Source organism: Pseudogemmobacter hezensis (assembly GCF_013155295.1).
Classification (GTDB): Bacteria; Pseudomonadota; Alphaproteobacteria; order Rhodobacterales; family Rhodobacteraceae; genus Pseudogemmobacter; species Pseudogemmobacter hezensis.
The window spans coordinates 171,116-372,593 of sequence record NZ_JABJXT010000003.1; the positions used below are offsets into that span (position 1 = coordinate 171,116).

194 protein-coding genes, 2 pseudogenes and 1 riboswitch (1 of these 197 only partly in view) are annotated in these 201,478 nt (G+C 63.6%); of the genes and pseudogenes, 106 read left to right on the forward strand and 90 right to left on the reverse strand.

Annotation, left to right across the window (positions count from 1 at the left end; genetic code table 11):
- Positions 1–632, forward strand: partial view of a 5-(carboxyamino)imidazole ribonucleotide synthase gene (locus HOY34_RS04685; protein WP_172360316.1) — the 3' portion only. Its footprint begins 445 nt before the window's first position; only the last 632 of its 1,077 coding nucleotides appear in the window; its start codon lies off the left edge, out of view; the stop codon is at positions 630–632.
- A gap of 60 nt (positions 633–692) precedes the next feature.
- Here the strand turns inward: HOY34_RS04685 and HOY34_RS04690 are convergent, their stop codons facing one another.
- The 6 genes from HOY34_RS04690 to HOY34_RS04715 form a co-directional block, all read right to left on the reverse strand.
- Entirely contained in the window at positions 693–1,421 is a 729-nt protein-coding gene (locus HOY34_RS04690; protein ID WP_172360318.1) for an esterase/lipase family protein, read from the reverse strand.
- A gap of 2 nt (positions 1,422–1,423) precedes the next feature.
- Positions 1,424–1,822 (reverse strand): low affinity iron permease family protein, encoded by a 399-nt coding sequence (locus tag HOY34_RS04695; protein WP_172360320.1) that lies wholly within the window; start codon positions 1,820–1,822, stop codon positions 1,424–1,426.
- A gap of 230 nt (positions 1,823–2,052) precedes the next feature.
- Positions 2,053–3,234 carry a vWA domain-containing protein gene (locus tag HOY34_RS04700; protein WP_172360322.1) on the reverse strand — a complete coding sequence of 394 codons (1,182 nt, stop codon included), beginning with the start codon at positions 3,232–3,234 and terminating at the stop codon, positions 2,053–2,055.
- A 17-nt stretch (positions 3,235–3,251) separates the two neighbouring features.
- Positions 3,252–3,419 (reverse strand): hypothetical protein, encoded by a 168-nt coding sequence (locus HOY34_RS04705; protein ID WP_172360324.1) that lies wholly within the window; start codon positions 3,417–3,419, stop codon positions 3,252–3,254.
- Positions 3,420–3,481: 62 nt separating this feature from the next.
- Positions 3,482–4,873, reverse strand: a complete 1,392-nt coding sequence (locus HOY34_RS04710; RefSeq protein ID WP_172360326.1) for a DUF2927 domain-containing protein — start codon at positions 4,871–4,873, stop codon at positions 3,482–3,484.
- A 760-nt stretch (positions 4,874–5,633) separates the two neighbouring features.
- On the reverse strand, positions 5,634–6,482 hold the full coding sequence (locus HOY34_RS04715; RefSeq protein ID WP_172360328.1) for an AAA family ATPase: 849 nt from the start codon (positions 6,480–6,482) through the stop codon (positions 5,634–5,636).
- A gap of 194 nt (positions 6,483–6,676) precedes the next feature.
- Here HOY34_RS04715 and dksA point away from each other — a divergent pair, with 194 nt between their 5' ends.
- A complete protein-coding gene (gene dksA, locus HOY34_RS04720) occupies positions 6,677–7,099 on the forward strand; it encodes an RNA polymerase-binding protein DksA (protein WP_172360330.1) in 423 nt (140 codons plus the stop codon).
- A gap of 146 nt (positions 7,100–7,245) precedes the next feature.
- Complete coding sequence (locus HOY34_RS04725; RefSeq protein ID WP_172360332.1) at positions 7,246–8,427, forward strand: FAD-dependent monooxygenase; 1,182 nt, start codon at positions 7,246–7,248, stop codon at positions 8,425–8,427.
- 19 nt (positions 8,428–8,446) lie between these two features.
- On the opposite strand, the gene xth is transcribed toward HOY34_RS04725, so the two are convergent.
- The gene (gene xth, locus HOY34_RS04730) at positions 8,447–9,226 is read right to left on the reverse strand and encodes an exodeoxyribonuclease III (RefSeq protein ID WP_172360334.1); all 780 of its coding nucleotides are present in this window, start codon (positions 9,224–9,226) and stop codon (positions 8,447–8,449) included.
- A gap of 58 nt (positions 9,227–9,284) precedes the next feature.
- A complete protein-coding gene (gene pheT / locus HOY34_RS04735) occupies positions 9,285–11,705 on the reverse strand; it encodes a phenylalanine--tRNA ligase subunit beta (protein ID WP_172360336.1) in 2,421 nt (806 codons plus the stop codon).
- A 198-nt stretch (positions 11,706–11,903) separates the two neighbouring features.
- Here pheT and HOY34_RS04740 point away from each other — a divergent pair, with 198 nt between their 5' ends.
- From HOY34_RS04740 to HOY34_RS04750, 3 genes are all read left to right on the forward strand, one after another.
- Positions 11,904–12,647 carry a hypothetical protein gene (locus tag HOY34_RS04740; RefSeq protein ID WP_216654642.1) on the forward strand — a complete coding sequence of 248 codons (744 nt, stop codon included), beginning with the start codon at positions 11,904–11,906 and terminating at the stop codon, positions 12,645–12,647.
- A 197-nt stretch (positions 12,648–12,844) separates the two neighbouring features.
- A complete protein-coding gene (locus HOY34_RS04745) occupies positions 12,845–13,618 on the forward strand; it encodes a DUF6478 family protein (RefSeq protein ID WP_172360339.1) in 774 nt (257 codons plus the stop codon).
- Positions 13,619–13,636: 18 nt separating this feature from the next.
- A complete protein-coding gene (locus tag HOY34_RS04750; protein WP_172360341.1) occupies positions 13,637–14,029 on the forward strand; it encodes a hypothetical protein in 393 nt (130 codons plus the stop codon).
- Between the two features lie 163 nt (positions 14,030–14,192).
- On the opposite strand, the gene scpC is transcribed toward HOY34_RS04750, so the two are convergent.
- From scpC to map, 3 genes are all read right to left on the reverse strand, one after another.
- The gene (gene scpC / locus HOY34_RS04755; RefSeq protein WP_172360343.1) at positions 14,193–15,677 is read right to left on the reverse strand and encodes a succinyl-CoA:acetate CoA-transferase ScpC; all 1,485 of its coding nucleotides are present in this window, start codon (positions 15,675–15,677) and stop codon (positions 14,193–14,195) included.
- A gap of 133 nt (positions 15,678–15,810) precedes the next feature.
- A complete protein-coding gene (locus HOY34_RS04760; protein WP_216654643.1) occupies positions 15,811–16,281 on the reverse strand; it encodes an aminoacyl-tRNA deacylase in 471 nt (156 codons plus the stop codon).
- On the reverse strand, positions 16,281–17,099 hold the full coding sequence (map, locus tag HOY34_RS04765; protein ID WP_172360345.1) for a type I methionyl aminopeptidase: 819 nt from the start codon (positions 17,097–17,099) through the stop codon (positions 16,281–16,283). Before map ends, HOY34_RS04760 begins: the two co-directional genes overlap by 1 nt.
- A gap of 167 nt (positions 17,100–17,266) precedes the next feature.
- Here map and HOY34_RS04770 point away from each other — a divergent pair, with 167 nt between their 5' ends.
- From HOY34_RS04770 to HOY34_RS04780, 3 genes are all read left to right on the forward strand, one after another.
- The gene (locus HOY34_RS04770) at positions 17,267–18,001 is read left to right on the forward strand and encodes a competence/damage-inducible protein A (RefSeq protein ID WP_172360347.1); all 735 of its coding nucleotides are present in this window, start codon (positions 17,267–17,269) and stop codon (positions 17,999–18,001) included.
- Positions 17,998–18,726: a GNAT family N-acetyltransferase gene (locus tag HOY34_RS04775; protein ID WP_172360349.1), complete on the forward strand. Its 729-nt coding sequence runs from the start codon at positions 17,998–18,000 to the stop codon at positions 18,724–18,726. Before HOY34_RS04770 ends, HOY34_RS04775 begins: the two co-directional genes overlap by 4 nt.
- 67 nt (positions 18,727–18,793) lie before the next feature.
- Positions 18,794–19,789: an OmpA family protein gene (locus HOY34_RS04780; RefSeq protein ID WP_366926913.1), complete on the forward strand. Its 996-nt coding sequence runs from the start codon at positions 18,794–18,796 to the stop codon at positions 19,787–19,789.
- A gap of 58 nt (positions 19,790–19,847) precedes the next feature.
- On the opposite strand, the gene HOY34_RS04785 is transcribed toward HOY34_RS04780, so the two are convergent.
- Positions 19,848–20,753, reverse strand: coding sequence for a LysR family transcriptional regulator (locus HOY34_RS04785; protein ID WP_172360353.1), 906 nt, complete (start codon positions 20,751–20,753; stop codon positions 19,848–19,850).
- A gap of 527 nt (positions 20,754–21,280) precedes the next feature.
- Between HOY34_RS04785 and HOY34_RS04790 the strand changes: the two genes are divergently transcribed.
- Positions 21,281–21,547: an EF-hand domain-containing protein gene (locus HOY34_RS04790; protein ID WP_172360355.1), complete on the forward strand. Its 267-nt coding sequence runs from the start codon at positions 21,281–21,283 to the stop codon at positions 21,545–21,547.
- Positions 21,548–21,655: 108 nt separating this feature from the next.
- On the opposite strand, the gene HOY34_RS04795 is transcribed toward HOY34_RS04790, so the two are convergent.
- From HOY34_RS04795 to HOY34_RS04805, 3 genes are read right to left on the reverse strand one after another with little or no spacing between them, the layout of a single operon-like run.
- Positions 21,656–21,991, reverse strand: a complete 336-nt coding sequence (locus HOY34_RS04795) for an I78 family peptidase inhibitor (RefSeq protein WP_172360357.1) — start codon at positions 21,989–21,991, stop codon at positions 21,656–21,658.
- 13 nt (positions 21,992–22,004) lie between these two features.
- Entirely contained in the window at positions 22,005–22,376 is a 372-nt protein-coding gene (locus HOY34_RS04800) for an I78 family peptidase inhibitor (RefSeq protein ID WP_172360359.1), read from the reverse strand.
- A gap of 30 nt (positions 22,377–22,406) precedes the next feature.
- On the reverse strand, positions 22,407–22,760 hold the full coding sequence (locus HOY34_RS04805; protein ID WP_172360361.1) for an I78 family peptidase inhibitor: 354 nt from the start codon (positions 22,758–22,760) through the stop codon (positions 22,407–22,409).
- A gap of 66 nt (positions 22,761–22,826) precedes the next feature.
- Here HOY34_RS04805 and HOY34_RS04810 point away from each other — a divergent pair, with 66 nt between their 5' ends.
- Positions 22,827–23,957, forward strand: a complete 1,131-nt coding sequence (locus HOY34_RS04810; RefSeq protein WP_172360363.1) for an S-(hydroxymethyl)glutathione dehydrogenase/class III alcohol dehydrogenase — start codon at positions 22,827–22,829, stop codon at positions 23,955–23,957.
- A 106-nt stretch (positions 23,958–24,063) separates the two neighbouring features.
- Here HOY34_RS04810 and trhO read toward each other — a convergent pair whose 3' ends face one another.
- Complete coding sequence (gene trhO / locus HOY34_RS04815) at positions 24,064–24,975, reverse strand: oxygen-dependent tRNA uridine(34) hydroxylase TrhO (protein ID WP_172360365.1); 912 nt, start codon at positions 24,973–24,975, stop codon at positions 24,064–24,066.
- A 111-nt stretch (positions 24,976–25,086) separates the two neighbouring features.
- On the opposite strand from trhO, the gene pncA reads away from it, so the two are divergent.
- From pncA to HOY34_RS04830, 3 genes are all read left to right on the forward strand, one after another.
- A complete protein-coding gene (pncA, locus tag HOY34_RS04820; RefSeq protein ID WP_172360367.1) occupies positions 25,087–25,701 on the forward strand; it encodes a bifunctional nicotinamidase/pyrazinamidase in 615 nt (204 codons plus the stop codon).
- 88 nt (positions 25,702–25,789) lie between these two features.
- Positions 25,790–27,082, forward strand: a complete 1,293-nt coding sequence (pncB, locus tag HOY34_RS04825) for a nicotinate phosphoribosyltransferase (RefSeq protein ID WP_172360369.1) — start codon at positions 25,790–25,792, stop codon at positions 27,080–27,082.
- Between the two features lie 18 nt (positions 27,083–27,100).
- Positions 27,101–27,595, forward strand: a complete 495-nt coding sequence (locus HOY34_RS04830) for a GreA/GreB family elongation factor (protein WP_172360371.1) — start codon at positions 27,101–27,103, stop codon at positions 27,593–27,595.
- A 91-nt stretch (positions 27,596–27,686) separates the two neighbouring features.
- Here the strand turns inward: HOY34_RS04830 and groL are convergent, their stop codons facing one another.
- Both groL and groES read right to left on the reverse strand, forming a co-directional pair.
- A complete protein-coding gene (groL, locus tag HOY34_RS04835; RefSeq protein WP_172360373.1) occupies positions 27,687–29,324 on the reverse strand; it encodes a chaperonin GroEL in 1,638 nt (545 codons plus the stop codon).
- An 86-nt stretch (positions 29,325–29,410) separates the two neighbouring features.
- Positions 29,411–29,698, reverse strand: a complete 288-nt coding sequence (gene groES / locus HOY34_RS04840) for a co-chaperone GroES (protein WP_172360375.1) — start codon at positions 29,696–29,698, stop codon at positions 29,411–29,413.
- A 349-nt stretch (positions 29,699–30,047) separates the two neighbouring features.
- Here groES and HOY34_RS04845 point away from each other — a divergent pair, with 349 nt between their 5' ends.
- The 5 genes from HOY34_RS04845 to rpsI all read left to right on the forward strand — a co-directional run bounded on the left by HOY34_RS04845 (position 30,048) and on the right by rpsI (position 34,878).
- Positions 30,048–31,130 carry a TraB/GumN family protein gene (locus HOY34_RS04845; RefSeq protein ID WP_253944209.1) on the forward strand — a complete coding sequence of 361 codons (1,083 nt, stop codon included), beginning with the start codon at positions 30,048–30,050 and terminating at the stop codon, positions 31,128–31,130.
- Between the two features lie 215 nt (positions 31,131–31,345).
- Entirely contained in the window at positions 31,346–32,782 is a 1,437-nt protein-coding gene (locus HOY34_RS04850) for an NAD-dependent succinate-semialdehyde dehydrogenase (protein ID WP_172360377.1), read from the forward strand.
- A gap of 152 nt (positions 32,783–32,934) precedes the next feature.
- Positions 32,935–33,753, forward strand: a complete 819-nt coding sequence (locus HOY34_RS04855) for an SseB family protein (protein ID WP_172360379.1) — start codon at positions 32,935–32,937, stop codon at positions 33,751–33,753.
- A gap of 151 nt (positions 33,754–33,904) precedes the next feature.
- A complete protein-coding gene (gene rplM, locus HOY34_RS04860) occupies positions 33,905–34,369 on the forward strand; it encodes a 50S ribosomal protein L13 (RefSeq protein WP_172360381.1) in 465 nt (154 codons plus the stop codon).
- Between the two features lie 5 nt (positions 34,370–34,374).
- Complete coding sequence (rpsI, locus tag HOY34_RS04865) at positions 34,375–34,878, forward strand: 30S ribosomal protein S9 (protein WP_172360383.1); 504 nt, start codon at positions 34,375–34,377, stop codon at positions 34,876–34,878.
- 90 nt (positions 34,879–34,968) lie between these two features.
- Here rpsI and HOY34_RS04870 read toward each other — a convergent pair whose 3' ends face one another.
- From HOY34_RS04870 to HOY34_RS04880, 3 genes are read right to left on the reverse strand one after another with little or no spacing between them, the layout of a single operon-like run.
- The gene (locus HOY34_RS04870; RefSeq protein WP_172360385.1) at positions 34,969–35,529 is read right to left on the reverse strand and encodes an NADPH-dependent FMN reductase; all 561 of its coding nucleotides are present in this window, start codon (positions 35,527–35,529) and stop codon (positions 34,969–34,971) included.
- Between the two features lie 24 nt (positions 35,530–35,553).
- Positions 35,554–36,261, reverse strand: a complete 708-nt coding sequence (locus tag HOY34_RS04875; RefSeq protein WP_172360387.1) for an LrgB family protein — start codon at positions 36,259–36,261, stop codon at positions 35,554–35,556.
- A complete protein-coding gene (locus tag HOY34_RS04880; protein WP_172360389.1) occupies positions 36,258–36,644 on the reverse strand; it encodes a CidA/LrgA family protein in 387 nt (128 codons plus the stop codon). Before HOY34_RS04880 ends, HOY34_RS04875 begins: the two co-directional genes overlap by 4 nt.
- 264 nt (positions 36,645–36,908) lie before the next feature.
- Between HOY34_RS04880 and smc the strand changes: the two genes are divergently transcribed.
- Positions 36,909–40,364: a chromosome segregation protein SMC gene (smc, locus tag HOY34_RS04885; protein WP_172360391.1), complete on the forward strand. Its 3,456-nt coding sequence runs from the start codon at positions 36,909–36,911 to the stop codon at positions 40,362–40,364.
- A complete protein-coding gene (locus HOY34_RS04890) occupies positions 40,361–40,708 on the forward strand; it encodes a hypothetical protein (protein ID WP_172360393.1) in 348 nt (115 codons plus the stop codon). The genes smc and HOY34_RS04890 overlap by 4 nt, the downstream gene beginning before the upstream one ends.
- Before the next feature lie 18 nt (positions 40,709–40,726).
- On the opposite strand, the gene HOY34_RS04895 is transcribed toward HOY34_RS04890, so the two are convergent.
- From HOY34_RS04895 to cbiB, 4 genes are read right to left on the reverse strand one after another with little or no spacing between them, the layout of a single operon-like run.
- Complete coding sequence (locus HOY34_RS04895) at positions 40,727–41,278, reverse strand: MOSC domain-containing protein (protein WP_172360395.1); 552 nt, start codon at positions 41,276–41,278, stop codon at positions 40,727–40,729.
- Positions 41,275–42,255: a glycosyltransferase family 2 protein gene (locus tag HOY34_RS04900; RefSeq protein ID WP_172360397.1), complete on the reverse strand. Its 981-nt coding sequence runs from the start codon at positions 42,253–42,255 to the stop codon at positions 41,275–41,277. Before HOY34_RS04900 ends, HOY34_RS04895 begins: the two co-directional genes overlap by 4 nt.
- The gene (locus HOY34_RS04905) at positions 42,252–43,568 is read right to left on the reverse strand and encodes a lytic murein transglycosylase (RefSeq protein ID WP_253944211.1); all 1,317 of its coding nucleotides are present in this window, start codon (positions 43,566–43,568) and stop codon (positions 42,252–42,254) included. Before HOY34_RS04905 ends, HOY34_RS04900 begins: the two co-directional genes overlap by 4 nt.
- 9 nt (positions 43,569–43,577) lie before the next feature.
- Positions 43,578–44,477, reverse strand: coding sequence for an adenosylcobinamide-phosphate synthase CbiB (cbiB, locus tag HOY34_RS04910; protein WP_172360399.1), 900 nt, complete (start codon positions 44,475–44,477; stop codon positions 43,578–43,580).
- Between the two features lie 280 nt (positions 44,478–44,757).
- Here cbiB and HOY34_RS04915 point away from each other — a divergent pair, with 280 nt between their 5' ends.
- A complete protein-coding gene (locus HOY34_RS04915) occupies positions 44,758–45,117 on the forward strand; it encodes a hypothetical protein (RefSeq protein ID WP_172360401.1) in 360 nt (119 codons plus the stop codon).
- Between the two features lie 228 nt (positions 45,118–45,345).
- On the opposite strand, the gene HOY34_RS04920 is transcribed toward HOY34_RS04915, so the two are convergent.
- Positions 45,346–45,894: a L,D-transpeptidase family protein gene (locus HOY34_RS04920; protein WP_172360403.1), complete on the reverse strand. Its 549-nt coding sequence runs from the start codon at positions 45,892–45,894 to the stop codon at positions 45,346–45,348.
- A 9-nt stretch (positions 45,895–45,903) separates the two neighbouring features.
- Positions 45,904–47,100 (reverse strand): MalY/PatB family protein, encoded by a 1,197-nt coding sequence (locus tag HOY34_RS04925; RefSeq protein ID WP_172360405.1) that lies wholly within the window; start codon positions 47,098–47,100, stop codon positions 45,904–45,906.
- A 197-nt stretch (positions 47,101–47,297) separates the two neighbouring features.
- Between HOY34_RS04925 and def (HOY34_RS04930) the strand changes: the two genes are divergently transcribed.
- The 4 genes from def (HOY34_RS04930) to HOY34_RS04945 all read left to right on the forward strand — a co-directional run bounded on the left by def (HOY34_RS04930) (position 47,298) and on the right by HOY34_RS04945 (position 49,630).
- Positions 47,298–47,819, forward strand: coding sequence for a peptide deformylase (gene def, locus HOY34_RS04930; RefSeq protein WP_172360407.1), 522 nt, complete (start codon positions 47,298–47,300; stop codon positions 47,817–47,819).
- Positions 47,819–48,322, forward strand: coding sequence for a peptide deformylase (def, locus tag HOY34_RS04935; RefSeq protein ID WP_172360409.1), 504 nt, complete (start codon positions 47,819–47,821; stop codon positions 48,320–48,322). Before def (HOY34_RS04930) ends, def (HOY34_RS04935) begins: the two co-directional genes overlap by 1 nt.
- Complete coding sequence (fmt, locus tag HOY34_RS04940) at positions 48,319–49,212, forward strand: methionyl-tRNA formyltransferase (RefSeq protein WP_172360411.1); 894 nt, start codon at positions 48,319–48,321, stop codon at positions 49,210–49,212. Before def (HOY34_RS04935) ends, fmt begins: the two co-directional genes overlap by 4 nt.
- 184 nt (positions 49,213–49,396) lie before the next feature.
- Positions 49,397–49,630, forward strand: a complete 234-nt coding sequence (locus HOY34_RS04945) for a GlsB/YeaQ/YmgE family stress response membrane protein (protein WP_172360413.1) — start codon at positions 49,397–49,399, stop codon at positions 49,628–49,630.
- Between the two features lie 33 nt (positions 49,631–49,663).
- On the opposite strand, the gene HOY34_RS04950 is transcribed toward HOY34_RS04945, so the two are convergent.
- From HOY34_RS04950 to HOY34_RS04970, 5 genes are all read right to left on the reverse strand, one after another.
- The gene (locus tag HOY34_RS04950; RefSeq protein WP_172360415.1) at positions 49,664–50,164 is read right to left on the reverse strand and encodes a TetR/AcrR family transcriptional regulator; all 501 of its coding nucleotides are present in this window, start codon (positions 50,162–50,164) and stop codon (positions 49,664–49,666) included.
- 54 nt (positions 50,165–50,218) lie between these two features.
- Positions 50,219–50,686, reverse strand: coding sequence for a ribonuclease HI (gene rnhA, locus HOY34_RS04955; protein WP_172360417.1), 468 nt, complete (start codon positions 50,684–50,686; stop codon positions 50,219–50,221).
- A 54-nt stretch (positions 50,687–50,740) separates the two neighbouring features.
- Positions 50,741–51,721, reverse strand: coding sequence for a 4-hydroxy-3-methylbut-2-enyl diphosphate reductase (gene ispH, locus HOY34_RS04960; RefSeq protein WP_216654644.1), 981 nt, complete (start codon positions 51,719–51,721; stop codon positions 50,741–50,743).
- A 262-nt stretch (positions 51,722–51,983) separates the two neighbouring features.
- Entirely contained in the window at positions 51,984–52,439 is a 456-nt protein-coding gene (locus HOY34_RS04965) for a YqaA family protein (RefSeq protein ID WP_172360419.1), read from the reverse strand.
- A gap of 170 nt (positions 52,440–52,609) precedes the next feature.
- The gene (locus tag HOY34_RS04970) at positions 52,610–53,185 is read right to left on the reverse strand and encodes a LabA-like NYN domain-containing protein (protein WP_172360421.1); all 576 of its coding nucleotides are present in this window, start codon (positions 53,183–53,185) and stop codon (positions 52,610–52,612) included.
- Between the two features lie 127 nt (positions 53,186–53,312).
- Between HOY34_RS04970 and folK the strand changes: the two genes are divergently transcribed.
- The 8 genes and pseudogenes from folK (at position 53,313) to era (ending at position 60,956) form a co-directional block, all read left to right on the forward strand.
- Complete coding sequence (folK, locus tag HOY34_RS04975; RefSeq protein WP_172360423.1) at positions 53,313–53,900, forward strand: 2-amino-4-hydroxy-6-hydroxymethyldihydropteridine diphosphokinase; 588 nt, start codon at positions 53,313–53,315, stop codon at positions 53,898–53,900.
- A 236-nt stretch (positions 53,901–54,136) separates the two neighbouring features.
- Positions 54,137–54,490 carry a DNA-directed RNA polymerase subunit omega gene (gene rpoZ / locus HOY34_RS04980; RefSeq protein WP_172360425.1) on the forward strand — a complete coding sequence of 118 codons (354 nt, stop codon included), beginning with the start codon at positions 54,137–54,139 and terminating at the stop codon, positions 54,488–54,490.
- Positions 54,491–54,839: 349 nt separating this feature from the next.
- Positions 54,840–56,957 (forward strand): RelA/SpoT family protein, encoded by a 2,118-nt coding sequence (locus tag HOY34_RS04985; protein ID WP_172360427.1) that lies wholly within the window; start codon positions 54,840–54,842, stop codon positions 56,955–56,957.
- 168 nt (positions 56,958–57,125) lie between these two features.
- Positions 57,126–57,878: a pyridoxine 5'-phosphate synthase gene (locus tag HOY34_RS04990; RefSeq protein ID WP_172360691.1), complete on the forward strand. Its 753-nt coding sequence runs from the start codon at positions 57,126–57,128 to the stop codon at positions 57,876–57,878.
- A gap of 28 nt (positions 57,879–57,906) precedes the next feature.
- A complete protein-coding gene (gene acpS, locus HOY34_RS04995; RefSeq protein WP_172360429.1) occupies positions 57,907–58,335 on the forward strand; it encodes a holo-ACP synthase in 429 nt (142 codons plus the stop codon).
- 96 nt (positions 58,336–58,431) lie between these two features.
- Positions 58,432–59,241: a signal peptidase I gene (lepB, locus tag HOY34_RS05000; protein WP_172360431.1), complete on the forward strand. Its 810-nt coding sequence runs from the start codon at positions 58,432–58,434 to the stop codon at positions 59,239–59,241.
- 4 nt (positions 59,242–59,245) lie between these two features.
- Positions 59,246–59,920, forward strand: a pseudogene (gene rnc, locus HOY34_RS05005) (ribonuclease III); the annotation flags it as partial.
- A 73-nt stretch (positions 59,921–59,993) separates the two neighbouring features.
- Entirely contained in the window at positions 59,994–60,956 is a 963-nt protein-coding gene (era, locus tag HOY34_RS05010) for a GTPase Era (RefSeq protein WP_172360435.1), read from the forward strand.
- 101 nt (positions 60,957–61,057) lie between these two features.
- On the opposite strand, the gene HOY34_RS05015 is transcribed toward era, so the two are convergent.
- Entirely contained in the window at positions 61,058–61,270 is a 213-nt protein-coding gene (locus tag HOY34_RS05015; protein ID WP_172360437.1) for a hypothetical protein, read from the reverse strand.
- Between the two features lie 84 nt (positions 61,271–61,354).
- Between HOY34_RS05015 and HOY34_RS05020 the strand changes: the two genes are divergently transcribed.
- From HOY34_RS05020 to arfB, 12 genes and pseudogenes are all read left to right on the forward strand, one after another.
- Positions 61,355–61,690, forward strand: coding sequence for a DUF1491 family protein (locus HOY34_RS05020; RefSeq protein WP_172360693.1), 336 nt, complete (start codon positions 61,355–61,357; stop codon positions 61,688–61,690).
- A 188-nt stretch (positions 61,691–61,878) separates the two neighbouring features.
- Positions 61,879–62,166: a YggT family protein gene (locus HOY34_RS05025; protein WP_172360439.1), complete on the forward strand. Its 288-nt coding sequence runs from the start codon at positions 61,879–61,881 to the stop codon at positions 62,164–62,166.
- Positions 62,166–64,232 carry a DNA helicase RecQ gene (recQ, locus tag HOY34_RS05030; protein WP_172360441.1) on the forward strand — a complete coding sequence of 689 codons (2,067 nt, stop codon included), beginning with the start codon at positions 62,166–62,168 and terminating at the stop codon, positions 64,230–64,232. The genes HOY34_RS05025 and recQ overlap by 1 nt, the downstream gene beginning before the upstream one ends.
- Before the next feature lie 129 nt (positions 64,233–64,361).
- Positions 64,362–65,840: an MFS transporter gene (locus HOY34_RS05035; protein ID WP_172360443.1), complete on the forward strand. Its 1,479-nt coding sequence runs from the start codon at positions 64,362–64,364 to the stop codon at positions 65,838–65,840.
- Positions 65,837–66,760 (forward strand): penicillin-insensitive murein endopeptidase, encoded by a 924-nt coding sequence (gene mepA, locus HOY34_RS05040; RefSeq protein ID WP_436644987.1) that lies wholly within the window; start codon positions 65,837–65,839, stop codon positions 66,758–66,760. Before HOY34_RS05035 ends, mepA begins: the two co-directional genes overlap by 4 nt.
- Positions 66,761–67,394: 634 nt before the next feature.
- Complete coding sequence (locus HOY34_RS22580; RefSeq protein ID WP_495553236.1) at positions 67,395–67,736, forward strand: DUF7933 domain-containing protein; 342 nt, start codon at positions 67,395–67,397, stop codon at positions 67,734–67,736.
- Positions 67,699–68,268, forward strand: a complete 570-nt coding sequence (locus HOY34_RS05045) for a DUF7933 domain-containing protein (RefSeq protein ID WP_172360444.1) — start codon at positions 67,699–67,701, stop codon at positions 68,266–68,268. Before HOY34_RS22580 ends, HOY34_RS05045 begins: the two co-directional genes overlap by 38 nt.
- Positions 68,237–68,692 carry a hypothetical protein gene (locus HOY34_RS05050; RefSeq protein ID WP_172360446.1) on the forward strand — a complete coding sequence of 152 codons (456 nt, stop codon included), beginning with the start codon at positions 68,237–68,239 and terminating at the stop codon, positions 68,690–68,692. Before HOY34_RS05045 ends, HOY34_RS05050 begins: the two co-directional genes overlap by 32 nt.
- 99 nt (positions 68,693–68,791) lie before the next feature.
- Positions 68,792–69,043, forward strand: coding sequence for a hypothetical protein (locus HOY34_RS05055; RefSeq protein ID WP_172360448.1), 252 nt, complete (start codon positions 68,792–68,794; stop codon positions 69,041–69,043).
- A gap of 214 nt (positions 69,044–69,257) precedes the next feature.
- Positions 69,258–69,781, forward strand: a pseudogene (locus HOY34_RS05060) (transposase); the annotation flags it as partial.
- 275 nt (positions 69,782–70,056) lie between these two features.
- Positions 70,057–70,677 carry a queuosine precursor transporter gene (locus tag HOY34_RS05065; RefSeq protein WP_172360450.1) on the forward strand — a complete coding sequence of 207 codons (621 nt, stop codon included), beginning with the start codon at positions 70,057–70,059 and terminating at the stop codon, positions 70,675–70,677.
- Between the two features lie 260 nt (positions 70,678–70,937).
- A complete protein-coding gene (gene arfB / locus HOY34_RS05070) occupies positions 70,938–71,366 on the forward strand; it encodes an alternative ribosome rescue aminoacyl-tRNA hydrolase ArfB (RefSeq protein WP_172360452.1) in 429 nt (142 codons plus the stop codon).
- A gap of 52 nt (positions 71,367–71,418) precedes the next feature.
- Here the strand turns inward: arfB and HOY34_RS05075 are convergent, their stop codons facing one another.
- Positions 71,419–72,042: an aminotransferase class IV gene (locus tag HOY34_RS05075; RefSeq protein WP_172360454.1), complete on the reverse strand. Its 624-nt coding sequence runs from the start codon at positions 72,040–72,042 to the stop codon at positions 71,419–71,421.
- Positions 71,994–73,187, reverse strand: coding sequence for an aminodeoxychorismate synthase component I (locus HOY34_RS05080; RefSeq protein WP_172360456.1), 1,194 nt, complete (start codon positions 73,185–73,187; stop codon positions 71,994–71,996). The genes HOY34_RS05075 and HOY34_RS05080 overlap by 49 nt, the downstream gene beginning before the upstream one ends.
- Positions 73,188–73,425: 238 nt before the next feature.
- Between HOY34_RS05080 and carB the strand changes: the two genes are divergently transcribed.
- Positions 73,426–76,755 carry a carbamoyl-phosphate synthase large subunit gene (carB, locus tag HOY34_RS05085; RefSeq protein WP_172360458.1) on the forward strand — a complete coding sequence of 1,110 codons (3,330 nt, stop codon included), beginning with the start codon at positions 73,426–73,428 and terminating at the stop codon, positions 76,753–76,755.
- Between the two features lie 279 nt (positions 76,756–77,034).
- On the forward strand, positions 77,035–78,390 hold the full coding sequence (locus HOY34_RS05090) for a DEAD/DEAH box helicase (RefSeq protein WP_172360460.1): 1,356 nt from the start codon (positions 77,035–77,037) through the stop codon (positions 78,388–78,390).
- 92 nt (positions 78,391–78,482) lie between these two features.
- Here the strand turns inward: HOY34_RS05090 and HOY34_RS05095 are convergent, their stop codons facing one another.
- The gene (locus tag HOY34_RS05095; protein WP_172360462.1) at positions 78,483–78,935 is read right to left on the reverse strand and encodes a hypothetical protein; all 453 of its coding nucleotides are present in this window, start codon (positions 78,933–78,935) and stop codon (positions 78,483–78,485) included.
- Positions 78,936–79,337: 402 nt separating this feature from the next.
- Positions 79,338–80,300: a DMT family transporter gene (locus HOY34_RS05100; RefSeq protein ID WP_216654645.1), complete on the reverse strand. Its 963-nt coding sequence runs from the start codon at positions 80,298–80,300 to the stop codon at positions 79,338–79,340.
- Positions 80,301–80,518: 218 nt separating this feature from the next.
- On the opposite strand from HOY34_RS05100, the gene HOY34_RS05105 reads away from it, so the two are divergent.
- On the forward strand, positions 80,519–81,556 hold the full coding sequence (locus HOY34_RS05105; RefSeq protein ID WP_172360464.1) for a hypothetical protein: 1,038 nt from the start codon (positions 80,519–80,521) through the stop codon (positions 81,554–81,556).
- 134 nt (positions 81,557–81,690) lie between these two features.
- Here HOY34_RS05105 and HOY34_RS05110 read toward each other — a convergent pair whose 3' ends face one another.
- The 6 genes from HOY34_RS05110 to HOY34_RS05135 all read right to left on the reverse strand — a co-directional run bounded on the left by HOY34_RS05110 (position 81,691) and on the right by HOY34_RS05135 (position 87,900).
- Positions 81,691–83,139, reverse strand: a complete 1,449-nt coding sequence (locus HOY34_RS05110) for an SPOR domain-containing protein (protein WP_172360466.1) — start codon at positions 83,137–83,139, stop codon at positions 81,691–81,693.
- Positions 83,140–83,241: 102 nt separating this feature from the next.
- A complete protein-coding gene (upp, locus tag HOY34_RS05115) occupies positions 83,242–83,877 on the reverse strand; it encodes a uracil phosphoribosyltransferase (protein ID WP_172360699.1) in 636 nt (211 codons plus the stop codon).
- A gap of 14 nt (positions 83,878–83,891) precedes the next feature.
- On the reverse strand, positions 83,892–84,878 hold the full coding sequence (locus tag HOY34_RS05120; RefSeq protein ID WP_172360467.1) for an adenosine deaminase: 987 nt from the start codon (positions 84,876–84,878) through the stop codon (positions 83,892–83,894).
- Positions 84,879–84,932: 54 nt separating this feature from the next.
- A complete protein-coding gene (locus HOY34_RS05125) occupies positions 84,933–86,150 on the reverse strand; it encodes a phosphopentomutase (protein ID WP_172360469.1) in 1,218 nt (405 codons plus the stop codon).
- A complete protein-coding gene (locus tag HOY34_RS05130) occupies positions 86,151–87,482 on the reverse strand; it encodes a thymidine phosphorylase (protein WP_172360471.1) in 1,332 nt (443 codons plus the stop codon).
- Position 87,483: 1 nt separating this feature from the next.
- Positions 87,484–87,900 carry a cytidine deaminase gene (locus HOY34_RS05135; RefSeq protein ID WP_172360473.1) on the reverse strand — a complete coding sequence of 139 codons (417 nt, stop codon included), beginning with the start codon at positions 87,898–87,900 and terminating at the stop codon, positions 87,484–87,486.
- 178 nt (positions 87,901–88,078) lie between these two features.
- Here HOY34_RS05135 and HOY34_RS05140 point away from each other — a divergent pair, with 178 nt between their 5' ends.
- Positions 88,079–88,951 carry a 50S ribosomal protein L11 methyltransferase gene (locus HOY34_RS05140; RefSeq protein WP_172360475.1) on the forward strand — a complete coding sequence of 291 codons (873 nt, stop codon included), beginning with the start codon at positions 88,079–88,081 and terminating at the stop codon, positions 88,949–88,951.
- Between the two features lie 120 nt (positions 88,952–89,071).
- Positions 89,072–89,443 (forward strand): hypothetical protein, encoded by a 372-nt coding sequence (locus tag HOY34_RS05145; protein WP_172360477.1) that lies wholly within the window; start codon positions 89,072–89,074, stop codon positions 89,441–89,443.
- Between the two features lie 417 nt (positions 89,444–89,860).
- Here the strand turns inward: HOY34_RS05145 and HOY34_RS05150 are convergent, their stop codons facing one another.
- Entirely contained in the window at positions 89,861–90,064 is a 204-nt protein-coding gene (locus HOY34_RS05150; RefSeq protein WP_172360479.1) for a DUF1127 domain-containing protein, read from the reverse strand.
- Between the two features lie 323 nt (positions 90,065–90,387).
- Between HOY34_RS05150 and ruvC the strand changes: the two genes are divergently transcribed.
- From ruvC to HOY34_RS05180, 6 genes are all read left to right on the forward strand, one after another.
- Entirely contained in the window at positions 90,388–90,900 is a 513-nt protein-coding gene (gene ruvC / locus HOY34_RS05155; protein WP_172360481.1) for a crossover junction endodeoxyribonuclease RuvC, read from the forward strand.
- 13 nt (positions 90,901–90,913) lie between these two features.
- On the forward strand, positions 90,914–91,597 hold the full coding sequence (gene ruvA / locus HOY34_RS05160) for a Holliday junction branch migration protein RuvA (protein WP_172360483.1): 684 nt from the start codon (positions 90,914–90,916) through the stop codon (positions 91,595–91,597).
- 166 nt (positions 91,598–91,763) lie between these two features.
- Positions 91,764–92,744, forward strand: coding sequence for a zinc metalloprotease HtpX (gene htpX / locus HOY34_RS05165; RefSeq protein WP_172360701.1), 981 nt, complete (start codon positions 91,764–91,766; stop codon positions 92,742–92,744).
- 107 nt (positions 92,745–92,851) lie between these two features.
- Positions 92,852–93,883: a Holliday junction branch migration DNA helicase RuvB gene (gene ruvB, locus HOY34_RS05170; protein WP_172360485.1), complete on the forward strand. Its 1,032-nt coding sequence runs from the start codon at positions 92,852–92,854 to the stop codon at positions 93,881–93,883.
- A gap of 96 nt (positions 93,884–93,979) precedes the next feature.
- Positions 93,980–94,165, forward strand: a complete 186-nt coding sequence (locus tag HOY34_RS05175) for a zinc-finger domain-containing protein (protein WP_172360487.1) — start codon at positions 93,980–93,982, stop codon at positions 94,163–94,165.
- 125 nt (positions 94,166–94,290) lie between these two features.
- Complete coding sequence (locus HOY34_RS05180) at positions 94,291–94,722, forward strand: hypothetical protein (RefSeq protein ID WP_172360489.1); 432 nt, start codon at positions 94,291–94,293, stop codon at positions 94,720–94,722.
- A gap of 32 nt (positions 94,723–94,754) precedes the next feature.
- On the opposite strand, the gene polA is transcribed toward HOY34_RS05180, so the two are convergent.
- Positions 94,755–97,568, reverse strand: coding sequence for a DNA polymerase I (gene polA / locus HOY34_RS05185; RefSeq protein WP_172360491.1), 2,814 nt, complete (start codon positions 97,566–97,568; stop codon positions 94,755–94,757).
- A 245-nt stretch (positions 97,569–97,813) separates the two neighbouring features.
- Between polA and HOY34_RS05190 the strand changes: the two genes are divergently transcribed.
- From HOY34_RS05190 to HOY34_RS05230, 9 genes are all read left to right on the forward strand, one after another.
- On the forward strand, positions 97,814–98,224 hold the full coding sequence (locus tag HOY34_RS05190) for a metallopeptidase family protein (protein ID WP_172360493.1): 411 nt from the start codon (positions 97,814–97,816) through the stop codon (positions 98,222–98,224).
- A 237-nt stretch (positions 98,225–98,461) separates the two neighbouring features.
- On the forward strand, positions 98,462–99,400 hold the full coding sequence (locus tag HOY34_RS05195; RefSeq protein WP_172360495.1) for an MBL fold metallo-hydrolase: 939 nt from the start codon (positions 98,462–98,464) through the stop codon (positions 99,398–99,400).
- A 174-nt stretch (positions 99,401–99,574) separates the two neighbouring features.
- Positions 99,575–100,906: a glutamate--tRNA ligase gene (gene gltX, locus HOY34_RS05200; RefSeq protein WP_172360497.1), complete on the forward strand. Its 1,332-nt coding sequence runs from the start codon at positions 99,575–99,577 to the stop codon at positions 100,904–100,906.
- Between the two features lie 194 nt (positions 100,907–101,100).
- On the forward strand, positions 101,101–102,498 hold the full coding sequence (locus HOY34_RS05205; protein ID WP_172360499.1) for an MATE family efflux transporter: 1,398 nt from the start codon (positions 101,101–101,103) through the stop codon (positions 102,496–102,498).
- Between the two features lie 105 nt (positions 102,499–102,603).
- Positions 102,604–102,708, forward strand: a riboswitch (glycine riboswitch).
- A 173-nt stretch (positions 102,709–102,881) separates the two neighbouring features.
- Positions 102,882–104,003 carry a glycine cleavage system aminomethyltransferase GcvT gene (gene gcvT, locus HOY34_RS05210; protein ID WP_172360501.1) on the forward strand — a complete coding sequence of 374 codons (1,122 nt, stop codon included), beginning with the start codon at positions 102,882–102,884 and terminating at the stop codon, positions 104,001–104,003.
- 19 nt (positions 104,004–104,022) lie between these two features.
- Entirely contained in the window at positions 104,023–104,382 is a 360-nt protein-coding gene (gcvH, locus tag HOY34_RS05215) for a glycine cleavage system protein GcvH (RefSeq protein ID WP_172360503.1), read from the forward strand.
- Between the two features lie 176 nt (positions 104,383–104,558).
- Positions 104,559–107,399: an aminomethyl-transferring glycine dehydrogenase gene (gcvP, locus tag HOY34_RS05220; protein WP_172360505.1), complete on the forward strand. Its 2,841-nt coding sequence runs from the start codon at positions 104,559–104,561 to the stop codon at positions 107,397–107,399.
- A 220-nt stretch (positions 107,400–107,619) separates the two neighbouring features.
- Entirely contained in the window at positions 107,620–108,324 is a 705-nt protein-coding gene (locus HOY34_RS05225; protein WP_172360507.1) for an AzlC family ABC transporter permease, read from the forward strand.
- Complete coding sequence (locus tag HOY34_RS05230) at positions 108,321–108,644, forward strand: AzlD domain-containing protein (protein WP_172360509.1); 324 nt, start codon at positions 108,321–108,323, stop codon at positions 108,642–108,644. The genes HOY34_RS05225 and HOY34_RS05230 overlap by 4 nt, the downstream gene beginning before the upstream one ends.
- A gap of 44 nt (positions 108,645–108,688) precedes the next feature.
- On the opposite strand, the gene xylB is transcribed toward HOY34_RS05230, so the two are convergent.
- From xylB to HOY34_RS05270, 8 genes are read right to left on the reverse strand one after another with little or no spacing between them, the layout of a single operon-like run.
- Positions 108,689–110,134, reverse strand: coding sequence for a xylulokinase (gene xylB / locus HOY34_RS05235; RefSeq protein ID WP_172360511.1), 1,446 nt, complete (start codon positions 110,132–110,134; stop codon positions 108,689–108,691).
- 60 nt (positions 110,135–110,194) lie between these two features.
- A complete protein-coding gene (locus tag HOY34_RS05240) occupies positions 110,195–111,136 on the reverse strand; it encodes an ABC transporter substrate-binding protein (RefSeq protein ID WP_172360513.1) in 942 nt (313 codons plus the stop codon).
- Between the two features lie 46 nt (positions 111,137–111,182).
- A complete protein-coding gene (locus HOY34_RS05245; RefSeq protein ID WP_172360515.1) occupies positions 111,183–112,169 on the reverse strand; it encodes an ABC transporter permease in 987 nt (328 codons plus the stop codon).
- Entirely contained in the window at positions 112,166–113,686 is a 1,521-nt protein-coding gene (locus HOY34_RS05250) for a sugar ABC transporter ATP-binding protein (protein ID WP_172360517.1), read from the reverse strand. Before HOY34_RS05250 ends, HOY34_RS05245 begins: the two co-directional genes overlap by 4 nt.
- On the reverse strand, positions 113,683–114,816 hold the full coding sequence (locus HOY34_RS05255) for a Gfo/Idh/MocA family protein (RefSeq protein ID WP_216654646.1): 1,134 nt from the start codon (positions 114,814–114,816) through the stop codon (positions 113,683–113,685). The genes HOY34_RS05250 and HOY34_RS05255 overlap by 4 nt, the downstream gene beginning before the upstream one ends.
- 16 nt (positions 114,817–114,832) lie before the next feature.
- Positions 114,833–115,885, reverse strand: coding sequence for a sugar phosphate isomerase/epimerase family protein (locus HOY34_RS05260; protein ID WP_172360519.1), 1,053 nt, complete (start codon positions 115,883–115,885; stop codon positions 114,833–114,835).
- A 38-nt stretch (positions 115,886–115,923) separates the two neighbouring features.
- The gene (gene xylA, locus HOY34_RS05265) at positions 115,924–117,228 is read right to left on the reverse strand and encodes a xylose isomerase (RefSeq protein WP_172360521.1); all 1,305 of its coding nucleotides are present in this window, start codon (positions 117,226–117,228) and stop codon (positions 115,924–115,926) included.
- On the reverse strand, positions 117,225–118,304 hold the full coding sequence (locus HOY34_RS05270) for a LacI family DNA-binding transcriptional regulator (protein WP_172360523.1): 1,080 nt from the start codon (positions 118,302–118,304) through the stop codon (positions 117,225–117,227). Before HOY34_RS05270 ends, xylA begins: the two co-directional genes overlap by 4 nt.
- A 214-nt stretch (positions 118,305–118,518) precedes the next feature.
- Here HOY34_RS05270 and HOY34_RS05275 point away from each other — a divergent pair, with 214 nt between their 5' ends.
- The 4 genes from HOY34_RS05275 to HOY34_RS05290 are packed head-to-tail and all read left to right on the forward strand — an operon-like array spanning position 118,519 to position 123,583.
- Positions 118,519–119,772 carry a sarcosine oxidase subunit beta family protein gene (locus HOY34_RS05275; RefSeq protein ID WP_172360525.1) on the forward strand — a complete coding sequence of 418 codons (1,254 nt, stop codon included), beginning with the start codon at positions 118,519–118,521 and terminating at the stop codon, positions 119,770–119,772.
- Between the two features lie 10 nt (positions 119,773–119,782).
- Positions 119,783–120,070: a sarcosine oxidase subunit delta gene (locus HOY34_RS05280; RefSeq protein WP_172360527.1), complete on the forward strand. Its 288-nt coding sequence runs from the start codon at positions 119,783–119,785 to the stop codon at positions 120,068–120,070.
- Entirely contained in the window at positions 120,067–123,018 is a 2,952-nt protein-coding gene (locus HOY34_RS05285; RefSeq protein WP_172360529.1) for a sarcosine oxidase subunit alpha family protein, read from the forward strand. Before HOY34_RS05280 ends, HOY34_RS05285 begins: the two co-directional genes overlap by 4 nt.
- Positions 123,011–123,583, forward strand: coding sequence for a sarcosine oxidase subunit gamma (locus HOY34_RS05290; RefSeq protein WP_172360531.1), 573 nt, complete (start codon positions 123,011–123,013; stop codon positions 123,581–123,583). Before HOY34_RS05285 ends, HOY34_RS05290 begins: the two co-directional genes overlap by 8 nt.
- Before the next feature lie 165 nt (positions 123,584–123,748).
- Here the strand turns inward: HOY34_RS05290 and HOY34_RS05295 are convergent, their stop codons facing one another.
- Positions 123,749–124,756: a GlxA family transcriptional regulator gene (locus tag HOY34_RS05295; protein WP_172360533.1), complete on the reverse strand. Its 1,008-nt coding sequence runs from the start codon at positions 124,754–124,756 to the stop codon at positions 123,749–123,751.
- 160 nt (positions 124,757–124,916) lie between these two features.
- On the opposite strand from HOY34_RS05295, the gene HOY34_RS05300 reads away from it, so the two are divergent.
- The 3 genes from HOY34_RS05300 to rpmB all read left to right on the forward strand — a co-directional run bounded on the left by HOY34_RS05300 (position 124,917) and on the right by rpmB (position 127,070).
- A complete protein-coding gene (locus HOY34_RS05300) occupies positions 124,917–125,570 on the forward strand; it encodes a helix-turn-helix domain-containing protein (protein ID WP_172360535.1) in 654 nt (217 codons plus the stop codon).
- Positions 125,571–125,592: 22 nt separating this feature from the next.
- Complete coding sequence (gene meaB / locus HOY34_RS05305; protein WP_172360537.1) at positions 125,593–126,570, forward strand: methylmalonyl Co-A mutase-associated GTPase MeaB; 978 nt, start codon at positions 125,593–125,595, stop codon at positions 126,568–126,570.
- A 212-nt stretch (positions 126,571–126,782) separates the two neighbouring features.
- The gene (rpmB, locus tag HOY34_RS05310) at positions 126,783–127,070 is read left to right on the forward strand and encodes a 50S ribosomal protein L28 (protein ID WP_172360539.1); all 288 of its coding nucleotides are present in this window, start codon (positions 126,783–126,785) and stop codon (positions 127,068–127,070) included.
- 200 nt (positions 127,071–127,270) lie between these two features.
- Here the strand turns inward: rpmB and HOY34_RS05315 are convergent, their stop codons facing one another.
- A complete protein-coding gene (locus HOY34_RS05315) occupies positions 127,271–127,717 on the reverse strand; it encodes a pseudoazurin (RefSeq protein ID WP_172360541.1) in 447 nt (148 codons plus the stop codon).
- Between the two features lie 219 nt (positions 127,718–127,936).
- Here HOY34_RS05315 and dcm point away from each other — a divergent pair, with 219 nt between their 5' ends.
- Entirely contained in the window at positions 127,937–129,133 is a 1,197-nt protein-coding gene (gene dcm, locus HOY34_RS05320) for a DNA (cytosine-5-)-methyltransferase (protein WP_172360543.1), read from the forward strand.
- Positions 129,126–129,662 (forward strand): very short patch repair endonuclease, encoded by a 537-nt coding sequence (locus HOY34_RS05325; RefSeq protein WP_172360545.1) that lies wholly within the window; start codon positions 129,126–129,128, stop codon positions 129,660–129,662. Before dcm ends, HOY34_RS05325 begins: the two co-directional genes overlap by 8 nt.
- Here the strand turns inward: HOY34_RS05325 and HOY34_RS05330 are convergent.
- The 4 genes from HOY34_RS05330 to HOY34_RS05345 form a co-directional block, all read right to left on the reverse strand.
- A complete protein-coding gene (locus tag HOY34_RS05330) occupies positions 129,596–130,660 on the reverse strand; it encodes a 3-deoxy-7-phosphoheptulonate synthase (protein WP_172360547.1) in 1,065 nt (354 codons plus the stop codon). The genes HOY34_RS05325 and HOY34_RS05330 overlap by 67 nt on opposite strands.
- Before the next feature lie 281 nt (positions 130,661–130,941).
- Positions 130,942–131,601, reverse strand: coding sequence for an ABC transporter ATP-binding protein (locus tag HOY34_RS05335; protein ID WP_172360549.1), 660 nt, complete (start codon positions 131,599–131,601; stop codon positions 130,942–130,944).
- A gap of 61 nt (positions 131,602–131,662) precedes the next feature.
- A complete protein-coding gene (locus HOY34_RS05340) occupies positions 131,663–132,958 on the reverse strand; it encodes a KpsE/RkpR family capsule polysaccharide export protein (protein ID WP_172360551.1) in 1,296 nt (431 codons plus the stop codon).
- A gap of 200 nt (positions 132,959–133,158) precedes the next feature.
- Positions 133,159–133,983, reverse strand: a complete 825-nt coding sequence (locus tag HOY34_RS05345) for an ABC transporter permease (protein ID WP_172360553.1) — start codon at positions 133,981–133,983, stop codon at positions 133,159–133,161.
- A gap of 231 nt (positions 133,984–134,214) precedes the next feature.
- On the opposite strand from HOY34_RS05345, the gene HOY34_RS05350 reads away from it, so the two are divergent.
- Positions 134,215–135,465, forward strand: coding sequence for a hypothetical protein (locus tag HOY34_RS05350; RefSeq protein WP_172360555.1), 1,251 nt, complete (start codon positions 134,215–134,217; stop codon positions 135,463–135,465).
- Positions 135,466–135,493: 28 nt separating this feature from the next.
- Here HOY34_RS05350 and HOY34_RS05355 read toward each other — a convergent pair whose 3' ends face one another.
- A complete protein-coding gene (locus HOY34_RS05355) occupies positions 135,494–136,108 on the reverse strand; it encodes a nicotinate-nucleotide adenylyltransferase (RefSeq protein ID WP_172360557.1) in 615 nt (204 codons plus the stop codon).
- A 38-nt stretch (positions 136,109–136,146) separates the two neighbouring features.
- On the opposite strand from HOY34_RS05355, the gene HOY34_RS05360 reads away from it, so the two are divergent.
- The 5 genes from HOY34_RS05360 (at position 136,147) to HOY34_RS05380 (ending at position 141,946) form a co-directional block, all read left to right on the forward strand.
- Positions 136,147–137,472 (forward strand): KAP family P-loop NTPase fold protein, encoded by a 1,326-nt coding sequence (locus HOY34_RS05360; RefSeq protein ID WP_172360559.1) that lies wholly within the window; start codon positions 136,147–136,149, stop codon positions 137,470–137,472.
- Between the two features lie 81 nt (positions 137,473–137,553).
- Positions 137,554–139,212, forward strand: coding sequence for an energy-dependent translational throttle protein EttA (ettA, locus tag HOY34_RS05365; RefSeq protein WP_172360561.1), 1,659 nt, complete (start codon positions 137,554–137,556; stop codon positions 139,210–139,212).
- 627 nt (positions 139,213–139,839) lie between these two features.
- On the forward strand, positions 139,840–140,649 hold the full coding sequence (locus tag HOY34_RS05370) for an alpha/beta fold hydrolase (protein ID WP_172360563.1): 810 nt from the start codon (positions 139,840–139,842) through the stop codon (positions 140,647–140,649).
- A 395-nt stretch (positions 140,650–141,044) separates the two neighbouring features.
- Entirely contained in the window at positions 141,045–141,230 is a 186-nt protein-coding gene (locus HOY34_RS05375; protein ID WP_172360565.1) for a hypothetical protein, read from the forward strand.
- 509 nt (positions 141,231–141,739) lie between these two features.
- Complete coding sequence (locus HOY34_RS05380) at positions 141,740–141,946, forward strand: cold-shock protein (RefSeq protein ID WP_172360567.1); 207 nt, start codon at positions 141,740–141,742, stop codon at positions 141,944–141,946.
- A 187-nt stretch (positions 141,947–142,133) separates the two neighbouring features.
- On the opposite strand, the gene HOY34_RS05385 is transcribed toward HOY34_RS05380, so the two are convergent.
- From HOY34_RS05385 to HOY34_RS05405, 5 genes are all read right to left on the reverse strand, one after another.
- Complete coding sequence (locus HOY34_RS05385; RefSeq protein ID WP_172360569.1) at positions 142,134–142,571, reverse strand: hypothetical protein; 438 nt, start codon at positions 142,569–142,571, stop codon at positions 142,134–142,136.
- A gap of 280 nt (positions 142,572–142,851) precedes the next feature.
- A complete protein-coding gene (locus HOY34_RS05390) occupies positions 142,852–144,504 on the reverse strand; it encodes an ABC transporter ATP-binding protein (RefSeq protein WP_172360571.1) in 1,653 nt (550 codons plus the stop codon).
- A complete protein-coding gene (locus HOY34_RS05395) occupies positions 144,501–145,313 on the reverse strand; it encodes an ABC transporter permease (protein WP_172360573.1) in 813 nt (270 codons plus the stop codon). The genes HOY34_RS05390 and HOY34_RS05395 overlap by 4 nt, the downstream gene beginning before the upstream one ends.
- Complete coding sequence (locus HOY34_RS05400; protein WP_172360575.1) at positions 145,310–146,266, reverse strand: ABC transporter permease; 957 nt, start codon at positions 146,264–146,266, stop codon at positions 145,310–145,312. Before HOY34_RS05400 ends, HOY34_RS05395 begins: the two co-directional genes overlap by 4 nt.
- Before the next feature lie 10 nt (positions 146,267–146,276).
- On the reverse strand, positions 146,277–147,863 hold the full coding sequence (locus HOY34_RS05405; protein ID WP_172360577.1) for an ABC transporter substrate-binding protein: 1,587 nt from the start codon (positions 147,861–147,863) through the stop codon (positions 146,277–146,279).
- Between the two features lie 730 nt (positions 147,864–148,593).
- Here HOY34_RS05405 and betC point away from each other — a divergent pair.
- Together betC and dacB are read left to right on the forward strand one after the other, a co-directional pair.
- Complete coding sequence (gene betC, locus HOY34_RS05410; protein ID WP_172360579.1) at positions 148,594–150,099, forward strand: choline-sulfatase; 1,506 nt, start codon at positions 148,594–148,596, stop codon at positions 150,097–150,099.
- A gap of 166 nt (positions 150,100–150,265) precedes the next feature.
- The gene (gene dacB, locus HOY34_RS05415) at positions 150,266–151,744 is read left to right on the forward strand and encodes a D-alanyl-D-alanine carboxypeptidase/D-alanyl-D-alanine endopeptidase (RefSeq protein ID WP_366926914.1); all 1,479 of its coding nucleotides are present in this window, start codon (positions 150,266–150,268) and stop codon (positions 151,742–151,744) included.
- A gap of 107 nt (positions 151,745–151,851) precedes the next feature.
- On the opposite strand, the gene HOY34_RS05420 is transcribed toward dacB, so the two are convergent.
- Entirely contained in the window at positions 151,852–154,029 is a 2,178-nt protein-coding gene (locus HOY34_RS05420; RefSeq protein ID WP_172360581.1) for a VWA domain-containing protein, read from the reverse strand.
- 2 nt (positions 154,030–154,031) lie between these two features.
- Positions 154,032–154,565: an RNA polymerase sigma factor gene (locus HOY34_RS05425; protein ID WP_172360583.1), complete on the reverse strand. Its 534-nt coding sequence runs from the start codon at positions 154,563–154,565 to the stop codon at positions 154,032–154,034.
- 174 nt (positions 154,566–154,739) lie between these two features.
- On the opposite strand from HOY34_RS05425, the gene HOY34_RS05430 reads away from it, so the two are divergent.
- Entirely contained in the window at positions 154,740–156,734 is a 1,995-nt protein-coding gene (locus HOY34_RS05430) for a hypothetical protein (protein WP_172360585.1), read from the forward strand.
- 199 nt (positions 156,735–156,933) lie between these two features.
- On the opposite strand, the gene HOY34_RS05435 is transcribed toward HOY34_RS05430, so the two are convergent.
- The 5 genes from HOY34_RS05435 to ubiA all read right to left on the reverse strand — a co-directional run bounded on the left by HOY34_RS05435 (position 156,934) and on the right by ubiA (position 163,201).
- Complete coding sequence (locus tag HOY34_RS05435) at positions 156,934–157,449, reverse strand: peptidoglycan-binding domain-containing protein (protein WP_172360587.1); 516 nt, start codon at positions 157,447–157,449, stop codon at positions 156,934–156,936.
- 253 nt (positions 157,450–157,702) lie between these two features.
- Complete coding sequence (locus tag HOY34_RS05440) at positions 157,703–159,181, reverse strand: NAD-dependent succinate-semialdehyde dehydrogenase (RefSeq protein ID WP_172360589.1); 1,479 nt, start codon at positions 159,179–159,181, stop codon at positions 157,703–157,705.
- Positions 159,182–159,373: 192 nt separating this feature from the next.
- Positions 159,374–159,703 carry a hypothetical protein gene (locus HOY34_RS05445; protein ID WP_172360591.1) on the reverse strand — a complete coding sequence of 110 codons (330 nt, stop codon included), beginning with the start codon at positions 159,701–159,703 and terminating at the stop codon, positions 159,374–159,376.
- Positions 159,704–159,784: 81 nt separating this feature from the next.
- Positions 159,785–162,052: an OmpA family protein gene (locus HOY34_RS05450; protein WP_172360593.1), complete on the reverse strand. Its 2,268-nt coding sequence runs from the start codon at positions 162,050–162,052 to the stop codon at positions 159,785–159,787.
- 147 nt (positions 162,053–162,199) lie between these two features.
- Positions 162,200–163,201: a 4-hydroxybenzoate octaprenyltransferase gene (ubiA, locus tag HOY34_RS05455; protein WP_172360707.1), complete on the reverse strand. Its 1,002-nt coding sequence runs from the start codon at positions 163,199–163,201 to the stop codon at positions 162,200–162,202.
- An 84-nt stretch (positions 163,202–163,285) separates the two neighbouring features.
- Between ubiA and HOY34_RS05460 the strand changes: the two genes are divergently transcribed.
- From HOY34_RS05460 to HOY34_RS05475, 4 genes are all read left to right on the forward strand, one after another.
- Complete coding sequence (locus HOY34_RS05460) at positions 163,286–164,011, forward strand: 16S rRNA (uracil(1498)-N(3))-methyltransferase (RefSeq protein ID WP_172360595.1); 726 nt, start codon at positions 163,286–163,288, stop codon at positions 164,009–164,011.
- Positions 164,008–164,586, forward strand: coding sequence for a hypothetical protein (locus HOY34_RS05465; RefSeq protein ID WP_172360597.1), 579 nt, complete (start codon positions 164,008–164,010; stop codon positions 164,584–164,586). Before HOY34_RS05460 ends, HOY34_RS05465 begins: the two co-directional genes overlap by 4 nt.
- A 107-nt stretch (positions 164,587–164,693) precedes the next feature.
- A complete protein-coding gene (locus tag HOY34_RS05470; RefSeq protein ID WP_172360599.1) occupies positions 164,694–166,040 on the forward strand; it encodes a glutamate--cysteine ligase in 1,347 nt (448 codons plus the stop codon).
- Between the two features lie 274 nt (positions 166,041–166,314).
- A complete protein-coding gene (locus HOY34_RS05475) occupies positions 166,315–166,560 on the forward strand; it encodes a hypothetical protein (protein WP_172360601.1) in 246 nt (81 codons plus the stop codon).
- Between the two features lie 47 nt (positions 166,561–166,607).
- Here the strand turns inward: HOY34_RS05475 and plsY are convergent, their stop codons facing one another.
- From plsY to HOY34_RS05510, 8 genes are all read right to left on the reverse strand, one after another.
- Positions 166,608–167,276: a glycerol-3-phosphate 1-O-acyltransferase PlsY gene (plsY, locus tag HOY34_RS05480; RefSeq protein ID WP_172360603.1), complete on the reverse strand. Its 669-nt coding sequence runs from the start codon at positions 167,274–167,276 to the stop codon at positions 166,608–166,610.
- 202 nt (positions 167,277–167,478) lie between these two features.
- Positions 167,479–168,756: a dihydroorotase gene (gene pyrC, locus HOY34_RS05485; protein ID WP_172360605.1), complete on the reverse strand. Its 1,278-nt coding sequence runs from the start codon at positions 168,754–168,756 to the stop codon at positions 167,479–167,481.
- 81 nt (positions 168,757–168,837) lie between these two features.
- Positions 168,838–169,374 (reverse strand): hypothetical protein, encoded by a 537-nt coding sequence (locus HOY34_RS05490; RefSeq protein ID WP_172360607.1) that lies wholly within the window; start codon positions 169,372–169,374, stop codon positions 168,838–168,840.
- Between the two features lie 222 nt (positions 169,375–169,596).
- Positions 169,597–170,223 carry a hypothetical protein gene (locus tag HOY34_RS05495; RefSeq protein ID WP_172360609.1) on the reverse strand — a complete coding sequence of 209 codons (627 nt, stop codon included), beginning with the start codon at positions 170,221–170,223 and terminating at the stop codon, positions 169,597–169,599.
- Positions 170,220–170,717 (reverse strand): hypothetical protein, encoded by a 498-nt coding sequence (locus HOY34_RS05500; RefSeq protein WP_172360611.1) that lies wholly within the window; start codon positions 170,715–170,717, stop codon positions 170,220–170,222. Before HOY34_RS05500 ends, HOY34_RS05495 begins: the two co-directional genes overlap by 4 nt.
- A gap of 133 nt (positions 170,718–170,850) precedes the next feature.
- Entirely contained in the window at positions 170,851–170,976 is a 126-nt protein-coding gene (locus HOY34_RS22285; RefSeq protein ID WP_301538881.1) for a hypothetical protein, read from the reverse strand.
- An 81-nt stretch (positions 170,977–171,057) separates the two neighbouring features.
- Positions 171,058–172,020 carry an aspartate carbamoyltransferase catalytic subunit gene (locus HOY34_RS05505; RefSeq protein WP_172360613.1) on the reverse strand — a complete coding sequence of 321 codons (963 nt, stop codon included), beginning with the start codon at positions 172,018–172,020 and terminating at the stop codon, positions 171,058–171,060.
- Positions 172,021–172,162: 142 nt separating this feature from the next.
- A complete protein-coding gene (locus tag HOY34_RS05510; RefSeq protein ID WP_172360615.1) occupies positions 172,163–173,011 on the reverse strand; it encodes a hypothetical protein in 849 nt (282 codons plus the stop codon).
- Positions 173,012–173,182: 171 nt separating this feature from the next.
- Here HOY34_RS05510 and HOY34_RS05515 point away from each other — a divergent pair, with 171 nt between their 5' ends.
- The 5 genes from HOY34_RS05515 (at position 173,183) to HOY34_RS05535 (ending at position 177,403) form a co-directional block, all read left to right on the forward strand.
- Positions 173,183–174,088 carry a uracil-DNA glycosylase gene (locus HOY34_RS05515; RefSeq protein ID WP_172360709.1) on the forward strand — a complete coding sequence of 302 codons (906 nt, stop codon included), beginning with the start codon at positions 173,183–173,185 and terminating at the stop codon, positions 174,086–174,088.
- Entirely contained in the window at positions 174,088–174,702 is a 615-nt protein-coding gene (locus HOY34_RS05520; RefSeq protein WP_172360617.1) for a hypothetical protein, read from the forward strand. The genes HOY34_RS05515 and HOY34_RS05520 overlap by 1 nt, the downstream gene beginning before the upstream one ends.
- A 136-nt stretch (positions 174,703–174,838) precedes the next feature.
- Complete coding sequence (locus HOY34_RS05525; protein ID WP_172360711.1) at positions 174,839–175,453, forward strand: LysE family translocator; 615 nt, start codon at positions 174,839–174,841, stop codon at positions 175,451–175,453.
- A complete protein-coding gene (gene moaB / locus HOY34_RS05530; RefSeq protein ID WP_172360619.1) occupies positions 175,450–175,983 on the forward strand; it encodes a molybdenum cofactor biosynthesis protein B in 534 nt (177 codons plus the stop codon). The genes HOY34_RS05525 and moaB overlap by 4 nt, the downstream gene beginning before the upstream one ends.
- Before the next feature lie 73 nt (positions 175,984–176,056).
- Positions 176,057–177,403, forward strand: a complete 1,347-nt coding sequence (locus HOY34_RS05535; protein ID WP_172360621.1) for a hypothetical protein — start codon at positions 176,057–176,059, stop codon at positions 177,401–177,403.
- 45 nt (positions 177,404–177,448) lie between these two features.
- Here the strand turns inward: HOY34_RS05535 and HOY34_RS05540 are convergent, their stop codons facing one another.
- Together HOY34_RS05540 and HOY34_RS05545 are read right to left on the reverse strand one after the other, a co-directional pair.
- Positions 177,449–178,372, reverse strand: a complete 924-nt coding sequence (locus HOY34_RS05540; RefSeq protein WP_172360623.1) for a dimethylarginine dimethylaminohydrolase family protein — start codon at positions 178,370–178,372, stop codon at positions 177,449–177,451.
- Between the two features lie 15 nt (positions 178,373–178,387).
- Entirely contained in the window at positions 178,388–179,986 is a 1,599-nt protein-coding gene (locus HOY34_RS05545; RefSeq protein WP_216654648.1) for a zinc-binding metallopeptidase family protein, read from the reverse strand.
- A 212-nt stretch (positions 179,987–180,198) separates the two neighbouring features.
- Here HOY34_RS05545 and HOY34_RS05550 point away from each other — a divergent pair, with 212 nt between their 5' ends.
- From HOY34_RS05550 to HOY34_RS05575, 6 genes are all read left to right on the forward strand, one after another.
- Entirely contained in the window at positions 180,199–181,083 is an 885-nt protein-coding gene (locus HOY34_RS05550) for a LysR substrate-binding domain-containing protein (RefSeq protein ID WP_172360625.1), read from the forward strand.
- 229 nt (positions 181,084–181,312) lie between these two features.
- Positions 181,313–182,341: an ABC transporter ATP-binding protein gene (locus HOY34_RS05555; protein ID WP_366926915.1), complete on the forward strand. Its 1,029-nt coding sequence runs from the start codon at positions 181,313–181,315 to the stop codon at positions 182,339–182,341.
- Between the two features lie 75 nt (positions 182,342–182,416).
- A complete protein-coding gene (locus HOY34_RS05560; protein ID WP_172360627.1) occupies positions 182,417–183,529 on the forward strand; it encodes an ABC transporter substrate-binding protein in 1,113 nt (370 codons plus the stop codon).
- Between the two features lie 84 nt (positions 183,530–183,613).
- Positions 183,614–184,426: an ABC transporter permease gene (locus tag HOY34_RS05565; RefSeq protein WP_172360629.1), complete on the forward strand. Its 813-nt coding sequence runs from the start codon at positions 183,614–183,616 to the stop codon at positions 184,424–184,426.
- On the forward strand, positions 184,423–185,232 hold the full coding sequence (locus HOY34_RS05570; RefSeq protein WP_172360631.1) for an ABC transporter permease: 810 nt from the start codon (positions 184,423–184,425) through the stop codon (positions 185,230–185,232). The genes HOY34_RS05565 and HOY34_RS05570 overlap by 4 nt, the downstream gene beginning before the upstream one ends.
- Positions 185,229–186,833, forward strand: coding sequence for a 5-guanidino-2-oxopentanoate decarboxylase (locus tag HOY34_RS05575; RefSeq protein ID WP_366926916.1), 1,605 nt, complete (start codon positions 185,229–185,231; stop codon positions 186,831–186,833). The genes HOY34_RS05570 and HOY34_RS05575 overlap by 4 nt, the downstream gene beginning before the upstream one ends.
- Before the next feature lie 76 nt (positions 186,834–186,909).
- On the opposite strand, the gene HOY34_RS05580 is transcribed toward HOY34_RS05575, so the two are convergent.
- Positions 186,910–188,505, reverse strand: a complete 1,596-nt coding sequence (locus HOY34_RS05580; RefSeq protein ID WP_172360633.1) for a phosphoenolpyruvate carboxykinase — start codon at positions 188,503–188,505, stop codon at positions 186,910–186,912.
- Positions 188,506–188,852: 347 nt separating this feature from the next.
- On the opposite strand from HOY34_RS05580, the gene HOY34_RS05585 reads away from it, so the two are divergent.
- The 7 genes from HOY34_RS05585 (at position 188,853) to HOY34_RS05615 (ending at position 194,455) form a co-directional block, all read left to right on the forward strand.
- Positions 188,853–189,554 carry a response regulator transcription factor gene (locus tag HOY34_RS05585; protein ID WP_172360635.1) on the forward strand — a complete coding sequence of 234 codons (702 nt, stop codon included), beginning with the start codon at positions 188,853–188,855 and terminating at the stop codon, positions 189,552–189,554.
- The gene (locus HOY34_RS05590) at positions 189,551–191,248 is read left to right on the forward strand and encodes a sensor histidine kinase (protein WP_172360637.1); all 1,698 of its coding nucleotides are present in this window, start codon (positions 189,551–189,553) and stop codon (positions 191,246–191,248) included. The genes HOY34_RS05585 and HOY34_RS05590 overlap by 4 nt, the downstream gene beginning before the upstream one ends.
- Positions 191,245–191,703 carry an HPr kinase/phosphorylase gene (locus HOY34_RS05595; RefSeq protein WP_216654649.1) on the forward strand — a complete coding sequence of 153 codons (459 nt, stop codon included), beginning with the start codon at positions 191,245–191,247 and terminating at the stop codon, positions 191,701–191,703. Before HOY34_RS05590 ends, HOY34_RS05595 begins: the two co-directional genes overlap by 4 nt.
- Before the next feature lie 42 nt (positions 191,704–191,745).
- A complete protein-coding gene (gene rapZ / locus HOY34_RS05600) occupies positions 191,746–192,675 on the forward strand; it encodes an RNase adapter RapZ (RefSeq protein ID WP_172360721.1) in 930 nt (309 codons plus the stop codon).
- Positions 192,672–193,067, forward strand: coding sequence for a PTS sugar transporter subunit IIA (locus tag HOY34_RS05605; protein ID WP_172360639.1), 396 nt, complete (start codon positions 192,672–192,674; stop codon positions 193,065–193,067). Before rapZ ends, HOY34_RS05605 begins: the two co-directional genes overlap by 4 nt.
- Positions 193,068–193,186: 119 nt before the next feature.
- Positions 193,187–193,450 carry an HPr family phosphocarrier protein gene (locus HOY34_RS05610; protein WP_253944218.1) on the forward strand — a complete coding sequence of 88 codons (264 nt, stop codon included), beginning with the start codon at positions 193,187–193,189 and terminating at the stop codon, positions 193,448–193,450.
- A 75-nt stretch (positions 193,451–193,525) separates the two neighbouring features.
- Entirely contained in the window at positions 193,526–194,455 is a 930-nt protein-coding gene (locus tag HOY34_RS05615) for a lysophospholipid acyltransferase family protein (protein WP_436645007.1), read from the forward strand.
- 66 nt (positions 194,456–194,521) lie between these two features.
- Here HOY34_RS05615 and HOY34_RS05620 read toward each other — a convergent pair whose 3' ends face one another.
- The 7 genes from HOY34_RS05620 to HOY34_RS05650 all read right to left on the reverse strand — a co-directional run.
- On the reverse strand, positions 194,522–195,583 hold the full coding sequence (locus HOY34_RS05620; RefSeq protein WP_172360643.1) for an ABC transporter permease: 1,062 nt from the start codon (positions 195,581–195,583) through the stop codon (positions 194,522–194,524).
- Positions 195,580–197,241 carry a sugar ABC transporter ATP-binding protein gene (locus HOY34_RS05625; RefSeq protein WP_253944220.1) on the reverse strand — a complete coding sequence of 554 codons (1,662 nt, stop codon included), beginning with the start codon at positions 197,239–197,241 and terminating at the stop codon, positions 195,580–195,582. The genes HOY34_RS05620 and HOY34_RS05625 overlap by 4 nt, the downstream gene beginning before the upstream one ends.
- Position 197,242: 1 nt before the next feature.
- On the reverse strand, positions 197,243–197,893 hold the full coding sequence (locus tag HOY34_RS05630; protein WP_172360645.1) for a DUF2291 family protein: 651 nt from the start codon (positions 197,891–197,893) through the stop codon (positions 197,243–197,245).
- Between the two features lie 88 nt (positions 197,894–197,981).
- Positions 197,982–198,929: a D-ribose ABC transporter substrate-binding protein gene (locus tag HOY34_RS05635; RefSeq protein WP_172360647.1), complete on the reverse strand. Its 948-nt coding sequence runs from the start codon at positions 198,927–198,929 to the stop codon at positions 197,982–197,984.
- 258 nt (positions 198,930–199,187) lie between these two features.
- The gene (locus tag HOY34_RS05640; RefSeq protein ID WP_172360649.1) at positions 199,188–200,063 is read right to left on the reverse strand and encodes a 3-hydroxybutyryl-CoA dehydrogenase; all 876 of its coding nucleotides are present in this window, start codon (positions 200,061–200,063) and stop codon (positions 199,188–199,190) included.
- A gap of 130 nt (positions 200,064–200,193) precedes the next feature.
- Entirely contained in the window at positions 200,194–201,114 is a 921-nt protein-coding gene (locus HOY34_RS05645; RefSeq protein WP_172360651.1) for an electron transfer flavoprotein subunit alpha/FixB family protein, read from the reverse strand.
- Positions 201,114–201,478, reverse strand: a 365-nt coding sequence (locus HOY34_RS05650) for an electron transfer flavoprotein subunit beta/FixA family protein (RefSeq protein WP_436645010.1), incomplete at its 5' end; no start/stop codon positions are given. The genes HOY34_RS05645 and HOY34_RS05650, both read right to left, overlap by 1 nt.

Sequence of the window (201,478 nt, forward strand, 5' to 3'; positions counted from 1 at the left end):
AAACCACCCGGCTGGGCTATGACGGCAAGGGCCAGGTGCGGCTAAGCGCTGATACCGATCTGGCGGCGGCGCTGGCCTCTTTGGCGGGCGCGCCTGCGGTGCTGGAGGGCTTTGTTGAATTTGAGCGCGAGATCTCGGTGATTGCCGCCCGGGGCGCGGATGGTCAGGTCTCGGTCTTTGATCCGGGCGAGAATGTGCACAAAGACGGCATCCTGCGCACCACCACTGTTCCGGCGCGGATCACGCCTGCGATGCGCTCGGATGCGGTATTGCTGGCGGCGCGGATCCTGAATGCGCTGGATTATGTCGGCGTGATGGGGGTCGAACTGTTCGTCACCCGCCAGGGGCTTTTGGTCAATGAGATCGCGCCACGGGTGCATAACTCCGGCCACTGGACGCAGCAGGGCTGTGTGGTCGATCAGTTCGAGCAGCATATCCGCGCGGTTGTCGGCCTGCCGCTGGGCGATGGCACCCGCTATGCCGATGTGGTGATGGAGAACCTGATCGGCGATGATCTTGACCGCTTGCCCGATCTCTTGGGCGAAAGCGGGGTTGCGGTGCATCTTTACGGCAAGGGCGCCGCGCGTCCTGGCCGCAAGATGGGCCATGTGAACCGGATCGTGAAGGGCTGAGGTCGCAGATCTTTGGCCGCAAATCTTTGACCTGGCACCTCTGCTGGCCGAAAGCGGCCTTCAGAGGCCTTCTGGCCCGCGCTGAAACTGTCCCTTTTCCAGGAAAAACAGCGTCTGGCGGATCACCTTTGGCGCGAACATCATCCAGGTATGGCTGACGGGCAGGGTGATGTGGTCGCTCATGCCCTGCAGGCGGGTGCTGGCGACGCTGACCTTGCCGTCATTCTCGCCCGGGATCAGCGCCGAATACCAGGGGCTGACCGAGCGGTTTCCGGCGATGATCCCCAGCGGGTAATCGGCGGCGGGCAGGCGGTTGGGCCAGCTGTCAGGCGCGGTGCCCAGCGACAGCCCCGCCGGGCCGTTGATCCAGCGAAAGGGTGCCAGGCTGCCCAGGCGGTCAACCACCTCGGATCCGTGATTGGGCGGGCCAAGCATCACCGTGCGCCCCGCGCCGGGCAGACGGTTGTGGCACAGCCACTCGCGCAGCACGATGCCGCCCATCGAATGGGTGACGGCATGCAGCGTCTGGCCCGGTGCCAGCGCTCCGTCATCCTGCGCGGCGCAGATCGTCTGATCCAGCAGCCGGGGCAGGATGCTGACCTCTTCGCGGGTTGAGGGATAGGCGGCGCTGATCACCTGATAGCCCGCGCCCCGCAGCGCCAGCGCCAGCGGCAAAAGCGAGCGCTGGCTGCGCGCCAGACCATGGATCAGCAGCACGGCCTGGCCGTTCAGCGGCCGCCCGGCCTCGGGGAGAAGAGAAAGCAGACCTGTTTCCACGCGATCTGACATCGTCAGGCCTCGGGCGAGTCGGTGTCGGATTCGCCGCGCATACGGTTCTCACGGGCCGCGCGGGCCAGCTGGATGAAGCGGCGGCGGAACTCGGCGATTTCCTTTTCGTCCAGTTCTTCCAGATCCAGCAGCGCGTTATGGGCGCCATTGGTGGCCCGGATCAGCTCATCCAGTTTCAGCTGGATGGCGGCGGTGTCATGGTCCTGGCTGTTCTGGATCAGAAAGACCATCAGAAAGGTGATGATGCTGGTCGCGGTATTGGCCACCAGCTGCCAGGTGTCAGACCAGCCGAAAACCGGGCCGGTAATGCCCCAGATCACCACAAATCCGGCGGCCATCAGAAGCGTCGCAGGCCGGCCGCACATCCGCGCACATTGCCGGGCAAGGGTGGTGTATTTCATCGCTGAAGGGCTTTCACAAAGGGGCACAGGTCACGGGGACAATCTGGGGCGGCCCGGCTTTGACGACAAGCGGGATTTTCAGGGATGGGCGGGCGCATCCGCGAAAGCGCCAGCTTGCCCGGCACAAATGCCAGGAAGATCAGGAGACGGGTGTCACCTGGCGGTTACCCCTGCGTCTCGCAGGCTGGCAGCTGGCCGGGGGCACATCCGGAACGGGCAGCGGTATCGTATCAGCGCAGCGCTTTGACGCCGCGGGCAATGCCCTCCAGCGTCATCGGCACCATGCGATCGGCAAAGATCGCGCTGATCAATGCGGTGGACTGGCTATAGGACCATCGCGCCTCGGGCGTCGGGTTGATCCACAGGTGATGCGGCCATTGCGCGGTGGCGCGGGTCAGCCAGGTGGCACCGGATTCGCGGTTCCAGTGTTCATTCGCGCCGCCGGGATGGGTGATCTCATAGGGCGACATCGCGGCGTCACCCACAAAGATCGCCCGCCAGTCGGGGCCGTGGCTGCGCAGAACGTCCCAGGTGGGGGTCTGATCTGACCAGCGGCGCTGATTGTCGCGCCAGATCCCCTCATAAAGGCAGTTGTGGAAATACCAGGTTTCCAGATGGCGGAATTCCGATTTCGCGGCCGAGAACAGTTCCTGCAGGATTTTGACATGGGCATCCATCGAGCCGCCAATGTCGAGAAACAGCAAGACCTTAACGGCATTGCGGCGCTCTGGCCGGGTCTGCACATCCAGCCAGCCCTGTTTGGCGGTGGCGCGGATGGTGCCCGCCAGATCCAGCTCTTCGGTTGCGCCATCGCGGGCCCAGCGGCGCAGCGCCCTCAGCGCCAGTTTGATGTTCCTGGAGCCGATTTCGGCCTTGTCATCCAGGTTGCGGAACTCGCGCCTGTCCCAGACCTTGACGGCGCGCTGATGGCGGCTTTCCTGCTGGCCGATACGGATGCCTTCGGGATTGTAGCCATAGGCCCCAAAGGGCGAGGTGCCTGCGGTGCCGATCCATTTATTGCCACCCTGATGGCGGCCTTTCTGCTCTTCCAGCCGCTGGCGCAGGGTCTCCATCAGCTTGTCAAAGCCGCCAAGGGCCTGGATCTGTGCCTGCTCTTCGGGGGTCAGGAATTTCTCGGCCAGTTTTTGCAGCCAGTCGCCGGGCAGGTCCATCGCCTCGATGACCATCTGATCGCTGATCTGATCAAGCCCCGCAAAGGCCTGGGCGAAGGCGCGGTCATAGCGGTCGAGGTGACGCTCGTCCTTGATCAGGGTCAGGCGGCCCAGGTGGTAGAAGGCCTCGGTGTCATTGGTGGCAAGGCCCGCCTGCAGCGCCTCAAGGAAGGCGAGGAATTCACGCGGGCTGACGGGCACGCCTTCGGCCCGGAGTGCATCGAAAAAGGGCAGGAACATCGCACCGCCCCCCGTTTTCAGATGCCAGAGCGCAACAGCAGGATCTGCGCAAAGAGGCCGATCACCCCAAGGAACAGCCCGGTCGCCAGGGCGTATTGCGCCAGGTCAGCGGGCTTGCCGCCCAGGCTGCGGGCCCGCAATGCGCCGATGACCGCGCCCAGGAAGAAACCACCGATTGCCAGCATGAAATGATGCCCCCGAGCTGCCATGTGCAAGGCTGACCGGGGGCAGGGTTCTGCAATCCGTCTCAGCCGCGGAAGAGGCCGCGAGTGCCGAGCGCACTGATTTCATTCGTGCGGGCCCGGATCTGCGCCTCAGAGCCGAAGCCATAGCGCGCCAGCGCCTGGCTGTCCACTCGCAGACGGTTCGCTTCCGCGCTGCGGCCCACCTGGTCCAGCGCCTGGGCCCGGATCAGCTGCGTCGTGGCCAGCAGGCCGTGGTTTTCGGCTCGCCGGATCACCGGGATCGCCCGGTCGGTATAGCGCAGCGCCTGGTCCGGCTGGCCCGAGGCCACGGCGATTGCCGCCAGCTGCATGTCGATATGGGCGACATAAAGCGCACCACCCGGCAGGCCGCGATAGATGGCGGATGCCTTGTTGAACTCGGCCACCGCAGCCGCCCGATCCGGGCCGACCAGCAGGCGGGCATGGGCGAAATAGGCGAAGGCCAGACGGCCGTCGCGCCAGCCCTGGGCATGGGCCATGGTGATCGCCCGCTCGGCCGCGGCCTTGCGCTTTCCGGCGCCAAAGCCCGGGTTCAGCGCAACCGCAATGGTGTCATTCCAGGCCGGAGAGGTCGCCGAGGTGTCCGTGGTCAGCGCAGAGCCGCCGCCATGGATCGCGCCGAAAATGCCGCCGATCTTTGCGGCCACATCGGCGCGGCTCATGCCGGATTTCAGCTGCGGCGAATACCAGGCCCGCAGGATCTTCATGTCGAAGCCGGTCAGCACGGTCTGGAAATTGTCGTCGTTAAAGACGGAATCGGTCAGACGATACAGGTCGTTCAGCGGCCCCATCGCCTGGGCCAGTTCCTCATGCAGGCAGTCGCGCACCTCTTGCGGGCTGGCGTCCGAGGGGGCGAAAATGCCCACGGTCTTGCGCTCGCGTACCTGGGTCCAGTCAACGCGATAGGTGCCGCGATTGGCCTGGTATTCCGCCAGGCTGGAGACATTGGGAACCACGAAGCAGGCGGCATTGGGGGCGGCACGGCGCAGCTCGCGGCGGGGGCTGAACTCGATGGTGACGGATGCGGGCTGGCCTGCGCTGACGCGGCGGACATTCAGCCCGGCCTCATTGCGGAAACGGTTCAGCAGACGGTCAAGATCGGCCCCGGCGCTGGCGGGCACATTTCCGGCCAGGGCGACGGTGATCGGCCCCTCGAAACGGCTGAAATAGGGCAGCTGACGCCCGCTTTCCAGCTGGAAGCCCAGCTCCATAAAGGCCGCCGACATATCGGCATTGCTGTGCCCGACCGATGCAACCGGGGCCAGCTGTGCCGAGGGATCGACAAAGGCAGGCGCGGTCAGCGTATCGGTGGCAGGGCCCGGCAAGGGGCGGCTTTTGGTTACCTCGGCGTTCGGAACCGGCGTGCAGGCGGAGAGGGCCGCCAGGGTGGCGGCAAGCAGCGGAAAATGGCGCATGGAGTGGCAGCTCGATCTATGCATGCGGGGGTTTGCCCCCGGCGGTTGCGCATGCCGCTGGCCCGGCCTGTATGGAATGCCCCCGCATCCCATACAGGCCAGGGCCTGCGGTGGTCCGTGACGAGCGCGCCTGACGGCGCAGTAACGGGGGGGCGAGCAGACGTCCAGGTGCCCCCCGAAACCGCGTCGGTCAAATCCGTCCCGGGGACCTTCCGGGGGATGACGCGCGAAATCTCTGACGGCCGCGATCCCCGGGCAGGGGGATGCGGCAGGTCAGAGAATGACGGGATGTGAACGAGAGCCCTCTGCCGCCGGCCGTGCAAGGGCTGGCGGGGTGATGCCGGCGGGCGGGCAGCGGCTGTGACCGGGCAGCCGGATGATCCGGTCGCGGTCAAAGCGATGTCCATTGTTGCCGACATTGCGGGAAGACTCCGTCACGAAAAGTTTCTGTGCTGACATACAACACAATCCCTTTGTCGTGATCGCGGCCCGGATGTGTCAATTGCGGGAAATTTGGACTTTTGGCGACTCACCAGCAATCGCGGTCAAGCAGTCAGCCATGACCAGATATGGCTGGCGGGTATCACGCATTGTTTCAGTTTGTTACAAAATCAGTCATTCCGTGAGCGCATTGTGGCGAGACTGTGTCCAAACCAGGGCAAGGCCCTCCGATTCGTAATTTTTTCGTCAACGCCAAACGGGGCAGGATTCGGGCAGATCCCCGCCAGGGTTGAACCCCAGGAACGCGAGTCGCCGCCGCTCAGAACCCGCGTGAGGGGCTGCGGTCGATAAACGCCAGCCGCTCGAACAGCTGCACGTCCTGCTCGTTTTTCAGCAATGCTCCGTGCAGCTTAGGCAAAATATGCCGGGGATCGCGGCGCAGATCTTCGGGGCTCAGATCGCTGGCCATGATCAGTTTCAGCCAGTCCAGCACCTCGGAGGTGGAGGGCTTTTTCTTCAGGCCCGGGGTCTCGCGGATGGCAAAGAACTCGCTCAGCGCGGCGCTGAGCAGATCTTCCTTAATATTGGGAAAATGGCTGCGCACAATCGCAGCCAGAGTCTCTGCATCGGGGAAGCGGATATAGTGGAAAAAGCAGCGGCGCAGAAAGGCGTCGGGCAGCTCTTTTTCATTGTTCGAGGTGATGATCACCACCGGGCGCTGACGGGCGCGGATGGTCTGGCCGGTCTCATAGACGTGGAATTCCATCCGGTCGATCTCTTGCAAAAGATCATTGGGGAACTCGATATCGGCCTTGTCGATCTCATCAATCAGCAAAACCACCCGCTCGCGGGCGTCAAAAGCCTGCCAGAGTTTACCTTGTTTTATATAATTCTGCACATCATGGACGCGGGCATCGCCCAGCTGGCTGTCGCGCAAGCGGCTGACCGCATCATATTCATAAAGACCCTGCTGCGCGCGCGTGGTCGACTTCACATGCCATTCGATCAGCCTCATCCCGAGGCTGGCTGAAACCTGATGCGCAAGCTCGGTCTTGCCGGTGCCGGGCTCGCCCTTGACCAGCAGCGGACGCCCCAGCGTGACGGCCGCATTCACCGCCACGGCGAGGTCTGGGGCGGCGATATAGCCAGAGGTTGACTGGAATTTCATATCTCTCTCGCGGGCCTTGGGACGCAGGGGCAGAAAAGCGGGCAGAATGGCTTTCCAAACCCTAGCCAGGCAGGGTTTTTATCGCAACTGCTAGTGACAACGCCCCAAGGCTCGGCTACATGCGGCGCAACGGAAGTGCGCATATTACAGAAGCCCACCTGTTGGCGCCCTACGGCGACAAGGAGAGATCTGCGATGAAGGCCGAAGTTTTCCTGCCCGACGACTATCGTCCCGCCGAGGACGAGCCTTTCATGAATGATCGTCAGCTGGAATATTTCCGCCGCAAGCTGATCATCTGGAAACAGGAATTGCTGGGCCAGTCGGCCGAGACCCTGGGCAATCTGACCGAAAGCGGCCGCAATGTTCCCGATCTGGCCGACCGCGCCTCGGAAGAGACCGACCGCGCCCTTGAGCTGCGCACCCGTGACCGCCAGCGCAAGCTGATCTCGAAAATCGACGCCGCGCTGCGCCGGATTGATGCCAATGAATTCGGCTATTGTGAGATGACCGGCGAGCCGATCAGCCTGAAACGGCTGGATGCCCGCCCGATCGCCACCATGACGCTGGAAGCCCAGGAAAAGCATGAGCGCCGCGAAAAGGTGCACCGCGACGACTGAGCAATGGCTTTGCGGGCGATTGCTGCCTTGCAAGACGGTCAATAAGCACAGAAAAGGAAAGCCGGGCGCCGTCCCGGCTTTTTTCTGTCCGGCGTCACAATAAAACAACCTGGCGGTGAAAGCCGGGGCTGAGGCGGATCGGTGTCATGGCGTTGAAAGACCAGTCGGTAACCATTCTTGGGGCGGGCGTTGCCGGGCTTGCGCTGGCGCGGGCGCTGGCCCTGCGCGGGGCGCGGGTGACCGTGATGGAGCAGGCCGATGCCATCCGCGAGATCGGCGCCGGGCTGCAGATCAGCCCGAATGGGGCGCAGGTTCTGCGCGCATTGGGCCTTGGCGCGGCGCTTGAGGCGGTCTCTTGCCGGGCTGAGGCGGTCGAGCTGCGCGACGGGCGCGATGGCGATCTGGTCACGCGGCTGGATGTGGCGCGATTGCGTCCCGATCAGGGCTGGCACTTCCTGCATCGCGCCGATCTGATCCAGATCCTGCTTGATGGGGCCAAAGCCGCCGGGGCCGAGCTGCGGCTTTTGCAAAAGGTGCGCCGTGTCGATCTGTCGGGCGAGATGCCGGTGGTTGAGACCTGCACCGGCGCACAAGAGCCTGCGCAGATCCTGATCGGGGCTGACGGGCTGCATTCTGCCACCCGTATCGCGCTGAATGGCGAGGCGAAGCCCAGGTTTACCAATCAGGTCGCCTGGCGCACGCTGATCCCATGCGACCCGTCAGAGCCGCATATCGCCGAGGTCCATATGGGGCCGGGCCGCCACCTTGTCAGCTATCCTTTGCGCGGCGGCACCATGCGCAATATCGTCGCCGTCGAGGAACGCCGCCGCTGGACCGAAGAGGGCTGGTCGATCCGCGATGACGCGATGGAGCTGCGCCTTGCCTTTGAGGGCTTCGGCCCTCGCGTGCAGGGCTGGCTGGAGCAGGCCGAAGATGTCTGGCTTTGGGGCCTGTTCCGTCATCCGGTGGCGAAAGAGTGGTATAGGGGCTTGCCGCAGGGCGCGGTGGCGATCCTGGGCGATGCCGCGCATCCGACGCTGCCTTTCCTCGCGCAGGGCGCGAATATGGCGCTGGAAGATGTCTGGACGCTGGCCGCGATGCTCGACCGTCACGGCACGGCCGGCCTTGTGGCCTATCAGGTGGCGCGGGCGCGGCGATCAGACCGGATCGTGACGGCGGCCAATCGCAATGCGCGGGCCTATCACCTTTCCGGCCCGCTGCGCAGCATCGCTCATATGGGGCTGCGGCTGGGCGGGCGTATTGCCCCGGGTGCCGCGCTGTCGCGCTTCAACTGGCTTTATGATTACGATGTGACGAAGCTGGGCTGAGGCGCTGAAGGCTGGGGCCTTACGCCGCCAGCCGCACCCAGACCGGCACATGGTCTGAGGGTTTGTCCCCCGCCCGCACATCCTTGTCGATGCCGGTCTCTTCCAGCAGGTCGGCGGCCTGGGGGCTCATCAGCACATGGTCGATGCGGATGCCGTTGCCGCGCTCCCATGAATTGGCCTGGTAATCCCAGAAGGTATAGACGCCGGGGCGGGGGTCGCGGGTGCGGATCGCCTCGGTCAGGCCAAGGTTCAGAAGGCGGCGGAAGGCGTTTCGGCTGGCGGGCAGGAAAAGCGCATCTTCCGTCCAGGCTTCGGGCTTTGCGGCATCCTCGGCCTGGGGGATCACATTGTAATCGCCTAGGAAAAGCGTCGGTTCTTCCAGCGCCAGCAGCGCCCGGGCGCGGGCCTCAAGCCGTTCCATCCAGGCCAGCTTATAGTCATATTTCGGCCCCGGCGCGGGGTTGCCGTTCGGCAGGTAAAGCCCGCAGACGCGGATCACGCGCGGGCCTTCGACCGTGGCCTCGATCCAGCGGGCCTGTTCGTCAGTCTCATCGCCGGGAAGACCGCGCGTCACATCCGACAGCGGGTATTTCGACAGGATCGCCACCCCGTTGAAGCTTTTCTGGCCATGGGTTTCGACCTGATAGCCCATCTCTTCGAAGATCTCGCGGGGGAAGCCCTCATCGACGGATTTGATCTCTTGCAGGCAAACCACATCCGGTTCCGCCTCGCGCAGCCAGCGCGGCAATGCCTCGATCCGGGCCTTGATGCCGTTGATGTTGAAGGTGGCGATCTTCATGGCATTTTTCCCGCAAAGTGGTGATCCGGCGCGAAGGGATCCGCGCCGGAAAATGGGCTTACCTGCGCAGGGCGCCGCCGGTCGCTTTGGTGACCTTCTCGATGATTTTGGCGGAAACCGCCTCGATCTCGGCCTCGGTCAGGGTGGCGGTGGTCGGCTGCAGGCGCACGGAAATGGCGATTGATTTCTTGCCCGCGCCCATCTGCGCCTCGGCCTTTTCGCCGGTGAACTGGTCAAAGACCCGCACCGATTCGATCAGCGCCTTATCGGCCCCCTGGGCGGCGTTCACCGCCGTCAGCACCTCGGTTTTCGCATCGACGACAAAGGCGAAGTCACGCTCGACCGCCTGCAGATCGCTGATCGCCAGCGCCGGGCGGGTGGGGGTTTTCACCTTGGGCGCGGGGATATTCGCCAGCATCACCGTGAAGGCGACCGCCGGGCCTTTGACGCCCATCGCCGCCAGAACGCGCGGATGCACCTCGCCAAATGTGGCCAGCGTGTTCGGCCCCAGCCCAATCACGCCCGAGCGGCCCGGATGCCACCAGCCCGCCAGTTTGCGCGAGATCTGCACCTTTGCGGGCGCGCCCAGCGTTGCCAGCACGGCCTCGACATCGGCCTTGGCCTCGAACACGTCAACGGGGCGGCGCGAGCCCCAGGGATCACGCGGCGCGACCGCGCCAACCAGCAGCCCCGAAGCCTGCAGCGATTGCTCGCCCGGCTCGCCACCGCTGAAAACTGGGCCAACCTCGAAAAGCGCCAGATCATGGAAGCCACGCGCCTGATTGCGGGCGGCAGCGGCCAGCAGGCCGGGCAGCAGATCGGGGCGCAGATGGCTCATTTCCGAGGAAATCGGGTTCTCGACCCGCACCGCATCCGAGCCGCCGCCGAACAGGGCCGCCGAAGCGCCGTCGATAAAGCTATAGGTCACGCATTCATTATAACCGAGCGCGGCGATCTGGCGGCGGGCGGCCTTTTCGCGCACCTGCATCGGCGTCAGGATCGGGCGCGGCACGCCGGGCTGGGCGCGGGTCATCGGTGCGCCGACCAGTTTCGTCAGGCTGGCGATGCGGGCCACCTCTTCCACCAGATCGGCCTCGCCCTGAACATCGGGACGCCAGGAGGGGGGCGTCGCCATCAGCCCGTCCATGGTGAAGCCAAGCGCGGTCAGGCTGCGAAGCTGTTCGGCCTCGGGGATTTCCATACCCACAAGGCTGACCAGACGGGCCGGGTCCAGGCGATAGGCGCGGGTGGTGTCAATCGCCGCGCCGTCGCTGACCACATGGCTGGCCTCGCCGCCGCAAAGATCCAGCACCATTTGCGTCGCCAGCTCAAGACCCGGCAGGGTGAAGGCGGGGTCGACGCCGCGTTCAAACCGGTAACGCGCATCCGAGTTGATTTTCAGCGCCCGCCCCGTGGCGGCGATGGTGATCGGATCCCAGAAGGCGGATTCGAGGAACACATTCACCGTGTCATCGGTGCAACCGGAGTCTTCGCCGCCCATGATGCCGGCCAGGCTTTCGGGGCCGCGATCGTCAGCGATCACCATATCGCCTGCGCGAAGGCTATAGGTCTTGCCGTCCAGCGCCAGCAGCGTCTCGCCCGCATTTGCGGCGCGGATATGCAGGGTGGAACCCGCCATCCGGTCCACATCAAAGACATGCAGCGGGCGGTTCAGCGCGAAGGTGAAATAGTTGGTGATATCGACCAGCGTCGAGATCGGGCGCAGGCCGATTGCCTTCAGCCGATTGGCCAGCCAGGCGGGCGAGGGACCGTTTTTCACACCCCGGATCACCCGGCCCGTGAAATGCGGTGCGGCCTTTGCCTTCAGCGCGGGCGCGATCTGCACCGTGACCGGGCTGTCAAAGCTGCCCGCGACCGCCGCAATCTCCAGCGGTTTCAACTGGCCCAGGCCCCGCGCCGCCAGATCCCGCGCCACGCCACGGATGCCAAGCGCATCGGGGCGGTTCGGGGTGATCTTGATCTCGATGACCGGGTCATTGAGGTTTTTGTAGTCGATATAAAGCGCACCCAGCGGCGCATCTGCGGGCAGCTCGATAATGCCGTCGTGATCCTCGGACAGTTCCAGCTCGCGCTCGGAACACAGCATGCCATTGGAATCGACGCCGCGGATATTGCCGGGTTTCAGATCAACCCCGGTGCCGGGCACATGGGTGCCGGGGGGGGCAAACACGCCCACCAGCCCGGTTTTCGCATTGGGCGCACCGCAGACCACCTGCACCTCGACCGGGTCAGACCCCGGACCGCCCGGATAGGTCGCCACGCGGCAGACGCGCAGACGGTCGGCATTGGGGTGCTGCACCGCCTCGATCACGCGGCAGATGCGGAAGGCGCCAAGGCGGGCGGCCGGATCCTCGATCCCCTCGACCTCAAGGCCCAGATCGGTCAGCGCATCGGCAAGCTCTGAGACAGAGGCATTGGTTTCCAGGTGGTCTTTAAGCCAGGAGAGAGTGAATTTCATCGGCAGATTCCGCTAATGCGAGGCAGGCGGCCAGCAGGTCTGGCCATAAGGATTGCCCCACCGATTAGCGCAAAGAGGCGAAAAGGGGAAGGCAACAGTCTGCAGGCGGCGCTTGCCCCGGCGGGGTGGTGGTTCTAACCTTGGCTATATATCTGCCAGGCCTGTAAAAATCGGCGCATTATCCAAAGGAAGTCTCTCTTGTCTGTGACTGATGTTTCCCTTTCGCGCCGGCCTTTAGGGGCTTTTGGTGTTCCGGCTTTGCGGCTGGCTTTGCGGCTGACTGTGCGGGCGGCTTTCGGCGGGGGCGGGTGCCGGCTGGGGAAAAGTCTGGCACGGGCGGTTGCAGTGGTGGCGCTGGCCGGATCTGTGGCGGGATGCGTGGACGGTGTGGCGTCTGACAGCCGGGGCAAAACGGTCAGCCGCAGCGCGGCGGCCTTTTTGGGCGGCGAGATCCTGGTTGATCCGCCCAGGGGCTATTGCGTTGATCCGGCCGCCAGCCGCGATTCGTCCGACAATGCGGTGATCGTCGTCAACCGCTGCGCAAAAAACACGCATGATGTTCCGGCCGTGATCACCATCACCCTGGGCGAGCGCGGCTCTGCCGAGGTGCTGAAATCGGGGGCAAAGGCGCTGTCTGACTATTTCACCTCGCCGGTGGGCCGGGCCGCGCTGGCACGGGATGGGTCGGCGGCCTCTGTGGTGGTGCGCCAGACCTCGCTTGCGGGGGGGGTGCTGGTGATGAAGATGGTGGATCGCGCGGTGGGCGAATACTGGCGGGCGGTGCTTAGCCTGAAGGGGCGGCTGGTCACTGTCGCGGTAACCGCGCCAGAAACCAGCAGCCTGTCAGCTGATCAAAGCCGGGCGCTGCTGGATCAGGTTCTGGCCGGGCTGCGAAAGGCAAATGGCTCTGTCATCCGCGCGGCGTCAGGGGCGGCGAACTGAGGTATCGCCCAGGCCACCCCTTTGCAAAGATCAGCGGCGCGGGGCCGATTTGCGCTGGACAGCCGTCCCGGGCCTGCTAACCAAACCGCAACCAGACAAACCGCAAAAGAGGCGGGCAGGGATGACAGCGGGCATGGATCACGGCCCGAAACAGGGTCTGAAACAGGGCCCGAAACACGGAATGGAGCAGGCGGTCAATGGCTGGGCGACTGAGAGAGAAACTTGATCGGCTGATCTTTCGCCGCGCTCTGTCGCGCTGGTCTGCCAATGCCGGAGAGGCCGCTGATATGGCCCCGGCCCGGCTGCGCGCCCTGCGCGGCCTTGCCCGCCAGACCCGCAGCGAGCTGGACAGGGTGATCTTTCAGGCCGAATACCGCCTTGGCCTGCCGGTGATCGGCTCGGGTGCGGTGCGCAGGCTGCCGGGAACCGACTGGTCCTGGCGCCCCGATCTGTGGAAAGGGCCGATCCCCGTTCCGGGCATGACCGCGGTTGAGGGCAAAACAGAGATCTGTCACGGCACGACACTTTTTCACGACTGCCGCCGCTCAGAGCTGACGGTGCGCCAGCTGCGCAATACCCGCGAAAAGGATGTGGCCCCCTTTGGCTTTCGCATGGATGTGTTCCGCTTTGACGGCAGCTTTCTGTCGGTGGTGCTTGATCTGCCGGATGAGGCGGCCCAGGGGCTGAAGCTGCGGCACCTGATCCGCCTGGATGCCATTGTCGAGCTGGAAAAGCCGCTGGAGATTTTCGCCCGCCTGAACATCCGCCATGGCCCGAATGTCGAGCAGGTGGTGCGCGAGCTGCCTTTGACCGGCAATGAGACCTTTGTCGATTTTGACCTCGCCTATACGCGGGTCAATGAAAAACGCATTGAAAAGCTCTGGATCGACCTGATTTTTGAGGGGCCAGAGATGAACCAGGTCACCCTGCGCGATCTGACAGTCAGCCGTCGTCCCCGCGCCGAGCTGTAAGCGCCCGAGGAGCAAATCATGTCCACCCCCATCACGCTGACCCGCACCCGCATTCGCGCCGGCATCTGGGAGGGTATCCTCGCAGGCAGCGGCGAGACGCCGCCGCAGCTTGAGGTTACGCTGGATGGCCAGGTCGTGCCCGGCCACGCGCTGACCAAAATTCCAGGGCGGGCGGGCGAATATCTGGTGAAAGTCCCGGTTCCTGCCGAGGCGCTGTCAGAGGGCGTTCAGACCTTCCTGATCCGCCGCAAAGGCGGCCCGTCCGAGCCGGTTCTGGCCCATTTCACCATCATCACCGGCGTGGCGATGGAGGATGATCTGCGGGCCGAGTTCGACCTGCTTCGCGCCGAGCTGGATATGCTGAAACGCGCCTTCCGCCGCCACTGTCTGGAAACCGCAGAACAGGCCTGAACCGGGAGGGCCTGATCCGGGAAGGCCTGATCCGAAAAGGCGTGACCCGAAAAGCTTAACCGGGGCGCCCGATCCCGAACGCCCCTTTGATCTTCAGGCGTCGGGCAGGGGGCAGGCCTGTCTTGCATCCGCCCGTTATATCCGCCTGCTTGCATCCGCCTGCTTACATCCGCCCGGTCTTGCGCAGCCGCACATGCCAGGACAGCGCCTCTTCCAGGATATGCGGCGTATGGCCGCCAAAGCTAAGCGCGCGCTCGTAGTAATCCGCCAGCGAGGCCCGCCAGTCGGGATGGGCGCATTCGGCGATGATCCGGACCGCCCGCTCACGCGGCGCAAGGCCGCGAAGATCGGCAAGCCCCTGTTCTGTCACCAGAATATCGACGTCATGCTCGGTATGATCGACATGGCTGACCATCGGCACCACCGAGGAAATCGCCCCATCCTTCGCAATCGACTTGGTCACAAAGACCGACAGCATAGAGTTGCGGGCGAAGTCACCCGAGCCGCCGATCCCGTTCATCATATTCGTCCCCATCACATGGGTCGAATTGACATTGCCGTAGATGTCGAACTCCAGCGCGGTATTGATCGCAATCAGCCCCAGGCGGCGCACAACCTCGGGGTGGTTCGAGATCTCTTGCGGGCGCAGGATCAGCTTTGATTTATAGCGCTCGAAGTTCGCCATGACGCGCGCGTTGCATTCCGCCGAAAGCGTGATCGACGAGCCAGAGGCGAAGCTCAGCTTGCCCGCATCCATCAGATCGAAGGTGCTGTCCTGCAGCACCTCGGAATACATCCGCATGTCTTCAAACGGGCTGTCGATCAGCCCGTGCAGCACGGCATTGGCAATCGTGCCGATCCCGGCCTGCAAAGGCGCCAGCCGCTTCGTCAGCCGCCCCGCCGCCATCTCGCGCTCGAAGAAGCGCACCAGATGCCCGGCAATGGCGCGGGTTTCATCATCGGGGGCAGAGATCGCCGCCGCTGAATCCTGCTTTTCGGTGATCACAATCGCTGCGATCTTTTCGGGCGGAATGGCGATCCAGGGTGTGCCGATCCGGCTGTCGACCGTCACCACCGGGATCGGCATCCGGTTGGGCGCATAGGTCGGGATGAACACGTCATGCAGCCCCTCAAACGCCAGCGGCTGCGAAAGGTTGATCTCGACAATCACCTTATCCGCCAGGATCGCAAATGACGCCGAGTTGCCGATGGACGTGGTGGGAATGATGCCACCATCCGCGGTAATCGCCACCGCCTCGATCACCGCCACATCGACGCCCGGGATCTGGCCGCGCCGCAGCTGCTCGACCGTTTCCGAGAGGTGCTGGTCGATGAACATCACCTCACCGGCGTTGATCGCCCGGCGCAGCCCCGCATCCGACTGGAACGGCATCCGCCGCGCAGTCACCTTCGCCTCGGCCAGGATTTTATCCAGGTCATGGCCAAGGCTCGCCCCGGTCATCAGCGTGATCTTCAGCGGATCGGTTTTCGCGCGTTCCGCCAGCGCCAGCGGCACCGCCATAGCCTCGCCCGCGCGGGTAAAGCCCGACATGCCAACCACCATGCCATCCCGGATCAGAGCGGCGGCATTTGCGGCAGAGACCACCTTCTCGCGCAATCCCTCGTGACGGATACGGTCCTCATACATGGCAGTCCCCCTCTGGCATATGGCTGGCGGATCCCTGCTAGGGGCTGTCAGCCCCACAAGCAACTTTTGTATGCGAAAGTATGCGCAGGGCTGATATGCATTTATTGCATATGTCAGCCGAAATTTGCATGGCTCAGGCGATCAGCGCAACCGCTTTGCCACCCGTCACCGCCAGGGCGTCACCAGGCGCGATGCCCAACAAAAGCCCGCGCTGCCCGGCATTGATCCAGACCTTTTCGGCGCCGCAGACGCTGGCCTCGAACCCGGTCGGCACGGCCCTGCGCTGCCCGAAAGGAGAGATCCCCCCGGTGTGATAGCCGGTCAGCTTTTCGGCCTTTGCGGGCAGCATCATCGCCGCCTGTTTGCCGCCAAAAGCCGCCGCCACCTTCTTCATCGAAAGACTGGCATCCGAGGGGATCACACAGCAGGCGGGCTTGCCATCCACCTCGACCATCAGGGATTTCAGCGCCAGATGCGGGTCAAGCGACAGCGCTGCCGCTGCCGCTATGCCGATCTTTTCCGCACCCGGATCATAATCATAAGGGTGCAGGGTAAAAGGGATCCCCGCACGCGTCAGCTGATCGGTGCCCCGCGTCGCGGCCATTATTCCGCGCCCTGCTCCCAGGTCTTAAAGAACTTGCCCGCGGGCGAGAGGGTGAAGATCTCGCAGCCGGTCGCGGTCACGCCGATCGAATGCTCATATTGCGCCGAAAGCGACTTGTCGCGCGTCACTGCGGTCCAGTCATCGGCCAGGATCTTGGTCTCGGGGCGGCCCAGATTGACCATCGGCTCGATGGTGAAGAACATGCCCTCTTCCAGCACCGGGCCTTTGCCCGGACGGCCGTAATGCAGCACATTCGGCGGCGCGTGGAAAACCAGCCCCAGCCCGTGGCCGCAGAAATCGCGCACCACCGACATGCGCTGCGCCTCAACATAGGACTGAATGGCGAAACCGATATCGCCAAAGGTATTGCCGGGCTTCACCTCGGCGATGCCGCGCATCAGGCTTTCATGGGTGACCTCGATCAGCCGCTCGGCCTTGCGGGGCGCTTTGCCCGCGACATACATCCGGCTGGAATCGCCATACCAGCCGTCAACGATCACGGTCACGTCGATATTGGCAATATCTCCCTCGGCCAGCACCTTATTCCCCGGAATGCCGTGACAGACCACATGGTTGATCGAGATGCAGGACGCGTGCTGATAGCCCTTATAGCCAATCGTCGCCGAGATCACGCCGCGCCGCCCGATCTCTTCGCGGATGAAATCATCCAGCGCTGCCGTCGTCACACCAGGCTGCACCATCGGCCCCAGCAGATCCAGGATCTCGGCAACCTGCCGCCCTGCTTCTCGCATGCCTGCAAAATCCGCATCCTCATAGATGCGAATACCGTCTTTCGTGATCCGTCCGCGCGTGTCCATCGCCCCTCGCTTTCAGGGCCCTAAATAGGCACCCACGCAGAAAAACACCAGAGGCAGTGCCGGTCCCGTCTTTCATCTGTCCCTAAATATCCTCCGGGGGTGTGGGGGTGGAAAACCCCCACGGCAACGCTATACCTATAGCGCAACGCAGATCAGGATGCCCCTCAATGGCCAATCCCACCGCCGCAAATCCCACCGCCGCCATGCTGGTGATCGGAGACGAGATCCTCTCGGGCCGCACCCGCGATTCCAACCTCTGGCACCTCGCGGGTGAACTCACCCGCGCCGGGATCGAGCTGACCGAGGCCCGCGTCATCGGCGACGATCACGCGGCAATCGTGGCGGCGGTTCGTGCACTCTCGCAGGCGCATGACTACCTCTTCACCTCGGGCGGCATCGGCCCGACCCATGATGACATCACCGCCGATGCGGTGGCCGAGGCGCTTGACGCGGGCATCTCGCACCGCCCCGACGCCATGGCACTTTTGCAGGCGCATTATGACCGCCAGGGCCTTCCGTTCAATGAGGCCCGCCAGCGCATGGCCCGTATCCCCGACGGCGCGACGCTGATCGACAACCCGATTTCCGTCGCCCCCGGCTTCATCCTCGGGAATGTCCATGTCATGGCCGGCGTGCCCAATATATTCGAGTCGATGCTGGCCTCGGTGATCCCGCGCCTGACCGGAGGGGCGCCACTTTTGTCGCAAAACCTGCGGGTGATGCGCGGCGAGGGCGAGATTGCGGGCGATTTTGGGGCGCTGGCCGCCGATTTTCCTGATCTCAGCATGGGCTCTTATCCATTCCAGCAAAACGGCGCTTTCGGCACCAATCTGGTGATCCGCGGCACCGATCCCGCCCGGCTGGATCAGGCGATGATGCGGCTGGTGGGCCTTTTCGGATGAACTGGCCCGCCGCCCGGATCGCCCAGCTGATCGAGGCCACCTGGCCCCCCGCATCCAGCCAGGATCTGGGGCCTTTCCGGCTGCGCGACGGCGCGGGCGGCGGCAAACGCGTCTCGGCAGCCTCGTTGCAGGGTGACTGGCACCAGGACCAGGCCGCGCTGATCGCAGCCGAGGCAGCCATGCCCGCGCCGCTTTTCACCCTTTATCAGGGCGATGAGGCGCTGGATCAGGCGCTGGCGGCGCGCGGCTATCAGGTGGTCGATCCGGTGGTGATCTATGCCGCTGCCCCGGAAAAACTGCAGCGCGAGCTGCCGCCGCTTTCCGCTTTCGCGCATTGGCCGCCCCTCGAAGTGGCCCGCGAGATCTGGCAAAGTGGCGGCATCGGCCCGGCCCGCGTCGCGGTGATGGAGCGGGTCTTAGGACCGAAAACCTGCCTGCTGGGCCGTCACGCCGACCGTCCCCTGGCCGCCGCTTTTGTCGCGATCAGTGAGGGCCGCGCCATGTTGCATGCGCTTGAGGTCAGTGCCCCGGCCCGCCGTCAGGGCATCGGGGGCAATCTGCTGGCAGCGGCGGCCGATTGGGCGGTTTCGCAGGGCGCAGACAGCCTCAGCCTGGCGGTCACCGCGCAAAATACCGCCGCCCGGGCGCTTTATGAGCGGGCGGGCATGGTCGTGGTGGGCAAATACCACTATCGCAGCCTCGAGGTGCCGCGCCGTCAGGGATAGGCTGGCATTCCTGTTTTGGCAGGCCTGTTTTCGGATCAACCATTCGTTTGCAAGGATACGGATCCGCGTGACCCTTCGCCCCTTTCTGATCGCGTTTTCTCTGCTCGCCCCTGGCATTCTGGCGGCACAAGAGGCGGGTTTTACGCCGCAAATGCCCTTTCCGGTGCAAAATGCCCTGGCGCTGCCCGCAGAATATGACAGCTATGCGCTTCCGGTCGGGGTCTGGCAAAACGGCCAGCTGCCGGTCGAGATGTTTGAGGGCCAGGTCGATCGCCGTGCCTGGCAGCTGGATGCCGGGCGGGCCTCTTTGCTGGAGGTTATGGCCCCCCTGCGTGAACAGTTGATCGCGGCGGGCTATCAGATCGTGCTGGATTGCGACGCGCCGCAATGCGGGGGCTTTGACTTCCGCTTTTCCACCCAGGTGCTGCCCGAGCCGGAAATGCATGTCGATCTGAACGAGTTCCGCTTTGTCGCGGCGCGGCGTGGCCCGCAGGCGGTGGGGTTGCTGGTCAGCCGCTCTGCATCGGCGGCTTTTGTGCAGATCATCACCGTGGGGGACACGGCTTTGCCTGGGCTGCCTGTGCAGGATGTGGGGATGGCGGCCGCGCCGCCGCCCGTGACCTCGCCACAAACGACGCCGCCGCAAACGAATCCGGCACCAAGGCCCCCCTCTGATCCGGCCCTTCAGCCTGAAACTGTCGCCAGGCTGGATGCGGGCCTGCCCTTCGCGCTGGATGATCTGGTCTTTGATACCGGCGCGGCCACCCTGTCACATCAGGATTACCCCTCGCTGGCGGCGCTGGCTGCCTGGATCGGGGCCGATCCTGGGCGCAGGGTGATCCTGGTTGGCCATACTGACCTGTCCGGCCCGCTGCAGGGCAATATCGCGCTGTCGAAACGCCGGGCCGAGGCGGTTCGCGCCGCGCTGATTGCGGATTTTGGCGTCCCTGCCGCGCGGATCAGCGCCGAAGGGGCGGGGCCTCTGGCCCCCAGGGCAGACAATGCCACCGAAGAGGGGCGTCAGAAAAACAGAAGGGTCGAGGCCATTCCGGCCCCGACCTGAGTTTGGCTTTCCTGCAAGGCGTGTAACAGGAAAGCGGAATTTCAGTTCCGCGCGGCGCTCACCACTTATCGGGCCCTTTGTCGATGAAGCGACGGGCGAGGAAGTCGATGAAGGCGCGCACTTTCGGCTGGGTGAAACGGCCCGGCGGATAGACGGCATAGATGCCCAGCACCTCAGACGGCAGGCCGGGAATGGCCTCTTCGACCTGACCCTGACGCATCGCATCCGAGTAAAGGAACGAGGGCAGATAGGCGATGCCCAGGCCCGCCAGCGCCGCATTCAGCAGGCTTTGGCCGTCATTGACGGTCAGCCAGCCGTTCGAGCGCACCTGGCGACGCTCGCCCGAGGGGGCGGTGATTTTCCACACATTGCCATTGGCCTGGTTGGAATAATGCAAAAGCTTATGCTCGTTCAGATCGTCGATCTTCATCGGGCGGCCATAGCGCTGGAAATAGCTGGGCGAGGCGATCATGCGCTTCGTGGTCTCGGTCAGCTTGCGGGCGCGCAGGCTGCTGTCTTCCAGCTCACCCACCCGGATCGCCATGTCAAAGCCCTCAGAGATCAGCTCGACGTAGCGGTTGTTCAGCACCATGTTGACGGTGATATCGGGGTATTCCAGCAGGAAATCGCCCAGGATCGGTGACAGCAGGTTCACCCCGAAATCGGTCGCAACCGAGATCCGCAAGAGGCCCGAAGGCGCCGATTGCATCGAGGTCACCAGCGCATCGGCCTCGCCTGCGTCATTCAGCACGCGGCGGGCGCGGTCGTAATAGGCAAGGCCAATCTCGGTCGGAGAAACGCGGCGGGTGGTGCGGTTCAGAAGGCGGGCGCCAAGCCGCGCCTCAAGCGATGAGACATGCTTCGAGACGGCGGATTTCGAGATCCCCATCTTCTTGGCCGCATCGGTGAATCCGCCCTGATCCACAACGGTGGCAAAAGCTTCCATCTCGGTCAGTCGGTCCATATTCTTCCTCGGCAGCAAATATGACGGGGCGCAGAAAATGCGGGCAGCAGTTCTGGTCGTATGTTTCGGGGGCCAGGACACCCCTGCAGAGGGGGCGGATGGCAGCTTAATTGGCGCGGCCGTCAGATCCCGCCCTGCAAGGGGGCATGATCCTGGGCCATGCCTGTCTTTGAACGCCAATTCAGGCGGGATCGGGGCAAGGGCGCGACCTATCCGGGGAATAAACGAGGATCGTTGAGGGCACGGAAACGCAAATCGCCAGGCAAAGCCATGCCGGGGCGGGGGTGAATCTTTGCGAAACGCCGCCGCTCAGACAGCGCCGGATGCGATTATCGGCGCACCAGGCGGGAAATTACCGCCGTATCAGCGGCGCCCGGCGGGGGAAATCCGCCGCTCGGGCAGGGGGCTTTCCTTTGGCGGGGGGCAGTGGCCAGATGATCTTACAGGCCGGGCGGTATCTGTGCGGTATCTTAAGCGCAGATATGCAGCCGGGTCTGAACTCTGAGGAAAACCGAAAGGAAGAACCGATGAAACGCATGTCTCTTCGCGCAATGGCCCTGGTTGCAACCTCTGCCAGCCTTATCGCCGGGGCGGCGATGGCGCAGACCAGCCTGCCGCTTATCGAGGATGCGGATGGCAGCGGCGACTGGTCGCTGGCAGAGCTGCAGACGCTCTGGCCGGAGCTGACCCAGGAAGGGTTCGTCGCCATTGATACGGACGCGAATGGTGCGGTCTCGCCTGAAGAGCTGCAGCTTGCGGTCGACAATGGCCTGGTGCAGCTGCCGCAACAATAAGGGCAGAGGCCGCGCCTGTATCGCGTGTAGTATCGCGTGTATCGCGGCCCCGCAAATGCAGATGCGCCCGTTTGGGCGCATCTTTCGATCTTTGTCTGTTGGGCCTGATCAGCCGCAGGTCAGCTGCACGACCTTATCGTTGCCATCAAGCATGACATTCAGCCGATTGGGCAGCAGATCCATGGTGATCGCCTGATTGGGGCCGATGACCCGTGTCGGGTCGCGCCGTGTCGCCAGGCTTCTCAGGGCAGATTTATCCTGGCCCAGCAGAGGGGCCAGCGCGTTGGCGCCGCAGCTGTCGTTGGCCTGGTCGGGCAGGGCGGGCTGGTAGGATAGTCCCACCTCCTGCACGCAGGCGGCCAGCAAAAGCCCAAGGCCCAGGGCCGCGCCGACGATGGTCAGGCGGGCGGGAATTGGGCGGGTGGTTGCAGATCCGGTTTTCATGTTCGCTCCGTGTTCAGCCGCAGGTCAGGCTGCGAATGTGGTCGGTTGCATCAAGTGTGACGTTCAGGCGGTTTGGAATGTAGTCACGTGTGACCGGATCGCCCGGCCGGATAAGGCGCAGCGGCCCGTCAACCTCGTCACCTGGCAAAGAGGTGGCGGGGGCTCCGGTCAGATTGGCAAGCAGATCGGCACCGCAAAGGGCCGGATCGGCCAGCTGGGGCGGGGTGGACAGATCGGTGTCACCCGCCCCGGAACAGGCCGAAAGGCCAAGTGCTGCCAGCAAAACCAGCCCGCGCCATGTGCCGGCAAAGGGGCTGGTCGCCGTTGGGGTGGCACCAGGCTCAGAGGCCCAGGGGTGGATGGTGGTGAGGCTTGGGCTGGTCATGTTCGGTCTCCGACTCCTGCCGCTGAAAGGTTAACCACATTCGAGGCGGGTGATGACACCCCGCTGATCGATATGCGCGTTGATCCGCTGAGGCTGGTAATCTTCCTGGCTGATGATGCCGCCTGGCGGGATGATCCGCGAGGCCCCCGCAAGGCGCACGGTGCGCAGATTGCCCGAGGGCTGGCCGATCAGCGACTGCAGGCTGGCCAGCCGACAGCTGTCGGGCGTGCGCTCGGTCAGAACGGGTTTCGGGGGGGCGGGATTCGCGGCTGGGCCTGCCGCAGTGGCGGGCGGCTTCGGGGAAATCGTCGGAACAGGGGCCGCCACACAGGCTGCGAGCAGCAGTCCGATCGGGGCGAGCCGTAAAACCAGAGGGAACATCATTCTTCCTGCGTTGCTTTCTGCGCCAGTCTGGCCCAGGTTGGCCCCGAAAGTTAAGGGAGAAAAGCCATGCGTACCCGTGCAGCCGTAGCCCTCGCCGCAGGCAAGCCGCTTGAGATCATGGAAGTGAATCTCGAGGGCCCGAAAAAGGGCGAGGTTCTGGTGGAAATCAAGGCCACCGGCCTGTGTCATACTGATGAGTTCACCCGCTCGGGCGCGGATCCCGAGGGGATTTTCCCCTGCATCCTCGGCCATGAGGGCGCGGGTGTGGTGATTGAGGTCGGCGAGGGCGTGACCACGCTGAAGCCGGGCGATCACGTGATCCCGCTTTACACGCCGGAATGCCGCGAGTGCCCGTCGTGTCTGTCTGGCAAGACCAACCTCTGCACCGCGATCCGCAACACGCAGGGCCAGGGCCTGATGCCCGATGGCACCACGCGGTTCTCGCTGCTCGATGGCACGCCGGTCTATCATTACATGGGCTGCTCGACCTTCGCCAATCACACCGTGATGCCGGAAATCGCGCTGGCCAAGGTGCGTGACGATGCGCCTTTCGACAAGATCTGTTACATCGGCTGCGGCGTGACCACCGGGATCGGCGCGGTGATCAATACCGCAGGCGTCGAGATCGGCTCGACTGCGGCGGTCTTCGGTCTGGGCGGGATCGGGCTGAACGTGATCCAGGGCCTGCGCATGGCGGGCGCGGATATGATCATCGGCGTTGATCTGAACGATGACAAAGAGGAAATGGCGCGCAAATTCGGCATGACCCATTTCGTGAACCCCTCGAAAATTGAGGGCTCGGTCGTGCAGGAGATCGTCAATCTGACGAAACGCGGCGCAGACCAGATCGGTGGCGTCGATTACTCGTTCGATGCGACCGGCAATGTCAAAGTGATGCGCGATGCGCTGGAATGCTCGCATCGTGGCTGGGGTGTTTCGGTGATCATCGGCGTGGCGCCTGCCGGGGCCGAGATCTCGACGCGCCCCTTCCAGCTGGTGACGGGCCGGGTCTGGAAAGGTACCGCCTTTGGCGGCGCGAAAGGCCGCCGCGATGTGCCGAAATTCGTCGACTGGTATATGGACGGCAAAATCGAGATCGACCCGATGATCACCCACCAGCTGAAGCTGGAAGAGATCAACCACGGTTTCGATCTGATGCATGAAGGCAAATCGATCCGGGCCGTCGTCGTTTACTGATCAGCCGCGTCTGAATGAAAAAGAGCCGGGGAACGTCCCCGGCTCTTTCGTATTTGCGCCCCTTAGGCATCTGCGCCGCCTGGGGGGCATTTTCCCGAACGTGCAATCAGCCAGAGTTTGCGCCGAGATGCCTTTCGCCCCGTGCGGCGGCAAGGCGGATCTGCTTTTCGCGTTCCCGAAAGCGGGCGCGGTCCTCACTGCTGTATTCATCGACGCAGGCCGGGCAGCAGACGCCCTCTTCATAGCTGGGGGCCTTGCGATCTTCCGCCGAGACCGGGCGGCGGCAGGCGCCGCAGCTGGTGTAATCGCCCGGAACCAGCCCATGCCCGACCGAGACGCGGGCGTCGAAGACATAGCATTCGCCCTGCCAGAGCGAGTCCTCTGGCGGGGTTTCCTCAAGGTATTTCAGGATGCCGCCTTTCAGGTGGAACACATCCTCGACGCCCTGGCTAAGCAGGTAATTGGTCGATTTTTCACAGCGGATGCCGCCGGTGCAGAACATGGCGATGCGCTTGTTGTGAAAACGCTCGCGGTTTTCCTCCCACCAGGCGGGGAAATCGCGGAAGCTTTTGGTGCCGGGATCAATCGCGCCCTGGAAGGTGCCGATCCCCACCTCGTAATCATTGCGGGTGTCGATCACGGCGACATCGGGGGCGGTGATCAGCGCGTTCCATTCGTCAGGCGTCAGGTAATGGCCGACCGATGCGCGGGGGTCGACGCCCTCGACGCCCATGGTGACGATTTCGCGCTTCAGTTTCACCTTCATATGGCCAAAGGGCATTTCTTCGGCCCCGGCCTCTTTCCATTCCAGATCTGCAAAGCCGGGCAGGGCGCGCAGATGGGCGATCACCCGGTCGATCCCTTCACGCGGCCCGGCGATGGTGCCATTCACCCCCTCGGGGGCCAGCAAAAGCGAGCCTTTGACGCCCCCGGCCTCGCAAAGGGCAAGCAGCGGGCCGCGCAGGGCGGCGGTATCGGGGACGGGGGCAAAGTGATAAAGCGCGGCGATGATCAGCATAGGCGCGAAATGGACCTGCGCCGCGGTAAAATCAAGCGGATTGGTTGACGCAGCCCCAGGCCTGGACAAAGGTGACGCGGACAAATGTGGGGCAACCACGGGGAGAGTGAGATGCGTGACGCCGATACGGCCCTGATCGTCGTTGATGTGCAAAATGATTTCTGCCCGGGGGGCGCTTTGGCCGTCACCGGCGGCGATACGATCATTCCCGCCATCAATGCGCTGATGGCGGATTTTGGCACCGTGGTGCTGACCCAGGACTGGCATCCGGCCGATCACCGCTCTTTCGCAGACAATCATCCCGGGGCCGTGGTCTTTTCGGTGACAGAGATGGCCTATGGCCCGCAGGTGCTGTGGCCGCGTCACTGTGTGATCGGATCGGCGGGCGCAGCCTTTCACCCCGATCTGCACACCGACCCCGCGCAGCTGATCCTGCGCAAGGGCTTTCGTGCCGGCATCGACAGCTATTCGACCTTTTTCGAGAATGACCGCGAAACCTCGACCGGGCTTGATGTCTGGCTGCGGGCGCGCGGAATCACGACGGTGGTGCTGGCGGGCCTGGCCACCGATTACTGCGTGGCCTATTCGGCGCTGGATGCGGTGCGCCTGGGCTTTCGGGTCGAGCTGCGCGAGGATCTCTGCCGCGCCATTGATCTGAACGGCTCGCTGGAAGAGGCGCGGGCGCAGATGGTGGATGCGGGCGTCGTGATGGTTGATCCGCGCTGATATTTCCTGACAGGAATACTGCCCGGCAGGCTGGACAGTGGCGCGGGGGGTTGCTTTAACCGATCAACCGCCCGGAGGAGGCTGAGACATGGTCGATATCGCAACGCGCGTCCACAATCACAACTGGAAGATCGACCCGATTGTCCGGTCGCTGCTGGATACCGATTTCTACAAGCTGCTGATGTGTCAGTCGGTTTTCAGAAACCGGCCTGACACCAATGTGGTTTTCTCGCTGATCAACCGCACGAAATCGGTGCGCCTTGCCGATCTGATCGACGAGGGCGAGTTGCGCGAGCAGCTGGATCATGTGCGCTCGCTGTCCCTGCGCCGTGGCGAAAGCACCTGGCTGCGCGGCAATACATTCTACGGCAAGCGCCAGATGTTCCGCCCCGATTTCATGGAATGGTTCGAGAACCTGAAGCTGCCGCCCTATTACCTGGAAAAGCGCGACGGCCAGTATGAGCTGACCTTTGAGGGCAAATGGCCCGAGGTCATGCTGTGGGAGATCCCGGCGCTGGCGGTGATCATGGAGCTGCGCTCGCGGGCGGTGCTGAAAGACATGCGCAAGTTTGAGCTGCAGGTGCTTTATGCCCGCGCCATGACCCGGCTTTGGGAAAAGGTCGAGCGGCTGCGGGCGATCCCGGGGCTGAAAATGGCCGATTTCGGCACTCGCCGGCGGCACAGCTATCTGTGGCAGGACTGGTGCGTCCAGGCGCTGCAAGAGGGGCTCGGCGAGGCTTTTACCGGCACCTCGAACTGCCTGATCGCCATGAAGCGCGACATCGAGGCGATCGGCACCAATGCCCATGAATTGCCGATGGTCTATGCCGCGCTGGCGCGTGACGATGCAGAATTGGCCCAGGCCCCCTATCAGGTGCTGGCCGACTGGCATGATGAACATGACGGCAACCTGCGGATCATGTTGCCCGATACCTATGGCACCGAGGGCTTTCTGAAACGCGCCCCTGACTGGCTGGCGGGCTGGACGGGAACGCGTATCGATTCCGGCGATCCGGCGGCGGCGGCAGAGAATGCGATCCGCTGGTGGAAAGAGCGCGGCGAGGATCCGCGCGAAAAGCTGGTGATCTTCTCGGATGGGCTGGATGTGGCGATGATCGAAAAGCTGCATGCGCAATTCCAGGGCCGGGTGAAGGTTTCCTTCGGCTGGGGCACCAATCTGACCAATGACTTCCGCGGCTTTGTGCCGAATGATGCGCTGGCGCCGTTCAGCCTGGTGTGCAAGGCGATCTCGGCTGATGGGCGTCCGACGGTCAAACTCTCTGACAATCCCAACAAAGCGATGGGCCCGGCCTCTGAGATTGAGCGCTATAAGCGCGTCTTTGCGGTGGGCGAGCAGGTGGCCCAGGACGTCTTTGTCTGAACGCGGGGTGCGTCTGATATGAGCCGCGCTTTCGTCAATGAAGATGCCGGGGCCGACCGCCCCGATCTGCCAGAGCTGCCGCTGTCGCCGCATCCAAACCATGTGACGCCGCGCGGGCTGGCGGCGCTTGAGGCGCGGCTGCGCGACCGTCTGGCGGATCTGGCAGCGCTGCGGGCGCGGGAAGAGCGGCTGGACAAGCTGCCCGAGGCGGCGGCAGAGCGTGACATCCGCTGGCTTGAGGCGCGGCTGGCCTCGGCGATCCTGGTGGAACCGGCGGGTCTGGGTCTTGCCGAGGTTGCCTTTGGCCTGCGGGTGCGGGTGTCGGATGAGGCTGGGCGCGAAAGCTGGTATGAGATCACCGGCGAGGATGAGGCGGATGCCGCCCTTGGCCGTATCGCGCCCCATTCGCCGCTGGCGCGGGCATTGCTGGGCGCGCGCCCGGGGGATGAGGTCACATGGCGGCGGCCTTTGGGCGATATGGTGCTGGAGGTGCTGGAAATCCGGCATCCCTGATTGCGGTTTACGCCCTGCAACACGGCTGTAATCACAATGAAAAAGGGCGACCCGAGGGCCGCCCTTTTGTTCCTTTTCTGACCGGTATGGATCAGAAATCCATACCGCCCATGCCGCCGCCCGGCATTGCCGGAGCTGCAGCTTTGTCAGCCGGCTTGTCAGCGATCATGGCTTCCGTGGTGATCAGGAGCGATGCGACCGAGGCAGCATTCTCCAGAGCGGTACGGGTCACTTTCGCCGGGTCGATCACGCCGAAGGAGAACATGTCGCCATATTCTTCGGTCTGAGCGTTGAAGCCGAACGAGGTCGAGGAGGATTCGCGGATCTTGCCGGCGACAACTGCACCGTCAACGCCCGAGTTTTCCGAGATCTGGCGCAGCGGAGCTTCCAGTGCGCGGCGGATGATCTGGATGCCGACATCCTGATCCGAGTTCGCGCCTTTCAGGCCTTCCAGAACTTTGGTTGCCTGAACCAGAGCCACGCCACCGCCGACGATCACGCCTTCCTGCACAGCTGCGCGGGTTGCGTTCAGTGCGTCATCAACGCGGTCTTTGCGCTCTTTCACTTCGACTTCGGTCGCACCGCCAACGCGGATCACTGCAACGCCGCCAGCCAGTTTGGCCACGCGCTCTTGCAGTTTCTCTTTGTCGTAATCCGAGGTGGTTTCTTCGATCTGGGTGCGGATCTGCGAAACGCGTGCTTCGATCTCGGCCTTTTCACCAGCGCCATCAACGATGGTGGTGTTGTCCTTGTTGATCTGCACTTTTTTCGCACGGCCGAGCATGTCGATGCCGACATTTTCCAGCTTCATGCCCAGATCGTCCGAGATCACCTGACCGCCGGTCAGGATTGCGATGTCCTGCAGCATGGCCTTGCGGCGATCGCCGAAGCCCGGTGCTTTGACAGCAGCAATTTTCAGACCGCCGCGCAGCTTGTTGACCACGAGGGTCGCCAGTGCTTCGCCTTCGACGTCTTCAGCGATGATGATCAGCGGCTTTTGCGACTGGATCACAGCCTCCAGCAGCGGGACCATCGGCTGCAGCGAGGAGAGTTTTTTCTCGTGCAGCAGGATGTATGCGTCTTCGAGATCCGCAATCATCTTGTCAGCATTGGTGACGAAGTAGGGCGAGAGGTAGCCGCGGTCGAACTGCATGCCTTCGACAACCTCAACCGAGGTCTCAAGGCCTTTGTTCTCTTCGACGGTGATCACGCCTTCGTTGCCGACTTTCTGCATCGCGTCAGCGATGAAGCGGCCGATGGTGGCTTCGCCGTTCGCCGAGATGGTGCCGACCTGTGCGACTTCGTCCGAGTCCTTGACCGGGCGCGACGCAGCTTTGATCGCTTCCACGACTTTGCCGGTGGCAAGGTCGATGCCGCGCTTCAGGTCCATCGGGTTCAGGCCAGCTGCGACCGAGCGCAGGCCTTCCTTGATGATGGCCTGTGCCAGCACGGTTGCGGTGGTGGTGCCGTCGCCGGCTTCGTCATTGGTGCGCGAGGCAACTTCTTTGACGAGCTGTGCGCCCATGTTCTCGAACTTGTCAGCCAGTTCGATTTCTTTTGCGACCGAGACGCCGTCCTTGGTGATGCGCGGGGCACCGAACGACTTTTCGATCACAACGTTACGGCCTTTCGGGCCCAGCGTCACCTTCACAGCGTCTGCGAGGGTGTTCACGCCCTTGAGCATACGGTCGCGGGCCTCGGTGGTGAATTTAACGTCCTTGGCAGCCATGGCTGTCTCCTTCGGATGTAGGTTTCAGGAAATAGAAAGCGCGGCTCACGCCACCCGGTGGACGGGCGTGCGGAGCCAGCCCGTCATCACGAGATGATGCCGAGGATGTCGCTTTCTTTCATGATGAGAAGCTCTTCACCGTCTACGGTGACTTCGGTGCCCGACCATTTGCCGAAGAGAACGCGGTCGCCGGCTTTGACCGAGGGTGCGATCAGCTCGCCCGAGTCCTTGCGTGCGCCTTCGCCAACCGAGACGATTTCGCCCTCAGCCGGTTTCTCTTTTGCGGTATCGGGGATGATCAGCCCGCCCTTGGTTTTTTCCTCGGACTGGACGCGACGGACCAGAACGCGGTCATGAAGCGGTTTGAAAGCCATCTGGTAACACTCCCATGTATGCCAGGTTGTATCTTATCAGCACTCACCTGATGGGAGTGCTAACGGAGGAAGAGGTAGGAAAAGACCCTGCGCCTGTCAACAGCGCAGCCTGGCTTTTTTCGCCCGGGTCCCCCGAAGGATCCCCCGGGTTCCGGTTCGGGGCTGGTTCGGGGGCGGGTCGGGGAAGTCATTGCAATTTTAAAGACGCGCCTGCCATTATCTGATCCAGGAATGGGCATGCTCTTGTCCTGGTTTGCTGGTCTGGTCCGGGGCCAGAGGATCAGAAGGGCAGGGCTTTGGTATATGCGCCGCTTTGCCGGACCGGCAGGCCCGGGTTTTGGAGGTTGATATGAACCTGATGAAAGCGGCCGCCGTCGCATTTTCCACCCTTGCCGCGCCCCTTGCGCTGGCGACCCAGGCGGGGGCCTATTGCGCCGGGGTGAACCTGATCGATCAGATGCTGCCCGGCGATCTGGCGGTTCTGCGGGCGCTGACCGATGCAGAGCCCTATTCGCGCGGCAACTTCTGGACGGCTGAAAAAGACGGGCTGAAAATGACCGTCGTCGGCACTTATCACCTTGATGATGCGCGCCATAATGCGGTTACCGATCTGCTGGCCGAAGATGTGCACGAGGCCAGGGCCCTGCTGGTCGAGGCGGGCCCGGCCGAAGAAGAGGCGCTGATGAAGGCGATGGGGGCCGACCCCTCGCTGATGTTCATCACCACCGGCCCCAGCCTGCTGGAGCGGCTGCCGCGTGACACCTGGCGCCGCCTGTCAGAGGCGCTGGAGGCGCGCGGTATTCCCGGCGTATTCGCCGCCAAGTTCCAGCCCTGGTATGCGACGATGGTGCTGGCGATCCCGCCCTGTATGATGGCCCAGACCGACATCAAAAACGGCCTTGATGCGCAGCTGATCGCGGCGGCTGAGGCGGCGGATGTGCCGGTGCGGGCGCTGGAACCCTATGACACGCTTTTCTCGATTTTCGGGGCGCTGACCGAAGAGCAGTCAATCGGCATGATCGAATCATCGCTGGCGCTTGAGGGTCAGTCAGAGGATTTCGCGGTGACGATGGCCGACCTTTATTTCCAGGGCGATTCGCGGATGATATGGGAGCTGTCGCGCTTTTACGCCTATGACCAGCCCGGCTATAGCCGCGAAGAGGTCGATGCCGAGCTGGCGGTGATGGAAGATGTGATGATGGTGCGGCGCAACCATGCCTGGATCCCGGTGATTGAGGCAGCCGCAGCCGAGGGCCCGGTGGTCGTGGCCTTTGGGGCGCTGCATTTGTCCGGCCAAGACGGGGTGTTGCAGCTGCTGGCAGATCGGGGCTGGCGGCTGACGCCACGCTATCTGGCCCCTGAGCAGCCTGAAGAACAACCTGAGGAACAGCCGGAGCCAACAGGCAACTGGATGGCATCCCCGGCACCCTGAGGCGAAAGAGCCGGCCGTGGTCACAAAAGCGGCACTGACGGCCGGATCCGGCGCTGTATGCAGGCTGAATACAGGAAATCTGTCGACCCGGCCCGGGCTGCGCGTTAAAGGGGGCCGTTAACGGATGGCGCTTCAGCCGCGCAGGCGGGCCTGCTTTGCGACAGCGCCATCAGGACCAGGCCCGGCAATGCCCGGCAGCATCTGAGGACATCGTCATGTCAAGCTATCCCGATACCCAACTCTTTATCGACGGTCAGTGGCGTGCGGCCACGGGCGGGCGGGTGATCCCGGTGATGAACCCGGCAACCGCGCGCCAGATCGGCACAGTGGCCCATGCCTCGCGCGAAGATCTCGATGCGGCGCTGGCGGCGGCAGAGCGCGGCTTCCAGATCTGGAAAAACATCCCCGCCTTTGAACGCGGCAAGATCATGCGCAAGGCCGCGAACCTTCTGCGCGAACGCGCCGATGCGATTGCGGTGCTGATGACCATGGAAAACGGCAAGCCGCTGGCTCAGTCGAAAATCGAAATCGCAGGCGCCGCCGATGTGATCGACTGGTTCGCGGGCGAGGGCCAGCGCACCTATGGCCAGGTGATCCCGTCGCGCGCACCCGATGTGCTGCAGATCACCATCAAACAGCCGGTTGGCCCGGTTGCGGCCTTTACGCCCTGGAATTTCCCGATCAACCAGGTGGTGCGCAAGCTGTCGGCGGCGCTGGCGGCGGGCTGTTCCTTTATCGTCAAAGCGCCCGAGGAAACCCCGGCCAGCCCGGCCGAAATGATCCGCGCCTTTGCAGATGCGGGCCTGCCCCAGGGCGTGGTGAACCTGGTTTATGGCATCCCGGCCGAGATCTCTGAATATCTGATCCCGCATCCGGTGATCCGCAAGATCAGCTTCACGGGCTCTACCCCGGTTGGCAAGCAGCTGGCGGCGTTGGCCGGTCTGCATATGAAACGCGCCACGATGGAGCTGGGCGGCCATGCCCCGGTGATCGTCGCGGGCGATGCCGATCTGGATGTGGCGGTGCCGCAGATCGCCATGCACAAGTTCCGCAATGCGGGCCAGGTCTGCGTCTCGCCGACGCGCTTTCTGGTGCAGGAAAATCTGCATGAGGAATTCACCGCCCGCTTCACCGATTACGCGGCAAAGCTGAAGGTCGGCGACGGCCTTGATCCGGCAACCGAGATGGGGCCGCTCTCGAATGAACGCCGCATCCCGGCGCTTGAGGCCCTGGTCAATGACGCGGTGGAAAAGGGCGCACGCCTGACCACGGGCGGGCGTCGCAGCGGCAATGAGGGCTGGTTCTTCGAGCCGACCGTGCTGGCCGATGTGCCGCTTTCGGCCCGGATCATGAACGAGGAACCCTTCGGCCCGGTGGCGGTGATCAATAAATTCACCACCCTCGACGAGGCGATTGCCGAGGCGAACCGTCTGCCCTTCGGTCTGGCCTCTTACGCCTATACCGGCGACACCGCGACCGCGACCCGTCTGGGCAATGAGATCGAGGCCGGTATGCTGACGATCAACCATCTGGGCCTTGCCCTGCCTGAAGTGCCCTTCGGTGGCATGAAAGACAGCGGCTATGGCACCGAGGGCGGGTCTGAGGCGATCGAGGCCTATCTGGAAACCCGCTTCGTGACCCGCAAGGGCTGATGACAGGCGGGGCAGGGCCTGCTGGCCCTGTGCGATCCGCGAAACACCCAAAGGCCGCCTGCAATTCCCCTGCAGGCGGCCTTGCCTTTGGCGGCCCGCGCCCGATAACTGCCGCCAGCCCATAATTGCCGTGTGATTTGCAGGAGTGCCCCATGGCCGACACCCCCACGCCTCTTGACGCCGCCCATGCGGCGGTCGCGGCTGACCCCGGCAATGAGGCGGCGCTTTTGCGCTTTTACGACCGCCTGGCCGATGGCGAGCTTTACCTGCTGCTGGAACGTGAGGCGGTGGGCGATCAGCTGGAGCCGAAGATTTTCAACCTCGAATCCGGCCCCATCGTGCTGGTCTTTGACCAGGAAGAGCGGCTTGCCTCTTTCACGGGCGGCGTTGCGCCCTGGGCGGCGTTGCCGGGGCGGGTGATTGCGGGGCTGTTGCGCGGGCAGGGGATCGGGCTGGGCGTGAACCTGGATGTCGCGCCCTCGGCCATGCTGCTGCCGCCCGAGGCGATGGACTGGCTGACCGACGCGCTTGAGACCGCGCCGGAAACCGCGCTTGGCCGCCCGGTGCGATTCTTCGCACCCGCAGCCCCCGATACGCTGCTGGTGGCGCTGGCCGAGAAATTCGCCTCTGCTCAGGGGCTGGCCAGTGCCGCCCTGCTGGCGGGCGTGGAATATGAGGATGCAAAGCGCGGCCATATGCTGGTCTTTATCGACGCCCATGAAGGGGCCGAGCCCGCGCTGGCCCGCGCCGTCCAGGAGGCGCTGGTCTTCTCTGGCCTTGATGCGGCGGCGGTGGATGTGGCTTTCCTTGGCGTGGGCGATGCGGTGCTGGCGGCGATGGTGCCCCATGCGCAGCGCTTCGATCTGCCAGCCGCGCCCCAGCCCGAAGCCGCCCCGCCGCAAGCCGCAGCCTCTGCGGCCAAAGCCGCGCCCGGCATGGATCCGGCAAAGCCGCCAAAGCTGCGCTGGTGATGGGGTATTAAGATACCGCATTTTTCAACGCCTTGTTTTGCAACGATTTTATGTTGATTGCGGTGCTTGACCGGGCGTTGCGCATCAGCGATAAGCCCACATCCGAATTCGCGGGGGGATTCCCTCGCCTCTATCCTTGATGGAACCACCGATGAAAACCTTCTCTGCTACCCCAGCGGATATCGAGAAGAAGTGGATCCTGATCGACGCCGAGGGCGTTGTTCTGGGTCGCCTCGCTACGATCGTCGCCAATATCCTGCGCGGCAAGAACAAGCCGACCTTCACCCCCCACATGGACATGGGTGACAATGTCATCGTGATCAATGCGGACAAGGTGCAGCTGACCGGCAACAAGCGTGAAGACAAGCGCTACTACTGGCACACCGGCCACCCGGGCGGCATCAAGTCGCGCACCGTGCGTGAAGTGCTGGAAGGCAATCACCCCGAGCGCGTCGTGATCAAAGCTGTCGAGCGTATGATCACCCGCAACAGCCTGGGCCGTCAGCAAATGTCGAACCTGCGCGTTTATGCAGGCGCAGAGCATGCCCATGAAGCTCAGCAACCGACCGTCCTGGACGTGAAGGTTCTGAACCCGAAGAACACCCGGAGCGCGTGATTTAAATGGCCGATATCAAGTCTCTCGACGATCTGAAGGCCGCTGTGGGCACTGCTGCTCCGGCTGCCGCTGCCGAGGCTGCACCCCGCGCCCCGGTTCGTGACAAGCTGAACCGCTCCTATGCGACCGGCAAGCGTAAAGACGCTGTTGCACGCGTCTGGGTCAAGCCGGGTTCGGGCAAGTTCCTGATCCGCAACAACAAGGGCGAGTATGTCGATTACACGCTCTATTTCGCGCGTCCCGTGCTGCAGATGATCCTGCGTCAGCCCTTCCAGGTGGCAAACGTGGAAGGTCAGTATGACGTGATGGCAACTGTTTCGGGCGGTGGTCTCTCGGGCCAGGCCGGTGCAGTCAAGCACGGCATCTCGAAAGCACTGCAACTGTTTGAGCCGTCGCTGCGTGGCGCTCTGAAAGCTGCTGGCTTCCTGACCCGCGACAGCCGCGTCGTGGAACGTAAGAAATACGGTAAGGCCAAAGCCCGCCGTTCGTTCCAGTTCTCGAAGCGCTGATCCGTTTCACTTCTATACGAAAGGCGCGGGGGGAACCCTCGCGCCTTTTGCTTTTGGACCTTTGGTTCTTGCGGGCCCCCTGGGGGGGTGTCAGCCCCGACCCGCCGCCTGGCGCAGCTTTGCCATCAGCTGATCCAGCACCTTCTGATAGCGCGGATCTTTCAGATGCCCGTCTTCGTCAAAGGCGTTTGAGCTGTCGGCGACCAGCACCTCTGGCCCGCTCAGCAGATGCGGCTGGAAGGGCGTCATCATCAGTCGCAGCGCGAATTGTGAGCGGTCGCCGCCGCCGCGCCCACCTGCTGCCGAGATGATGGCGACGGGCTTGTCGGCCCAGGGGTTCACCTTGATCCGGCTGACCCAGTCGAGCGCATTCTTCAGCACTCCGGGCGGCGCTTTGTTGTATTCGGGGGTAGAGATCACCACCGCATCGGCGGCTGCGATCTGGTCATAAAGGGTCTGAACGCCGGGGGGGATGCCCTCGGCCAGCTCCAGATCGCCATCATAAAGCGGCAGGTTCAGATCGGCCTCGGTATGGGTGGCGGGGCCAAAGGCGGCGCGCGCCTCGCGCAGCAGCATGCGGTTGGTTGACCCCTTTCGCAGGGCACCGGAAATGCCCAGCAATATGAGGTCGGTTTTGGTTGGGCTGGACATATCAGGCTCCGGCTTGGTTGTGGTTTACAGGAACATCCGCAGGATAAGGGGCGCAAGGATCGCCGTCATCATCGCGTTCAGCCCCATGCCCAGACCGGCAAAGGCGCCGGCGGTCGGATTGACGTTGAAGGCCCGCGCGGTGCCAAAGCCATGCGCGGCCACCCCGGTTGCAAAGCCCCGCGCTCGCCAGTCGCGGATCCGCAGCAGGTTCAGCACAGGCGTGGCAAAAGCCGCGCCGCAAAGCCCGGTCATGAACACCATCAGCGCCGCCAGCGTCGGCGAACCGCCCGACTGCTCGGCAATCCCAAGCGCTACGGCTGCTGTGGCGGATTTGGGGGCCAGGGCGGCCAGGATCGTCGGGCTGACCCCAAAGGCCGAGGCGATCCCAAGCGCGGTGGCAATCGCCGTCAGCGAGCCCGCGATCAGCGCCGCCAGGATCGGCAGCGCCGCCCGCCGCACCCGGCTGAGATTGTCATACAGCGGCAGCGCCAGACAGACCGTCGCCGGGCCCAGCAGGAAATGGACGAATTGCGCGCCCTCGAAATAGGTCTCGAACGTGGTGCCGGTCGCCAGGAGGATCAGCGCCAGCACCCCCATGGCAATCAGCGAAGGGTTGAACAGCGGCTGACGGCCCAGCCGGTTGAAAATGACCAGCCCAAAGGCATAGGCGGCAACCGTCATGCTCAGCCACAAAAGCGGGTCGCGGGCAAGGTAGGACCAGACTTCGGTCATCTCTGAACCTCTGCCTCGGTGTCAGGGCGCTCTCCGGTCAGCCGCGCGACCAGGGCGAAGGTCAGTGCCCCGATGCTGATTGCCGCCAGGGTCGAGACCACCACCGCCAGCACCAGCGGCCCCGCATCGCGGCCCAGCGTGCCCAGCTGCAACATCGCGCCGACGCCTGCGGGCACGAACAGCAAAAGCAGATTGCCCAGGATCGTATCGACCAGCGGCCGCACGGTATCGCGCAGGCGCGGCGACCAGATCAGCCCGACCAGCATGAAGGCCATGCCAAAGACCGGGCCGGGCACCGGCAGGCGGATCGCATGGGACAGTGCCTCTCCGGCCAGTTGGCAGCCGAGAACGGCGAGAAGGGCAAGGATGGTCGGGGGGATCATGGCTGTCTGGTTCCGCGCGGGCTGGTTTTTCCCCATGCTGCGCCTTTCGCGCCGCCCCCGCCAGAGCAGAAATCGACGATCCGCCCGGACCGGCCCCGATATGGGCAGGCCAGGGCTGCATCAGGCGCAGATATCCTGGGGATAAAGCCCAAAAAACAGTCAGCTGCGGGGGTTTCGGATTGACCTTGCAGGCCTCGCACCGGACGATACCAGACCGTATCTGAGCAGCGACTCAAACAACCGAGGCAAACAAGGGGGCGCGGCTTGCGCTTTAGCAAACTCCGGCTGAATGGCTTCAAAAGCTTTGTCGACCCCACGGATCTGGTGATCCATGAGGGGCTGACGGGCGTGGTCGGCCCCAATGGCTGCGGCAAGTCGAACCTGCTTGAGGCGCTGCGTTGGGTCATGGGCGAAAACCGCCCCACCGCGATGCGCGGCTCGGGCATGGATGACGTGATTTTCAACGGGGCCGCCACGCGCGGTGCCCGGAACTTTGCCGAGGTCTCGCTGGTGCTGGACAATGGCGACCGGCTTGCGCCCTCGGGGTTCAATGACAGTGACACGATTGAGATCGTGCGCCGGATCACCCGCGATGCGGGCTCGGCCTATAAGGCGAATTCAAAGGACGTTCGCGCCCGCGATGTGCAGATGCTGTTTGCCGATGCCTCGACCGGCTCGCACAGCCCGGCGCTGGTGCGTCAGGGCCAGATTTCCGAGCTGATCAACGCCAAACCCAAAGCGCGGCGTCGGGTGCTGGAAGAGGCGGCAGGGATCTCGGGCCTTTATGCGCGGCGCCATGAGGCAGAGCTGAAACTCGCGGGCACAGAGACCAATCTGACCCGCGTCGATGACGTGCTGGAGCAACTGGCACAGCAGCTGTCGGTGCTGACCCGCCAGGCCCGCCAGGCGGCGCGCTATCGTGAAATCTCGGATGAGCTGCGTCAGGCCGAGGGCATGCTGCTGTTTCGCCGCTGGCGCGAGGCCGATATGGCCCGGGGCGAGGCCGAGGGCGTGCTGCGGGATCGGCTGATCGCCCAGGGCAAGGCCGAGATGGCGGCGCGTGATGGCACAAAGGCGCGTGAGGCGGCCGAGGATGGCCTGCCCGCCCGCCGCGAGGAAGAGGCGATAGCGGCAGCGATCCTGCAGCGGCTGATGCTGCAGCGCGACGCGCTTGGCGATCAGGAAAAGCAGGCCCTGGCCCGGATCGAGACGCTTCGCGCCCGGATCAGCCAGCTTGGCAATGACATCGAACGCGAGGCCGGACTGAACCGTGACGCGGGCGAGGTGATCCAGCGCCTGCAATGGGAAATCGACCAGATCGCAAAGGCGCATGAGGGCCATGATGCCCGCCTCGCCGAGGCGGTCGAGGCGGCGCGTGACGCGGGCACCATCCTGACCGACCGCGAGACATTGCTGTCTGAGGCGACTGAGGATGCGGCCCGGCTGGCAGCCCGGCATCAGTCGGCCACGCGATTGGCGCAGGAAAGCCGTTCAGGCGTGGAACGCGCCGAGGGCGAGGCGCTGCGTGCCCGCGAAGCCGTGGCGCAGGCCGATGAGACACTGGCGACGGCATCCGAGAATTTCGAAGCCGCCGCCGAGGCCCGTGAGGCCGCCGCCGAGCTTTGTGATCAGACCGAGGCCGCGCTGGAACTGGCCGAAGAGGCCCGCGCCGAGGCGCAGTCGCGTGAGGCAGAGGCCCGCGCCGCCCGCTCGGGTGCCGAGGGTGAGGCCAATGCGCTCAGGGCCGAACGCGCCGCGCTGGCCAAACTGGTCGAGCGCGAGGCCGAGGCCGGGCATCAGCTGCTTGATCGCCTGGTGGTGACCTCGGGCTATGAAAAGGCGCTTGGGGCGGCGTTGTCGGATGATCTTCGCGCCCCGGAAATCGCCGCCGGAGAGCGCACCGGCTGGGGGCTTCTTGACCCCTATGCGCAGCCGCAGCCCCTGCCCGCAGGGGCAGAGCCGCTGGCGGATTACGTGCAGGCCCCGGGGGTGCTGACGCGCCGCCTGGGCCAGATCGGCCTTGTCAGCCGCGCCGATGGCTTCCGTCTGCAAGGCGATCTGCAGCCCGGCCAGCGCCTTGTCAGCCTGGAAGGCGATCTCTGGCGGTGGGACGGGTTTCGCGCCGGGGCCGAGGATGCGCCCTCGGCGGCGGCGCTGCGGCTGCAACAGCTGAACCGCCTGCAGCGGCTGAAACAGGATCTGGAAGAGGCCAGCGCCAAAGCCGAAGGCGCGGCCATGGCGCATGAGGCGCTGCAGACCCGCCTGCAGGATCTGGCCCGCGCCGATCAGCTGGCCCGTGAGGCGCGTCGCGCCGCCGATCAGCGGCTGGCCGAGGCGGATCGGGCGCTCTCGAAATCCGAGGCCGAGCGGACCCTGGCAACTGGCCGCCTGGAAGCGGCGCGGATTTCCGTGTCGCGCTATGAGGATGATGCGATGGCCGCCCGTGCCCGCCTGCGCGAGGCCGAGGCCGGGATCGCCGATCTGCCCGATCTGGATCAGGCACGCGATGCGCTGGAAACGGCGCGGATGACGGTCGAGGCGGCGCGGATCACCATGATGACCCGGCGCTCGGGCCATGATGAGCTGCGCCGCGAGGGCGAGGCCCGGGTCCGCCGCCGCCAGGAGGCGCAGAAGGAGCTGTCGGGCTGGAACCACCGCCTGGAGACGGCCGGAAAGCGCAGCCTGGAACTTACAGAACGTCGGGCCGAGGCCGAAGAGGAACTGGCCGAGGCCAGCGAGGCCCCTGAGGAATTGGCCGCCAAACGCGAAGAGCTGGGCGATGCGATCCAGGAGGCCGAGGCGCGCCGCAATGAGGCCGCCACCGCGCTGATCACGGCAGAAACCACCCTGCGCGAGGCCCAGATTTCTGAGCGCGACGCCGAGCGGCTGGCGGGTGAGGCCCGCGAATCCCGCGCCCGCGCCGAGGCCCGGCTGGACGCCTCACGCGAGGCGGTGGCGATTGCCGCCGAGCGGATCGCCGAGGAAGAAGACCGCACGCCGCAGGAATTGCTGGCCTCTCTGAATACCGATCCCGACAAAATGCCCGATGCCGAGGCGCTGGATCTTGATGTGCAGCGCCTGAAACGCCAGCGAGAGGCGCTTGGGGCCGTCAATCTGCGCGCCGAAGAGGATGCAAAGCAGATCGACACGGAATATCAACAGCTTGCGACGGAAAAGACCGACCTCGAAGAGGCGGTGCGCAAGCTGCGGGCGGGCATTCAGGGGCTGAACAAAGAGGGGCGTGAGCGGCTTCTGACCGCCTTCGAGCAGGTGAACAGCAACTTCTCGATGCTTTTCACCCATCTCTTTGGCGGCGGTGAGGCGCGTCTGGTGCTGGTCGAATCCGACGACCCGCTGGAAGCCGGGCTTGAGATCATGTGCCAGCCGCCGGGCAAGCGCCTGGCGACGCTGTCGCTTTTGTCGGGGGGCGAGCAGACGCTGACGGCGCTGGCGCTGATCTTTGGCGTCTTCCTGGCAAATCCGGCGCCGATCTGCGTGCTGGACGAGGTGGACGCGCCGCTTGATGATGCCAATGTCACCCGTTTTTGCGACCTGATGGATGAGATGACGCGGCGCACCGAGACGCGCTTTCTGGTCATCACCCACCATGCGGTGACCATGGCGCGGATGGACCGGCTGTTCGGGGTGACCATGCAGGAGCAGGGCGTCAGCCAGCTGGTCTCGGTCGATCTGCGCAAGGCAGAGGCGCTGGTCGCGTGATGCAAAATCTTCTGGAACAGGCGGGCTTTCCGGGGGTCGAGGCCGAGGGCGACAGCCTCTGGGCGCGGCTGTCGGCGACAGGGCCGGAATTTCGCGCCGATCCGCATGGCGAGGCCTGGATCCTGACGCTTTCATGGCCGGTGCGGCTGGATGCGGCAACGCTGGCGCGGTGGAACAGCAACAATCCGGCGGCGCTGCTGGATCTGGCGGGCGGCGAGACGCGGCTGCGCATGGGCGCCGAAAGCGCCGCCGATCTTGAGACCTGGGCCAGGGCGGCCGAAAGCATGGTGCAGACCTGCCTGGCCTATCGCCGGGGCCAACGCGCGCGCGGCGAGGGGATGTAAGCCGTAGTTTCGCCGCCGTCAGCCGCGTGATAGAACACGGATCTCATCGCCGCGCCTGACGACGCCGTCTTTCTCGATCGAGCACAGGATGCCGCGCAGCCGCAGTGCCCGGTGCTGTGGCAGGTTCACCCAGGTCATGGCATCCGTCCCATAACGCACCTTCCATTTGACGCAGCCGTCATTGAACACCGACGACACGCGGATCAGCGCCGTTCCCAGCTGCAGGATCGAGCCCTCGGGCAGATTTTCCTCGGATGTGTCGAGATCGGCAATCACCGGATCGCCGGGGTGGATGGCCGCCTCCGGGTCTGGGCGCACCAGATCATGCACCCGCGCCGGCAGGATCGAGACCTGGATCGCCGGGTCGGCGCTGCCATCGGGCAGCCGCAGCCAGGGCTCTTTCCCCCATCTTTCGCCGGGGATGCCATGGGCGACGGTCAGCTGCAGCTGAGGCGGATATTCACGCAGATTGCGCCCGGGGCGAAAGGTCAGGACCGCGGCCTTGGTCACGTCTTTTGGGGCTGCCGCGATATGGGGAATTGCCGCCATCAGGGCCGTCATCGGGGTCATATGCTGCCCTTTTTGCTAAGGGTTTCCAGGGGGATCTGCGCAAATTCTGCGGCAATCCGGCGGCGCAGATCAAGCCTTGCCTCAACCAGCCGCCCGGCCTTGCGCAGATCTGCCGCAGCGCCTGCCTGCAGGCTTTGGGTTGTCTGGTAGAAATCGGCGATCTCATCTGCGCTGGCACCCGCAAGCCAGGCCTGCATCTCTGGCCGATACTGATAGGCCCCCCGCGTCAGCCGGAAGGGCAGGGCGGCAAGCCAGGATGCGCGGTCCTGGGCGTGGAAATGCAACAGTTGCAGGCCGGGGTGGAAATCCGGGCCCGGCAGGCGCTCGCCGCCGATAAAGGCTCCGTGCAGCCGGGGCGAGAGGCCCTTTATCCCGCTGCGAAAGAACAGTTTTCCGGCGGAATGCGACAGCATCCCCTCGGGCAGGATGGTGGCATAGCGGCCAAGCGCGGGGCCGCGCAGCCCGGCATGACGCGGCTTCAGCGGTGCGCGAAAGGCCTGGGCGGTGAAAATGTCATCGGGCAAGGTGGGGTCGTGCAGGGCCTCAAACGGTTCCATCCGGCACAGGATCTGATCGGCGGGCAGATCGGCCAGGAGGTTTGCGACAGGGGCCGCGGGCCAGATGAATTCGTCGATGTCGATATGGCCCAGCCAGTCGCAGCCACCCTGGCGGTAGACCATGCGGGCATTTTTCGCCTGGCGGTTCTGATGCCGCTCTGGCCGACCGCCAAGGGCCTGCCAATGCGCGGCGTCACAGGCGATCAGCTGCACCCGGGCGGAGGCGTGATCTGCCAGGGCTGCCAGCGCCGGATCCTCGGGGTCGTCAAAACAAAGGGTGATCTTTGATGCGCCCAGATCCAGATGCCAGGCAAGAAAACCCAGCACATGGGCCAGCGGTGCTTTGACAGTGGCGACCAGGGCCCAGCTGGTGCCCTCTGTCGCAGAGCCGGTCACGCCCGTCACAGCCACGCCGGTCACAACAGATCCAGCAATTCCCGCGTCGGCCAGGCATCGGCGGGCAGGCCAAGGCGCTGCTGCTCGGTCTGAACCGCGCGTCTGGTGCCTGCGCCCAGCACACCGTCGATCTGGCCGACATCATGGCCCAGATCGCGCAGCTTCGCCTGCAGCGCCCGCATCTCCTCATCGCTGAGCATCGGGTCGGGTGAGGTGTTCAGCGCGGGCTCTGCCCCCTCAATCAGGGTGGCGAAATAGGCGGTCGTGGTCACATAGGTCAGGCTTTTGTTCCATTTCAGCAATACCTCAAAGTTGGGAAATGCCAGGAAAGCCGGACCCTTACGGCCCTGCGGCAGCAAAAGCGCCGCTTCGAGATCGGCGGGCAGCGTATTGCCGCGCCGGGGCGCCACGCCAAGTGCCGCCCATTGAGCGACCGGCAGATCCTTGTCCAGCCCGCTGAGGGACCAGTCGAAGGTCTCGGGCAGCACGACCTCGGTCAGCCAGGGCTCGCCCTTGCGCCAGCCCTGCGCCTTCAAAAGCCCCGCGCCGGACATCAGCGCATCCGCGACCGAGGTTTTCAGCGTTATGTGACCATCGCCATCGCCGTCGATGCCGCGCTCCAGAATGTCCTGGGGCAGCATCTGGACCATGCCGATCTCGCCGGCCCAGGCCCCGGTGGTGTCGGCTGTCAGATCGCCGCGTGCGAAAAGCCGCATCGCGGCGAAGGTCTGCGGGCGGAACATTTCAGGCCTGCGGCAGTCCCAGGCCAGCGTCACCAGCGCGTCGCGGGTGTTATAGCCGCCCTGAAAGCGGCCGAAATCGGTCTCAAAACCCCAGATCGCCAGCATGATGCCAGGCGGCACGCCGAAACTGGTCTCGACGCGGGCGAACAGCTCCTGGTGGTCGTCCCAGGCGGCCAGCGCATCGGGCAGGCGTTTGTCGCCGATCAGGCTTTGGGCAAATTCCAGGAAGGGTTTGCGAAATACACCCTGACGCTGATCGGCCTTCAGCACCAGCGGGTCGGCGCTGACGCCGTCCAGCCAGCCGGTGATGGCGGTGGCGGGGATCTGCGCGGCCTGGGCCTCTTGTTGCAGGCCAAGGACAAAGCCACGGAAATCACCGCCGCAGGGGGGCTTTGGCGGCCCTTCAGGTGGCGCTTCGGCATGAGCGTCAGCATGTGCCTCAGGCTGGGCGCCGGCCGCAGTCGCCGTCGGCGCGGGTTCTGCCCCTGGTTGATCCGTGATCGTCGGCAAAGGCATATCCCCGGCCGAAGATCCGGTCTCGGCCCGCAGGATTGCGGGGGTCATAAGGGTGGCAAGGATCAGGGCTTTTAGCATGGCGCGAGGCTAGACGAGCGCGACCACAAGGGCAATCGCCAGCATCAGCCCCCAGGCCCGCCAAAGGGCGCGGCAGGCCGCGTCGATATCGTCTGGCCCGGCATCGCGCCGCCCCTCGGGCCAGACCCAGGAGTAATAGCGCGCCTCGCCATTATAGCTGCGCGGTCCCGAGAGGGCGATGTTCAGGATTGGCGCCAGCGTTGCCTCGGGCCAGCCTGCATTGGGGCTGCGATGTTGTGGCGCGTCGCGCAGCACCGGGCGCGGATCCAGCCAGCCATGCGACAGCGCCAGCAAAAGCGCCGTCAGCCGCGCCGGGATCAGGTTCAGCAGATCGTCGAACCGCGCCGCGGCCCAGCCGAATTCACGATGTCGTGGCGTCATATGGCCGATCATGGAATCGGCGGTATTGGTGATCTTGTAGATCAGCATCCCCGGCAGACCCGCGATCAGGAACCAGAAGATCGGCGCGATCACCCCATCCGACAGGTTCTCGGCCCCCGATTCGATGGCGGCCCGCGCCACATCGGGCGGCCGCATGTCGCTGGTGTCACGCCCGACGATCATCGCCACCGCCCGCTTGCCAGCCTCCAGCGAATGGCGCAGCCCATCCGCCACCGCCCGCACATGATCCACCAGCGAGCGCTGCGCGATCAGGATGGCCGCGATCAGGGTTTCCAGGATCCAGCCGCCTGGCAGCTGGCCGATCAGCCTGCCCGTCAGCCCTGCGCCGCAGACCAGCGCCAGCATGACCATCGCGCCTTTCAGCCGTCGCGCCTCACCTGTGTTGAAACGCCTGTCGGCCGCGCCGATCAGCCGCCCCATCAGCACCGCCGGATGCGGCACCCGCCGCCAGAGCCAGCCCGGCTCTCCCAGCAGCGCGTCGAGGATCATGGCGATGACGAGGGACATGGGCGGCCTCTTGCGGCGGGTTGCGAATCGCTTTGGCGTCGCAAGTGAACCGGATTGCGGGCCGGGGCAAGGGTGGGCCCGGGTTTGGGTCAGGTCTGGGGTAAGTCTGGGGTCAGGTCTGGGTCAGGTCGGGGGCAGGCATACAGCCGCCGATGCGCCGCGCGATTTGCGGCTTTGGCGCAACGAAAGCTTCATCTTTGCGTTTCACTATAAGGCTATCAGGATGGGGCTTGATTTCGTGGCCCCTTCGGGTTGTGCTGGAGATGAGGGAGGGACGACTATGCTGGAATATCTTCCGAAAGAGCTGCGCGAGCATCTGGATATCGCCCGCAAGCGGCAGCAGCGCCGCCGCTCGAAGATGCGGGTCGAGCTGGGGGATGCGCTGGTCTATCCGGTGCTGCGTTTCTGGCGGGACGGGTTCTCGCTGGATGCGGGCCTGGTGCCGGCGCGGCTGCGCGGGTTTGTGGATCTCTACGATGGTCCGCGCCATGTCTTTCAATGCCTGATCGTCGCATCCGAGGTGCAGGACGGCGAGCTGGTCTGCGAGTTCAAACGCGCGACCCCGGTCTCAAACCGTGCGCCGCTGGATTACTGGCGTGGCGGCGATGAGGGGCCTGCGGGCTATCTGCCCTCGGCCTGAGGAACTGGCTTCGGGCGGGATGGGCACGCGGCTGGGCGGACCCTGCTGCATGGGCGCTGTGCTGGTTTTAATGCGCCAGTCTTTGAATGTGCCAGCCTTTGAATGCGTCAGCCCTGGACGCCTCTGCCCCGGATACACCAGTCCTGTCTGCGCCAGTCACGGCGGCGCTGGTCATGGATGTTCTGGTCGCGGCCGGTAATGTGCTGGCGGCGGCAACAGGCCCTGCGTTCAGGGCCTGACCTCAACGATGGTGCCGATATCCGCGACCTGCCAGACCTCGCGCATCTGGGCATTGGTCAGTGCGATACAGCCTGCCGTCCAGTCGCCCCTGAGCTTCATGGCATCGGGCACCGCATTGGGCTGGCCATGGATCATGATATCACCGCCGGGCGAATAGCCGCCCGCCGCCGCCCGGGCGCGATCTGCGGGCTGCGGGTAATCCAGGCCCAGCGACAGGTGGTAGGCAGACCTGTCATTGCGGCGGTCGATACGGAACTCGCCTTCTGGGGTACGCCCGTCGCCCTCGCGCTCTTTGTCGCCCTCGGGCGCGAAGCCAAGCGCGATGTCGTAGCGGCGCACCTCGACGCCCCCCTGGATCAGCGTCATGCGACGTGCGGCCTTCTCGATCACGATCCGCTCGATGGGTCCGGTAAGCGGCGGCGCCATCCCGCTTTGACCGGGCGCCCCGTCAGGTTCGGGCACCCGCCACAGCAGAATCAGTGCGATCACCAGCCCGCAGAGGCTGAGGGCTGAGAAGATCCGCGCCGCCTGCCTCATCCCGGCAGCCTACTGCAGATCGGCAAAGACCGCTTGCAGCCGCGTGATGGCCTCTTCGACCTGGGCGCGGGGGGCGGCGATGTTGAAGCGCAGGAAGCTCTCGCCGCCCTTGCCGAAACTGTCGCCGTGATTGGTGGCGATGGCCGCCTGGCCCTCAACCCGGGCCAGCATATCGGCCTTGCTCAGCCCGGTGCCGGAATAATCGACCCAGGAGAGGTAAGTCGCCTCAAGCGGCATGGATTTCAGCCCCGGGATCGCAGCGATCCCGGCATCGAACAGCCGCCGGTTGCCGTCGATATAGGTCATCAGCTGATCGACCCAATCGGCCCCCTCGGGCGAGCAGGCGGCGGTGACCATATGCATGCCAAAGCTGTTGGGCGAGATACCAAGCGCCCCCATCACCGCCGCGAAACGGGCCCGCAGCTGCGGATCGGCGATGATCACATTGCCGGTATGGGCGCCTGCGATGTTGAAGGTCTTGGTGGTTGCCGTCAGCATCACCAGCCGGTCCTGGATATCTGGGCAGGCTTTGGCCATCACGTGATGTTTGTGGCCGGGGAAGGTCAGGTCGAAGTGGATCTCATCCGAGACCAGGATCAGATCGTGGCGTTTGGCGAAATCGGCGATCTGGCGTAACTCGTCCCCGGTCCAGACGCGGCCACCGGGATTGTGGGGCGAACACAGGATCAGCATGGTCTCACGGCCGGTCAGCTGCGCGTCCCAGGCGGCAATATCCAGAACGTAGCGGCCCGCGCCGCCTGCGCTGGTATCGTTTTTCAGCGCGCATTCCACCACTTCGCGCCCCGAGGCCCGGATGACCCGCGCAAAGGCATGATAGACCGGGGTCATCAGAACGACGCCGTCACCGGGTTGGGTAAAGGCCTGCAGCGCCAGCCCCACCGCGTTCACCAGCCCATGGGTGGTGAAGATATGCGCGGGATCGATCTTCCAGCCATGGCGATTTTCCATCCACCAGGTCAGCGCCTCAAGATAGCGGCTTTCATCGCCGAAATAGCCGTAAACCCCGTGATCGAGCATCTTTTGCAGCGCATCCTGGACGACCTGCGGCGGGCGAAACTCCATATCGGCGACCCACATGGCAAGGCCGCGATCATGGGGGATGCCGTAAAGCGTCTGCATCATGTCCCATTTCACGCAATGGGTGCCAAAGCGGTTGATGGGGGTATCAAAGTCAACGCGTGCCATATCAGCCATCCTGAACTTACCCGTGAATGGCTAGCCTTTGCCCAGGGCAGGATCAATGCGCATCTGTCGCAAAAGGCTGTGAGCCGCTTGCCCGGGCCTGCATTGGGGCAGCGCAGGCGCATAATCGGCCATGTCAGCGCGGGCAGGGGCCACCATGACCCTTGCGTCCAGGGGGGGGCATGACCTAAATCCCCCTTATGTTGCGCCCCATTCTGATCCATCCCGATCCCCGCCTGAAAAAGCTTTGCGATCCCGTGGCCGAGGTCACGGATGAGATCCGCAGGCTGGCCGATGATATGCTGGAAACCATGTATGACGCCCCTGGCGTCGGGCTGGCCGCGCCCCAGGTGGGGGTGACAAAGCGGATGCTGGTGATGGATTGCATCAAAGACGGCACGCCAGAGCCGATGGTCCTGATCAACCCGGAAATCACCTGGGGGTCTGAGGATCTGAACGTCTATGAAGAGGGCTGCCTCTCGATCCCGGATCAATATGCCGAGGTGAAGCGTCCCGCTCTGGTAAGCGTGCGCTGGACGGGCCTTGATGGCAAAGCGGATGAGCGCACCTTTGAGGGGCTCTGGGCCACCTGCGTTCAGCATGAGATCGACCATCTGAACGGCAAATTGTTCATTGATTATCTTGGCCCGCTGAAGCGGCAGATGATCACCCGCAAGATGGAAAAGCTGAAGCGCGAGCGCGCCCGCTCGGTGGATGTTTGATGGCGGTGCGTGTCTGTCTGCCCTATCCGCATCCGGTGCTGAAGGCGCCTGCCGCTGAGGTAACCGCGATCACCGATGAAATCCGCCAGATCTGGCGCGATATGGTCGATACGATGGAGGCGATGCCGGGCTATGGCCTTGCAGCGGTGCAGATCGGGGTCGGCCTGCGGCTGGCCGTGGTTGACTGCTCTGAGGCGCGGGGCCAGGCGGTTCTGATGGCCAACCCCGAGGTGCTGCATGCCTCGGTTCAGCCGCGCGAGCATGAAGAGGCCTCGCCCAATCTGCCCGGCGTTTCGGCTAAGATTTCGCGGCCGCGGGCGGTGACGGTGCGCTTCCTGAATGCGGCGGGCGAGATCGAAGAGCGTGATTTCGTCAACCTCTGGGCGACCAGCGTGCAGCATCAGATCGACCATCTGGCGGGCAAGATGTATTTCGACCATCTCTCGCCGCTGAAGCGGAAGATGCTGCTGGTCAAGGCCGATAAATACCGGAAGCGCGGATGAGAGTGATCTTCATGGGCACGCCGGAATTCTCGGTTCCGGTGCTTGAGGCCCTTCATGCGCAGCATGAGGTGGTGGGCGTCTGGTCGCAGCCGCCCCGTGCGGCAGGGCGCGGCAAGGCGCTGCGCAAGACCCCTGTTCATACCCGTGCCGAGGCGCTGGGCCTGACCGTCTACACCCCCGAAAAGCTGCGCAGCCCCGAAGATCAGGCCGCTTTCGCCGCGCTGCAGGCTGATGTGGCCGTGGTGGTCGCCTATGGGCTGATCCTGCCGCAGACGGTGCTGGATATGCCCGCGCATGGCTGTCTGAACATCCACGCCTCGCTTTTGCCGCGCTGGCGCGGGGCCGCCCCGATCCATCGCGCGATCATGGCGGGCGATGCCGAGACCGGGATCTGCATCATGCAGATGGAGGCAGGGCTGGATACCGGCCCGGTTCTGATGCGGCAGGCGACTGCTATCGGGGCTGATGAGATCACCGCAGAGCTGCATGACCGCCTCTCGGTTATGGGGGCAGAGCTGATCATCAGCGCATTGGCACAGCTGGATCAGTTGGTTGCCCAGTCGCAGCCCGAGGCCGGCGTCACCTATGCCGCCAAGATCGACAAATCCGAGGCCCGTATCGACTGGAGCCAGCCCGCCACCGTGGTTGACCGCCAGATCCGTGGGCTGTCGCCATTTCCCGGGGCCTGGACGCTGATCGGGGATGAACGGGTGAAACTTTTGCGCTCGCGCCTGGCTGCGGGGGCGGGGCTGCCTGGTCAGGTTCTTGGGGGCTTTACGATCGCCTGTGGCGAAGGGGCCGTCGAGGTGCTGCTCGCACAGCGTGAAGGCAAAAAGCCGATGGCAGCGGATGAGGTAATGCGCGGCCTCGCTTTGCCAGAGCGCCTCTGAAAAGGGGGCTCTGCCCCCCGCCCGCGCTTCCAGCGCGGACTCCCCCGGGATATTTAGAGACAGATGAATGCCGCTTTTCATCTGTCCTTAAATATCCCCGCCGGAGGCTTACGACGAAAATCCCTGGCACTGTCTTATACCTTATGCGCCTCCTTCCTATATCTGATCGGAAGAGGAGGGACGGATGCCATTCATTTCCTTGTTGATCATCGGCGCGGCGGCGGGATTTCTGGCGACCCGGGTGATGCGGCTGCAGACTGACGTTCCGACGACCATCGCGCTTGGCGTGTTCGGCGCTTTGATTGGCGGGTTTTCCCTGCGTTTTCTGGTCTGGTCTTTGGGGCTGGCCGCAGGGTTCGTGGGCGCTTTTCTCGGTGCGCTGGCGTTGATTGTCTTATGGAAGCTGTGGATGAAATAGGTGGTTTTCGGGCCGGTGCGGCGCTTTGTGGGCCTATGCCAGCCGCTTTGAGAGGTCTTTCAGCCGCGGCTCTTCCATCTGCCAGATCAGCTTGCCCTGCCAGGCCGCAAAAAGCATCTGCGCCTGCTGGCGGGCCTTTTCACCCTGGCCTATGCGCAGGGCCAGCGCCATCTCGACATGGGCTCGCCAGCGGGCGGCCTGGGCCAGTGCCTCATGGTTGCGCCAGCCCAGGGTCAGCAGCAGCATGATCGGCAGATCGCCAGCCTCCAGCGCTTTCAGCAGGGCGTGGGGGCCTTTGCCCTGGCTAAGGTGATCGGCCGCCGTCAGGGCCTCTGTCAGCCCATGCCAGCCGTCGGCTGTGGCGGCGGCCTGCAGTCCCTCGACAGACCCGAACCGCTGCGCCAGCGTCGAGGCCGCCAGCCCGGTTGCCCGCGACAGATTGCCGAAACTGATCGCTTTCTCGCCCCCCGCTGCGAACAGCTGGCGGGTGGCCTGAAGGACTTCGGCGTCGGAAAGGATCTTGCGGCGTGGCATCCTGGAACGATGCGCGAGCCGGGGCGGGGGATCAACCCTTTTCCCGTGACCCTTTTATGACCCTTTTGCTGCAGTTTTGTAAGGCGCCATTCCGGCCCGGGCCAGGGCATCGGCCCGCTCGTTTTCCGGGTGCCCGGCATGGCCTTTGATCCATTGCCAGGTGACCTGATGGCGGGACTGCGCCTCTTCCAGCCGCTGCCACAGATCCGCATTCTTGACCGGCTTTTTATCGGCGGTCTTCCAGCCGTTGCGCTTCCAGCCGTGGATCCAGCCGGTCACGCCGTTTTTCACATAGGCGCTGTCGGTGATCACGGTCAGGGTCGAGGGGCGCGTCAGGCTTTCCAGCGCGTTGATCGCGGCCAGAAGCTCCATCCGGTTGTTGGTGGTGTCTGGCTCGCCGCCCGAAAGCTCGCGTTCCTTCAGGGTAGTCTCGCCGTCGCGGGCGATCAGCAGCGCACCCCAGCCACCGGGGCCGGGATTTCCAGAGCAGGCTCCGTCGGTATAGGCGAAAAGATCAGGCATGACGGGGTGATGTCACGCGGCGCGCCCGGGCGCAAGATCTGCGCAGGGCGCGTCTCACGCGGCGGGCACGCGCAGGATGCGGGGCACCTTGAACTCGATATTCTCGACGGCGGTCTCGACCAGTTCAACGGTTACCGCAAAGCGGTTGCGGAAGGCGTCGATCACCTCATTGATCAGCACCTCAGGCGCCGAGGCCCCGGCGGTCACGCCAAGCGTGGTGATCCCCTCCAGCGCCCGCCAGTCGATATCGGCGGCCCGCTGCACCAGCTGCGCATAAGAGCAGCCCGCCGCGCGGCCCACCTCGACCAGACGTTTCGAGTTTGAGGAATTGGGCGCACCGACCACCAAAAGCGCGTCGATTTTGGGCGCGATTGCCTTCACCGCCGCCTGGCGGTTGGTGGTGGCATAGCAGATATCTTCGTGCCCCGGGCCGGTGATCGCGGGGAAACGGTCCCGCAGCGCCTGAACAATCGCCGCTGTGTCATCGACGGAAAGCGTGGTCTGGGTGGCGAAGGCCAGTTTTGTCTCATCGCGCACGCTAAGGCCCGCGACATCCTCGGGGGTCTCGACCAGAAGCACCTCGCCGGGCGGCAGCTGGCCCATGGTGCCGACGGTTTCGGGGTGGCCCTCATGGCCGATATAGATCAGCTGGAGGCCGTTGTTGTGGTGACGCGCGGCCTCATTATGGACCTTGGTGACCAGCGGGCAGGTGGCATCGACCGCGATCATCTGGCGGGTGCTGGCCTCGGCGGGCACCGATTTTGGCACGCCATGGGCGGAGAACACCACCGGGCGGTCATCGGGGCATTCGCTGAGTTCCTCGACAAAGACCGCGCCCTTGGCCCGCAGCCCGTCAACCACATAGCGGTTGTGGACGATCTCATGGCGGACATAAACGGGCGCACCCCATTTCTCCAAAGCCATCTCGACGATCTGGATCGCCCGGTCGACGCCCGCGCAAAAGCCGCGCGGCGCTGCGAGATAGAGCATCAGGGGCGGCAGGCCGGATGAGGGGTTGGATGGCTGGGCGGTCATGGATCTTCCCGGGTGGTTCTCTGGCATCCCCCGGGTCGCGTTCAGGCGCATGGGGGTGGGCTGATTGCAGAGGTAGTGTCAAATGGGGCTGCGGTCCAGTGCTGCGCCGTAAAAGCTGTATCCCGGATATGTCAGATCGGCGGTGGCTGGCCGGGTGACTGGTCGGGTGAATGGCCCCGCCGACTGGATTTTCGACTGGGTTCCCGACTCGGCTTCCGACTGGGCGCCGACTGGCGTTTCGTCCGGCCCGGTCTCTGATGGCTCAGCCGCCCAGCAGCCCGGCCCCGATCAGTGCCAGCACCGTATAGCGGGCGGTTTTGGCAATGGTGGTCAGCGCCAGAAACACCAGCGGATTGACCCGCATCAGCCCGGCCAGCGCCACGATCAGATCGCCCCCCGGCGCCCAGGCCAGCAAAAGCGACCACAACCCCCAGCGGGAAAACCAGGCGCGGGCCCGCACCAGGCCCTGATCGGTAAAGGGAAACCAGCGGCTGCCGCGCAGACGCTCGCCTTGCAGCCCGCACCAATAGGTCACGCAGGATCCCAGGATATTGGCAGCTGACGCCACCAGCACCAGCATCAGAGGCGACTGGCCCGCCGCCTGCAGCGCGATGAAAACCACCTCAGAGTTCATTGGCAGCGGCGTCGCGGCGATAAAGGCCGCAAGAGCAAGGCCATAGGGGCCAAGAGAGAGGCTGAGGCTCAGCAGAAAATCCATAGGGCGCGCTTCTGATCAGAAGCGCGCCCTATGGCAAGACGTAATCTGTGTAGGCTGCTCTTCCTGGGTTGCACTTTATCGCAGGCCGCTTTCGCGTCCCGTGCACCCCTGACCGGGGTCAGAGCAGATCGCCTGGCCAGTATCTTCCGGCCAACCGTATGTTGTGGCCCTCAGCGGGCGCCGACGGTGACCTCTTCGCCCTCGACCCCGCGTGGCTCACGCGGCGGGCGACCGATGACATCGCGCAGCTCGTCCAGCTCGATGAAGTTATCGGCCTGGCGGCGCAGCTCGTCCGAGATCATCGGTGGCTGGCTGCGGATGGTCGAGACCACCGAGACCCGCACGCCCTGGCGCTGCAGGCTTTCCACCAGCGGACGGAAGTCGCCATCGCCAGAGAACAGCACGATATGATCCAGCCGGGATGCGAGTTCCATCGCATCGACAGCCAGTTCGATATCCATGTTGCCTTTGACCTTACGGCGGCCCATGCTGTCGGTATATTCCCGCGCCGGTTTGGTGCGCATGGTGAACCCGTTATAGTTCAGCCAGTCGACCAATGGACGGATCGGCGAATATTCCTCATTCTCAAGCAGAGCGGTGTAGTAGAAGGCCCGCAACAGCTTGCCGCGGCGCATGAATTCCATGCGCAGCAGTTTGTAGTCGATGTCGAACCCAAGCGCCTTTGCAGCGGCATAGAGATTGGATCCATCTATGAACAGCGCGAGCCGTTCGTCTTTGTAAAACATTCAAGTTCCCCTCGAACAATCACCTCTGCATCGAAGTTTCACGATGTGCGGCCTTCGGAAAAGCAATGCCTTTCACTGGGCCTCAAAATAGGTTTCGATGACAAAGGCGACTGGTAAACGATACGGTATGAAATTGATCAGCGGCAAACCTGCAACCCCTGTTCTGATAGCGCTCGGCGCAAACTTGCCACTCGGAGACATCTTTCCGGCAGAGATTCTCAGGCAGGCAATTCGGGCCCTCAGGGAGGAAGCGTTAACGATTTCAGGGGCAAGTCGCTTCTATAGCACACCCTGCTTTCCGGCTGGGGCGGGGCCGGACTATGTTAACGCTGCCATCGAAGTGCGTGCAGATTTTTTAACCGCTCCCGCGGAGTTGATGGAAATCCTGCACCGTGTTGAGGCGAAATTCGGGCGCGAGCGGCAAAATCGGTGGGCGGGGCGAACGCTGGACCTGGATTTTCTCGCCTGGGGTGATTCGGTTTTGCCCGGTGCCGCGATGCAGGACCACTGGCGCCACCTGCCGCCCGCACAGCAGGCCAGGCTTGCCCCCGAAGAGCTGATCCTGCCGCATCCGCGGATGCAGGACCGGGCCTTCGTGCTGGTGCCTCTGGCTGAAATCGCACCTGACTGGCACCATCCGCGCCTTGGCCTTACCGTGCGGCAGATGCTGGCGGCACTGCCCGCAGCCGAGCGCGAGGCCGTCCGGCCGTTATAGCGCCGCCGATCGGCAGGCCCTGTTGGCTTTGCGATTGATTTGCTCAGGCGGTCCTGGCCCGATTGCTCTTGTCACAAGCGCGAAATGCCCTTAAGTAGGCCTTTTCCGAGAGCCTGGTCTGACCAGGTGCTGACGCTTGCGGTCTGTAAATGGCGCACCCTGATGTCAGCACCCGCGAAAGGCCCCGGCGCTGCGCCAGGGCAATTGCCCGGCCCGAACCCTGGAGAGACTGACCCATGGCCCGTGTGACGGTCGAAGATTGCGTTGACAAGGTTCCGAACCGCTTTGAACTGGTTCTGCTGGCTGCCCATCGTGCGCGTGAAATCGCCACCGGCGCGCCGCTGACGGTTGAGCGCGACAATGACAAGAACCCGGTCGTCTCGCTGCGTGAAATCGCGGATGAGACCCAGTCGGCTGAAGTCCTGCGCGAGCGGATGATCGAATCGTTCCAGACCCAGATCGAGGTCGACGAGCCGGAAGAAGATCAGATGGCGCTTTTGATGGCTGGCGATATCGACCGCCCGCAACAGGACGACATGTCGGAAGAAAAACTTCTGCGCGCTCTTATGGAAGCCCAGGGCGAGAACTGAGCCGACGGGGCCCGCGCTTTTGCTGAGGCTTTGCCCGAAAGGGCTTTGCATGGCAGGCAGGCCCGTCACAGTGAGCGGATTTCTATTTTGTCATGGGCGGGGCTGAAAAGCCCCGCTTTATGCGTTACGGGCCTGGAAGCGTTAAGGGCCTGGAAGCGTTAAGGGTCCGGATGCGTTACGGGCCCGGCACCGGGCCCTCAGGCCAGAAGGGCTGCGTTAAGATCTTTGCTTTAAGGTCTATACGTTAAGGTTTGGCCGTTGCAGACTATGCGCCTGATGACTGTGAAAGACGGGCCGCGCATTGCGCCTGTCATGGAAGATAAGACCGTGAAAGAGCGGGCGGTGAGCAATGATTGACGTAGAAGACCTGATCGCCCTCGTCCGCAACTACAACCCGCGCTCTGACGCCGATCTGATCCGCCGCGCCTATGCCTATGGCATCCGCATGCATGAGGGGCAGTATCGCAAATCGGGCGAACCCTATTTCACCCATCCCGTCGCCGTCGCCGCCATTCTGACCGAGATGCGGCTGGATGATGATACGATCGTCACCGCGCTTTTGCATGACACGATCGAGGATACCCGCTCGACCTGGACCGAGATCGCTGAGCAGTTCGGCCCCGATGTGGCCGAGCTGGTCGATGGTGTGACCAAGCTGACGAACCTGCAGCTGTCCTCGGCCGAAAGCAAACAGGCTGAGAATTTCCGCAAGCTTTTCATGGCGATGTCCCGCGATCTGCGGGTGATCCTGGTGAAGCTGGCCGACCGTCTGCACAATATGCGCACGATCAAGTCGATGAAGCCGGAAAAGCAGGCGCAAAAGGCCCGCGAAACGATGGAGATCTATGCGCCGCTGGCGGGCCGCATGGGGATGCAATGGATGCGCGAAGAGCTGGAGGATCTCTCCTTCCGCGTGCTGAACCCCGAGGCCCGCAATTCGATCATCCGCCGCTTTATCACGCTGCAGAAGAAAACCGGCGATGTGGTGCATAAGATCACTGCCGATATCCGCTCGGAACTTGACCGTGAGGGGCTGGAGGCGATGGTCTATGGGCGCGCCAAGAAGCCCTATTCGATCTGGCGCAAGATGCAGGAGAAGGATCTCTCTTTCTCGCAGCTTTCCGACATTTATGGCTTTCGGGTGATCTGCGGATCTTTGCCCGATTGCTACCGCATCCTGGGCGTGATCCATCAGCGCTGGCGGGCGGTGCCGGGGCGGTTCAAGGACTATATCTCTCAGCCGAAATCAAACGGTTATCGTTCGATCCATACCACCGTTTCTGGCCGTGCCGCGTCCAAGGTCGAGGTGCAGATCCGCACCCGTGAGATGCACGAAGTCGCCGAATCCGGTGTTGCCGCGCATTGGTCCTACCGTGAGGGTGTGCTGGGCCGGAACCCCTTTGCCGTCGATCCGGCCAGCTGGATCAGCCAGATGACCGAGCGTCTGGATGAGGAAGACCACGACGAATTCCTGGAAAACGTCAAACTTGAGATGTATTCCGATCAGGTCTTCTGCTTCACCCCCAAGGGCGAGGTGATCCAGCTGCCGCGCGGTGCGACGCCTTTGGATTTCGCCTATGCGATCCACACGCGGATCGGCAATTCCACCGTTTCCGCCAAGATCGACGGCATCCGCGTGCCGCTCTGGACCCGGCTGAAAAACGGACAATCCGTCGAGATCATCACCGCCGAGGGCCAGCGCCCGCAGCCGACCTGGGTTGATATCGTGACCACGGGCCGCGCCAAGGCAGCGATCCGACGGAGCCTGCGCGAGGAAGATCGCGGCCGCTTCGTGAAACTTGGGCATGAACTGGCGCGGGCGGCCTTTGAACACGTCGGCAAAAAGGCCAGTGACAAGGCGATGCGCACGGCGGCAAAGCTGCTGGGCATCCCCGATGAGACCGAACTGCTGGCGCGGGTCGGCTCGGCCGAGATCACGGCGCGGCGGCTGGTTGAGGTGCTCTATCCTGAGCTGGTGGCCGAGGTGGATGCGGATGTTGACACCCATCGCCCGGTGATCGGGCTGGAAGACGATCAGGCCTTCCGCCGTGCGCCCTGCTGCCAGCCGCTGCCCGGCGAGCGGATCGTCGGCATCACCTATCGCGGCAAGGGCGTGGTCGCCCATGCCATCGACTGCCCGGCGCTGGAAGAATTTGAAAGCCAGACCGAACGCTGGGTCGATCTGCAATGGATGACGGGTCGGCATGCGCCGATCCACTCGGTCTCGCTGGATCTGACGATCTCGAATGATGCGGGCGTGCTGGGGCGGATCTGCACGCTGATCGGCGAAAGCCGCGCCAATATCTCGGATCTGAAATTCACCGACCGCAAGCCCGATTACTTCCGCCTGCTGGTCGATGTCGATCTGCGCGATGTCGAGCATCTGCATATGGTGATGACCGCGCTTGAGGCCGATACCGATGTGGCGCAGATCTCGCGCTACCGCGATCTGACGCGCAAGCCCTGAGCGGGGGTGCACAATCCGCCCCAATCGCGCATGGTTGCCCCAGGGCCGGAAACTCCTTAACGATTGCGTCGGCAAAGGGGTGACGCGGGTGCGGCCTCCTCTTAATCTGACAGGGCTGTTGCGGGTCTGATGCAGGGGCAGGGCGCGGCGGCAATCAAAGGGGCGGCAATGGCGGATCGCGGCAGGCTTAGGCTGGGGGTGAATATCGACCACGTGGCAACGCTGCGCAATGTGCGGGGCCTGGCCGGGCCTGATCCATTGCGGGCTGCCCTGTTGGCCGAGGCCTCGGGGGCGGATGCCATTTCGGCCCATCTGCGTGAGGATCGCCGTCATATCCGCGATGAGGATATGGATGCGCTGATCGCCGTGCTGGGCATCCCGCTGAATTTCGAATGTGCACCGACGCCTGCGATGCAGCAGCTGTTGCTGCGCCTGAAGCCCGCCGCCTGCTGTCTGGTGCCAGAGGATGCGGGCAAGCCCGGCCGCGCGCCGGCCGCGGATCTTTTCAGCGATGAGGCCGCACTTAAGGCCTATATCCAGCCGCTGCGCGCGGCCGGGATCCGGGTTGCGCTGCAGATCGACCATGCGCCCCGCCAGATCGAGGCCGCCGCCCGCAGCGGTGCGGTGGCGGTGATGTTCCACACCGGGCGCTATGCTGAACTGCATGAAAAGGGCGACGATCAGGCGCTGGCTGCCGAGGTTCTGGCTTTGCGCAATGCGGCGGCCACGGCCAGCGCCCTGGGGCTTGAGGGTCACGCAGGCCATGGCCTGACCTATGAAAATGTCGAAGAGATCGCCGCCATCCCGGAACTGCGCGAGCTGCATATCGGCCATTTCCTGATCGGCGAGGCGGTCTATATCGGCCTTGGCCCCGCGATCGAGGAAATGCGCCGCCGCATCGGGGTGGCCCGCGAATGGTAAGGGCGGCATATGGGCAGGGGGCGGGGCGATGATCCTCGGCATCGGCTCTGATCTGGCCAATATCGACCGCATCGCCGCCACGCTGGAGAAATTCGGCGACCGTTTTCGCAACCGCGTCTTCACCCCGCAAGAACAGGCCAAAGCCGAAGCCCGCCGCGAGGTTGCCGCCACCTATGCCAAACGCTGGGCCGCGAAAGAGGCCTGCTCAAAAGCGCTTGGCACCGGGCTGCGGATGGGGATCTCCTGGAAGGATATGGCGGTCTCGAACCTGATCACCGGCCAGCCCGTCATGGCGGTCACCGGCTGGGCCGCTGAGCGCCTGGCCGCGATGACCCCCCCCGGCCATGAGGCGGTGATCCATGTGACGCTGACCGATGATCACCCCTGGGCCCAGGCCTTTGTGGTGATCGAGGCGCGTGCCCGCCCGCCGCTTGCAGCCCCGGCAGAGGGCGGCTGACACCTGTAATTGACCGGCCACAACCCGCCCGCGACTTGACAGGTCACTCCCCCCGGCGCAAGAAGCCAACCGATCACTACAGGAAGGCTGAGCGATATGGCGAAGGCAAAAGGCGAAAGCAGCGGCTTCGTCGAGACGATCAAGACCATCTTCTGGGCGCTGCTGATTGCGGGCGTGTTCCGCACGCTGTTCTTCCAGCCCTTCTGGATTCCGTCTGAATCGATGAAAAGCTCACTGCTGGTCGGCGATTTCCTTTTCGTCAACAAAATGGCCTATGGCTATTCGAAATACTCCTGCCCCTTCTCGATGTGCCCCTTCGAGGGCCGCATTCTCGCCTCTGAACCAGAGCGCGGCGATGTCGTGGTGTTCCGCCATCCGGTCACCAATGAGGATTTTATCAAGCGGCTGATCGGCCTGCCCGGTGATACGATCCAGATGAAAGACGGCCGTGTGATCCTGAATGGCACAGAGGTGCCGCAGCAGCCCGACGGCATCTTCACCGAGGTCTATGGCCCGCAAGGCCCCATGAGCAATTACCCGCGTTGCGAAAACGGCGCGGTCGGCATTGGCGGCACCTGTGAAAAGTCGCGCGCGCTTGAGACCCTGCCCACGGGCGAGGGCGATGCAACCCGCACTTACCCGGTTCTGAACGTGTTTGACGGACCCGGCCTGCCCGACAATACGGCGGTCTTTACCGTGCCTGCGGGGAATTACTTCTTCATGGGTGACAACCGCGACAACAGCCAGGACTCGCGCTACAGCCAGGGCGCCCAGGGCGGCGTTGGCATGGTGCCTGCGGAATATCTGATCGGCCGTGCGGATCGGGTGATCTTCTCTTCGGCGGGCAAGAGCCTGTGGTATTTCTGGACCTGGCGCCCGGATCGCTTCTTCCTGAGGATCAACTGATCCCATGCGGCTATCTGCCGATCTCAGGGTGTTCCAGACCCGCATCGGGTATGAATTTTCCCGCACCGAGCTTTTGGTGCGGGCGGTAACCCATCCCTCTATCGCCACGCCCACCCGGCCCGACAACCAGCGGCTGGAGTTTCTGGGCGACCGTGTCCTGGGCCTTGTGATGGCCGAGGCGCTGCTGGCGGCTGACAAATCGGCGCGTGAGGGCCAGCTTGCGCCGCGCTTCAACGCGCTGGTGCGCAAAGAGGCCTGCGCCGAGGTCGCCCGTGAAATCGGCCTCGGCGAGGTGCTGCGGCTGGGCCGCTCTGAGATGCTCTCTGGCGGGCGGCGCAAAGAGGCGCTTTTGGGCGATGCGACCGAGGCGCTGATCGCGGCGGTCTATCTGGACGCGGGGTTTGATCGGGCAAAAGAGCTGGTGCTTCGTCTTTGGGGCAAGCGGATCAGCGCGGTCGAACCCGATGCCCGTGACGCCAAATCGGCGCTGCAGGAATGGGCCCAGGCGCGGGGCATGACACCGCCTGTCTATACGGAAACGGCCCGCACTGGCCCCGATCACCAGCCGCTTTTCACGGTGCGCGTGCTGGTGGGCAATGGGGCCAGCGAAGAGGCCACGGGCGGCTCGAAGCGGGCCGCGGAACAATTGGCTGCGGCCGCGCTTTTGCGCGGGCTGGAAACGGGGGATGCAAGCGAGCTGCCCGCCGCCGGACCTGGCCGCAAAACGCCCCCCAAAAACGGAGAGACCGGCGATGACCGATGACAGCAACCTGACGGGCGAGGGCGTGGAGGCCGCGAATGGCGGCCCGACCCGGGCCGGCTTTGTCGCGCTGATCGGCGAGCCGAATGCCGGTAAATCAACCCTTCTGAACCGGATGGTCGGGGCCAAGGTCTCGATCGTCACGCATAAGGTGCAGACCACCCGCACCCGCATCCGTGGCGTCTGCATGGAAGGCGCGACCCAGATCGTTTTCGTCGACACGCCCGGCCTTTTCCGCCCGCGCCGTCGCCTGGATCGCGCGATGGTCAAGGCGGCCTGGGGTGGGGCGGCTGATGCCGATGTCGTGGTCTTGCTGATCGAGGCCCATCGCGGCCTGACTGAGGGCGCACAGGCGATCATCGACCGCCTCTCAGACGAGCTGCCCAAAGACCGCCCCGTCGCCCTGGCGATCAACAAGATCGACAAGGTCAAAGCCGAGCGTCTGCTGGCCTTGACCGAAGAGATGAACAAGGCATTTTCCTTTGCCAAGACCTTCATGATCTCGGCCGAAAAGGGCTATGGGGTGGCGGACCTGCGCGAATGGCTGGCGGCTGAACTGCCCGAGGGGGCCTGGTTCTACCCCGAGGATCAGCTGGCCGATCTGCCGCTGCGGATGATCGCCGCCGAGATGACCCGCGAAAAGCTGACGCTGCGGCTGCATGAAGAGATCCCCTATCAGCTGACCGTCGAGACCGAGAAATGGGAGGACCGCAAGGACGGCTCTACCCGGATCGACCAGATCGTCTATGTCGCCCGTGACGGCCACAAAGGCATCGTGCTGGGCAATCGCGGCGAGACGATCAAGGCCATCGGCCAAGCGGCCCGCGCCGAGATCAAAGAGTTTCTCGACCGCGAGGTGCATCTGTTCTTGCAGGTGAAAGTGCGCCCGAACTGGCTGGAAGAGGCCGAGCGCTACTCAGAAATGGGGCTTGAATTCAAAGACGGCGACAGCTGAACGGCGGCCAGTCAGCACGTTTAAATCAGGCATCCGGGTTGCGGCCCGGATGTTTTGCGTTTGGGCGGGCGGCTTTCGGGCGGGCGGCTGTGGCCAGGGCATCAGCCCCGTCGTGACAAAGCGCGCCGCAGCGCGGCCCAGGCCAGCCATATCGCGCCGCCAAGGCCGATGCTGCGCCCCGCGCCGCGCAACACGCGGTCCTGGCCCAGCCCGGCCGGATCGCGCCACCTGGCAAAGCTGGTAACGGCGGCAGTCAGAAGGGCGATGATCGCGCCCGCTGGCGGCGCATTCCGGGGGGCATTTCCTTTTGCCATCGGCTCTTCCCTTCTCCTGATCGCGCGTCTCAGATATAGGAGCTGCAGGGTGAAAATTCCAGTCAGTGCAGGGGTATGGAACAGATGATCAGGCTGACGGCTGCCTTCTGGGTGCAGGCCTATCTGCGACGTCTGTCGCTGGCCGATATTGCCGCCTATGTCACCGCCAAAGGCGATGAGACAGCGGGGGCGGTGATGGTCAAGCTGGCAACCCTGGACGGCCAGGCCCGCTCATGGGAACGGCGGACAGATCTGATGACCGGCGGTCGCAGCTGGATCATCTATGCCGAAGGGCCCGAGGCCGCCGTCGATGAGGCCCTGCGCCGCGCAAAGTCGCGCGACCCGGATCTTTGGATCATCGAGATCGAAGACCGCGCCGGGCGCACCCTTCTGGACGAGCCGGGCCTGCGCGATGACTGAGGCCCCGGTCTGACGCGAGTCTGACACGGGACTGACGCGCAAAAGCTGCGTGCCTGCCGCCCGCGCCGCCATGATCGCCCAGGGGAGGGCAGGGCGGGACGCTTTGACAGCCGCGCATCGCTGCTGAGTGGCTTGCCCCTGGACCCGGCGCAGGTTACCAGTTCCAAAGCGGCCTGGATGAGGAAAACATGAAGTCTGTCTTCGATATACTGATGCTTTTGCTGGGTGTGGCGCAATTTATAGTGTTGGCCCATGTTATTCTCAGCTGGCTGGTGAATTTCCAGGTGCTGAATATCCGCCAGCCGCTGGTTGCGCAGATCTGGTACAGCCTGAACCGTGTGCTGGAGCCGGTCTATGATCGCGTCCGCCGCTTTCTGCCCGCCATGCAGGGGATCGACTTTGCACCTCTGGTGGTGCTGCTGGCGATCATCGCCCTGCGGATGATCCTGGTGAACAACCAATACGCCTTTATGTGATGCGCGACACCGCCCGGCCTGACCCTGCCACATTGCTGGCAGAGATTTTCGGCTTCCAGGAGTTCCGTCCTGGTCAGGCCGAGATCGTCAGGGCGGTGACCGAAGGGCGCAATACCCTTGCCATCATGCCGACAGGCGGCGGAAAATCGCTTTGTTTTCAGCTGCCTGCCCTGTGCCGCGACGGCGTTACCGTGGTGATCTCGCCGCTGATCGCGCTGATGCGCGATCAGGTGCGGGGCCTGCGTGAGGCGGGGGTAGAGGCGGGGGCCCTGACCTCTGGCAATACCGATGAAGAGACAGAAGAGGTCTTTCAGGCGCTCGATGAGGGGCGGCTGAAACTATTGTATATGGCGCCAGAGCGGCTGGCGGCAGGGGCGACGGCGGCGCTTTTGCGGCGGATCAGCGTCTCGCTGATCGCTGTTGATGAGGCCCATTGCGTCAGCCAGTGGGGCCATGATTTCCGCCCCGATTATCTGCGCATCGGGGAACTCAGGCGCAGTCTTGGCGTGCCGCTGGCCGCCTTCACCGCCACCGCAGATGAGGAAACCCGCGCCGAGATCGTGCAGCGCCTTTTCGACGGCCAGCCCCCCGAGACCTTTCTGCGCGGCTTTGATCGCCCCAATATCCACCTGGGCTTTGCGGCCAAAGACGGCCCGCGCGAACAGATCCTGCGCTACGCGGCGGCGCGGCGCGGCCAGTCGGGCATCGTCTATTGTGGCACCCGCGCGAAAACAGAGACCCTCTCGCAGGCTCTGCGTGAGGCGGGGCATCAGGCGCTTTACTATCATGGCGGCATGGAGGCGGGCGATCGCCGCGAGGTCGAGACCCGGTTCCAGCGCGATGACGGGCTGATCGTGGTGGCGACCGTGGCCTTCGGGATGGGGATCGACAAGCCCGATATCCGCTGGGTCGCCCATGCCGACCTGCCGAAATCCATCGAATCCTACTATCAGGAGATCGGCCGCGCCGGGCGCGACGGTGCCCCCGCCGAGGCGATGACGCTTTATGGTGCCGATGACATCCGCTATCGCCGCACCCAGATCGACGAGGGCGCCGCCCCGTCTGAACGCAAGGCCGCCGATCACGGCCGCCTGAATGCGCTGCTGGGTCTGGCCGAGGCGCTGGCCTGCCGCCGCCAGGTGCTTTTGGCCTATTTCGGCGAGGAAAGCGGCCCCTGCGGCAATTGCGACCTCTGCGCCAGCCCGCCCGCCGTCTTTGACGGCACCGAGCCGGTGCGAAAGGCGCTGTCCGCTGTTTTGCGCACCGGCGAAAGCTTTGGCGCGGGCCATCTGATCGACATCCTGACCGGCACCAGCACCGAAAAAGTGCGCGCCCGCCAGCACCAGGACCTGCCGACCTTCGGCGTCGGGCGCGAGTTTTCAAAGACCGCCTGGAATTCGATTTTCCTGCAGATGATGGGCCGCGACATGCTGCGCCCGGATTTTGAACGTCACGGCGCTTTGCGGATGACCGAAGAGGCGCGGCCCGTGCTGCGCGGCGAGGTCAGCGTTACGCTGCGCCGCCCCGATCTGCGCACCACCCGTGCCCCGGTCAAGGCGCTGGTCGCCGAGGAAGACGCGCCGCTGCTGTCCGCGCTGAAGGCAAAGCGGCGGGCCCTGGCCGATGCCGCAGGCGTGCCCGCCTATGTGATTTTTGCCGACCGCACCCTGATCGAAATGGCCGAGCGCCGCCCGGAAAATCTGGACCAGATGGCCCATATTTCCGGCGTTGGCGCGAAAAAGCTGGAAAGCTATGGCCAGACCTTCCTGCAGGTGATCCAGGCCGGAAATATGGCTGATCGCCCGCATCCGGCGCGGCGGGCCCTGGCGGGGCAGGCGGCGGGCGAGGTGTTTGACCTGCTTTCAGAGGCGCAGCTGCAGCTGGCCCGGGGCGAGGGCGGGATCGGCAAGCATCTGTCATGCTCGGCCACGACCCTGCGCCAGATCGCCGAGCGCCGCCCGGCAAATCTTGCCGATCTGGAACGGGTCCAGGGCATGGGCGCACAAAAGGCCGAACGTTTTGGCGCGGCCTTCCTTGAAATCCTGCATGGTGCGAAAAGCGCCTGAGACGTTCCTCCAGGGCGACGTTCCCCCAGGGCGACGGCACCCCAGGCAGGCAACCCACATCAGCGGGACTACCCGCTTGCGCCGCAGATCGTTTCAGGATTCAGTGGCGGTAAAACAGAGGGCGCGTAAATGGTCAGTGCAAAGAAACGTATCTGGGGCTGGTATTTCTTCGACTGGGCCAGCCAGCCCTATAGCACTTTGCTGCTGACCTTCATCTTCGCCCCCTATTTCGCCGAGGTGGCGCGGGGCTATTACATGGGCACCGGCCTTGATGAAGAGGCCGCCAAAGCCGCCGCCCAAAGCTTTTGGGGCTGGGGCATTGCCGCGACCTCGGTGATCATCGCCCTGCTGGCGCCGATCCTGGGGGCCATCGCCGATTCAACCGGGCGTCGCCTGATCTGGGTCTGGATCTTCTCGGCGATCTATTTCATCGGCGCATGGGCGCTGTGGTGGGTGGCCCCTGGCGGTGAGATCGGGGTTCTGTGGTGGGGCGTGGTCTTTTTCGGCCTGGGCTTTATCGGCATGGAATTTGCCACGATCTTCACCAACTCGCTGATGCCCTCGCTGTCGGACAGCGAGGATCTGGGCGCGATTTCCGGCTATGGTTTCGCCTTTGGCTATCTGGGCGGGCTGATCGCGCTGATCCTGATGCTGGGCCTTTTCATCACCGCCCCGCAAAGTGACGGCAATGAGATGGCGGGCATGATGGGCGAGACGGGCGCACCTCTGGTCGAGGATGACAGCCTTGCCGGGCCAGAGCTTAGCCCCGTTGCCATGGAAGACGCCGGCCCGCGCACCTATCTGGGCATCCGCCCGCTGCTGGGTGATGACAGTGAGACGATGATCGGCTCGCGGATCGTCGGCCCGTTCACCGCGATCTGGTTTGCGGTCTTTATGATCCCCTTTGTCCTGTGGGTGAAAGAGCCGAAAACCAAAAGCAGCCCGCTGCAGCTGGGCAAGGCCTTTGGCGAGCTGCGCGATCTGATCGCCTCGCTGAAATTCCGGCACAGCCTTTCGGCCTATCTCGGCTCGTCGCTGCTTTACCGGGATGCGTTGAACGCGCTTTATACCTTTGGCGGCATCTATGCCTCGGGGGTGCTGGGCTGGAGCATCGGCCAGATCGGGATTTTCGGGATTATCGGCGCGGTTGCAGCGGTGTTCTGCTCCTGGATCGGCGGCCGGGCTGACCGCGCCTACGGGCCAAAGCCGGTGATCACCACCGCAGTGATCGTACTGACGCTGGTCTGTGTGGTGCTTTTGGGCATGACACGCGAGCAGGTCTGGGGCATCACGCTTGACCCGGCCTCGAACCAGCCCGACGTGATCTTCATGGTGCTGGGCGCGATGATCGGCGGCGCGGGCGGTGTGGTTCAGGCGGCCTCGCGCACGATGATGCTGCGCCACACCACGCCCGACCGCGCGACCGAAGCCTTCGGCCTCTTCGCGCTTTCGGGCAAGGTGGCCAGCTTTATCGCGCCTGCGGCGATTGCACTGGTCAGCACGATTTCCGGCTCGCAGCGGATCGGGATCGGCCTGCCGCTGATCGTATTGTTCATCCTGGGCCTCGTGCTGCTGGCCTTCGTGAATGCCAAAGGAGAGCAGGAATGAGCGTTAAGTCATCCTCTCGCGCGCTGCTGCTTGCGCTTTGCGCGGCGTTGGCCCTGCCGATGCCGGCGGCCTCGCAGCAATTGGCCAAAGATCTGTTCGGTGCGTATAAAGCGCCTTCTCAGCAACAGGCGATGCCGATCGGGGCCTATTCCAAGGGCTGCGCGGCAGGGCTTTTGAAAATGCCGGAAAACGGCCCGCACTGGCAGTCGATGCGGCTGTCCAGGAACCGCAACTGGGGCCATCCCGTGATGGTCGAGTTCCTGATGGACCTGTCCTATAGCGCCAGCCAGATCGGCTGGGGCAAGGGGCTTTACATCGGCGATATCAGCCAGCCGCGCGGCGGCCCGATGGTGACCGGCCATGCAAGCCACCAGATCGGGCTGGATGCGGATATCTGGTGGCTGGCCCCGAAACGCCTGGATCTGACGGTCGCGGAACGTGAAAGCCTGTCCTCGATCCCGATGCGCTCGGCCAACCAGAAATCGGTGACAGCGGCATGGGGCCCGGCGGCGCAGAACCTGCTGAAAGTGGCGGCCTCGGATCCACGTGTTGACCGGATCTTTGTCGCCGCCGCGATCAAGCTGGAGATCTGCAAGACGGCCCGCAAGTCTGACACCCCCTGGCTGCAAAAACTGCGCCCGGTGGCGGGACATGACACGCATTTCCATGTGCGGCTGAAATGTCCGGCCGGGGCCAGCGCCTGCGAAACCCAGACGCCGACCGTCGCCGAACTGTCGAAGGGTGGCAATGGCTGCGATGAGACGCTGAACTGGTGGGTGACCGACTATCTGAACCCGCCGAAGAAGCAGCCGGGCAAGAAAGATCCGAACGAAGAAGACCCGCCGAAGAAAAAGCACCCGCGCCAGTTCACCATGGCTGATCTGCCGGGGCAATGTCAGGGCGTTCTGAGCGCGAACTGAAACAGAGATTCCCGGAGCCTCAGGCGGCCCCGGGAACGGCTGAGGGGGCGAAGCGTGTCATGTTGATTTATTTTTAGATCAATATGTTAACTCGTTTATCTGTCGCGAGCTGATCCACAGATGTGCCACATGTGACCTGGGCAGGAATTTTACCTGCTCCTGACCTAAGGCGAGATGGGAAGGTGCATTCATCTGTTCCAGCGCGGGCGGATCTATTACTGGCGGCGGAGGATGCCGGTGATCCGCAATATCTCTCTTTATCCATTGCCAATAATTCGACCACGGAAACCTTCAGCAACTTCAGAATCACCGATGATCCTGCCACCATGGGCGGTGGCATCTTCCTGTCACCTGAAGGATCTGGCGCCCTGTTTGCCGAGCCCATAAACAACTGCGGCCCTTCAGTAGCCCTGAGCCAGCCTGATACGACAAGCATCCGGATCAGTGGACTGACGCTCGCCCCGCGTTCAGCGTCGAGCGGCTTACGGCATCAGATGCAACCCGCAATGCGTCCTACAGGAGTTTCGTCAAGACCGTTCCCGCAGGAAACATCCTGTTTGATACGCCCGGCAGCCCGGACCAGACCTATAGCCAGAGCATCACTGCTTCAGGCAGCGTTACCAGTCCGGTCAGGATCACGAAAGCTTTTGCTCCGGCTATTGCCGCTTTAAATGGCGTGTCGCGCCTGACAATCACTGTCGAGCGCATGACGCACCTGGCAGGCGGTTATATCAACATGAACCTGACGGACAGTCTGTCCGCAGATCAGACGATTGCAGCAGTGCCCAACCTCGTTTCCACCTGCGGCGGCACCACCTCTGCTCCGACTGGCGGGTCCGTTATTCAGGTGACCGGGGGCAGGTGTACCGTGGCCAATATGGGGAACTGTCGACCTGTAGATTTCTGTCGATGTCCGCGCGCCGGCATTGCCGCCCTGCGTGTCGCAGGAAGCGTCCCAGAATATCATCCCGGCTGATACCTGGGAGCAGCCGCAGGTCAATTTCAGCGCCACCGACAGCCGCCATCCGGCTGGGCTTAACGAGGTCTATAATGTCACTCCGGCAACGGCGACCCTGACCCGTCCGGAAACAGCCCTTACGATCAACAAGGAATTCATCCCGCCGACGATCAACGGTGGCGGCAAATCACGTGTCCGGATCACCATTTCCAACCCGGATGGCGTCGCTTTGCCGTTGAATGGTCTGCCGCTGACCGATGTCTCTTCATCCCCCGATCTTGCGCGCTTCTCGGATGTAAGCCCGTCTTTTACCGATCAGCTTGGCAATTCCAATGGCTGCTTCGGTGGCACCTTCACCGGGCGGAGCGGCGATCATCAGATCTCGTTGCAAAATGCGCGGATGGACGGCCGGCTAGTCGTGACCCAGGCCGGTGTCTATGCGGGCGGGCTTGTGAACCGGAGCAGTGTCACAGCACCTGGCTCTGTACTCTACACGATCACCGTCAGGAATTCCGGAAATGTCGACCTGTCCGGGGAATCTGGTGGTTGAGGATCGTCTGACGACCTCGACCGGGACCATGACGCTCGCGCCGACTGGCCCCTCGGGTGACAATGGCAAGGGCAGCCTCGATCCCGATGAGACCCGGAGCTATCAGGCGACATCTCAGGTGACGGCCGGCGATATTGCGGCGTGGGGCACTCTGGTCAATGTCGCGACGGCGCGGGCTGATGGCCCGAGGCCGGTGCTGCTGGTGCAAAGCGCTGAGGTGCCGGTGACAATGCCGTCGCCTGGTGTCGCCGATCTCACGCTTGAGACGCTTGCCGGTGTCGAAACCGCGATGGTTGGCGATCTGGTTCCCTATACGATCCAAATCAGCAATGCGGCCGCCGCATCTGCGGTCAATACTTTCACCAAAGACGGCTCCGGTCCTCGGCGAATTACCCGTCCTGGATTGCCAAATCTGAGGTGGTGATCACCGATGCCCATGGCCGCAGGGTTGCGGTGGTGCCGATTGCGGCGAATGGCGAGGCGGGCTGAACGATACCCGCCGGAGCCAACGATATGGGCGGCGATGGATACGGGCGAATATCTCTACTTCCTGCGCGCCACCGACAGCGCGGGCTGGCGTGACGAGGCGCGCAGCCTTGTGCTCACGCGCGCGGCGACGCGGCTTCCGACCGATCTGGCCGGCCCGGTCCATCCGGCAGCCGAGGGCGATGACATGACGGCGCGCCATTCCGGCGACCGGCGGCGCGATCACCGTCTCGGGCCATTCCCCTGCCAGGCAGCCGGTGCGGGTTCTGGGCGCGGCCGTGCCGGTTGATCGCGGCGGCAATTTTGTCATCCGGCGCATCCTGCCGCCCGGCACACATGCGGTGGCGATCTCGGTTGACGGGCGCAAGATGGACCGTTCGGTGACCATTGAGCATTCAGAATGGTTCGCAACCGGCATCGTTGATGTGACGGTCGGGCGCCATGACAGTGAGACCTGGAAGCTTGGCCGCGTTGCGGGCCTTGCCCAGGGCACGCTGGCAAATGGCACGCGGATCATGGAGAACCGCAGCGGCCTGATCGTCCAGGCGGATCTGACCCGCGCAACGGGGCGCGCCGAGCGGCAGGCCGCAATCGACCCTTCGCCATGAGCCTTGAACCAGTGGCGGCCCTATGGCTCGACCACCGCCATTCGCCGGGCTCGACACGGCGGCTGACGCGCGGCGCCGACAAGGGATATGATGCCGCAGAGTTCGTTGCCGACCTGCGCCCCGCCTGCCTCACTCCATATGTCGCACAAAAGTCGCGTTATTCAGCCATCGACGGGCGCACCACCCGGCACAAGGGCTACGCCCTGTCCCTCAGGCACGGCAAAGGGATCGAAGAAGCATTCGGTCGGGCACAAACAATCGGAGGCGCAGCCCAAACCGCCTTTCGGGGCATCGAACGGGCACGTGCCCGCTTCATCATGACCCTCGTCGCGGGAAATCTGGCCAGACTGCCGAAGCTGCTCGCAGCACAAAGAAGATGGTGTTGCGTGCAGCCAAAACCCGCCAGCAAATCCGGATGAGAAAGCCTGCCCCCAGAAAGGCCAAGGAATAACGTTCGCAGCGCCGGAGCAAATCCGCATCCTGTTAAGGACATATGAATAATCCCGCCCTCTTTTCATCTGTCTCTAAATATCCCGGGGGTGAGCGGCGTAGCCGCGAGGGGGCAGCGCCCCCCGACGACCGGGCAGCAGGCATCGGCGCGATTGACGGCAGCGATCGACGGGCGTAAGCAGCGCCGTCCCTCCGCGCAGGCGGGGGCCAAGTCTCCGCTACCTTGTCAAAACGGAATATATCTATGACCCGTCTGATGCCCGGCATTCTTGCCATGGCCGCGATTGTGCTGGCCTCGAATATCCTTGTGCAGTTTCCTTTTGGGGATTTTCTGACCTGGGGTGCCTTTACCTATCCATTCGCTTTTCTTGTCGGCGATCTTGTCAACCGCATCCAGGGGCCGAGGGCCGCGCGGATCGTGGTGATGGCGGGTTTTCTGACCGGGCTGGTCTGCTCGCTGATCGGCACGCAGATCATGGGCGAGTTCGGCCCGCTGGTCACTTTGCGCGTCGCCATCGGCTCGGGGCTTGCCTATCTGGTGGCGCAGATGACCGATGTCTCGGTCTTTACCGCCCTGCGTGAGCGGGCCTGGTGGAAAGCGCCGCTGATCTCGACGCTGGTTTCCTCGACGATTGACACCGTGATTTTCTTTTCGCTGGCCTTTTCCGCCGCCTTCACCTTCCTCGAGCCTGGCGTCGATGTCTCCTGGGCGTCAGAGCCGCGCGCGCTTTTGGGCTTTGGACCGCTTGCCCCGTTCTGGGCCTCGCTGGCGATCGGTGACTGGTGCGTAAAAATTGCGCTGGCTTTGGTGGCACTGGTGCCTTTCCGCATCATAATCAGCAAAGTGACCGCAAGATCTGTGTAAATTTACTTGATCGTTACTAAATCTGTGCCAGCATCACCCTATCGGAAACATTTCGAAAGGAGGTGATCCAGTGTCTAGAGTGATATTGGAGAGAGGTGTCAAGACAGTCGGGAGGTATGCTTTCTGAGGGCAGCCCCTCGGTAAGACTATCATCTGATTGGGCCTTCAGATCCTAACTGGCCCATCTCCTCGGAACTCGGAAGGGGTCGCCTCGCAGGCGGCCCTTTCTCTTTGATGTCGCGCCCCTTATCCTTGCCGCCATGCTTTATGTGACAGAGACCATCACCATCGCCGACTGGGAGCTTTCAGAAAGCTTCATGCGTGCCTCAGGGCCGGGCGGGCAGAATGTGAACAAGGTCTCGACCGCGGTAGAGCTGCGCTTTGAGGCAGAGCGCTCGCCCCATCTCAGCGCCCCGGTCAAAACGCGGCTGCGGCGGCTGGCAGGGCGGAAATGGACGCTGGAGGGCGCGATTGTCATCCAGGTCGAAGACACCCGCAGCCAGGCCCGCAACCGCGAAATCGCCCGCGAACGCCTGGCCGAGCTGATCCGCCAGGCGCTGGTGGTGCCAAAGCGGCGGATTGCGACCAAGCCCAGCTGGGGCAGCCAGCAGCGCCGCCTGGCCGCGAAATCGGTGCGCGGTGAGGTCAAGGCCGGGCGCGGGCGCGTAACGGGCGCTGACCATGACTGACCGCCACCAGGACGGTAGCTGTCAGGACGGTAGCCATCAGGAGTGACGCGTCTCAGCCAGTTGCCTGATCGGCCAGCCGGGCCGGGATCAGCCCGCGCAGCGCATTGCCAACCCAAAGCCGGACCTTTGGCAGATCCCCTGCCAGCAGCACCTCTTCGGGGCAGCCGATCTCCTGGCGCAGCACGCCTGGCAACAGCCCTGAGGTCAGCGGCGGCGTGCGCAGCCCCGCGCCGCGATCAAAGAACAGGTTGGTGATGCTGCCCTCGCAGACCTCATCACGCTGATTCAGAAAAATCGCCTCATCCCAGGCGGGGGGCAGGGCGGCGCGGGCGGCGTCATGCAGGGCGCGCCTGGTCGATTTGTGCAAAAGCCAGGGATCGCCCGAGGACAGCCGCTGCTCTGCCAGGCCCAGCACCCATTCGGGTTTCGCGGCGGGCAGGGGGTGCACTTCTTGCAAAATCGTGCCCGCCGCATCCAGTGTCAGGCGCAGCCGGGCGGGATGTCCAGGCCCGGATGGGGGGGCAGGGGGCGTGAAGCTCCAGCCAAGCGCCCGGGCGCTGCGCGTCAGCCGCGCCAGATGCAGCGGCCAGCGCGGCGCGGCCCGACCGTCCCAGAACAGGGTCTCGATCAGCCGCAATCCGGCGTCACGGCTGCCTTCACAAAGCGAGCTTTCCATAGCGCCTCTTCCCATTCGCCATCGGGGGTCGAGCCATGCACCACGCCGCCGCCGACATTCATGCGGATCTCGCCCGCGCTTGCAGCCCCGTTCTCACCATCGCCGACATCGACGGTCAGTGTGCGGATCGCCACCGAGAAATCCGCCCGCCCGTCGGGGGCCATCCAGCCGATGGCACCGCAATAGACATCGCGGGCGAAGGGCTCGACCTCGCGGATGACCTCCATCGCGCGGATCTTCGGCGCCCCGGTGACCGAGCCGCAGGGGAACAGCGCCCGGATCAGATCCGGCAGGCTGGGCGGCGATGCAAGCTGGCCCTGCACCTCAGAGACCATCTGATGCACGGTGGCGTAATGTTCGACCGCATAAAGCGACGGGACTTTGACGCTGCCGACCTGCGAGATCCGGCTGATATCATTGCGCAACAGATCAACGATCATCAGGTTTTCGGCGCGATCCTTGGGGCTTTGGTGCAGATCCTGCGCCAGGGCCGCATCACGGGCGGGATCGGGGTCGCGCGGGCGGGTGCCCTTCATCGGGCGGGTGGTGATCCGCCCGTCCGCATCAACGCGGAAAAACAGCTCAGGGCTGCGCGATACCATCGCGGCCTCGCCAACCAGATTGACGAAAGCCCCATGCCCCACCGGGCCAGAACGTCTGAGCCGCCCATAAAGCCCCTCGGGTGTGCCCGAAAGCAGCTGCGCCGCCAGCGGGAAGGTCAGATTGGCCTGATAGATGTCGCCCGCCGCGATCAGGTCCAGGACGCGGGTGATCGCCGTGTCATAATCGGCGCGGCTGATCAGCGGCTGGGGCGCTGAGATCTGGGCGGAGGCGGCCTCGGCCTCCATCCTGGCCAGCAGCGCTGACGGGTCTGACGGCCCCATGAAGGTTGCCAGATGCACCAGGGGCAGGCGGCGGTTCTTTGGTGTCAGGGGCGAAAGGCGGTCCTCAAAGGCATAGCCCGCCTCGTAAGAGATATAGCCCGCGATCCAGGCCCCCGCCCGCCGCGCCCGGTCTGCGTCCAGCAAAACCTCGGCCACCTTATGCGGCTCATGCGCGACTTTGACGGTCATGGCCTGGTCAAAAAGCGCGGGCTGGCCCCCGGGGCCATGTTCAAACAGGATGTTACGGCGATTGCTGATCATGATATGGGCAATGATTAGGGAGAAAGACCGTCCCGCGCCAGCCAGAATAGTGCCTGGGTTTTGCGCTGTCTGACCCGGGCCTGACCTTGACCTGACCCGGGCCCAGTGCGCCGCTTTGGCCCGCGCTTGCTGGCCCTGGTGCAGCAGGTGTCGGTTTACCCCTTGCGCCCCTGCTGGCCCGGTCTATAACCCCGGTCGATTTAGCGACAGCCAGCCCAAAAAAACTGAGGTTCCCGACATGCCGAAGCGGACAGATATCCACTCGATCATGATTATCGGTGCGGGGCCTATTGTGATCGGTCAGGCCTGCGAGTTTGACTACTCGGGCGCCCAGGCCTGTAAGGCTTTGCGCGAAGAGGGCTACCGGGTGATCCTGGTGAACTCGAACCCGGCGACGATCATGACAGATCCGGGCCTGGCGGATGCCACCTATATCGAGCCGATCACCCCCGAAGTGGTGGCCAAGATCATCGAGAAAGAGCGCCCCGATGCGATCCTGCCGACCATGGGCGGGCAGACGGGCCTGAACACCGCGCTGGCGCTGGCGGATATGGGTGTTCTTGACAAATTCAACGTGGAACTGATCGGCGCCAAGCGCGAAGCCATTGAAATGGCAGAAGATCGCAAGCTGTTCCGCGAAGCGATGGACCGTCTGGGGATTGAGAACCCCAAGGCCACCATCGTTGCCGCGCCGAAGCTGGCGAACGGCAAATACGACATTGCAGCCGGTATCGCCAAGGCGATGGCCGATCTGGAACATATCGGCCTGCCCGCGATTATCCGGCCTGCCTTCACGCTGGGCGGCACCGGCGGCGGCGTCGCCTATAACCGCGACGATTACGAGGCCATCGTGAAATCCGGCCTTGAGGCCTCGCCGATGGCGCAGGTTCTGGTCGATGAATCGCTGCTCGGCTGGAAAGAATATGAGATGGAGGTGGTGCGCGACACCGCCGACAACGCCATCATCGTTTGCTCGATTGAGAACATCGACCCGATGGGCGTGCATACGGGCGATTCGATCACCGTCGCGCCCGCGCTGACGCTGACCGACAAGGAATATCAGATCATGCGCAACGGCTCGATCGCCGTTTTGCGTGAGATCGGGGTCGAGACGGGCGGCTCGAACGTGCAATGGGCGATCAACCCGAAAGACGGCCGTATGGTCGTGATCGAGATGAACCCGCGCGTGTCGCGCTCGTCCGCGCTGGCGTCCAAGGCGACGGGCTTCCCGATTGCGAAAATCGCCGCGAAACTGGCGGTCGGCTATACGCTGGATGAGCTGGACAACGACATCACCAAGGTCACGCCTGCGTCCTTCGAGCCGTCGATCGACTATGTCGTGACCAAGATCCCGCGCTTTGCCTTTGAGAAATTCCCCGGCTCGGAGCCGCTTTTGACCACGGCGATGAAATCGGTGGGTGAGGTGATGGCAATCGGCCGCACCATCCACGAATCGCTGCAAAAAGCGCTGGCCTCGCTGGAAACCGGGCTGAGCGGCTTTGACGAGATCGAGATTGCAGGCGCCCCCGACCGCGCCGCGATTTCCAAGGCGCTGAGCGTGGCCACCCCGGACCGTCTGCGCGTGATCGCGCAAGCCATGCGTCACGGTCTGACCAATGACGAGATCCAGGCGATCACCTCTTTCGATCCCTGGTTCCTGGCGCGGATCCGCGAAATCATTGATGCGGAACACGAAATTCGCACGCATGGCCTGCCCGCAACCGCCGAAGGTCTGCGCAACCTGAAGATCATGGGCTTTACCGATGCACGTCTGGCGCGGCTGACGGGCCAGGCGGAATCGGCTGTGCGCCGCGCCCGTAAAGGCCTGGGCGTGACGGCGGTGTTCAAACGCATCGACACCTGCGCCGCCGAGTTCGAGGCGCAGACGCCCTATATGTATTCCACCTATGAAATGCCCGCGATGGGCGATGTGGAATGCGAATCGCGCCCCTCGGCTGCGAAAAAGGTCGTCATTCTGGGCGGTGGCCCGAACCGGATCGGCCAGGGGATCGAGTTCGATTACTGCTGCTGCCACGCCTGTTTCGCGCTGACCGAGGCGGGCTATGAGACCATCATGGTCAACTGCAATCCGGAAACGGTTTCGACCGATTACGACACCTCGGACCGTCTCTATTTTGAACCGCTGACGCTGGAACATGTGCTGGAAATCCTGCGCGTCGAGCAGGAGAATGGCACGCTGCATGGCGTGATCGTGCAGTTCGGCGGCCAGACGCCCTTGAAACTGGCGCAGGCGCTGAAGGATGAGGGGATCCCGATCCTCGGCACCACGCCTGACGCGATTGACCTCGCCGAAGACCGCGAGCGGTTCCAGGCGCTGCTGAACGATCTGGGCCTGAAACAGCCGGTGAATGGCATCGCGCACAGCCGCGACGAGGCCTTTGAGATCGCCGCCCGCGTCGGCTATCCGCTGGTGATCCGCCCGTCTTACGTGCTGGGCGGCCGCGCGATGGAAATCGTGCGCGATGACGCCCAGCTGGAGCGCTATATCGCCACCGCCGTGCAGGTCTCGGGCACCAGCCCGGTGCTGCTCGACAGCTATCTCTCGGGCGCGGTTGAGGTGGATGTGGATGCGCTTTCCGATGGTGAAGCGGTCCATGTCGCTGGAATCATGGAACATATCGAAGAGGCCGGCGTCCATTCGGGCGATTCTGCCTGCTGCCTGCCGCCGCACCAGCTGTCAGCTGAAACCGTGGCAGAGCTGAAGCGTCAGACCGTGCAGATGGCGATTGCGCTGCAGGTCGTTGGCCTGATGAACGTGCAGTTTGCGATCAAGGACGGAGTGATCTACGTGCTTGAGGTGAACCCGCGGGCCTCGCGCACCGTGCCTTTCGTGGCCAAAGCGACCGATTCGGCGATTGCCTCGATTGCAGCGCGGCTGATGGCGGGCGAGAAGCTTTCGGCCTTCCCGGAACGCGCCCCCTATGCCGCCGATGTCGGCCCCGACAGCCCGCTGCCGCTGGCCGATGCGATGACGCTGGCCGATCCGATCACCCCCTGGTATTCGGTGAAAGAGGCGGTGCTGCCCTTCGCCCGCTTCCCCGGTGTTGACCCGCTGCTGGGGCCGGAAATGCGCTCGACCGGCGAGGTTATGGGCTGGGATCGCACCTTCGCGCTGGCCTTCCTTAAGGCGCAGATGGGGGCGGGCATGGTTTTGCCGGAAACCGGACGCGTGTTCCTGTCGGTGAAAGACGCCGACAAGACCAAAGCGCTGGCCGATGCCGCCCGCGACCTGATCGCCATGGGCTTTGCCATCACCGCAACGCGCGGCACGGCGGCCTGGCTGAAGGCCGAGGGCGTCGAGGCGGAATCGGTCGCCAAAGTCTATGAGGGCCGCCCGAATATCGTCGATCGCCTGAAAAACGAAGATATCGCACTGGTGATGAACACGACCGAGGGCAGCCAGTCCATCGCCGACAGCCGCGACATTCGCCGCGTCGCGCTGATGGACCGGATCCCCTATTTCACCACCGCCGCCGCCAGTGTCGCTGCCGTTGCCGCGATGAAGGCCCGCAGCGAAGGCTATGGTGTGCGCACGCTGCAGGGCTAAGCCCGGCGCTGTTGCCATCCTGTTGCACTGCAAAAGCCGCCTTTCGGGGCGGCTTTTTGCTGTTCTGACGGGGCGGCCTTCGGCCCTTTGGCGGCGATCACTTGACTTTTGGCACATTCTCCCCCATTTGGGCGCTGTCTAAGGGGCCGTGCCGCGTGAGCACTGACAGGCCCGGACACCCAGGTTCCCACCATCACGCAGGGGCGCCGACGGCGCGCACGGCTTCCGGTATTCTCCGGGGGCGAGGGTGTGCTGTCATCCTTGACGTATGGAATGACCATGACAAGTTTTGCAGACCTCGGCCTTTCGCCGAAAATTCTGGCCGCGCTGGAAAAGACCCCGCTGAAGGCCCCGACGCCGATTCAGGCGCAATCCATCCCGCATATCATGGCCGGGAAAGACCTGATGGGGCTGGCCCAGACCGGCACCGGCAAGACGGCGGCCTTTGGCCTGCCGCTTTTGCATCGTATCCTGGACCTCGGCCATCCGCCGGGGCCGAAAAACATCCGCGCCCTGATCCTGGTGCCAACGCGCGAGCTGGCGACCCAGATCAAGGACAACCTGACCATGTTCACGCAGGGAACGGCGGTGAAGGTGGTGATGGTGGTGGGCGGCGCCTCGATCAACAAGCAGGCCCAGGCGCTGGTGCGCGGTGCTGATGTGCTGGTCGCAACCCCTGGTCGCCTGATCGACCTGATCGGGCGCGGCGATGTCAGCCTGGAGAAATGCGGCTATCTGGTGCTGGATGAGGCCGACCATATGCTGGATATGGGCTTCATTCACTCGCTGCGGCAGATCGCGAAATATATCCCGGTGCGCCGCCAGACGATGATGTTCTCGGCGACGATGCCCAAGGATATCACGGAAATCGCCGATACCTATCTGCGCGATCCGGTCAAGGTGCAGGTGGCGCCGCCCGGCAAGCCCGCCGAAAAAGTCACCCAGGGCGTGCATTACATCCCCAATGGCGACAAGGCACGGCTGGTTGAGGAATATCTGAAAAAGCACCCCGGTGAGCAGGCGCTGGTCTTCTCGCGCACCAAACATGGCGCGGATAAGCTGGCCAAGGTGCTGGGCGGCTGGGGCTTTAAGGTGGGCGCGATCCACGGCAACCGCAGCCAGAACCAGCGCGACCGCATCCTGGCCGAGTTCAAATCCGGCGAGGTTGATGTTCTGGTCGCCACCGATGTCGCCGCACGCGGGATCGACATTCCGACCGTGCGCCATGTCTATAATTTCGACCTGCCGAATGTGCCTGATAACTATGTCCACCGCATCGGGCGGACGGCGCGGGCCGGGGCCTCTGGCTCTTCGATCAGCTTCTGCTCGCCTGCCGAGATGGACGAATTGGCCGCGATTGAAAAGCTGTTGAAAAAGCCGCTTCCGGTGCTGGGTGGTGCGCCCTGGGCGGCTGATGTGATCGCGGCCACGCCAAAGCCGGGGCAAAATCGCGGGCAACACCAGGCGCGCGGGCAGAACCGGGGCGGGCAGAAGGCCGGGTCGAAACCGCCTGCACCCAAGGCCTCGCGCCCGGGTGGCGGCAAGCCGCAGGGCGGGCGCCCCGGTCAGGCTGCAGCCAGACCGCAAGGCGGTGGTGGCCAGGGGCCGGCACGTCGCCCGAAGGCCCGCGGCTGAGGAAATCAAGGCCAGGACAACCCTGGCCAAAGAAAAGGGGCGCTTTCGGGCGCCCCTTTTTCGTGCTGATCGGTGTCGGATCTGCCGGCCCGTCAGGTCGCCTCATCTTCCAGGTTCAGCTTCATTTGCAAGAGAACATGCTGGATGGCGATTGTCTCGCGCAGCAGCCGCTTTGATTCATTGACGCTGATTTTCCCGTCGGCAATCGCCAGGTTGTATTCGCTCATCAGCATGGCAAAGCGCTGCGCCAGCGCCACCACATCCTGGTTGATGCCAGAGGTCTCGGGCTCTTTGCGGTCATTGTCATAGGCCAGCGTGATGCCGCGCAGATCGGCCAGCGCCGATGTGACATGGGGAAAACGGGCGGCGGCCTCCAGCTGGGCGACCACGTCAATCGGCATGAAACGGTCCTCATGCTCATTGCTGTCCGAGTAGTAACGCCCCAGCGTCGCCTTTGACTTGCCGGTCAGGGCGCAGGCGGCCTCGATTCCGACATCCTTCACCAGGGTCTCGGTGTGTTTTTTCAGATAGCTTTCGACGCTCATGCGCCACCTCATCCATGGCGGGGGATGGCAATTATGCCCCGGATCTGCAGTAGGGGGCGCAGCCGCCCGATATCATTCAATCTTTTCCCATTAAGCTGACTGTAAGGCTTTGTCACCGATAAAGGTCATGCCGGGCGACCGGGGTGATAGTGAGTGATTGATGCGCCGCGAATCCCGGTGTGTCTCGGGTTGGGGTGGGGTCCGGTCAGGCTGAAAGGTGCTGATCGGCTGCGGTGGCCTCCGCAGGTCTGGTCGGTGTTGGTGGTGTGGCGGGCCTTGCCTGCAGGTAAATGGTGTGCGGCCATGCCCCCATTCTTCCGGCGGCTTTGCATATTGGGGCTATCTGCGTCAGGCGTCATTCGGCCCGGCCGAAGGTGAAAAAGTCAGGCCCGTTTCGGGCGGCTATTGGCTGCGCAGACCCTGGTCGCCTGCCATGTCCGGGCTTTGTGCGGCCCGCAATGCGATGACGGCCCCCGCCAGGATGATCAGGATGATCCCGGCCCAGGTGGCAAGGCCCAGCTGCTCTTGCCAGATGATCCAGCCCCAAAAGGCTGAGGTCGGCAGCACCATATATTCAACCACGCTGATCCGGCTGGCATCGGCCATCAGATAGGCCCTGGTGCACAGCCCGACGCCGATGGCCGAGAAACTGGCATGCATCAGCATCCACAAAAGATAATCAGCCCCTGGCCAGACGGCGCCTCGGGTCACAAATCCGTCAGTTCCCTCGGCCACGGGCAGCGGCCAGAGCGCCAGCGCCGCCAGGCCCATCGCCCCCAGCAGCCCAAGGCTGATGAAGAACGCTGCCAGCAGGCATTCGGCGCTTTCATCAGCGCACCAGCGCCGCGTGGCGATATTGGCCAGCGCATAAAGCGCCCCGGCCATCACCGGCAGCAAGGCCGCCGGGCCTGCGTGGCTCAGGGCTTGCGGGCCCAGCACCAGCACCACCCCGGCAAAGCCCAGGAGTACCGCGATGATGCGGGCGGGGCCGATATGCTCGCCGTAGACAAGGCGAGAGATCAGCAGAACAAAGATCGGCGCGGTGAACAGCCCTGCTGCAGCCACCGCCACGGGCATGAAGGCAATTGCGCCGAAATAAATAATGATTGCAATGCCTTGAAGGCTTGCGCGGGCCGCAACCGCCAGTGGGTTCCGAGGCCGCAACCGCAGCCCCAGCGGGATCGCCACCAGCGCCATCAGCATCAGCGCCATCAGGCTGCGGGTCAGGTGAAACTGCCACAGCCCGGTGTCATCGGCGATCTCGCGCACGTAATTGTCGCTGAAACCGATCATCGCCGCATAGATCAGCGTCAGCCCCACAGCCGGAATGATGCGCTCTGGCGCAAGGATCTGGACGTATGACATCGGCGCTTACTCCCTTATTCCCCCCTTCATGCCTGCCCTGCCCATCGCTGCGCGTCTGATTGCGACATGCGCCATGCCGCAGGCCGCATCCGCCTGAGCTGGTGGCAGGCTACGGGCTGCGGGCAGCGGCTGCCGGCGCAAGCCCTGACAGGACCGTTGTGGCCCGGGCGCGGGGCGGCTAAGGTCGTGTTATGAAAAGACGAACGGGTGGTCCCTCAGTGACAGGTTCCAAAACCGCGCTGAGCAAATATCAGCGGCTGGAATCGATTGGCCTTTGGCGTGACACGCCCGAGGGTCAGCGCCGTGAGGTGGTCGTTCTGATGGGCGAGGCGACGCTGGTGATCAGCGACTTTCGCTCTGGCCGGGCGCTTAGCCACTGGTCGCTGCCTGCGGTGCAGCGGATCAATCCCGGCCAGAAACCGGCGATTTTCGCGCCCGGCGAGGACAGCCCGGAATCGGTTGAAATCGACGACGAGCATATGCTGGCGGCGCTGAAAATGGTGCAATCGGCGGTGCGGGCGGCAAGGCCGCATCCGGGGCGGCTGCGCGGGCTGCTGATCGGGGCCTCGCTGCTGGCGCTGGCGGGGCTGGTGACTTTCGTTCTGCCCAGGGTGCTGGTCTCGCATACGGTTTCGGTGGTGCCGCCGACCAAACGGGCAGAGCTGGGCATGCGGGCGCTGGATGAGGTGACCCGCCTGACCGGAACGCCCTGCACGGGCGAGCTTGGGCTTCCGGCGCTGGCCGAACTGTCTGAACGGGTGTTTGGCGCCGAGAATACGCCAATCCTTTTCGTGCTGCCCGAGGGGCTGACACGGCCTGCCCATCTGCCCGGCGGTGTGATCCTGCTGCCGCGCAGTCTGATCGAAGAGGATGCGCCCGATGCCCTGGCAGGCGCAGCGCTGATCGAGGGGCTGCGGGCAAAGCAAAGCGATCCGATGCATGGGCTGCTTTATCACGCGGGCCTCAGGGCGACGTTTGAGCTGCTGACCTCGGGCGATCTGCCCGCCAGCGCCCTTGATGGCTTTGGCGAAGAGTTTTTGCGCAATGAGGCCGCGCTGCCATCGGTTCCGGTGCTGGCCGGGGCCTTCAATACGGCCGGGCTGCGGATCGGCCCCTATGCCGACTGGCTGGCCGCGCATGGTGGCGGCGAAGAGGCGGCGGCGCTGGCAGCCGCAGATGTGCCTGACGGCACCCTCAGCCCGCTGCTGCCCGATGACAGCTGGATGGCGCTGCAATCGGTTTGCAGCGAAGGCTGAGACGTCCTTTCGCGCTTGCCAGACTTTCACGCATGCCAGACTTTCACTGATGTAAGACGCAAAAGGCCCCCGGACTGACCGGGGGGCTTTGCTGTCATGGGTTTATACCACTGTCTTTTCAGTGGCTTATCTGATTACCGGATAAGGATCGCATCGCCAAAGCCCGCACCACGCACCTGCGAAAGCGCGGCGCTCGCCTCACCTGCCGAGGCGAAGGGCCCGGCATAGACCACCTGCAAAGCACCGCCGCGCAGCGTCGAGCGGGCGACCGGCAGGCCCATGCCGCGCAACCGCCCGGCGGTGCCCTCAGCATTCGAGGCCACGCCAAAAGTGCCCACCTGGACGAACATCTGGCCGCTGGCCGCAGGGGCCGTGGCCTGGACGGGCGGGCGGGCATAGCTGGGGCCGGCTGCGCTGATCACCCGCTGGGCGGGGGCTGCGGCGCTGCGGCTTTGACCGGCGGGGGGCACATTGATCAGCTCGGCTGAGGATTTCGACGACTTCGACAGCTGGCCATCGCCCAGCAGACGCACGGTGCGGGTGCCATCCGCCGCCGTGGCGATCACGATGCCGGGGCGCTCGACCAGGTTGCCGTCAATGTCGCGCAGCCTCAGCATGACCCTGCGGTTGCCATTGCCGATATGGGGCACGGCGGGGCTGGTGCGGCTCCAGATCTTCTCCTGGTCGGCGATGCCCTTGGTGGTTTGCTTGCCGCGATTTGGGTTCAGACGGTCATCATCCCAGGCCAGCTTATAGCCGGGCGGTGGTGTCGGGATCATGTCCTGGCGCGCCGTGGCATAGCGCGGCTGAACGGTGATCCTCTGGCCCGTCGTGGTCGAGGTTGCGACCCCGCTCCAGCTGTCGGGGCCGATATCGCGGCCCGCAAGGCGGCCCTCTACCAGGCGCGGGAAGGTGGCCCCTGCCAAAGTGCCATCGCCACGGGTGCAAAGCGTGCGGGTGCCGCCGTCCTCGACACGAAATCTTTGTGGCACCGGGGCCGAGGCCGGGCAGGCGATGCGATAGCCATTGCTGCTGGCGGCGGCAGCGGCTGCAGCGCGGGTCGGGCCGGGTGCAGGTGCTGCGACGCGGGGCGCAGCGGCGGCGATAGCCGGGGCCGGCATCTGGCCACGGGTGACGATCGTGCCACTTCCGGCAGGCCGTCCGCCCGCGCGATCATAAGCACTTTGCATCGGGCCTGGCAGCGGCAAAGGGGCGCCGGGCCTTGATTTTGCCGCAGAATTTCCCTGCGCCTGCCCGAAGCTGGTCGGGCCCGCCTGGGTCCGGGCGGGCGTGGTTGCGGCAACGGGCGGCACAACCACAGCGGGTGCGGATTCCGCCGTTTCAACAGCCCGGCCCGAGGGCGCAAAGCCGCAAAGCTGCTTGCGATCACGTGAGACGCGCGGCACCCATGTCTGCCGCCCGCCGTGCCCGGCACGCAGGAAAACACAGCCACGGCTGTCTACATATTGTTGACCATTATAGCCCGACGGTGGCAGTTCCGCCGGGCCTCTCAGGTCGGCATTCGCCGTTGCAGCGAGGCTGACCACCACCAAAAAAGCGGCGGAAAAGACCTTTCCAGACATCAAATTTACTCCCAGGGCAGCTTAATGGAATTTTAAGGCATTCCGCTGTTGAGTAAAGGGCGCTGGACCTCCCCCGAGGGTGACTCGGGGGATAAGAGTGATTCATTTTGTTCCGAACATCCGGTCGCCGGCATCGCCCAGACCCGGAACGATATAGCCGTGGCTGTCCAGGTGGCTGTCGACGGATGCGGTGACGATCGGCACGTCGGGATGCTCGGCCTTCATTTTGGCGATTCCCTCGGGTGTCGCCAGCAGGCAGAGGAAGCGGATATTCGTCGCCCCCGATTGTTTCAGAAGCGTAATCGCTGCCGCCGATGAATTGCCGGTGGCCAGCATCGGATCGACAACAATCGAAAGCCGCTCTTCCAGATGCTCGGGCAATTTGCAGTAATATTGCACCGGCAGCAGGGTCTCGGGATCGCGGTACATGCCGATGAAACCGACACGGGCGGCGGGAATCAACTCAAGGATGCCGTCCATCAGCCCGTTTCCGGCCCGCAGGATCGAGATCAGCGCCAGCTTTTTGCCTTCAATGGCGGGGGCGTCCATCGGCTCGATCGGGGTCTCGATGCGGCGCGTGGTCATCGGCAGTTCGCGGGTCACCTCATAGGCCAGCAACAGGCTGATCTCGCGCAGCAATTTGCGAAAGCTCGCGGTCGAGGTTTCTTTGGCCCGCATGATCGTCAGCTTGTGCTGAACCAGCGGATGGGTGACCACGGTAAGATAGTTTGAGGTCAGATTGTCCGACATGTTCAGGCCTCCAGCTTTTTGGCTATACGCGCTTTCGTATCCGCGTCACAGAAAGCCGCGTCAAGCGCCTGGGCGGTGATCTTGTGAAACTGACCCTCATCCCAGTCGAAAGCGCGGTGCATTTCCGCATATTCGCGGGCCATGCTGGTGTGGAAAAACGGCGGGTCATCACTTGAGATGGTGACTTTCACGCCGCGCCGGTCCAGCTCACTGATCGGATGGCGGCGCATATCCGGATAAAGCCCAAGCGCGATATTTGAGACCGGGCAGACCTCAAGCACGATGCCCTGCTCGGCCAGCTCATCCACCAGGGCCAGATCCTCGATGGCCCGCACCCCATGCCCCAGCCGCTCGGGGCGCAGGGCGCGCAGCGTGTCGCGGATCCCATCGGGGCCGCGCCATTCGCCCGCATGGGCGGTCAGCCGCAGCCCGGCCTCGCGGGCGCAGTCAAAGGCCCAGGCGAAATCGGCGGGCTCAAGGCGGGTCTCATCGCCACCAATGCCAAACCCGGTCAGGAAATCGCCCGCCTTTTCGGCCGCGCAAAGCGCCGCCGCCCGCGCCTTTTCCGGCCCGAAATGGCGGATCGGTGTCGCAATCACCCGAAATGTCACGTCAAATCCGCGCTCGGCCTCGGCGGCGGCCTCTTTCAGCGCCGCCATATAATCGCCAAAGGCCTCGGTGTCCCCGCCGCCGCACAGATCGGGCGAGACGAAAATCTCGCTATAAACCACGCCCGAGGCCGCACTTTCTTCCGCCACCGCAAGCAGCAGCCGCTGATAATCGCGGGGGCTGCGCAGAACCGAAGAGGCCGCCTCGTAAACCTTCAGAAAATGAAAGAAATCCGTCCAGGCATAGCCGCCATCGGCGCCAAAGATGCCAGAGATGTCCTCATGCTTTTCCGCCGCCAGCCCGCGAATGAAAGAGGGCGGCGCCGCCCCTTCCAGATGCAGGTGCAATTCGACCTTTGGCAGCGCCCTGAACTCATCCATTCATCTGTCCTTAAATATCCCGGGGGTATGGGGGCAGAGCCCCCATGCGACATTTCACAAAAACGACCGGCCGGGCCCTGGCAATGCGACCCCCAGATGCGCGGCGACACTGGTGCCGACATCGGCAAAGGCGCGCACCCCGATGCTGCCCGCAGGGGCCGCACCCGGGGCAAAACCCAGCACGGGAACCCGCTCGCGGGTGTGTTCGGTGCCTTTCCAGGTCGGGTCATTGCCGTGATCAGCGGTGAAAACCGCCAGATCGCCCGGGCGCAGCCGGGTCAGGAACCGGGGCAGGGCGGCGTCGAACCATTCCAGCGCCCGCGCATAGCCTGCCACATCGCGGGGATGGCCATAAAGCGTGTCAAATTCGACGAAATTGGCGAAGACCAGCGCCCCCTCTTCGGCCTGATCCCCCAGCGTGACCAGATGTTCAAAGAGATCGGTGTCGGACTGGCCTTTCCACAGTTTGCCAATGCCACGCATCGAGAAAATATCGCCAATTTTACCAATCCCATGGGTGGCCCCGCCAGCGGCGGCGATATGTTCGGGCAGGGTCGGCGCGGGGGGCGCATGGGCAAAGTCGCGGCGATTGGCGGTGCGGCGGAAATTGTCGCAATCGCCGGTAAAGGGCCGCGCGATCACCCGCCCAACACGACGCTGGTGCAAAAAGGGCGCAAGATCGGCGCAGAGCTTCAGCAGCCGCTCCAGCCCGAACCACTCTTCATGGGCGGCGATCTGAAAGACGCTGTCGGCCGAGGTATAGCAGATCGGCCAGCCGGTCCGTTGATGCTCGGCGCAAAAGCGGGTGATGACCGGAATGCCCGAGGCATGGCAGTTGCCAAGGATCCCGTCCACGCCCGCCAGGCGGCAGACCTCGGCCACCAGATCCTCGGGGAAGGCGGGCTGGCGGTCCGGAAAAAGCGTCCAGTCCCAGGGAACGGGGACGCCTGCCAGCTCCCAATGGCCCGAGGGCGTGTCCTTGCCGTTGGAAACCTCCTGGGCTGCCCCCCAGAAGCTGCCCTGCGCCGCAGGCCCGGTGGCGCTTAGGCCGGGTGCGGCCTGACCGCCTGAAAGGGCGATGGCCGCGCCAAGGCCCAGTCGGTCGAGATTTGGCAGATGCAGCGCGCCTTTGCGGCCCTGATCGGCGGTGCCATTTGCGCAGGCCTCGGCGATATGCAGCAGGGTATTTGCGCCTGCGTCGCCAAAGACGGCGGCATCAGGCGCGCCGCCACAGCCGACGGAATCAAGCACGATCAGAAAGGCACGCGCCATTCAGCCGATCCTTTTCAGCACAAGCGGCCCGTCGCCAGGCGTGGTCTCTGCTGTGATATCGGTCCCGATGCGATAGGCCTGTTGCACAGCAGCAACCGCCCGCTCGGCGCTGGCGGTATCGGCGGCATGAACCAGCGCCAGGGCCGCGCCATTGGCCACCTCATCGCCGAGGCCCGCCAGATCGGACAGACCGACGCCCGGGTTGATCCGGTCGCCCTCATGGCGACGCCCGCCGCCAAGGGCGACGACCGCATGGCCAAGCGCCTCGCCGTCAATCGCGGTGATGATACCGCCAGCCGCACCTTCGGGCGCGGTCACCTCGATCACCACCGGGGCGGCCGGCAGACGGTCGGGCCAGCGCTCGACGAAATCCGCAGGCCCGCCCTGGGCTGCGACCATGCGGCCAAAGACCTCGGCGGCGCGGCCAGTGTCCAGCGCGGCCAGGATCATCTGCATGCCCTCGCTGGTGTCGCCCGCCAGCCCGGCCAGCGCCAGCGCCTCGCCGCCCAGCTCGCCCGTCAAAAGCCGCAGATCGGCATTGACCGCAGACCCGGTCAGCGTCTCCATCACTTCGATCACCTCAAGCGCATTGCCCGCCGCCGTCGCCAGGGGCTGGCTCATATCGGTGATCAGCGCCCGCGCCGCGCAACCCGCGCCCTGGGCCACCGAGACCAGCGCCTGGGCCAGCGCCTCGGCCTGCTCGGGCTGTTTCATAAACGCGCCCGAGCCGCATTTCACATCCAGAACCAGCGCCTCAGGCCCGGCCGCCAGCTTTTTCGACAGGATCGAGGCGGTGATCAGATCGAGGCTTTCCACCGTGCCCGTCACATCGCGGATCGCGTAAAGGCGGCGATCAGCCGGGGCCAGGGCCTCGGTCGCGGCCACAATCGCGCAGCCGCATTGCTGCAGTTGCAGGCGAAATTCAGCCTCGGGCAGGGCGGTGCGATAGCCGGGGATCGCTTCCAGCTTGTCGAGCGTGCCGCCGGTGAAACCAAGGCCGCGCCCCGAAATCATCGGCACATAGGCCCCACAGGCCGCCAGCGCGGGCGCCAGCAAAAGCGAGATGCAATCGCCGATCCCGCCCGTTGAATGCTTGTCAACCACCGGGCCGGGCAGCGTCCAGGTCAGCCGTCGCCCGCTGTCGCGCATGCCCAGCGTCAGCGCGACGCGCCCCTCATCCGAGAGGCCGCGCAGCAGCACGGCCATCGCAAATGCCCCCGCCTGGGCGTCTGAAACCTCGCCCGAGGCAAGGCCCATGGCGAACCAGCGCAGCGCCTCGGGCGGGGGCGTTGCGCCGTCGCGGATGGTGGCGATGATGCGGGCGGCCTGCATTTCAGCCCTGCGCCGCAGCCGTGGCACGGGCCATATGGTCAGGCCCGAAGGCCCCCGGCAGCAGCTGTGCCACGCTCATCACCAGGGTTTTGCCGTCGGTGGTGGCCAGCGTCACCGCCACATCGGGGCCTGCAAATTCGGCGATCTTCTGGCGGCAGCCGCCACAGCAGGGCACCGGCTCGGGGCTGTCAGCGATCACGAAAACTTCGGCGATGCGGCGCTCGCCCGCGGCGCACATGGCGGCGATGGCGCCGGCCTCGGCGCAGGTGCCTTCGGGGTAGGCGACGTTCTCGACATTCACCCCGGTAAAGATCCGGCCGCTTTCGCTGCGCAGGGCCACGCCGACCTGAAAGCCGGAATAGGGCGCATAGGCATTGGCGCGGATGCGGGTGGCGGCGTCGCGCAGATCGTCTGACATGGGGTGGGCTCCGGCTGTTGTTGGCCCAAGTCTGACGCGAAGCCGGATGCGCCGCAAGCATGCGGATCGCCGCCGCCTTTGGCCCAGCATAAGACGGCCTGTCAACTTGACCGGGGGCGGCGTCAGGACTACGACCGGAACCAGATTTCGGAACCAGATTTTCAGCCGGAGAGCAAAGATGCCCACTTGGTCCGCCCTGACGACACTCACCGGCGAGGAAGCGGCCCGCGCCCTTGGCGAGGCGATCGAGGATATGGAGCCAGAGCCCTACGGCGTTGGCGTCTTCGAGGTCGAGGATGGTTCGGGCCTGTGGGAAGTGGGCGCTTACTTCCTGGAGACCCCCGATGATATCGTGCTGGATATCCTGGCGGCCGCCCATGGCGCGAAAAGCTTCCTGATTTCCGAGCTGCCAGAGGTCGACTGGGTCGCCAAAGTGCAGCGCGAGCTGCACCCCGTCGATGCCGGGCGCTTCTTTGTCTATGGCAGCCATGATGCCGATAAGGTGCCCGAGGGCCGCGTTGCCCTGCAGATCGAGGCGACCATGGCCTTTGGCACCGGCCATCACGGCACGACGCTGGGCTGCCTGCTGGCTTTCGACAAGCTTTATGAAGAGGGCTTCCGCCCTGCCAAAGTCGCCGATATCGGCGCGGGCACCGCTGTTCTGGCGATGGCTGCGGCAAAAATGCTGCCTGAAGCGCTGGTGATCGCCTCGGATATCGACCCGGTGGCGGTGGATGTCGCAAAGGCCAATGTGGCGATCAATGACCTTGAGGGCCGCATCGAATGCCTTGAGGCGGCAGGCTTTGATCATCGCCGCCTGAAGGCCGAGGCCCCCTGGGATCTGGTCTTTGCCAATATCCTGAAAGGCCCGCTGGTCGAGCTGGCCCCGGCCATGGCGCGGATGACGGCCCCCGGCGCGCGGGTGATTCTGTCCGGTTTGCTGGTGGTGCAGGCCGAGACGATCATTGAAAGCTACAATGTGGCAGGCTTTCGTTTGCAAGACAGAAACGATCTGGGCGAATGGTCTGCATTGATCATGGAGCGTGTGTAAATTGATGAAAACACACGTGAAATTTTCGGCATCCGCCCGGCCGGAAGTGGCCATGCCCCACTTTTGCCACAATTAAACCTTAGGAATTCCTTATGGCGGGGGCCATGGGAGTAGTTGGTTATGTCGTTGGCTGACCCTGGTTTTAAAAATTTCGCCGGACGGGTTCGCCGGATCGAGAAGGCTCACCGTAAGGGTTACGGCTTTGAGGCCAGGGGAACGCTTGGCCGCTCGGCAACCTGGCGTCGCCAGCGTTCGTTCGGCAAGCTGGTGCGCTCTTTCCTTTTCATGGTTCTGCTCGGCTGGGTCATGAAAGGCGCGATCTTTTTCTATGTCGGCGAGAGCGTTTATGAAGAGCGGGTTGCAGGCATGGCCATGGGCAATAACTTCGACCCGATCGCGGCAGGCATCATGACCTCTGACCCGGTGACCCGGCTGATCGCCGCTTTCCTGGGTGAGGTTTTCCCGCAGGTGCATGGCCAATCCGGCCTCTGACGAAGGCACCGCAATCGGGCGCGTTCCTGCGGTGATGAACCAGAACAAATCTGAATGAAACCCGCCATGGCCCGTGCCGCTGGCGGGTTTTCTGTTTCTTACGGGCTGAAAAAAAGCGCCTGGTGCGAAAGCAGGCTGGTCTGAAAAGCAGGCTGGGCTGAGGAACGGGCTGGGCTGAGGAATGGGCAGGCCAAAATCCTGAATGGCGACCGAATACAGCTGCCAAAAGGTGCGGGTTGAAAAACTGGGGCCAAACCGGGGAGCGAAAGCCGGGGGCCAGGAGCCAGATAGCCAGGAAAACGGGGGGGCAGGAAAACGAGGGCCCAGAAAAGCAGAAGGACCGCCTATGGCATTCTGCCAAGGTGCGGTCCCTTACTTGTCCTGTGACCCGTTCGGTCAGGGGAACTGAGTGTTACCTCAGCGACCCAGCATCTCGATGTCACCGCGGCACAGGCCGATATCGTCAAGCTCACGGTCGGTGAGTTTCGACAGGGCCTTGCGGGTGACGCGCGCGTCGTTCCAGGCTTTGAGGGTAGCAAGAATGCCACCCACGCCGTTCACAGCGCGGTATGTCGTGATGGCGCCGAACGGCGCAGGGCGGCTCGTTTCGATGGCGGCCATGGGACTGTTTCCTTTGTTTTCAAACTGCGTAATATACGGGCGTCTTTCGCCTCGTGCAGTCAGATAACTGGGCGGAATGTGCAAAACAAGCCACGCGCCAGCAAGCCCGCAATGCAGCCATTGCATGCCTCAGGACACAATTTTGACATGATTTGCAAAGGGTCGATGCTGCAGCTGCAGCATTGCGTCGGCGACATCGGAGAGAGTGTCGCTTTCAGGTCCGAATCTGCACCCATGGCGAATCCTGTGCAAGCGGAAACTTCACGATTGGCGGATGTTCTCTTTTCGTGCTAATGCTGTTCAAAAGCAAAAAGAGGGCAGGCATGCGTGTTATCGGCATTGATCCGGGGTTGCGGAACCTGGGCTGGGGGGTGATTGACGTGGCCGGGGCCCGCATCACCCATGTCGCAAACGGCATCTGCCATTCCGATGCGGAAACCGGCGATCTGTCGCGCCGCCTGGCCTCTTTGCATTTTCAGCTGACCGAGGTGTTTCGCGCCTGGACCCCGGAAACGGCGGCGGTCGAGCATACTTTCGTCAACAAAGACGCGGTGGCGACGCTGAAACTGGGCCAGGCGCGGGGGATTGCGCTGCTGGTTCCGGCGCAATTCGGGCTGGACGTCGGGGAATATGCGCCAAATGCCGTGAAAAAAACGGTGGTCGGCGTCGGCCATGCCGCTAAGCAACAGATTGACCATATGATACGGCTGCAGCTGCCGGGCGCAAAAATCGCCGGGGCGGATGCGGCGGATGCGCTGGCGATTGCGATCTGTCACGCGCATCACATGCAAAGCGCGGGCCGGTTGCAGGCCGCGCTGCGCAAGGCGGCCGTTTAAGAGGGATTGGCGGATGATTGGCAAGATTACGGGGCGGCTGGACTGGAAGGGGCTCGATACGGTGCTGATCGACTGCCGGGGCGTGGGCTATATCCTGCATGTCTCGGACCGCACCCTGGCGGGCATGCCGCCCGAGGGCGAGATGGTCGCGCTTTATACCGATCTTCTGGTGCGTGAGGATCTTTTGCAGCTGTTCGGCTTTCCGACCATGCTGGAAAAAGAGTGGCACAAGCTGTTGATGACCGTGCAGGGCGTGGGTGCCAAGGCGGCGATGGCGATCCTCGGCGCGCTTGGGGCCGAGGGCGTGGCGCGGGCGATCACGCTGGGCGATGCGCGGGCGGTGCAGGCGGCGCCTGGCGTCGGGCCGAAACTGGCGCAGCGGGTGATCCTTGAGCTGAAATCGAAAGCGCCCTCTTTGATGGCGCGGGGCGCGGGGCTGGCCCATGGCGACGCGCCGGTGCTGGAAGAGCCAGAGGCGGCCCCCGTGCCAAAGGCCGCCCCGAAAGCCACCCCGAAACCCCCATCCGAGGCGTCAAAGCGGGCGGCTTTTGCCGCCGATGCGCTCTCGGCGCTGGCCAATCTGGGCTATGGTCCGGGTGATGCCGCCGAGGCGGTGGCGACTGTTTCGGGCGAGACACCCGATGCCGATACCGCGACGCTGATCCGGCTGGCGCTGAAACGCCTCGCGCCGCGCTGATTTCGGACGGTTGATTCCGGGCGGTTGATTTTGGGCAGCTGAGTCCTGGCAGAGGATCGGCAGTTGATCGGGGGCTGATCCTGGCCGGGGATCTTGTCTCGGGCGTCAGGCTCTCCATATGTCAAAGACGGGCGTTTCGCGCCGCAATCAGGGAGACGGGCTGACGATGGGAAATATGCGCACATTTGTTCTGATGGCGGTGCTGACGGCGCTGTTCATGGGGATTGGCGCTCTGATCGGCGGCAGCGGCGGGGCGATTATCGCGCTGCTGGTGGCGGGGGGGATGAACCTCTGGACCTTCTGGAACTCGGATAAGGCGGTGCTGAGGATGACGGGGGCGCGGGCGGTGGATGAGCGCTCGGCCCCGGATCTGGTCAATATGGTCAATCAGCTGGCCGATCGCGCCGGGATGCCGCGCCCGAAGGTCTATATAATGGAGACCGATCAGCCCAATGCCTTTGCCACCGGGCGCAACCCCGAAAACGCCGCCGTGGCCGCGACGACGGGCCTGATGGCGGCGCTGTCACGCGAAGAGATCGCGGCGGTGATGGCGCATGAACTGGCCCATATCAAAAACCGCGACACGCTGACGATGACGGTCACCGCGACCTTTGCCGGCGCGATTGCGATGCTGGCGAATTTTGCGATGTTCTTTGGCAGCTCGGACCGCGAGCGTCCGGGCGGCATGCTGGGCACCCTTGCGCTGATGATCCTTGCACCAATGGCGGCGGGGATCGTGCAGATGGCGATTTCGCGCAGTCGTGAATATGAGGCCGATAAGCTGGGGGCAGAGATCTGCGGCCGTCCGGAATGGCTGGCCTCGGCCCTGCGCCGGATCGAGGGGCTGGCACGCGGGCGGATGAATGAACCTGCCGAGAAAGACCCGGCGCTGGCGCATATGTTCATCATCAATCCGCTGAACGGGCGCGGCGCGGATAACCTGTTTTCAACCCACCCCTCGACCGAAAACCGGATTGCCGCCCTGATGAAACTGCGCCCCGGCGCGGCTTTCACCGAATCACGCGCCCCTCGGGATGCTGCCCCGCGCGGGCAAGAGGGCGGCCTCAGCCCCAGCAGCCTGCCGAAAACCGGGCGCAGGAATGGCGCATCGGGCCGGCCCGGCGTTAACCAGGATCCCTGGGGCTGATCCTTGTGATCTTTCCTGGCGATGCCAATCGGCATCGCCCTGAGATGGTGGATCTGCGCGGGTAACGCGGCTTGCAAATGGCGCGCTGTTCGGGGATTGTTCCGGCCATGACCCAGCCCGATCCGAATTTGCGCCCCGACCGCCTGCCCGAAGACAGTGACCGTGCCCTGCGCCCGCAGGTGCTTGAGGAATTTGTCGGCCAGGCCGAGGCCCGCGCCAATCTGCGTGTCTTTATCGAAAGCGCGAAAATGCGCGGCGAGGCGATGGATCACACGCTGTTCCACGGCCCGCCGGGCCTGGGCAAGACCACCCTGGCGCAGATCATGGCACGCGAGCTGGGGGTGGGTTTTCGCATGACCTCGGGCCCGGTGCTGGCGCGGCCTGGTGATCTGGCGGCGATTCTGACCAATCTTGAACCCCGCGACGTGCTGTTCATCGATGAGATCCACCGCCTTTCCCCGGTCGTCGAAGAGGTGCTTTACCCCGCGATGGAGGATTTCGCGCTGGATCTGGTGATCGGCGAGGGGCCCGCCGCCCGCACGGTGCGCATTGATCTGCAGCCCTTCACGCTGGTCGGCGCAACCACCCGGCTGGGCCTTTTGACCACGCCGCTGCGCGACCGCTTCGGCATTCCGACCCGGCTGCAATTCTACACTGAGGATGAGCTTTTCCTGATCGTCTCGCGCGGGGCGCGGCTTTTGGGCGTCGAGGCCGATGAGCCTGGCTGCCGCGAGATTGCCCGCCGCGCCCGTGGCACTCCGCGTATCGCCGGGCGGCTGTTGCGCCGGGTGGTCGATTTCGCCCTGGTCGAGGCGGGCGGGCGCATCACACGTGAGCTGGCCGACCGGGCGCTGACCCGGCTGGGGGTCGACAATATCGGCCTTGATGGTGCGGACCGGCGCTATCTGACGCTTTTGGCGGAAAATTATGGCGGCGGCCCGGTGGGCGTCGAAACCATCGCCGCCGCTTTGTCAGAGCCGCGCGACGCGCTGGAAGAGGTGATCGAGCCCTATCTTTTGCAGCAGGGCCTGATCCAGCGCACCCCGCGCGGCCGGATGCTGGCGGCCAAAGCCTGGCGTCACCTGGGCCTTGATGCACCGCGCCCGCCCCAGGGGCAGGCCGATCTCTTCCCGGGCTGAGGCTGCCTTGATCATCGCCCCCACTTGTGAGCGGCGCAGGCCTGGGTAATATGGGGCCAAGCCAGCCTGCCACCCGCCTGCCAAAGGAATATCGCAATGTCGTTGCCTCCTCCGGACACCAAAATCGTCACCACCTGGAAAGTGGCCTGCGACGGCGGCGAGGGTGCGCTTGGTCATCCGCGCGTCTGGCTTGCGATCCCGCATGACACGGGTTTCGTCGAATGCGGCTATTGCGACCGCCGCTTTGAGATCGACCGCGCCCATGCGCATGACGATCACTGACAGCCGCAATCGCAGTCACATCTGACCCTGGGCTGATGATTTCCTGACTGGTCACCCGGTCAGGGGCTGTGCCATTGTTGCGCCGTCGCCCGGTCGGGCGGACGTAAGCGCGAAATGGACCCCCGATGCCCCGTCTTATCAAAAGCCGCCTGAACGCAATCCTGCCCCTGATCCTTGCCAGCGTCGCAAGCCCGGCTTTGGCCGATGAAAAGCTGTGCCTGACCGGCGATTTTGACGCCTTTCTGGCCCGGTTCAGCCATGAGATCATCTTCCAGGAGGGCGCAACCGCCGATCCGCTGGTCGTCGATGTGATCGACCCGACCGCCGAGGCCGAGCCCTATTACACCCGCAGCACAGAGCCGCTTTCCGAGGTGCTCTGGCCGGTGATGCCTAACACCTCGCGGCTGGAAGGCCAGGGCCTGGAGATGCAGATCTCTGATCATGAGGGCGGCAAGGCCGTGGTTCTGCGCGGCACCGACAATGGCGAGCGCACCACCTGGTATTTCAAAGAGACGCCCTGCTGGACGCTGGTCGGGATCTTCGACGAATCGATGTAAGGCGCGGAACGAAGGCGCAACAGGGCCCGGGCTTAATGCGCCTCGGCCCAGTTGCGGCCCCGGCCTGCCTCGACCTCAAGACGTACATCGAGGCGCACCGCCGGATCAGAGGCGGTCTCCATCACCTCTTTGGCGATGGCGGTCAGGCGGTCGGCCTGATCCTCGGCCACCTCGAACAGCAGTTCGTCATGCACCTGCAACAGCATCCGTGCGTCGATGCCCTGGATGGCGGCGGGCATACGGATCATCGCGCGGCGGATCACATCGGCGGCTGTGCCCTGGATCGGCGCGTTGATCGCGGCGCGTTTGGCAAAGCCTGCGCCGGGGCCTTTGGCATTGATCTGCGGCGTGTTGATCTTGCGGCCAAACAGCGTCTGCACAAATTCATGCTTTTTCGCAAATTCGATCGTCTGATCCATATAGGCGCGGATGCCGGGGAAACGCTCGAAATAGCGGTCGATAAAGCCCTGGGCCTCGGCGCGGGGGATGCGCAGATTGCGCGCCAGGCCAAAGCCGGAAATGCCGTAGATCACCCCGAAGTTGATCGCCTTGGCCTGGCGGCGGATCATCGGATCCATCCCCTCCAGCGGCACGCCGAACATCTCCGAGGCGGTCATCGCATGGATGTCATGGCCGTCGCGGAAGGCCTGCTTCAGCGCCGGGATATCGGCGATATGGGCAAGGATGCGCAGCTCGATCTGACTATAGTCCAGCGAGACCAGCACCCGGCCTTCAGGGGCGACAAAGGCCTCGCGGATGCGGCGGCCCTCTTCGGTGCGCACGGGGATGTTTTGCAGATTCGGATCGGTCGAGGCCAGGCGGCCGGTATTCGCCCCCGCGATGGAATATGAGGTGTGAACGCGCCCCGTTTCGGGGTTGATCGCCTGCTGCAGCGCATCGGTATAGGTCGATTTCAGCTTTGCAATCTGACGCCAGTCAAGGATCTTTGCCGCCAGCTTCGCGCCTTGCGGATGGCTGTCCTCCATCGTGGTGATGTCTTCGAGGATATCGGCGCCGGTGCCATAGGCCCCGGTCTTGCCCTTTTCACCGCCCGGCACCTGCATGCGGTCAAAGAGCACCTCGCCCAGCTGTTTGGGCGAGCCGGGGTTGAATTTTTCCCCGGCGATTTCAACGATCTCATCCTCATATTGCGCCAGCTTCTGCGCAAAAGCGTTCGACATCCGCGAAAGCGTGTCACGGTCGACCTTAACGCCTGCCATCTCCATTTCGGCCAGCACGCTGACCAGCGGCCGCTCAAGCGTTTCATAGACGGTGGTGACTTTTTCGCGGTGCAGGCGCGGTTTGAACGCATGCCAGAGGCGCAGCGTCACATCGGCATCTTCCGCCGCATAGGCCGAGGCCGCCGCGATATCGACCTTGTCAAAGGTCACCTGCGATTTGCCCGCCCCGATCAGATCCTTGATCGGCTTGGTGTGGTGGCCGAGGTATTTCTCAGACAGCTCATCCATGCCGTGATTGTTCAGCCCCGCGAACATCGCATAGCTCATCAGCATGGTGTCGTCGAAAGGGCTGATGCGAATGCCGGCGCGTGCGAAGATCTTCCAGTCATATTTGATATTCTGGCCGATTTTCAGGATCGCAGGGTTTTCCAGCACGGGTTTCAGCTTTGCCAGAACCTGAGCCATGTCCAGCTGGCCCTGGACCCGCGTGGCCGCGCCGAAGAGGTCATCGCCCCCCGTCACATGGCCCAGCGGAATATAGGCGGCCTTGCCCAGATCGACCGAAAGCGAGATGCCCACCAGATCGGCCTGCATCTCATCCAGCGAGGTGGTCTCGGTATCGACCGCGACATGGCCGATCTCTTCGATCCGCGCGATCCAGGCATCCAGCACCGCATGATCGGTGATGGTGACATATTGCGAGGCGTCAATCGCGGGATGCTCAACCTCAGCCACCTGCGCGGCGGCGGCGGGCTTTGCGGCCTCGATCACCGGCACCTCGACCTTCAGCTTTTCGGCCACCCGGCGCGAAAGGCCGCGGAACTCCATCTGCGTCAGGAAGGAAAGCAGCTTTTCGGGGTCGGGCTTTGTGACCTCCAGCTGGTCCAGGCTGACCTCCATCGGCACCTGATCATCCAGCGAGACCAGCTGCCGCGAGGTCAGGATCTGGGCGCGGTTCTCGATCAGCGTCTCGCGGCGCTTGGGCTGTTTGATCTCGCCCGCGCGGTCCAGCAGTTCCTCAAGCGAGCCATATTCGTTGATCAGCAAAGCCGCCGTTTTCAGCCCGATCCCCGGCGCGCCCGGCACGTTGTCGACCGAATCCCCGGCCAGCGCCTGAACATCAACCACCCGGTCCGGGCCGACGCCGAATTTCTCAAACACCTCATCGGGGCCGATCTGACGGTTCTTCATCGGTTCCAGAATATCGACGCCAGGGCGCACCAGCTGCATCAGATCCTTGTCGGATGAGATGATCGTCGCCGATCCGCCCGCCTCAACCGCCTGACGGGCCAGCGTTGCGATAATGTCATCGGCCTCATAGCCCGGCACCTCGATACAGGCGACGCTGAAGGCCCGCGTCGCCTCGCGCGTCAGGGGGAACTGCGGGCGCAGATCCTCGGGCGGTGGCGGGCGGTTTGCCTTGTATTCCGGGTAGATATCATTGCGGAAGGTCTTGGCTGAATGGTCAAAAATCACCGCAATATGGGTGGCCGCGCCAGAGCTGCGCTCTTTGGTGATCTCGCCCCAGAGGATATTGGAAAAGCCCTGAACCGCGCCGACGGGGGTGCCGTCGGATTTCGTCAGCGGCGGCAAAGCATGATAGGCGCGGAAGATATAGGCCGAACCGTCGATCAGATGCAGGTGATGGCCTTTGCCGAAACTCATATCATGCTCCTGTCTGACCGGGGTCATTTGCTGGCGGCCAGTAATGGCAGAGTGCGACGCCCTGGTCCAGACGGGGGTCCAGACGGGGGGCAGACGCGGGGTCCAGACGCGGGGGCCAGCAGTCGGGGATCCAGCAGTCGGGGGGCAGCAGTCGGGCCCAGCAGCCGTGGCCCAGCTGCGGCCAGCGCTTGCACCTCGGGGGCAGGGGCCTTCCCCGAGCCCCCCGGCGCGGCTATGCTGCCCCTATGACAAATCCCACGCCCGACAGTATCGCCCCCTCGCTTGAGCTGATCGAAAGCCTCGCCCGCGAGGCCATCGCCACCCTGCCTGAACCCTGGCGCACCCCCGCGACCCATGTCGTGCTGCGGGTCGAGGACTTCCCGCCCGACGAAATGCTTGAGGCGATGGATCTTCACGACCCGTTCGAGCTGACCGGCCTTTATGAGGGCATCCCGCTCACCGAAAAATCAACCGCCGATCAGGTGATGCACCCCGATCTGGTCTGGCTGTTCCGCCGCCCGATCCTTGATGAATGGGCCGAGCGCGGCAATGTCTCGATTGAGGAACTGGTCAGCCATGTGGTCATTCACGAGCTGGCGCATCACTTCGGCTGGACGGATGAGGAAATCGCAGGCGTCGATCGCTGGTGGGAATAGCGCCGCCGCCTGTTCCCTGCGCGATCAGCCACCCTCCAGGAGATTTACCGCCAGGTATTATTTTCCTGACAGCACTGTGATGTGCGGCTGTAACATCAGCTGGTTAAGAGTGGTCACATAATCGGCGACACCAGCGCAGGCCCCCATCCCGGGGCAGCCCTCGCTGCAGCATAAGGCCCGCCCGCCAGGCCCTGCCAAAGCCGCCGCAAGAAACGACATGCCCAGAGGATTCGCGCAATGACCGGACTGACCCGCCGCCACGCTCTTTTCGCCGCCGCAACCGCCCCCCTTGCTCTGACAGGTCTTGGCCTCACACAGCCCGCCGCCGCCCAATCCGCGCTGCAGGGCCCGGGTGGCGGGCTCTTCCGCCGCTTCCGTCACGGCGCGTTTGAGATCACCACTTTGCTGGCAGGCACCGGCGAGAACGCCAATCCCAAAGGCACATTCGGCCTCAATGTCAGTGATGAGGATTTCGCGGCCTCTTCCCATGCGGCCTTTATCCCGGCAGATCGCGCGGTGAATTTCTTCACCCCCACCCTGGTCAATACCGGCAAGGAACTGGTCCTTTTCGACACCGGCCTCGCAGCCGAGGGCATTCTGGCCGCCCTGGGCCAGGCGGGGATCTCGCCGCAGCAGATCGATGTCGTGGTGCTTACCCATATGCATGCCGATCATATCGGCGGGCTGACCACCTCGGATGGCGCCACCCCGGTTTTCCCCCGCGCCCGCTATGTCACCTCACAGATCGAATATGATTACTGGGCAGGCCAGGAAAATGAGGGCTTTGACAAGAAAGTCCGCCCCCTGCGCGAGCTGACCAAATTCGTAACCGATGGCGGCGAGGCAGCCCCCGGCATCACCGCGCTGGCCGCCTATGGCCATACCCCCGGCCATCTTGCCTGGATGGTTGAAAGCGAAGGCAAGCTCCTTGTGCTGACCGCCGACACCGCCAATCACTATGTCTGGTCGCTGGAAAACCCCGACTGGGAGGTCCGCTTCGACCTCGACAAAGCCGAGGCCGCCGCCACCCGCAAGCGCATCTTCGGCATGATCGCCGCTGATCGCCTGCCCTTCATCGGCTATCACATGCCCTTCCCGGCCCTCGGCTATGCCGAGCCGAAAGGCGCAGGCTTTCGCTTCATCCCCCACAGCTACCAACTCGCCTTCGAGCAATGATGAAAACCGCCCCGGCCCCTTTCATCTGTCGCTAAATATCCCGGGGGTAAGCCCGGCACGGGCGAGGGGGCTGGCCCCCTCCCTTCTTTCCCTGCGTAAAACTGGACAAAACCGGGCACCTGTGACAGAGGAAGGGCTTCGCAGGCCCCTCCCGTCCTGTCCCAAGGATCCGATATGTCGACACCTGTCATCACCCGCTTCGCCCCGTCGCCCACCGGCTATATCCATGTCGGCAATCTGCGCACCGCGCTGATGAATTACCTGATCGCCCGCAAGGCAGGCGGCACCTTCATCCTGCGCCTTGACGATACCGACCAGGAGCGCTCGAAACAGGAATATATCGACGGGCTGAAACAGGATCTCGACTGGCTCGGCCTGCATTGGGACCGGATCGAACGTCAGTCCGCCCGCTATGACCGCTATCACGAGGCGGCTGAAAAGCTGCGCGGCAATGGCCGTTTCTATGAATGTTTCGAGACCCCGACAGAGCTGGATCTGAAACGCAAGAAACAGCTGAACATGGGCCGCCCCCCGGTCTATGACCGCGCTTCTCTCTCCCTGACCGAGGAAGAGAAGGCCGCCGCCCGCGCCGAGGGCAAGGCCGGCTACTGGCGCTTCCTGCTGAATCAGAACCGCATCGAATGGCATGACGGCATCATCGGTGACATTTCCATCGACGCGGCCTCTGTGTCGGATCCGGTGCTGATCCGCGCCGATGGTCAGGTGCTTTATACCTTTGCCTCCTCGGTGGATGACGTGGAAATGGGCGTGACCCATATCGTGCGCGGCGCCGACCATGTCACCAATACCGCGACGCAGATCCAGATCATGGAAGCGCTTGGCGGCACGCCGCCCTCGTTTGCGCACCACTCGCTGCTTTCCGGCCCCAAAGGCGAGGAACTCTCGAAACGTCTCGGCGCGCTCAGCCTGCGCGACCTCAGGGCGCAGGGCGTCGAGCCGATGGCGCTTTTGTCGCTGATGGCGCGGCTTGGCTCGTCAAAACCGGTCGAGCTGGCCTCTTCCATCGACGAGTTGGCCGAGGGTTTCGACATCGAAAGTTTTGGCGCGGCACCCACCAAATTCGACCCCGAGGATCTCTTCCCGCTGACCCGCGCCCATGTTCAGGCCCTGCCGCTGGCGAAAGTCCAGCCGCAGATCGACGCGCTCGGCGTCCCTGCCGCCGAAGCCGAGGCTTTCTGGGCGGTGGCCAAGCAAAACATCACCGTGCTTGCCGATCTTGCGGGCTGGTGGAAGCTGTTCTCCGAAGGCGCCGAGCCGGTGATCGACGAGGCCGACCGCGATTTCGTGCGTGAGGCTTTCGCGCTTTTGCCTGCCCAGCCCTGGACGAAAGAGACCTGGGGCCAATGGACCGCTGCCGTCAAGGCCGCCACCGGGCGCAAGGGCAAAGACCTCTTCATGCCGCTGCGCAAGGCGCTGACGGGCCAGGCGCATGGGCCTGACATGTCGGATGTGCTGCCGCTTCTGAAGCGCGTGCCCCAGCTCTGAGACCCTTTGATCTCTGTGCATCCTGATCCGCGCCCCCATAAAGGGCGCGGATTTTTCCATTTCGGCCCCGATGTGGCGTTAACCGGAATTTAGTCCGGCGAATCTTATCCTGATCACCAGAACGGGCCAGACATGCGGCCTGAATGGCGCTAAAAGGGGGGCGGTTTTACGTGAATATGCGTTTGGGGTAAGGGATGGCCACGGCCAAATTCGTTCAGGGTAATCTCTTTCGCCATATCATGGTGATGTCGCTGACATCCTCGGTCGGGTTGATGGCGGTTTTCGTCGTCGATCTGATCAATATGGCCTATATCTCCTGGCTGGGCCGGTCAGAGCTGGCGGCGGCCATCGGCTATGCGGGCTCGGTCCTGTTTTTCACCACCTCGCTGGGGATCGGGCTTTCGATTGCGGTCTCGGCGCTGGTCAGCCGGGCGATTGGCCAGGGAAACCGGGCGCTGGCGCGGGAAAAAGCGACGACAGGCATGATGCTGGGCCTGATCTTCGGCATTCCTTTTGCGGGCCTTGTGTGGCTGTTCCTGGCGCCGATGGTGCGGCTTTTGGGCGCCGAGGGCGAGACTTTGGCGCTGGCGGTGCACTTCCTGCAGATCGTGACCATCGGCCAGCCCTTGTTGATGCTGGGCATGATCGGCACGGCGATCCTGCGCGCCCATGGCGATGCCAGGGCTGCGATGATGGCCACGGTCTGGGGCGCGGTGGTGACGGCGCTGCTGGATCCGGTGCTGATCTTCGCGCTTGGCCTTGATCTGACGGGGGCTGCGCTGACCGGAATCGTCAGCCGGGCGGTGATCCTTTTCATGGCGATCCGGCCGATCATCACCCGCCACGGCGGCTTTGACCGCCCGACGCTGGCGGGCGTTTTGCGCGACATGGGGCCGGTCTGGGCGCTTGGCATCCCGGCGATCCTGACCCAGGTGGCAACCCCGGTGGGCCAGGCCTTTGTAACCCGCACCGCCTCGGCCTATGGCGAGGCGGCGGTGGCGGGCATGGCGATTGCCGGGCGTCTGACCCCGGTTGCCTTTGGGGTGATCTTTGCGCTGGCAGGGGCCATCGGGCCGATCATCGGGCAAAACCTTGGGGCGGGGCGGATGGACCGGGTGGCGCGGGCCTTTCGGGACGCTCTGATCTTTACCGCCCTGGTGATCGCGCTGGTCTCTGGCCTGCTTTACCTGCTGCGCGCACCGATCGCCGATCTCTTCAATGCGACCGGGCTGACCCGCGAGATTGTCTATCTCTTCTGTGGGCCGCTGGCTTTGTTGTGGTTTTTCAACGGGGTGATTTTCGCGGGCAATGCGGTTTGCAACAACCTGGGCCGGCCCTTTTGGTCAACGGTGGTGAATTGGGGGCGGCAGACGCTGGGCACCATTCCCTTTGCGATCTGGTTCGGCCAGCAATGGGGGGCCCAGGGCGTGCTGGTCGGCCAGGCGGTCGGCGGCATCGGATTCGCGCTGCTGGCGGTGATCTTTGCCCGTATGGCGATCCGCAATCCGAATGTGGTGCCAGGCCGCCACGATCCCGTGCCCGTCAGCCAGCCCGAGATTGAGCCCGCCGCCCCCGGCGAACGCCGCGCCTGAAGGGCAAGCGCTGCCATATTGCGCGCCATCAAGTCGTTTCACCGCGCATTACCGTCGCATACGGAATTTCTCTTGCGCTTGGCCGGGCGGCTTTGCTAGTCAGAAAGGGCAGGATCGGGAGAATCCGGGCAGCCCTTTGCGGGGTGGGTCCGGTGCCGAAGGAGCAACCGCCCCGGTAAACTCTCAGGCGCAAGGGACCGTTTCTGCACAGGAAGACTCTGGAGAGTGGCGCATGAGGCGCCCGCCGAAGGGATAACGATCTCAGGCGCCCATAAGCCTTTTGACAAGGTGACGGGCAAGGACAGAGGGGGCACCGGGCGGCAGGGGAACTGCCGTGGGCGGTGCCGGATATTTTCGGCCGGAAAATTGTGAGGAGAGGCGGTTTGACCGACCTTTTTCGCTTGCCATTGCATGAGCTGCATCTGCAGCTTGGCGGCAAAATGGTGCCTTTCGCAGGCTATGAAATGCCGGTGCAATATCCTGCCGGGGTGATGGCGGAACATCTGCATGTGCGCAGTCAGGCCGGGCTGTTCGATGTCAGCCATATGGGCCAGGTGGTGCTGCGCCCGAAGGGCACGATGGAAAGCCTTGGCCTCGCGCTTGAGGCGCTGATGCCGGTCGATGTGCTGGGCCTGAAAGAGGGCCGTCAGCGCTATGGGCTGTTCACCAGCGAGACGGGTGGCATCCTTGATGATCTGATGTTTGCCAATCGCGGCACCGATTACCTGCTGGTGGTGAATGCGGCCCGCAAGGCGCATGATTTCGCCCATCTTGCCGCGCATCTTGCCGATGTGGCCGAGCTGGACATTCAGGAGAGCCGGGCGCTTCTGGCGCTGCAGGGCCCTCAGGCCGAGGCTGCGCTGGCGGTGCTGGTGCCGGATGTGACGGCGATGCGCTTTATGGATGTGGCGCAGGTCGACACGGTGTTTGGCGAGCTGTGGCTGTCGCGCTCGGGTTATACGGGCGAGGATGGCTTCGAGATTTCGGTCCCGGTTGAGGGGGCGCTGGATTTCGCGCGGGCCTTGCTGGCGCTGGAGGGTGTCGCGCCCATCGGCCTTGGGGCGCGTGACAGCCTGCGGCTGGAGGCGGGTCTTTGCCTTTACGGCCATGACATCGACGAGACGACCAGCCCGGTCGAGGCCGATCTGACCTGGGCCATCCAGAAAGTGCGCCGTGAGGGTGGAGCGCGGGCCGGGGGCTTCCCGGGGGCTGCGCGGATCCTTTCCGAGCTGACCAATGGGCCTGAGCGTCGCCGCGTCGGCCTGCGCCCTGAGGGGCGTGCGCCCATGCGCGAGGGTGTTGCGCTTTTTGCCACCGATGGCACCGGGCTTGGGGCGATCACCTCGGGCGGCTTTGGCCCCTCGGTCGGCGCGCCGATTGCCATGGGCTATGTGGCAACGGGTTTTGCGGCTGAGGGCCAGGCGCTTGAGGCCGAGTTGCGGGGCAAAAAGCTGCCGCTGGTGGTGGCGGCAACGCCCTTCCATCCAACCAATTACAAACGTTAAGTCCCAGGGGATCAAAGAGATGAAATTCACCAAGGAACATGAATGGCTGCGCGTCGAGGGTGACCTGATCGTGGTCGGAATCACCGAACATGCCGCAGAAGCGCTTGGCGATGTGGTATTTGTCGAACTGCCCGAGGCTGGCACGCAGGTCGCGGCCGGCGATGAGGTCTCGGTGATCGAGAGCGTTAAGGCGGCCTCGGATATTCTGGCCCCGGTTGAGGGTGAGATTGTCGAGGTTAATGGGGCGTTGTCGGACAATCCGGGGCTGGTGAACGAGGATCCGCTGGGCGGGGCCTGGTTTTTCAAGCTGAAGGTCGATGACCTGGGCGTGATCGATCAGTTCATGGACGAAGATGAGTATAAGGATTTCATCGGCTGAGGCCGATGGGCCGTGACTGAGTGCTGGGATTGTGCCCGGCACCTGGCCTGACGCCGGGGGGGAAGCCCCCGGACCTGACCTAACGCCGGGGGACCAGTCCCCCGGACCCCCTGGGATATTTATGGGCAGAAAATGGGAAGGGCGTGGTGCGTTTCCCTAATGCCTGGAGGTGCGCCATGAGTTTCACTCCGACCGACTATAACCCCTATGATTTCGCCAATCGTCGCCACATCGGGCCTTCTCCGGCTGAGATGGCGGATATGTTGAAAGTGGTGGGCGCGGCCTCGCTGGAGGCTTTGATCGATGAGACGGTGCCGGCGAGTATCCGCCAGGAAAAGCCGCTGTCCTGGGCACCTTTGGCCGAGCATGAGCTGCTGGCGAAGATGAAAGAGGTGGCGGGGAAGAACCGCGTGATGACCTCGCTGATCGGGCAGGGCTATTATGGCACGGTGACGCCGCCGGCGATCCAGCGCAATATTCTGGAAAATCCGGCCTGGTATACCGCCTATACGCCCTATCAGCCCGAGATCGCGCAGGGGCGGCTTGAGGCTTTGTTGAATTACCAGACTATGGTCTGTGATCTGACCGGGCTGGATATTGCCAATGCGTCTTTGCTGGACGAGGCGACGGCGGCGGCTGAGGCCATGGCCATGGCCGAGCGTTCTGCGAAGTCTAAGGCGAAGGCATTCTTTGTGGATCGCTTCTGCCATCCGCAGACCATCGCCGTGATCCGCACCCGGGCCGAGCCTTTGGGCATTGAGATCATCGAGGGCGATGTCGGCACGCTGGAGCCGGAGAAGGTTTTTGGTGCGATCTTCCAGTATCCGGGGTCGTATGGCCATGTGACGGATTTTACCGCGAAAATCGCGCATCTGCATGAGGCGAAGGCGCTGGCGATTGTGGCGACCGATCTGCTGGCGCTTTGCATGCTGAAAGAGCCGGGCGCGATGGGGGCGGATATCGCCATTGGCTCGTCGCAGCGCTTTGGCGTGCCGATGGGCTATGGTGGGCCGCATGCGGCGTTTATGGCGTGCCGCGATGATCTGAAGCGCAATATGCCGGGGCGGATTGTGGGGGTCTCGATCGACAGCCACGGCACGCGGGCTTACCGCCTGAGCCTGCAGACGCGTGAGCAGCATATTCGTCGCGAAAAGGCGACCTCGAACGTTTGCACGGCGCAGGCGCTGCTGGCGGTGATGGCCAGCATGTATGCGGTGTTCCATGGGCCGAAAGGTCTGCGTGCGATTGCCGAGCGGGTGCATTTCCTGACCCAGCGGCTGGCGCGGGCGCTGATGGCGGCGGGGGCGAAAGTGGCGCCGAAGGCGTTTTTCGACACGATCACCGTTGAGGTCGGCGTGGGCCAGGCGGGGATCCTGGCGGCGGCGCGGGCCGAGGGGCTGAACTTCCGCAAGATCGGCAATGACCGGGTTGGAATCAGCCTGGATGAGACCACCTCGGAAGAGGTGCTTTCCCGGGTGCTGCGCGCCTTTGGGATTGAGGGTGTGCCGCCCCATCGCGGTGATCTGGGCTTCCCCGAGGCGATGCTGCGGACCAGCGAGTATCTGACGCATCCGGTTTTCCACATGAACCGGGCCGAGTCTGAGATGATGCGCTATATGCGTCGTCTGTCGGATCGGGATCTGGCGCTGGATCGGGCGATGATCCCGCTGGGATCCTGCACGATGAAGCTGAATGCGGCCGCCGAGATGATGCCGATCACCTGGCCGGAGTTTGGTAGTCTGCACCCCTTTGTGCCGCGCGACCAGGCGGCGGGTTACAGCGAGGCGATTGCCGATCTGACCGCGAAGCTTTGCGAGATCACCGGCTATGCGGCCTTTTCCATGCAGCCCAATTCCGGGGCGCAGGGGGAATATGCGGGCCTCTTGACCATCCTGGCCTATCACAAGGCGCGCGGCGATCAGCAGCGCAAGATCTGTCTGATCCCGATCTCGGCGCATGGAACCAACCCGGCCTCGGCCCAGATGGCGGGGATGGATGTTGTCGTGGTGAAATCCTCGCCGAATGGCGACGTGGATCTGGATGACTTCCGCGACAAGGCGGCAAAGGCCGGGGATCGGCTGGCGGCCTGTATGATCACCTATCCCTCGACGCATGGTGTGTTCGAAGAGACGGTGCGTGAGGTCTGCAAGATCACCCATGATCATGGCGGCCAGGTCTATATCGACGGCGCCAATATGAATGCGATGGTGGGCCTTGTGAAACCGGGTGAGATCGGCGGCGATGTCAGCCACCTGAACCTGCACAAGACCTTCGCCATTCCGCATGGTGGCGGCGGTCCAGGCATGGGGCCGATTGGCGTCGGGGCCCATCTGGCGCCCTATCTGCCCGGGCACCCCGAGGCAGGCGGCGAAGAGGGGCCGGTCTCGGCTGCCCCCTATGGATCGGCCTCGATCCTGCTGATCTCATGGGCCTATTGCCTGATGATGGGCGGGCAGGGGCTGACGCAGGCGACGCGGGTGGCGATTTTGAACGCCAATTACATCGCGGCGCGGCTGAAGGGGGCCTATGAGGTTCTTTACATGGGGAACCGGGGCCGGGTGGCGCATGAATGTATCCTGGATACGCGCCCCTTTGCCGAGCATGGCGTGACGGTGGATGATATCGCCAAGCGTCTGATCGACAATGGTTTCCATGCGCCGACCATGTCCTGGCCGGTCTCTGGCACGTTGATGGTTGAGCCGACGGAATCCGAGACCAAGGCCGAGATCGACCGTTTCATCACTGCATTGCTGGCGATCCGCGAGGAGATCCGCAGCGTTGAGGCGGGCGATATTTCGGCCGAGGACAGCCCGCTGCGCTATGCGCCGCATACGGTGCAGGATCTGGTGGCGGAATGGGACCGGAAATACACCCGCGAGCAGGGTTGCTTCCCGCCTGCGGCCTTCCGGGTCGATAAATACTGGCCGCCTGTCGGGCGGATCGACAATGTTTATGGCGACCGCAATCTGATCTGCACCTGCCCGCCGCTGGAAAGCTATCTCGACGCGGCAGAGTGATCGGCGAGGATGGCCGGACGGGTTCCTCGCCCCGGATTTGGCCTGAACCGGGGGGGGCTTTGCGTCCCGCCGTGATCTAAACCGGGGGGCTTCGCGCCCCGCCGTTACCTAAGCCGGGGGGGCTTCGCGCCCCCCGGGCCCCCCGCGGGATATTTTCAGACAGATGAAAAGGCTTGCGGGGTTTTGACATTGGGGTGGCCGCGGGGTAGCGCTGCTTATCATGAATGACAAACCTGCCTCGTTTCGCGGCGGTCTTCTGGCCGCTTTGCCCATTGTGATGGGTTATTTTCCGATTGCCTTTTCCTTTGGCGTCGCTGCGACCAGAGGGGGGCTGAGCCAGCCCGAGGCGGTGATGCTTTCGCTGGTGATCTATGCCGGGGCGTCGCAGTTTCTGGCGCTGACGCTTTTTGCCAGCGGGGCGCCGATTCTGGTGGCGGCCTTCACGCTGATTGCGATGAATGTGCGTCATGTGCTTTACGGCCCGGCGCTGATGAAAGAGGCCGGGCGTGACGGGGCGCGACGCTATGCCTGGGCCTGGGCCTGGGGGCTGACCGATGAGGTGTTCGGCCAGGCCCTGGGGGCGGTTGCGCGGGGGCAGCGGTTTTCCGAGAGCTATATGTTCGGGCTGGGGCTGGCGGCCTATGCCGCCTGGGTTTTGGGCACGGCCGTGGGGGCCTATGCGGGCGGCGGTGCGCTGGATGGCTGGCCTGCGGTCAGCGCGGGGCTGGATTTCATGCTTTCGGCCTTGTTCCTGGCGCTTTTGCTGTCGATTTTCTCGCGCCTTGCCCTGCCTGCGATCCTGGCTGCAGTGGTGGCGACGGTGATCGGCACCCTGTTCTGGTCGGGGACGGCGGGCATTCTGGCCGGGATGATCTGCGGCGCTGTTGCGGGCATGGCGGCCGGGCTTTTGAGGGGGCGCGGATGAACCCGGATCTGATTTTGATGGCGGTACTGGCCGGGCTGGCGAATTGGGGCTTTCGGGCGCTGCCCATTCTTTTGATGCGGGGTGAGGCAAAGCCTGGCGGGCTGATGGCGGGGTTTCTGGCCTCGACCGGGCCTGCGGCGATTGCGACTTTGTTTGTGGCCTCGGTTCTGCCCGGGCTTTGGCCCGAGGGGCGCAATCTGGTGCCGCTGACGGTGGGCGTGCTGATCACCGTGCTGGCGTTTTTGCCGCGCCGCTCGGTGGTGGTGGCGACGCTGGCGGGATCATGCGGCTATGGGATTGCCTTTGCCCTGACCACGTGAGGGGGGGCGACGCCCCCCTGCACGAAGCTGTGGGGGGGGCAGGTTCAGCCTGCCAGCGCCGGATAGAGCGCGCGGAATCGCGCATAGGCTGCGGCGAATTCCGGGATCAGCGCGGTATCGGGCGTGATGGTGCGGGCTATGGCGGGGGCGGTGCAGATGCTGGCCGGATCGGCCCCGGTGACCGCCATCAGACCCAGCCGTGCCGCGCCAAAAGCTGCGCCGAAATCGCCGCCGACCGGCAGATCGACCGGCAGATCCAGCGTGGTGGCGATCACCTTCAGCCAATAGCTGGAATTCGAGCCGCCGCCGACCGCGACCAGCCGATTGATCCCGGCCCCCGCGTCGCGCAGCGCGGTCAGGTTGTCGGCCAGCGCAAAGGCCACGCCCTCCATCACGGCGCGGGTCAGGGCCTTGCGGTCGGCCTCATGACCCAGCCCGGTGAAGGCCCCACGGATTTTCGCGTCGTTATGGGGTGTGCGCTCGCCCGAGAGATAGGGCAGGAAGGTCGCGGCCCCGGGGGCGACGAGTGTTTCGCCCAGCTCACGCGAGAGGTCGGCGGCGCTGGCCCCGGTGATCCCGGCATACCAGTTCAGCGCATCGGTCGCCGAAAGGATCACCCCCATCTGGTGCCAGCGGCCCGGCAGGGCGTGGCAGAAGGCATGCACGGCGCTGGCAGGCAGCGGGCGGAAGGCGTCATTGGCGGCAAAGACCACGCCCGATGTGCCAAGGGAAACAAAGGCCTGGCCCTCCTGGACCATGCCCATGCCGATGGCTGCGGCGGCATTGTCGCCCGCACCGCCTGCGACGATGACCGGACCGCTGAGGCCCCAGTCTGACAAGAGGCCCGCGCGCAGCTGCCCGCCGGGGTCTGATCCCTCGACGAGGCGGGGCATGTGATCGCGTGAAAGCCCGGTGGCGGCCAGCAGATCATCGGACCAGTCGCGTTTGGCGCAATCAAGCCAGCTGGTGCCCGAGGCGTCTGACATTTCAGAGATATGCTCGCCCGTCAGCCAAAGGCGCAGCGCGTCCTTGGGCAAGAGCACTTTGGCGCAGCGGGCGAAGATCTCTGGCTCATGTGTGGCAAGCCAGGCCAGTTTCGGCGCGGTAAAGCCGGGGAAGACGATATTGCCGGTGATGGCACGGAAACGCGGATCGGCGTCCAGCCGGGCGGCCTCATGGCTGGCGCGGGTGTCGTTCCACAGGATCGAGGGGCGCAGCGCCTGGTCGGCGGCGTCATAAAGCGTGGCGCCATGCATCTGCCCGGACAGGCCGATGCCGCGCAGGGCGGCAAACTCGCGCGGATGGGCGGCGCGGACGGCGGCGACGGCCGTCTGGCAGGCCTTGATCCAGAGCGCGGGGTCTTGCTCGGACCAGCCGGGATGCGGGCGCGAGACCGGCGTGTCGGCGGTGGCCGAGCCGATAATCCGTTGAGCGTCATCCATCAGCAGGGCGCGGATGCCCGAAGTGCCAAGATCCAGTCCGAGATACATCTGTCGCCTCATGGTAAATGCCCCGGCCTGAATAAGGCCGGGGCGGGTGTTACAGCAAGATCAGAACGGGCTGTCGGGGTAGTAATAGGTGGCGGCGTTGTCCGGCGTCACCAGCACCGAGCCGATGATGAAATCGCCCGAAACCGGGGCCTGAGACACCAGGCCGACGGCGGTGATCTCAATCGCGGTTGCGATCATCGCGGGCGGATAGGTGACATTTGCCGGGATCATCGCATCGCCATCCATGGTGCGTTTGACCATCTCTTTCATGCCCGCGCCGCCGAGGACGAATTTGACATCCTTGCGGCCAGCGGCCTCGATTGCGGCCAGCGCGCCCAGTGCCATATCGTCATCTGACGCCCAGACCGCGTCGATTTCCGGGTATTTCGACAGGAAATCCTGCATCACGGTGAAAGAGTTGTCGCGGTTCCAGTTGCCATGTTCGGCGGCCAGAACCTCGATGCCAGAGCCCTCAATCGCGCCCTGGAAGCCCTCCAGCCGTTCGTTGTCGATGGTGGTCGGGATGCCGCGCAGCACCACGATCTTGCCGCCATCGGGCATGTGCGATTTCATGAACTCGCCCGCGACGCGGCCGAAACCGGGGTTGTCGCCCGCGACATAGAGGTCCTGGATGCCCTCAACCGCGAGGCCACGGTCAACCACGGTCACCCAGGCGCCCGAGGCTTTGACATTTTGCACCGGGCCGGTCAGCGGCTCTGATTCAAAGGGCAGAACGACCAGGGCGCTGATCTTGCGGGTGGCCAGCATGTCCTCAATGTCATTGACCTGTTTGGCCGGGTCGGATGCGGTGGCGAGAACGAAATCCAGTTCCGGATAGGTCGCCTCCAGCCGTTCAACGGTGGTTTTGGCGAAATAGTTCATGCCGCCCGCCCAGCCATGGGTTGCCGCCGGGATCGACACGCCGATCACTTTGGTGTCCTGGGCCATGGCCGGGCCGCCAAGTGCGACCGCCAGTGCAAGTGCTGATACGAAATGTTTCATGGCTTCTCCTCCCTAGAGATAACGCTTTGAAAATTATGGGCCAGGATCACTGGCCCGCTTTGCTTCCGCGCTGCAAAACGACAGCGAGGATGATGATCGCGCCCTGGATTGCGCCGTTCAGATAGGGCGAGACGTAATCGGTCAGGTTCAGCAGATTGCCGATCAGCACCAGGATCAGCACGCCGACAACCGTGCCCCAGACGCGGCCAAAGCCGCCCTTCAGCGCGGTGCCGCCGATGATGACGGCGGCAATCGCCTCCAGCTCCCACAAAAGGCCGGTGGCCGATGAGGCAGAGCCGAGGCGCGGCACATACATGATGACCGCGATGCCCACCAGGCCGCCCAGCATCACATAGGTCAGCAGCCGCACGCGGGCGACGCGGACCGAGGCATATCTTGCCACCTGGTCGTTCGAGCCGATGGCGGCGCAATGGCGGCCAAAGGCGGTTTTGCGCATCAGCACCTCGCCCAGGATCACCACCAGGGCAAAGACGATGATCGGCCAGGTGATACCGAAAATGCCGCCGTAATAGACCGGCTGGTAAAAGCTGCGCAGGCCGAAATCCAGGCTGAGCGTGCCGCCATCGGCAAGCCAGGTGACGAGGCTGCGATAGATGCCCATTGAACCCAGGGTGACGATGAAAGCCTCGATCCCCAGCCGGGTGATCAGAAGGCCGTTGATCAGCCCGGCGATGATCCCGGCCCCCAATGCCACCGCCATGCCGACCAGAACGATGGGCACGCCCACCCCCATTTTCGGCAAAAGCGTGTTCATCACCAGGATCATCAGCCCGGCCACGAAAGCCGCCATCGATCCGACCGAAAGATCAAGCCCGCCCGAGGTGATCACGAAGGTCATCCCCACCGCGATGATGCCGATAAAGGCCGATCGCGCCAGCACATTGGTGATATTGTCGAGGCCGAGGAAATTCGGGTTCATCAGCGCACCCGCGATCACCAGGATCACCAGCGCAAGGATCGGGCCGATCACGCTCATCTGCAGTTTGCGGGCGGGGGAGGCCGCTACACTCATTCCGTCAACTCCTTTTCGGGGGCCAGTTCAGGGGCTGCCTGGCCGATCCCCATGGCGAGGCGCACGATGGCCTCTTCGGTGGTATTCGCGCCTGTCAGCTCGCCTGCGATCCGGCCCTGGCGCATGACGAGGACCCGGTCGGAAAGGCCGATCACCTCTTGCATCTCGGATGAGATCACCACGATGGCGCGGCCCCTGCGGGCGAGGTGGCGGATGAATTCATACATCTGCTGTTTGGTGCCGATATCGATGCCGCGGGTTGGCTCGTCGATCACGATGATCTCAGGTTCTGAAAGCATGGTCCTGGCGAAAAGCAGCTTTTGCTGGTTGCCGCCGGAAAGATGCCCGACCGTCACCTCACGCGAGCCGCGAATGTCGAAATCGCGGATCGCCTGGTCAAGCGCGGCCTCTTCGGCGCCCGTATCCAGCAGGCCATGGCTGAATTTGTGCAGGGCCTGCAGGGTCAGGTTCTCGCGCATGCCTTTTTGCAGCAAAAGCCCACGCGATTTGCGGTCTTCGGTCAGATAGCAAAGCCCGCGCTCCAGCGCCTGCCAGGGGTGGCGGATGGTGACGGGCTGGCCCTTGATCCGCACCTGGCCCGTGGCCGGGCGCAGACCCGCAAGCCCCTCAAATGTCTCAGTTCGGCCAGAGCCGATCAGCCCGGCGATGCCGAGGATCTCGCCCGCCCGCAGCGTCAGGCTGATGTCATGCGCGAAGCCCGGCACGTCCAGCCCGCTGATCTCCAGCACCACTTCGCCCGGTTGGCTGTCTTTGGGCGGGTAGAGGGTGCTCATCTCGCGCCCGACCATCGCCTCGGCCATGCCATGCTCGTCCATCGCCGCGGCAGGGCCCGACCAGATGACCTGGCCATCACGCATGATCGTCAGGTCATCTGCGATCTCTTTCACCTCATCCAGCTTATGCGAGGTGAACAGAACCGCCGTGCCCGCCGCCCGTAGCGCGCGGACCTGTTCGATCAGGATCGCAGTCTCGGCGCGGGTCAGCACGGCGGTCGGCTCGTCCATGATCAGAACGCGGGTCTCACGCGAGAGGGCGCGGGCGATCTCGACCATCTGCTTGTCGGAATTCGACAGGCTGGAGATGGGGCGATCCGTGTCCACCCGGCATTGCAACCGGTCCAAAAGCGCCCGGGCTTTGGCCCGCATCGCGGCTTTGTCGAGGAAGGGGCCGCGCTTCAGCTCGCGCCCGAGGAAGATATTTTCCTCGACCGACAGATGATCGGCCAGGTTAAATTCCTGATGGATCATCGAAATCCCCGCCGCCTCGGCCGCGCCGACCGAGGCGAAGGTGACGGGCTTTCCATCCAGCAAAACCGCCCCTGATGAGGGCGGCTGATAGCCTGCAAGGATCTTCATCGTCGTCGATTTGCCCGCGCCATTCTCGCCGATCAGCGCATGAACGCGCCCCGGTGCCAGCGCGATGGAGATCGCGTGCAAAACCTCAATCGGGCCAAAGCTGCGGCTGACGCCCTGGAGGGAAAGCGTGGCTTCGGTCACAGCGCCACCCAGGCGGCATTGCCCCGTGACGAGCGGATCGCGGCGTCTATAAAGCGCATGCCCGCCATGCCCGCCGCGATCCCCGGCAAAAGCCCGGTGTCGGGGGTCTGGCCGCTGTCAGCGGCGCGGATGGCGCGTGCGGCCTCGGTGTAGATATTGGCGAAACCCTCAAGATAGCCCTCCGGGTGGCCGCCCGGCGTGCGGCTGACGGCATTCGCCGCCGCCGATGCCCCGGCGCCGCGCCGGGTCAGCAGGCGTTTCGCGCCGCCAAAGGGGCTGTGCCAGAGGTAATTCGGATCCTCCTGGCCCCATTCAAGCCCACCTTTTTCGCCGAAAATCCGCAGCCGCAGGCCGTTTTCGCAGCCGGGTGCCACCTGGCTGCACCACAGGATGCCGCGTGCGCCGCCCTGCATGCGCAACAGGATATTGGCGTTGTCATCGACCTGGCGGCCGGGCACGAAACTTTGCAGATCGGCGGCCAGGCTTTCGACCGCAAGGCCAGAGACGAAACAGGCCAGGTTATGCGCATGGGTGCCGATGTCACCAATCGCGCCGCCTGCGCCCGAACGCGCCGGATCGGTGCGCCAGCCCGCCTGTTTGTTGTCTGCGCCTGCGTCCTCGGTCAGCCAGTCCTGGGCGTATTCGACCTGGATCAGGCGGATCTTGCCCAGCTCTCCGCTGGCCACCATCTCGCGGGCCTGGCGGATCATCGGATAGGCGGTGTAATTATGGGTCAGGATGAAGAGCGCCTTTGATGCCTTCACCGCCGTCTCAAGCCTGGCCGCATCCTCCATCGTTGCGGTCAGCGGCTTGTCGCAGATCACATGGATGCCGTGCTGCAGGAAGGCCATCGCAGGCCCGGCGTGCATATGGTTCGGCGTCACGATTGAGACCGCGCGGATGCCGTCGGGGCGGGCGGCTTCTTGCGCGGCCATTTCCTCATAGCTGCCATAGGTGCGATCGGGGGCCAGGCCAAGCGCCAGCCCGCTTTCCCGCGCCCGTTCCGGCGTTGACGAAAGCGCCCCTGCCACCAGGTCATATTCGCCATCAATGCGGGCGGCGATGCGGTGGACGGCCCCGATAAAGGCATCCTTGCCGCCGCCAACCATTCCGAGTCTGATCTTTGTCATCCTGTCTCAGCCCCCCTTACAGCCCCAGCATGCGGCGATTGGCGGCCTGATCGGTGCCGCCGTCGGCGAAATCGTCAAAGGCCTTGTCGGTGACGCGGATGATGTGCTGTTTGACGAATTCGGCCCCCTCACGCGCGCCATCCTCGGGGTGTTTCAGCGCACATTCCCATTCGACCACGGCCCAGCCGTCGAAGTCATTGGCGGCCATTTTTGAGAATACCGCGCCGAAATCGACCTGGCCGTCGCCTAAGGACCGGAAGCGTCCGGCCCGGTTCACCCATGACTGAAAGCCGCCATAGACGCCCTGCCGCCCGGTCGGGTTGAACTCGGCATCCTTGACGTGGAACATGCGGATGCGGTCGCGGTAAATGTCTATATTGTCGAGGTAATCCAGGCATTGCAGCACGTAATGCGAGGGATCGTAAAGCATGCAGGCGCGGGGATGATTGCCGGTGCGTTCCCAGAACATCTCATAGGTGATGCCGTCGTGCAGGTCTTCGCCGGGGTGGATCTCATAGCAGATATCGACGCCGCAGTCCTCGGCGTGATCGAGGATCGGCTTCCAGCGGCGGGCCAGCTCGTCAAAGGCGGTTTCGACCAGACCCGCCGGGCGCTGCGGCCAGGGGTAGACAAAGGGCCAGGCCAGCGCGCCAGAGAAGGAGGCCTGCGCCGTCAGCCCCATGTTCCTGCTGGCGCTCAGCGCGTTTTTCACCTGGGTCACCGCCCATTCCTGCCGCGCCTTGGGGTTGCCGCGCACCTGGGGCGCGGCAAAGCCATCAAAGGCCTCATCATAGGCGGGATGGGTGGCGACCAGCTGGCCCTGAAGATGGGTCGAAAGCTCGGTCACCACGACGCCATTCGCTGCCGCTATGCCTTTGAATTCGTCGCAGTACTCCTTGCTGGTGGCGGCAAGATCCAGATCGATCAGCCGCCCGTCCCAGCTGGGCACCTGCACGCCCTTATAGCCGATGTCAGCGGCCCATTTCGTGATGCTGTCCCAGGAATTGAACGGCGCGGCATCGCTTGCGAATTGCGCCAGGAACAGGCCTGGCCCTTTGATCGTTTTCATGGTCTCTCCTCCCCAGGTTTGACCGTTTCAGCGGTTGGTCAGACGTAGCGGTTGACCAGGTTTTCCAGAATTTCCTGCCGGCCCGAGACGGGCTGCGGATCAAGCCCGGCTGCCTCGGCCTGGTCAGCGATCCCGGCAAGCGTTGCGCCTTTGGCCAGCATTGCCTGGGCATCAGCACGTTGCCATCCGGCATAGCGGGCCTTGCGGGCCTCTTCCAGGCGGCCCTCTTCCAGCATCTTTGCTGCCGCTTTCAGGCCCCGCGCGCAGACATCCATCGCGCCGACATGGGCGGCGACCAGATCCACCGGATCCAGCGACTGGCGGCGCAGTTTTGCGTCGAAATTGGTGCCGCCGGTGGTGAAGCCGCCCGCTTTCAGCACCTCATAATAGGCCAGCGCGGTCTCAGAGACATTGTTGGGGAACTGATCGGTGTCCCAGCCGGACTGGTAATCGTTCCGGTTCATGTCGATCGAGCCAAAGATGCCAAGCGTCCGCGCGAGTGCCAGCTCATGCTCGAAGGAATGGCCGGCAAGGATCGCATGGCCCTGCTCGATGTTCAGCTTTACCTCATTTTCAAGGCCATAGCGTTTGAGGAAACCGTAGCAGGTGGCGACATCGAAATCATATTGATGCTTGGTCGGCTCCTGGGGTTTCGGCTCCAGCAGGATTGCGCCTTTGAAGCCGATCTTGTGCTTATGCTCGACCACCAGGTTCAGGAAGCGGCCCATATGGTCCAGCTCCTGGCCCAGATCGGTGTTCAGCAGTGTCTCATAGCCCTCACGCCCGCCCCAAAGCACATAATTTTCACCGCCCAGGCGATGGGTCACCTCCATCACGCCGCGCACGACAGAGGCCGAATAGGCGAAAACATCCGGGTCGGGGTTTGAGGCCGCGCCCGCCATGTAGCGGCGGTTCGTGAACAGGTTCGCGGTGCCCCAAAGCAGCCCTGGCCCGCCTGCCTCCATCTTCGCCTGAAGGTAATCGGCGATCTCTTCCAGCCGGGCGCGGCTTTCGCGCAGATTGCTGCCCTCGGGGCGGATGTCATGGTCGTGGAAGCAGTAGAAGGGCACGCCCAGAATGCGGAAAAGGTCAAAGGCCGCATCGGCACGGGTCTTTGCCAGTGCCATCGTGTCGGCGGGGAACCAGGGGCGCTCAAAGGTGCGGCCGCCAAAGGGATCGCCGCCCTCCCAGGCGAAAGAGTGCCACCAGGCGACGGCAAAGCGCAGGTGATCCTCCATCCGTTTGCCCAGCACGATTTCGTCGGGGTTGTAGTGACGATAGGCGAGGCCTTCTGCCTCGGGGGCATATCTGACCGGGGCGATGGCGCTGAAATAGCCGCTCATGGGGTCTCTCCTGCAGCCAAAGGGGCGGGGGCCGTCAGGGGCAGGGCCGCCGGAAGGTTGTCTTTGACGTAAATCGTGGGCGTAATATCGCGGGCCGGATCAGGCAGTTCGCGCCCATCGGCCAGCGCCTTCATCACATCGACCGCCAGCGCGATTTCCTGGGCGGGTTTCTGGTCGATCACCGCATCGACCAGGCCGGATTCCAGCCCTGCCCGGGTCGTGGGCGTCAGGTCATGCATGATGACAAAGGGGCGCGGCCCGCTGATCCGGGCGAGGATGTCGATCAGCCCGCGATTGCCGGCGCCGATGGAATAGATGCCGCTGATGGCAGGGGTTTTCGCCAGCGCCGCCGTGACGCGCTGACGCATCAGATCGTGACGGTCATCGACGACCACCGCCTCCAGCAGCTGTTGGCCGCTGCCATCCAGCACGGCTTTTGCGCCCATAAGCCGGTCGCGGTGGTCGCGGGCGCTCATGGCGCCGATGATGGGCAGGATCAGGCCAGGGTCGGTTGCGGGCCGCGCCATATGGGCAATCCGCATCAGCCGCCCGGCGGTGCGACCCGCGATGATATTGTCGATGCCGACATAGGCGGCGCGGATGTCAGCGGCGGCATCGCCGACCAGCGTCACCACCGGGATATGGGCCGCGCTGAGGGCAGCAATCGCGGCAGAGATGCGGGGCGTCTCGGTCGCAACCACCGCAACGGCGTCACAGTCGCGGGGCAGTTCTTCCAGTGCGCGTGCCAGGGCGTCGCTGTCCAGAGTTGGCACCTCAGTCAGCGAAAAGCGGATACGGTCAATGCGGCGCAGGCTGGCCTCGGCCTCGACCGCCTGACGCAGGGCGCGGAAAAAGCTGTGATCGCCGCCGGGCAGCAGAAAACGGAAATGATAAATGCGCCCGCGCGACAGGTTCGCGGCATGCAGATCACGCTCATACCCGAGCGTCTCGATGGCCTGCAGGACGCGGCGCGTGGATTTCTCGGCGACATTGCCGCGTGCGTTCAGAACACGGTCGGCCGTCGCATAGCTCACGCCCGCAGCCCGCGCCACATCCTGCAGCGTCGGCTTGCGCATTCGATTCTCCTCCCGCCGATCAGAAGAGATGAGGGAATGATATACGTCAATCATTTTCTGACAGACGTCTGTCATCCTGCCATTGCCTGGCGTGCGGTGGGGGGCGGAAGGGAATTTCGCCCGATGTCCGAAATGGAAGGGTCGTTGTCTGAAACAAGAGGGTTCAGGCCCGCGAAAATCCTGAAACTGGGGGAAGTTTCGGCGCGGGGATGTGATGCGATACTCTGGCTTTAAGGTGATCAAAGAGGCCCTGACCGGCCATAAGGGCTGGACGCCCGCCTGGCGCGACCCGGAGCCGAAAAAACACTATGATATCATCATCATAGGTGGCGGCGGGCATGGGCTGGCGACGGCCTATTATCTGGCGAAGATCTTCGGCCGCGCCAATGTTGCGGTGCTGGAAAAGGGCTGGATCGGCGGCGGCAATGTGGGGCGGAACACGACGATCATCCGCTCGAACTATCTGCTGGACGGGAATGAGCCGTTCTACGAGTTTTCCATGAAACTCTGGGAAAATCTCGAACAGGATTTCAACTATAACGCCATGGTCAGCCAGCGCGGCGTGCTGAACCTTTGCCACACGGATGCGCAGCGTGACGCGATGCGCAGGCGCGGCAATGCGATGCGGCTGAACGGGGTCGATGCAGAGCTGCTGGACCGCGAACAGGTTCGCCAGATGGCGCCTTTCCTGAACTTCGACAATGCGCGCTTTCCGATCAAAGGCGGTCTTTTGCAGCCGAGGGGCGGCACCGTGCGCCATGATGCGGTGGCCTGGGGCTATGCCCGTGGCGCCGATCAGCGCGGCGTCGACATCATCCAGAATTGCGAGGTCACCGGGTTCAAAATCGAAAACGGCAAGGTGCTGGGCGTGGAAACCACCCGTGGTTTTATCGGCGCGAATAAGATCGGCTGTGCAGTGGCGGGATCCTCGGGCAAGGTCATGGCCCAGGCGGGCATCCACCGCCTGCCGATTGAAAGCCATGTGCTGCAGGCCTTCGTGTCGGAAGGCCTCAAGCCGCTGCTGCCGGGCGTCATCACCTATGGCGCGGGCCATTTCTATGTCAGCCAATCCGACAAGGGCGGCCTGGTGTTTGGCGGCGATATCGACGGCTACAACACCTATGCACAGCGCGGCAATCTGCCGGTGGTCGAGGACGTCTGCGAGGGCGGCATGTCCCTGATGCCGATGATCGGCCGCGCGCGGCTGCTGCGCATCTGGGGCGGTATCATGGATATGTCGATGGATGGATCGCCCATCATCGACAGGACCGATATCGACGGCCTCTATTTCAACGGCGGCTGGTGCTATGGCGGGTTCAAGGCGACGCCCGCCAGCGGCTGGTGCTTTGCGCATCTGCTGGCCAATGATCAGCCGCATTCCGTGGCGACGGCCTATCGGTTCGACCGGTTCCGCAAAGGGCTGATGATCGACGAAAAGGGCATGGGCGCCCAACCCAATCTGCATTGAGGACCGTGAGATGATTATCAATCACCCGCTGCTGGGGCCGCGCGACTCGCAGGAATTTGTTTACCTGGGCGATGCCTCGCTGATCGACCGCCCGGACTGGCAGGCCGAAGGCGCGGTCGATGCCTTCTATGAATATCTCTATCAGCGCGAAAACCCCGCTGGCCTGCACCAGGAGCTGTGGTTCCACGAGCAGGGCGACCGCTCCTGGCTGGTCGTGACCCGCAACACGCTGACCCATGAGATCACCAAAGTCGAACTGGCCCGCGATGTGGCCCGCAGCCGGGGGCGCTCAAAATGAGCCAGAAGAACCGTCTTTCCGGTGGGTTGCTGAACCGGGCAAAGCCGCTGAACTTCACCTTCGATGGTGCCAGCTATCAGGGCTATGAGGGCGACACGCTGGCCTCGGCGCTGCTGGCCAATGGCGTGCGGCTGATGGGGCGCTCGTTCAAATATCACCGCCCGCGCGGGCCGATATCTTCGGGTTCGGAAGAGCCGAACGCGATTGTCGAATTGCGCACGGGGGCCCGGCAAGAGCCGAATACCCGCGCCACCATTGCGGAATTGTTTGAGGGGCTGTCGGCGAAAAGCCAGAACCATGTCGGCTCGCTGAAATTTGATTTTCTGGCGATCAATGATCGGCTGTCGTCCTTCTTCGCGGCGGGGTTCTACTACAAGACCTTCATGTGGCCGAAGGCGTTTTGGGAAAAGCTGTATGAGCCGATGATCCGCCGCGCGGCAGGGCTTGGCAGCCTGTCGATGCAGGACGACCCGGATCATTATGACAAGGGTTTCCTGCATTGCGATCTGCTGGTGATCGGCGCGGGTCCGGCGGGTCTGGCGGCGGCGCTGACGGCGGGGCGCTCGGGCGCAAGGGTGATCCTGGCGGATGAGGATTTCACGCCGGGCGGGCGGCTGAATGCCGAGACATTTACCCTGGGCGATGCCTCGGGGGCTGACTGGGCCAGGGCGGCGATTGCCGAGCTTACCAGCCTGCCGAATGTGCGCATCCTGACCCGGACGGTGGTGATCGGCGCCTTTGATCACGGCATCTATGGTGCGCTGGAGCGGGTCTCGGATCACATCGCAACGCCTGCAAGCGGCAAGCCGCGCCAGATCCTGTGGCGGATCTACAGCCAACGCGCCGTGCTGGCCGCAGGCGCGACCGAACGCCCGATTGCGTTCAAAAACAACGACCGCCCCGGCGTGATGCTGGCCGGTGCGATGCGTGCCTATGCCAATCGCTGGGCCGCGACGCCGGGCCAGACGGTCGCCGTTTTCACCAATAACGACGATGGCTTGCGCACGGCATCGGATCTGCTGGCGAAGGGCGTGAAGGTCGCCGCCGTGATCGACAGTCGGGCCGATGGTCCCGCTTTCACGGGTGCCGAGCACCTGCGCGGCGCGGTGGTCACGGATGCAAAGGGCCGCCTTGGCCTGTCCTCGATCAAGGTGAAACTGGCCTCGGGCGAGACCCGCCAGATCGCCACCGAGGCGCTTGGTGTCTCGGGCGGCTGGAACCCGAATGTGCATCTGACCTGCCATCAGCGGGGTCTGCCGGTCTGGAACGCAGAGCTTGCGGCTTTCGTCCCCGGCACGCTGCCCGTCGGAATGGTGGTTGCGGGGGCGGCCAATGGCCAGCTTTCAACCGCAGGTGCTCTGGCCTCTGGCGCAGCCGCCGCAGGCCAGGCGCTGGAAGGACTTGGTCTGACGGTGAAATCCGCCGACCTGCCCCAGGCCGAGGACGCACCGATCCGCGTCACGCCCCTCTGGTATGTGCCCCACAAGGGCCGCGCCTGGCTGGATCAGCAGAACGATGTCACCGTCAAGGATGTCAAACTGGCGCATCAGGAGGGCTTCCGCTCGGTCGAGCACCTGAAGCGCTATACCACGATGGGTATGGCGACCGATCAGGGCAAGACCTCGAATATCTCGGGCCTGGCGGTCATGGCAGAGATGACCGGCAAGTCGATCCCCGAGACCGGCACCACGATCTACCGCCCGCCTTATACGCCGGTGCCGATTGCGGCCTTCGCGGGTCGCTCGGCTGGTGCCGATTTCCGCCCTAAACGCCTGACGCCCAGCCATAAATGGGCAGCCGAACAGGGCGCGGTCTTTGTCGAGGTCGGCATGTGGATGCGGGCGCAATGGCTGCCGAAAGCGGGGGAAACCCATTGGCGCCAATCGGTCGACCGCGAGGTGCTGGCAACCCGCGGCTCGGTCGGCATCTGCGATGTGACAACCTTGGGAAAGATCGACGTCCAGGGCCCGGATGCGGCAGAGTTCCTGAACCGCATCTATTGCAATCCCTTTGGCAAGCTGCCGGTCGGCAAGGTCCGCTACGGCCTCATGCTGCGCGAAGACGGCATGGCGATGGATGACGGCACCACGGCGCGCCTCGCCGAGGATCATTTCGTCACCACCACCACCACCGCGAATGCGGTCGGCGTCTACCGGCATATGGAGTTTTGCCGCCAATGCCTCTGGCCCGATCTGGACGTGCAGATCATCTCGACCACCGAGGCCTGGGCGCAATTCTCGGTCGCCGGCCCCAATGCGCGGAACCTGCTGCAAAAGATCGTCGACCCCGAACATGACATCTCGAACGAGGCCTTTCCCTATATGGGCTGCGGCGAAATCACCGTCTGCGGCGGGTTTCGCGCGCGCCTCTTCCGGATCTCCTTCTCGGGCGAGCTGGCCTATGAGATCGCGGTCCCGACCCGCTACGGCGACGGGCTTGTGCGCGCCATGATGGAGGCGGGCCGCGAGTTCAACGCGGTCGTCTATGGCACCGAGGCGCTTGGCGTCATGCGGATCGAAAAGGGCCATGCGGCGGGGAATGAACTGAACGGCACCACCTCGGCGCTGAACCTCGGCATGGGCGGCATGGTCAACAAGAAGAAAGACTCGATCGGCTCGACGCTCTCGGAGCGTGAGGGGATGAACCAGGCGGAGGCGCTGAATCTGGTGGGCTTCCAGCCGGTTGATCCGTCGAAGTCGCTGCTGGGCGGGATGCATTTCATCAACCAGGGCGCAGAGGCCAATGCGAGAAACGATCAGGGCTATATGACCTCGGTCGCGTTCTCGCCCAGCCTCGGCCATTCCATCGGCCTCGGCTATCTGAAAAACGGGGCGGCCCGCAAAGGCGAGACCCTGCGTGCCGTGAACCCGCTGGCGGGCGAAGAGGTGATGGTAAAGGTCGTCTCGGCCCATTTTGTTGACCCGGAAGGAGAACGGCTCCGTGGCTGATCATCGTTTGAAACCGATCACCCAGCTGGGGGGCGATACGCCCCGCAAAGACAGCTTTCCCGGCCTGACCATCTCTGAGCGCACCGATACCGCGCTGGCCTCGCTGTCAGCGCGACAGGGGAAACCGGCACAATTCCAGGCGACAGCGAAGGCCTTCTTCGGCTTTGATCTGCCGGGGGCGGGGCGGGTGGCCACGGGTGGCGTTTATACAGCCATCTGGACTGGCCAGGATCAGTGGTTCATTGAGGCCCCATTCGCCAGCCATGAGGATATTGCCCCGATCCTGAAGAAAGGCTTTGGCGATACCGCATCCATCACCGAACAGACCGATGGCTGGGGCGGTTTTGATCTGCAGGGCCAGGGCTGCATCACTACGCTTGAGATCCTGTGCAACCTGGACCTGGGTAAAATGGCTGCTGACAGTGCCAGCCGCACCGTGATCGAACATCTGGGCTGTATCCTGATTTGCCGCGAGACAGGTCAGCACTATACTGTCTATGGCGGCCGCTCCTCGGCGGCGTCGCTGCATCATGCGTTGGTGACGGCTGCGAGATCGGCGCTCTGACGTCGAAGGCAGTGAGGTTGAAATGTCGCAGAGGGGGCGCTGCCCCCTCGCGGCTTTGCCGCTCTCCCCCGGGATATTTAGAGACAGATGAAAAGGAAAAGATGATTTCATCTGTCTCTTAAATATCCCCGCCGGAGGCTTCCTCAGCCAGCCAGAAGCCTGCGGTCAGATCGCGGGAAGCGGCGCGTTTTCTGTTACCCGGAACTTGTTGGCCTTTTTGCGGTCTTCCTGCGGGGTCACGCCGAAGGCTTGCTGGTAATGACGCACCAGTGGCGTCGTGCTGGTATAGCCCACCGCCAGCGCGATCTCTGTGATGGTGTCGTTTGAATAGAGCGCCATCTGTCGTGCCTTTTTCAGTCGCAGGAGGCGGTAATATTTTAGCGGGCTTTGCCCGGTTGAGCGCTTGAAAGAACGGTCGAACTGGCGTGAGGACAGGTCCACCGCCTCGGCCACTTCGGCGATCTGGATCGGATCCTCGATATGTTCCGCGAAAAGCCGGATGGCGCGGGCGACGGGGGCGGGCAGCATATCCTCTGTCCGGTCCGAGCGCAGGGCCGGGGTCTTTTGCCCCACATCCTCGCCGCGCACGAAAGGGTGCTGGAACCAGCAGGCGACCTCGGTCATGGCCTCAGGGCCCAGTTGCTGGTCAATCAGGCGCAGCATCAGGTCGAACACGGCTGTCGCGCCTGCTGCGGTCAGACGACCGCGGTCAATGGTGATCACCTTTTCCGAGGCGATCACATCGGCGAATTCGGCCCGGAATGCAGCCTCATAGCACCAATGGACTGAGGCCTTATGTCCTTCCAGCAGCCCGGATCGCGCCAGCGGAAAGATCCCGCCCGAAAATGCGCCTATCTCAGTGCCATGCCGTGCCAGCCGCCGCAGCGCCGCATTCGAGCCCCGCGCATTCACAAACCGTCCCGAGGGGCCGGACAGGATGTAAAGCTGGTCGAACCCCTCGCAATCGGCCAGCGCGAGATCCGGGTCAAAGCCGACCTCTGCCGAGGAAACCACCCGCTGCCCGCTTTCGCCGACCACGCTCCAGCGAAAAGCCCGCTTGCCGGTGATCTCATTGGCGGCCCGCAGCGGCTCGATGGCCGATGTCAGGCAGGCCATCGGAAAGCCAGGAAAAATCAGAAATCCCAGATGCAGACAGTTTTCATCCTGGTTCATGTTTCTTATTCTCTCAGGAAACATATGCCGTTAGGATAGTCACAGTTTGCCCGGCCGCTGCAAGAGCTGCCGCAAGGGCTGGCGCAAAGAGTTGTCGGTATTATTGGCCGCCTGGCCGATTTAAGGGGTTATCGTGGCAGAACACGACGAAAGGAATCTGATGAGCACCCGATCCGGAAAAGCCGAGCCCGCCCGCGCCCTGTCGCAAGACCCGCATCGGGTGTCAGAGCCGCGCGAGAAGGTGCTTGAGGTGGCAATCGGCCGCGCGGTTCGCAATTTCCGCCACCAGAAGGGGATGACGGTTGCCGATCTGTCAAAACAGACCGGGCTGTCGATCGGCATGGTCTCAAAGATCGAGAATGGCATCACCTCGCCCTCGCTGACCACGCTGCAGGTTCTGGCGCATGCGCTGTCGGTGCCGCTGACCTCATTTTTCCGCCGTTATGAGGAGAACCGCCAGGTCATGCATGTGAAGTCGGGCGAGGCGGTGGTGACCGAACGCGCCGGAACCCGGGCCGGGCATCAATACAGCCTTTTGGGCCATATCGGAGAAAACGCCTCGGGTGTGATTGTTGAGCCCTATCTGATCACCCTGACAGAAGAATCGGATATTTTCCCGACGTTTCAGCATGATGGGATCGAGCTGCTCTATATGCTTGAGGGCGAGGTGGTGTACCGCCATGGCGATCAGACCTTTCTGATGCAGCCCGGGGACAGTCTGTTCTTTGACGCCGATGCGCCGCATGGGCCCGAGGCTCTGAACAAATTGCCGGCCCGCTATCTGTCGGTGATCTCTTATCCGCAGGCCAGCTGAGCACTCAGACCAGGAGCAGGGGATGGATGTCGATGGAATGGCCGCAGCGATTCTGGCCGGTGACCGGCGGGCGCTGGCGCGGGGGATCACGCTGATCGAAAGTGCGCGGCCGGACCACCGCGAACAGGCGGTGACGCTGATCTCAGCCCTGCGCGGCGCCGGGCGGCAGGCCCTGCGGCTGGGGCTGTCGGGCACGCCGGGGGTTGGCAAATCGACCTTTATCGAGGCCTTTGGCATGAAGCTGGCCGATCAGGGCAAGCGGATCGCGGTGCTGGCGGTTGACCCGTCCTCGGCGCGCTCGGGCGGCTCGATCCTGGGCGACAAAACCCGGATGGAGCAGCTTTCGCGCCACCCCAACGCCTATATCCGCCCCTCGCCCAGCCAGGCCCATATGGGCGGCGTCGCGCGGCGCAGCCGTGAGGCGGTGGCGCTTTGCGAGGCGGCGGGCTTTGACCTGGTGTTGATTGAAACCGTGGGCGTCGGCCAGTCTGAGACGATGGTCGCCGAAATCTGCGATATTTTCATCCTGCTGATGGCCCCGGCTGGCGGGGATGAGCTGCAGGGCGTCAAGCGCGGCATCATGGAAATGGCCGATATGATCCTTGTGAACAAGGCCGATGGCGAGCTTTTGACCACCGCCACCCGCACGGTTGCCGATTATGCCGGGGCGCTGCGGCTGTTGCGCAAACGGGCGCAGGATCCCCAGGGGTTTCCAAAGGCGATGCCGGTTTCGGCCTATAGCGGCGCGGGGCTTGACCGTGCCTGGGATGAGATTTCGGGCCTTGCAGACTGGCGGCGCGAGCATGGGCATTGGGCGCTGCGGCGTGCAGACCAGGCGGCGCATTGGTTTCGTGAAGAGGTGCGACACGGCCTGCTATCCGTGCTGGAGCGCGAGCCCGCGCGCGGCATTTTCCAGCGCCTGGCGGTGAATGTGGCCGCAGGCGAGGCCAGCCCGGAGGCCGCCGCCCGGCAGATGCTGGCCTCTTTGGGGCGGGGTTAAGGCCCGTCACCGATGGAGGTGCGGAATTTCTGCGAATTCCGCCCATCAGAGGGGGGCTGATGCAGGTGAATCGCTTGACGCGGCCCCGGAATCCCCGTATTTGCCCCAGGATCGAATTCGGACGGCAGGGATTCTCCCTGTGCTTTGTCCTTTGAACAGCAGCGCAAGCTGACCATAAACAGCGAAAGCTGAACAGACTGAAGGATACCGCAATGTCGCGCGTCTGCGAACTGACTGGCAAAGGCCCGATGACCGGCAACACGGTCAGCCACGCCAACAACAAAAACCGTCGTCGTTTCCTGCCGAACCTGAATGAGGTTTCGCTGGCATCCGACACGCTGGGCAAAACCTTCACCCTGCGCATCTCGGCAGCTGCTCTGCGCAGCGTCGATCACCGCGGTGGCCTGGATGCCTTCCTTGCCCGTGCAAAAGATGCCGAGCTGTCGAATGACGCGCTGAAAATAAAGCGTGAAATCGCAAAAGCGAACGCTGCAGCCTGATTGATCGCCACTTCGGTGGCGCTCTCGGCCGGATCTCAGATCCTCACCCCGATCGGTTCAACCGGTCGGGGTGTTTCCTTTTGCGCAGGCCATTGCGGCCCCGGCTTTGCCCCGGCGGGCGTTGGCGGGGGCTGGGTGGCGGGGGCTGAACGCAAAACGCCGCCCGGCTGGCGGGCGGCGTTCGGGCCTGGTGGCTGTGGTTACTGCACCTGGTCCAGCGCGGCATCCATCCTCTCTCGGGCTTTCTTCGGCATTTTGGTGGCTTTCAGGGGCTCAATTTGCGCTGCCAGATCTGTGGGGGCCTCGCCCACCTGGATCACCATCACCATGCCCATCGCGAAATGCGGCGTGCATTTGACGCCGTAGATGCCGGGCTCGGTGACGGTCACATCCAGCTCCTGGTTGATCTTGCCTTTGAACACTGCCGCGCCTGGCGGAATCATCTCTTTGATCGCCTCGACGTTGTGGCTTTTGTCGGTGGGGATGAATTTGATCACGTCACCCGGTTCGGCGCGGATATAGTCGGGCTCGAACACCATGGTGCCTGCGGCGCCTTTGTTCAGCATTTTCACCTCATGCTCGGCCGCAAGGGCGGGCGAGATTGCTCCGGCGGCCAGCATGGCCAGGGCGAGGAGGACGGTTTTCATGGATAACTCCCATAGATCCGGGGTGCGTGCGGCATCTGCCGACCCCGCCGCAGGGCTAACGCGGCGCAGGCGCCCCGACCTTGAGCCAGGTCAAATCCACCCCGCCAGAGGCTGCGGCGGGGCGTCGCAGGCTGCGGCCATCATGCGTGGGAGCATTGGTTGCGAAAGGGGGAAACCTGTCATAATGTCAGAAAAATTCCCAGGAGAAGCCAGGCCCCGATGCAGACCGAATTTGAGCTTCTTCTGGCCCAGGCAGGCTGGACCGTGCCCGAGGCCGCCCGGCGTCTGGGCTATTCCGAGGGTCATATCTACCGCTGGAAACGGGGCGAGGAACCCCCGCGCGAGGCCGTGCTGACCGTTTTACGGGCGGCAGCCCAGCCTGCACCCGAAGCAGATGGCTCATTCACATTCATCGACCTTTTCGCGGGCATCGGCGGCCTTCGTCGCGCGATGGAGGCGGCGGGCGGGCGCTGCGTCTTCACCTCGGAATGGGACCGTTTCGCGCAAAAGACCTATCACGCGAATTATCCCGACAACCGCCCCATCGCAGGCGATATCCGCGAGGTTGATGCCGCTGATGTGCCCGCCCATGACGTGCTGGTCGCGGGCTTTCCCTGCCAGCCGTTTTCCATCGCGGGCGTGTCGAAAAAGAACGCGCTTGGCCGGGCGCATGGCTTTGCCGATGAAACCCAGGGCACGTTGTTTTTTGACGTGGCGCGGCTGATAAAACACCATCGTCCGGCGGCGTTTTTGTTGGAAAATGTCAAAAACCTGCAAAGCCATGACAAGGGCAATACCTTCGCCGTGATCCGCCGGGTGCTGAGCGAAGAGCTGGGCTATCAGCTGTTCACAAAGGTGATTGATGCGGGCCATTTCGTGCCCCAGCACCGCGAGCGGATCGTGATGGTCGGCTTTCGCCAGCCCGTCGATTTTGCCTGGGAGCAGCTGGATCTGCCTGCCTATGGCAGCCGCCGCCTGGGCGCGATCCTGCATCCCGGCAACGGGACTGAGGCGCCCGAGGGCCATTTCACCACCGGCCCCGATGCTGTTGTCAGTGAGAAATACACGCTGACAGACAAGCTGTGGCGCTATCTGCAGGATTACGCGGCCAAGCACCGGGCCAAGGGCAACGGCTTCGGCTTTGGCCTGGTGGGCGAGGGCGATATCGCCCGCACCCTCTCGGCCAGGTATTACAAGGACGGGTCAGAGATCCTGATCCGCCAGCAGCCGGGCAAAAACCCGCGCCGCCTGACGCCCCGCGAATGCGCGCGGCTGATGGGCTATGATGACAGTTTCCGCATTCCGGTCTCTGACACCCAGGCCTATCGCCAGTTCGGAAACTCGGTCGCGGTGCCGGTCTTTGCCGAGGTGGCGCGGCAGATGCGCCGCCACATCCTTGCGCTGAAAGATGGCTGACATCCACAGCCCTGCGGCGCGGCGGCGCAATATGCAGGCGATCAGGGCGGCGGATACAAAGCCCGAGATGACCCTGCGCAAGGGGCTGTTCGCGCTTGGGTTTCGCTATCGCCTGCAGGTCAGGGCACTGCCGGGGCGGCCCGATCTGGTCTTGCCGAAATACCGGGTGGCGATCTTCGCCAATGGCTGTTTCTGGCATCTGCATGGCTGCGATCTGTTCCGCTGGCCCGCCACCAGACAAGAGTTCTGGCGCGAGAAACTCGGCGGCAATCAGGCCCGGGATCTGCGCAATCAGGCCGCGCTGCGCGATCAGGGCTGGCGGGTGGCGGTGGTCTGGGAATGTGCGCTGAAGGGGCGCGGTCGCCTGGCCGAGGGCGAGGTGATCCGCCAGCTGGCCGCCTGGATCCTCGGCGGCGGCCAGCATTTTGAGATCGGGTCTCAGGCCAGTTTTCGGGCCAGTTTTCAGGCCAGTGCGGTTTCGGGGGATTTGACCGCATCGGCCAGCCCGTCCAGCAGTTCGACCGTCTGATCCCAGGAGATGCAGCCGTCGGTGATCGACTGGCCATAGACCAGGGGCTGACCCGGGATCACCTTTTGCGCCCCGGCGACCAGGTTGCTTTCGACCATCAGCGCCCGGATGCGGCGCTCGCCTGCGCGGATGCGGGCGGCGATATCGGCGACGACGCCGGGCTGGCGGGCGGGATCCTTGCCGCTGTTGGCATGGCTGGCGTCGATCATCAGGCCCGGATCAATCCCGGCTTTTGCCGCCGCCGCCATGACGGCCTCGACATCTTCGGCGCTGTAATTCGGCCCTTTCGAGCCGCCCCGCAGCACGACATGGCAATCCTGGTTGCCGCTGGTGCGGGCGATTGCGGCGCGGCCATCGGCGGTGATCGCCGGGAAGCTGTGCTGGCCCCGCGCCGAAAGGATCGCATCCAGCGCCATCTGCACAGAGCCGTCGGTGCCGTTCTTGAACCCCACCGGGCAGGACAGGCCCGAGGCCAGCTGGCGATGGATCTGGCTTTCTGTGGTCCGCGCCCCGATTGCGCCCCAGGCGATCAGATCGGCGAAATACTGCGGCATGATCGGGTCGAGGAACTCGGTCGAGGCGGGCAGGCCGAGGCTGTTGATGTCCAGAAGCAGGCGGCGCGCCAGCGGCAGCCCGTCCTCGATCCGGTCCGATCCGTCAAGATGCGGGTCGTTGATCAGCCCCTTCCAGCCAACCGTGGTGCGCGGCTTTTCAAAATAGACGCGCATCACGATTTCCAGCTTGTCGGCATGGCGTTTGCGCTGTTCGGCCAGGCGGTGGGCGTAATCCATCGCCGCCTTTGGATCGTGGATCGAGCAGGGGCCGATCACCACCAGAAGCCGCTGGTCACGGCCCGCAAGGATCTCTCGGATTGCGGCGCGGCTTTGGGCGACGGTGGCAGAGACCGCCTCATCACGGGGGATGGCGGTGGCCAGCTCGGCGGGCGAGGGCAGGGGGCGCAGTTCTTCGATGCGCAGATTGTTGGTCTCGGTGGGCATTTTGGTCCTTCGGTCTTTCCTTTTGGGTCTGACCGAGGCCCCGAAAAACGGAAAGCCGCCGGTCGGACCAGCGGCTTGTCGGGGTGTTTTGGTGAGTATCGCCTGTCTCGCGTTACACAGCCGCCCGCATCCGCTGGCATGAGCGGAAGTAATAAAACCAAACGGCGGCATAGGTGGTGGCGTGAACGTGCGACATGCCGAGAAAGCTAGAGGCGAAAAACAGCTTTGTCACGGGGAAAATGCAGCCGGATCGCAAAGTGGTGTTTGCAGCCGGCCCTGTCTCAGGCCTTCATATTGGTCTCATGAACGTGGATCGCCTCTTCGAGATCCTCGAAATAGCGCAGGCGGCCCTTTTCCAGCACCGCCCCGGTCTGGCAGAACTCGCGCACCTGGGCGGTGGAATGGCTGACGAAAATCGCGCCCGCGCTTTGCATACGCGACAGGAAATAGGCTTTGCTTTTCTCACGGAAGGCGGTGTCGCCGACGCTGGTCACCTCATCGACCAGATAGGTGTCGAAGGGCACCCCCATCGAGACGCCAAAGGCCAGACGCGAGCGCATCCCCGCCGAATAGGTGCGCACCGGGGCATAGAAGTGATCGCCCAGCTCGGCGAAATCCTGGACGTATTTCAGAAGCTCTTCCGAATCGACGCCATAGGTGCGGGCGATGAAACGGGTGTTCTGCGAGCCGGACAGATCGGCGTGGAACGAGCCCGCAAACCCCACCGGCCAGGAGACGGTGCCCGTGGTCACCACCCTTCCATGGGTCGGGCGGATGCTGCCGGAAATCAGATCCATCAGCGTCGATTTCCCCGCCCCGTTGCGCCCCATCAGCGCCACCGACACCCCGGTCGGAAAGACCGCGTTGATATGGTCGGCCACGATCTTGCGGCCGCCACTGGGAGTGCGGAAAACCTTGGTCAGATTTTCAAGCCGTATCATGGCCCTTTGCCTCAGCTACCCTGCGCTTTAGTTTGCGCTGTGCTTTAGTTTTCACTGTGCCTTAGTTGCGGTCGCGCACTGCGTAATAGATCAGGCCCATCACCGACCAGATCAGGAACGAGAACAGCAGAACTGACGCCAGAATAAAGCCATTGCGCGGATATTCCGAGGATTGCGCCAGCGTCGGCTGGATATGTGTCGCCAGATAGCGGGTCTGGCGCTTGGCCTCGGTCAGGGCCATTTCGTGCTGGCTCATGGCGGCAACATAAAGCGCCTCGGCAAATTCACGCTCGACGGTCAGGCGCTCATATTCGCTGGCGATGGTGGCATAGCTGCCCTCACCATCGGAATAGCCGACTTTCTGACGCTCATCGGCGATGCGGTCGCGGATCGCCTGGATCCGCAGCTCGACCTGGGGCAGGCGCGGATCGGTCGCGGTGGTCGAGCCGCGCAGCAGGTCATATTCAACCAGCGCGGTGGCCAGCTGCTGCTGCAGCCCGTTGATGATGCCATATTGGCCCTGCACATCGGCGGCCACATCAACGATCTGATGTTTCATGCGAAATTCGGTGATCGCCTCGCGGGCCGATTTCACCTGATCCAGCGCGCGATCCAGGTCTGCAGCGGCATAGCGCAGCGAATCCTCGCGGGCGGTGGCCGACAGATTGTTGATCATCGCGGTGCTTTCCTCATGCACCACTTTTGCGATTTCCTGCGCGGCCTCGGGCGAGAAGGCGGTGATCTCAAGCTCGATAATGCCGGATTTGCTGTCATGGCTGATATGGACCATGCGCTTCCAATAGGCGGTCATCGCCTCGATCGTGCCATTGCCGGGGTGATAGCTGAACACCGGATCCCAGGTCTCATTGACCGAGAACAGGGTCGGCAGATCCATCCGGGCCGAAACTTTGGCGACCATCTCCTGGCTGAGGATGTAGTTTTGCAGGATTTCGCCGTCATTGCCTGAGGGGCTGCCACCCAGGAGGGCGCCAAAGCCGCCCATCAGCTCGGCCGAGGCGGCGGCGTGGCCCTCAGAGCGGACCGTAAAGGCCATATATGAGGCATATTGCGCGGTGGCGAAGATGGTCAGATAAAGCGCCGTCGCGACAACGGGCGCGACCACCATGCCCAGAAATGACAGCACCAGCCGCTTATGACGCAGCTTGAACCGGGCAGGGCGGGCCGAGGGAGGCACACGGGGCGCAGCACCTGGCCGCATCGGCGTGACAGGCGCGAGGGGGGCCACACGTGGCGGTGGAGCGGATGCAGGCACAGCGCTGATGATCGGTCTGACCACGCCTTCCTGACGGCTGGCGGTGGCCGGGCCAAGGGGCTTTGCAGTTCTCGCAATTGTCACGTCTTGCTCACTCCATCAGCCGGGTTTTCCGCGCGCATTTTGCGCTTCCCGGTGCTGCTTCCCCCGAAGGCGACTGCCAGGAGAGTCGCCGTCAGAGGTTGCTTTTATCACATAATAGCGAAAAGCGGGTAACGGTTCCAGTCTGCAACCCGGGCCACCTGCGCAATCGGCGGCCGGGTGTTGCTTTCGCCCGCCAGTCCCTAACGCTCCAGCGCGATTTTATGCCATTTGCGCATCACCAAAAGCCCGACGGCCAGCACGATCATTCCCAGGGCATAGCAATAGGTCAGTGAGACGAAATCGGCATGATAGCTGGAGTAAAAGCCCGATCTCACCAGCGCCACCGCCTGCAGGATCGGGTTCCACCACATGATGGCCTGCGCCTCAACGGGCATCGAATCATAAAGAAACACCACCCCCGAGGCCAGAAAGATCGGTCGGTTCAGAATGCCCCAAAGCGTTGGCCACAAAGGAAAAACCGCCGCAATAAGGCCGTTTATCATGCCCAGCCCCGCCGCCCCTATCACCAGGATCGAAAGCCCCTGCATGATCGGGACATAGTCGATCAGGAATTGTTCTTTGACCACCATCAGGATGCTGGTGATCACGATTGTCATCACCGTCATCTCGGTCAGGATGGCCAGCCCCAGCCGCGCCAGAATCGCGTCAATCCACACGACCTTTGGATAGGTCAGCAGGGGTTTGGTATAGCGCAGCGCCAGCTGCACTTTGGTGGTGACGGATGTATAAAGCGTAAAAGGCAGAAAGCCGGTCGCAAAGAAAAGCACGAAGTTTGAGCCCAGCGGCGGCGCCCGCATGAACAGCGCAAAGCCGATCGACAGCATGATGATAGAGCCGATCGGCTCGACAATCGCCCAGACATAGCCGCCCGGATTGCGGCCATAGGTTGCGCTCATCTCGCGCAGCACCAGCGCCCCGATCGAGCGGAAGGCCGGAAACCTGGCGGGCTTCAGCGAGGGCGCAGCGATCCGGCCCAGCGGAACAGGGGGATTGGTTTCACTCATATCGGTGCCAGATCAGAGCAGGTCGCGTATGACAAGGGTCTATACTATGGTGCAAACAGGTTCGCATATCAATTTTTTGCAGGTAAAACGCAGCCGCTGATGGATCTTTGTCCCCATTCACGCCAGGTGAGATCCCTGAGAGACGGGCAAAGATGCGCCCCCATTCCGCTTTCCGATGGGGGGCGGCCTGGGTCTGGCAGCGGGGCGCACAGGGGGTGGGCGAAAGAAGTCATGCAGCGATTTGCGGGCATCAGCCGCAAGATCCTTCGGGTCTGGCGCAATGAGGGGGCGATGGGCTTGCTGGCGCGGATTTTGCATCGCAAATCCGCGCGTCATGCCTTTGGTGGCACGCCTGAATTTGCCGGGCCGATGCGGTTGCGGGGGGCGCTTTCGCCAGGGCTGGCCGATATGCTGGCCGTGCCGCCGCTTTGCGATTTCTTTTTGAGCGATGCAGATCAGGCCGGGCCGCTTTTCTGGGTGGATCCTGCCGCAGAGGCCGTCGCTGCTGCCGGTTGCGACTGTGCCGCGCTATGCTTCACCGCCCTCGGGCGGCTGCGCGATTTCCTGGCGGCGGGCCGGGATGTTACAGGCGCGGCTTTGGCCAGCGCGGTGCTGCTGGTCGCAACCGAAGCCTGCGTGGCCGCCGCCGCTGAGGCCGGATTCCCGCCTGGCCGGGTGTTCCATCTGCCATCACAAGAGGGGCCGGACGCCTTTCGCGCCGGGCTGATCCGCTGGCTGATCGCGGCCGGGGCCATCGCGCCAGAGCTGACCCCGCCCGGCATCCGGGCAGAGTGGTTCCCCGGCCTCGGTGGCCTGCAGCCCGATGCGCGGCTTTGCCTCAGCCTGCCCGAAGCGGTTGAGCGCCGCCGCAGGTTCCGCTCTCTGGGGCTGACAGATTTCACCCTGTTTCCTGGCCTGCGTTACAGCCCCGCCTGGCAGGGTGCCGCGATGAGCTATGCGCTGATGGCCCGGGCCGCGATGGCGCAGGGGGCGGTGCCGCTGACCATCTGCGAGGACGATCTGATCCCCGGCGCGGATTTTCGCACCCGGCTGGCCAGTGTGCACAGTTATCTGCAGGAAAACCCCGGCTGGGACGTGTTCTCGGGCCTGCTGACCAATCTGGCCGAGGGGACGCGGGTGACGCGGGTGGTGCGCCAGGAAGGGCAGATGCTGATCCATCTGGATTTCACCACCGGCATGGTTTTCAACATCTACAACGCGCGGGCGCTGGAGCATCTTTCGCGCTGGCAGCGCAGCGGCGGGGACGTTGCGGTGAACACCATTGATGACTGGCTGGGGCAGTTGCCCGGCCTGCAGGTGGTGACCAGTCTGCCCTTTCTGGTCGGGCATGATTCTGGCCAGCGCTCGACGATTTTCGGCTTTTCCAATCAGCGCTATGACCGGGTGATCGAGGCCAGCGCCCGTCGCCTGGCCCGCCTGGTGGAAGAGTTTGAGGCGAAAGAGGCTGCCGCCCGCTTCTGACAGTTTCCCGCCGCGCAGGCGCGGCGGCCTATTCCCCGGCGGCTTTTGGGCTGCGCCAGTCCCCGCGCGCCCTGATCTCACTGGAGGAGGTGTCGTTCATCGGCAGCGTTACGAAAACCCAGGCGGGCGGCTTTGCGCGGGCAAGGTTTTCGCCGCGCCTGACCCGGTTGCCGCTGTAGATCTGCGCCGCCGGCGACAGCCGCGCCCGCAGCCCGGCCCCTGGCCGCGCCAGCACCCCCACCGGCACCTGCGCCATGATCTCGCGCCAGCGGTCCCATCTGTGGAACCCCGCCAGGTTGTCCGCCCCCATCAGCCAGACAAAGGTCACGCCGGGATAGATCGCCTGCAGCCGCCGGATCGTGTCGGCGGTAAAGCGGGTGCCCAGCCGCGTTTCAAGATCGGTGACCTCGACCTTTGGATGGCGCATGATCCGCCGCGCCTCTTGCAGCCGCGCCGCCATTGGCGCGGGCTGGCGGGCCTTCAGCGGGTTGCCGGGAGTGACCAGCCACCAGACCCGGTCAAGGCCCATGCGCCGCATCGCTTCGCGGGTGATATGGACATGCCCCTCATGCGCCGGATCGAATGACCCGCCGAGCAGCCCGACAACCATGCCGCGTGTTGCGAAGGGAAAGCCCTGTCTCATAGAGTGATGCTTATTTCATTTTCGAAGGGCTTTGGAAGATGGTTGCAGGTTCCCCGGTCGAAATCATTGTCGGCACACATGATTTCGACAGCCAGGTGGATGGTGTCAGGCTGGATCAGCTGAACCGCCGCCCGCAGGGTGAAAGGCTCAGCGATCTGGTTGACCGGGTTCCTGGCCCTTTCGTCGTTGCGCTGGATGGGGCCTGGGGGACAGGGAAGAGCCATTTCCTGAAGCTCTGGGCCGGCTCGCATGAGCGCCTGTTCGGGCGAAAGGGCAAGGTCATCTATTTTGATGCCTTCGCACATGACTGGCAGGACGAGCCGCTTCTGGGTCTGACGCGGGCGATTGCGCGGGAAATCTCTTACGATGACCCGACCGTGACTGAGTTGGGCAAGAACGCGCTTCGCTGGGGCCTGCGCCTCACCAGTGCCTTCGCGCTTGGCGCGGTGAAAGCCCTTCCCGGCGGCTCAGCACTTGGGGCAGGGGCCGCGGCCGCGGTCGAGACTGTGGGAGAGATCACCGATGAAGCGCTGCAGGGCCTCTGGCGCAATGAGATGCAGCGTGAAGAGGCGATTGAGGATTTTCGCGCTGACCTGAAAAAGCTGGCTGAAACCTATGGCAAGCTGATCATCGTCATTGACGAGCTGGACCGCTGCCGCCCCGATTTCGCGCTGGCGCTGCTGGAGGTCGCCAAACACGCCTTCGCGGTGCCGGGTGTGGTTTTTGTGCTGGGTGTGAATATGGAGGCGCTGGGGCATTCGGTGACAAAACGATATGGCGCGGGGGTAGACGCAGATCTGTATCTGCAGAAATTTGTCGGCTTAGCCTACCGCCTGCCCAATATAACTTCGTCGAAAGAAGATGTGTGGGAGCTCCATCTTAACCAAAGATGTGCGGCCGCTGGCATCGATCAGTCACTTGCTTTCGAAGTTGCAGAGTTGCTTGAGCTGATCGGACCCGAACGAAGGCTGTCTCTGCGTGATGTGGATCAGGTCGTTAACCGGCTGGCTATGATGCCGCCGTCTCTAAGCAGTTTTGGCAAAGGAGCGCGGACGATAGCGCTTAGCGGCGCAATCGCATCAGCTTTGTTTCCTGTATTGTTTAACAGGTGCCGGGAGCAGCCACGTCATCTGGACAGCTTAATGAGTCAGTTTGCACGGGTAAGCAAACCCGATGATAGCGATCGTGCAGCTTTTCTGAGGACGGCCTGGGAGGTTGTATTTACGCAGGATTACTCGCAGCAGGGTTTGAACGATTTCAGCAGAAGCTATTTTGGTATATCCGTGGCAAGCAAGGTCGACCTTGACGATATACTGGGTATGACCCTTGATGTGTTCAATCCGCCTGAGCCGCAACACTCCTGATAAGCGGCTGCCTTGCCCCCGCGCCCCCGGATCGCTACATGGGGGCTAATCCTGCAAGGAACTTTTATTCGGAGCGCCCTCATGGCCAGCTATCAATATGTCTATCACATGGAAGGCGTCTCGAAGACCTATCCCGGCGGGAAGAAGGTGTTCGAGAACATCCACCTGAACTTCCTCCCCGGCGTCAAGATCGGTGTCGTGGGTGTCAACGGCGCCGGTAAGTCGACGCTTTTGAAGGTCATGGCCGGGCTGGATAAGGATTTCCAGGGCGAGGCCTGGGCCGCCAAGGGCGCCAAAGTCGGCTATCTGCCGCAAGAGCCGCAGCTTGATGACAGCCTCAATGTCCGCGAAAACGTCAAGCTGGGCGTGGCGGAAAAACAGGCCAAGCTGGATCGCTACAACGAAGTGGCGATGAACTATTCCGACGAGACCGCCGAGGAAATGGCGCGGCTTCAGGATGAGATCGACGCCGAGAACCTCTGGGATCTCGACAGCAAGATCGACATCGCCATGGAGGCCCTGCGCTGCCCGCCGGATGACGCCAATGTCGCAACCCTCTCGGGCGGCGAGCGTCGCCGTGTGGCGCTTTGCAAGCTGCTGCTCGAAGAGCCGGACATGCTGCTGCTTGACGAACCGACCAACCACCTTGACGCCGAGACCATCGCCTGGCTGCAAAAGCACCTGATCGAGTATAAGGGCACCATCCTGACGGTCACCCACGACCGTTACTTCCTGGATGACATCACCACCTGGATCCTTGAGCTGGAACGTGGCCGTGGCATTCCGCATGAGGGCAATTATTCCTCCTGGCTGGAGGCGAAGGCCAAGCGCGTGGCCCAGGAGGCCCGCGAGGACAAGGCCAAGCAAAAGGTCATGGAGAAGGAACTCGAATGGATCCGCGCCGGTGCGAAAGCCCGCCAGACCAAGTCGAAAGCCCGTATCCAGGCCTATGACAAGCTGGTCGATGAGGCCTCGCTTAAAGACCGCGTGGGCAAGGCCCAGATCGTCATCCCGAACGGCCCGCGCCTTGGCGGCAAGGTGATCGAGGTTGAGGGTCTGAAAAAGGCGATGGGCGACAAGCTGCTGATCGAAGATCTGAGCTTCATGCTGCCGCCCGGTGGCATCATCGGCGTGATCGGCCCGAACGGGGCAGGTAAATCGACGCTCTTCAAGATGCTGGTCGGCCTGGAGCAGCCCGATGAGGGCACGGTGAAACTGGGTGAGACGGTGAAACTGTCTTACGTCGACCAGTCGCGTGACGCGCTCGACCCCGAGAAAAACGTCTGGGAGGAAATCTCGGGCGGGGCCGAGATCATCCATCTGGGTGACGCGCAGATTTCTTCGCGCAACTATGTCGGGGCCTTCAACTTCAAGGGCACCGATCAGCAGAAGAAAGTGGGCCTGCTGTCGGGCGGGGAGCGTAACCGCGTTCACCTGGCGAAGCTGTTGAAATCCGGCGGCAACCTTCTGCTGCTTGATGAGCCGACCAACGATCTGGACGTGGAAACCCTGCAGGCGCTGGAAGCGGCGATCGAGGATTTCGCGGGCTGCGCGGTGATCATCAGCCACGACCGCTTCTTCCTTGACCGTCTTTGCACTCATATCCTGGCGTTCGAGGGCGATGCCCATGTCGAATTCTTCGAAGGCAACTTCGACGATTACGAGAAGGACAAGATCCGCCGCCTCGGCGTCGATGCGGCAGCGCCCAAGCGTGTGAAATACAAGAAATTCACCCGCTGAAAACAGGCCCACAGCAGTCATGATCGGCTGCTGTGGGCTTTGGCCCGCTTTGCCGGTTTTCCCCGACCTAACCGGGGGCCGACGACCAGACGGCAGCCGTCAAACTGCATCTGCACAGCGCATTGCGGGCGCAACCGCCCGCGCGGGACGCCCAGACGCATGCCCACAGCCTCGGGGCGTTTCAGCCCCCCTCAAATCCCTGGCGATGTTCCCGACTACAACTCCTGGCGCGATGAGTTTGACGCCCAGGGACTGTTGCGCTGATGGGGCTTATATCAGATGCCATTGCCGTGAGCGCCGCGCCGCCGCACTTGCCGCCTTCGCTTCGGGGCGCAATCATTTGTCCATAAATTGCGTGTAAACCTTAGTGCAGGCGCTGTTACAGGGACGCGTTTATAGGGGCTCGTTTACAGGCGCGCGGTGATATTGGGGGGATGGGTGCGGCAGGGCTGGCAGTTTCTTATCGGGTTGATGGTGTTTGTGCTGGTTGCCTGCGGCCCGGTCCGCCAACCCTCTGAGGACGGGCCCGCATATCGTCGCGCGGCATCGGCGGCCACGCCAATCGCTGCGCCAGTCGCCGCCCCAGTCGCCGCCCCAATTGCCGCTGTGCCCCCTTTGATCCATGAGGTGGCGCGGGGCAGAGGCGAGCCGCAGCGGATCACCTATCTGATCCCCGGCGCGCTTTCGACCGCCCGCATATTCGGCCCGTTGCGCAAACCTTCGGGGCCAGGGCATCTGGTGATGGAATACCGTTTCCCCGGCCTGGAAAAGCAGCCGTCTGATCCGCCGATGCGGGTTGCCGATGTGGCTGCGGCGATTGCGGCCCATGCCCGGCGCTATCCCGGGGCGCGGCTTGAGATCCTCGGATATTCGACAGGCGGCGCAATCGCGCTGGAGGCTGCGGGACGGATCGGGCCTGCGCGCCAGCTGCGGGTGGTGGTGCTGTCTGGCGTGACGCCGGTTCCCGGGGCCTACGAATCGGCGGCGCGGGGGGCGCTGGCGGTGGGCGTCTCGGCGCTGACTGTCGGCTCGCTGCAGCCACGTGCGATCTGGGGCGAGTATTATAAGGTGCTGCTTTATGGCTATGGCTGGCGTCGGGACCCGGCCATTCGCCGTCAGGCCGAGCGTCAGGCGGCCCGCGACCGCGATCACCTGATCTTGCCGGTAAAGGGGCTGGGGCGGGCCCATACCAAAGATCTTTTGCGCTGGACCCTGTCAGATGCGGCGCGGCATTCGGGTGCGGAAATCCTGTTCCTGCACGGCAGTGAAGACCCTGTTTTCGCAGTTGGCGGCATCTCGGGGCTGGCGCGCCGGGTGGGTGGCACGCTTTGCGTGGTGCCCGGCGGCGGCCATGTGATGCTGGTCACCCATCCGCGCATCCTGGGTCGGATTGAGGCCTTTCTGACCGACGAATGGCAGGCCGCAGAATGTCGCTGAGGCCGCGCCCGCCTGGCCGCGTCCCTCTGCTCGGCCCCGTCTGCTCGCCCCGTCTGGCCATCCAGGGAACGGATTGCCTTTTCGCGCGTTTACCAGTCACCAGAAACGAGAAAAGGAAGGAGACTGGCATGAAAGGCATTGGCGCCTGGCTGCTTGGCATCCCGATCCCGGTGATCATTCTGCTCTATCTGTTTGACGTTTTCTGATTGGCGATCAGCTTTGGTGACGGGGCGGGGCAATTCCCGCCCCGATCTGTTTTTACGCCCGGCATGCTGTGGCGTCTTGCCGCGGACCCGGTGGGCCAGGGCCGCACCTGCCTTCGCAAGACCTGATCCGCGCCCCATTTCTGCCCGATTTGCAGGTGAACCATTTCAGGACAGACAGGGAGAGCACTGATGGCAATCGTAGTGATGATCGTTGGCGGCATGATCGGCTTTCTGACCGCGCTTGGTGCTCTGGCTTTCGGCTCGGGTTTTGCTGCGGCTCTTTCGCTCTGGTTCACCGTGGCCCTGGCAAGCGCGCTGCTGGCTGGCCTGTTTGCGATCCTGCCGCGCCGCAATATGCAAACTGTCGGCGCCTGAGGCCTGACGCTTGTCACTGGGGCTGATGTCAGATCCTGGGCAACAAGCCTGCGCTTTCCACAGGATGTGAAAGCGGTTTTGCAATTCCTGTCGCGGGAATGCGGCCCGTAAGAAAGCCAGAATCCCATTCGGTTTGTTCGTATAAAGGCTTGCCCGGTGCTTTTGGCATTCGGGCATTGTCGTTTTCGGGCCTGGCTTTTGATCCCCCCTGATTCTCAGATCCTGTGTGTTGCATACCCCCTCGCCGATCATGGGCGATCCAGGGCGGCGGCGTTTTCCAGCGCATAAGAGAGGCCTTCCCAAAGTGGGTGCCCGGGCGTTCTGAATCTGGTAAATTGTTCGGAAACAGAGCTTTCACTTGCTATCAGACCCAAGTGCAGGCATACAAAGGCTGCGACGTTATCTTCTTTCGACCTGTCTCCAGCCATCCGGCCTGCAGCCCTCGACCAAAGCTGACTGCGCCAGTCCGTCACATAACGTGGGCGGAATTACGATCAGGAGATCTCACGATGGCCAATGGCACCGTGAAATGGTTCAATGAAACCAAAGGCTACGGCTTCATCGCCCCGGAAGGCGGCAAGAAAGACGTGTTCGTGCACATCACCGCTCTGGAGCGTGCTGGTCTGCGCGGTCTGAAAGACGGTCAGGCTGTGACCTTCGACATCGAAGCAAGCCGTGACGGTCGCGAATCCGCGATCAACATCGCGCTGGCATAAGCAATCCGGCCCGGATCGTCCGGGCCAGATCAGCCACGAAAATCAGAAAAGGGCAGTCCTCTGGGCTGCCCTTTTTCAGTGTAACTTTCAGGGGTGAATGCCATCTGCCGGGTGTCACTGGGCCGCTTTTGCCAGAGCGCAGGCAGGCGCCGGTCCTGCCGGAAGGGCAAGCGGCGCAGGCGAAGGCTCAGCCTCTTGCCAGGTCCCGCAGCGCATGTTCATAGCCGATGCGCAGGCTGAGGGATGAGGCCGGGGCCCGCAGCTGCACGGCCTGACCGCGCGCCTCGGGGAAGATGTGGCTGTCAAACGCACGGCTGACCAGAATCAGCGGCAGCGATTGCGCCAATAGCGCGGTGATCTCGCTTTTGATCGAAACGGGGCCGCCGAGGCTGTCACAGTCCACAACGATCAGATCAAAATGCGAGACTGCCGAGCGCCCGGAGGCCCGCAAGAGGCCCATAGCGTTCAGGAAAGCGGCCGAGTCGCTGTTGACCTCGACCTGGCCGCCCAGGCTGAGGATACCGGCCTGCAACTGCGATTGCGGCGCAGAGGTCAGCAGACCAACCCGCACTGCACGGCCAATTTGCATGGCATTGCCGAAATCGAAAGAATGGAGTGCCTGCATCGCAATGTCCCGCTTCCTGAAGGGCTGACCTGATGGCTGTCATCTGGCACCCGCCACGAAGGCGACTTTTGCCGGCCGAAAGAACAATCGCTGGCGGGAACAACGGGCGCAGAGCAGATCACCAGAACTATCCCTGCGATTGAGTGGTTTTCGTGTGCAGATTGAGGCAGCTTCAGGACAATTGCCATGTCTGGCCTGAAATTGCGGTTTTACGGGCAGCTTGGGTGCAAACAGCCGGGCGCGATACAGGCGCCCGGCTGATCGTTCTCAGATCCGGAAATCAGACAGTATTGCCGGATGTGGTGCCGTTGGCCTTGCGATGGGCGATCACCTCTTCCAGCCAGCCCAGCCGCATCTCGGGCACCGACGACAGCAGCAGATCGGTGTAATCGTCGAAGGGCGGTGCAAGCACGTCGCTTTTCTGTCCGTAGCGGCGCACCTCGCCCTTATACATCACCGCGATTTTGTCGGCGATGGCGCGCACCGTTGCCAGATCATGGGTGATGAAGAGATAGGCCATCTGCGTCTCTGCCTGCAGCTCAAGCAGCAGCTTCAGGATGCCATCCGCCACCAGCGGATCCAGCGCCGAGGTCACCTCATCGCAGATGATCAGCTTTGGCTTTGCCGCCAGCGCCCGCGCGATACAGACCCGCTGTTTCTGCCCGCCCGACAGTTCCGCCGGATAGCGGTCGGCGAAGCCGCGCCCCATCTCGATCTGATCCAGCAGTTCCTGCACGCGTTTGTCACGGGCGCTGCCTTTCAGGCCGAAATAGAACTCCAGCGGGCGGCCAATGATGGTGCCCACCGTCTGGCGCGGGTTCATCGCGGTATCGGCCATCTGATAGATCATCTGGATCTGGCGCAGATCATCGCGCGAGCGGCCCGCGAAATCTGCAGACAGCTGCCGTCCGTCGAAATGGATGCGCCCCTTTGTGGGTGGCAAAAGCCCGGTGATCGCCCGCGCCAGCGTCGATTTCCCCGAGCCGCTTTCGCCCACCACCGCCAGCGTCTGCCCCGCCGGAAGCCCGATCGAGATATTCTTCAGCACATCGAAGGTGGTGCCGGCATAGCGGGCGCTGACGCAGTCGATGCGCAAAAGCGGCGGCGCTTCGGGCTTTTCGTCATGCTCGATGCCCCGGACCGAGACCAGCGCCTTCGTATAGTCCTCAGCGGGGCGGTTGATGATCTGATCGGTCGTGCCCAGCTCGACCTTTTTGCCATGGCGCAGGACCATGATCTCATCGGCCACCTGAGCCACCACCGCCAGATCATGGGTGATGTAAAGCGCGGCGACCCCGGTGTCCTGGATCGCCTCTTTGATCGCGGCCAGCACGTCGATCTGGGTGGTCACATCCAGCGCGGTCGTCGGCTCATCAAAGATCACCAGATCGGGTTTCGGGCAAAGGGCCATCGCCGTCATCACCCGCTGCAGCTGCCCGCCGGAAACCTGGTGGGGATAGCGGCTGCCGATGGTCTCGGGCGAGGGCAGGCCCAGCTTGCGAAACAGCATGACCGCGCGGGCCTCTGCCTCGGGCTTTGACATGATCTTATGCGAGAGGCTGGTCTCAATCACCTGATCCATCAGCCGCTTTGACGGGTTGAAGGATGCCGCCGCCGATTGCGAGACATAGGTGACCTCGCGTCCGCGGATCTGGCGCAGGGTGGCGGGGCGGGCCTCGCGGATCTCGCGCCCGTTCAGCAGGATCTCGCCCCCGGTCAGCCGCACACCGCCGCGCCCGTAGGCCATTGACGAAAGCCCGATGGTCGATTTCCCGGCCCCGGATTCGCCGATCAGCCCCAGCACGCGGCCCTTTTGCAGCGTCACATCGACACCATGCACCAGGGTCACGTTCTTTGGGGCCTCGCCCGGCGGGTAAGACGTGGCCTCGATCACAAGGCCCCGGATTTCAAGAAGTGGCTTTTCAGACGTCATCCGCGGCCTCCTTTCAGGCTGGAGGTGCGCGAAAGCACCCAGTCGGCGACCAGGTTGACTGAGATCGCCAGCAAAGCAATCGCCAGGGCAGGCACCAGCGCCGCCGAGATGCCCCAGCTAAGCCCGTCCTTGTTTTCCTTCACCATGCCGCCCCAATCCGCCAGCGGCGGCTGCACGCCAAGGCCCAGGAAGGACAGTGTCGAGATGAACAGCACCGCAAAGATAAAGCGCAGGCCGAATTCTGCGACCAGCGGCGACAGCGCATTGGGCAGGATCTCACGGAAAATCACCCAGCCCCATTTTTCGCCGCGCAGCTTTGCCGCCTCGACATATTCCATCACCGCGATATCCATGGCGACGGCGCGGGCCAGGCGAAAGACCCGGGTGCTGTCCAGCACGCCCATCACCAGGATCAGCACCGTCAGGTTCAGCGGCAGCACGGAAAGCAGCACCAGCGCCACGATCAGCGAGGGGATCGCCATCATCAGATCGCAGACACGCGACAGGATCTGATCGGTCCAGCCGCCGGATACGGCAGCCAGAAAGCCAAAGAAGCTGCCCATCGCAAAAGACAGGATCGAGGCCGCCAGCGCCACGAAAATGGTGATCTGGCCGCCTTTGATCAGCCGCGAAAGGATGTCGCGGCCGATGGTATCCGTGCCCAGCCAATGTGTGGCCGAGGGGCCTTCCCATTGGGTGCCAACCGGCAGGTCATAGGCATAGGGCATCAGCAGATCGGCAAAAATGGCCGAAAAAATGAAAACTCCGGTCAGGATCAGACCGATAAGGGCAGAGGGCGGTATTCTCATTTGGGATGCCTCAGCCTGGGGTTGGCGATGATAGCGGTCACATCGGCGATGATGTTCAGGCCGATATAGACGGCGGCGAAGATCAGCCCGACGGCCTGCACGACAGGCAGGTCGCGTTTGGTCACATGGTCGACCAGATACTGGCCAAGCGCGTTATAGGAGAACACCACCTCGACCACGACGACGCCCACCACAAGGTAAGCCAGATTGATCGCCACGACAGAGATCACCGGCGCAATCGCATTGGGGAAGGCATGTTTCCAGATGATGGTCATGGGCGAGAGGCCCTTCAGCTCGGCCGTCTCGATATAGGCTGATTGCATCACGTTCAGGATCGCGGCGCGGGTCATGCGCATCATATGCGCCAGCACCACCATCACCAGCACGATCACCGGCAGGGCGACGGCCTGCAGTTTGGCCCAAAAGCTCATGCCGGGGAAAACCATGGCCACCGGCTGAAAGACCGGGAAAAGGATGGTCAGCAGATAGATCACGAAATAGGCGGCGACAAATTCGGGCAGGCTGATCGTGGTCAGCGTCACCGCCGAGATCACCTTATCGGGCCAGCGCCCGGCATAGCGGGCGGCAACCGCGCCTAAGATCAGCGCCAGCGGCACCGCAATCACCGCCGCGCATCCGGCCAGAAACAGCGTATTGCCCAGGCGCTGCCCGATGGCCTGCGAAATATCGACGCCATTCGTCAGCGCTTTGCCCAGATCGCCGGTCATCACCCCGCCGAGCCAGTTGAAATATCGCGTCAGCGCCGGCTGATCCAGGCCCATCTGGGCGCGAAGATTCTCCAGCGCCTGGGGGGTTGCCGACTGGCCAAGGATCGCCTGCGCCGTATCACCGGGCAGTGCCTCGACGCCGAGGAAGATCACCGCCGAAACCGCCAAAAGCAGCACGAGGCCCAGCGCGATGCGCTGGACCAGAAGTTTTACGATTGGATGCACCGGGCCGTCCTCAGACCAGCCAGCACTTGGACGGTGCGCGGTAGTTCATCATCTCGGCATTGGGGTCGTCGATCCAGCCGCCGATCTCATTGGCGCGGATGCCCGCCACGAATTCGTTGAACATCGGCAGGATCAGCCCGCCCTCATCGCGGACGATATGCGCCATGGCCGAATAGTCTGCCTTGCGCTTGGTCTCATCCAGCTCGGCGCGTGCGGCCAGCAGCAGCTCGTCGAATTTGGCATTGTTGAATTTGGTGTCATTCCATTCCGCGGTGGAAAGATAGGCGGTGGAATACATCGTGTCCTGGGTCGGACGACCGCCCCAATAGCTGGCGCAGAAGGGCTGCACGTTCCAGACGTTCGACCAATAGCCGTCATCGGGCTCCAGCTGGATCTGCAGCGGGATGCCTGCCGCCTGGGCCGAGGCGGCGAAAAGATTTGCCGCATCAACCGCCCCCGGGAAGGCCCCCGGCGCGGTGCGCAGGATGATCGGGCTGCCGTCATGGCCGGATTTGTCATAGGCCGCTTTCGCCGCCGCCGCATCATATTCGCGCTGCGGGATGGTGTCGTCGAACAGCGGATAGGCGGCATTGATCGGGAAGTCATTGCCGACAGATCCCAGGCCGCCCAGAACCTTCTCGACCATTTCCTCACGCTTGACCGCCAGTTTCAGCGCCATGCGCAGATCGTTGTTGTCGAAGGGCGCCTTGTCGACATGCATGATAAAGACGTAATGGCCGCGACCGACTGCACGCCGCACCTCGACGCCTGGCGCATTGGCCAGAAGCTGCGCGATCTTCGGGTCGATCCGGTTCATCATATGCACCTGGCCCGACTGCAGGGCGGCGGTGCGGGCGGTGTTGTCGTTGATCGAGAGGATCTCGATCGAATCGGCATGGCCGATGCTGTCATCCCAGTAATTCGGGTTCTTTTTCAGGACGTAGCGCACGCCCGGCTCAAAGGTTTCCAGGATATACGGCCCCGCGCCCACGCCTGCATTCGGGTTGTCATAGCCGCCGCCGGGCTGGATGATCAGGTGGTAATCGGTCAAAAGATAAGGCAGGTCGGCCGAGGGCTGATCCAGCGTCAGCGTCAGCTTGTCGCCTTCGGCCTTCATGTCAGAGATGCCCTTGACGATGCCCAGCGCGCCCGATTGCGCGTTCTCATCGGTGTGGCGTTTGAAGGTCGCCAGCACATCCTCGGCGGTGACGGGTTTTCCGTCCGAGAAGGTCACGCCCTGGCGGATCTTGAAGGTCCAGACCTTCGAATCCGGGCTGGACGAGACCTCTTCGCCGATGCGGAAATCAATTGTCCCATCGGGGTTCATATCGACCAGCTGCTCGCCCCAGGAGGCATTGCCCACCTGCGGCACGACCGAGGCCGCCAGCGCCGGATCCAGCGTATTGGTGCTTTCGCCGCCCGCCAGGCCGACGCGCATGGTGCCGCCTTTCTTCACCTCGGCATGGGCGGCTTTGGTGTAAAGCGCCGAGGCCAGAGCGGCAGAGACCCCCATCGCCGTGGTGCGGCCGACAAATTCGCGGCGCGTCATTTTGCCCTGACGCGCGCGGGCCACCATCCAGTCAAGCTTCTCGGTCATGCTATTCTCCCTGTTGGTTGGTTCCGGCCTCGCCTGCGGGGTTTTCGTCAGGTCTGACCGGATTCTGTTGTTGATTATTGAGTCAATAAAAGCGTGAAGCCGGGCATCGGGCAAATGTTTTCGTCTCGCGCAAACCGAATGGATGCGCGGCGAGACCAGAATGGGGCAGATGCCCGCTTTCTCTTTCGTCTCTGGTTGTCCGCCCCGGTCCTGCACTGCGGCAAAGACACATGCTGGCGCGAAACATTTTGCTTCTCACCCCGGCAGGATGCACCAGATGGCGCGGCGCGGGATGGATGACCGGGACAGGCCCGTCTGTTCTCAACCATATCGCGCCCAGGGTAACCCGAGGGTTTTGGGGATTGCAACCCATTGATGGCAAAGGAAAGGTAAGGGGCGCTGGGTGAAGGCCCCTGCGAATGGCCTGGGCGCAGGCCCTGCCACAGCGGTTTGGGCGGCCGCTCAGCCGCAGGCGGCGTGGTCTTTCCGGCGCGTGATCCTGGCACTGGCGGCTGAAGCATGGCGGCCTTTTGCTATGGGCTGTGGGGCAGGGTCTGCACCCCCAAGGGACACAGCGTAAGGCGCGCTTCTTTTCCTGTCCTGACCTTAAAGCGGCAGATCCTTGTTGTGAAACGACCTGAGGCTAGGGGATGCGCAGAAATATTCTTGCGCTGCATTCGGCATCGGTTCACCAAAGGGGCGGCTTTGGTGGTTTTGCAAAGGGCATCTGATGGCGCAACGTCCGAATATCCTGATCCTGATGGTTGATCAGCTGAATGGAACCCTGTTCCCGGATGGCCCGGCCGAGTTTCTGCATGCCCCCAACCTGAAGCGGCTTGCCGCGCATTCGACGCGCTTTCAGAACAGCTATACCGCCAGCCCGCTTTGCGCGCCCGCCCGCGCCTCTTTCATGTCGGGGCAGCTGCCGCGCCGCACCCGTGTCTATGACAATGCGGCCGAGTTCACCTCGGACATTCCGACCTATGCCCATCACCTGCGCCGCGCGGGCTATTACACCGCGCTTTCGGGCAAGATGCATTTCGTCGGCCCCGATCAGCTGCACGGGTTTGAAGAACGCCTGACCACCGACATCTACCCCGCCGATTTCGGCTGGACACCCGATTACCGCAAGCCCGGCGAGCGGATCGACTGGTGGTATCACAACCTTGGATCCGTCACCGGGGCGGGCGTGGCCGAGATCACCAATCAGCTGGAATATGACGATGATGTCGCCTTTCAGGCGGTGCAGAAGCTGTATGATCTCTCGCGCGGCCAGGACAGCCGCCCCTGGGCGCTGACGGTTTCCTTCACCCATCCGCATGATCCCTATGTGGCGCGGCGCAAATACTGGGACCTTTATGAGGGCGCCCCCGAATGCGAGCCGCCCGAGGCGATCCCCTTCGATCAGATGGATCCCCATTCGCAGCGCCTGATGGAGGCCTGCGACTTCCGCGCCTTTGACATCACCCCCGAGCATATCCGCCGTGCCCGTCAGGGCTATTTCGCCAATATCTCTTATATCGACGACAAGATCGGTGAGATTCTGGCGGTGCTGGAGGCCACGCGCCAGGAGGCGGTGGTGGTCTTTGTCTCGGATCACGGCGACATGCTGGGCGAGCGGGGCCTGTGGTTCAAAATGAACTTCTTCGAGGGCTCGGCCCGGGTGCCCCTGATGATCGCCGCGCCGGATCTGGCACCGGGTCTGATCGAGGCCCCGGTCTCGACCATCGATCTGACGCCAACCCTTTGTGCGCTGGCCGGGATTGATATGTCAGAGGTGATGCCCTGGACGGCGGGGGTGAACCTGGTGCCCGTGGCCAATGGGGCCGAGCGGGGCGCGGTTGCGATGGAATATGCCGCTGAGGGTTCGATCACGCCGCTGGTGGCTTTGCGCGAAGGGGCCTGGAAATATATCCGCTGTGCCGCCGACCCCGAGCAGCTTTATGATGTGGCCTTTGACCCCGGAGAGCGCAGCAATCTGGCCGAAGACCCCCGCGCCGCCGAGGTTCTGGCCTATTTCCGCGATCTGGCTGACAAGACCTGGGATCTGTCCGCCTATGACGGCGAGGTGCGCGAAAGCCAGGCGCGTCGCTGGGTGGTCTATGAAGCGCTCAGGAACGGGTCCTGGTTCCCCTGGGATCACCAGCCGCTGCGCGCTGCGTCAGAGCGCTACATGCGCAACCACATGGATCTGAACATCCTGGAAGAGTCGAAACGCTTCCCGCGTGGGGAATAGCGGTGATTTAGAGGCCTGGGTTCCTGGGTTCTTTAGTTCTCGGGCTCCTGGGCTCGTGGGTTCAGCATTTCTTCACCATGCTGTTATCAGGTGATCTGATGCGGGCGGCTGGGACAGCGGCGCCCGTTCAGGTAAAGACGTGTTGGTTAACCGGGGGAATCGGCCAGTGATTTCAAGACGCGGACTGCTTGCAGCCATCCTTGCCAGCGCGGCGCTGCCGGCCTGCGGCGAGGTGATGAATTCATCGCCACGCCCAAAGGTCCGGGGCGATGACCCCCATGCCCCGGATCGCGGCACGGCGGTGCGCAGCGATGCCGAGGGGCTGGTCCAGGCTGCCAAACTGACAGGCAGCGTTGGTTTCGTGCTGATGGATGCGGCAACCGGCAAGGTGCTTGAGGCCCGCGATGAGGGGGTGCAACTGCCGCCCGCCTCGGTCACCAAGGTGGTGACCGCGCTTTACGCGCTTGAGAAGCTGGGGCCGGGGCGGCGCTTTGCGACGCGGGTTCTGGCGACGGGCCCGGTGCAGGGCGGCGTGCTGAAGGGCGATCTGATCCTCGCCGGGGGCGGTGATGCAACGCTGCAGACCGATCAGCTGGGCGATCTGGCGGCGCGTCTGGCCAAACGTGGGGTGAAATCGGTCTCGGGGCGGTTCCTTTACTGGGAGGGGGCGCTGCCCTCGGCCGCGCATATCGCCGATGATCAGCCAGTGCAGGTTGGCTATAACCCGGCGCTCTCGGGGCTGAACCTGAATTTCAACCGCGTGCATTTTGAATGGAAGAAGGCCAGCGGGGCCTGGAATGTCTCGATGGATGCCAGGGGCGAGCGTTTCGTGCCAAAGGTTTCCTCGGTGAATATGAAAGTCGCCAGCCGCGAGAGCCCGCTGTTCACCTATAGCGGCAATCAGTCGCGTGAGGATTGGACGGTCGCCTCGGCGGCTTTGGGCAAGGGCGGCTCGCGCTGGTTGCCGGTGCGGCTGCCGGGGCTTTATGCGGCGGATGTATTCCGCACCCTGGCCCGTGCCCAGGGGGTGACCCTGCCAGAGGGGCAGGCGGTCAAATCGCTGCCACGCGGGGACGAACTTGCGCGGGTCGAAAGCGATTCCCTGCCCGAGGTGCTGCGCGGCATGCTGCGCTGGTCGACCAATCTGACCGCGGAATGCAGCGGTCTTGCGGCCTCTGGCGCGGGCAGTGTGGCGGCCTCTGGGCGCGAGATGACGGCCTGGGTGCGCCAGGGCTTTGGGGTGAATGCGACATTCGTCGATCATTCGGGGCTGGGCGGCGGCTCGCGGATTTCGGCGTTGGAAATGGCGCAGCTTTTGCAGCGTGCCCATCGGGACAAGCGCGGGCTGAAGCCGATCCTGCGTGATGTCGGCATGAAGGACAATGACGGCAAAGTGGTTAAGGGGCATCCGGTTAAGGTGATGGCGAAATCCGGCACGCTGAATTTCGTCTCGGCGCTGGCGGGCCATATCACCCCGCCTGGCGGGCGCGAGATGATCTTTGCGATCATGACCGGCGATCCGGCGCGGCGTGATGCGGTGCCGGTGGCCGCGCGCGAGAACCCGCCCGGGGGGGAGGCATGGACGCAGAGGTCGCGCCGCTTGCAGGGGCAGCTGATTGCCCGCTGGGCCTCGCTTTACGCCTGATATCTGCGGGGCAGTTCCGGGGCGGTAATGGCTGTCCGGTGAGCGGTTATCACAATGAAAGGGCGCAGCCTGCGACTGCGCCCTTGTTCCTTTTTCTTTCTGCGCGGCTACCTGGCCAGGCTTTGCGCCAGGCGCATCAGGTTGATCGCCTCGATCCGGTAGCCAAAGATGTCCTCGCCACGCGAGGCAAGGGCAAGTTCGATTGCCTGCGGATAACCCCATTCCCCGGTATAGGGCGAGCCTTGCAGCAGCTGGCCGAAGCCTGCGATGGCGGCGGCAAAGCGGGTCTCTTCGCTTGCCGGTTCCAGCCCGGTGATCGGCACCTCTTCCAGTTTCGAGAGTGTCTCGCCCGGCTCTTTCCAGCGCAGCCGCAGGAAGCCCAGTTCGGTGTTCTCTGACGGGGTGGCGCCCTCGGCCGTCGGGGCCGCGCCATAGCGCAGCGGATCATTTCGCAGCGCGGCAGAGCCGGGGGCGGTCACCTCATAGATCGCGGTGACCTGCAGGCCTGCACCGATCTCACCGGCATCTACCCTGTCATTGTTGAAGTCCTCACGGGCCAGAGCACGGGTCTCATAGCCGATCAGACGGTATTCCGCGACCTGGGCGGGGTTCCACTCGATTTGCACTTTTACATCATCTGCAATGGGGAAAAGTGCCCCGGACAGCTGGTCAACCAGCACTTTTCGCGCTTCTGACAGGCTGTCGATGTAAGAGGCGGTGCCATTGCCGTTCTGGGCCAGCGCCTGCATCGTCGCATCATTCAGATTGCCGCGGCCAAAGCCCAGCACCGAGAGATAGCTGCCCTGATCGCGCTTTTTGGCGATATAGGCCTCAAGCCCGTCGGGGTCACTGACGCCCACGTTGAAATCGCCATCGGTGGCCAGCAGGATGCGGCTGACCTCATCCTGGCCTGTCATCTGCGCGGCCAGCTGATAGGCCAGTTCAAGCCCCATGGCCCCCGCCGTGCCGCCCCCCGCACTGAGGCTGTCGAGAGCGGCCAGGATTTTGTCACGCTCACCCGCCGGGGTTGGCGCGAGAACCGTGCCCGCCGATCCGGCATAGGCGACGATGGCCACCTGATCCTCGGGGCGCAGTTCCGGCAGCATCAGCGCCAGCGACTGTTTCAGCAGCGGCAGCTTGTTGGCATCATTCATCGAGCCCGAAGTGTCGATCAGGAACACCAGGTTCAGTGGCGGGCGGTTGGCGATCTCGGGCAGGGCGCCTTGCAGGCCGATGGTCACAAGGCGCGTGCCGGCGTTCCAGGGCGTCGGCATCACCGAAACCGTGGTGGCAAAGGCCTCGCCCTCTTCGGGGGCGGCATAGGCATAGGGGAAATAGTTTACCATTTCCTCAATGCGCACCTGGTCAGGCGCGGGCAGGATCCCGGCATTCAGTGTTGAGCGGATCACCGACCAGGAGGCGGTGTCGACATCGATCGAGAAGGTCGAAACCGGCTCTTCGGCGGTCAGTTTGACCGGGTTTGCCGTGGCATTGGCATAGGTCTCAGAAAAGGGTTCGGGCGCTGCGGGATGGGCCCTGTCGATGGGCGGAACAACCCCGGTGCCCAGACGGGCGCGCATCTCGACCCCGGGGGGGGATGCGTAGGCGATCTCGCCGCTGGCGGCTTCACTTGCGTAATCGGCCGCGTAGTCGGCAATGGCCTCATTTGCAGCGGCTTCATTTTCAACGGCCGCAGGCGCGGCGGGCGCGACAGCGGTTGGTTCGGCGGCTGACCTGGCTTCTGGCCCGGTTTCTGGCCCGGCGGCTGGTTCGCTGTCTGGTTCGGGGGCCGCCAATGCAACGACTGGCCCCTGATCTGCCTCTGGCGCTATTTCGGCATGGGCCATTTTGCCCAGCGGTTGGCCGGCCGGGGCGGCTTCTTCGGCCATTGCGCGGCTGCTGATCGTCTCGGGCGATGACAGGGCAAGCGGCCCGTCAGCGTTGCCTGCCGCGCCGGGGCTGCCAGCGGGCGCATCATTTTGGGGCAGGAAAACCATCACACCCACCACCAGCGCGGCGGCTGAGGTTGAAATCATCAGCGCGGGTTTTGTGGTCAGAAATTTCATCATGTTACGCACTCCGTCAAAGAAGCCCGCCTTTGCCGGGTTTTCCGGCTGGCGGTCTTTGCTGTGACGCAGGGCCTGGGTGGATCCTTGGGGGCTTGTCTGATGAATATTGTCGAAATTCTTCATCGCCCGTGCCAGCGCCGCCGCCCGCGCATCTGCCGAGGCGGCGGGGCTTGCGTTTTTCAGCGCGGCGCTGAGTTTATCCAGTTCATCGGTCATGGTCAGACCTCTCTCGCCGCGATCACGCGCAGGCGTTTTTTTACCTCGGACATGCGCCAGGCGATGGTTCCCTCTGAGACGCCAAGCACCTCGGCTGCCTGGGCCTGGGTCAGCTCTTCGCCCAGAACCAGCGCCAGGGTGTCACGCAATTCCGGCGCAAGCTGCGCCATGGCCCCGGTCAGCCAGGCCTCGGCCTCACGCGCGGTGTCGATCTCTTGCTGGCGGGCGATTTCCCAGTCTCCCCAGCCACTTGCGGCCTTTGATCGCACCGCCTGGCGGCGGCGCAGATCATGGGCGGCATTGACCACCACCCGGTAAAGCCAGGTGGTGAAACGCGCCTCGGCCCGCCAGTTCAGCAATTTGGCGGGCAGGGCGGCGCAGATATCCTGCGCCAGATCCTCGGCATCCTGGCGACTGCCTGACAGACGCCAGGCAAGGCCGAAGATCCGGTCATAGTGACGCGCAATCAGTGTCGCAAACGAAGCACGATCTCCGTCTGCGGCAGCGGTGGCGAGGGTTTCGTCTGAGGTGTCCATCAACATCTTGCTTATCAGACGCAGCCCGTCTGGCAATCCTTGGGCGCGTGCGGTGTTTTTTTTCGAATGGGCCTGATTGTGGCCCATCATGGCAGCCGGGGCAGGGGGCGCGGTGCTTGTCCTGGGGGCAGAACCCGGGCAGTGTCCGGCATTGTGATGTGCCGGAGCTACCCTATGTTTCTTAAGACTTTCATTCGGGCAAAGCGCATCCGTCCGGGGCTGGTCTGTATCGCGCTGCTGACTGTGCTGCTTTGGGCGCTGCAGCCTGCCAATGCGGAAACTGCCAATGCGGACTCTGTCAATGCGCGACCTGCGGCGACAGAGCCCATTCCCGCCTGGGTCGATGATCTGCCGGACATCACGGAAACCGCCCTCAGTGACGGTGTCTTGCAGACGGGTGAGACGAAATGGCTGCTGCAGGACCAGCAATTCGCCTGGCCCGACGGGCAGCGTGAGGTCTGGATCCGTGAGGTGCGCCAGCTTGGCACCGGGGCATCGGTGGCGCTGGCCTCGCAGCAGATCACTGAGTTCAATTTCCTCGATGAGGATCTGATCCTGAACCGGGCGCTGGTGATCCGCGACGGGGTGTCGCGTGATGTGACAGCCAGGGTTAAGGCCCCGGTTCCATATGACAGGCGTGAGCCGACTGTCATGATTGAAATCCCGGATCTGCGGCCAGGGGATATCCTGGATTTCTCTTACCTGCGCCGCTCTCTCGCCAGGACAAAGGGGTTTGATCATCGGGCGGTGGCCCGGCTTGACGGGGCCCTGCCGTCGCGTTTGCGCCGGGCCGTGGTGAACTGGCCTGCGGGCTGGGCGCGCAATCAGCGGCCGCTGCCGGGCTATGTCAGCCTGTCCCAGACGGCGCAGCCGGACGGCTCTTTCCGGCTGGAATATCGGGTCGGGCCGCATGAGATCCCGGACCCAGAGCCGCGCGTGCCCGGCTGGATCGAGCAGCAGGCCGTGCTGCATCTGAGTGCTGAAACCGACTGGTCGGCCCTGGCCACGGCGCTGGCCCCCGCTTACCCCACCGATGGGGCTTTGGGCAGCTGGCAGGATCTGCCGCAGCTGCGCGACGCGGGCGGCCAGGCCTTGCCCTGGCCCGATCAGGTCATTGCCGCGCAGCATCTGGTGCAGGACAGTATCATCGACACCGGGGGTGAGCGGTCTGAGGGCCCGGCCCGGATGCGCCCCGCTGCCGGGGTGATCGAAAGCGGCTATGGCTCGCCCTTTGAAAAGGCGCTGGTGCTGGCGACGGTGCTGCGCGACAGGGGGCTTGAGGCCGATATCGCCCTGGTCAGCACCACCCATGGCCATGGCCTCGATCAGCTGCCGCCCGCTGCCTCCTGGTTTGATCACGCGGTGGTGCGGGTGCAAAAGGACGGCCAGACCCTGTGGCTGGACCCGGATCGCCAGGTCAGGATTGCCTCGGCCAGGACCATGGCGCCGCTGACCTATGGTTTCGCATTGCCCATCACCCGGGATGGCAGGCTGACGCCGCTGCCCGCGCCGCCCGAACAGGTCTGGACCTCGGACGTGCGTGAGACATGGCGCTTTGCCCGGGATGGTCTCTATGCCGATGTGGTCACCGTAACTGGGGCCGATGCCGCCGGGGCGCTGCGGATGCAGCTTGAAGCCGAGGGGGCAGAGTGGTTCACTGAAGGTCTGGTCACCTATTATAACAACACTCACCCGGGGCTGGTCCTGCAGGCGCAACCAGAGATCAGCGATGACCCCGCAGCCAATGTCATCCGCACGCATGAGCGCTATTTCATCTCTGCCGGGGCGATGCAGGAGAATGGGACGCTGGACCGCTTTGTGGTTTTCAGTGAGAACTTCGTGGGTGAGCTGGCAATCGGTGAGCGGCATCTGTCCGGCTATGCGGCGCGCAGATGGCCGATGCTGGGGATGCTGCCCGGACATTTCCGCCACCGGGTTGAGGTGCAGAACCTGCCGATCGCGCTGATACCGCCTGATGAGGTGCGGCTGGAGAATGCGGGCTTCACCTATTCGAGAAAGGCATCCGCGCCGGATCAAAACAGCCTGGTGGTGGAATGGGGGTTTCTGGCCAATGGCGGGATCATTCCTGCGGGCGATGTTCCCGCCATGATGAATGACGCAGAGCTGGTCCAGGACACGACCTGGATTTCCTATACGCTGCGCGACTGAACCCGCACCTGGCAGGGGGGGGCTGCCCAGGGGCGCCGATCAGGGGCGCCGATTGCGCTGCAGATTGGGGGGCGTACTCCGACCGGGCCGATACTCTGGCCCGGTCGGTTGTTTCTCAGACCCGTCACCAGGATTGGGGGCTTATCCCGGTGCGATCCCGTGTCTGATCCGGGCGCGGGTCTGAGGGACCGGGATCAGCCTAGAACAGCAGCCCGTCATAGACCGCAAAGGCGCCGCCGGTGCTGCGCAGATTGGCGCTTGCGCCGCTGTCACGCGCCCAGGCGGTGATCGCATTATAGGTGCCGGTGCCAAAGGTGCCGTCGATGCTGCCGTAATAGTAACCTGCCCGGCGCAGCTGGCGCTGGATGGCTTTGCGCTCGCTTACGCTATAGGTGCGGAAAGCCTGGCCGGCGGGCGTTGCATGGACAGAGTTATAGGTCTGCGGTGCCGGGCGATGCGGGCGATAGGTGGGCGCGGGCGGCGGAACATAGGCCGGCGGCGGGGCCACATATTGCGGCGGCTGGTAGTAGCCGGGCTGGTTGTGCTGGCGGCGGTGCTGTCCGTTCTGGATCAGCTGATCCACGATAACAGCGGTGGCAACCCCGGCCACAAACCCCTGTTCCTTTTTGCCCCAGGCAAGCGCGGGCATCGAGGTCAGGCCAAGCGAGGTGGCGGCAATCAAAGCAACAGCAGCGGTGCGAAATTTCGGCAGCATAGCGGGTCCTTTCCCTGAATGATCCGCCCATCCATCCCGGCAATCACTGCGCCGGGGGCAGGTCGGGGCGTCATGTCTGAAACCATGGCCACAACCGGGCCTGTCAGGCAAAATCAGTCAGATGTCAGCGGAAATCAGGGCTTCGTTATGAGATATCACCTTTTATATCAATGTGTTGCGTTTCAGGCTGCCGAAACGGAAAAAGGGGGCGCAAGCGCCCCCTCTTTGGTTCGGTATGAACGGCCCCGGTCTGTCAGAGGCTGAGGCAGATGTATTTCATTTCCAGATAGTCCTCGGTGCCGTGATGGCTGCCTTCGCGGCCCAGACCCGATTGCTTGACGCCGCCGAACGGGGCCTCGGCGGTTGAGATCAGCCCGGTGTTCACACCGACGATGCCATATTCCAGCGCTTCCTGGACGCGGGTGATGCGGCCGATGTCGCGGGAATAGAAGTAAGAGGCCAGGCCGAAAATCGTGTCATTGGCCTTGGCCACGACCTCTTCTTCGGTCTCGAATTTGAACAGCGGCGCCAGCGGGCCGAAGGTCTCCTCATTGGTGACCAGCATATCCTGGGTGACATTGGTCAGGATGGTGGGTTCGAAGAACGAGCCGCCCAGCTGATGGCGCTTGCCGCCAAGGGCCACGATGGCGCCTTTGGCTTTCGCGTCGGCGATATGTTCCTCGACCTTTTCCACCGCCGCGACATTGACCAGCGGCCCGAACTGAACCGGATCCGAGAGGCCGTCGCCGACTTTGGTCTTTGCGACCGCCTGGGCCAGTTTTTCGGCAAAGCTGTCATAGACGCCAGCCTGAACATAGATGCGATTCGCGCAGACGCAGGTCTGGCCGTTGTTGCGGAACTTGGACAGCATCGCGCCCTCGACCGCCTTGTCCAGATCGGCGTCGTCAAAGACGATGAAAGGCGCATTGCCGCCCAGCTCCATCGAGCATTTCATCACCTGATCCGCGGCCTGGCGCAGCAGGATCCGCCCCACCTCGGTCGAGCCGGTGAAGGTCAGCTTGCGCACGATGGGGTTCTCGCAGAACTCTTTGCCGATGTCGGACGAGCGTTTCGAGGTGATGACCGAGAAGACCTCGCCGGGGATCCCGGCGCGTTCGGCCAGAACCGCGATGGCCAGCGCCGAAAGCGGGGTTTCTGCCGCCGGGCGGGCGACAAAGGCGCAGCCGACGGCCAGCGCCGGGCCGCATTTGCGGGTGATCATCGCATTGGGGAAGTTCCAGGGCGTGATCGAGGCGACGACGCCGATTGGCTGTTTGATCACTGTGATGCGCTTGTCGGGCTGGTGGCCGGGAATGGTCTCGCCATAGACGCGCTTGGCCTCTTCGGCGAACCATTCGATGAAGCTGGCGCCATAGGCGATTTCGCCCTTGGCCTCGGCCAGAGGCTTGCCCATTTCGGCGGTCAGGATGGTGCCCAGGTCGTCCTGGTTCGCCATCATCAGGTCGAACCATTTGCGCAGGATCTGGCTGCGCTCTTTGCCGGTGCGGGCGGCCCAGGCCTTCTGGCCTTTTTCCGCGGCGGCGATGGCGCGGGCGGTCTCGGCGCGGCCCAGATTGGGCACGCGGGCGATCACATCGCCCCGGGCCGGGTTGACGATTTCAAAGGTCGAGCCGTCATCGGCATCGATCCATGCGCCTGCCACCCAGGCCTTTTCGACCAGCAGCGATGGGTCTTTCAGAAGCGAACGAAGATTGGTCACGGAATCGAGCATGAGAGGCCTCGCATGAAGAAGGGGGCTGGAAGGATAGCTGATCGCCTGGCAGCTGGGTGGCACTTATAGGGCCACTTGTCCAGTTACAGGCTGCCGATCAGTCCAGTTTGGGGGCAAATCCGGGAATGGCTGGCGGCATTGCCGCGCCCCCCGCTGCCCTTTGTTCCGCGCCCTGGCCCGCCCGCCGCGCCCTTAGCTATTGGCGTGCATGCGTTCGATATAGGCGCGCATCTCTTCGGCCTCCTGGCGGGCCTCGCGCAGGCCATCCATGGCGGCGCGCAGCTCTGCCTCGGTCTGGCTGATCTGGTTGCCCAGCTCTGCCTCGCGCGATTCCAGCCAGATAACCGCCTGATCGCGCATCTCTTCGGTCTCATGCAGCGCCTGGGCGAGGCGTTCCAGTTCAGAGAGGTCGTCGCCCGCATTGCGCGAAAAGCGGTGCAGCAGCCAGTGGCCGAACCAGCCCATCGCAAAGGCCAGCAAGAGGATGACCGAAGTGGCGATGATGAATTCAATCCGGTTCATAGAGGCGTTCTTTCCTGGCGGTGGCAGTGGCGGGTGCAGAGCAGTGGCGGCGGGGCCCGCCTCTGCCTTTGGGGCGGTTGGTCATTCTGCGGTTGATGAAGCCGGGCGGGTGCGCGGGCGCGGCGTCATCTCGGTCGGGGCAAGCGAAGGGCCGTCATAGGTGAATACGACCGCGCCTTCGGTCTCGCCCGCAGTCGGGGCAGCCGCGTCTGGGGCAGCGGCGTTCAGGTTAGCCGCGTTCGGGGCGGGCGTTTCTGCAGAGGCGGCGCTGCCATCTGCGCCGCCTTCGGCAGCCTCTGCTGGGGCGGCATCCTCCGCTCCGGCCTCTGATGCTGTGGTATCCGAGGCGGCCGCATCGCCATCCTGGGGCGTGTCTGCGTCAGTTTCAGCCTCAGCCGCAGATGTGGTATCGGCCCCGGCCTCTTCTGCGACCGTTGCCTCAGCTGTGGCCTCATCTGCGGGCGCAGTTTCAGGGGCCGCTTGCGTGGGAGCCGCCTGCGCGGTTTCGGCATCTGCGCCGATCAGCCGGAACTCGATCCGGCGGTTTGCCTCGCGCCCGGCCTCGGTGCCGTTGTCGGCGATGGGCGTGCTTTCGCCATAGCCGACAGCGGTCATGTTCGAGGTGTCGATCCGCCGCCCCTGCAGCGCCATCAGCACCGCCTCAGCCCGCGCCTGGCTAAGCGCCGCATTGCCGCTTTCCGAGCCCTGCGAATCGGTATGGCCGCCGATTTCCATCGCAATCGCGGGGCAAAGCTTCAGCACTTCGGCAATCTCGCCGATGATCGGCCCCGCCTCTGAGGCGATCTCGGCCGAGCCGGCGGTAAAGTTGATTTTGCCCTTCGCCATGATGCGGGCGACATCTGCGGCGCATTCGCGCGGCGTCGGCAGGGCGGCCAGCGGGTCGAGCTTCTTGTCATAGGTGACCTCGACGCGGAAATTCTGGCCCTGGCCCAGCTCGGATGACAGGATCTGGGTGATCCGCGCCCTTGCCTCCTGGTTGCCGGTGACGCCGCGCAGCTCGACCGTGTCGGCGCGCACGACCAGCGTGCCCTCGGCCAGCATGGAAAGCGAATCGAGGCCTGCCAGCACCCGCACCGGCCAGCCATCGGGCAGCTCGGCGTCGAGCACTGTGCCCACATAGACATCGCCTGCGGTGAAAGAGGCGCGGGCAAAGGCGTCAACCGCCGATTGCTGCGCCTCATCCACCAGACGCCCGCGCAGCTCGACCCGGCCAGATGCGGTCAGGCGGGCGGTGAACTCTGCCGGGCCCCGGATCGCGGCGTCCTGGGCAGGCGGCACCGGGGTCAGCGAGAATACATCCGGCAGCCCGGCGCGAAGATCGCCGATTGCGGTGTCGAAAGCCGCCTGGGTGACGCCTTCGCCCGCCTCAAAGGTGATATCGGCATCCGAGAAGGTCACCACGCCATGGCCCATGGTGCCAAGGGTGCGGATCGCCAGCGCGGCCCCTTCGGCCCAACGCGGCGTGGGGGTGCCCAGCCCGACGGTGCAGATTGCAGGCCCCTCCATCCCGGCAGCGGCAGCGGCGGCAAGGATCTGGCCGCGTGCGCGGTCGGTATCGGCCGAACAGGCGTCAAACCGCGCGCCGCCCGCATCGACCACAAAGCGCAGCGTGAAGGGCGTAATCACCGGGCGCGGCGCGGAAATCGCCGTTTCCAGCCGCATATCGGCGGGCTTTCTCTTGTTCAACTCGGCCTCGAAACGGCGCTTTTCGGCGGGGCTGTCGGCGATGGCGGTCACCCGCACCTCGCCCGCCGAGACCGAGATTTTCGAGCGTTTCAGCAGCGACAGCGCATCCAGCCCAAAGCGCAGCGAGGCATCCCAGTTCGCGGGCGCGGGCCAGTTGGCGGTTTGCAACATATTGGTTGCGCGGGCATCTGCGGGGGTCATTGCATTGGCGGCCTCGGTCAGGCCATCGCTGTCCAGCGCCCCTTCGGCATTTTGCGCCGGGATCAGGCCGATCAGCTGGATGCCATCATCATTGCGCAGCATCTCGACGGTAAAGCGGGGGGCCTCGATGGCGGTGGTGGGCGCGACCTCAAGCCCGTCGCGGATGCGCGAGCTGTCAACCAGGCTGCCCACCAGGTTCAGGGCGCGAAAGCGGGCGGCCTCATTCGGGGCCATGCCCGTCAGGCCGACCTGCATCCCGTCGGTGGCGACGCTGACCCAGTCCATATTCGCCTCGCGCAGCTTTTCGCTGACCACGCTGTCGGTGCGGCTTTCGATGATCAGCGCCGAGAAAAAGGCGATTGCAAACATAAGCAACCCGGCCAGAGCAAAGGCGATGGCACCAAGGGCGGCACGGGGCAGTTTAAGCAGGCGTTGCGGCAAAGGAGAAACCCGGTTTGGCAGAGCAGGGCAATATCGGCCTGGCCGGGGCGGTTCCCAAATGGCACAGCGCGGCCCCGGTCAGGGGCGGGCTGTCGGAATCGTCCGGCGCAGCCCCCCGTTCCTAGGCCTTCACACCCAGGGGATCAATCAAAGGAAAGCCGAGGCGGCAAGAAACAGCACAGGGATCAGCCCCGCATCCCGGTTCGAGCGGAAAAGCCGCAGGCAGATCGCCGGGTCGTTGATGTCCAGCCGCTTCATCTGCCACAGCATATGCAGCCCGAAGGCCCAGACGCCCAAAAGCGCCAGCAACATCGGCATCACCCCGCGTGAGGCCGGGATCGCCAGGATCACCGCCAGCGCCATCAGCACCACGCTCGCCCCCAGAAAACCCGCCAGCCATTTGCCCGAATTGTCGCCAAACAGCCGCGCCGTCGATTTCACCCCGATCAGCGCGTCATCTTCCTTGTCCTGATGCGCATAGATGGTGTCGTAAAACAGGGTCCAGACAATCCCCGACAGCCAGAGAACCCCCGCCGCAGGCGCAAGGCTGCCGCTATGCGCGGCCCATAGAAGCACCGCCCCCCAGTTGAACGCGAGGCCCAGGAACACCTGCGGCCACCAGGTGAAGCGCTTGGCAAAGGGATAGATCGCCACCAAGGCCAGCGAGGCAATCCCCAGCCCGACCGACAGCCAGTTGTAACTCAGCAGGATCAGCGCCGCGATCAGCATCTGCGCCACCATCCAGACCAGCGCCCCCTTCACCGTCACCTGCCCCGAGGGCAGCGGGCGCGAGCGTGTCCGCTCGACCGCGCCGTCGATATGGCGGTCGGTGATGTCATTCCAGGTGCAGCCCGCGCCGCGCATCAGAAAGGCCCCGATCCCCGATGAGACCACCAGCCACAGATCAAAGCCCGAGAACCCCGCGCCGCTGTTTGCCGCCAGCGCAATCGCCCAGAGGCAGGGGATCCACAAAAGCCAGGTGCCGATCGGGCGATCCGCGCGTGACAGCCGCAGCCATGGGCGCAGCGCCTGAGGCGCATAAAGATCGACCCAATTGTCCTTTGGCGCATCGGCGACGCTGCCTGGCCCCTGGGCACCTTTGATCTTGCTGGCAGTGGCCTGCAGCTGATCTGCCAGATCCTCGGCCATCTCGCGGCTGATATCTGCATCTGATCCGGGCAAAGCTGCGTCTGGCTCTGGAATTTTGTCGCTCGGGGCCATAGTCTTACCTCCATGGCAGGGCCGAAAGTCAGACTTTATGTAGATCAGCCTCTCGGGCAGGGGCAAGCCGTCGCGCTTACCGAAGGCGCGGCGAATTATCTTTTTGCGGTGATGCGTCTGGGCGTGGGGGCCGAGGTGCTGCTGTTCAACGGCCAGCATGGCGAATGGCGGGCGCGGGTGGCCGAGGCGAACAAGCGGCGCGGCCTGCTGATCTGCGACGAACAGACCCGCCCGCAGGATTTCCCGCCCGATCTGTGGCTGATCTTCACGCCGATCAAAAAAGAGCGCACCAATTTCATCGTTGAAAAAGCGGTCGAGCTGGGGGTGGCGCGGCTTTTGCCGGTCACCACCCGGCGCATGAATGCCGAGCGGTTGCGTCTGGATAAGCAGCAGGCCCATGCGGTTGAGGCGGCCGAGCAATGCGGCGCGACCTTCGTGCCCAGGATCCAGGATCTGCAACCGCTTGACCGCCTGCTGGCCGACTGGCCGCAGGGGCGCAGGCTTTACTGGGCCGATGAGGTGCGGGCGGGCGCGGATGGCAGCTGGCCCGGGGCACCCGGCGATCCGGCGGCGATCCTGATCGGGCCCGAGGGCGGCTTTACGCCCGAGGAACGGGCGAAGCTGGACAGTCTGGATTTTGTCAGCCCGGTGGCGCTTGGGCCGCGCATCCTGCGGGCCGAGACCGCGGCGCTGGCGGCGGTGACCCTGTGGCAGACCCGGTTCGGGGACTGGATATGATCCGCCCCGAGGTCATCGCCGGTTTCCGGCGCTGGCAGGACATGGCGCTTGGTCTGGCGCTGATGCTTTTCGGGGCCTGGATCTTTTCAGGCGGCACGCTGATCTGGCAGCTGTCCGGCCTTGGGCTGATGGCGCTTGGCCTTGGCTGGACGATCAACGCATGGCGGCGGATGCGCTTTCAGTCTGACCCTTCGGCCCCTGGTCTGATCGAGATTGACGAGGGCCGCGTGCGCTTCCTGCATCCGGTGATGGGCGGCGAGATCAGCCTGAACGATCTGAGCGAGCTGAAACTGATCACCCTGCGCGGCCGCCTGTTGTGGCAGATGCGCGATCTGTCTGGGGCGCGGCTGGTGGTGCCGCTTGATTCTGCCGGGGCGGGGGATCTGGCGGATGCCTTTGCCAGCCTGCCGGGCCTGACCATGCCCGATCTGATCCGCGCCCTTGATCACGATGCGGGCATCATGGCCGCAGCGGGTGCGGCGGATAGCAGTCTGCCAGTCACGGGTCTGCCAGTCACGGGGCTGCGCGAGACCCTTGTCTGGACACGGCCCGGCAGCGGCATTCGGGCGCTCTGATGCGACATAAGCGCAAAGGCTGTGCATAAGGCGGGCTTGACAATATCCCCCCGGACAGCACAGGTCATGTCGCCTGTGAACCTTATCTGCCAAGCCGGAGCCAGCCCATGTCGATACCCCAGTCCGGAGGCGGTCTGATCGAGAACCGCGACCAGCTCGCGGCATTGCTGGAAAGCGGCTGTAAGCCGAAATCCGACTGGCGCATCGGCACCGAACACGAGAAATTCGGCTGGCTGACCGACAGCCGCCAACCGCTGCCCTATGCCGGAGAACGCTCGATTTCCGCGATCTTCGCAGGGCTTGAGGCGCGGTTCGGCTGGCAGCCGGTCAGCGAGGGCGGCAATGTCATCGGCCTGACCCGCAATGGCGCGAATATCAGCCTGGAACCCGGCGGCCAGTTCGAGCTGTCAGGCGCCCCGCTGGCGACGATCCATGAAACCGCCGCCGAGCTGGACAATCATTTCACTGAGGTCGCCGCCGTGACCGAGGGCATGGGCGTGCGCTTCATGGGCATCGGCGCCGCGCCGGAATGGTCGCATGATCAAATGCCGGTGATGCCGAAAGGGCGTTATCGGCTGATGACCGATTACATGGGCCGCGTCGGCACCCATGGCACGCAGATGATGTATCGCACCTCGACGGTGCAGGTGAACCTCGACTACGCGTCTGAGGCGGATATGGTGAAGAAACTGCGCGTGGCGCTGGCTTTGCAGCCGGTGGCGACGGCGCTTTTCGCCTCTTCCCCCTTCTTCGATGGCAAGCTGAACGGGCATAAGTCCTGGCGCTCGCGGATCTGGCGGGGCCTTGATGACAGCCGCACCGGCATGCTGCCCTTCGCCTTTGAGGATGGCATGGGCTTCCAGCGTTATGTCGACTGGGTGCTGGATGTGCCGATGTATTTCGTCTACCGCGATGGCAAATATATCAATGCCCTGGGCCAGTCGTTCCGCGATTTCCTTGACGGGAAACTGCCCGCGCTGCCGGGCGAAAAGCCCACACTTTCCGACTGGGCCGACCATCTGACCACCGTATTCCCCGAGGCCCGCGTCAAGAAATACATCGAGATGCGCGGTGCCGATTGCGGCGACCGGGCGCATGTGATCGCGCTGCCCGCCTTCTGGACCGGGCTGACCTATGACGACGCAGCCCTTGATGCCGCATGGGAGCTGGTGCGCGGCTTTGACGCTGAAACCCGCGAGGGGCTGCGGGTCGCGGCCTCGGTCTCGGCGCTGCAGGGCGAGGCCAATGGCGTGAAGCTGGCCGATCTGGCGCATGCGGCGCTGTCCCTGTCGCAGGCGGGGCTGGCGGCACGCGGGCTTGGCGAAGAGGCCTGGCTTGCACCGCTGGTGGCTGCGGTCAAATCGGGCAAGGTGCAGGCGGACCGCTGGCTCGATCACTACCACGGCGACTGGGCGGGTAACCTGACCCCGATCTATGAGGCGGCCAGCTTCTGAGGCCGCTTGCCTGCGGGTGGGGCCCCTGGATGGACGACTTGCGAGAGTAAGCGCTGATCCCCGGATGGGCCAGGCGCTGCGCTGCAGGCAGGTCACATGGTCGGGTGGGGCCGAGTGGGGCCGGCTGGGAAGGTCAGCAATTCCCCACGGCTACCGCAGTAAAAATACCGACGTTTTTCATTGCCTTTTCGGGAGCCGGCCGTCATCCTGATGGCCGTTGCGTTCAGGTATCCTCGCCACGAAGGATACGCGTAAAATAAGGAAAAGGGACAAAATGCGTCAGGCTGTTATCAAATCATTCGACCTGCTGGTCACCGTTCTTGCTGGTCTTATCGTCATCGTTGCTCTGATTGCAGGCGTTGCGGGCATGGCCAAGGTTGGCTTCTTCTATGGGCTTGCCGTGATCATTGGCGGCATCCTTTATGCGATCGTTTTCGCGGGCGGCCTTTATCTGCTGATCGGCATCCATGAGAATTCCAAGCGCACCGCCGATGCGGTCGAGCGTCTCGCCAGCCGCTGAGCGCGGCCCGCAAGACGATCAGCTGATCTCAGCACAGGGACGTCGGATCAGGGTTGATCCGGCGTCTTTTTCTTTGCGCCGATCTTCGGCTCGGTGCCCATTTTGATCCGCACCAGATTGGCGCTGTGGCGGATGTAGATCAGGATGGTCAGCACCAATACCAAAAGCAGCATCCGCCCGGCATTCGGGGTTTGGAAGACAGCAGGCATATCCGGCAGGTTGACCATCCAAAGCCAGACCGGGGTAACTGCGGCTGAAAACAGCGCCGCGACCGAGGAGATCCGGGTCACAATCGCTGCGAAAAGCCAGGTCAGGCAGGTCAGCACACCGACAGGCCAGGCCAGCGCCAGCAGGATGCCAAGGAAGGTTGCCACGCCTTTGCCACCGCGAAAGCCGCCGAAGACCGGCCAGAGATGGCCGATGAAGGCCGCCAGCCCCGCCAGCTGCGCCGCATCGCCTGCGCCGCCCGTCCACCACCGCGCCAGCACCACCGCCAGCGCCCCTTTGCCGCCATCCAGCAAAAGCGTCGCCAGCGCGGCCGCCTTATTGCCGGTGCGCAGCACATTGGTCGCGCCAATATTGCCCGAGCCAATCTGGCGCAGATCCCCCAGCCCCATCAGCCGGGTGATCAGCACGCCAAACGGCACCGCCCCCAGCAGGTAAGAGAGGATTGCAATGATGATCATCGTGTCCTGCGCGGTCACAAAGTCCGGCATGGGGCAGTTCCTTCTTCCTTGACGCCGCTGATGGGCGATGGCTTGCGCGCTGTCAGTCAGTCTTTTGCATCAGCCGGTCTTTTGAAACAGGCGGTCGTTTGTAACAGTCAGTCGTTTGTAACAGTCTGGCATTTGCAGCAGGCGGGCATTTCTAACATTCCGGCGCATTCGTCTCAGACCGGCGGGTTTGCGTCAGTCCTGGTTACTCGGTCAGGCGAAACACCTCTTGCCCGCCGACCCAGGTGGCCAGCACACGCCCCTCCATCCTGGCGCCATCAAAGGGGGTATTCTTTGATTTTGACTTAAGTGTGAAGCGATTCATCAGGAAAGGCGCATCCGGGTCAAACAATATCAGATCCGCCGGGGCGCCGGGCGACATGCGGCCCTGCGGCAGGCCCAGCCGGTTTGCCGGGTTCAGCGCCAGGGCGCGGAACAGCTGCGGCAGGCTGAGGTGCCCGGCGTGATAAAGCCGCATCGCGGCGGCAAGGATCGTCTCAAGCCCCACCGCGCCGGGGGCGGCCTCTTCAAAGGGCAGCCGTTTCGATTCCTCATCGGCGGGGGTGTGGAACGAGGCGATCACGTCGATCAGCCCATCGGCCAGTGCCGCGATGATCGCCTGGCGGTCCTCTTCAGATCGCAGGGGCGGGGTCAGTTTGAAGAAGGTGCGGTAATCGCCCAGATCCATCTCATTCAGCGTCAGATGGTGGATCGAGGTGCCCGCCGTCACATCCAGCCCCGCCGCTTTGGCGCGGGCCAGGGCGGGCAGCGAATGGGCGGTGGTGATCTGATCGGCGTGATAGCGGGCGCGGGTCATTTCAACCAGGGCCAGATCACGCTCCAGCCCGATGCGTTCGGCGATGGGCGAGACGGCGGGAATACCGCGGAAGCTGGCGAATTTGCCGCTGGTCGCCGCGCCGCCCTTTGACAGCACGGGTTCCTGCACATGGCCCACCACCAGCGCCCCCAGCGAGCGCGCATAGGTCAGCGCCCTGCTTAACGCGCGGGTATTGTCCGAGACGTGGAAGCCGTCGGTAAAGGCCAGCGCGCCTGCGTCCAGCAAAAAGCCGATCTCGGTCATCTCATGGCCTTCGCGGCCCTTGGTCAGCGCGGCCATATGGCGGATGCGCACGGGGGCGGCCTCGGCTGCGCGACGGGTGACGAATTCCAGCACCTCGGGCGTGTCGATGGCGGGGCTGGTATCGGGCCGCGCGATCACCGTGGTCACACCGCCCGCCGCCGCAGCAAGGCCTGCCGAGCGGAAGCTTTCGCGGTGCCGCTCGCCCGGCTCGCCGATCTTGACGCCCCAGTCGACGATCCCGGGCGCAAGGCATTTGCCGCCGCAATCGATGGTCACCGCGCCCTTGGGCAGCTTTTTGGCATTCTCGGCGATCAGGCCGTCAACCACCGTCAGAGAGCCGATGGAGTCGGTCTGGGTTTCAGGGTCGATCAGGCGGGCATTGGTAAAGTGGATGATGGTCATTCCAGGTCCGGGGCGATGGATGGATCGGTAAGGCGCGAAGGCCCGGCTTCGGGCGGGGTGGAGCAGGATCGGGGGGCAGGATCAGGGAGGCAGGTCAGTCTGGGTCGGTCTGTCGTTTTTGTCAGGCGAGGTGCAGCTGGTCTGTATCTGGCGGATCAGGGTGACAAGCCCCCATCCGTCTGCCAGCCGGCGAAATCCGGTGCGGGCGAGATATTTATCGCCATCCGTGTCAGAGGCAACATAATCGCACAGATCAATGTCAATGCTGCCTGTCTTATGATCCTCACGGATCTCAAGGAAGTTCCGCGCGGTGATCGGCCAGCTGGCAAAGCGCGGCCAGCGCCCGCCCAGCCGCATCAGCGCCCGCCCGCCAGTGATGGTGCCGGGGGGCGCGAGGGTCAGCGCATAGCGGGTGTTGCGCAGATCCCGTTCGCGGCCGCGAATGCGCCCGATGATCAGCCACCAGATCCCATAAAGCGCCAGCGCCGCGCCAGACAGCGCCAGCCCGGTCAAAAGCCCGCGCAGCGGCAGGGCAGGCGGGTTTTTGGTCAGGCTGGCGGAACTCAGTATCCCGATGACAAACAGCCCCAGAATGCACAAGGCCGCCAGTGCCGCCACGCCAATCAGCAGATCGTCACGCGAGATATGCCATTCAGAACCGGGCCGCCCGCTCCAGATCAGTGTCTCGCCTGGATCGAGATCCGCCTGCCAGAAGGCCTGATCCGCGGGGCTGAGCGCTTGCCCGGAGGGGCCAGTTCCCGACCCGGAAGGGGGGGGGCGGTGACCCGACGGCAAGGCCGGGAGTGGCAGAGACAGTTTCGCGGCTGGGGTCGGGCTGGCTCATGCTGTGCCTGGCCCCGCGTTGATATCAGAGCGGGGTCCGCCCTGGCCTGAAAGGGCGGTCATCAGGCGAAACACCTCGGGGGCGTCGGCGATATTTTCGAAGCCCACCATGCCATTGCCGGGAGAGGATGGTATCAGACGCAGCGCGTCAGAGTATCGTGCTGGCCGACCCGGATGCAGGGACGCGCGAAACCAGACCGCGCGATTTGCCTCATCCAGGAGGATCTTCTGCTCTGGATCCAGCGCATAGCGTCTGGTCCCCAAGAGCGGCAGCGAGATAAACGCCGTATCTTTGGTCAGGGCATAGCTGCGAAACCGCAGACGCAGCCAGTTGCCAGACAGCGCCCCGACGACACGGGCCAGCCCATAAAGAGCCAGCGCCGGCCCCAAAAGCGCGACCAGCGCCCCGCCCAGACCCGGAGCGCGATGTCCTCCTCTGAATTGCTGCATCAGGGCCAGCCCCTCTGGCCAGAGCAGGGGCGTCAGCCATACCCCAAAGGCGCATAACAGCAATCCGGTGGCACTTTGCCTGCCGGGCAGAGCACGCCAGTTCACAACGGTCTCGGGATGGCCAAAGTCAGGACGGCCAGACCAGATCATCCCGGATGATGTCTGCCTGCTCATGGCTGCGGGGGCCTGCCTGTATCCTGCGCTGCGGCGGCTGCGGCATCGCCTGCAGGTGCGGACATCAGGCGAAAGACCCGCCGTGCCTCGGGGATCTGTTCAAAGCCGATGCGGCTTTCGCGCTCATCCAGGCTATTGAAAAACTTCTGGAAATCAAAGCGCATCAGGGCCTGGCCATCGGCGCGGCGGCTGGCAAACCAGACCGAGCCGGGCAGCCCCTCTTGCAAGACCGGGCGAAAACCTGCGTCGCGGGGATAGCGCTCCAGCTGGCGACGGCCGAGGATTTCGGTGGCGATAAAGGCGTGACGGTCGGTCAGGGTGTAATGGCTGCCGCGCAGCCGCAGCCAGTGGCGCATCGGGCCGCCAAAAGCGGAGGTCAGCCCTTTGTAAAGCACGGGCAGGCCAAACAGCATGAACAAAAGCCCAAAGCCCGACAGGCGTCCGAAAGGGGCACCCGAGGCCATGGCCATCCAGAAAAGCGCAAATCCGGTCATGGCCAGGCCCTGGAAAAGGCGCGGCCCGATCAGCTGTGTCCAGTCAAAGCCAGCCTCGGGGCGGCCCTGCCAGAGGATGGTCTCGCCCGGGTCGAGAATATCTTCCCATCCGGGGGGGCGCCGCGCTCATGGCTCAGCCCCCGATCCAGACAAAGGCCACGGTCAGCACAACCAGCACCAGCAAAACGGCGGTGGCGACCATGCCGCCCTGGCGCATCTCGGCCTTTGTGGGTTTGCGGTTCGGGTCCGGAGAGGTCATCCACATCTCCTTGCGATTTCACGCGGGGCGCTCACCATTGCCGGAATGGCGCAGAAGGGGGCCGGGCGATGGGGGGCGCGCTCAGACATAGCTTTCGGCGATCTTGCGGCCGCGATCCGCCCGCAGGTTCCGCGCCAGCAGATCCATACAGGCCATACGCACCGCGACGCCCATCTCGACCTGGTCCTGGATGACCGAGCGGTTGATGTCATCGGCGATCTCGCCGTCGATCTCGACGCCCCGGTTCATCGGCCCGGGGTGCATCACGATGGCATCGGGTTTGGCAAAGGCCAGCTTTTCCGCGTCCAGCCCATAGCGGTGATAATATTCGCGCATCGAGGGCACGAAACCGCCATCCATCCGCTCTTTCTGAAGGCGCAGCATCATCACCACATCGGCGCCACGCAGGCCCTCACGCATATCCTCAATCACGGTGGCACCCAGCTCGGCAAAGCCCGCAGGCATCAAGGTCGGTGGCCCGATCAGCCGCAGATTGTTGCCCATCTTGCCGAGTAAGATCAGGTTCGAACGCGCCACCCGGCTGTGGGCCACGTCGCCGCAGATCGCAATCGTCAGCCGGTCGATCCGCCCTTTGGCACGGCGGATCGTCAGCGCATCCAGCAGCGCCTGGGTTGGGTGCTCATGCCGCCCGTCGCCCGCATTCAGCACCGCGCAATTCACCTTTGACGCCAGCAGATTGACCGCGCCCGAGGCCCCGTGCCGCACCACCAGCAGATCGGGGTGCATCGCATTCAGCGTCATCGCGGTGTCGATCAGCGTCTCGCCCTTTTTCACCGAAGAGGTCGCCATGTTCATATTCATCACATCGGCGCCAAGGCGCTTTCCGGCGATCTCAAAACTCGACTGCGTGCGGGTCGAATTCTCGAAGAACATATTGATCTGCGTCATCCCCGCCAGGGTGTCGGATTGTTTGACGGTGCGGCGGTTCAGATCGACATAGCGGTCGGCGAGATCCAGGATGGTGGTGATCTCAAGCGGCGAGAGCTGCTCGATCCCGAGAAGGTGGCGGGCATGAAAGGCCATGAGCAATTTCCCTCTTGTTCGCGCGCGTGTTCCGCTTGCCCGCTTATGGCAAAGCGGGCGCGATGGGGCAAGGCTGTGGCGGGGTGCGCCAGAATGATTGCCCACGGATGATTGCGGCAGGAGTGCTGGCTGCCGGGCGATCTCAGGGGGCTGGCGGCAAAATCGGGCCCGGCTCTGGCTGGCAGTTGGCAGCCGGGCCGTCATCCCGGACAGCTGAAAGATCGCGCCAGTCAAAGTCGTATTCCTGGGTCCATTCGGTTTCCTCATTGCGCGAGTCGCCCGGCGACTGGTCATCGGCCATCCGAAAGCGCAGCAAAACGGGCCCTGGGGTGGTCAGTTTTGTCATCGGTCGCGCTGGCGGGGCGCTGATGATCCCGCTGGCCACGCAGGCGCTTGTGTGATCGCGCGCGTTGACCGAGGCGGCAAGGCGGCGCAGCTCGTTTTCGAACTGCAGCGAATCCCAGGTGTTGAAGGCGGTGAAAAGGCTGACGCCAAGCCAGAACCCGCAGGTCATGCCGCTGTAGCGTTTTCGCCCGCGTATCAGCATGCCCCCCGCCAACAGGGCCACCAGCAAGGCCACCGCGCCAAAGATCAGCACATGCAGCAGGATCGGCCAGGGCAGGCCGGCCATCAGCGGCGCCAGCATCTTCCACAGCAGGGCCGCCAGCGGGCCTCCGGCCAGAAAGGCAAGCGTCACATGGGCGGTCTTCAGGGCCTGGCGGTCGCGGCCGCCATCGGTGCCGTTTTCGCGGATCAAAGTCTCAAAGCTCATGCGCAGAAGAAGGGCCACCACCATCACCACCAGCCCGACCAGGACAGGGGGCATGAAGATCAGGCTGAAACTGCCCGGATAGAAATCCTGTGTCAGCAGACGAAGGGCAGAGCCGGGCAGGGCCGAGACCAGGATCAGCAGCCACAAACAAAGGCCCCATCGAAAGGGCAGCAGCAGCGCGGCCATCAGCGGCACAGGCAACAGCACCAGCAGGTCCATGAGATCCTCCGTGAAATCCTCCGTCACGCTTTAATACAAAAACTGGCCGGCCCTGCAGAGCCTTCGGAACGCGATCCGGGCCGTTTTGCCGAAGGCGCGCGAGCGGGGGCGGCCCTGCGTCGGACTATGCAGCCGCTTGCTGCGCCGGGCAAGTCGGCCTACCTTTCGCGGATGGGAATCGACGTGGAAAATCTGGCCGATGGCGCGGCGCAAGAGCTGGCGGCTTTTGCGGCCTCAGACTGGGATGCGGCGCTGGCGGCGCTTGGCTGGCAGCTGGATTGCGGTATTGATGAGGTGATCGGGGAAGAGTCGGTCAACCGCTATGATGTGGTGGTCGAAAAGCCCGCGCCCCGCAATACGCCATCGCCCAATCCCCAGCCCGGGGCCGCGCGCACAGCGCCCGGCGGCGCGGCGCAAAGCCCCGTGATAGCCGAGGCCCCGCCGCTGCCTGAGGTGGATCCGGTGGCGGTCGCCCGCCAGAGCGCTGCGGGGGCAGGCTCGCTTGAGGCGCTGCTGGACGCGATCCGCAGCTTTGAGCTGTGCGACCTGAAGCGCGGTGCCCGCAACACAGTCTTTGCTGACGGAAATCCAAAGGCCCGGCTGATGATCCTGGGCGAGGCCCCGGGGCGCGAAGAAGATCAGGAGGGCCGCCCCTTCGTCGGTGAGGCAGGCCAGCTTCTGGACAATATGCTGGCCGCAATCGGCCTGTCACGCACCAGCCCTGACCCGGCGACCTCGGCCTATATCACCGCGCTTATGCCCTGGCGGCCCGAGGGCGGGCGCGATCCCAGCCCCTCTGAGATCGCCATGATGCTGCCCTTCGTGCAGCGCCATATCGCGCTGGCCGATCCTGATGTGATCCTGGTGCTGGGCAATGCACCGCTTTTCGCGCTGACCGGGCAACGCAGCATCCTGCGGGCGCGTGGCCAGTGGGGGAAGGTGGACGGCGAAAACGCAGCGGGAAAGCCGCTTTTGCCAGGTTTCCATCCCACCTATCTGTTGCGAAATCCCGGCGCAAAGCGCGAGGCCTGGGCCGATCTGCAGTCCCTTCGCGCCTTTCTTGACCGGACTGCCTGATGCGCCCCCCGTTTTCTGTTTTGCCGCTGACCCTGGCCCTGACCCTGGCCCTGCTGCCCGGTCTGCTTTTCCCCGTTGCGGGCCAGGCCCAGGACTGGATCGATTTCGGCCTTTTGATGCGTGAAAACGCTGATCGTGTCATGGTCATCACTGACGCCAACGGCCAGCCCGAGCAGGTGCTGGATCTGGGCGACGGGGTGAAGGTCACCTGCGCAGACGGCAGTTGCTATGGCGAGGATCCCAAAGGGGCCATCGGCTGCAACTTCGCCATCATGGTTGATATTGCCGCGCTGAATGCTGCCTGTCCGGGCAATCTGGATGCCGCCGCAGAGACCCGGCTGGGCGCGAATTTTGACATTCTTGGCGCCTTCATTGAGGCCAATGCCGTGCCGCCCCGCCCGGCGGGCTATGCGCGGGATCTGCTGCACAGCGCGATCGAGCGTCAGAATGGCGTCGGGGCAGATGAGACGGCGGCGATCTGCAAACGCTTGCAGCCCGGCCCTGATGGCGATCTGGCAGAGATGCTGGATTTCGTTGCCAGCGAAGAGTTTACAGCGGTGCTGGATGAGGTGCTGACCACCCCGCGCCTGCCGGTAATGAATCCCTGCCTTTGAATTTCGGCTCTTTGCCCGGACATTCGGGGGACTTGCGCGATATTGCCTTTGCAGCCTGCTGGCCGCAGTCTGTCGTTGGCGCAGTCCCTGTCTGAAAGGCCAAATCCCCGTGTTTTTCGCCGCATTTCCTGTCGAGATGGTTACGCTGCTGGCTTTTCTGCCCGCAGCGCTGGCGCTGAATCTGACGCCGGGGGCGGATATGATGTTCGTGCTGGCGCAGGGCCTGAAAGGCGGGGCCAGGGCCGGAATGGCGGCCAATCTGGGCATCGCGCTTGGCTGTTTCGTGCATGTTCTGGTGGCGGGCCTGGGTCTTGCGGCGCTGCTGAAAGCCTATCCGATGGCCTTTGAGGTGATCCGCTGGGGGGGCGTGGCCTATCTGATCTGGCTGGCGTTCCGGTCCTGGAATGCGGGCCGGCCCCAGATCGTCCAGGTCGCCCGCAGCCCGGGCCTGCGCATCTTCCGTGAGGCGCTGGTGGTCAATCTGCTGAACCCCAAGGTGGCGCTGTTCATCCTGGCTTTTCTGCCGCAATTCGTTGCCGCCGCGCGTCCGGTTTTGCCGCAGTTCCTGGCGCTTGGGGTGATCATTTGCGCGGGGGGGCTGGTGGTCAATGGTGCGGTCGGGATATTTGCGGGGCGGATCGGGCGGGTGCTTTTGCGCTCTGACCGGGCCGCGACGGCGATGAACCGGGTGACAGGCGGCATTTTCGCGGCGCTCGCGCTGCGCCTTGCGATAATGGAGAGAACAGCATGACAACCCCGCGCCCGTTTATTGCGACCAGGATCGCGGTGCTGACCGTCTCGGATACGCGCAGCCTGGCCGATGACCGCTCGGGCGATACGCTGGTTGCGCGGCTGGAAGGCGCGGGCCATATCCTGGCCGCCCGCGCGATTGTCACCGATGACCGGGCGCTGATCGCCGATCAGCTGCGGGCCTGGATCGCGGACGAGGGCGTCGATGTAGTGATCTCAACGGGCGGCACGGGCCTCACGGGCCGCGATGTGACGGTCGAGGCGCATCATGATGTCTATGAGAAGGAAATCACCGCCTTTTCCACCGTTTTCACTGTGGTCTCGATGCAGAAGATCGGCACCTCTGCGGTGCAAAGCCGCGCCTGCGCGGGGGTTGCGGGCGGGACATATCTCTTCGCGCTGCCCGGCTCGACCGGCGCCTGCAAGGATGCCTGGGACGAGATCCTGGTCAAACAGCTGGATTACCGCCACAGCCCCTGCAACTTCGTCGAGATTTTCCCCCGGCTGGAAGAGCACAAGCGGCGGAAGTGACCGCGAAAGTTCAGCGACCCCTGCGCCCGGCACGCATCATGGTCGTTTGCACAGCCCCGATGGAATGCCCCCGATGAAAAAACGCCTTGTCCCGCTGTCACTTCTGTTCTTTGTGCCCTTTCTGCCGGGTCTGTTGATCGGGCGGCCTGTGCCGTTTTGGCCTTATCTGCTGCCTGTTCCGTTTCTGGCGATTTCCATTCTTTCGCTGGTGCTGATGGCTGTCTTCGCGCTGCTGCCCTGGCTTGGGCTGCTGGGAACCGTCTCTGAGGTCTGGCGCGGCAGGGTCCATCGGCTTTGGCTTCTTCCGGTGGGGGCGGTTTTCGCGGGTTATTACGCGATGTTCGCCTGGGAAAATCACCGCTATCAGCAAGAGCTGCGTGAACGGGCCGGGGCGAATGCGACGGTGCAGGTGCCCTTCGACCCCGCCCGCCAGGCGCTGGTCCTGCCGCTGTATCCTGCGGGTGAGCTGCTCCGGGATTATGGGGTGCCGGTTGCCTATATTGGCAATCCGACAGACCCTTCCGCGCCCACGCAGGCGCTGCGTTATATCGACAGGGCGCTGTGCGCGGAATTGCTGGCACGCTTGCCTGACGGCTGGATTCCGGGCATCGATTTTGGGGGCAACTATCTTCCGGTCCGACAGGATCAATGCATGCTGACCCTGCCCGAAGTGCCCGATCTGCCGGTCATCCGGGTAGGTTTGCCGCCTGAGGGATCTGAGGGGCACGGGCCTCATCCCAGCGACAGGGGCTATCTGATTGCGTCGCCCGATGGGGCCGCGCCGGTGATCCTGCGCGATCCTGCGCCGGCTGGGTTGCCCCTGCCCTGGTGGCCCGACCTGGGCGGGTTTTGCGGGCGGCTTTTCGGCAAAAGCGCCGCGGCCATGGGGTGTGTCAGGCTCGACTGGCGTCAGGAATGGCGGATCGCGCCCAACCGGACAGAGGCTCTTGCAACCGCGCTTGGGCTGAAAAAGGTCGGGCCCGGGGGGCGGGTGCTTTCCGATCCTGATCTGGTGCGTCGGAAATTCGATGCGGTGCTGGCAGATATGGTGGCCGAGCAGATCCGGCGCGCCGACCTCTGGATTGCGGGGCGCCCAAATGGGGTGGGGCCGGACAGTCCTGAGATGGTGCAGCCGATTGCGGCCCATCTGGCGCTGAACCCCGGTGCATTCAGCAGTCGCGCAGGGCAGATCGTCGCGGCGCTTGAGGCCGAGGCTGCGACCGAGGCTGCGACCGACGCGCCTGATCAGACCCGGATGCGCAGCCTCGAAACGCTGCTTGCGGCTTTGCCCGGGGCCGATCTTGCACCGCTTTTGCCGCGTCTTGAGCGGCTGCAGGTCGCCCAGGCCTGGCAGCCGGGCGAAAGGCTGAGCCGGGCCATGGCCGACCAGCCTCGCCCGCCAGAACCTGCGCAGGACTGAACCTGCGCAGGGCTGATCGGGTTTCTGCCGGATATCTCTCTGGCCTCACCCCTCGCGTTTCAGGGCCTGGGCCATGCAGTGGATGCCGCCGCCGGTCTTTGAGATCTCGGCCGTGTCGACCACTGCCACCTCAAAGCCGCGGGCTTTCAGCTGGCCGATCAGTGTCTGTGAGGATTTCGGCGCGATCACCCGGTCACCGCCGAGGCTCATGAAATTGCACCCCAAAGCCATCGTGTCCTGGAAGGGCACATCGATGATCTCATGGCCTTTCGCCTTCAGCCAGTCGACGATGGCAGGCTCGGTGCAGGCCAGGCAGACGGCGGTCAGTTTCGGCGCGATCGGCACCACCATCAGGTCGATATGGACGTAATATTCGTCGATGAAGGCGAGGCGGACCTCCCAGCCCTCATCCTCGAACCAGCCCGCCACCTGGCGCGAGCCTTCCTCGTTGGAGCGCGCGCCGCCGCAGCCGATCAGCAGCACGCCTTCCTCGATCACATTGAAATCGCCGCCCTCGAAGGTGCCAGCGGTCACCATGTCATAGATCGGGATGCCCAGGCTTTCATAATGGCGGATGGCTGCGTAATTCTCGCCCCGGCGCCAGGGCTGGCTCATGGCGGTGATTACCGCGCCATAGGGCGTCATGACCGAGCTGTCGCGGGTATAGACCTGCATCGGCAGCTCTGCCTGAGGCGGCACGGTATGGACGCGGACGCCGAAATTCTCATAGGCGGCCTTCAGCTCCTTATGCTGGGCCTGGGCCTCCTGGATGTTCGAGGGGTTCTCGCGCAGGTGTTTGCGGGACAAAGACGAGGTCGCCATATGGCGCAGATAGGCCGGATCCCCCAAGAGCACATCGGTCAGCCGGTCGGTCTCATTTGCAAACCCCCAATGCGTCAGCGGCTGGGTGCCGCCGCCCGCTTTGCGGCGCTGAAGAGAAAAGGGCTCAGGTTTCGTCTGCATGTTCATATCTCTCTCCTGTTGTTAGGCGCCGGGCATTGAGGACGGGATCCACCAGTCACGCCCGCGCGGCGTGGTGACATATTCGGGCCAGCGGAAATGGATGGGGGGCGGATAGTCGCAAAGCGGCGGGATCGGGGCCTCGTCGCGCCGCGTCTCAAACTCGGCCCACATGGCGTTGCGGGTGGGCGCATCTTCCAGGATCCGCAGCGCAGAAAGCGCCAGCACCTCGGCGGCCTTTTGCACCATCGGGTCGATGGTTTCAGGGATACCGCCAAGCGCGTTCATCACCCAGGGCGCGTAAACATAGCCTGGCGGCGCATTCAGCGCGGGCCGGGCGATATAAAACCGCGCCGTGGGGGCGTGCCAGGTCATGTCAGTGTAATCATCCGAGGTGGAGTTCCGCTGCGAGGGCGGCAGATCCTCGCGCAGGATTTTTTCGGCGGTCTCGGGGTCGATCAGCCGGGTCATCTCGGGGATGAAGGGCTCGGCCATCGGCGTCAGGCCCAGGTTTGACTGGATTTCGCGGGCGATGTCTTTGGCCGCCTCATTCCATTCCGGCGCACCGGCGGCCTGCATCGCGTCCCAGACGACCGAGGCAATGGCGTGGTTCGCCAGACCCGGGCGCGATTTGCAGACCCAGTGGCGTTCAACCCGGCAGCCTGTCATCGCCGCCGCATGTTCGGCATTGCGATCCAGCGCGGCGGTCACCGCCTCGGCCATCGCCAGTGTCGGCACCCGCATCATATACTGGATCTCGGCAAGGCCCGCGGGCAGGTTGTCGGCGGTGGCCTGGCCTGCGGTCAGGATCGCCTCGGATATCGACCAGCCGCCCTGATGCGGCAGCATCGAATCGCGCAAAGATTTCGATGTCAGGAACATCAGGTTCAGCGCGTCATTGGCGCCGGGGGCCCGCACCGCCGAATGTGACTGCGGGATTGGTGCCCCGTCATGCGCGCCCCAGGTCTGCGGCTCATCACAGATGAAACGGTAGATCATCGAGTAGGCCGCGCCGCAATGCGTGTCCCAGCGGACCGTGTTGCACATCGGCAGCATGTAGAAGGGGTGGAAGGACAGGATCGCCGCCAGCCCGTCATAATAGCCCTTCGCGGCATGGATCGGCTTTGAGCCGCGCACCTTTTCGGCAGGCTCGCCGGTAAAGCGCAGGCCCCCTTTGATGCCGTGTTTCTCCATAGCGGCCTTGGTTGCCAGCAGCCCGGCCAGCCCCGCGATGCCAAGCCCCGAATGCGGATCGGTATGGCCGCCCGCCTGAAAGCCCAGGCCCTCGCGCGGCTCGCGCCGGGTGCTGGCGGCCTGACAGTTGCCGGGCACTGCGTCATATTCGGCATACATGCCGATGACCGGGCCCCCTTCTGACGCGGGCCCATTCGACCAGGTGGCGCAAAAGGCGGTCGGCATGCCCGCCGAGCCCTCTTCGACGGTAAACCCCTCGGCCCGCAGGCGTTCGACATACCAGGCGCAGGATCGGTATTCGCGCCAGGCGGTCTCGCCGTAGGAAAAGATCGTCGCGCACCAGGCGGAATGTTCGGACGCGCGGGCGGCAATCGCCTGTTGCGCAGAGATCTGGGCGGCAGAAAGAGGCGGGGCGGCAGATTTGGTCATGAAGCGACTCTGATCCGGGGCAAAGGGGGCAGGTGAGGCGGGGTCAGGTGCGGCCCTCTGGTGTTTTCGGGGCCGCATTCTTCAAGGGCTAACAGCGCCTGTGCCTGCCGCAAAAGTGAAACCTTTTCCGGCTGTCGACAAAAATAATTCACCTCATGCTTGCACGGGGCGTTGAATGGGCCAGAGTGGTCACGTCTGAACCGGAGGCAGTCATGGCCCGTATCCCCTCGACCCAGGCGCTGCGTGCGCTGGAAAGCTTTGCCCGTCACGGCACCGTCTGGCAGGCCGCAGACGAGCTGCATCTGACGCGCAGCGCCGTCAGTCATCAGCTGCGCCTGCTGGAGCGTGATCTGGGCTTCCGGCTGATGAATCGCATCGGCACCAGGGCCGAGCTGACGCCCCAGGGCCAGGCCTATGCCGCTGACATTCGCCGGGCGCTGTCGATGATCGCGGGCTCTGCCACCCGCAATGCGGCGCGGGGCGTCAGCGGATCCCTGTCGGTCAGCTGCCCGCCCGGCTTTGCCTCGAGCTGGCTTTGCGGCAAGGTTGGCGGCTTTGTCGAATCTTTCCCGGATGTTATGCTATCCGTTCAGATCCCCCGCCGCCTGGATGATGTCTCAAACCCCGATATCGATATTTTCATCACCTTTGGCCTGGGCAATCAGCCGGATATGGAGGTCGAGCTGCTGAAAGAGGTGGATTTCACCCCCCTTTGCAGCCCGGCCTGGCTGAACCGCTTTGAAAGCATTCCCGATCCCGGGGCGCTGTCGGCGGCGACGCTGCTGCATCTGGGCGATTACGAGGATTGGGAGGGCTGGTTTCGCCTGGCAGGCATGCCGGGCGAGGCGGCGCATCGGGGCCTTTTGTTCGGCGATATGAACCTGGTCTATGCGGCGGCCCTGGGGGCGCAGGGCATTGCGATGGGCGATGAATTCATCTGCCAGGATGCGATCCGGGCCGGGCATCTGGTGCGCCCCTTTGATCTGTCGCTGCGCTCTGCCCGTTCCTATTTCATGGTGGTTCCGCCTGAAAAACAGGGCAATCCCACAGTTGCCGCTTTTCATGACTGGCTGCTGGATGAACTGATCGGTGATTAGGCGGTTTTTGATCGATTACCCCCCTGAGTGACAAATTTCATTTCCCGAAGGGGTGAAAAACTTTCTATTGTTTTTCAGCGGCCATGCCCGCAGGCTTTGAAAATATTCTGCCCGGCTGCCCTGTCCGCACTCTGTTTGGGCAATGGCAGGCGGCCCCGGAGATCTGGTCACAGACCTCTGATCTATGACCTCAGACCTCTGAACCCGCAACTCTGGCAAGGGATAGCAAGTGACGCAGGCAGCAGAAATCGGTGCATCAGGGATCGGCAAGATGTTCGGGCGCTTTACCGCGCTGCAAGACATCTCGATGACGATCGGGCGGGGCGAATTTGTCACTTTGCTGGGGCCCTCGGGTTCGGGGAAAACCACTTTTCTGATGATCCTCTCGGGGTTTGAGGCGCCCACTTCGGGCCGCCTGACACTTGATGGCCAGGACATGACCGAAACCCCGCCCGAGGCGCGCGGCTTTGGCATGGTTTTCCAGGGCTATGCGCTGTTTCCGCATATGACGGTTGAGGAAAACATCGCTTTCCCGCTGAAGGTTCAGGGCCGCTCGGCCGCCGATATTTCCTGCCGTGTCAAAGAGATGGTCGAGATGGTCGGCCTTGGCGGCCATGGTCATAAGCGGCCCGCGGGCCTGTCTGGCGGGCAGCAGCAGCGGGTGGCGCTGGCCCGTGCGCTGGCCTATGCGCCGCCGGTCTTGCTGCTGGACGAGCCATTCTCGGCGCTGGACAAGAACCTGCGCGGCCAGATGCAGGATGAGATGCGCCGTATCCACCAGGAGACCGGCACCACCTTTGTCTTTGTCACCCATGACCAGGAAGAGGCGCTGGCGCTGTCCTCGCGGATTGCGATTTTCGAGAAGGGCCAGCTGCAGCAGATCGCCCCCCCGCGTGAGATCTATGAACGCCCGGCCAATCGCTTTGTTGCGGAATTCCTGGGCGATATCAATATCCTGCCCGTATCCGGCACCAGCATTGAGGGCCGCGCCATCCGCCTGCCCGATGGGGCGGGCGATCACCTGGCGATCCGGCCCGAATATATGGATCTGTCGCTGTCAGAGCCGGGCGAGGGCAATGCGCTGCCCGTGCAGCTGCGCGATCTGACCTATCTGGGCGCCGAGACCCGGCTTTTGCTGGCCACCAAAGCGGGCGTTCCGGTCACCCTGCATGTGCCCACCGCCAAGCTGCCCGAGGGGCTGGCCCCCGGTGCCGCGCTCTGGACCAGCTGGGAGGCGTCGCGCGGCTTTTTGCTTTAACCGATACGGCCGGGACAGATCCGCCATCAGATGCGGACGCCGGAGACTGCCACATCCTCAACAGGGAGACAGAGAATGAACAGAGCATTCCAGCAGGATCAGTTGGAAATTCTGGCGATGAAGGCCCGCAAGGGTCAGATTTCGCGGCGCAATTTCAACACGGGTCTTGCGATTTTGCTGGGCACCTCGGCGCTTGGGCTGGGCGGCCGGGCCAATGCCCAGACCAAAGAGCTGGTGATGGTGAACTGGGGGGGCGACGCGGGCGCAGCCTATGACGCCGCCTATGGCAAACCTTTCCTTGAGGCGACCGGGATCACCGTGCGCCAGGATGGATCCGGCCCGACCGAGGGCGCGATCCAGGCGCAGTTTGAAAGCGGCAAGCCGACCTGGGATCTGGTCGATGTCGATGCCTTCTCTGCCGAGGCGCTTGGCAAAAAGGGCATGATGGAGGCGATTGACTATACTATCGTCGACCGCTCGAAATTCCGTGAGGGCTTTGGCTGGGAGTATTCCTCCTCGACCTATTTCTTCTCTTACATCATCGCCTATGACGCGACGAAGTTCGGGGACAACCCGCCGACCGGCATCGCCGATTTCTTCGATCTTGAGAAATTCCCCGGCAAGCGCTCGCTTTACAAATGGGGCGTTGGCGTCTGGGAGGCGCTTTTGCTGGCCGATGGCGTGGCCCCGGGCGACCTTTACCCGCTGGATATCGAGCGGGCGCATAAAAAGCTGGCGGGCTTTAAGGACAATGTCGTCGCCTATTGGGGCGGCGGCTCGGAAAGCCAGTCGCTGCTTCTGGACGGCGAGGCCTCGATGGCGATTGTCTGGTCCACCCGGGCGCGTCTGATCGAGGAAGACAGCGGCGGCGATGTGAAATTCATCTGGAAAGATGGGTTCGTCTCGCCCGGCGCGATGGGCGTGGTCAAGGGCAATCCGGGCGGGGCAGAGGCTGCGATGCAGTTCATCGCCTCGGCCCAGGAGCCTGAAAAGCAGCTGGTGATGTTCAACATGCTGGGCCAGGGGCCGGCAAACCCCGCCACTGATGCGCTGCTGCCTGCGGAAGATGCGAAATACAACCCGGTCTCGCCCGAGAATTTCGCGCAGCAAATGGCCCTGGATATGGGCTGGTATGAAGAGCATTACGGCGCGGCGCTGGATGAATATCTGAAGATCATCTCGGCCTGAGGCTGAACCCCGGGTGCCATGCACCCTGAGGCCCGGATGCCCCGCCGCAATGGCCGGGGCATCCTTTTGACCAGAGGGGGGATCATGCTTCGATCACGTCTTTTGCTGCTGGCACCTTTGCTGATGTTTCTGGCGCTGGCCTATCTTTTGCCCTTTCTGGGGGTGATGCGCTGGAGCGTGACCCTGCCAGAGCCGGGCCTTGGCCAATATGGCACCGCGCTGAGCGATCCGCTGGTGCTGAGTGTGATCTGGCGCACGGTTCGGATCTGTGCGCTGGTGACGGTGCTGGCGGTGGCGGCGGGCTATATGATCACGCTGTTATGGGTGCGCGGCGGGCCCTGGATGCGGCTTTTCGTTGAGCTGTGCATCCTGATCCCCTTCTGGATTTCGGTGCTGACACGGGCCTTTGGCTGGCTGGCGATGCTGTCGAACCGCGGCGTTCTGAACACCTGGGGCCAGGATCTGGGCCTTTTGGCGGAACCCCTGACGCTGGTGCGCAATGAGTTTGGCGTGGTGATTGGGATGGTGCATTTCCTGATCCCCTTCGCGGTTTTCCCGCTGGCCTCGGCCATGCGCACCGTGGATGAGCGCGTTTTGCTGGCCGCGCGCGGCATGGGGGCATCACGGGCGCGGATCTTCTGGCAGGTCTTCGTGCCGATGACGCGCTCGGGCATTTTCGGCGCGATGCTTCTGGTCTTTGTCTTTGCGCTTGGCTTCTTTGTGACGCCGGCGATCCTTGGCGGCGGGCGCTCGGTTCTGGTGGCCGAGCTGATCTGGCTGCGCATCTTCCAAAGCCCCGACTGGGGGCTGGCGGCGGCGATCTCGGTGATCATGATGCTGGCAATCGGGCTTTTGCTGATGCTGACGATGCGATTTGCAAAGGGGACAGGGCGATGACGGTGCTGAGACCCGGGCTTTTGGCCACGATACTGGCGGCGCTGGTCGCGGTTTTCCTGCTGATGCCGCTGATTGCGGTGGTCCCCGTCAGTTTCACGCCGGGGCGCAACCTGTCGATGGCGGGGGATGAGTGGTCTTTGCGCCATTACCGCGCCCTGATCGACAACCCGGCCTGGCTGCAGGGTGTCTGGCTTTCGGTGCGGATCGGGCTGGTCGCCAGCCTTTTCGCCACGGCGCTGGCGGCGGCCTTCAGCCTGGGGATCTGGATGCTGCAGCCGCGCCTTGCCGGGCTTTACATGGGGATTGCGATGCTGCCGATGGTGGCGCCGCCTGTCGTCTCGGCGCTGACGCTGTATTTCTTCCTGACCAGCCTTAGCCAGTGGAACGGGGTGATCGGCTATGACACCTTTATGGGCGTCGCGCTGGCGCATGCGGTGATGGTCGCGCCTTTCGCGGTGGTGCTGATCACGGTGGCGCTGTCGCAGCTGGACCGGCGGATTGATCTGGCGGCACGCTCGATGGGGGCGGGGCTGGGGCAGCGGGTGTTTCGGGTGATCCTGCCCAATATCCGCTTTGGCCTGGGCGCGGCGCTTTTTCTGACCTTCGTCCTCTCATGGGAGGAAATCGGGGTCACGCTCTTTATCACCTCGGTGAATGCGGTCACGCTGCCCAGGATGATGTGGATGGGCCTGCGCGACAATATCGACCCGGCGATCGCTGCGATCTCTGTGCTGCTGATCGTGATCGTGGCGCTGGTTGTGCTGATAAGAACTGCCGTGCAGCTGCGGCAGAAGGGGGATATGTGACGACATCAATCTCAACCGGGGTCTATCTGACCCATCTCTTGCGCCAATATGGGGTAGAGCTGGTTTTCGGCATCCCCGGCGTCCATACGGTCGAGCTGTATCGCGGTCTCACCGGCTCTGGCATCCGCCATATCACCCCCCGGCATGAGCAGGGCGCGGGTTTCATGGCCGATGGCTATGCGCGGGCCTCGGGCAAGCCCGGCGTCTGTTTTATCATCACTGGGCCGGGCATGACCAATATCACCACCGCTATGGGCCAGGCCTATGGCGATTCGATCCCGATGCTGGTGATTTCCACGGTGAATGCGCATGGGCGGATGGGCTCGGGCGAGGGCTGGCTGCATGAGCTGCCCAATCAGCAGGCGCTGGTCTCTGGCGTCTGTGCCTTCTCGCGCACCGTGAACCGCCCCGAAGAGCTGGCAGGCATGCTGGCCCAGGCCTTCGCGGTCTTTAACGGCGCAAGGCCCCGCCCGGTGCATATTGAACTCCCGATCAATGTGATGCTGGCCGAGGCAGGCCATCTGCCGATGCCCGAACCGATGCAGCTGTCGCGTCCCGGCCCCGCGCCTGCCGCCCTGGCTGAAACCGCCCGGCTGCTGGCGGGGGCTGCGCGTCCGGTGATCCTGGCGGGTGGCGGCGCGGCGCGGGCCGAGATCGGGCGGCTGGCCGAGGCTTTTGATGCGCCTTTGGTCATGACCACAAATGCACGCGGATTGCTGCCGCCGGGTCATCCGCTGGCGGTGCCGCTGTCGCCCTCGCTGGGATCGACCAGGGCGCTGATCGCGGGGGCCGACGTGGTGCTGGCGATTGGCACCGAATTTGGCCTGACCGATTACGATATGAATGAGGATGGCGGTTTTGCGCTGCCCGGCACGCTGATCCGCGTCGATCTGGATCCGGTGCATATGGCGCGGGGGATCACGCCGCATCTGGCGATTGTCTCGGATGCGGCGGGCTTTGCCGAGGCGCTGCTGCCGCTTGCCCCGGCCGGGCCGCAAAAGGACGGCGCGGCCCGCGCAGCCCGCGCCTGCAAGGGCCGCGATGATCTGCCAGAGGCCTATCTGCGCGACCTGAACCTTTTGTCGCTGGTGCGCGATACACTGCCCGGCGTGCGCATGGTCGGCGATTCCACCCAGCTGACCTATGCCGGGAATATGAATTATGAGGCCGCCGCGCCCGGTACCTGGTTCAACTCGGCCACCGGGTTCGGCACCCTGGGCTATGGGCTGCCAGCCGCGATTGGTGCGAAGCTGGCGGATGATCGCCCGGTGGTGGCGATCTCAGGCGACGGGGGCCTGCAATTCTCGCTGTCAGAGCTGGCCTCTGCCAGTGAGGCGCAGGTGCCGGTGGTGCTTTTGCTGCATGACAACAGCGGCTATGGCGAGATCAAATCCTATATGATTGCCCGCAATATCCCGACCCTGGGCGTAGATATCTATACGCCCGACCTGGCGAAGATTGCTTCGGCCTCAGGCTGGCATGTCGAGCGGGTCACGGATGTCGTGCAGCTGCCCGATTTCCTGCGCGAGGGCGCGGCAAGATCCGGCCCGACCATGCTGATCTTCGGGGATGACCTGCGGGCGCAGTTGCCACTGGACTAAGGCGCTTACGGAAATCAAACAAAACCGCCCGGAAACCAGCGTTTCCGGGCGGTTTGAATTTCACTTATCGAACAAATCAGCCGATTGCTGCGGCGCGGACATCATCGTCGATATGCGCCACATATTGCGCGAAGTTTTTCGAGAACATCCCGACCAGAACCTGTGCCTGGGCATCATAGGCGGCCTTATCTTCCCAGGTCTCACGCGGGTTCAGCAGAACCGGATCGACGCCGGGCACATCGACCGGAACCTCAAAGCCGAAGTTCGGATCCTTGCGGAACTGCACCCGGCCCAGCGATCCATCCAGCGCCGCCGTCAGCAGTGCGCGGGTCGCCCTGATCGGCATCCGCCGCCCCGTGCCATGCTTGCCGCCGGTCCAGCCGGTATTGACCAGCCAGCAGGATGCGCCGGTTTTGGCGATCTTTTCCTGCAAGAGCTTGCCGTAAACCTCGGGGCGGCGCGGCATGAAGGGGGCGCCGAAACAGGTCGAGAAGGTCGGCGTCGGTTCGGTCACGCCGCGCTCTGTGCCCGGGGTTTTCGAGGTGAAGCCCGAAAGGAAGTGATACATCGCCTGGGCAGGCGTCAGCCGCGAGATCGGCGGCAGAACCCCAAAGGCATCGCAGGTCAGCATCACGATATTCTTCGGCAGACCACCCAGACCCGTTGGGCTTGCGTTCGAGATATAGTCCAGCGGATAGGCGCAGCGCATATTGTCGGTCAGCGAGTTGTCCTCGAAATCGAGGTCAAAGGTCTCGGGATCCCAGACCATATTCTCGACCACGGTCGCAAAGCGATGCGTGGTCGCATAGATCTCCGGCTCGGCCTCGGCCGAGAGGTTGATGGTTTTCGCGTAGCAGCCGCCCTCAAAATTGAAGGTGCCCGTGTCCGACCAGCCATGCTCATCATCGCCGATCAGGATGCGCGAGGGGTCAGCCGAAAGCGTGGTTTTCCCGGTGCCCGACAGGCCGAAGAAAACGGCGGTGTCATCGGGGTTGCCGATGGCGTGGTTGGCCGAGCAATGCATCGGCATCACGCCCTTTTCGGGCAGCAGGTAGTTCAGGATGGTGAAGACCGACTTCTTATTCTCGCCGCCATATTCGGTATTGGCGATCAGCACGGTCTTCTCGTCGAAGTTCAGCGCGATGACGGTATCGGTGCGGCAGCCGTGACGCGCCGGGTCGGCCTTGAAGGACGGCAGGTTGATGATCGTCCACTCAGGTTCGAATTGTTCAAGTTCAGCGGCCTCAGGGCGGCGCAGAAGGTGGCGGATGAACAGATTATGCCAGGCAAGGCCCGTCACCATCCGCACGTCAACCCGGTGCGCAGGGGCGGCGCCTGCGTAAAGATCCTGGACGAAAAGCTCGCGGCCTTTCAGATGGTCCAGCATATCGGCCTTCAGCAAAGCCCAGGCCTCGGGCGTCATCGGCGCGTTGTTTTCCCACCAGATGGTGTTTTCGGTGGCAGCGGTGCGGACCACGAATTTGTCTTTGGGCGAGCGGCCGGTGAACTTCCCCGTCGTGCAGAGAAACGCGCCACCCTTGCCGATATGGCCCTCGCCGCGGGCGACCGCGGCTTCGACAAGTGCTGGCTCACGATAGTTATAGTGGACGGATCCGGCACCTGTGATGCCCTGGTGTTCCAAAGTGCGTTTGGGGTTCACGCGTCCATTCATCGTCATATCCGTGCCAAGCTCCGGTCGCCGCGCGCCTGGCGCGGCCTTGGTTGAAAGATGCGCCCGGGCCTTGGGCGCAGAGGGTCGGGCTCTGTTTTGCGGCCCTCTGGGCGGCTATAACACGCAGTTTGGAAAGGAAAACAGCTACGTTTCAGTCAGTTAGCGCAACCATTTTCAGGTTAGCGCAACCAGTGGCTGAACATTGCCGATAGTGAGGCAAATTGGCCATGCTATAGCAGTTTTTAAGGCATTTATGTGTCTGAATTGTGCCCGCTGATTCGTTTCCTGTTGATTCCGGGCGGTGCATTGGCGATTATATTCACAAAAGAAACAGAGCAGGTTTTATTATGTCGCGCATCGCATTGGTGGACGACGACAGGAACATTCTGACATCAGTCTCGATGACCCTCGAAGCCGAGGGGTTCGAAGTCGAAACTTATACAGATGGCCAGTCGGCCCTTGACGCATTCAATCGCCGCCTTCCCGATATGGCGGTCCTCGATATTAAAATGCCCCGGATGGACGGGATGGATCTGCTGCAGCGGCTGCGGCAGAAAACCTCGATGCCGGTGATCTTCCTGACCTCGAAAGACGATGAAATCGACGAGGTTCTGGGTCTGCGCATGGGCGCGGATGACTATGTCAAAAAGCCGTTCTCGCAGCGCCTTTTGGTCGAGCGGATCCGGGCGCTTTTGCGCCGTCAGGATGCGGGGGTGCCAACAGACGCGCCCGTGGCCGAGGAAAACAAGGTGATCGAACGCGGCGAGCTGCGGATGGACCCCTTGCGCCATGCGGTCAGCTGGAAGGGCCGCGATGTCTCGCTGACGGTGACCGAGTTCCTGCTGTTGCAGGCCCTGGCGCAGCGGCCCGGCTTTGTGAAGTCGCGCGATCAGCTGATGGATGTGGCCTATGATGATCAGGTCTATGTCGATGACCGCACCATCGACAGCCATATCAAACGGCTTCGCAAAAAGATGCGCACGGTTGATGATGATTTCTCAGCAATCGAGACGCTTTACGGAATCGGCTACCGTTACAACGAAGAATGACAACCTCTCCGCGCCTTGGGTCTGACAATCGCAGCCCCCGCAACGGCAAAGGCCGTCGCGGGGGAGAGGTGCTTTTGGGCGAAGACTGGGTCTCTCCCGACAGTATCCCCGATGAGCAGCGCCTGGCGCGGCCTATCGGCGGGCTGGTTGCGCTAAATCGCAGCCCTCTGGCGCGAAAAATCATTATTTTCAATCTGATGGCCCTGGTTGTCCTGGTGGCGGGGGTCTTGTTTCTGAACCCGTTCCGCGACAGCCTGGTGGTCAGCCGCGAGGCGGGGCTGGTGCGCGAGGCACGGCTGATCGCCTCTGTGATCGAGGCCAGTCAGGGCCGGGTGCAGGGCGGGCCTGATTATCAGGCAGCCCTTGCCCGGATCGAGCTGGCACCGGGGGTGGTGGCCTTCGTCTTTGATCCCGAAGGCAATGTCCTGACCAGCCGCACCGGCCCGGAGATGGGCCCGATCCCGGAACGTCCGACCGTTATCACCGATTTTCTGAACTCGGTCTGGGATGGGGTTTCGGTGGTGCTGTCTTTGGGGCGCACCAGGCTGCAGGGCGAAGACAGTGTAACGCTGGCCCGCAAGGTGCTGCCCTCGGCCATGACCGGGAAGACCAGCACGGCCACCGGGCTTGGCGTTGAGGGGGGCAAGGTTTTCTCTGTCGCCACCCCGATTGTGGCCGGTGGCACGGTCAATTCGGTGGTGGTGCTGTCCTCGGCTGCCGGTGAGATCGACCGCCTTGTGCGTTACGAGCGCGAGCAGGTGCTGCAGGTGTTTATCGTGGCGCTGCTGGTCTCGATCGGGCTTTCGCTGGTTCTGGCCTCGACCATCGCCAATCCGCTGTCGGATCTGGCGGCTGCGGCCGAGATCGGGCGCGGCGGTGACGGGGGCAAGGTCTCGCCCGGCCGGGTGCGGATCCCCGATCTGGCGGCTCGCCCTGATGAGATCGGGCGGCTTTCCGTGGCCATGCGCGGCATGGTGGCGGCGCTTTATGATCGCATTGATGCCAATGAACAATTTGCCGCCGATGTGGCGCATGAGATCAAGAACCCGCTGGCCAGTCTGCGCTCGGCGGTGGGGTCTTTGCGCTTTGTGAAGAAAGAAGAGCACCGCGAGAAGCTGCTTGATGTGATCGAGCATGATGTCCGCCGTCTGGACCGTCTGGTTTCGGATATTTCCAACGCCTCGCGCCTCGACAGCGAACTGGTGAAGGAAGAAGAGGAAGCCTTCGATCTGGTGCAGACCCTGAACAATCTGACCACCTATCTGGGCGAGCAGGCGGCAGGGCAGGGCGTTGATTTCCTGACCGATCTGCCGGCGGGCAAGATCATGATCCTCGGGCTTGAGGCGCGGCTGGCGCAGGTCTTTGTCAACCTGATCACCAATGCGGTGTCCTTTTGTGAGAATGGCGATGCGGTGCGGGTCTGGGCGCGGCAGCGCGAAAACCGCGTGCTGATCGTGGTCGAGGATACCGGGCCCGGTATTCCCGAACAGGCGCTGACCAAAGTGTTCAAGCGCTTCTACTCTGACCGCCCTGAGACCCATTTCGGCAATAACTCCGGCCTTGGCCTGTCGATCTCGAAACAGATCGTCGAGGCGCATGGCGGCGTTATCTGGGCCGAAAACATCCGCCACCCGCAGGCCGATCCGAATTCGGAACCGCTGGGTGCGCGTTTCGTGGTTGGCCTGCCGGTTTGAGCAACGGGATAAATGCAGGCAGCAGCGATCAGGTGCTGCACGCCTCTTCGGTGGCGATTGCGGGGCGGGCACTGTTGATTCTTGGCCCCTCGGGGGCGGGAAAATCATCGCTTGCGCTGCGGCTGATCGCCTTTGGCGCGCAGCTGATCGCCGATGACCGCACCAGGATCTGCCTGCAGGGGGGGCAGCTGCTGGCGGCCTGCCCCTCGGATACGATTCGCGGCCTGATTGAGGCGCGGGGCCTTGGGATCTTGCGCATAAATCCAGGTGATCTGGCATCCGGCCCGCTGCCGGTGGCGCTGGCGGTTGATCTGGGGCGCAGCGAGAGCGAGAGATTACCGCCGCGCCGCCATATTGATTTGCTGGGATATGAACTGCCGCTTGTGCTGCGGCCGCAAAATGAGCATCTTGCTGAAGGATTACTCGCCCTGATGAAGGGCGCGCGGCAGGAGTGAGCCATGGACGCCTCTTTGCAGGGGGCCCTGCAGACAGCCGGGATGCTGCGGGAAGACACGTCAGGGGATGACCCCTCACGAGAGTTCAGACTGGTTCTGGTCACCGGCCCCTCGGGCGCCGGGCGAACCACGGCGATCCGCGTCCTGGAAGATCTGGGATATGAGGTGATCGATAATATCCCCCTCAGCCTGATCCCGCGCCTGCTGGAGGGCACCCCCCCTGATCGTCCGCTTGCCCTGGGGCTGGATGTCAGGAACCGCGACTTCAACGCGACCGCGCTGATCGAGCTGATCGATACGATGGTGCGCGATCCGGCGGTGGTGCCGATGGTGCTTTACCTGGATTGCGCCGGGCCCGAACTGATCCGCCGTTTCTCTGAAACCCGCCGCCGCCATCCGCTGGCCCCGAATGAAACCCCGACCGAGGGCATTCAGCGCGAGCTGGACCTGCTGGCCCCGATTCGGGTGCGGGCCGATCTGCTGATCGACACCACGGATCTGACCCCCCATGACCTGAAGGCCGAGATAAAACGCTGGTTTGAACCGGCAAAGGCAGGCAAGCTGGCGGTCTCGCTGCAAAGCTTCAGCTATCGGCGGGGCCTGCCGCGTGGGGTGGATATGGTGTTTGACTGCCGCTTTTTGCGCAATCCGCATTGGCAGCCGGGGCTGCGGGCGCTGGACGGGCGTGACGCTCTGGTGCAGGATTTCCTGGCAAAGGATCCGAATTTCGCGCCTTTTCTGGCAAAGCTGCGCGATCTGACGGAATTTCTGCTGCCCGCCCAGATCGATGAGGGCAAGGCGCATCTGGCGATTGGCTTTGGCTGCACCGGCGGGCAACACCGCTCGGTTGCAATGGTGGAATTGATGGGGCGTGCCCTTGCACAGGCTGGCTGGCCGGTGTCAAAACGGCACAGGGAACTGGAACGCAAGGCCGGCGAGAGCGCTGGCCCAGCTGACAAGGTGTCTGCTTGATCGGGATTGTAATTGTCGCCCACGGAGGGCTTGCGCGGGAATATCTTGCCGCGGTCGAGCATGTCGTGGGCAAACAGGACGGTATGATCGCCATTGCGATCGAGGATGAGCATGATCGCAACGCCAAACAGGCGGAAATCATTGCGGCGGCCAATTCTGTCGATCTGGGTGATGGGGTCGTGGTGGTGACCGATATGTTCGGGGGCTCGCCCTCTAACCTGTCTTTGCCTGCCTGCACGGCCTCGGGGCGGCGCATCCTTTATGGGGCCAACCTGCCGATGCTGATCAAACTGGCGAAATCGCGCGACCTGCCGGTGCCAGAGGCGGTGGCGGCAGCGCTGGATGCGGGGCGCAAATATATCAACAGCCTCGACCTGGGCGGCGGGATCTGAGCCGGACGATTTTGATTCGGCGCGATTGATCCGGGATGATCCGGGGCGCTACACTTTCAGGCGGCAGATCGGGGCATGCCCCTGACATCAAAGCCGGGTCTATTTTCAGGGGACATGTTTTGCGGACTTTCAGGATCGTCAATGAAAAGGGGCTGCATGCCCGCGCCTCGGCGAAATTCGTCGAGACGGTAGAGGCCCATGATGCCGACGCCCTGGTCATGAAAGACGGGATGGAGGTTTCTGGCGATTCCATCATGGGGCTTTTGATGCTGGCGGCCTCGCGCGGGACGGCGATTGATGTCACCACATCCGGCCCCGAGGCGGAGAAACTTGCCGATGCGCTGGAGGCACTGGTTGCCGGGCGCTTCGGAGAGGATTATTGAGAGGCGGTCAGCCCGGATGAACGGGGCCGCTTTTCGGCTCTGGTTTCGGGCGAACACGCTGAGGATCGTCGCTTCGTGACTGAACAAAGCCCTTCTGCCGAGAAATCGACGCCAGCTGCGCCCGTCGAGCCGTCGACATCTGCTGCCCATGCCGGGCAGCCGGCGCCTGCTGTGCCGGTCGAAAAAGCCTATGACATGCGGCGGCTGTCCTATGCGGGCACCTTTCGCAATCCGTTCAAGGCCAATACGATCCGCACCATCGAATGGCTGACCGCGAAGATCCAGCTCTTGCGGCTGATCCGCAGCTTTGAGAAATCCGGGGCCCCCTTTGGTGCGCCTTTCTGGCCCAAGGCGATCCGCCATATGGGCATCCGGATCGACACGCCGCCCGAGGAAATCGCCCGCATCCCGGCCACTGGCCCGGTGGTGGTGGTGGCCAATCACCCCTCTGGCCTGGTCGATGGGATGATCATGGCCGAGATGATCACCCGGGTGCGGCCGGATTTCAAAATCCTGACCCGCTCGCTTTTGACCGGCATCCCCGAGGTCGAGGAATTCATGATCCCCGTCCCCTTCCCGCATGAGGAAAATGCGCGCGAAGAGGGGTTGAAGATGCGCAATGAGACCATGGCGCAGCTGAAACGCGGTGGCGTTATCATCCTGTTCCCGGCCGGAAAAGTGGCGATGTCAGAGACATATTTCGGCCCCGCGATTGAGGCCGAATGGAACGTCTTCACCCATAAGATCGTGAAATCGACCGGGGCCACCATCCTGCCGATCTATTTCCCGGGCCAGAACAGCCGCAGCTTTCTGATCGCCAACAAACTGTCTGACACGCTGCGCCAGGGGCTTTTGCTGCGCGAAATCAAGCGCGCGCTTTTCAAACCGCAGCGCCCCTATATCGGCCAGCCGATTGCCGCAGATGAGCTGAAGAAATGGGAGGGGAACCCGCGTGGCTTCCTCGCCTGGCTGCGAGAGCATACTTTGTCGCTGGGCAAAGGCTAAACTGCAGAGCGCATTGAAAAAGGCCAGGCTCTCGTGAGCCTGGCCTTTTCATTTCGTTAAACCGGCTTAGCCCAGGGCCGCCTGGGCCCTTAGCGCGACTTTGGCCTGCAGGCGTTGCTGCGCCTGGTCGATCACCACGGCACCGACGATCACCAGCCCCTTGATCACCGTCTGCCAGAAGGCCGAGACGCCCATCATCACCAGCCCGTCCGACAGCACGCCGATCACAAAGGCGCCCACAATCGTGCCGCCGATCCGCCCGCGCCCGCCCGACATCGAGGTGCCGCCCAGCACTGCCGCCGCAATAGCGTTCAGCTCGAAGGTGTCGCCGGTCGCGGGATGCGATGCCACCAGCTGCGAGGCGATGATCAGCCCGACCATGGCCGCGCAAAAACCCGAGAACATATAGACGAAATACTTGATGCGGGTGACCTTGACCCCTGACAGGGCCGCGGCCTTTTCATTGCCGCCCACCGCATAGATATAGCGCCCCAGTGGCGTGCGACGCGAGATATAGGCGGCAAACAGGCCAATCGCCACCAGCATCCAGATTGAGACCGGGATGCCCAGCATGTCTCCGGCGCCGATCCAGCGGAAGGTGTCAGAGCCATATTCCGGGTTGCCGTTCAGATTGGCGAAGGTGCGCCCCTCAGAGGACAGCATCGCCGCCCCCCGCGCGATGTAAAGCGTGCCCAGCGTGGCGATAAAGGGCGCGACGTTCAGTTTGGTGATCAGAAAGGCGTTCACCGCCCCCACCAGAACGCCGACACCCGCGACGATCAGCACAATCTCAAAGGTATTGAACTGGATCGACCAGCCAAGCCCCAGATTGATCCCGTTCAGGATCAGCCAGCCCGCCACCATGCCGCAAAGCCCGACGATAGAGCCGACGGAAAGGTCGATCCCGCCCGAGATGATAACGAAGGTCATGCCGATGGCCAGGATCGCATTGATCGCCACATGTTTCGACATGATCACGATATTGGCCGCTGACAGGAAGTTCGGCGCGGCAAATGAAAAGAACACAAAGACCAGGATCAGCGCGATAAAGGTGCGGGCCTGCAGGATCAGCAGCAGCATGCTGCCGGAATCGACCCGGGCTGCGGTTGGATTGGTGGTGTCGGTCATCTGCTCGCGTCCTCCGCCGCGTGAATTTCAGTGCCGCGCCCTTCCGGGCCTGCGGCGGGGGAATGGGGCTGGGCGGGCGGATGCCCGCTTCCGTGTCCGCCTCCGTGCCCGCCCCCATGTCCTCTGGCTGATGCCTCGATCAGCTTTGTCTCGGTGGCGTCAGCGATATCGAACATGCCCGAGATGCGGCCGTTCGACATGACGATGATGCGGTCGGATAGCTGCATGACCTCTTCCAGGTCTGAGGTCACGAAGATGATCCCCAGCCCGTCGGCGGCCAGTTTGCGCATGACGCGAAACACCTCGGCCTTGGCGCCGATATCAATCCCACGCGAAGGCTCGTCCATCAGCAAGACGCTGGGCCCGGTCATCAGGGCTTTGGAAATAACCACTTTTTGCTGATTTCCGCCCGAAAGGGATGAGACCTCATGCTCGGGGCTGGCGATTTTCACGGTCATCCGGCGGATGAAATCGCGCACCACGCCCAGCTCGCGTTTCAGCGAAAGATGGATGCCTTTGGTCAGCGCGCTGAGGCTGGAAAGCGTCATGTTTTCGCGGATCGGCAGGATCTGGATCAGACCGTCGCGCTTGCGATCCTCGGGGATCAGGGCGATGCCGCGGGCGATCCGCCCGGCGACAGAAGGGTCGCTGACGCGCTCGCCGCGGACATAGATCTCGCCTTTATAGGTGGTATTGCCGCCGATGATGCATTCCAGAAGCTCGGTGCGGCCCGCGCCCATCAGCCCGTAAATGCCAAGGATTTCGCCCTCGCGCAGGCTGAGCGAGACATCATCGACATCAAAGCTGCCGTGGCTGTTCGGGGCGCGGATATGTTCCAGCCGCAGCACCTCGGGGCCGAAATCATGGGCGATTTCCTTGGCGAAATCCTTCGAGCTTTCCCCGATCATATGGCGCACGATCCAGGGGATATCGACGCCTTCCATCGACTGGCTGCCGGTGATGGCGCCATCGCGCAGAACGGTGATGTAATCGCCGACGCGGATCAGCTCGTCCATGCGGTGCGAGATATAGACGATGCCGACGCCCTGGCCGCGCAGATCGTCGATCACCCGGAAGAGGATCTCGACCTCTGCCGCTGACAGCGCCGAGGTCGGCTCGTCCAGGATCAGGATGCGGGCATTTTGCGCCAGGCTTTTGGCGATCTCGACGATCTGCTGCTGGCCGACCTTCAGATCGCCGACCGGGGTGTCGGGGTCGATATCCTGCTCCAGCCGCCGCATCAGGGCGCGGGTTTCCTCGCGCAGGCTGGCCATGTCGATGTCAAAGCCGGCGCGGGTTTTTTCGCGGGTGATGAAGATGTTCTCTGTCACCGTCATGTTCGGGAAGAGGTTCAGCTCCTGGAAGATCATGCCGATCCCGTGGCGGGCGGCATCCTTGGTCGAGGTCAGAACCACATCGCGGCCGTCGATGGTGATGCGGCCGCTGGTCAGACGCTCGACCCCGGCGATCACCTTCATCATCGTCGATTTTCCGGCGCCGTTCTCGCCGACCAGCACATTGACCGCGCCCATGCGCAGGTCGAAATCGACGTTTTTCAGCGCCCTGGTGCCGGGATAGACCTTTACACCATCGCGGATCGTCAGGCCGATCGGGTGCTTTTCTGCCTGATCTGTTGGGGCCATGCTTGTTGCGGCCATCTCAGCCCCCATAGCTGAGGGCGGTCGGCACCAGCTCGATCTTTTCGCCCTTGCCCTGCAGGGTAAAGACGCCCTCGAACTGCACCTGCTGGCCGATGATATCGCCCTCGGGGAAGGGGGTGCGCTTATGCGCCTCGGCGTTGAAAGCATTGGCCAATTTGGCAAATTCGATCTGGTCGCGGAAATCGGTGAAGACCACGAAGGGCATGGCGTCGCGGATCGCGGTGCCGCGGATCACCGGGCCCAGCTGGATGGTCAGATCGCCTTTTCCATCGCCGTCGGTGTCGACCTCAAGTTTCGCGGCGCGGCTGTCGGTCTTGCCGCCGGTGATCACGCCCTCGCCTGTAACAGCGAAATTCCAGGGATTGCTGTCGCCCTGGGGGCGCAGCCCATGCGCGGCCCCGGCTGCAGACGGGTCTGCGGCCAGTTGTTGGCGCAGATCGCGCAACGGCAGCCGTTTGCCCGCGATCACAGGCAGAACGCGCGGCTCCCAGGCGTCGGCGGCATAGGCCTGCATCCGCTCATCATCGCTTTGGCCAGCGGCTGTGGCCCCTGCCTCATTCGGGTCTGGATCGGGCACGATTTTGCAGCCCGCCAGCCCAAGGCCAAGCGCAAGACAAAAGACAGAGACACCAAAGGCGGATCGTGGCACGCGTCATTTCCTCAGGGTAGACTTGCAGAACGGCATGCCCCCGAAGCGGTTCAGGGGCATGCAGATGTCATCAGGAATGCGGGTGCGCTCAGTCAGCCAGCGCGAAAGTTTCAAGTTTCGCGGCATTGCTTTCGTCGATCAGCACGCAATCCATCAGCTGCTTTTCATCAAGCCCGGTCGAGCCGGTTTTCAGGAACTGATCGGCCTGTTCGACCGCAATCTGCGCCTGGTTATAGGCGGGCTGCAGCACGGTGGCCTTGATGCCGCCTTTCAGGATCGAATCGCGCACATCGTTTGAGCCGTCAAAGCCGACCACGATCACATCGGTGCGGCCTGCCGCCTCAAGCGCGGCCCAGGCCCCCATCGCCATGGTGTCATTGCCGGAAATCACGCCTTTGATATCGGGATTGGCCTGAAGAATGGTCTCCATTTTGGCATAGGCCTCGGTCTGCGACCAGTTTGCCGATTGCTGCGCGACCATTTTCAGATCGGGATATTGGTCGATAATGTCGTGATAGCCCGACGAGCGAACCCCGGCATTGGTGTCGGATTCCTTGCCGAGCAGCTCGACATAATTCCCGGCCTCGCCCATCAGCTCGACGAATTTCTCAGCGCCAAGCTGCGCGCCCTGGTAGTTGTTTGAAACGATCTGGGCAACAGCGATGCCGCTTTCCGAGATTTCGCGGTCAATCAGGAAGGACGGAACACCTGCGTCTTTCGCGCGCTTGACCGGCGCGACCGAAGCATCGGCCCCGGCATTGTCGATGATGATCGCCTTCGCGCCGCGGGCAATCGCGGTGTCGATCACCTGCGACTGTTTGTTCGGGTCGTCGTCGTGAACCAGGATCAGCGTGTCATAGCCCAGCTCAACCGCGCGCTTCGCGGCGCCATCGGCTTCAGCTTTGAAGAAGGGGTTGTCATGGCTGGGCGTGATGATCGCGATCAGCGGCTTGTCCTGAGCGGCGGCAATGCCTGCAGCACTCAGGGCGGTGGCGATGGCAAGTGTCGATACGAATGCGCGGCGGGTGAAAGTCATCCCCGGATCTCCTCCAAAATTCCCAGCCCGCCCCGGAATGGCGCGGTCCTCCCTGGTTGCCTGAGAATTGAGCGGCTTTGCCAAAGTGTCAACAGGTATGATGAGTATCTGTGTGCCGCTTGACCAGCGCAGAGTTTGCTGATGGCTGGTAACGGAGGCAGGGCGCAGTGCAGGTGTCTGATGCAAAACGAAAAACGCCCGCTTACTGGCGGGCGTTTGTGCAGGGCTTCCGGTGTGGCTATTTGGCTTTTGCCGCGTTTAGCGGGTGGGGACAGGGGTCTCGCCACGATAATCATAGAAGCCGCGCTGCGACTTTCGGCCCAGCCAACCGGCCTCGACATATTTGGTCAAAAGCGGGCAGGGGCGGTATTTGGTATCGGCCAGCCCATCATAAAGCACATTCATAATCGCAAGGCAGGTGTCGAGACCGATGAAATCGGCCAACTCCAGCGGGCCCATCGGATGGTTTGCGCCCAGCTTCAGCGCCTCATCAATCGAGCGCACATTTCCGACCCCTTCATAAAGCGTATAGACCGCCTCATTGATCATCGGAATCAGGATCCGGTTGACGATAAAGGCGGGAAAATCCTCGGCCGAGGCGGCGGTTTTGCCCAGTTTTTCCACCACCGCATGCAAGGCGTCATAGGTCTGCTGATCGGTGGCGATGCCGCGGATCAACTCGACCAGCTGCATGACCGGGACCGGGTTCATGAAGTGAAAGCCCATGAACTTCTCGGGGCGGTCGGTGCGCGAGGCCAGACGGGTGATCGAAATGGACGAGGTGTTCGAGGTCAGAATGGTTTCGGGTTTCAGATGCGGCAACAGCTCATCAAAGATCGCCTGCTTGACTGATTCGCGTTCGGTCGCAGCCTCGATCACCAGGTCGGTCTGTCCCAGATCCCCCAGGTTCAATGTGGTGGCGATGCGGTCCATCGCCGCCTGCTTTTCGTCTGCGCTGATCTTCCCGCGAGAGACCTGGCGGTCGAGATTGCGTCCGATCACGGTGATCGCATTGGTTAACGAGGCCTCGCTGATGTCATTCAGCAAGACCTTATACCCGGCCAGCGCAAAGACATGGGCGATGCCGTTGCCCATCTGCCCCGCGCCTACGATGCCGACCAAACGGATGTCCATGATACGCCCCTCTTTGTTTTCGCGCTGAGATTAGGCCTGCATCTGACTATCGGCAAGCCCGGGCCCCGCGAGTTCGCCTGGGGCAGTGCAAAAGGGCGCCCGATGGGCGCCCTTTTGTTGATAATGGGGGTCAGAGTTTTTCAGTCAGCTCTGGCACGAGTGTGAACAGGTCTCCGACCAGGCCATAATCGGCGACCTGGAAGATCGGGGCCTCTTCGTCCTTGTTGATCGCGACGATCACCTTTGAATCCTTCATCCCCGCAAGATGCTGGATCGCACCCGAGATGCCAACGGCGACGTAAAGATCCGGGGCCACAACTTTCCCGGTCTGGCCAACCTGCCAGTCGTTCGGGGCGTAACCCGAATCCACCGCCGCGCGCGACGCGCCCACGGCCGCGTTCAGCTTGTCGGCCAGCTTCTCGATCACCGCGAAGCTTTCTTTCGAGCCGACCCCACGTCCACCCGACACGACGATCTTCGCCGAGGTCAGTTCAGGGCGATCAGAGGCTGCGACCCGATCCTCAACGAAAGAGGAAAGGCCGTCAGTCGCCGGGCCATTAACCGCATCAACCGCCGCAGAGCCGCCAGCATCTGCAGCCGCGAAGGCAGCTGTGCGCACCGAAAAGACCTTCTTCGCGTCCGAAGATTTCACCGTCTGAATCGCGTTGCCAGCGTATATTGGCCGCTCAAAGGTTTCAGAATCGATAACGGCGGTCACATCCGTGATCACCATCACATCCAGCAAAGCCGCGACTCGGGGCAGGATGTTCTTGGAAAACGCGGTCGCAGCGCCCGCAATATGGCTATAGTCGGCGGCGATCGAGACGATCAGCGCCGCGACAGGCTCTGCCAGCCCATGCGCAAAGCCCGCATCGGCAGCATTGAGCACCTTCGAGACGCCGCTCAGTTTCGCAGCCTCTGCTGCGGCTGCCGCCGGGCCGGGCACCAGGAGGTGAACGTCACCCAGCGATTTCACCGCCGTTAGGGCTTTGGCAACCGAATCGGTGGCAAGCTGGCCTTCGTTCACATCAGCAATCAGGAGAACGGTCATCAGATCACCCCCGCTTCATCTTTAAGTTTCGCCAGCAACTCGTCGACCGAGGCTACGCGCACGCCCGCTTTGCGTCCGGCAGGTTCGGTGGTTTTCACGACGGTCAGGCGCGGACTGATATCAACGCCATAATCAGCCGGGGTCTTCACCGCCAGCGGCTTGGCTTTGGCTTTCATGATGTTCGGAAGGCTTGCGTAACGCGGTTCATTCAGGCGCAGATCGACGGAGACGACCGCTGGCAGCTTCACCTCAATAACCTGCAGACCGCCATCAACTTCGCGGGTTACGCGGGCCTTGTCGCCCTCGATCACCAGCTCTGAGGCGAAAGTCGCCTGTGCCTGGCCCAGCAGTGCCGCCAGCATCT

What these genes read in the sequence shown, in the direction of transcription:
- HOY34_RS04690 (WP_172360318.1), bottom strand. Translation starts at nt 1,421, where the DNA reads ATGTCAGATCGCGTGGAAACAGGTCTGCTTTCTCTTCTCCCCGAGGCC.
- HOY34_RS04695 (WP_172360320.1), bottom strand. Translation starts at nt 1,822, where the DNA reads ATGAAATACACCACCCTTGCCCGGCAATGTGCGCGGATGTGCGGCCGG.
- HOY34_RS04700 (WP_172360322.1), bottom strand. Translation starts at nt 3,234, where the DNA reads ATGTTCCTGCCCTTTTTCGATGCACTCCGGGCCGAAGGCGTGCCCGTC.
- HOY34_RS04705 (WP_172360324.1), bottom strand. Translation starts at nt 3,419, where the DNA reads ATGCTGGCAATCGGTGGTTTCTTCCTGGGCGCGGTCATCGGCGCATTG.
- HOY34_RS04710 (WP_172360326.1), bottom strand. Translation starts at nt 4,873, where the DNA reads ATGCGCCATTTTCCGCTGCTTGCCGCCACCCTGGCGGCCCTCTCCGCC.
- HOY34_RS04715 (WP_172360328.1), bottom strand. Translation starts at nt 6,482, where the DNA reads ATGAAATTCCAGTCAACCTCTGGCTATATCGCCGCCCCAGACCTCGCC.
- dksA (WP_172360330.1), top strand. Translation starts at nt 6,677, where the DNA reads ATGAAGGCCGAAGTTTTCCTGCCCGACGACTATCGTCCCGCCGAGGAC.
- HOY34_RS04725 (WP_172360332.1), top strand. Translation starts at nt 7,246, where the DNA reads ATGGCGTTGAAAGACCAGTCGGTAACCATTCTTGGGGCGGGCGTTGCC.
- xth (WP_172360334.1), bottom strand. Translation starts at nt 9,226, where the DNA reads ATGAAGATCGCCACCTTCAACATCAACGGCATCAAGGCCCGGATCGAG.
- pheT (WP_172360336.1), bottom strand. Translation starts at nt 11,705, where the DNA reads ATGAAATTCACTCTCTCCTGGCTTAAAGACCACCTGGAAACCAATGCC.
- HOY34_RS04745 (WP_172360339.1), top strand. Translation starts at nt 12,845, where the DNA reads ATGGCTGGGCGACTGAGAGAGAAACTTGATCGGCTGATCTTTCGCCGC.
- HOY34_RS04750 (WP_172360341.1), top strand. Translation starts at nt 13,637, where the DNA reads ATGTCCACCCCCATCACGCTGACCCGCACCCGCATTCGCGCCGGCATC.
- scpC (WP_172360343.1), bottom strand. Translation starts at nt 15,677, where the DNA reads ATGTATGAGGACCGTATCCGTCACGAGGGATTGCGCGAGAAGGTGGTC.
- HOY34_RS04760 (WP_216654643.1), bottom strand. Translation starts at nt 16,281, where the DNA reads ATGGCCGCGACGCGGGGCACCGATCAGCTGACGCGTGCGGGGATCCCT.
- map (WP_172360345.1), bottom strand. Translation starts at nt 17,099, where the DNA reads ATGGACACGCGCGGACGGATCACGAAAGACGGTATTCGCATCTATGAG.
- HOY34_RS04770 (WP_172360347.1), top strand. Translation starts at nt 17,267, where the DNA reads ATGGCCAATCCCACCGCCGCAAATCCCACCGCCGCCATGCTGGTGATC.
- HOY34_RS04775 (WP_172360349.1), top strand. Translation starts at nt 17,998, where the DNA reads ATGAACTGGCCCGCCGCCCGGATCGCCCAGCTGATCGAGGCCACCTGG.
- HOY34_RS04785 (WP_172360353.1), bottom strand. Translation starts at nt 20,753, where the DNA reads ATGGACCGACTGACCGAGATGGAAGCTTTTGCCACCGTTGTGGATCAG.
- HOY34_RS04790 (WP_172360355.1), top strand. Translation starts at nt 21,281, where the DNA reads ATGAAACGCATGTCTCTTCGCGCAATGGCCCTGGTTGCAACCTCTGCC.
- HOY34_RS04795 (WP_172360357.1), bottom strand. Translation starts at nt 21,991, where the DNA reads ATGAAAACCGGATCTGCAACCACCCGCCCAATTCCCGCCCGCCTGACC.
- HOY34_RS04800 (WP_172360359.1), bottom strand. Translation starts at nt 22,376, where the DNA reads ATGACCAGCCCAAGCCTCACCACCATCCACCCCTGGGCCTCTGAGCCT.
- HOY34_RS04805 (WP_172360361.1), bottom strand. Translation starts at nt 22,760, where the DNA reads ATGATGTTCCCTCTGGTTTTACGGCTCGCCCCGATCGGACTGCTGCTC.
- HOY34_RS04810 (WP_172360363.1), top strand. Translation starts at nt 22,827, where the DNA reads ATGCGTACCCGTGCAGCCGTAGCCCTCGCCGCAGGCAAGCCGCTTGAG.
- trhO (WP_172360365.1), bottom strand. Translation starts at nt 24,975, where the DNA reads ATGCTGATCATCGCCGCGCTTTATCACTTTGCCCCCGTCCCCGATACC.
- pncA (WP_172360367.1), top strand. Translation starts at nt 25,087, where the DNA reads ATGCGTGACGCCGATACGGCCCTGATCGTCGTTGATGTGCAAAATGAT.
- pncB (WP_172360369.1), top strand. Translation starts at nt 25,790, where the DNA reads ATGGTCGATATCGCAACGCGCGTCCACAATCACAACTGGAAGATCGAC.
- HOY34_RS04830 (WP_172360371.1), top strand. Translation starts at nt 27,101, where the DNA reads ATGAGCCGCGCTTTCGTCAATGAAGATGCCGGGGCCGACCGCCCCGAT.
- groL (WP_172360373.1), bottom strand. Translation starts at nt 29,324, where the DNA reads ATGGCTGCCAAGGACGTTAAATTCACCACCGAGGCCCGCGACCGTATG.
- groES (WP_172360375.1), bottom strand. Translation starts at nt 29,698, where the DNA reads ATGGCTTTCAAACCGCTTCATGACCGCGTTCTGGTCCGTCGCGTCCAG.
- HOY34_RS04845 (WP_253944209.1), top strand. Translation starts at nt 30,048, where the DNA reads ATGAACCTGATGAAAGCGGCCGCCGTCGCATTTTCCACCCTTGCCGCG.
- HOY34_RS04850 (WP_172360377.1), top strand. Translation starts at nt 31,346, where the DNA reads ATGTCAAGCTATCCCGATACCCAACTCTTTATCGACGGTCAGTGGCGT.
- HOY34_RS04855 (WP_172360379.1), top strand. Translation starts at nt 32,935, where the DNA reads ATGGCCGACACCCCCACGCCTCTTGACGCCGCCCATGCGGCGGTCGCG.
- rplM (WP_172360381.1), top strand. Translation starts at nt 33,905, where the DNA reads ATGAAAACCTTCTCTGCTACCCCAGCGGATATCGAGAAGAAGTGGATC.
- rpsI (WP_172360383.1), top strand. Translation starts at nt 34,375, where the DNA reads ATGGCCGATATCAAGTCTCTCGACGATCTGAAGGCCGCTGTGGGCACT.
- HOY34_RS04870 (WP_172360385.1), bottom strand. Translation starts at nt 35,529, where the DNA reads ATGTCCAGCCCAACCAAAACCGACCTCATATTGCTGGGCATTTCCGGT.
- HOY34_RS04875 (WP_172360387.1), bottom strand. Translation starts at nt 36,261, where the DNA reads ATGACCGAAGTCTGGTCCTACCTTGCCCGCGACCCGCTTTTGTGGCTG.
- HOY34_RS04880 (WP_172360389.1), bottom strand. Translation starts at nt 36,644, where the DNA reads ATGATCCCCCCGACCATCCTTGCCCTTCTCGCCGTTCTCGGCTGCCAA.
- HOY34_RS04895 (WP_172360395.1), bottom strand. Translation starts at nt 41,278, where the DNA reads ATGACCCCGATGACGGCCCTGATGGCGGCAATTCCCCATATCGCGGCA.
- HOY34_RS04905 (WP_253944211.1), bottom strand. Translation starts at nt 43,568, where the DNA reads ATGCTAAAAGCCCTGATCCTTGCCACCCTTATGACCCCCGCAATCCTG.
- cbiB (WP_172360399.1), bottom strand. Translation starts at nt 44,477, where the DNA reads ATGTCCCTCGTCATCGCCATGATCCTCGACGCGCTGCTGGGAGAGCCG.
- HOY34_RS04915 (WP_172360401.1), top strand. Translation starts at nt 44,758, where the DNA reads ATGCTGGAATATCTTCCGAAAGAGCTGCGCGAGCATCTGGATATCGCC.
- HOY34_RS04920 (WP_172360403.1), bottom strand. Translation starts at nt 45,894, where the DNA reads ATGAGGCAGGCGGCGCGGATCTTCTCAGCCCTCAGCCTCTGCGGGCTG.
- HOY34_RS04925 (WP_172360405.1), bottom strand. Translation starts at nt 47,100, where the DNA reads ATGGCACGCGTTGACTTTGATACCCCCATCAACCGCTTTGGCACCCAT.
- def (WP_172360407.1), top strand. Translation starts at nt 47,298, where the DNA reads ATGTTGCGCCCCATTCTGATCCATCCCGATCCCCGCCTGAAAAAGCTT.
- def (WP_172360409.1), top strand. Translation starts at nt 47,819, where the DNA reads ATGGCGGTGCGTGTCTGTCTGCCCTATCCGCATCCGGTGCTGAAGGCG.
- fmt (WP_172360411.1), top strand. Translation starts at nt 48,319, where the DNA reads ATGAGAGTGATCTTCATGGGCACGCCGGAATTCTCGGTTCCGGTGCTT.
- HOY34_RS04945 (WP_172360413.1), top strand. Translation starts at nt 49,397, where the DNA reads ATGCCATTCATTTCCTTGTTGATCATCGGCGCGGCGGCGGGATTTCTG.
- HOY34_RS04950 (WP_172360415.1), bottom strand. Translation starts at nt 50,164, where the DNA reads ATGCCACGCCGCAAGATCCTTTCCGACGCCGAAGTCCTTCAGGCCACC.
- rnhA (WP_172360417.1), bottom strand. Translation starts at nt 50,686, where the DNA reads ATGCCTGATCTTTTCGCCTATACCGACGGAGCCTGCTCTGGAAATCCC.
- ispH (WP_216654644.1), bottom strand. Translation starts at nt 51,721, where the DNA reads ATGACCGCCCAGCCATCCAACCCCTCATCCGGCCTGCCGCCCCTGATG.
- HOY34_RS04965 (WP_172360419.1), bottom strand. Translation starts at nt 52,439, where the DNA reads ATGGATTTTCTGCTGAGCCTCAGCCTCTCTCTTGGCCCCTATGGCCTT.
- HOY34_RS04970 (WP_172360421.1), bottom strand. Translation starts at nt 53,185, where the DNA reads ATGTTTTACAAAGACGAACGGCTCGCGCTGTTCATAGATGGATCCAAT.
- folK (WP_172360423.1), top strand. Translation starts at nt 53,313, where the DNA reads ATGAAATTGATCAGCGGCAAACCTGCAACCCCTGTTCTGATAGCGCTC.
- rpoZ (WP_172360425.1), top strand. Translation starts at nt 54,137, where the DNA reads ATGGCCCGTGTGACGGTCGAAGATTGCGTTGACAAGGTTCCGAACCGC.
- HOY34_RS04985 (WP_172360427.1), top strand. Translation starts at nt 54,840, where the DNA reads ATGATTGACGTAGAAGACCTGATCGCCCTCGTCCGCAACTACAACCCG.
- HOY34_RS04990 (WP_172360691.1), top strand. Translation starts at nt 57,126, where the DNA reads ATGGCGGATCGCGGCAGGCTTAGGCTGGGGGTGAATATCGACCACGTG.
- acpS (WP_172360429.1), top strand. Translation starts at nt 57,907, where the DNA reads ATGATCCTCGGCATCGGCTCTGATCTGGCCAATATCGACCGCATCGCC.
- lepB (WP_172360431.1), top strand. Translation starts at nt 58,432, where the DNA reads ATGGCGAAGGCAAAAGGCGAAAGCAGCGGCTTCGTCGAGACGATCAAG.
- era (WP_172360435.1), top strand. Translation starts at nt 59,994, where the DNA reads ATGACCGATGACAGCAACCTGACGGGCGAGGGCGTGGAGGCCGCGAAT.
- HOY34_RS05015 (WP_172360437.1), bottom strand. Translation starts at nt 61,270, where the DNA reads ATGGCAAAAGGAAATGCCCCCCGGAATGCGCCGCCAGCGGGCGCGATC.
- HOY34_RS05020 (WP_172360693.1), top strand. Translation starts at nt 61,355, where the DNA reads ATGATCAGGCTGACGGCTGCCTTCTGGGTGCAGGCCTATCTGCGACGT.
- HOY34_RS05025 (WP_172360439.1), top strand. Translation starts at nt 61,879, where the DNA reads ATGAAGTCTGTCTTCGATATACTGATGCTTTTGCTGGGTGTGGCGCAA.
- recQ (WP_172360441.1), top strand. Translation starts at nt 62,166, where the DNA reads ATGCGCGACACCGCCCGGCCTGACCCTGCCACATTGCTGGCAGAGATT.
- HOY34_RS05035 (WP_172360443.1), top strand. Translation starts at nt 64,362, where the DNA reads ATGGTCAGTGCAAAGAAACGTATCTGGGGCTGGTATTTCTTCGACTGG.
- mepA (WP_436644987.1), top strand. Translation starts at nt 65,837, where the DNA reads ATGAGCGTTAAGTCATCCTCTCGCGCGCTGCTGCTTGCGCTTTGCGCG.
- HOY34_RS05050 (WP_172360446.1), top strand. Translation starts at nt 68,237, where the DNA reads ATGTCGACCTGTCCGGGGAATCTGGTGGTTGAGGATCGTCTGACGACC.
- HOY34_RS05055 (WP_172360448.1), top strand. Translation starts at nt 68,792, where the DNA reads ATGGATACGGGCGAATATCTCTACTTCCTGCGCGCCACCGACAGCGCG.
- HOY34_RS05065 (WP_172360450.1), top strand. Translation starts at nt 70,057, where the DNA reads ATGACCCGTCTGATGCCCGGCATTCTTGCCATGGCCGCGATTGTGCTG.
- arfB (WP_172360452.1), top strand. Translation starts at nt 70,938, where the DNA reads ATGCTTTATGTGACAGAGACCATCACCATCGCCGACTGGGAGCTTTCA.
- HOY34_RS05075 (WP_172360454.1), bottom strand. Translation starts at nt 72,042, where the DNA reads ATGGAAAGCTCGCTTTGTGAAGGCAGCCGTGACGCCGGATTGCGGCTG.
- HOY34_RS05080 (WP_172360456.1), bottom strand. Translation starts at nt 73,187, where the DNA reads ATGATCAGCAATCGCCGTAACATCCTGTTTGAACATGGCCCCGGGGGC.
- carB (WP_172360458.1), top strand. Translation starts at nt 73,426, where the DNA reads ATGCCGAAGCGGACAGATATCCACTCGATCATGATTATCGGTGCGGGG.
- HOY34_RS05090 (WP_172360460.1), top strand. Translation starts at nt 77,035, where the DNA reads ATGACAAGTTTTGCAGACCTCGGCCTTTCGCCGAAAATTCTGGCCGCG.
- HOY34_RS05095 (WP_172360462.1), bottom strand. Translation starts at nt 78,935, where the DNA reads ATGAGCGTCGAAAGCTATCTGAAAAAACACACCGAGACCCTGGTGAAG.
- HOY34_RS05100 (WP_216654645.1), bottom strand. Translation starts at nt 80,300, where the DNA reads ATGTCATACGTCCAGATCCTTGCGCCAGAGCGCATCATTCCGGCTGTG.
- HOY34_RS05110 (WP_172360466.1), bottom strand. Translation starts at nt 83,139, where the DNA reads ATGTCTGGAAAGGTCTTTTCCGCCGCTTTTTTGGTGGTGGTCAGCCTC.
- HOY34_RS05120 (WP_172360467.1), bottom strand. Translation starts at nt 84,878, where the DNA reads ATGGATGAGTTCAGGGCGCTGCCAAAGGTCGAATTGCACCTGCATCTG.
- HOY34_RS05125 (WP_172360469.1), bottom strand. Translation starts at nt 86,150, where the DNA reads ATGGCGCGTGCCTTTCTGATCGTGCTTGATTCCGTCGGCTGTGGCGGC.
- HOY34_RS05130 (WP_172360471.1), bottom strand. Translation starts at nt 87,482, where the DNA reads ATGCAGGCCGCCCGCATCATCGCCACCATCCGCGACGGCGCAACGCCC.
- HOY34_RS05135 (WP_172360473.1), bottom strand. Translation starts at nt 87,900, where the DNA reads ATGTCAGACGATCTGCGCGACGCCGCCACCCGCATCCGCGCCAATGCC.
- HOY34_RS05140 (WP_172360475.1), top strand. Translation starts at nt 88,079, where the DNA reads ATGCCCACTTGGTCCGCCCTGACGACACTCACCGGCGAGGAAGCGGCC.
- HOY34_RS05145 (WP_172360477.1), top strand. Translation starts at nt 89,072, where the DNA reads ATGTCGTTGGCTGACCCTGGTTTTAAAAATTTCGCCGGACGGGTTCGC.
- HOY34_RS05150 (WP_172360479.1), bottom strand. Translation starts at nt 90,064, where the DNA reads ATGGCCGCCATCGAAACGAGCCGCCCTGCGCCGTTCGGCGCCATCACG.
- ruvC (WP_172360481.1), top strand. Translation starts at nt 90,388, where the DNA reads ATGCGTGTTATCGGCATTGATCCGGGGTTGCGGAACCTGGGCTGGGGG.
- ruvA (WP_172360483.1), top strand. Translation starts at nt 90,914, where the DNA reads ATGATTGGCAAGATTACGGGGCGGCTGGACTGGAAGGGGCTCGATACG.
- htpX (WP_172360701.1), top strand. Translation starts at nt 91,764, where the DNA reads ATGGGAAATATGCGCACATTTGTTCTGATGGCGGTGCTGACGGCGCTG.
- ruvB (WP_172360485.1), top strand. Translation starts at nt 92,852, where the DNA reads ATGACCCAGCCCGATCCGAATTTGCGCCCCGACCGCCTGCCCGAAGAC.
- HOY34_RS05175 (WP_172360487.1), top strand. Translation starts at nt 93,980, where the DNA reads ATGTCGTTGCCTCCTCCGGACACCAAAATCGTCACCACCTGGAAAGTG.
- HOY34_RS05180 (WP_172360489.1), top strand. Translation starts at nt 94,291, where the DNA reads ATGCCCCGTCTTATCAAAAGCCGCCTGAACGCAATCCTGCCCCTGATC.
- polA (WP_172360491.1), bottom strand. Translation starts at nt 97,568, where the DNA reads ATGAGTTTCGGCAAAGGCCATCACCTGCATCTGATCGACGGTTCGGCC.
- HOY34_RS05190 (WP_172360493.1), top strand. Translation starts at nt 97,814, where the DNA reads ATGACAAATCCCACGCCCGACAGTATCGCCCCCTCGCTTGAGCTGATC.
- HOY34_RS05195 (WP_172360495.1), top strand. Translation starts at nt 98,462, where the DNA reads ATGACCGGACTGACCCGCCGCCACGCTCTTTTCGCCGCCGCAACCGCC.
- gltX (WP_172360497.1), top strand. Translation starts at nt 99,575, where the DNA reads ATGTCGACACCTGTCATCACCCGCTTCGCCCCGTCGCCCACCGGCTAT.
- HOY34_RS05205 (WP_172360499.1), top strand. Translation starts at nt 101,101, where the DNA reads ATGGCCACGGCCAAATTCGTTCAGGGTAATCTCTTTCGCCATATCATG.
- gcvH (WP_172360503.1), top strand. Translation starts at nt 104,023, where the DNA reads ATGAAATTCACCAAGGAACATGAATGGCTGCGCGTCGAGGGTGACCTG.
- gcvP (WP_172360505.1), top strand. Translation starts at nt 104,559, where the DNA reads ATGAGTTTCACTCCGACCGACTATAACCCCTATGATTTCGCCAATCGT.
- HOY34_RS05225 (WP_172360507.1), top strand. Translation starts at nt 107,620, where the DNA reads ATGAATGACAAACCTGCCTCGTTTCGCGGCGGTCTTCTGGCCGCTTTG.
- HOY34_RS05230 (WP_172360509.1), top strand. Translation starts at nt 108,321, where the DNA reads ATGAACCCGGATCTGATTTTGATGGCGGTACTGGCCGGGCTGGCGAAT.
- xylB (WP_172360511.1), bottom strand. Translation starts at nt 110,134, where the DNA reads ATGTATCTCGGACTGGATCTTGGCACTTCGGGCATCCGCGCCCTGCTG.
- HOY34_RS05240 (WP_172360513.1), bottom strand. Translation starts at nt 111,136, where the DNA reads ATGAAACATTTCGTATCAGCACTTGCACTGGCGGTCGCACTTGGCGGC.
- HOY34_RS05245 (WP_172360515.1), bottom strand. Translation starts at nt 112,169, where the DNA reads ATGAGTGTAGCGGCCTCCCCCGCCCGCAAACTGCAGATGAGCGTGATC.
- HOY34_RS05255 (WP_216654646.1), bottom strand. Translation starts at nt 114,816, where the DNA reads ATGACAAAGATCAGACTCGGAATGGTTGGCGGCGGCAAGGATGCCTTT.
- HOY34_RS05260 (WP_172360519.1), bottom strand. Translation starts at nt 115,885, where the DNA reads ATGAAAACGATCAAAGGGCCAGGCCTGTTCCTGGCGCAATTCGCAAGC.
- xylA (WP_172360521.1), bottom strand. Translation starts at nt 117,228, where the DNA reads ATGAGCGGCTATTTCAGCGCCATCGCCCCGGTCAGATATGCCCCCGAG.
- HOY34_RS05270 (WP_172360523.1), bottom strand. Translation starts at nt 118,304, where the DNA reads ATGCGCAAGCCGACGCTGCAGGATGTGGCGCGGGCTGCGGGCGTGAGC.
- HOY34_RS05275 (WP_172360525.1), top strand. Translation starts at nt 118,519, where the DNA reads ATGCGATACTCTGGCTTTAAGGTGATCAAAGAGGCCCTGACCGGCCAT.
- HOY34_RS05280 (WP_172360527.1), top strand. Translation starts at nt 119,783, where the DNA reads ATGATTATCAATCACCCGCTGCTGGGGCCGCGCGACTCGCAGGAATTT.
- HOY34_RS05285 (WP_172360529.1), top strand. Translation starts at nt 120,067, where the DNA reads ATGAGCCAGAAGAACCGTCTTTCCGGTGGGTTGCTGAACCGGGCAAAG.
- HOY34_RS05295 (WP_172360533.1), bottom strand. Translation starts at nt 124,756, where the DNA reads ATGAACCAGGATGAAAACTGTCTGCATCTGGGATTTCTGATTTTTCCT.
- HOY34_RS05300 (WP_172360535.1), top strand. Translation starts at nt 124,917, where the DNA reads ATGAGCACCCGATCCGGAAAAGCCGAGCCCGCCCGCGCCCTGTCGCAA.
- meaB (WP_172360537.1), top strand. Translation starts at nt 125,593, where the DNA reads ATGGATGTCGATGGAATGGCCGCAGCGATTCTGGCCGGTGACCGGCGG.
- rpmB (WP_172360539.1), top strand. Translation starts at nt 126,783, where the DNA reads ATGTCGCGCGTCTGCGAACTGACTGGCAAAGGCCCGATGACCGGCAAC.
- HOY34_RS05315 (WP_172360541.1), bottom strand. Translation starts at nt 127,717, where the DNA reads ATGAAAACCGTCCTCCTCGCCCTGGCCATGCTGGCCGCCGGAGCAATC.
- dcm (WP_172360543.1), top strand. Translation starts at nt 127,937, where the DNA reads ATGCAGACCGAATTTGAGCTTCTTCTGGCCCAGGCAGGCTGGACCGTG.
- HOY34_RS05325 (WP_172360545.1), top strand. Translation starts at nt 129,126, where the DNA reads ATGGCTGACATCCACAGCCCTGCGGCGCGGCGGCGCAATATGCAGGCG.
- HOY34_RS05330 (WP_172360547.1), bottom strand. Translation starts at nt 130,660, where the DNA reads ATGCCCACCGAGACCAACAATCTGCGCATCGAAGAACTGCGCCCCCTG.
- HOY34_RS05335 (WP_172360549.1), bottom strand. Translation starts at nt 131,601, where the DNA reads ATGATACGGCTTGAAAATCTGACCAAGGTTTTCCGCACTCCCAGTGGC.
- HOY34_RS05345 (WP_172360553.1), bottom strand. Translation starts at nt 133,983, where the DNA reads ATGAGTGAAACCAATCCCCCTGTTCCGCTGGGCCGGATCGCTGCGCCC.
- HOY34_RS05350 (WP_172360555.1), top strand. Translation starts at nt 134,215, where the DNA reads ATGCAGCGATTTGCGGGCATCAGCCGCAAGATCCTTCGGGTCTGGCGC.
- HOY34_RS05355 (WP_172360557.1), bottom strand. Translation starts at nt 136,108, where the DNA reads ATGAGACAGGGCTTTCCCTTCGCAACACGCGGCATGGTTGTCGGGCTG.
- HOY34_RS05360 (WP_172360559.1), top strand. Translation starts at nt 136,147, where the DNA reads ATGGTTGCAGGTTCCCCGGTCGAAATCATTGTCGGCACACATGATTTC.
- ettA (WP_172360561.1), top strand. Translation starts at nt 137,554, where the DNA reads ATGGCCAGCTATCAATATGTCTATCACATGGAAGGCGTCTCGAAGACC.
- HOY34_RS05375 (WP_172360565.1), top strand. Translation starts at nt 141,045, where the DNA reads ATGGCAATCGTAGTGATGATCGTTGGCGGCATGATCGGCTTTCTGACC.
- HOY34_RS05380 (WP_172360567.1), top strand. Translation starts at nt 141,740, where the DNA reads ATGGCCAATGGCACCGTGAAATGGTTCAATGAAACCAAAGGCTACGGC.
- HOY34_RS05385 (WP_172360569.1), bottom strand. Translation starts at nt 142,571, where the DNA reads ATGCAGGCACTCCATTCTTTCGATTTCGGCAATGCCATGCAAATTGGC.
- HOY34_RS05390 (WP_172360571.1), bottom strand. Translation starts at nt 144,504, where the DNA reads ATGACGTCTGAAAAGCCACTTCTTGAAATCCGGGGCCTTGTGATCGAG.
- HOY34_RS05395 (WP_172360573.1), bottom strand. Translation starts at nt 145,313, where the DNA reads ATGAGAATACCGCCCTCTGCCCTTATCGGTCTGATCCTGACCGGAGTT.
- HOY34_RS05405 (WP_172360577.1), bottom strand. Translation starts at nt 147,863, where the DNA reads ATGACCGAGAAGCTTGACTGGATGGTGGCCCGCGCGCGTCAGGGCAAA.
- betC (WP_172360579.1), top strand. Translation starts at nt 148,594, where the DNA reads ATGGCGCAACGTCCGAATATCCTGATCCTGATGGTTGATCAGCTGAAT.
- HOY34_RS05420 (WP_172360581.1), bottom strand. Translation starts at nt 154,029, where the DNA reads ATGACCGATGAACTGGATAAACTCAGCGCCGCGCTGAAAAACGCAAGC.
- HOY34_RS05425 (WP_172360583.1), bottom strand. Translation starts at nt 154,565, where the DNA reads ATGGACACCTCAGACGAAACCCTCGCCACCGCTGCCGCAGACGGAGAT.
- HOY34_RS05430 (WP_172360585.1), top strand. Translation starts at nt 154,740, where the DNA reads ATGTTTCTTAAGACTTTCATTCGGGCAAAGCGCATCCGTCCGGGGCTG.
- HOY34_RS05435 (WP_172360587.1), bottom strand. Translation starts at nt 157,449, where the DNA reads ATGCTGCCGAAATTTCGCACCGCTGCTGTTGCTTTGATTGCCGCCACC.
- HOY34_RS05440 (WP_172360589.1), bottom strand. Translation starts at nt 159,181, where the DNA reads ATGCTCGATTCCGTGACCAATCTTCGTTCGCTTCTGAAAGACCCATCG.
- HOY34_RS05445 (WP_172360591.1), bottom strand. Translation starts at nt 159,703, where the DNA reads ATGAACCGGATTGAATTCATCATCGCCACTTCGGTCATCCTCTTGCTG.
- ubiA (WP_172360707.1), bottom strand. Translation starts at nt 163,201, where the DNA reads ATGGCCGAGGATCTGGCAGATCAGCTGCAGGCCACTGCCAGCAAGATC.
- HOY34_RS05460 (WP_172360595.1), top strand. Translation starts at nt 163,286, where the DNA reads ATGGCAGGGCCGAAAGTCAGACTTTATGTAGATCAGCCTCTCGGGCAG.
- HOY34_RS05465 (WP_172360597.1), top strand. Translation starts at nt 164,008, where the DNA reads ATGATCCGCCCCGAGGTCATCGCCGGTTTCCGGCGCTGGCAGGACATG.
- HOY34_RS05470 (WP_172360599.1), top strand. Translation starts at nt 164,694, where the DNA reads ATGTCGATACCCCAGTCCGGAGGCGGTCTGATCGAGAACCGCGACCAG.
- HOY34_RS05475 (WP_172360601.1), top strand. Translation starts at nt 166,315, where the DNA reads ATGCGTCAGGCTGTTATCAAATCATTCGACCTGCTGGTCACCGTTCTT.
- plsY (WP_172360603.1), bottom strand. Translation starts at nt 167,276, where the DNA reads ATGCCGGACTTTGTGACCGCGCAGGACACGATGATCATCATTGCAATC.
- pyrC (WP_172360605.1), bottom strand. Translation starts at nt 168,756, where the DNA reads ATGACCATCATCCACTTTACCAATGCCCGCCTGATCGACCCTGAAACC.
- HOY34_RS05495 (WP_172360609.1), bottom strand. Translation starts at nt 170,223, where the DNA reads ATGAGCAGGCAGACATCATCCGGGATGATCTGGTCTGGCCGTCCTGAC.
- HOY34_RS05500 (WP_172360611.1), bottom strand. Translation starts at nt 170,717, where the DNA reads ATGACCGGATTTGCGCTTTTCTGGATGGCCATGGCCTCGGGTGCCCCT.
- HOY34_RS22285 (WP_301538881.1), bottom strand. Translation starts at nt 170,976, where the DNA reads ATGACCTCTCCGGACCCGAACCGCAAACCCACAAAGGCCGAGATGCGC.
- HOY34_RS05505 (WP_172360613.1), bottom strand. Translation starts at nt 172,020, where the DNA reads ATGGCCTTTCATGCCCGCCACCTTCTCGGGATCGAGCAGCTCTCGCCG.
- HOY34_RS05510 (WP_172360615.1), bottom strand. Translation starts at nt 173,011, where the DNA reads ATGGACCTGCTGGTGCTGTTGCCTGTGCCGCTGATGGCCGCGCTGCTG.
- HOY34_RS05515 (WP_172360709.1), top strand. Translation starts at nt 173,183, where the DNA reads ATGGGAATCGACGTGGAAAATCTGGCCGATGGCGCGGCGCAAGAGCTG.
- HOY34_RS05520 (WP_172360617.1), top strand. Translation starts at nt 174,088, where the DNA reads ATGCGCCCCCCGTTTTCTGTTTTGCCGCTGACCCTGGCCCTGACCCTG.
- HOY34_RS05525 (WP_172360711.1), top strand. Translation starts at nt 174,839, where the DNA reads ATGGTTACGCTGCTGGCTTTTCTGCCCGCAGCGCTGGCGCTGAATCTG.
- moaB (WP_172360619.1), top strand. Translation starts at nt 175,450, where the DNA reads ATGACAACCCCGCGCCCGTTTATTGCGACCAGGATCGCGGTGCTGACC.
- HOY34_RS05535 (WP_172360621.1), top strand. Translation starts at nt 176,057, where the DNA reads ATGAAAAAACGCCTTGTCCCGCTGTCACTTCTGTTCTTTGTGCCCTTT.
- HOY34_RS05540 (WP_172360623.1), bottom strand. Translation starts at nt 178,372, where the DNA reads ATGAACATGCAGACGAAACCTGAGCCCTTTTCTCTTCAGCGCCGCAAA.
- HOY34_RS05545 (WP_216654648.1), bottom strand. Translation starts at nt 179,986, where the DNA reads ATGACCAAATCTGCCGCCCCGCCTCTTTCTGCCGCCCAGATCTCTGCG.
- HOY34_RS05550 (WP_172360625.1), top strand. Translation starts at nt 180,199, where the DNA reads ATGGCCCGTATCCCCTCGACCCAGGCGCTGCGTGCGCTGGAAAGCTTT.
- HOY34_RS05560 (WP_172360627.1), top strand. Translation starts at nt 182,417, where the DNA reads ATGAACAGAGCATTCCAGCAGGATCAGTTGGAAATTCTGGCGATGAAG.
- HOY34_RS05565 (WP_172360629.1), top strand. Translation starts at nt 183,614, where the DNA reads ATGCTTCGATCACGTCTTTTGCTGCTGGCACCTTTGCTGATGTTTCTG.
- HOY34_RS05570 (WP_172360631.1), top strand. Translation starts at nt 184,423, where the DNA reads ATGACGGTGCTGAGACCCGGGCTTTTGGCCACGATACTGGCGGCGCTG.
- HOY34_RS05580 (WP_172360633.1), bottom strand. Translation starts at nt 188,505, where the DNA reads ATGAATGGACGCGTGAACCCCAAACGCACTTTGGAACACCAGGGCATC.
- HOY34_RS05585 (WP_172360635.1), top strand. Translation starts at nt 188,853, where the DNA reads ATGTCGCGCATCGCATTGGTGGACGACGACAGGAACATTCTGACATCA.
- HOY34_RS05590 (WP_172360637.1), top strand. Translation starts at nt 189,551, where the DNA reads ATGACAACCTCTCCGCGCCTTGGGTCTGACAATCGCAGCCCCCGCAAC.
- rapZ (WP_172360721.1), top strand. Translation starts at nt 191,746, where the DNA reads ATGCTGCGGGAAGACACGTCAGGGGATGACCCCTCACGAGAGTTCAGA.
- HOY34_RS05620 (WP_172360643.1), bottom strand. Translation starts at nt 195,583, where the DNA reads ATGACCGACACCACCAATCCAACCGCAGCCCGGGTCGATTCCGGCAGC.
- HOY34_RS05625 (WP_253944220.1), bottom strand. Translation starts at nt 197,241, where the DNA reads ATGGCCGCAACAAGCATGGCCCCAACAGATCAGGCAGAAAAGCACCCG.
- HOY34_RS05635 (WP_172360647.1), bottom strand. Translation starts at nt 198,929, where the DNA reads ATGACTTTCACCCGCCGCGCATTCGTATCGACACTTGCCATCGCCACC.
- HOY34_RS05640 (WP_172360649.1), bottom strand. Translation starts at nt 200,063, where the DNA reads ATGGACATCCGTTTGGTCGGCATCGTAGGCGCGGGGCAGATGGGCAAC.
- HOY34_RS05645 (WP_172360651.1), bottom strand. Translation starts at nt 201,114, where the DNA reads ATGACCGTTCTCCTGATTGCTGATGTGAACGAAGGCCAGCTTGCCACC.